The sequence below is a fragment of the Aquabacterium parvum genome (assembly GCF_001447195.1).
Taxonomy (GTDB): Bacteria; Pseudomonadota; Gammaproteobacteria; order Burkholderiales; family Burkholderiaceae_C; genus Aquabacterium; species Aquabacterium parvum.
The window spans coordinates 285,943-499,850 of sequence record NZ_LFRI01000341.1 but is presented as its reverse complement, the minus strand read 5'-3'; the positions used below and the strand labels follow the sequence as shown (position 1 = coordinate 499,850).

Below are 213,908 nucleotides of genomic sequence, written 5' to 3'. Positions count from 1 at the left end.
AGCGCAGACTGGCTCCATTACGCCGATCCGCCGCTGGCTCCAATACGGCGATCACGCACTGGATCCATAACGCCGATCATCGGCTGGCTCCAATATGCCGATCACGAAGTGGCTCCATTACGCCGGTCGGTGACACGGCCCCTGGTGGACTGGTTGAACCGCCTCCGGGCCCCTCGGTGCTGGACGGGGTTAGGCAGGACCTGGATCGGGTTGCCACGCTGGCCCTGAGCCTCCCGCCTGACCAGCGAGACATCCTCGCCCGTGACCTTGCGTCCCTCCTGGCGAAGCTCCCGGCCCCACCTCCAGCGCCATCTGACGAGTTCTGAGGCGGGCCCTCGGGCTGTACAAATTGGACACCTCCAGGCATCAAGAATCGGGCGACAGCCCGTATTCATCGCGCTTGCGGGGCGATTGATCCCCCTCCGGTTTTGCTCGGGGCGGTTCAATGATCCACGGGCGCGCCTTCGGGCGCACCTGTCTTTTTTGGCGGGCGCTAACGGGGCCGGGCTGGGGTTGACGCCCGGTCTGATCCTTCCCACAATTCGGGCCTGAAGGCTTCCCACAATGGGGAGCCAGCCAAGTGGGTCAATCGGGCAGAGTCCCTTTATTCATCGGTGTTCTGAGCGTTTGACGGGTCTCGGCTCCTGGAGTCGAATCCTCTCACCCCGACCAGGAATGCAAAAAACGCCGCAGCATGTCTGCGGCGTTTTTGTTGGCGCGCATCAGGCGCCGTTGCGCAATTCCTGCAACAGCCGCCCGACTTCCAGGCTGGCGCGCTCGCGATGGCGCTCGACGGCCTGGCGAACGGTGTCGGGGGAGGCCCGGTCGATGTGACCGTGGCGGGCTCGGCTGATGGCGCGCAAGGTGGGTTGCAGGGCCTGCAGCGAATCGATCTCGGTCAGCGCTTCCTGGCAGGTCTGCATCAGGTCCAGGGCCGCGCGGCGTGCATCGGCGGTGAGCTCTTCCAGGTCAACCGTTTGATCGGTGGGACGGCCCAGGTGGTTGCTCATGGTGAGCTGGGTCGATTGCGGGTCGGTGCGCCAACCGGTCAGCACGCGGGGCGGGGTTTGGGGGTCGGGGCGCACCTCGACGCGGCCGTCGGCACGGTGCTGCCAGGACAGCCCGCGGGCCAGGGTCTGGGCGCGGGTCACCTGGCCGTCGTTGGCCGAGGCGTTGAGGCGGTCGGTGTCGAAGCTCAGGCGGGGCAGGGCGTTCAGCGGGGCGAGCAGCAACTCGCTGAGTTGCACCCGGCGCAGGCGCGCATTGTCGCGGGGCTCGAATTCGGCGTCGTCGGCCATGGAGCCATCAGGGGGCAGGGCCTCGGCGATGAACTGCAGCACATCGGTGACCCCGCAGTAGGTGGCCGCACGCAGGCGCACAGCCACGCTTTCACCGGGCCGCTCGGGCAGGGCCAGGTGGAAGGGATGTTGCCCCAGTGCGAGCGTCAGGTCAGGTGCCCCGGGCGGCAGCAACTGACCGAACTCGATGGTGCGGTCGATGTAGATGTCCATGGCGCAGCACACTCCCAAACCTCCCGTCTGTGCGGGATGCATGGACAGTGTGCCACGAGTGGACCTGTCATGGTTTGCGCATCATGGGATCACCCGGCCAGGGGGGTGAGGTCATCGTCCATGAGGCCTTCGCGCGACGCCGGGCGTGTTTTGGTGCGCGGCGCGTGCACCTCGCCTGGGCGCATCAGCATGGGGCGGACCCAGTGACCTGCTCGGCTTTTTCACGCCAAACATTCCTGGAAGACGGCGGGTTGTGGAAGGGGCAGATACTGCTGTTTGAACTCGTGGGGCGTCAAGTAGTCCAGGCTGCTGTGCGGCCGCACGGCGTTGTAATGGCGCCGCCAAGCTTCGATGATCACAGCCGCCTCGCGGCGTGACCTGAACCACTCCAGCGACAGGCATTCATCGCGGAACTTTCCGTTGAAGCTCTCGTCGGTGCCGTTCTGCCAGGGCTTGCCTGGATCGTTGAGCACCGTGCAAATGCCGCTTTGGCTGATCCACTCCAGGATGGCCACGCTCACGAACTCGGGGCCGTTGTCTGATCGCATGAACAGCGGCGCACCATGGATGCTCACCAGCCTGGACAGCACGTCGATGACTCGCCTGGAGCGAATCGACCCTGCCACGTCGATGGCCAGGCACTCGCGGGTGTACTCATCCACGACGGTCAGACACTTGATCTGTTGGCCATCAGCCGTGGTGTCGAAGACGAAGTCATAGGCCCACACCGTGTTGGCCTTGAAGGGCGTGAACGGTCTGCGTGGCTCGGTGATGGCGGCGTGGTGCTTGACGATGACCGGCTGCAAGGCGTCCCGCAGATCGGCGGCGGGGTCACGCTCACACCGCCCGGTGGCGATCCCGTAGCGGAAGCCCTGCCCGCACGCCTGGCGCACGCGGTGGGCCGTTTCGATGGCGCCCCGGGCCTCGACCTTGCGCAGGGCCTCCAGCAGCTTGGGTGCCGTCACTTCGGCGATGGGCAGGGCGCCGAACCATGGGAAGGCGTCTTGCTCCAGGCGCAGCAGGGTCCGGGCGGCGTGGCCCTCGGTCACTGCGGCCACGTGCACGGCCTGGTGCCACTCGCGGGCCACAGCCTCGAAAGTGTTCGCGGCCAGCTCGGCCCGGGTGGCCTTTTCCGCCTTGCGCTTGGCGCCAGGGTCGATGCCTGCGGCGATGTCGCGGCGGGCTTGCTCGCGGCGTTCGCGGGCGTCCTTCAGGCTGACTTCGGGGTGGGTGCCGAAGGACAGCATTTTTTCCTTACCGTCGATGCGGTAGCGGAAGCGCCACCACTTGGCGCCGCTGGGTTGCACCTCCAGGCCCAGGCCGCCGCCGTCAGCCAGGTTGAAGGGCCGGGCCTGCGGCTTGGCATTTCGGATGGCCGGGTCCGTGAGCTTGTTCGTGGCGTTCTTGATGGGCATGCGGGTAACACCGTTGCGGGTAACTGGGTTGCGGGTAGGTCGCTTACCCGCAAAGTTACCCGCACAGGTGCCCGGATGTCCATAGACTCACTCGCACGGCTGCGGACAAGAAAAAAGCCCTAGAGCGTTGATTCTCTAGGACTTTTTGGATGCTTGCGGACTGTGCCGGAAGCTTTTTTGGTGGAGCCGGGGGGAATTGAACCCCCGTCCGTCAGCCATCAACGAGCAGATCTACATGTTTAGCTGTCTGATTTGGATCTCGCCAACCTGATCGCGCAGCAGCACGCTATCAGGCCAGCCAGTCACTTGATCTCGACCTCACTTGAGTGACCCAGGTGAAGCCCAGCCCATGAAAATGACCTCTCAGTCCTTGCCTTGCGGCTCAGACCCAGCCCATGGGCCGACTGTTGAGAGGCTCACCGGTATTAAGCGGCGAGTGCGAACTTTTGATCGTTTGCAGTTGGTTTTTTTCCAGTGGATTTACGAGCGAACTGGTGCTCGACATGCCCTGTCCCGAATCCGCACCAACGTCGAAACCAGGTCGGCCCCAGGAAATGGGTGTCCCATTGTAGGCGCTTCCTTCCGCCACTGCCTGGGACATGGCCGGCAATTCGGGGCGGTCCGGCTGATTTCAAGCCCTGAATCGCCCTGGCTTCAGCTCCCGGGCTCCGCCACCAGGCTGGCGCAGAAACCGTCCAGGCTGTCCTGCTCTTCGCCGGACAGGTCACCTGCGGCCAGCCGGGCCATGCGCTCGATGGTGGCCAGGCGGTGACCCAGGGCGTCGAGCACCGCTTCGGCTTCGGCGATCTGGTCGATGCCGATCGCGTTGGGGCTCCACAGTCCGCTTTCGTTCCAGCCCTGGCGCAACTTGTGCAGCAGGTGGCGGCACAGGTCTGCCGAGCGCGTCAGGTTGGGGCCGGGGTTGTCGGGCAGCATGAGTTCGAGGCGGTTCATCGCGCCTTGCAGGGCGAAGTCCAGGTTGGCGAGCTCGTGCAGCAGGTCTTCACCCGAGCGGCGCGGCCGCAAGGGGGCCACCACGCGGGCGGCGGCCGCCAGCGGGCCGCTCAGGTGCTCGTCGAATTCGCCGGGCACCACCCGCAGTGCGACGCTGGCGTGGTGCAAGGTGGCGTCGGGCAGGCGCAGGGCCGCGAGGGCTTCTTCGGTGGCCGACAGCAGTTTGCCGAGCGCCGACATGCGATCGCCGGTGAGCAGGTGCGGGTAGCCGGAGCCGTCGAGTCGCTCGTGATGTTCGGCCACAGCTCGCACGATGTCGCGGGGGTAGTCGGTGAGCTGACCGAGCAGCAGCTGGCCCACGTGGGGGTGCACCACGAGCTGGCGGTAGGTGTCGACATCCAGGGTGGCGCCTGCGTCGGCTTCGCCGTACTCGGGTGAGATGTACATCTCGCCAACGTCGTGCAGCAGGCCGGCGGTCATGGCCTGGCCGATGAGGCGCTCGTCACCGCCCCGCGCGTGCATCAGCGCGCCGGCCACGGCCATGGCGTCGAGCGCGTGGGCAAAGGCAGCGGGGCGGGCGGTTTCGACAGCGCTCAGCAGCAGTTGCACCACGGAGTGCAGGCGCAGGCTGGCCGCACCGTGCATCAGGGCGTCGGCATGGGGGCGCAGCAGGGGGCTGAGCATGCCCTCGGTGTCGATCAGGCGGGCCATGGCGCGCTTGAGGCTGCCTGGCGTGACCCCGTCCTCGGCCATCAGGCAGGTCTCCAGCGGTTTGCGCAGGGACCGGTCCATCAGCTTGCGCTGCAGGTCCGCCGTGACGGGCTGGTTGCGCGCCCACAGCTTCATGCCGTTGATGTCGAAGATGTCGCTGGAGGCGATGATCGACCGGGTTTCGCTGGCTTCCAGGATGGTGGCCAGGGCGTGGGGGTTGGCGACCTGGAAGTCGCTGGGTACGGCGTGCACGGCGTTGGGGCTCATGACCACTCCTCGCCCCACGGTGAGGTGCAGGGCTGACCCATTATGGGACGATGCCTGCCGCATGGCACACGTGAAAACGCCAGCCCGGTGCCTGCTGGCGCCTGGGGGCTGGCGTGTGTGACGGATCTCACGATCCGCCATTGGGATCAGCTGCGGTAGTCGGCGTTGATGCTGACGTAGTCGTGTGAGAGGTCGCAGGTCCAGACGGTGGTCGAGGCCGGGCCGCGGCCCAGGTTCACGCGGATGGTGATTTCCGATTGCTTCATGACGCGCTGACCGTCTTCTTCGCGGTAGGCCGGGTTGCGGCCGCCCTTCGTGACCACGTGCACATCGTCGAGGTGCATCTCGATGAGGTTCTGGTCGAGGTCGTCGATGCCGGCATAGCCCACGGCGGCCAGGATGCGGCCGAGGTTGGGGTCGGAGGCGAAGAAGGCGGTCTTGACCAGCGGCGAGTGGGCGATGGCGTAGGCCGCCAGGGCGCATTCGGCTTCGTTGCGGCCGCCTTCGATGGTCACGCTGATGAACTTGGTGGCGCCTTCGCCGTCGCGCACGATGGCCTGGGCCAGCTTTTGCGAAACCTCGATGAGGGCGGCGCGCAGGGCCTGGCCGTCGGCGCTGGCCAGGTCGGTGATTTCGGCGTGCTGGGCCTTGCGGGTGGCGATCAGAACGAAGCTGTCGTTGGTGGAGGTGTCGCCGTCGATGGTGATGCGGTTGAAGGAGGCGTTGGCGGCATCGGTCACCAGGCTTTGCAGCAGGCCGGGAGCGACCTTGGCGTCGGTGGCCAGGTAGCCCAGCATGGTGGCCATGTTGGGCTTGATCATTCCGGCGCCTTTGCTGATGCCGGTGATGGTGACGGTCTGGCCGCCCAGGGTGATCTGTTTGGAGAAGGCCTTGGGCAGGGTGTCCGTGGTCATGATGCCTTCGGCGGCCACTGCCCAGTTGTCGGCTTTGGCGTCGGCGATGGCTGCGGGCAGGCCGGCTTCGATGCGGTCGACCGGCAGCGTCTCCATGATGACGCCGGTGGAGAAGGGCAGCACCTGGCGCGGCGAGAGCTGCAGCAGGCGAGCCAGCGCGACGCAGGTGGCGCGGGCGCGCACCATGCCGTCTTCGCCGGTGCCGGCGTTGGCGTTGCCGGTGTTGATCACCAGGGCGCGGATGTCGCTGCTGTCTTGCAGGTGCTCACGGCAGATCTGCACGGGCGCGGCGCAGTAGCGGTTCTTGGTGAACACGCCTGCCACGGCGCTGCCTTCGTCGAGCAGGATGACCGACAGGTCGCGTCGGTTTGCCTTGCGCACGCCCGCCATGGTGATGCCCAGCTTCACGCCGGGAACGGGGTGCAGGTCGGAGGGGTTCGGTGCGGTCAGGTTGACGGGCATGGTGTGAGGCGCGTGGCGTGGCGCTTGTCGTGGGCGCCTGGGTGGCATGTGGGGCGGATGGGCCCGCCCCGGCGGGGAGGCCCGATTGTGCAGCATCGTTGCGCAGCGGATGGGGACGGATCCCTGCTCACATGGCCTTGAACCTGTGGGCGTACATGCGGCTGACTTCGAGCGTTTCGGCGCGACCGCGGATGTGGATGCGCAGCTTGCCGCCGTCGCGGATGACGCGGTCGATGGCGGTGACGTTGACCACGGCGCTGCGGTGCACCTGCCAGAAGCGGTTGGCGTCCAGCCGGGGCAGGAGTTCGCGCAGGGGCGTGCGGATGAGCAGTTCGCTGCTGCCGGCGCGGTCGGTGACCAGGCGAACGTATTTGTCGGCGGCTTCGAAGCAGAGGATGTCTTCCACCGGCACCATGACCAGCGTCTGCCCGGCTGCGACCTGGATGATGGTCAGGGGCTCGGGCCTGTGCAGCGGGGGGCGGCCCATGGCGCCGTCGGCATCCTCGCTCAGGTTGGGCAGGCCGGGGTGGTCAGCAGAAACGGGGGACTGCGTTTCGGCTTCGCCGCCACCTTGCTGGCGCCAGCTCAACTGAGCCTGCAGGCGGGTGACGGTGGTGCCCAGGCGGGCCGACTGAACCGGCTTGAGCACGTAGTCGACCGCGGCGTGTTCAAAGGCGGCCAGGGCGTAGTGGTCGTAAGCGGTGACGAAGACGATGAGCGGCAGTGGGCGGTCATCGGGCCAGCGTTCCAGGATGACGTCGGCGGCGTCCAGCCCGGTCACGTCGGGCATCTGGATGTCCAGGAAAAGGATGTCGGGCAGGCCCTCCAGCGCCGCGTCGATGGCGGCCTGGCCATCGGGGGCGGCGGGCAGCAGTTGCAACTCGGGCCACAGGCGTTGCAGCTTGCGGGCGAGCGCCTCTGCCAGCAGGGGTTCGTCTTCGGCGATGAGGGCCAGGGCGTTCATGGCGGTGGTGGGGCGTGTGGGCTCAGGGCAGGAAGCGAGAGGGACCGAACGGTGAGGGCTCTGGCGCAGGCGCGGGGGCCGGGGCATCGGTTTGCAGCGGCATGCGCACGGTCACGCGGGTGCCTTCGCCGCCGGGGCCGGGCACCATCTCCAGGCTGATGTCCTGGCCGTAGGCAGAGCGCAGGCGCTCGCGCACGCTTTGCAGACCGAAGCCTGGGCCGCTGCTGGTGGCGTCCTCTTCAGACAGGGTGCGGCCGGTGTTGACGACATCGAGCAGCAGGTGTTGCCCCTGCTGCCGGGCGCGCACGGTGAGCTGGCCTTTGCCTCGGCTGGATTCGAGCCCGTGCTTGATGGCGTTCTCGACCAGGGGCTGCAGCAGCAAGGTGGGCACATGGATGCCGGCGAACTGGGGCGGCAGGTCCACTTCGATTTGCAGGCGCGGGCCCATGCGGATCTGCATCAGCGCGAGGTAGTCCTGCAGGCGGGCAAACTCGTCACGCAGGGGGTGGCTCAGGGCGCGGCTGCCTTGCAGGGTGGCACGCAGGAAGGTGATGAGGTGCTCGAGCATGGCCTGGGCGCGCGGCGGGTCGGCGTCGATCAGCGCGTGCAGGTTGGCCAGGGTGTTGAACATCATGTGCGGGTCGAGCTGGGCCCGCAGCAGTTGCAGCTGGCTCTCGACGGCCTGACGTTGTGCTGCCTCGGTGCGCACCTCGTTGGCGGCCAGTCGCACGCGCATGTAGTCCAGCGTGAAGGTCAGCAGCGCGATGCTGCAGGTCATGACCATGGCCACGCCGAAGGGCAGGGTGTCGCCGATGTGGGCGCTGCCCGGCCAGGGCAGGCTCAGCACCGCGCGGGCCAGGAACACGCCGAAGCCCGCAGCGATCGGCATGCACACCAGCGCGCAGAGCAGGTGGGTTCGCCAGCGCACCAGGCCGTACACGCCGCTGTGCAGGTAGCGGTGACGCAGCTCGGGCTGCTGGCGCCAGACGTAGCGGGCTTCGGCGAGGAAGACGATGCCGGTCAGCGTCCATGCCCAGTAGCCCAGGCTGATGGCGTAAGCCAGGAAGACGATGAGCGAGTGGCCCTCGTGCGGGCCGGGGGCGGCCACTTCCAGCGCCCACATGAACAGGGCAATCGCCACGCTCCAGGCCAGGTTGAACCAGCCTGTGCGCGGGATGGACCCGAGCGTGGTCGGGTCGCTGGATGGGGCCTGGGTGGACATCCCCCGATTGTGTCAGCCGCGTGCGCTCAATGCAGCGTCGGCATGATCCAGCCTTTGAGCCAGCCCTGCAGCTCGGGGAACTCTCTGATGGCGAGTGGCCCGAAGGACACGAGGATCAGGCCCACCGTCATGACGGCGCAAGGCAGGATCCAGCGTTCGTAGCGGCGGTAGAAGGAGCGCTGGTGGGCGGCTTCTTCGTCGGAAGCTTCGATGAGTGCATCACCCACGGCTTGTCGAGCCAGCAGTTGGTTGAGCGCCACCGGCGGCATCAGGTAGCCCAGCTCGAAGGCCACCAGCACCATCATCCAGAAGTGAACGGGGTCGATGCCGCTTTTGTAGGCCAGCGGAGCCAGCGTGCCCGAGACCAGGAAGATGGCGCCCAGGGGCTCCATGAACATGCCCAGCACGACCAGGGCGGTGGCCATGAAGGCCATGGCCGTCCAGGCGCTGTCGAACACGTCGGGTGCGTAGTGGATGATGCCCGAGCGCTCGATCACACCACCTGCTGCTTGCGACAGCAGGATCAGGAAGAGGTAGCCACCCAGGTGCTCGACCGTCTCCATGGTGGAGACACGGATCGACGACTCGATGCCCTTTTCGCGGTGCATGGCGAAAGCCAGCTGGGTCGATTGCGGGCCGAAGCCACGGGCCTGCAGCAGTTTGTCGAACACGACGATGAGGATCATCATCACCGGCATGATGATCGGCGCGGTGATCTCGTTGAGCGGCGAGTTCAGCACCGTGGCGTAGAAGGCGCTGACCACGGCCACGACGGCCACATAGGGCAGCAGCGTCGGGATCTGGCGCAAGGTGGCGGGCAGGGCCTCGCTCACCGGGGCGATGTCGATGGTGTGCTTTTCACGGCGCAGTTGCGAGGCGATGAAGAACAGCGCGGACGTCAGGAAGAAGACGTACAGGCCCCAGTGGAAGAGCTCGTCGCTGGTGACTTCCTTGTTGACGGCCACGATGGCGATGACCAGCAGGCTGGGGCTGAGCACCACCCCCAGCGAGCCCGACATGGCGGTGGCGCCCAGGGCGTACTGGCTGCTGCCGCCCACGGCCCGGATCTCGTGATAGATGATGGCGCCAGCGGCCATCACGAAAGCACCCGAGCCGCCGGTGTAGGCCGTCGGGATGGCGGCGGCCAGCAGCACGAAAAAGGTCAGCGCTTCGGGCGAGAGCTTCCAGGGGCGCAGCAGGTTCATGAAGACATCGACCATGCGGCTTTGCTTGAACAGCATGCCGCACCAGATGAAGAGCGCGAGCTGCAGCGGCAGGTTCGGGAACTCCATCAGGGCGTTGGTGTAGATGGCCAGGCCCGAGGGGTGGTTGGCGCCGAAGAAGTAGTTGGCCGAGCTCAGCGTCATCAGGCCGGCGAGCGGCACGCACTTGAGCGCGTTCAGCCAGCTGCCTTCGCCAATGTGGTGGGCGTCGTTCGGGCGATGCGGGCGCACGGTCTGCCAGGCGCTCACGAGCATCAGCGAGCCGAACAGCGCCATCCAGGCGAAGTGGATGTGCGGGTCTTCGACCTCCACGCCCGAGGCCACGGAGATCTGGTAGTAGCGGATGGCCGACCACATCGAGACCGACGAGGCCGCCAGCATGGTCCAGGCCTGGATCTTGAAGTCCCGGGGGAAACGGGGCGCGATCAGGCTGATGTGGTGGTAGCCCAGCGTGGTGGCCACGATGGTCACGCCCATGAGCAGCAGCAGGATCAGCGGGCGGTTTTCGGTGCCGAACTGGAACAGGCCGAAGAAGCTGGTCTCCAGGGTCCGGTAGGCGATGACGGTGGGCGTCAGGTGCGTGATGGCCTTCTGGTACAGCTCGTGGCGGGCTTGGCATTGCTGCAGGGACACGAGCACGGCATGGCGGCGAGCCACCGGGTCGATGGCCGAGGCTTCGAACAGGTCGTCGAGCGCGTCGCCGGTGCTGCGCTGGTCTGCGGCGATCTGGCGGGCGACCTCGGCATCGACGTTCAGGCTCGGGTCGCAGGCGGGTTTTTCAGGGTCGGCGCGCAGCATGAAGTACTGCACCCCGTTGTCCTTGTCGCCGAACATGGACTCGCCCATGCGCAGCAGCTGCCCGTGCAGCATCTCGCCAGTGCCGATGACCAGCACGAGCAGCAGCAAGGTGATGGTGGGCAAGCCGACCAGCCATTCGCTCGGCTTGCGGCCGAAGAGGCTGAACCTGGGTGGGGCGTGCAGGGTGGTTTCTGCTGACATGGTTTGTCTCCTGGTACCAGCGCAGGCCTCTGGCGGACCTCGTCGCTTTTTGTGTGGGTTTCCAGGCGCGACTCTAGGGACAAGGTCAAGCGCGAAACATTAGGGAAAGATGGATGGCGGGCTGGGCGGCGCGAAACGGCATCTGACGGGAGTGAATGGCAAGGCGCCAATGAGAAGGGCTCCCCGCAGGGAGCCCTTGTTGCATCGCGAAAGCGCCAGCTTGGGCGCAGAAACCGAGGCGATCAGGCCAGTTTGCCGTGGCAGTTCTTGTATTTCTGGCCGCTGCCGCAGGGGCAGGGGTCGTTGCGGCCCACGCGCGGCACGTCTTGTTTGGCGGTGGCCGGATCGGTCTCGGTGACCACCGAGCCGTCTTCGGCCGGGTGCGTGTAGGTGACGTTGCTCAGGCGCTCGCCCTGGTCTTCGATGGCCTGGGCGGCTTGTGCAGCCTCTTCCTGGCTCTGGATGCGCACCGTCAGCAGCTTGCGGGTGACGTCCATCTTGACCACGTCGAGAAGCTGGCCGAAGAGCTCGAATGCCTCGCGCTTGTACTCCTGCTTGGGGTTCTTCTGGGCGTAGCCGCGCAGGTGGATGCCCTGGCGCAGGTAGTCGAGCGCAGCCAGGTGCTCGCGCCAGTGCAGGTCGATGGACTGCAGCAGCACCATGCGCTCGAACGGCGCGAACTGCTCGCGGGTGACGGCATCGACCTTGGCCTGGTAGGAGGAGGTCGCGGCTTCGAGCACGCGCTCGAGCACGTCGTCGGCCTCGACCGACTGGGCGCCTTCGACCCACTTGACCAGGTCAACGTCGAGTTGCCACTCTTCTTTGAGCAGCTTCTCGAGTGCGGTCAGGTCCCTTTGCTCTTCGAGGCTGTTCTCGGGCACGAAGGTGTGCACGACATCGCCCAGCGCGCCCTTGCGCAGGTTGGCGATGGACTCGGCCACCTCGGTCGATTCGAGGATCTCGTTGCGCTGCTGGTAGATGACCTTGCGCTGGTCGTTGGAGACGTCGTCGTACTCGAGCAGCTGCTTGCGCATGTCGAAGTTGTGGCCTTCGACCTTGCGCTGCGCGCTTTCGATGGAGCGCGTGACGATGCCGGCTTCGATGGCTTCGCCCTCGGGCATCTTCAGGCGGTCCATGATGGCGCGCACGCGGTCGCCCGCGAAGATGCGCATCAGTGGGTCGTCCAGCGAGAGGTAGAAGCGCGAGGAGCCCGGGTCACCCTGGCGACCGGCGCGGCCACGCAGCTGGTTGTCGATGCGGCGCGACTCGTGGCGCTCGGTGGCGATGATGCGCAGGCCGCCCAGCTCCTTGACCTTGGCATTGATCGACTGCTGCTCGGCCTTGAGCGCGGCGATCTTGGCTTCCTTGGCGGCGTGGTCCAGCGACTCGTCGGCTTCGATCAGCTGGATGTCCTTCTCGACATTGCCGCCGAGCACGATGTCGGTGCCCCGACCTGCCATGTTGGTGGCGATGGTGACCATGCCCGGGCGGCCGGCCTGCGCGACGATGTCGGCTTCGCGGGCGTGCTGCTTGGCGTTGAGCACCTGGTGGGGCAGGCCCTCTTTGGTCAGCATCTGAGCGATCAGCTCGGAGTTCTCGATCGAGGTGGTGCCCACCAGCACGGGCTGGCCGCGGCCGTGGCAGTCCTTGATGTCGTCGATGATGGCCTTGTACTTCTCTCCGGCGGTCTTGTAGACCAGGTCGAGCTGGTCCTTGCGCAGCATCACGCGGTTGGGCGGGATGACCACGGTTTCCAGGCCGTAGATGGACTGGAATTCGAAGGCTTCGGTGTCGGCCGTGCCGGTCATGCCCGAAAGCTTGCCGTACATGCGGAAGTAGTTCTGGAAGGTGATCGAGGCCAGGGTCTGGTTCTCGGCCTGTATCTGCACGCCTTCCTTGGCCTCGACGGCCTGGTGCAGGCCGTCCGACCAGCGGCGACCCGACATCAGGCGGCCGGTGAATTCGTCGACGATGACCACTTCACCGTTCTGGACCACGTAGTGCTGGTCCTTGTTGAACAGGTGGTGCGCGCGCAGGCCCGCGTACAGGTGGTGCATCAGGGTGATGTTGGCGGCGTCGTACAGCGAGGCGCCTTCGGCCAGCAGGCCGGCGTCAGACAGCAGGCGCTCGGCGTTTTCGTGGCCGGCTTCGGTCAGGAAGACCTGGCGGGTTTTCTCGTCGGCGGTGAAGTCGCCCGGCTCGATGATGCCTTCGCCGGTTTTCGGGTCCTCTTCGCCGATCTGCTTCTTGAGGTGGGGCACCACCGCGTTGATGCGCAGGTACAGCTCGGTGTGGTCGTCGGCCTGGCCGGAGATGATCAGCGGCGTGCGGGCTTCGTCGATCAGGATGGAGTCGACTTCGTCGACGATGGCGAAGTTCAGGCCACGCTGCACGCGGTCGCGCACCTCGTAGACCATGTTGTCGCGCAGGTAGTCGAAGCCGTACTCGTTGTTGGTGCCGTAGGTGATGTCGCAGGCGTAGGCGGCTTGCTTGTCCTCGCGGGGCATTTGCGGCAGGTTGATGCCCACCGTCAGGCCCAGGAAGGTGTAGAGCTTGCCCATCCACTCGGCGTCACGGCGCGCGAGGTAATCGTTGACGGTGACGAGGTGCACGCCCTTGCCGGTCAGGGCATTGAGGTAGACGGGCAGGGTGGCGGTCAGGGTCTTGCCTTCGCCGGTGCGCATTTCGGCGATCTTGCCGTTGTGCAGTGCCATGCCGCCCAGCATCTGGACGTCGAAATGGCGCATCTTGAAGACGCGCTTGGAGCCTTCGCGAACCACGGCAAATGCTTCAGGCAGCAGTTTGTCGAGCGATTCGCCCTGCGCGATGCGCTGCTTGAACTCGTCGGTCTTGGCGCGCAGTTGCTCGTCGCTCAGGGGCTCGAGGCTGGGTTCGAGCGCGTTGATCTTGGTGACCGTTCGACGGTATTCCTTGAGCAGGCGTTCGTTACGGCTACCAAAAATCGAGGTCAGGAGCTTGGGCAACATGGAGCGGTCAGTTCAATCAGGCCGGCCTGTCGGGTGACGGCCGGCTTCGGCGAGCGGGGTGATCGGCCACGCCGATCGAAGCGAAAAAGTGTAGCACCGGGGTGTGACCCGGCCATGGCAGGGTCACCCGGCCCGCGAATGGGGGGCTGAAGCGGCGTGTTCCGCAGGGGACAGCCAGGCCGTCACCAGCGAGCTCAGGGCCACGCACGCCACCATCACGGCGCCCGAGGGCAGGTCGAACATGGCCGACAGGCACAGCCCGAGCAGGCAGCCCAGCCCGCCCGTCAGCCAGCCGGCCAGCATCGCGGCGCGTGGCGGCAGGTGTCGCACGGCCAGCGCCGGCATGATCAGGCAACTGAAGACGAGGTAGACCCCCACCAGCTGGACCGAGGCCGTCACTGCCACGGCGAACAGCAGGTAAAAGCCGGTGCGGCCCAGTCGCTCGCCCAGGCCGAACCACAGCGCCAGCAGCACGGCGGTCAGCCCTGCCATCAGCTGCAGCTGGCCTGACGTCACCCACAGCACCTGCCCGACCAGGAGGTCCTGCAGGTGCTCGCCGCCGTGCGGGTTGTTGGCCAGCAGCAAGATGCCGCTGGACGAGGCCAGCACGAACAACACGCCGATCAGGGCCTCCTGGATGTCGGGCCAGCGGCGCTCCATCCAGGTCATCAGCAGGGCCCCCCCGGCGGCGGCGCCCATGGCCGTGGCCTGCACCGCCCAGCCCTGGGGCTCCCAGCCCAGGGTGTGCGCCGCGATCAGCCCCAGCCCGGCGATCTGGGCGATCGCCAGGTCGATGAAGACGATGCCTTTGCGGAGCACCTGCCGCCCCAGCGGAACGTGCGTGGCCAGCACGAGCAACGCCGCCAGCAGGGCCGGGCCGACGATGCCCCAGTCGATGGGGTGCAGGCCTTCGATCATCGGCGGGCTTTCAGCAACAGGTCGATGGTCTCGTCAAACAGGCTGAACAGGTCCTGCGCCCGATCGCTGCCGCCCACCGTGTAGGGCACCACCACCACGGGCAGTTTGCTGCGGTCAGCCAGCCATTGCGAGGCCCGACCGTCTTGGTAGGCCGCACGCAGGATCAGCTTGGCGGGTTGCCCCTGCAGTTGCTGCAGCACGGCCGACAGGTGCGGGCTGGTCGGCTCGACCCCTGGTTTGGGCTCCAGTGTTGCCACCTGCCTGAGGCCCAGCCAGGCTTCCAGGTAAGGAAAGCCGCGGTGCTGCACGACGATGGGCGTGCCCTTCAAGGGTGCTGCAGCCAGCGTCCAACGCTGCACGGCCGGCGTCCAGCGGGCCTGGAAGTCGGCCAGTCGCTGGCGGTAGAGCGCGGCGTTGGCCGGGTCGACCTCGGCGAGCCGTTGGGCCAATGCCTGTGCCACCTTGCCAATGTTGCGCGGATCGGTCTGGATGTGCGGGTTGCCCTCGGCGTGCACGTCGCCATCGGCACGGTCCAGGCGACCCGGCACCTCCAGCATCGTCACCTGATCGGCGGCCTCGAAGTTGCCAGGTTTGCCCGGCTGCACAGCGGCGTTGCCGGCCTGGCGCAGCAGCACGGGCAGCCAGCCCACCTCCAGCTCGGCACCGGTGCACACCAGCAGGTCGGCGTTGCGCACGGCGGCGATCAGGCTGGGGCGGGCCTGGATGGCGTGAGGGTCCTGCAGGGCGTGGGTGGCGGCGTAGACGCTGGCCTGGTTGCCGGCGAGTTCCTTGGTCAGCGCGGCCCACTCGGGCTCACAGGCCACGACCTTGATCGGGCTGGAAGCGTGAGCGGGGGAGGTGGCCAGTGACCCGGCCAGCAACGCGGCCGAGGCCAGGCCGCGCCAGGTGGCTGCGGCGATGCCAACGATGCGCGGGCGTCGCTTGGCGCGCAGGGTGTTGTGGATGAGGCTCATGTCAGCGCCTTCTTCAGAAGCTGTGCGCGCCGTGGGCGCCCAGGTTGACCTGGTAGCGCAGGAAGACCTGGTGGTCCACGCCGTCGGCGCGCACGCGGTCTTCGCTGAGTTGCAGGCGCCAGCGGCTGAACTCGCTGGGCGACCAGTCGAACATCAGGCTGGTGCGGCGCGGCTTGCGGGTGCCCTCGTCTGCGCTGGCCAGGGCGGCGTTGCCACCGAAGTTGACCGAGCCGCCATCGAGCTGGTCAAAGCGCAGCCCGGTGCGCCATTGCGGCATGAACTGCCACACGCCCTGCAGGTACCAGCCCGATTGCGCCGAGCGGTAGGCGTCGGTGGTGTTGCCCGCGCCAGTGAGGTCGGCGGTGTCGTAGGTCACGTCACCACGCTCCTGGCGGCGGAAGTACTCGCCTTGCAGTTGCAAGTTGGTGACCTTGGCGTTGCCGTTGGGCGCCCATTTCCAGACACCGTCAACCGCCCAGATGCGGCTGCGTCCGGTGAAGCTGTTGACCAGCGGGGCGCTGCCACCGTTGGGGTCTTCGGACTCCCACTCGCGGCCATCGGCATGGGTGCGCATCCACGACACGCCGGCGCGCCAGCTCTGGCTCAGCCCGATGTCGCCACCCGTGTGGGCCGACAGCAGCAGGGCGCCCGCGCCATTGCGGTTGCGCTCGCTGCCCGGGAAGTTGTTGCCATTGCCCAGCTCCACGCCGAGCTCGACGTAGCGCTCCAGGGGCAGCACCCAGCGCGCCTGCAGGCCTTCTTGCTTGAACTGACCGCCCAGCAAGGCCTGGTGGGCCAGCGGCGCATCGACGAAGTCCCAGGCGTGGGCGTGCTGTTCGTTGAGGTAGCCCAGGCCCGCGAAGAAGCGGCCGGCCTTCAGGCGCAGCCCTGCGGGCAGTGCGGTGGTCTGCACATAGGCTTCTTCGACCTCGGTTTCGTTCTCTGGCGTGACGGCCAGCGTCAGGGAGCCATAGAACAAGTGATCGACGTTGGTCGCCAGCGTGATCTCGGACTCGCTGAGGGTCAGGCCGCGCGAGCCTGGGCCCACCTCGCCGCCCGTGGGCAGGAAGCCGGGGATGGCCCAGGTTTCGGGGTCCTTCGACAGGCCGTTGTAGCCGCCGCTGAGCACGGCCGACACGGAGGGGTTGAAGCCCGCTGCGCCCTGGCGGGCCATGGGACGGGCCGGGTCCTGCGGGGCTGAGCGATCTGACGCCGCAGGCGCCGTGGTGGCGTTTGGCGTGGCGTTGGCCACCGCTGACGGCGCGGTCGCTGCGACAGCTGGTTGCTGTGAGCGCTGGGCCGCCTGCAGCCTGGCCTCGAGCGCCTGGATGCGGGCGTCGTACTGGCGGCGCATCTCGTCGAGCTGCTGGCGAAGCTCCTGGAGCGAGTCTGCAGAAGATGGGGCTGTGCTCTGGGCCCAGACCGGGGCGTTGCCCAGTGCGGTGCTCAGGACCGCAGCCAGGGCCAGGGCGCGCGGGGTGTGGGGTGCAGACAGGGGCGAGGCAATGCGCGCGCGCAGAGCGCCGCGTTGAGGAGTGCGGGACATGGTGATGCTTTCCCGGGCCGGTTTCAGATGTGATGGCCCGATGTGTTCGAAGCAGGCTTCGATCGAAGGAGGTGGCGCGGCCAGGAGCTCCTGCCTTTCAAGGGGCGGGCGCGTCGAGGGCCGACGGCATGGCGACGGGGGAGGCGAGCGCCTCAGGCCAGGAAAGCAGGGGGGGCACGGGCCCGGTGCGCCACCACCGTCACAGCAGCCGCCACCAGGCCTGCACCTGCCATCTGGGATGCGACGGCATCGCAATCCGGCAGGCTCACCAAAGGCGTGCCCGAGCTGGCGTGGTCAAGGGCGTGACCCGCCAGGCAGCTCAGGCATTGGCTGTGGGCCGCGTGGTGGTCGGGGTCGGCCTCGTGCTCGAGCGCGTGGCGCAGCACCAGCTGCTGCGTCAGCAGCAACAGCAGGGCCAGTGCGAGGTGCAGCAGGCCGTGGCGCAGGTGTTTCGGGCTCGTTGGGAGACGCATGAGGACGCAAGCTTAACGGATGCTTGCCAAGCGTCAGCGGCTGACCTTGGCGGCGTTGTTGCCCCCGGCCGCTTGAAGGAAGCGCGTCGGGTTCTGCTGAACCCCGTCAACCAGCACCTCGAAGTGCAGGTGCGGCCCGGTGGAGCGCCCGGTGTTGCCTACCTCGGCGATGCGCTGGCCCCGCTTGACCAGGTCTCCTTGCTTGACCAGCATGCGCAGGGTGTGGGCGTAGCGCGTGACCAGCCCGTTGCCGTGGTCGAGCTCGACCAGCAGGCCGTATTGAGGGTGAGGCCCCGCCGACAGCACCACGCCGCCCGCGGCCGCCACGATGGGGGTGCCGGGGTCTGCGGGGAAGTCGAGCCCGGTGTGCAGGGCCGGCCGACCGGTGAAGGGGTCGCTGCGGAAGCCGAAGCCTGAGCCGATGGGGCCGTCCACGGGCTGCGTGCTGGGCATCAGCAGCGCATCCAGGCGCTTCTCGAACAGGTGGGACTCGATCAGCGTGAGCACGTCGGCGTGGCGCTCACCCAGCGCGTGGAGGTGTTCGACCTGGCCGTTCAGCGCCGCGAGGATGTCGGCGGACGTGGTGGCGGGGCCGGTGTCTTTCAGCGACACCAGGGGGCCACCGGATGCCGCAGCGGCACCACTTGCCGAGCCCAGGACTCCTGACGCCCCCGAGGCGGCTGGCGTCGGTGCCTCGATGGCCTTGAATTCTTCGGCCTTCATGCCGGCCATGCCCGCCACGCGTTCGCTGACAGCTTCCAGGCGGAGCAGGCGGGCTTGCATCTCGCCCACTTTTTCGGCCATGGCGTCGAGGTTCTCGCGCATGAAACGGTCGCGCTGGGCCAACTCCTGCCGCTCGACGAAACGCACTGCCTCGGAGATGATCGGCCAGCGCTCGTGGGCGGCCTTGAGCACCACGGCGTGGTACACAATCAGGCTCAGGATCATCAAGGGGATGATCAGCGCCAGCCCGGTCAGCACCAGGCTCCAGGGCGTGAACTGAAAGACCTTCGGCCTTGACAGCGCACTGGTCGTGATCAGGATCTGCATGCGTGACTTCCTTTGCTGAACCCATGAGCAAGCGCTCCCAGCCCCCATCAGGCGGCCGAATCCGCACCGTCACCCCGTCGCTGCACTGCCGGCCGATGGTGCCGGACGTGCCGCCCGTCACCCGGGCGCTCGATCGCGCATCGCCCCTGTCCAGCCTGATGCAGCGCCTGCGGCATTCGCAGGCTTGTCTCGAAGCCGTCAAGGAGGTGCTGCCGCCTTCGCTGGCGGCTCAGTTGCAGGCCGGGCCGTTCGACGAAGAGGGATGGACCCTGCTGGTCGCGAACCCGGCCGCGTCGGCCAAGTTGCGCCAGTCGCTGCCGCACCTGAATGAGGCGCTGTCAGCGAAGGGGCTCAAGGTTAACGCAATCCGCGTCAAGGTCCGCGGACGCTGAAGTCACCAGGTGTTCGGGCCTGGTGCGCTGGATCAAGCCAGCAGGGCGGGCGTCTGGGCCGCCAGCGCCTGACGCTGCGCGGTCGCCTTGCCTTGCAGGACAAAGCCCAGCAGTTGCTCACCGGCCATGAAGCGCGCCTCGATGGCTTCTTCGGTCTCGGTGACCTCCCACTCGCCCTGGGCATCGCCAGCGGGCGGGCAGACCACGGTCGGCCAGGCAGGCGTCTTGACCACCACGGGCATGGCCGGGTAGCTCACCTCGGTGGGCTTGCCCGCCAGGGTGGCTGCCAGGGCGCGGGCTTGACCCATCAGCGGCAGCACGTAAGGCAGCAGGTGGCCGGCCACCTCGGCGCAGTCGCCCACGGCGTGCACATGGGGCACGCTGGTGGCCAGGTGGCGGTCAACGACGATGCCGCGGTTGACGGCCAGGCCAGCGTCGGCGGCCAGATGGGTGCGGGGCTTGAGGCCAATGGCCGAGAGCACCAGGTCGGTTTCAAGCTGGCTGCCATCCGACAGCGTCAGCACCAGGCCGTTGGCGCCGAGGTTGACGGCGGTCACGCCAGTGCCGAAGCGAAAGCTCGCGCCGCCAGCTTCGAGCTTGGCCTGCAGGCGCGCCGAGGCCTGGGGTGGCAGCAGGCGCGGCAGCACGCGCTCGGCCAGGTCGAGCACGGTGGGTTGCACTTCGCGGTGCAGCAGGTCGTTGGCGAATTCGCAGCCGATCAGGCCGGCGCCCAAAATGGCCACGCGCTTGACCGGCTGGCCACCCGGGCCGGCGGTGTCGAGCGCCTCGGCGAAGCGGGCGAAGTCGTCCAGGTCGTTGACCGACAACACGGTGCTGGCGGCATCGCCTTCCAGGGGCAGGCGGATCGGGTCTGCGCCCAGGGCCAGCACGAGGTCACGGTAGGGCAGGAGCTCGCCGCTGGAGAGCGTGAGCGTGCGCGCGGCGGTGTCGAGCTTCGTCACGCTGGTGCGGGCCAGCACGCGCAGCTTGACCTCGTCGGCCATTTTTTCAGCCGACTTGGTCACCAGCGAGGCAGCCGTTTTTTTGCCCGCCAGGGCGTTCGAAAGCATGGGCTTGGAATAGAAACCGGCCTCGTCGCGGCTGACCACCACGATGGGGACCTCGGCGTCGGCCTTGCGCAGTTCGCGCGCGACGTTGTAGCCCGCCAGCCCGGAGCCGACGATGACGACCGATTCACTCATGCCCGCTGCTCCCAATCAGATCTCGATCATTTCGAAGTCGGACTTGCCGACGCCACAGTCCGGGCATTCCCAGTCGGCGGGCACGTCTTCCCATTTGGTTCCGGGGGCGATGCCGTCTTCGGGGGCACCTTTGGCTTCGTCGTAAACGTAGCCGCACACAACACACTGGTAGGTCTTCATGAATTCTTCCAAAAACGGGGGTGGATTCTGGGGCCAAGGCCGGCCAGGGCCGGGGTGCGATGGCGTCAAAAGGGCAGCCGAGGCGTCAAAACGGCGTCTGACGCCAAGGTGTCGGCGTTCGGCTGGCCGCCGAGGGGGCAAGGCAGGTGATCAGTCGGGGGCGTCCAGCAGGTCTTCGGTGGTGGGCTTGGCCTCCACCCGGTAATGTTCCGATGCCCAGGCGCCCAGGTCGATGGCTTTGCAGCCTTTGCTGCAGAACGGGCGATACGGGTTGTCGGTGCTGTAGACGTGCGTGACGCCGCAGGATGGGCAACGCACCTGGGGGCCGGCGCTTGCGGCGCCTTCGTTGGGATGCTTGGGCGGGGTGGGCACGGCGAGGGCTCGCGGGCAGAAAGTCGGTAGGGAACGGGCGAAATCCTGGGCTAGGTCCGCGTGACTCAGGCGCAAAGCGTCAACTCGAAGCTCGCGTCCGTGTCTGAGGCGATCTTGAGCTTGCCGTCGGCGTCGGGACGCATCAGGCGGATGGACACCATCAGGCGGTTGGCGCTGATCTCGGGAACCAGGCCCAGCGCCGGGTCGATGCGCAGGCGCAGCAGGTGGAAGCTGCGAGAGTCTTTCAGGTTTTGCTGGTACTGCCCGCAAGGCGCGGCAACCATGTGCGGGTGGCCGCCATCGCGTTGCAGGCCCAGCACCAGGCGAACGGCCTCGGCGAAGGGCGCCAGCGTGCCGGCCCACTGCTGCAGGTCTTCCTGGCGTTTGGCGGCTGGCTCGTGTTGCCAGGCGTAGTACGAGGGCAGGTCGAACTCGCAGGTGCCGCCGGGGATGCTGATGCGGCTGCGGATGCCCATGAGCCAGTCGTTGGCGGCCAGCGCCTGACCGGCCTTGCCGGGCACCTGGTTGAGCGCGTGGTGGATGCGCTCGATGCGGGCCAGCACTTCGTCGAGCGCGGCTTCCTGGATGGCGGGGTTGCCGCGGTAGGCCATGAGCTGCTGCTTGTGGCGATCGAGGTCGCGCAGCAGGTCGCTCTTCAAGTCGGCGCGGGCGGCCACGTCCATGATCTCGAAGATGGTGGCCAGCGCGAAGTGGTGATCGACGGGGTCTTGCCGCCAGATCAACACCCCGAGGCGGTCGAAAAGGTGCTCGAGCCGCAACGTCGTGCGGATGCTTTCGCCGAAGGGGTATTCGTAGAGGATCAACGCGCCACCTGAAACCTGCAAGCCGGGTCAGCTGCCATTGTTCCACAAGCGCCAGAGCTTGCCGACCTCGTCGCGAAGTTCTTCCAGGCTCAGGCCCTCGTTGAGGATGACGTGGTCGGCGATGGCGCGCCGCATTTCGCGCGTGGCCTGCTTGGCGAGCACGGCTTCAACCGCCTCGCGCGGCCAACCGGAGCGCACCATCACGCGGGCGATCTGGGTCTCGGGTTCGGTGTCGATGACCAGGATGTGGTCGACCTTGTCGCGCCAGCGCCGCCCCGACTCGGCCATCAGGGGCACGTCGTAGACGATGTGTTGTCCGGGCGCTGCAATGCGGGCGTGTGCGTCGGCCTGCTGGCCGATCAGCGGGTGCAGGATGCCTTCGAGGCGGGCCAGCGCGGCCGGGTCGGCGAAGGCCAGCTCGCGCATGCGGGCGCGGTCCATCGCGCCTTGGGCATCGATCAGGTGCTCGCCGAAGTGCTCGGCGATGTGCGGGATGGCGGCGCCGCCGGGCGCGGTCAGCGATCGAGAGATGGCGTCGGTGTCCACCAGGTGCGCGCCCAGGTCCGTCAGCATCTGGCTGACGGTGGACTTGCCGCTGCCGATGCCCCCTGTCAGACCGATGACCAGGCCCTGGCCATGCGGGTGTCGAGAGCTGCTGGGTGGGTGTTGGCTGGGCATGGCGGGCCTCAGGCCCAGCCCAACCAACCCAGCACCCTGGGTGAGCCGGCCAGGGCGACCACCAGGCCGGCACCGGCCAGGAAGGGCCCGAAAGGCACGTAAACGCCTTCGCGCAGCTTGCCCGAGACCTTCATGCCGATGCCCACCAGCGCGCCGATGACCGAAGAGCCCAGGATGATGGGCAGGATCATGGGCCAGCCCAGCCAGGCGCCCAGCGCGGCCAGCAGCTTGAAGTCGCCGTAACCCATGCCCTCCTTGCCGGTGGCCAGCTTGAAGAACCAGTACACGCTCCACAGCGAGAGGTAGCCCGCCACCGCGCCCCAAAGGGCGTCAATCAAGGGCAGGTTCCAGCCCAGCGCCGAAACCACGAGACCAGCCCACAGCAGGGGCAGCGTCAGGTCGTCGGGCAGCAAGGTGGTGTCCCAGTCGATGGTCGAGGCAGCCACCAGCACGGCCACGAAGCCGCACCACAGCAAGGTGGTGGGTTGCGCGCCGAACTGCAGGCCGCAAGCGGCGAACAGGGCGGCCGTCAGCAACTCGATGAGGGGGTAGCGCACCGAGATGCCGGTGCCGCAGGCGGAACATTTGCCGCGCAGCACCAGCCAGCTCACCACTGGGATGTTCTCCCACCAGCGGATCTGGTGTCCGCAGGCGGGGCAACGCGAGGCCGGCTTGGACAGCGTGAGTGCCTCGGCTGGCTCCGGCTCTTTGACCTCTTGGCCCAGTGTGTACGCGGCGTCCAGCTTCCACTGCTGCTCCAGCATCTTGGGCAGGCGGTGGATGACCACGTTCAGGAAGCTGCCCACGCACAGGCCCAGCACAGCCAGGCCCCAGGGCGTGAGGATGAAGCCGGTGAAAACCGGCCAGAAGGCGTCAGACGACATCGGGGGCAAAACGGGGGCGAGCGACGTCAGACCACCTGACCCAGCTTGAAGATCGGCAGGTACATCGAGACGACGATGCCGCCGATGATGGTGCCCAGGATCACGATGATGAAAGGCTCCATCAGGCTGGACAGCGCCTTGACGGCCTCGTCGACTTCCGCTTCGTAGAAGTCGGCGGCCTTGCCCAGCATCTGGTCGAGCGAGCCGGACTCTTCGCCGATGGCCGACATCTGCAGCACCATGTTCGGGAACAGGTTCGCCGCCTGCATGGCGTTGGTCAGGCTGGTGCCGGTGGAGACGTCTTTCTGGATCTGCTCGGTGGCTTCGGCGAAAACGGCGTTGCCGGCGGCGCCGCCCACCGAGTCGAGCGCCTCGACCAAGGGCACGCCCGCGGCGAACATGGTCGAGAGTGTGCGCGTCCAGCGCGCGGTGGCCGACTTGAAGAGCAGGTCACCGAAGACGGGCATTTTCAGCAGCAGGCGGTCCATGCGCTTTTGCATGGCTTCGGAGCGCTTCCAGGTCTGAAGGAAGAAGTAGATGCCACCCCCGATGGCCCCGAAGATGGCCCACCAGTACTTCACGAAGATCTCGGACATGGCCATCACGAACAGCGTGGGGGCCGGCAGGTCGGCGCCGAAAGAGGTGAAGACCTCCTTGAAGGCCGGGATCACGAAAATCATGATCACCGAGACGACGATGAAGGCCACGACCAGCACGGCGATCGGGTAGGTCAGGGCCGACTTGATCTTCTGCTTGATGGCGATCGTCTTTTCCTGGTAGAGCGCCAGGCGATCGAGCAGGGTCTCCAGGATGCCCGCTGCTTCACCGGCTTCCACCAGGTTGCAGTACAGGGCGTCGAAGTACATCGGGTGCTTGCGGAAGGCCTGAGACAGGCTGGTGCCGGTTTCAACGTCGCCGCGGATGTCGTTGAGCAGCTTGGTGACCTTGGGGTTGGTGCTGCCGCGAGCGACGATGTCGAAGGATTGCAGCAGGGGCACGCCGGCCTTCATCATGGTGGCCAGCTGGCGCGTGAAGATGGCGATGTCTTTCGGCTTGATGCTGCCGCCGCCACCCATGCGGCGCTTCTTGACCTTCTGCACCAGGATGCCCTGGCGGCGCAGCGTGGCGCCCACCATGGCTTCGCCGCCCGCGCGCATCTCGCCCCGGACGATCTTGCCCTGGCGGTCCTTGCCTTCCCATTCGTAGATGGTTTCCTGGACCTGCGATTTCTTGGCTGCTGCCGTGGCCATGTCGGAACTCCGTGACTGATGTCGGCTGGTGGGCTGACTTAAGGGGCGTGGGGGGCGCTGATGCGTTGGCTCATTCGTTGGTCACCGAGATGACCTCTTCGAGCGAGGTCAGGCCTGCCTTGACCTTCACGAGCCCGGATTCGCGCAAGTCTCGCACGCCTTCCCGCTTGGCTTGCTCAGCAATATCCATCGCTGTCCCCTGACTGAGGATGATTCGTTGGATTTCCTCACTGATGGGCATGACCTGGTAAATGCCGACGCGACCTTTGTAACCGTTGTTACAAGCCGAACAGCCAATCGCCTTGTAGGGCTTCCAGGTGCCGTCCAGGTCGGCTTCCTTGAAGCCGGCCTTGAGCATGGCCTCGCGCGGGTAATCGGCAGGGGCCTTGCAGGTGTCGCACAGCTTGCGCGCCAGGCGCTGGGCCGTGATCAGGATGACCGAGGAGGCGATGTTGAACGGCGCCACGCCCATGTTCATCAGGCGGGTCAGGGTGGTGGGCGCGTCGTTGGTGTGCAGGGTGGACATCACCATGTGGCCGGTCTGGGCGGCCTTGATGGCGATGTCGGCGGTCTCCAGGTCGCGGATTTCGCCGACCATGATCACGTCCGGGTCCTGGCGCAGGAAGGCCTTGAGCGCCACCGAGAAGTTCATGCCCGCCCGGTCGTTCACGTTGACCTGGTTGATGCCGGGAAGGTTGATTTCGGCCGGGTCTTCCACGGTCGAGATGTTGACGCCGGGCTGGTTCAGGATGTTCAGGCAGGTGTAGAGCGAGACGGTTTTGCCCGAGCCCGTGGGGCCCGTGACCAGCACCATGCCGTACGGCCGCACGATGGCGTTCATCAGGCGGTCTTTTTCGATCTGCTCGTAGCCCAGGGCGTCGATGCCCAGCTTGGCCGAGGACGGGTCGAGGATCCGGATCACGATCTTCTCGCCGAACAGCGTCGGCAGGGTGCTGACGCGGAAGTCGATGGCCTTGTTGCCGAACTTGAGCTTCATGCGGCCGTCCTGCGGCACGCGTTTTTCGGCGATGTCCAGCTTGGAGATCACCTTGATGCGCGAGGCCAGCTTGTCCTTGATGGCCACGGGCGGCTGGGTGACTTCGCGCAGCTCGCCGTCCACGCGGAAGCGCACGCGGTAGTTGTACTCGTAGGGCTCGAAGTGCAGGTCGGATGCTCGCGCGTTGATGGCGTCGATCAGCATCTTTTGCAGGAAGCGCACCACGGGGGCGTCTTCGACGTCGGTGGCGGCGGCGTCGGCTTCCTGGCTCGAGGTGCCGGTGTCTTCGGTGACGTCGAACTCGAAGTCGGACGAGGCGATGGCGTTGAGCTGGTCTTCGGCGCTGGCGGTCAGGCCTTCGAGCAGCTTGGCCAGTTTGTCGTGCTCGACGATGACCCACTCGGGCGTGAGCTGGGTGGCGAACTTGATGCGCTCGATGGCTTCTTGGTCGGTCGGGTCGGCGCCGGCCACGAACAGGCGGTTGCCTCGCTTGGACAGCACCATCACCTGGTACTGAGACGACAACTTGTTGTCGATCACGCCCTTGGGCAGGCGCTGCGTGTCGATCGCGTTGAGGTCGAGCAGGGGCACGGCCAGCGCCTGTGACAGCGTGTGCGCCAGGTCGGCGGGTTGGATGCGACCGGCCGCCACCAGGGTGCTGACGAAGCTGCGCTTTTGCTCGCGGGCGGTGCGCGTCAGGGTTTCAGCGGACTTCGCGTCGAGCTTGCCGGCGTTGACCAGCACGCGCGCGACACCGGAGAGGGTGCCGGGCGAGTCGGCCAGGGTGGACTCTGCTGCCATGGCGGGGAATGCTTGGGTGACGGGCGCAGGGCGCCCGGGGTTTGCTGCGATCCCGATGTTGCCACGGATACCGGCAGGTGAAAGCGGGTGGAAACCGTGGAAGGCTGCTCAATCAGGCGGCTTGCGATGCTGGCGCGGTGCCCAGGGCGTGGTCTTCGCAGGCTTGGAGCAGATCGCGGCCGTGGTCGCGCCAGGCCCTCAGAGGCGCCTGGCCGATGGCCTGGCGGTTGGCGTCGAGCTCGGCGGTTTGGGTCAGGGCCCAGACCAGCGAGGCGGTCATTTCGCCCGGATCGAGCGGGGAGTAGTAACGAGCCAGGTCCCCGCCCACTTCGGGGATGGAGGTGGCGTTCGATGCCAGGCAGGGCGTGCCGAACCAAAGGCTCTCGCCCACGGGCAGGCCCCAGCCTTCGTACAGGCTGGGGTAGGCGCTGAACAGGGCGTGACTGTAGAGCCAGGCCAGGTCGTCGTCGCTGCAGCCTTCGATCACCAGGATGCGCACGCCGCGCTCGGTGGCGCGGGCCAGCGCGGCCGAGAAAGCCTCCGCCAGCCAGCCCGGGCGCCCGGAGAACACCAGGGTGACGTCGCGGCGACCGGTTTGGTCCAGGGCAGCCACCCATGCGTCGATCAGCCTGGCGCCGTTTTTGCGCCCTTCGACCGAGCCCACGCAGATGACGAAGGGCTGGCCATCGAGCTGGCGCAGGGCGGGGCGGGCGTTGGCGGGCAGCGGGGGGCGGGCACCCCGGGGCTGGCCTTTGAACTCATGGGCCAGGGCGGTGACCTCGATGGGGGGCTGTCGCCCGCGCTCTTGCAGGTAGCCGGCGAGGTCTCGGGCGGTGTTTTGCGACACGCACACGAACTGCGTGGTGCAGCGCGCCATCTTCTCGAGCCAGCGGCCGAAGGCGCTGTTGACGCTGCCCTCGTGCAGGTCGGTGCGCAGCACGGGCACCAGGTCGTGGATCATCTGCACGACCTTGCCACCGCGCGATGCGTGCCGCTCGGCGATGTCGGTGGACCACTCGCGGTTCCAGGCGGTGCCCAGGCAGACGTAGACGTCCGAGGCTTGCAGCGCGATGTCGCGTTGCACACCTTGCTGGCTGGGGTGGCTGGCGGGGGCGCGCAGCAGGCCTTGATCGATCAGGGGGGCCGGGTTCAGCCGGGCCTGCAGCAGGGTGCCGGCTTTGATCAGTTGGCGCTGGATGCGCCGCCAGGTACCTGGACCCGGGTGGGCGGCCAGGCGTTGCTTGAGCCGGATTTCGTTGGGCGAGCGCTCGCTGATGTCCTGGCAGCCTCGGCGGTGGAAATCTTCGGGGTCGAACTGCGATTGCTCGGCCAGGAAGTCCAACTCGAAGGCGTGGCAGCTGCCGTTTGGCTCCGCCACCAGGCCCTTGAAGGGCAGGCGCCGGGGCAGGCGCATGATTTCCCACAGGGCGTTGATCTCCACCCGCTGGATGCCGGTCAGCGTGCCGCCCCGCCTCAGGAACAGCATCACGTCGGTGAGGTCGACAAAGATCGTGGTCAAGGAAGGCGCCTTTGCTGATCGGCCTGTGGCTCGCCGGTGCCTTGGCCTGTCTTTCGGAGGCTCAAAGTGTAGTGGCTGCGGCGAAGTCGGCCGGGCTCAGGATCAGCTCGATGCAGGTGTGCCGCACATTGGCCTGCTCGGGGGGGCAGGGCTCCAGCAGCGTCAGGCCGTCGTCCAGGGCGGTCTTTTTGAGTGGCAGGCTGGCGCGCCGCCTGAAACCCAGGCGCTCGTGCAATTCGATGACCAGCCAGTTGTAGGACAGCACGCGAGCGGTGATTTCGGCCGAGCCCATGGCGCTGAACAACCAGGCCAGCAAGGTGCGTTCGGCGTGCTGGATCAAGGTCGGGTGCCCGCCACCCACGCCGCGCATGAGGTTGTCGAGTTCGGCGGTTTCGTCTCCGATGCCGGAGAAGCCGCCGTGACCCACGCAGCGGTCATCGGCGTCGTGGATGAAAAACAGGATGCGGTCCGGCTCGCCCACGGAGCGCTGTTCGAGGTAGCGGAGGGTGCGTTCGGGCGTGGAGTCGAACTGGGCCATGAACATCTTCATGGCCGCCTGGCGCCATTGGCAGATCAGCCCGATGTGGTGGGCGTCATCCAGGATCCAGGGGCCGATCGGCACCAGGGAGCCGATGACCGCGCCATCGGCCTCGATGGGGATGCGCAGGGAGCGGGCTTGCTCCAGCGTGTCGGCCTTGAGGGCGCGGATGCGCGCCAGGCGGGTGGCGGCGTCTGGCTTCATGCCTTCTTGAATCGGTGGCCCACGGCGACCGAGCCCAGGGTGATGCGGCGCGGCACCATGTGGCGGGGCAGGCGTTCGGTGAGGTGCTGCATGAGGGCGTCGCGCTCCAGCGTGGCGCCATCCTTGGTTTGCACCGTCATCTCGACATGCTGGCCGGTGATGGGGTTGCTGCGTGGCACGGCCTTGGCCAGGCTGACGTCGGGGTGCTCCAGCGCGACGCGCTCGACGTCGGCGGCCATGAACTTGAGCCCGCCCACGTTGATGACGTCGGAGACGCGCCCGTTGACGCGGAACCAGCCGTCGTCCTGCTCGACCACGTCCTTGGTGTTGTACCAGCCCTCGTCGTCGAAGGGCGAGTCGGCATTGAGGTAGCCGAGCATGCGGGTCTGCGAACGGATCTTGAGCACCTGGTCGTCCACGCGCGTCTCGACGCCTTCGCCGCCGACCTTCATGAACAGGCTGTCGCGGGCGCGGGACTTCACGCGCAGGATGCCCAGCTCGCTCATGCCGAAGGTCTGGCGGAAGTCGACCTGGGGAAGCAGGCGGCACAGGGCGTCCAGCGTGGGCTGGTCCATCTTCTCGGTGCCGTAGGTGATGACCTTCAGGCTGGGCGGCACCTGGTCGGGCACCGCACCGCTCATGAGCATCATGCGCAGGAAGGTGGGCGTGGTGGGCAGCAACTCGACATCGAAGGTGCGGCAGGCGCGCAGCACCGATTCGATGCTGCGGTCGGTGGCGGCCACCACGGTGCCGCGGTTGAACAGCGTGTGCAGCAGGGTGTTGAGCCCGCCGATGTGGTCGAAGAGCAGGAAGTTCAGCGTCTTGAGCGTGGGCCGGGGCTCGTTGAAGCGTTTGAGGAAGTGCGTGAAGTCGTGCAGGATGGCCTTGGGGCGGCCGGTGGTGCCACTGGAGAACAGCACCAGGCCCGGGTGGCCGGCGGCGCGCAGCTGCTCGATGAAGGGGTGTGTTTGACCGTGGGCGCGGCGGCTCACGCCGTCGCCTTGAACGACCACGTCCACCAGGGCGGCGTCGAAGAAGTAGGCGTGGTCGTGGGCCGTGTCCTCGGTCAGCGGCACGACGATGCAGCCGCGATCGAACAGCGTCAGCAGGCGCGAGATGGAGCGGGGCTCGAAGTCGCCGATCAGGGCCACCACGTCACCCGAGCGGACGCTGGCGAGGTCGGACGTGTCCTGCGCCGCCAGGTCGGCGAAGCGCAAGGCGCTGGTTTCGGACACCAGGAAGGGGTCGTCCGTGTGGCCCCAGGTGCGTTGCAGGGTTTCGACCAGGCTCATCAAGCGCCTCCGATGTGAAAGACCTGCCCGCTCAGCGAGGCCGAGCGTTCGTCCAGCAGCAGCTCGACCACGTCGCAAACCGCCGAGGCCTCGAAAGGCTTGCGCAGGATCTGCTGCTCGATGATGCGGTCGATGTTGGCCTGCGGCAGGTTCTTGAGCAGGTCGGTCTGGATGGGGCCGGGCGCGATGCAGTTCACGCGCACGCCGAAGTCGCCCATCTCGCGGGCGAAGCTGCGGCTGAAGCCTTCGACACCGGCCTTGGAAGCCACGTAGACCGACTCGCCCTTGAGCCCCAGGGGCACGGCGATGGTCGAGAAGTTGATGATGGCGCCGGCCTTGTTGCGCGCCAGCATGCCGCCAAAGCTCTGGCAGGTGTGGATGGTGCCCATCAGGTTGGTGGCGACGATGCGCTGCACCACCGACGGGGGCGTGGTCAGCGCGAGGTTCATGGAGGCGATGCCCGCCGCGTTGACCAAGCCGGTGATGACCGGCGTGTGGGCCTTGACGGCCCGGGCGGCGGCCTTGACCTGCTCGGCGTCGGCGACGTCGCAGGCGAAGGCGGGGAAGGGCAGGCCCTCGGTGTGGCGGGCCAGGCCGAAGACGGGCAGGCCGCGTTCGATCAGCCGGTCGGCGATGGCGCGGCCCAGGCCGCGGCTGGCGCCGGTGACGACGATCATGCGGCCCCCTGGCTCTGGCGCACGAACTCGTCGGCCAGCGCGCCGGCGGTGCGGAAGATGCTGCGTGAGCGCGACATGGCGGCCTCGGAGGTCCAGTCGAACTCGAAGCCGTGCTCGCCGGCCAGGTCCTCCAGGCTCAGGCACAGCTCGACCAGGCGCATGGAGTCGAGCACGCTGCCGTCGCCGATCAGGGGGGTGGCGTCGGCGATGGGCGCGGTGGCCTCCGGCGCCAGTTTTGAAATGGCGGCGAAGACGGCGTGGCGCAGAGTGGCTTTTTGAGCGGGCTGTGTCATGGCGGGCATGGAGACGGTTTTCCGTCTGTGCAATTTGGCACAGATGCCGATTGGCGAATCAGAGAGAAGGTCTTGGCTTGCCCGGGTGTTCGGCGCATTGGATCGGAGGGCGTTGGCGCGGGGTACAGTTTCGGTTTAACAAATTTAGGGTCAGTGCAGCGTTTGATTCAGGGCGCACTGACCAAATGCATGTCCGATTTATTGACCCCCTCGCAAGGAGCGCAGGAGCCTGCACCAAGCACGGCACACACCGGACGCCTGAAAAAATGGCTGATCTGGGGGGCATGGCTGCGTTCCTCACCTGGTGCGTCCTTGGGTTTCGGCGCGACATCGTCCAAATCGACATCGGCCTGATCGGCGCGGCCTGGCCAGCCATCGCGGCGGCAGCTGGTTTATCCGTTTTCAACTATGTGCTGCGCATCTGGCGCTGGCATTGGTACATGTCTCACCAGGGGCACGTCTTGCCCCTGCGCTTCGTCTCCTTGACCTTCATGGCTGGCTTTGCCTTCACCTTGTCGCCGGGCAAGCTGGGCGAAATGGCCCGAGCCAGGTACTACCAGGCCAGGGGTGTGCCGCTCTCTGCGGTCAGCGGTGCGTTCTTCGTCGAGCGCATCCTGGACCTGCTGGCGATGATCTTGCTGGCTTTCGCTGCTTTGCTCAATGCCGATCGCTACCGAGGGATGATCTGGATCGCTGCGGCGCTGGTGCTGGGCTTGTTGATGCTGATCGCCCTGTGCCCCTGGAGTCGGGTGCGCACGCGGTTGGCCAAAAGGCCCAAACCCCTGCCAGGGCAGGGCAGCCTCACCGTGGTGGTCGACACCATGGTGAGCTCCCGGCAACTCCTGTCGCCCAAGATGCTGGTGGCTGGTTTGCTGCTGGGCTTGGTGTCCTGGGGGGGCGAAGCCGCTGGTCTGAAACTGGTGGCCGATGCGATGGCGCCTGGGCAATTGCCTTGGAGTGGTGCTGCCAGCGCCTACGCCGTTGCGCTCATCGCTGGCGCTTTGTCTTTTTTGCCGGGTGGCCTGGGCAGCACCGAGGCGGTGATGGCTGCCCTGTTGATGGCCCACGGCATCAGCGCACCCTTGGCCATCTTGCTGACCCTCATTTGCCGTTTGTTGACCCTTTGGCTGGCTGTCGTGATCGGGTGGGCCTGCGTCTGGCTCCTTCGCCGTGAACCTTCTTCTTTCTGACCATGTCTGACAAGACCCCTCTCTGCGTCGACCTCGATGGCACGCTCATCCACAGCGACTTGTTGCTGGAGTCGTTCCTGCTCTTGCTCAAGCGAAACCCTTTTTACTTGTTGTTGGTGCCATTGTGGCTGCTCGGTGGCAAAGCGAGGCTCAAGTCGGAAATCGCCGCCAGGGTGGAACTCAACGGCGGCGCCTTGCCGTACACCAAGCCCTTGCTGACCTGGCTGCAAGCCCAGAAGGAAGCGGGCCGACCCTTGTGGTTGGTCACCGCATCGGACCACCGGGTTGCCCAGGCCGTGGCCGATCACACTGGCTTGTTCGACGGGGTGCTGGCCAGCGATGGCAAGACCAACCTGGCCGGAGGCAACAAGGCTGCGGAGCTGGTGCGGCGCTTTGGTGAACAGGGTTTTGATTACGCGGGCAACCACCGCGTTGACCTCAAGGTGTGGGCCCATGCGCGCAAGGCCATCGTGGCCAACGCAAGTCAAGGTCTGGTGGCGGCTGCGGGCAAGCTCACCGAGGTGGTTCACGTCGTGCCACCGCTGACGGGCCTGATCAAATCCGTGGCCAAGGCCCTGCGGGTGCACCAGTGGGCCAAAAATGCGCTGGTGATCGTGCCATTGCTGGCGGCTCACCGGCTGTCCGAGTTGCCGGTGTTGATCGACGGTGCGCTGGCCTTCCTTGCCTTCAGCCTGTGCGCCTCGTCGGTGTACCTGCTCAACGACATGCTGGACCTGGAAGCCGATCGGCAGCACCACACCAAGTGCAATCGGCCGTTCGCAGCCGGCCGCCTGAGCCGGGTGTTCGGCCTGCTGGCTGCGCCCACGCTGCTGGTCGTGGCCTGGCTGATTTCCTGCATGCTGCCGGCCAAGTTCCTGCAGGTGCTGGGGGCGTACTACGCGGCCACCCTGGTCTATTCCTTCGGGATCAAGAAGGTGGTCATGGTGGACGTGCTCGCGCTGGCGGGCCTCTACACCATCCGCATCGTGGCGGGCTCGGCAGCGATGGCCATCCCTTTGTCCTTCTGGCTGCTGATGTTCGCCACTTTCATTTTCCTGAGCCTGGCCATCGTCAAGCGTTATGCCGAGCTCTTTGTCATGCGTCAGCAAGGCAAGCTCAAGGCCAAAGGCCGTGGCTACCAGGTCGAAGACATCAGCTTGCTGCAAAGCCTGGGCACGGCGTCTGGCTACCTCAGCATCCTGGTTCTGGCGCTCTACCTGAACTCGCCAGACATCGCCACCTTGTATTCGCACCCCAAGATCGCTTGGGGCCTGGTGCCGATCATGCTGTACTGGATCAGCCGCATCTGGATGGAAACTCACCGAGGCAACATGCACGACGACCCGCTGGTGTACGCCTTGAAGGACCGCACCAGTTTGTTCACCGGCCTGGCCGCAGGCGTGGTGCTTTACTTGGCGACTTGATCGGCACCATGTCTTCGCAGGTCTTCACTTCCTGGGGCCGTGTCGAGCGGCACGAGCATGAGGCGCTTGGCTTGAGCAGCCGCCACCAGCCTTTGCCCGAAGGCGAGGCCAAGGTGCTGCCCTATGGCAACGGACGCAGCTACGGGGACAGCAACCTCAACGTGGGCGGCGCACTGCTGCTGGGGCGCCTGCTCGATCGCTTCATCGACTTCGATGCGGCCACCGGCCTTCTGCGCTGCGAGGCGGGCGTGCTGCTGTCAGAGGTCATCCGCCTGGTGTTGCCGCAGGGCTGGTTCCCTCCCGTGACGCCCGGTACCCAGTTCGTCACCGTGGGTGGCGCCATCGCCAACGACGTGCATGGCAAGAACCACCACGTGGCGGGCTCGTTCGGCAACCACGTCACGGGCTTTGAGTTGCTGCGCTCAGATGGCTCGCGCCTGTGGTGCTCGCCCGATGAAAACCGCGAGCTCTTCGCCGCCACCATCGGCGGGCTAGGCCTGACCGGCCTGATCACCTGGGCCGAGCTTCGCCTGCGGCGCGTGGCCAACCCCTGGATGGACTCCGAGACTGTTCGCTTTCGCAACCTGGGGGAGTTTTTCGAGCTCAGCCAGGCCTCGGAGCGCGACTTCGAGTACACCGTCAGCTGGATCGATTGCGCCTTCTCGGGCAAGCGCCTGGGCCGGGGCCTGTTCAACCGGGCCAACCATGCACCGGCGGTGATGGACCCTTCGGCCTCGCCCAAGGGCGCCACGTTGGAGTCCCCGCGCTGCATGAAGGTGCCCCTGACACCGCCGGCGTCCCTCATCAACACGCTGTCGCTCAAGTCCTTCAACACCCTTTACTTCCATCGACAAGGGCCAGACGAGGCTCGGGCGTTTCAGTATTACCGGCCCTTCTTCTACCCTCTCGACTCTTTGCTGGAGTGGAACCGCATCTACGGCCCTCGGGGCTTCTACCAGTACCAGTGCGTGGTGCCCCACGAGAAGGCCTTTGCCGCCACCCAACGCCTGCTGGAGACCATCGCGGCCAGCGGCATGGGCTCGTTCCTAGCGGTGCTCAAGCAGTTCGGCGAGCCGCCCTCGCGCGGCATGTTGTCCTTCCCTTGCCCGGGCACAACCTTGGCGCTGGACTTTCCGAACCAGGGGCCCCGCCTGCACAAGCTGTTCGCCGCGCTCGACCGCATCGTGCTGGAGGCCGGGGGGCGCTTGTACGTGGCCAAGGACGGCCGCATGCCCGCCGATGTGTTCAAGGCCGGTTACCCCCGCCTGTCAGAATTTTTGCCACACGTTGACCCGCGCTTCTCATCGAGTTGGTGGCGTCGGGTCATGGAGAAAACATGAAGAAGATCCTCATCGTTGGCGCGACGTCCGCCATCGCCGAAGCCTGTGCGCGCCAGTGGGCACAACGCGGCGACAAGCTGTTTTTGGCCGCTCGCAACGAGGCTGCCATGCGCTCGGTGGCCGATGACCTCAAGACCCGCGGGGCCCTGGCGGTCGGCCAGAGGGTGTTCGACGCCGCGAAGTTCGATCAACACGCAGACCTCATCCGCGATGCGGCGCAGGCCATGGGCGGCCTCGACACCGTGTTGATCGCCCACGGCACGCTGAGTGACCAGGCCCGCGCGCAGTCTGATGTGGGCTACGCGTTGAGCGAGGTCGCCATCAATGGCACCTCGGTGGTGTCGCTGATGACCTTGGCGGGTGAGCACCTGGCGGCACAAGGCAGCGGCAGCATCGCGGTGATCTCGTCGGTGGCCGGCGACCGTGGGCGTCAAAGCAACTACGTTTACGGCAGCGCCAAGGCCCTGGTCAGTGCTTTCGCATCAGGCCAGCGCCAACGCCTGCGCAAGGTGGGCGTCAACGTGATGACCATCAAGCCCGGCTTTGTGGACACGCCGATGACTGCGTCGTTCAAGAAGGGGGCGCTGTGGGCCAAACCCGAGAAGGTGGCCAGCGACATCATTGCCGGCATCGACAAGGGCCGCTCGGTGGTCTACACGCCGGGGTTCTGGCGCTTGATCATGTTGATCATCAAGCACATCCCGGAGTTTGTGTTTGTGAAGTTGGCGCTTTGAAGGCCAGGGCTGCGGCCAGCAATGGAAGCAGCTCACTGAACATGCGCAACTCGACAAAGTTGCCGACCACGCAGAAGAAGGCGAAAACAGGGGCCGAGGCGATCAGCATGTGCTTAAGTGTGCTGTTCAGGGCACGCCAGCGCCTGGGCAGCCAGATGATGGCGCCAGCGCCGAACCACAGCAGCGCGATGCCGTGGTGGTGTTTGGTGGCCATGCGTTCGAGGTTGGCCAGGATGCGAAGTTGGTCGCCTTCCATCCAGCTGAAGCTGGCCTGGATGGGGTGGTCCAGGCTGTGAGAGATCAGCTTGCGAACGAGGAGCACTGCGACTGCGGCGCACGCCAGTTGGCAGAGGATGGGTGCCCATGTCCGCAGTGTCGATGTGCCTTGCCAAGGCAGTCGTGCGACGTGCCAAGCCGCTGCGTGGATCACCGCGATGCCCACGGTTTCCCTGTTGGTGGTCAAAGCGGCCGCCAGCAGCACCCCCAGCCATCGCTGACGTGGCGAAGCGGCCGTCAGCGCCATGAACGTCAATTGATAGAACGTGATGGCCGGGAAATCGTAGACGTAATAGAACTTGAGGTTGCGTGGCAGGGTGTAGTGAGCGATCAGCATCACGAGCATCATCAGTCGAACCCTTGACGCTTCCTTTTCGTTCAGGCCGGATCCTGTGACGCGGCCCATGAACGCCGGCATCAGCCAGATGGATGCAAAGGCGAACAATGTGGCCACCGCGATGCGGGTCGACGGCAAGTCAAGCCAGTCGTGGGGCAAAAGGATGGAGAGTGTCAGTGGCAGCAGGAACCTGAAAACAAATGGGGCTGAGACATTCAGGTCGGCGTGTTGCGCGATGCCGGAGGCTGGGCCGACGTGCGTCTTCACGACGTAGTGGACGCAAAAGATCAGCGCCAAAATCATCCAGACAGCCAAAGTCAGGGGCTCGCGAGTTGGAATCGTTGTTTTGGGCAGAGCACTCACGTCAGTTCAAGCTGTTATTTGTCTGATAATTCTTCGGTTTCCACGCGCTTGGTGCACAGTGCGTTCAATATGCTTCGCTTGCTTTAATCGGCCCAAGGCTAGGTACTCAATCGCAAGGTCTTTCCACGATGATGTTCAGACCCTAGGCTGCCATGTCCTTGGTCGCCTAGCGGATGACCCCGCCTGCCCATCGTCGTTTCATCCAACGCCAAAAGCTGAGCAGAAATTCACTGGGGCAATACATTCAGTGCCACAGCGTCAGCATTGACAACGGCGCACTCGTCTCAGGCGTATCCACCATCAACCAGGGGCGGCCGCCACCATGGCCGCCTTGAAGGTCAAAACTCTGCACGGAACCCCAGTTGTCCCTCCTGTAGTGGCACGCTGACCAGGGCGCCCTGGTCAAATCAAGCACTTACAGCATTTGGCATCGAAATCGGGAGGCAGGGGTCAGTCGAGGTACTTGTCACCAGCCACTGATGGCGTCTTCAGCACTACGGTCGTGGCAGCAGTGATGGCCTCGAAGTCAGTCATGTCGCCGGGCTCTAAAACGACTATGGCACCTTCACCATAGGTCACACCATTCATGCGGACGGTGCCTGAGGAAATGACAGTGACTTCCTGGGCAACTTTATGGTGATGTTTGGCCTCTTTTGCTCCAGCCTGGTAGTGCTTGACGGCCACCTCGAAATCCTTGCTGTGTACGATCGTGGGAGTAAAGTCCCCAGCAAACCACCCGCCCTGCATGTCGGACAATTGATAGACTTTCATGCCGTTACTTTCTAAATTCCTGAACGGTTTCAAAATTTTCGATCTGGCGCGTGGTTTTGAAGGGGTGGTATTGTCCGTTTTCAAGGGCTTCGATGCCGATACGTTTTTGTCTCAGAAGCATCTGGTTGATCGTGGGCGATATGTAATACAGGTCGTTGACATGATCGTTTTTGCGAATCACATCTTTTGCTGCCATGACGAAATCGGACCCGCGCCGATACCAGAAGAAAGTGGCTGCTGCGGTGTTGCTGATGGGGCGTTTTTCCGCAGCCTGTTGCACTAATCCGTCTGCACTAGTCTTAACGTAGGAATACCGTGGATGGATGGAGGGGAAAGTCAGCACGCCGCCATCTAGACGCCTATCCCGGAATCGCTGAATGATGGTGGTGAAATCGGCATCGATGTACTCATTTACGCCAAGGATCAGAAGCTCGTCTTCATTGTCGATATGCTCCGAAGCTAACAAGGCCGTGCATGCGGCGCCATGCGTTATGCTGTTGGTTGCTAAGAACGAAGCCTTCGGGTGAAGCAATCTAGGCAGTTCCCAGATCTGATAGTTGTCAATTTCCTTGGATTGGCAAGCAATGCCGATCCAGTCTGGCTGCAGTCCGGCGCATGACTCAACTATGCGCTGTATCAAAGGCGCGCCCTTGACCTCAGCCATGAAAGCCGGAAATGGGTCGCCATCGCTTGAGTTGGCGGTGACGCCAGCGCCCAGAATAAGGACTTTTAGTTTCGGGTCAGCCATTGTCGATCTCCTGGATTCTTGCGAGGATTTTTTCAAGTTTGACTTCGTGGACGTCCTTGACGCGTAAAAGGTGACCACCTGACGCCAGTGCAGCCTTTACGCCGTTGTCGTTGTCTTCAACGATCAGACACTCGTCAGGCTTGAAACCCAGGGTCGTCATGGCCGAAAGGTAGATTTCTGGATCGGGTTTTGCCTTGTGCACATCTTCGTTGGAAAGCATTAGATCTAGGTAGCTAGCCAAGTTGGATTTCTCCATCATCGTGACGACTGTTGATCGAATTGAATTGGAGGCTACCGCGAGTTTGTAGCCCTGTGCTTTGAGCGACGAGAGCGCGAATTCATGAGAGAATGTGGGTTTGCAGTGCGTGTGAACTATTTCCATGGTGTATAGCTGCTTCATCTCATTGATGAAGCCATGGAGTGCCCTGGGTAAGTCGCTTTCAATGCTGAGCATCTCAAGCTTCTTTGAAGTAGGCAGGCCGTCATATGTTGACAGATGCGCGTACCGTGAAATCTCGAATCCGAAAAGCCGCAAGGCTCTGTTAAGTGCTTCGTAATGCCAATCTTTGGCCTCAATCAGCACGCCATCCATATCAAATATTACGGCTTTTATCATTGCGCTGCTCCCATGATGTGTTGTTTGGCCTGATCGGGTAGGTCCGTGCAGAGGGTGAGTTGTGTCGCATGCGCTAGAGACCGCAGTTCGGTCCAGAGAGGCAAGGGATCTCTTTGGTGTAGCTCGGGGGAGACTAGGCAAACAGGCTTGCCTAATGAGAGGGCTCGTAAGATTGCGCTTGAGTCAAGCCAAGGCGTGTCAAGGGCGTCCAGCCAGATCCCTGCTGCGCGTTCTAGATAAGCTGGTTGTTGTTCGATTTCACTGAACCGGGTGTACGTGGTGTTGCCCAGTGCCAAGTGGTTGCGCATATCAGGTACGGACATGTCGAAGACGAACCACTGCAGTCCCGGAAACTTATCTAGTGTGTTGCGAAGTGGCTTCGCCAGACCATCTGATTTGATGTTCAGGGCTAGCGGGACCTTGTAGTGGCTCGCTAGTGCGAGTACAGGCTCAATACCAAGCTTGTCTCTTGCACGTGGCATGTCATGAGATATGACGAGCTGCCCATCTAGATCTCGTACGTCAGTTTCTGTGCCGTATCCGCGAGAAAACGACCGTTCGAACGCGGTCATGGTATTCTTTTCTTCGGGCTTGATCCACCAGCCTCGGTGAGAGATGAACTGCATAGTCAGCCACGTTTGAATTGATGGGACAACGATAACCGTAAGAAGTGTTCCAGATCGGCTGGGATGCCTAACCCATACATACCTTTGGCTTCGCTGCCAATGTTGTGAATACCGATCATTTTCCCGTTGCGGATGAGCGAGTTGTAGGCTGGCGCTACATAGAACTCACCATTTACGCGCTCGTCACGCAGAATCATGTCTTTTGCGGCTTGAACGAAGTCAGAACCTCGAAGGAAATTGTAGACGCCAACCGTGGCCTCGTTGGAGATGACCTCCTTCTCGACGACGCGAGTGACAAAATTCGCTTCATTTAAATCCACGAAAGACCATTTCGGATCATCCGCCCACATGGTCATTATGATGCCGTCTAAGTCGCCATTTTTCATTGATGCCAAATATGCATTTATGTCGCAATCAATGTACTGGTCGCTGTTGGCGATCATCAGTGGTTGGTCATTGTCAATCAACGATTGAGCCTTGAGTACGGTGCACGCCGCGCCTTCGGTGAGTCCGTCGATTTCAATGAGTTCCCCCCCGTTTGAAATGGAAGTCAGAAAATCGCGTAGCCCGTAGGCCTGCGCGTGTGCTGCCTGTACGATAAAAATGAATTTATGTGGGATGCTAGGACGAAGGTTGCGCACTACGGCCTCGATCATCGGGGTGTCGTGAATTTTTATCAGTGGTTTAGGGTCTGCGTAGCCTGCTTTAGCAAAGCGGCTGCCGGCGCCAGCCATGGGGATAACGATGTTGAGCTTGTTCATACGATGGCACGCAAAAAATAGTAGAGGCAGGAGATTGCGTCAGCCAGCATTTTGTGGCTGTGGGTAAATGAGCCCTCATCTGAGGCTCGGAAAATAAGCTGTGCATGCTGTTGCATGGCGAAGCGGTGTTTAACCAGTTTTTCGTGGGTTATTTTTCGGCGAGTTAGGCGGGCCTCTATGGCTTCCCGCCAGTTTAGCTTGGCATTCGGGTCGCACCACATTCGATACTCTGAGCGGTACAAGTTGCGGGAGTAACAGTTGTTGATGTCTTTTGTGATGGCATACGCTAGCGCAGATTTTCCTGTGCTGATACCGTAGTCCTGCATGTCGAGCACGACAAAGTTATTGACCAAATAGCGTCGGCTTTGTTCGGCAATGTTCCCGCTGGTGTCATGGTAGTGACGCAACTCAATCGGATGCCCGTTTGCTCGCAGACTGTTTATGAAGAAATGTTGTTCTGGGGCAAGACGCGGCAAGAAAAGTGGCACATTCTGGCCTCGGGTGATTTCCGACTCGTACTGCAGCGCCCAGTTCCAATCAGCTTCACCCAAAGGGGGGGCGTCGAAGTATCTGGTTACGTCTTCGGTCAAGCCGAATACGCTCAGGTCAGATGGGTGGAATGGGTAGGATGCCGTGTTGGGTGTGGGGTAGCGAGTCGCGTAATTAGGTATAACTAGTTTATGCTTGAAAAGCGTGTACTTGGTGTCGCGTAAGTCTGTGGTGGTAAAGCCTTGGATGAATCCGGGGTGATGAATCTCGAAGTCAGTGCGCAGTTTGAGTGTGTAAGGGCGATTGGCCCGACGCAGTCCAGCGACGGTCGATACTAGTTGTCGGTTGGTGTTATTGAGCAGTTTGCCGCCTTTGACTGCTGGCCGTGCTCCTGGGTCCGGGCTGAAAATGCACTGATCCACGTCCATTCCTGCCGGCAGGCTACTGCCCTCCCATGTTGACAAAATGATCTCGGATTTCGGTAGACTTCTGCGGACGCTTCTGATGCAGTCTGGCAGTTCCGCGCCGATTGCTCCTTGAATGACTACGCTGATTTGGTCGCTGCTGATCATTTCTTTTTACTTGGTGTTATGTTCCCAAGGGCGCTTCGTATAACCCTGTTTTCCGATGCGCTGACGGCCAATGTCACGGTATGGCATGAGATTCGGCGGTGTTGAGCCATCACGTCTGCGCTCCTTGCGCGACCAACCATACCAAACGCTTGGTGTTGCAGGCCACGCACTTCAGCGTGATGGCCAGCTCGTTCCTGGTCAGCGTCCTCGCCCCCACCACTTTGCCGCCCAGCTGTTTCGGACCGGCGAACACGTGTTCGACCCGGGCCCTCGTCTTGTTGATCGCTCGGTTGCGTGCATCCAGCCGCTGGCGCGCCTCTTGCCCTGGCTTGGCTCGCCGCGCAATGCCGTCGCGAAGTTGGTGCTTGGCCAACAAATCGCGGTTGGCTTGGGCCTCATAGCCCCGATCGGCCAGCAACCGGCCTCGGGTGTTGGCGGTGTCCATCACCGCCTGCAGCGTCTGACTATAGTCCACGTTGGCAGGCGTGATGGCAATTCGGCGGATCAGCTTCCAGCGTGCATCCACATTGCTGTGCACCTTGTAGCCGTGGAAGCTCTTGCCGTACTTCTTGGTCCAGCGGGCGTCGCGGTCTGTGTGCGGCAGCCGCTTGGTGCTCCTGCCCTCAGGCGCCTTGCCTTCGTTGAGCGCTTGGCGTTCTTCGCTGCGGGTCTGGGTGATGGGCGCCTGCACGATGCTGGCGTCCACGATCTGCCCGCCGCGCGGGATGTACCGTTGTTGTTGCAGTTGCTGGCTCCTTGCCTCGAAGATCGCCCGCCCGCCCAGGCCACCCTTGGTCAGGCGCTGCTTGAAGCTCTTCAGCGTGCACGCGTCAGGAATGTGCAGTTGCCCATCCAGCCGGCAAAAGCGCTGGACGCTCAAGCGATCCAACACTTGGTGTTCGCAGCCTTCCTCGCTCAGGTTGTACAGCGACTGCAGAAACACCATGCGCACCATCACCTCGGTGGGGTACGGCGGGCGTCCGCCCTTGCTGCGGTCCCTGCGTGGGCAGGCCGCATCCACCGCGGCGGCCACGGACCCGAAGTTGATCAGCCCGTCCATCGCCGCAAGGTTCGCAACGTAGCTGCCCAGCTTGGCTTGCCGATGCTCCAGCACGAACAGGTCGGTGGCGGGTTGGTCCTGGAAAAACGCCGAGGTTTTGATGCGGGGGGGTATCATGGCTGCTGTCTTGCCGTATCAAGTACCTCGGGTTGAAGTCGGGGCGGTTTCAAAAAGCGCCCCCAAGCGTCTCCTGCAGCGCAGGTTGGAGTGCTGAAGTCCAATTCAGTCCCTGACGGTGAAACTTCGATTGCTCGCTAGATGACGCGAGTAGGAGTTTAGCTAGGTTGTCTCGGAAAGACTCCGGCGCATCGGCAAAATGTACGCCAGGGGCATGTAGCCAATCCTCGAAGCCACGGAACGCTTTGGTCGTGCCAAGAACCAGTCGGCCAGATGCTAGTGCCTCTGCCGTCTTGAGATTGGTGCCTCCCCCTGAAAGGATGGGCAAGATGATAACTCCGGCGTTCAGCAGTGCCGAATCTAACAGCGACCCACTCACTTTGCCGTGGTGGTGCAAGCGTTCAGACTTCTGCCAGTGCCGATGTGGCGCGTGGTGACTCAGTGCTTCTACGCAGGTTCCAATGGTTTGAATGGACGTGCCCGGAGGTAGGAATGAAAAGTCATCTTCCAGCATGCGGAGGAAGCCGTTGACGTTTGGGCTGTAGTTCGTGCCGATGAATAAGGCATAGCGGCCTTGCAATCTGGTGAAGACTGATGAACAAGCGCGCTTTGGTAGTTCTCGGCAGCCGTTTGGAGCTACAACACATCTCTTCGCAAATGGCATCAGTTGACCAGCATCGGCGAGCGATACCGCCCAAGTGATGTCGGCCTCAGCCGCCGCTGCCTCTTCGATTCGACGAATTTCCTGGGTCAGTGTTCTTGCTGCCCAATTCCAGTTGCCCTGTTCTCGGGCGACGGATTCGAACAGAGTGTGCTCAATGTTGTGGGCGCTGTAAACGATGCGCGCATTGGTAAGCATGGGATGCCGCCTCATGGAGCGCATCAGTGCCATGCCCCATGGGTGCTCCACGTGTACGATTTGGTAAGGTTTCTCAAGGCAGGAAGATAATTGCTTGTGCAGCTTTTGGCTGGCCTGCGCGGCCCAGTGTTGCCGGATCTGGCCCAGGTTGTCAGGTTTGCCTATATGCTTGCGACGCACACGATCAAGCCAAGGCATGATCAAGTCCATCGGTCTCCTAGCGTCGCGTTGCCGGGTGACGATGCAACTTCGATCGACGATGCAGCCTGCCTCGCGATAAGCGCGAGCAATGGCTTCGATGCGAATTTGACCGCCAGTACTCGGTTCGTTGGGTATGTCGAAAGGACACACTTGTAGCACGCGGAGCCCCATACCGTTATCTGTAGGCGTCGGCCTGCACCAGATGCCGCTGCACGTAGTCACGTACCCCATTCTCCAGCGAGGTCATGGGGATCGAGTGCCCAGCCCCTTTCAACTTCCCCATCCGCGCCTCCGTAAAGTACTGGTAATTCGGCCGAATGCTCTCCGGCATGTCCACGTACTCGATGTTCACGGGCTTGCCCAGCGCCGTGCCAATGGCCTGCATCAGATCCACGAAGCTGCGCGCCTGGCCGGTGCCCAGGTTGAACACGCCGCTGACCTGCCGGTTGTCGAGCAGCCACATCATCACGGCGCAGCAGTCTTTGACGTAGACGAAGTCGCGCAGCTGGCCGCCGTCTGCGTAGCCGTCCTTGTGGGACTTGAACAGGCGGATGGTTTCGCCGCGGGCGATCAGCGCGGTGTTCTTGGCCACCAGGCTGCGCATGTCACCCTTGTGGTACTCGTTGGGCCCGTACACGTTGAAGAACTTCAGGCCCGCCCATTGCGGCGGTGCCTTGCCTTCCGAAGCGCGTTCCACGGCCCACTTGTCGAACTGGTGCTTGGACCAGCCGTACAGGTTCAGCGGGGCGAGCTGGTCCAAGGCTTCTGGCGATTGGTTGTCTTCGAAGCCCTGTTCGCCGTCGCCATAGGTGGCGGCCGAAGACGCGTAGATGAAGGGCGTTCCAGTGTCTGTGCACCACTTCCACCAGGCCATGGTGGCATGCAGGTTCACGCGCAGGATCTCGTCGCCGTCGGTGGACGTGGTCGATGAGTTGGCGCCCATGTGGAAGACGGCGTCGGCAGGTTGCTTCAGGCGAGCCAGCAGCCCATCGAGGTCGCGATAGTCGACCAGGTCGACAAAACGCCGCTTGGCGATGTTCTTCCACTTGCCTTGCGTGCCGAGGTCATCGACCAGTAGCAGGTCGGTGCGGCCGCGCGCGTTGAGGTCGGCGACGATGTTGGAGCCGATGAAGCCGGTGGCGCCGGTGACGATGATCATGGGGTTCAGGCAGGGCAGGTTGCAGGGGGCAATTATGCCCGTGCGCCTATGCGCCCGCCTTGATCAACTCATCCTGCGCGCGTTTGGGGTTGGCGTTGGTCGCGCCACCGAACATCGATGTGGGCATGAATGCCTTCTGCATCGATTGCTTGTCGTTAGGCGACCAAAGTCCTGGTTTGCTTGGCCTTTGGCTTGGACCTGCTTGGAGCGCGGGCAGCCGGTTTCTGCGCCACGCCAGATGCTCGCGCGCGCTGTCGCACTGGCGGCTTGGCCAGGGAGCTCAGGCTGTCGAGCATGATCACGGTGCCCGCGCCTGTTCGGACGGCCACAGCCAGTTCTCCACCCATTGCTTCCACGTACTTGCGCAGTGTCGACAGCAGCAGGTCCGAGCGCTTCTCCAGTTGTGCCACGGCGTTTTGTTTGACATTGAGCACCCGAGCGACTTCGTCCTGGGTCTTGATCAGCGCTGTGCGGACCTCTGCCAGAGAGTCTGCATGGCGGATCATCTCCTTGGCCAAGAGGCTTGCTTTGTGCTGGATCAGCTTCTGATCCTTGTCATCGAATTCTTCGATGATGCTTTGCAGGGTTGTGCTCATGGTGATTCCTTCTTGGCCTTTGCGAGCTTTTTCAGATGGGCGTCGAATCGCTTGTCTGCCGTCTTGATCAGACTTTTGTAGAACGTGTCGGCATCTTGTCCTTGCTTGTCACCCGCCACCAGCATGTAGGCTTTTCTCTGAGGGTCGAAGGCGAAAGCTGCTCTCCAGATTTCTGCGCCGTTGTTGGCTTTGAATCGCAACTCCTTCATGTTCTCGTGTTTCGAACCCTTGAGGGTATCGACATGGGGCCGACCTGTCTTGGGTCCCGCCAACTCGATGGCCTTGGCTGCGGCTGCTAACTCGCGGCGCACATCCAAGTTGAATGCCTTGAACTCTGGCAAGAACTCATCATGAAAAATGACTTCCCACTTTTCCTCGGAAGTTGTGGCGACGCTTGCTGGCGCCGACAACGATTTTTTTGATCTTCCTGGCATTGAGCGTTAAAGTGATATCACTTTAAAATGATTTTTTCAGATCATGACGCCCGGAAGGTGCGTTGTCAAGGTGCTTCAGCCGCGCAGCATGTTGCTGCTCCCAAGAGAGCCTCAGGTTGTCAGTCCGCCGCCTGGATGCGCACCATGCCGGCGTACAGGCCGCCCAGCGCCATCAGTTCGGCGTGCGTGCCTTGCTCGACGATGCGGCCTTCGGACATCACGCAGATGACGTCGGCGTTCTTGATGGTGCTCAGGCGGTGGGCGATGAGGATGAGGGTCTTGGCGTGGCGCAGGTCTTCGATGGAGCGTTGCACCACGGCTTCGGACTCAGAGTCGAGTGCCGAGGTGGCTTCGTCGAAGATCCAGATGGCGGCGTCGCGGTACAGCGCGCGCGCAATCGCCAGTCGTTGGCGCTGGCCGCCCGAGAGCATGCTGCCGTTGGTGCCCACGGCCGAGTCCATGCCTTGCGACATGGCCGACACGTGTGACCACAGGTTGGCGGCGCGCAGGCATTGCTCAACCTTGGTGCGGTCGACGCCATGCGGACTGGCGTAGGCCACGTTGGCGGCCACGCTGCCGTCAAAGAGCACGATGTCTTGCGAGACCACGGCGAAGTGGCGGCGCAGGCTGGCCAGCTTCAGCTCGTCAATGGGCACGCCGTCGAGTTGGATCTGACCCGACGTCGGGTTGGCAAAGCGCAGCAGGGTGTTGACCACGGTGGTCTTGCCCGCACCGGAGGAGCCGACCAGGGCCACGGTTTGGCCGGGTTCGATGTGCAGGTTGAAGCCATCGAGCGAGGGCGTGGATGCGCCTTCGTAATGCACCTTGACGTCGCGGAACTGGATGTCGCCTCGCGAAGAGGGCATCTCGCGCGTGCCGTTGTCGGGCTCGACGGGGGCGTTGATCAAGTCGAACGCGCCGCGAGCCGTGATGAGCGCACCCGTGACGGGTTGGTAGACGTCGGTGAGGTGCCGCATGGGCGAAATCGTCATCAGCAGCGCGGTGATGAACGACACGAATTCGCCCACCGTGGTGGAGCCCTGGCTGGCCTGATGGATGGCCAGTGTGATGATGATGGACACCCCGATAGCGGCCACGATCTGCGTCATTGGGGTGATCAGCGAGCTGGTGGCCATGGTCTTGAGCACCATGCGGCGCAGGACGTTGGCTTCTGCGTCAAAGCGCTTGAGTTCGAACTCGGCGGCGTCAAAGGTGCGAACCACGCGCCAGGCGCGGGCGTTGTCGTCCACGCTGTTGACCAGGCGTTGCTGTGATTCGTACTGGGCCTGCCCGACGTGCTGAAGGCGCTTTTGCACCTTCTTGAGCAGCACGCCCAGCAAGGGCATGCTGATGAAGGACAGCAGGGTGAGCTGCCAGTTCAGGTAGAGCAAGTAACCCAGCAGGAACACCAAGGTCATGGAGTCCTTGATCACCGTAATGGTGACGTTGCCCAGCGTCTGCGAGGCGAACTGCGGGTCGTTGATGATTTTGGTGACAGCCAGGCCGGGGCTGATGGTGGTGAACAGCTTGGCATCGGCGCGCAGAAGTCCGCGCATGAGGTCTCGCCGCAAGTCCAGCACGATGCTGGAGATGCTGGACGTCATGGCGTAGTTGCCCGCGAAGTTGAACACCCCACGCACCAGGAAAAGGCCAATGATCACCACGGGCACGATCCACAGCGGGTAGTTCAGCCCCTCTTTGAAGCCTGAATCGATCAGCTTCTTGAACAGCGCCGGGATGATGGGTTCGACCGCAGCACCCAGTGTGAAAAACAGGAAGGCGGCGCCGAACATCTTCCAGTGCGGCTTGCCGTACGCAAGGATCTTGCGTCCGGTCTCCTTGAGCTCCATGGTCTGTTCAGGCGTGTTTTGCGCCACGGCGAGCCTCTTTGAGCAAGTCGAGCACGCGCTCGACGGTGATGTCCGACAGCTTTTCAGCCGTGACGTTGTGCATGTTGACCGGGTCCTGGTCGAGGGTGGGGCGAGAGCCGATGATGACGAAGCTCGGGCGCCCCACGGCAGCGGCCACGTTGGTCATGCCGGTGTCGTTGCCCACGCAGAAATCGGCCACCTGCAAGGCGGCGGCGCTGCCCAGCACCGGTGCGTCGGTGACGATGGCCAGTGCGTGGCGGACCTTCTCCGGCATCAGGGCTTCGATCTCGCGTGCCAGCGCCACCTCGCCTGGGCCACCCAGCAGCATCACGCCACCGCCTTCGGCGATCAGCGCGCAGGCCAGGTCGGCGAAGTTCTGCACGCCCCATTGCTTGTGGGTTTCGCTGGTGCCGATGGCGAAGGCATAAAGGGGCCGGGGCAGGTGGGCCAGGCGCGCCTGCATGGTCGCCAGCTGTGCCAGTGGTGGCGTCATGTGTGGGATGACCGGCGCAGGGCAGTAACCGTGCGCCACCATGAATGCGCTGGCCTCGGGGTACACGGCCAGTGAGGGCCCTTTGTAGGCCTCGATGTAGGGGCCGCTGTTGAGGAAGATGCGCTGCAGGAACCGGTATCCAAAGCCCTGCCGAACGGGGATGCCACTGAGCCAGGCAATCAGACCGCGGCTGGGGCGACCCGAGAAAAGGATGATGCGGTCAAAGCGACCTGCACGCAGCTGTTGGGCCATGCGCCACATGCCGGCGATGCCTGCGTGGGCGCCCCGGCGTTTTTCTCCACGACGCGGCCGGTGGTCGTGCTCGATCACTGCCTCGACCCATGGCTCGTGTCCGATGAAATGCTTGGTCAGCGTCGAGGGCTGCGCCACCACCGTGACCCGGCCGGCCTTGCTCTGCTCGGCGATCATCCGGAAGTAGGGGATGTGCCAGATCAGGTCGCCGATGCCGGCGTACTGCAGCACGATGACGGTGCGTGGCTTGGGATCGCGGGAATCGGTGGATTCGCGGGTTTCGGACATGTGGGGCGCAGGCGGAATACAGCCCGCTATTGTGCCTTGTTGTGTCCCGGTGGCGCCTTGGGGGCGCAGGCCGGCGTGCCCTGGCGGTCAAGCCCCGATTCGAGGGCGATTTCTGGGGACAATACGGCTCCTGCCGGAACATTTCCTGTTCGGCCCCGGTTTTGTCCCCTGCACGCATGAAGTCTGCCGCCCACCCCGCCCGCGAAACCCTCGCCGCCCGACGCGTCCTTGTCGTGGGCGACGTCATGCTCGATCGCTACTGGTTCGGCGCCGTCGAACGCATCTCTCCCGAGGCGCCGGTGCCCGTGGTGCGGGTGGCCAGCGAGCAAGAGCGCGTGGGTGGTGCCGCCAACGTGGCGCTCAACATCAAGACCCTGGGGGGGCAGGTGACCCTGCTCAGCGTGGTTGGCCAGGATGAGCCCGCCCGCCGCCTGCAAGAGCTGCTCGAAGGCCACGGCGTCGGCACGGTGCTGGGGCAAGACCCGCGCATGCAGACCATCGTCAAGCTGCGCGTGATCGGCCGCAACCAGCAGCTGCTGCGTGTCGACTTCGAGCGCGAGCCTGACCACGAGCTGCTGGGTCAGATGCTGGGTGACTTCGAGCGCGAGCTGCTCAAGCACGATGTGGTGCTGTTCTCCGACTACGGCAAGGGCGGCCTGGCCCACATCCCGCGCATGATCGAGCTGGCCCGTCAGGCGGGCAAGGCCGTGCTGGTCGACCCCAAGGGCAGCGACTACGGCCGTTACGCAGGCGCCACCGTCATCACGCCCAACCGGGCCGAGCTGCAGCAGGTGATCGGTGGCTGGAAGGACGAGGCCGAGCTCACCGCCAAGGCCCAGGCCCTGCGTGAGCAGCTGGGTCTGCAGGCGCTGCTGCTGACCCGCTCCGAAGAAGGCATGACCCTGTTCGAGGCCGACCGCGTCAGCAGCGTGCAGGCCCAGGCCCGTGAGGTGGCCGACGTGACTGGCGCGGGCGACACCGTCATCGGCACCTTGGCTTTGATGCTGGCCTGCGGCCTGTCACTGGAAGAATCCATGGGCCACGCCAACCGCGCCGGCGGCCTGGTGGTGGCCAAGTTCGGCACCGCCACGCTGAGCTTCGAGGAGCTGTTCGCATGAGCGGCCAAGGCACTCACCTGACGGACAAGATCTGCGCTCGCGAAGACATCGCAGCGCGCATCGCCGAGTTGCCCAAGCCCGTGGTCTTCACCAACGGCGTGTTCGACGTGCTGCACCGCGGCCACGTGAGCTACCTGCATGCCGCGCGCCAGTTGGGCGGCTCACTGGTGGTGGCGGTCAACAGCGACGCCTCGGCCCGCATGCTGGGCAAGGGCCCGGATCGCCCGCTGAACCAGGACATCGACCGCGCGGCCGTGCTGGCCGGGCTGGCTTCCGTCTCGCTGGTGACTTTTTTCGACGAGCGCACGCCGGTCGAGCTGATCAAGCAGGCGCGCCCCGACCTCTACGTCAAGGGCGGTGACTACGACATGGAAACGCTGGAGGAGACGCGGGTGGTGCGCTCGTGGGGCGGCGAGGCGTTGGCGATTCCGTTCGTCGATGGCTTTTCGACCACTTCGCTGGTGCAGCGCATTCGCGCCGGGCATTCGTCGGACGCTGCGGCGGCCGCGAAGCACCCGTCAGCACTGACCTCGCCCCGCAAGGCGGCCTTCCTTGATCGCGATGGCGTCATCAACCTCGATCGTGCCTATGTCCACCAGTGGGACGAGTTCGAGTTCGTGCCCGGTGCCGTGGACGCCATGCGCCGCCTGCGCGAGGCCGGCTACGTGCTCATCGTCGTCACCAACCAGTCGGGCCTGGCGCGCGGCATGTACACCGAGGCGCAGTTCCAGGAGCTCACGCGCCACATGCGCGAGGCCCTGGCCGCAGCGGGCGCTGAAGTCGAGGCTGTCTACCACTGCCCGCACCACCCCAAGGGCAAGGTGCCCGAGCTGGCCGTGGACTGCGATTGCCGCAAGCCCGAGCCCGGCATGATCCTGCAGGCGGTGCGCGAGCACGGCCTGTCGCTCGAGCACTCCTTCATGGTGGGCGACAAGCCTTCCGACATCGAGGCCGCGCGCGCAGCAGGCCTGGGGCGGGCCTACATCGTGCAGTCCGACAACGAAGAGTCGACCGACGACCTGGCGGGCGCCGACGCGGCCTACGCCGACCTCGCTGCTTGCGTGGATGCGCTGCTCAAGGCGGCTTGAAACCGACGCCGGTTTGGCGGGTGGCTTGATCGAAAGGGCTGCCAGGCGCTGAGGTCGTGTCCTCAGGCAACTCGGCGCTTGGCCATGGCCAGCTGGTACACGCCCAGGTTGCCCTCGACCATCGCTTCAACCGAGAAGCGCTCGACCACCCACTGCCGGCCCGCTTGCCCGTAGCGCTGGCGCAGCTCGGCCGAGCCCAGTAGCTTGTTCAGCTCGCGCACCAGCGCCGCCGTGTCACCCGGCGTGATCAGTTCACCGTTGAGGCCCGGCTGGATGATCTCGGGGATGCCGCCCGCGCGCCCGCCCACCAACGGCACGCCGCAGGCCGCAGCCTGCAGCAGCGACACGCCCAGGCCTTCCATGTGAGCGGGGTGGGCCAGCACATCGAGGCAGGGCAGCACGCGGTCGAGGTCTTTGCGGAAACCCGGCAGCTGCACGTGTTTTGACAGCAGCACGTCGCCTTTGACTCGGGCGTTGATTTCATCCCAGAGCGGGCCCTGGCCAAACAGGATCACCTTGAGCCCGGGGTGCTGGGCCAGCACATCGGGCAGCGCGTCGAGCAGCGTGACGTGGCCTTTGCGCGCGATGAATTGCGCCACCATGCCGATGGTGAGCTCACCGTCGGCCACACCGAAGGTGTCCTGGAACCAGCGCATGTGCGAGCGATCGGGTCGGTAGCGCTCGGTGTCGACCGCGCTGAGCACGCAGTGCACCTTGGCCGGCGGCACGCCCTCGGACAGCAGCACCTGGCGGATGCCCTCGGAGATGGTCACCACCTCGTCGTATAGGCGGTACTTCAAGTTCACCACGAAGCGCGATTCCGGGTTGTCGACTCGGCGGCTGAGCACCACGGGCACGCCTTCGAGCCGACCCGCCAACGCGCCCCACACGTCGCTGCCCCGGCGGCTGTGCAGGTGAACCACGTCGGGGCGCACCTCGCGGATCAGCTTGCGCAGGCGGCCGGTGAGGCCGATGTCGGCATCGCCACGCATCGTCATCTCGACCACGCGGGCGTGCGGTGCGGCTTCGGTGGCGATGGCGCTGCCGGTGGGGCAGGCCAGGACGCAGTCGATGCCGCGCGCTTTCAGGCCGCGCAGCAGGAAGACGACTTGCAGCGCGCCGCCGTAGAGGTGCATGCCGGCCTCGACGTGCAGCACCCTCATGACTGGGGCTCCAGTTGGGCCAGGGCGGTTTGCAGCACGCGCTCGGTGGTCAGCCCGGTCATGCAGGTGAAGGCGCCGTTGCAGGTGGGGCGCCGGCGGCAGGGCGAGCAGGGCAGGTTGTCGTACAAGATGCATGTGCGGGAGATGCCTCCAACCTTGGGGCCCTCGCGGTAAGGCCGGGTCGAGCCGAACAGCGCCACCGTCGGGATGCGCAGCGCCGAGCCCATGTGCGTCAGGCCCGTGTCCACGCCGACCAGCAGTTGCGCGTCGGCGATCAGCGCCACGCTCTCGTCGAGCTTCAAGGCGCCAGCCAGGTTGATCAGTTGCGGCTGGCCCGCGCAGATGCGCTCGGCGGCTTCTCGGTCGGCCGGGCCGCCCAACACGACAGGCTGCAGCCCCTGCGCCAGCATGCGCCGCCCCAACTCGGCCCAGTTGGCCTCCACCCAGTGCTTTTGCGGGCGGGTGGTGAAGGGGGCCAGCACCACCAGGGCACGGGGAGCGTGCGGCGCATCAGCGCTCGCGCCATCGCCCCAGGCGCTTCGCAGGCGCTCGCTCAGCACCTCGCGGGCGCGCAGCCGCTGCGCCTCGCCCACGGCCAGGTCGTGCACGAAGCTGCCATGCGGCGCACCCAGGTAATGAGCCAGGTAGCGGTACTCCGAGCCCATCACCGGGTCGGCGCCGGGCGGTGGCGTGACCACCTCGTGCACCAGGCGGTGGCTGCCCTCGCGAGCGATGATGCTCACGCGCCGTGGCGCGCCGGTGAACCAAGCCACCAGACCACTTTTGAGCAGGCCCTGGCCATCGAGCACGAGGTCAAATTGTTCGGCCTTGAGCTGCGCGCGGAAGGCTCGCACGGCGCGCCACAGGTCCAGGTAACGTTTGGCCTTCCAAAGCGCCTGCCACTCCCCGCGCGGCCAGACGATGACCTGCTTGAGCCGTGGGTTGTGCTTGAGCAGCGGCGCGCACACCGGCTCGCACACCCATGAAATCTCGGCGTTCGGGAAACGGGTTCTGAGCGCCGGGATCAGGCCCGAGGCCATGACGATGTCGCCCAACGCCGAGAGGCGGACGACGAGGATTCGACGGGGCTCGGGATGGGGGGCGCTCATGGTGTGATGGTGTCAGGCCGCGCGGCCAAGGCAGCGTTGGTACAGCGCCAGGGTGCGATCGAGCATGCTGCGGGCCGTGAGTTGTTCTTGGTACAGGCGCGTGATGCCTTGCGCCAGGGCTGCCGCGTTTTCGGTGGGCACGAGCAAGCCGGTGTCCTCATGGCGCACGATCTCGGGCACGCCGCCCACGCGCGTGGCGACCACGGGCACCCGCGCCGCGAACGCCTCGATGACGGCGATGGACAAGGCCTCGCGGCGCGAAGCCAGGGCAAAGGCGTCGAAGGCTGGCAGCAGCCGCTGCACATCAGGCCGGAAACCCAGGCAGTGCACGCGCGCAGCCAGCGCCGGCTCGGTTGTCAGCAAAGCTTGCACCTCGCGCCCGAACTCGGTGGCTGGGTCGCCGACCAGGTAGAGGTGCACACCGGCCGGCACGGAGCGCATGGCCTGAACCAGCAGGTCTTGCCCTTTGTCACGCACGAAACGGCCCACGTGCACCACGGCGAACGCATCCACGGGGATGCCCAGTTCTGCACGCAGCGCGGCGCGCTCTTCGGGCGACGGCGGCACAGGTCCTTCTGGCACACCGTTGTAGACCAGGCTGACGTCGCGCTCGGCGTACCCGGCGGCCAGCAGCCCATCACGCACCGCGCCCGACACCGCGATGATGTGCGCGCATCGTTGCATGTGCGTGCGCGCCGTGGTGGCGTGGGCCGTGCAGATGGCCAAGGGCGCGCGCTGGCGGTGGCCCGCCCGGCCTGCGTACATCGCACCACGGATCAGGTGGCCATGGACGATGTCGGCATGCCAGCGCTTGAGCAGCGCACGCAGCTTCCAGTGCGACCACAGGTCAAACAGCCCGTGCATGGGGATGTGTTCGAAAGCGATGCCGGCCTTCTCGCACTCGCTACCAAGCCAGGAGTCCATGGGGCCGGCGTAGCAGACCTCGTGGCCCGCCTCGCGCTGCAGCTTCATCATCAACAGGGCGTGGCTTTCGGCGCCACCGTAGCCGTGGCTGTGCAGGACGTGGACGATGCGCATGTTGCGGTGTGCCTCGGCTCAGGCCGCGATGCGGTCGGGCACGGCGCCCTGGCCCTTGCGCCCTTGCTTGGCGTGCAGCTTCCAGGCAAAGCCCACAAGGTTGTCGCCATAGGAGATGGCCTTGCGCGTCAGCTCAAACGGGTTGTCCGAGAAGTTGGCTGCACCGCGGATGCAGGTCGTGGCCGTCAGGTAGCCGGCGTCGCGAACCATGTCTCGCGAGCGCTCGGTGTAGTCGCCAAAGGGGTAGCAGAAGTGGTCGACGCGCTCACCCAGCAGGTCCTCGAGCGCCTGTTTGCTGCCGACGATTTCATGGCGCTGGCTTTCGGCGCTCAGCGTTGACAGGCGCGGGTGCGACATCGCGTGCGACCCGAAGTCGCAGCCTTCGCTGCGCAACTGGCGCACGGCGCCGGCGTCCATCAGGCGCGGCAATTCGGGCCGGTCGGTGAGCCAGTCGGCACGCTTGCCCACCAGCGAGCTGACCAGGTAGACCATGGCTGGAAAGCCGTGGGCCTTGAGCGCTGGCCAGGCGTGCTCGCGGAAATCGTCGTAGCCATCGTCCACGGTGATCACCACCGAGCGGCGCTTGAGTGGCTGGCCTTCGAACAGGCAGGCACGCGCCTGGTCCATCGACAGCACGTCCACGCCCATCCACTTGAAGTAGTTGAGCTGCGCCTTGAAGCGGTCGATGTGGCAGAACAGCGCGCGGTGCGCGTCCGGGCGCGGGTAGCGACCGATCTGGTGGTACATCAGGATCGACAGCGGCGGTGTGGCCGGAGGCTGGGTGGTCATCGGTCGGCGTTTCGTGCAGAGGCGCACTTTACCGCAGCGGGGCCCGGGCGTCGGTGCGGCGCCCGTGCGGGCAGTAGCCAGGGCGCGGGCCGACCTGCGGGTGTTTGCGGCAGGTGTTGGGCCGCTTGTCGTAGACCGTGCAGCGACGCGTTTGGGCGTCCAGGAAGCGGCAGTCGCCATCGGCGCGGCGCATCACGGTGAAGATGCCGGACTTCTGGTGAAAGCGCTCGATCACACCTGCCTTGACCAGGCGCTTGGCGATCTGCCTGGGGTCTTCGTGCTCGGCCTCGAACGGGTCGACCAGCTCCAGCCTCACCAGGTCGGGCAGCTTGATCTCCAGCGGCATGGTGCAGCAGTTGGCCATGCAGGTGTCGCACATGCCCGCCTTGTAGTGGGACCAGGTTTCGGTGCGGTCGACATCGACGATGTTGATCGGGGAGCGCATGGGGTCTTGCGGCGGCGAGGCTGGCAAACGAAAAAGCCCTTGAGTCCGGTGGAATCAAGGGCTTGGATGTTTTGGTGGCCTGGGGCGGAATCGAACCACCGACACGCGGATTTTCAATCCGCTGCTCTACCAACTGAGCTACCAGGCCTTTTGTCTTGGCTGAAAGCGTTTGTGCGATCAGCGAAGACTCTCAGTATACATCACTTTTTGAGGCTTTTTGGCCTCATCAGTTCATGGCCGTTTTCTTGTTGCGTCCGAGGTCCACGCCCAGCTGCTTGAGCTTGCGGTAGAGGTGGGTGCGCTCAAGGCCCGTCTTCTCGGCCACGCGGGTCATGCTGCCGCCTTCGCGTGCCAGGTGGAACTCGAAGTAGGCGCGCTCGAAGTCGTCACGCGCTTCGCGCAGCGGACGGTCCAGCTGAAAGAGCTGTTCGTTCGAGGGGCCCGACAGCGCAGTGCCGTGCGAGGCGGGGGCGTGCACGTGGTGGTGAGCCGGTGCGCTGCCGTATGTGGCAGGTGCCGTGGAATTCACGTGGGGGGCTTCGGTGTGCAGGTGCTGCGTCGGGGCCATCTCGGTGCGCAGTGCGCCGCCGCCGTTGTAGGACGATGCCGCCGTGATGGGCGTGACCGTGGCCAGGTGCACAGGCTGCACCATCGTGGTGGCGAGGTGGCCGCTGTGATGGGGGGCGTGAGGCGCTACACCGTTGGTGGCACGAGGGGCCGCCGGTTTGGCCAGACCCTGCTCGACCGTGCGCAACAGCTTTTGCATGGTGATCGGCTTTTCCAGGAATGCCTGGGCGCCGAACTTGGTGGCCTCGACTGCGGTGTCGATGGTGCCATGGCCCGACATCATGATGACGGGCATGGTCAACTGGCCGTTGGCTGCCCACTCCTTGAGGAGTGTGACGCCATCGACGTCCGGCATCCAGATGTCCAGCAAGACGAGGTCTGGTTTGCATTGCTCGCGCAGGGTGCGCGCTTGGGCGGCGTTTTCCGCCACTTCGACAGAGTGACCTTCGTCGCTCAGGATTTCTGACAGCAGGGCACGGATGCCCAGTTCGTCGTCGACAACAAGAATGGTGGCCATGTAATTTCTGATACCCGGGTGTGGGTGCAGTCCCTAGTGTGACCCACTTTGGTGTGGGATGGATGACAGCACCGAAAATGATAGCGAAACTTGTGCCCCGATCGCCGTCGGGGCACCCGGGGAGTTGCCCTGCGATGCGTTTTCCATCAGGTTGCGGATCCTCACCAGGGCTTTGTGCTCGTCTGCGATCTTCTTGACCACAGCCAGGCCCAGGCCCGTGCCTTTGGCTTTTGTGGTCAGGTAGGGCTCGAATGCCCTGCGCAGCACCTTGTCCGGGAAGCCTGGGCCGTTGTCGCGCACGGCCAGTCGCACGGCGCGGATGCTGCCGTCTTCATTGCGCGGCGTGTCGGTGCGCACGGTGACGCGGGCCGTGCCTCGCGCTGCGGCCCGATCGCTTGCCGCGTCTTGTGTGGTGTCCAGCGCGGCATCCAGGGCGTTCTGCACCAGGTTGTGCACCACCTGCCGCAACAGCGCGGCGTCACCCTGGATGTCGGGAAGGTCGGGCGCGAGGTCCAGCGTGAGCGTGCCTTGTTCGATCGCCTGGCCGTACAGGGCCATCACCTCGTTGACCAGTTCGTTGAGGTTCAGCGGCGCCAGCTTGGCCGAAGGCAGGCGTGCGTAGTCGCGGAACTCGTTGATCAGGTTCTTGAGTGCCTGCACCTGCGTGACGATGGTGTTGACCGAGCGGGTCAGCAGCTGGCGTCCCGGGTCGTCGAGCTTGTCGGCGAGCTTGATCTCCAGCCGCTCGGCCGAGAGCTGGATCGGTGTCAGCGGGTTCTTGATCTCGTGGGCGACCCGGCGCGCCACCTCGGCCCAGGCCTCGGCGCGCTGGGCCGACACCACCTCGGTGAGGTCGTCGAAGACGATGAGGGTTTCGTCGGGCGGCAACTCGGCTCCGCGCACCAGCAAGGTCAGCGGGTCGGGCGAATGCGGCAGGCTGAGCTCATAGGACTCCTGCCATTGCTGGCGCTCGCCTGGCGTGGGGTCGTTGGCGTAGAGCTCGAAGCGCTGGGCGATGGCGGTGGCGAAGTCCTGCAGGCCGGTCACGTCGGTGAGTGGGCGGCCACGGTAGGCCGAAATCGGCAGCTTGAGGATGCGTGTGGCGCCGGGGTTGACCATGTCGATGCGACCTTGCGCATCGAACACGATCACGCCGGCGCTGAGGTTGTCCAGCACGGTCTGCAAGTGGGCGCGGGCGCTTTCGAGTTCCTGCACGCTGCGCTCGGCCAGGGTGCGCGCGTCGGCGAGCTGCTGGGTCATGGCTGCGAAGGCGCGCGTGAGGCCCCCGAGTTCGTCCTGGGTGGCGAAGATGGTCTTGGGGCGCAGGTCGCCTCGGGCCACCTCCTGCACGCCTTCGGCCAGCAGCAGCAGCGGGCGCGCGAGCTGTTGTCCCAGGATGGCAGCGAGCAGGAAGGCACCGAAGACCGCCAGCACCAGCGCCAGCGTCAGCGTGCCGATGTACATCTTGCGCAGGCCGCCACGGCTGAGCGCACGTTGCTGGTACTCCTGGTAGGCGCTTTGCACGTCGAGCGCGTTGCGAACCAGCTCCGTGGGGATGAGCTGCGTGACGACCAGGAAGTGCCCGCTGGACTGCAGACTGAAGCTGCGGTCCGGCATCCAGGCGATGGCGATGATGCGCGGTGGGCCGGCGCTGTCGGCCTGCTCTTCCAGGCCTTCGATCTGGGCGTAGATGCCGCGGTTGCGAGCTTCGTTGCGCCAGCTTGCAGGCAGGCGTTCAGTGGCCAGCAGGCGTGTGCCGTCACCTCCGGCGGTCATGGACACGAGGCCGCTTTCGCTGGCCACCGAGACGGTGCGGGCTCGGATCTGTTCGCGCAGGCGCTCGAGCTCCAGCAGGCCGGGCTGGGTGCCGGCGCGGGGCTCTTCGGCCAGGCGCAGCGCGGCGGTGCGGGTTTTGGCCGACACGTCTTGCGTGAGCGTGTCGAGTGTGCTGCGGCCCAGGTTCAGGCCGGCTTCGAGCGCGCCTTCGACGCGCACGTCGAACCAGGTCTCGATGCTGCGTGAGACGAACTGGTAAGACACGGTGTAGATCAGCAGGCCGGGCAGCAGGCCGACCAGGCCGAAGATGCCAGCGAGCTTGAGCAGCAGCCGGCTGCCGAACTTGCGTGCACGCAGGCGCAGGGCCAGTCGGCCCAGGGCGATGGCGATGGTCAGGCCCAGCACCGTGGCCACCGCCAGGTTGCCCCAGACCAGCCAGGCGAAGTAGGGCTCCAGCCGCTCGCTGTTTTGCGTGGCCATGACCAGCAGGAAGGCCAGCACCAGGCCGCCGCCGGAGAGGGCGGTGCCGGCCAGGACCCACGCCCAGCGGTTGGCCTTGATGGTGCTCATGGGGTGGCGGTGCTCACGGCCATGCTCAGCGCATCGCCGCACTCAGGTTGATGCGCCGCGCGATCGAGAGGTCCCAGCCCGACTGGGGGCCCAGCCCGATTTGCAGCGGGCGGGGCAGCTCTTCGGTGTCCAGGCGGAAGCGGAAGATGACGTGGTGTTCGGCTTCGTCGCCCGACGCGATGGGGTCGCCGATGCGCCAGCGTGTGGTGCGGCGCATGGCGTCGAGGGCTTCCTGCAAGGTGACGAAGTGGCGACTCAGGCCGTCCTGGGTCAGTTTCCAGCGGCGAGTCAGCGGCTGCCAGCCCAAGCGCCAGCGGCGGTTGGCTTCACCGCGTGCCTGGTCCAGCCAGTACCACCGTTCGCGCATCAGTTCGGCTTCGGCCACGAAGACCAGGGTGACGCCGCGCAACAGCATCTGCTCCAGGTCTTTGGACAGCTCCAGGCGAACGCTGTAGGTCAGCAGCACACCTTCGTCGCCGAGGTTCACGGCCAGGCTGGTGAGTTCGGCGACGTTGCGGGTGGGGGCGCTGTCAGCCCAGGCGCCAGCCGGCCTCAGACATGCGGCAGCCAACGCCAGGCTGGCGCTTCGCTGGAGCAAGTCGCGGCGGCTCAGAGGCGACATCAGGCACCTTGTGAGGGTTTGGCGAGCAGGGCGTGGAAAAAGCCGTCGCCTGGGTCGGCAGCGGGAGCGCCCGGGGTGGCTGGTCCCAATGGCCGATGGGCTTCGGTCTCGGGGTATTCGACCACAGGGAGGATGTGGCCGGGCGCGGGCAGGCGCCGGGCGCCAGGCGTGCGTTGCAAAAACGCGTCGATGCGGTCTTCGCCCTCTTCGCGGAAGACGGAGCAGGTGCAGTAAAGCAGGTGGCCGCCTGGTTTGAGCAGGGGCCACAGGGCGTCGAGGATGGCGTCCTGAATGGCTGCCAGGGCCGCGATGTCGGTGTCGCGGCGTAGCCAGCGTGCGTCGGGGTGGCGCCGCACGATGCCCGAGGCGCTGCAAGGCGCGTCGAGCAGGATGGCGTCGAAGGGCTGGCCGTCCCACCAGTCGGCGGGGCGGCTGGCGTCTGCCGCGACGGTGCGGGCCTTCAGGCCCAGGCGGCCCAAGGTGTCTGCGATGCGCTTGAGGCGCTCGGGGTCGGCGTCGAGGGCGGTGACGTCGAAGTCGCCGAGTTCGAGCAGGTGGGCGGTCTTGCCGCCGGGGGCGGCGCAGGCGTCGAGGACGCGGGAGCCTGCGGGCAGCGTCGATCCACCTGCTTGCAGCAGCAGCGGGGCGGCCCATTGGGCGGAGGCGTCTTGCACGGAGGCGTCGCCCTCGGCGAACCCGGGCAACTGGTTCACCGGCACGGCGCGGGGCAGGACGATGGGCTCGGGGCCCAGCGGCGTCGGGGGGGCGCTTGCGGGGTCTTTCGCACTCACGGGCAGCAGGCCGACATCGGCCAGGCGCTCACGGTAGTCGGCGACGCTGCCGTGGCGGGTGTTGACGCGCAGGGTGAGCGGCGGCTGGGCCTGGTTGGCGGCCAGGATGGCCTGCCAGTGGTCGGGCCAGTCCTTTTTCAGGCGCCTGATCCACCAGCCGGGATGGTTGTGGCTCGCCACCTCGTCATTGGCCAGGGAAGTCATCAGCTCGGCGCGTTCGCGCAGGAAGCGGCGCAGCACGGCGTTGACCAGGCCGCTGGCAGCTTGCCCGACCTTGCGGTTCTTCTTGCAGGCGTTCACGGCCTGATCCACCAGCGTGTGGTCGTCGTAGCTGCCTTCGTCGATCAAAGCCAGAGCAGAGATCAGCAGCGCATCGACCCAGGGGTGGGGGGGCTTGGGCACCAGCTTGTGACGCAGGGCCTGAGCCAGGCCCATGCGGCGCATCACGGTGAAGGCCAGGGCCTGGGTGCCGGGGCGCTCGGGCGCCGGGGTGGCGGCGAGCGCTTCGTTGAGAGACTGGCCTTTGCGCACAGCGGCGACCGCGATGGCGCATCGGCCCAGCAACTGGGACAGGGGCAGGCTGTGCCCCGGGGTGGGTCGGTTCATGCCGCGCAGTCTATGCGCAGCGTGAACCGGTGGCCTTCAGCCGGGCTTCAGGCACCCAGGAAGTGGCGGCGGTAGCGGGCCGGCAGGTCTTCGATGCGCATGAGCATCGGCAGGTCGGCGGTGTTGAAGTCGGGGTCCCAGGCGGGCGCACCCAGCACCTTGGCGCCAACGCGCAGGTAGCCTTTGATCAGCGCGGGCGGCTCGACCTGCAGGTGGCGGTCCAGCTCTTCGACCGGCAGGGGCAGGCGCGGGCGCACCTGCAGGTCGATCGGGGCCAAGTGGGTCTGGCGCAGTTGCTCCCACAACGAGGCGGCCACGTGACCGCCGTCGCGCATCGAGATGCTGGCGCAGCCGATCATGGTGTCCAGGTCGTTGCGGACCATGAACTCGGCCAGGGCGCCCCACAGCGCCATGATGGCGCCGCCGGTGCGGTGGTCGGGGTGCACGCAGGAGCGGCCGAGCTCGACCATCTTGCCGCGCAGGCCGCGCAGGCGGGTCAGGTCGAATTCGGTCTCGCTGTAGAGGCCGCCGACGCGCTTGGCCGAGGCAGGCGTGAGCACGCGGTAGGTGCCGATGACCTGGCCGGGCTCGCCATCTTCGCTGATCAGGCGCACCAGCAGGTGCTCGCAATAGGGGTCGAACAGGTCGATGTCGTGGCCTTCGGGGCTGCCGGCGGGCACGTTCAGGCGCGCGCCCATTTCGCCGACGAAGACCTCGTGCCTCAGGCGTTGCGCCGCACGAACATCTTCTTCAGTGCGAGCCCAAACGACCTCAAAGGCCTGGCGTTTCGAGCGCGGGTGAAGTGACCTCCGGGCGGCCGTGCTGTCGGCCGACGGGGTGGACAGGCCTGCGATGGGCAGGGTGGGCAGCGGGAGGTCTCGCATCGTCGGTCTCCGTTCTAGGGGCCAGGTTCCGTATCGCCGTTTCGCGTTCTGAGGCGCAGTGTCCAGGGCGTGCATGACGGCGCCGTGACGCTCACGTGACGCCTGAATGACGCCGACGGCGGATGGGCCCGGCATCCGGGGTTGACACGCATCACAAACCCCGAGCCACACGGGCTGCACGGGCTGTTACGATCGAGGGCATGAGCATCCAGATCTTCGGCCTGCCGGTCTCGCGCGGCGTGGCCATCGGTCGCGCGGTGCTGGTCGCCTCCAGCCGCGTCGACGTGCCCCACGTCTTCATCGATCCTGCGCGGACCGAAGAAGAAATCGCGCGCCTGATTTCGGCCCGCGACACCGTTGCCGTCGAGTTCGACACCCTCAAGCGCGACCTGCCCGCCGATGCCCCGGCCGAGCTGGCCGCCATCCTCGACGTGCACCAGATGCTGCTGCAGGACGAGGCGCTGATCGGCGCTGCAGCCGAGTGGATCCGCGAGCGCCACTACAACGCCGAATGGGCCTTGTCGGCGCAGCTCGAAGTGCTGGCCCGCCAGTTCGACGAGATGGACGACGCCTACATCCGCGAACGCAAGGCTGACCTGGAGCAGGTGGTCGAGCGCATCCTGCGCAACATGGACCGCGAGGTCGCGGCTTCGGGTTTGCAGACGCCGGCCCATGGCCCGCGTGACTTCGGCGGGGACGAGCCGCTGATCCTGGTCGCCAACGACATCGCCCCGGCCGACATGGCCAGCTTCAAGCGCAGCGTGTTCTGCGGCTTCGTGACCGACGTCGGCGGCAAAACCTCGCACACGGCCATCGTGGCGCGTAGCATGGACATCCCCGCCGTGGTGGGCGCGCGCCAGGCCAGCGGCCTGATCCGCCAGGACGACCGCATCATCGTCGATGGCGATGCCGGCCTGGTGATCGTCGATCCGTCCCCCATCGTGCTGGAGGAATACCGCTTTCGCCAGCGTCAGGCCGAGCTCGAACGCGGTCGCCTGGCTCGCCTGCGCCACACCCCGGCTGTCACGCTCGATGGCGAGCGGGTGGAGTTGGTGGCCAACATCGAGATGCCCGAAGACAGCCCCGCCGCGCTGGAAGCCGGTGCCGTGGGCGTGGGCCTGTTCCGCTCCGAGTTCCTGTTCATGAACCGCGCGGGCAACCTGCCCGACGAAGAAGAGCAATACGACGCCTACCGGCGCGCGGTCGAGGCCATGAAGGGCCTGCCCGTGGTCATTCGCACGGTGGACATCGGTGCCGACAAGCCGCTCGAGGGCCTGACGGCCTCGGAGTTGCGCCACGAGTCGGTGCTCAACCCGGCGCTGGGCCTGCGGGCCATCCGCTGGAGCCTGTCGGAGCCCAGCATGTTCCGCCGCCAGTTGCGCGCGCTCTACCGCGCGGCGGTGCACGGCCCGGTCAAGATCCTGATCCCGATGCTGGCCAGCCAGCGCGAGATCCGCCAGACGCTGGAGAACATCGCCCACGTGCAGCGCCAGCTGACCGAATCAGGCAAACCTTTTGGGCAGTGCGAGCTGGGCGCCATGATCGAGGTGCCGGCTGCAGCGTTGACCATGCCGCTGTTTTTGCGGCACTTCGACTTCGTCTCCATCGGCACCAACGACTTGATCCAGTACACGCTGGCCATCGACCGTGCCGACGAGGCCGTGGCCCACCTCTACGACCCTTGGCACCCCGCTGTGCTGCAACTCATCCGCACCACCATCGCGCAGGCGCGGGCGGCGGGCAAGGGCGTGAGCGTGTGCGGTGAAATGGCGGGAGATCCGGTCTTCACCGAGTTCCTGCTGGCCATGGGCCTGCGCAGCTTCTCGATGCACCCCTCGCAGATCGCTTCGGTCAAGCAGCGCGTGCTGCGCGCCGACACGCGCCGGCTGGCGCCGCTGGTCGACGAGGTCATCCAGTGCGATGACCCGGAGGCCGCGTGCATGCAGGCGATGGCGGGTGGGGCTGCGGCGAAGCTGGCTTCGGCCGCCTGACGAACGCCTGCTCGCGCCCGGCTGGGGTGCCGTGAGCACGGCGAACAGCGGTGAACCCTGAAGGCGTTCACCTCGCCGTCAACGCTCAGCGCGCGCCGAGCTCTTCCCAACGGGCCAGCGCCGCCATCAGCTCTTCGTCGATGGCTTCGACGCGGGCGTGCATGGTGGTCACGTTGCCGGCTTCCTTGCGGTAGATGTCCGGGTCGGCCAGTTGTTTGTTGAGCTCCGCCTGCTCGGCCTCCAACGCTTCGATGCGGGCGGGCAGCTCGTCGAGCTCGCGCTGCTCTTTGTAGCTGAGCTTGCGTTTGGGTTGTGCCACCACGGGTGCAGCCGGGGCGGCGGCCGGCGCCGTGTCGGCGGCCACGGCCACGGGCGTGCGCAGGTTGGCCTCGGGCGTTTGCTTGACGGCAGCTGCGATGGCCGCCGCACCGGGCTTGCCGGCCGCGATCGCCTGAGCGCGGCGCGACTGGATCAGCCAGTCCTCGACACCACCTTCGTACTCGCGCCACTGGCCGTTGCCCTCGGACACCAGGGTCGAGGTGACCACGTTGTCCAGGAAGCGCCGGTCGTGGCTGACCAGGAAGACGGTGCCCGGGTACTCGGCCAGCAGGTCTTCGAGCAGGTCGAGCGTGTCGATGTCGAGGTCGTTGGTGGGCTCGTCGAGCACCAGCACGTTACTGGGCTTGGCGAACAGGCGCGCCAGCAGCAGGCGGTTGCGCTCGCCGCCACTGAGCGTGCGCACCGGCGAGTTGGCGCGCGCCGGCGAGAACAGGAAGTCCTGCAGGTAGCCCATGACGTGCTTGCGCGAGCCGTTGATCTCGATCCATTCGCTGCCCGGGCTGATGAAGTCGGCCAGCGTGGCGTCGAGGTTGAGGTGGTCGCGCATCTGGTCGAAGTAGGCGACCTGCAGGTTGGCGCCTTGCTTGACGGTGCCGCTGTCGGGCGCCAGCTCGCCCAGGATCATCTTGAGCAGCGTGGTCTTGCCCGCGCCGTTGGAGCCGACCAGGCCGACCTTGTCGCCGCGCAGGATGGTGCCGGTGAAGCCCTTGACGATGGTGCGGTTGCCGAAGGACTTGGAGACGTTTTCGAGCTCGGCCACGATCTTGCCGCCGCGCTCGCCTTGCGAGACTTCGAGCTTGACGCGGCCGGTCACGTCGCGGCGCGCGGCGTGGGCGGCGCGCAGGCCTTCGAGGCGCTTGATGCGCGCCACCGAGCGCGTGCGGCGGGCTTCGACGCCCTTGCGGATCCAGACCTCTTCCTGCGCCAGCAGCTTGTCGAAGCGGGCGTTGGCCACGGCCTCGTCGGCGAGCTCCTGCGCCTTGAGCGCCTGGTAGGCGGCGAAGTTGCCGGGGTAGCTGCGCAGGATGCCGCGGTCGAGTTCGACGATGCGGGTGCAGACGTTGTCCAGGAAGGCGCGGTCGTGCGAGATCAGCACGATGCTGCCCTTGAAGTCCTTGAGCAGGTCTTCCAGCCAGGTGATGGCATCGAGGTCGAGGTGGTTGGTCGGCTCGTCGAGGAAGAGCACGTCGGGGCTGGCCACCAGGGCGCGGGCCAGGGCCACGCGCTTTTTCATGCCGCCTGACAGGCTGGCAATGGGCAGGTCGGCCGAGAGGTTCAGTCGCTGCAGCGTCTCTTCAACGCGCTGCTCCCAGTTCCAGCCGTTGCGGGCTTCGATCTGGGTCATCAGCGACTCCATCTGGTCAGCATCGCCCTCGCCATGCGTGATGGCCTCGAAGCGCTCACGCAGTTCGCGGATGTCACCCAGGCCTTCGCTGACGGTGCTCTCCACGGTGGCGCCGTCGGCGAACGAGGGCTCCTGCGGCACGTAGGCCATCTCGATGCCTTTTTGCGCCTGCACCTGGCCGTCGTCGAGCTTGTCGATGCCGACCATGATCTTCAGCAGCGAAGACTTGCCGGTGCCGTTGCGGCCGATCAGGCCGATGCGCTCGCCCGTCTCCAGCGAGAAGGAGGTGTGGTCAAGCAGGGCGACGTGGCCAAAGGCCAGGCACGCGTCGTTCAGGGACAGGACAGCCATGGAAGGTCCGGGTGAGCAGGGGAGGGCCCCATGAGGTCATGGGTGGGCGAGGGGCAACCCGGTATTGTCGCTGTTTGGCGTGTCGCTGTCTGCCATGGTGGGGCTTGGGGCCTTGTCGGGCCCGCAGCCGAGGGGCCCGGGCCGATTTCACCTGACGGCACAAGGTCAGCCTGCCAGCTTGGCCTCCAGCGCGTCGATGAATCGCTGCGCCACGTTGAAGCCGGTCTGATCGGTGATTTCCTGGAAGCACGTCGGGCTGGTCACGTTGATCTCGGTGAGCCGGTCGCCGATGATGTCCAGACCCACCAGCAGCAGGCCGCGCGCCGCCAGGATCGGGCCCAGGTGCTCGGCGATGGCGCGGTCGGACTCGCTCAGCGGTTGGGCCACGCCCTTGCCGCCGGCCGCCAGGTTGCCGCGCACCTCGCCACCCTGCGGGATGCGGGCCAGCGAGAAGGGCACCGGCACGCCGTCGATCAGCAGCACGCGCTTGTCGCCTTCGCTGATGGCGGGCAAGAAGCCTTGCACCATGATGGTCTCGGTGCCATCCTTGGTCAGCGTCTCGGCGATGGAGCCCAGGTTCAGGCCATCGTCCTTCACTCGGAAGATGCCCATGCCGCCCATGCCGTCCAGCGGCTTGAGGATGATGTCGCGGTGCTCGGCGTGGAAGGCGCGCACCGCAGCCATGTCACGCGTGACCAGCGTGGGCGCGATGTGCTGCGGGAACTCCATGATCGCGAGCTTTTCGGGGTGGGCGCGCAGCGCGGCCGGGCTGTTGAACACACGCGCGCCCTCGCGCTCGGCCTGGGTCAGCAGGTGGGTGCAGTACAGGTACTCGGCGTCGAACGGCGGGTCCTTGCGCATCAGCACGGCGTCGGTGCGACACAGGGGCAGCTCGGCGGCCTCGATTTCGTCGTACCAGGCGTGCGCGTCACCCGTGAGCTGGATGCGGCGCGCGCGTGCCGTCACCACGCCACCACGTTGCCACACCAGCTCCTGCGGCTCGCAGGCCCAGATCTCGTGCCCGCGCGAAGCGGCTTCGCGCATCATCGCGAAGGTGCTGTCCTTGTGGGTCTTGAAGGTGTCGAGCGGGTCGGCGACGAAGAGCAGCTTCATGGTGTCTCAGGGGGCGTTGTCCGCCACATCGGCCCCCTCGGGCCGGGAACGGTAGTGTTCCACGAACAGGGTGACCCCACCCGCCACAAGGCCCCAGAAGGCCGAGCCCACGCCCAGCAGCACCACGCCCGACAGCGTGACCAGGAAGGTCACGATGGCCGCCTCGCGCGTGCCGGGGTGGGCCAGCGAGGTGGCCAGTCCGTTGGCGATGGTGCCCAGCAGCGCCAGGCCCGCCACCCCCATGACCAACTCGGGCGGGAAGGCCGCCAGCAACCCCGCCACGGCTCCGCCCAGCAGCCCCATGGCGATGTAGAACAGGCCAGCCCACACCGCAGCGGTGTAGCGCTTGTCGGGCGCAGCGTGGGCGTGCGGGTTGAGCACGATGGCAGCCGTGATGGCCGCCAGGTTGAAAGCGTAGCCGCCGAACGGCGCCAGCAGCACGGTGGTGATGCCCGACCAGCTCATCAAGGGCGAGACTGGCGGTTGGTAGCCCGACACGCGGATGGCCGACACCCCCGGCACCGCCTGCGAGGCCATGGTCACGATGAACAGCGGCAGACCCATGCCCAGCACCGCCTGCCAGGACCACTCGGGCGTGACCCACACGGGGGTGGCGAACTGCAGGGTCATCAGCCGCGTGTCGAGCAGCCCTTGCGATGTCGCCACCGCCGTGCCGCCGATCAGCACCCCCAGCACCGCATAGCGTGGCCACAGCCGCTTGCCGATCAGGTAGATCATCAGCATCGAGATGATGAGCAATGGCTGGGGTGTGGCCGCGGCGAACGACAGCAGTGCGAACTTGGCCAGGATGCCCGCCAGCAGGCTGGAGGCCAGCGCCAGCGGGATGCGGTTCATGATGCGCTTGAACCAGCCGGTGGCTCCACTGAGCCACATCAGCACGCCACAGACCAGGAAAGCGCCCACGGCATCGGCCAGGCTCACACCCGTGGCGGCGCTGGCGATCACGGCCGCACCTGGCGTTGACCAGGTGATGAGCACCGGGATGCGCGTCCAAAGCGACAGCCCGATGGTCGACAAGCCCATGCCGATGCCCAGAGCCAGCACCCAGGACGTGACCTGCTCGGGCGAGGCGCCCAGCGACCGCGCGGCGTGAAAAATCAGCGCGATCGTGCTGGTGAAGCCCACCAGCGTGGCCACGAAACCCGCCGAGATGGACGACAGCGAGGTGTCCCGGGCGATCTGGCCCAGGCTCGCGCGCTCAGCGGGGGTCTTCAGCTCAGATCTCCACCTTCGAGCCCAACTCGACCACGCGGTTGGTCGGCAGGCTCAGGAAGTCGGCCACGCCCGAGGCGTTGCGGTGCATGCCGGCGAAGAGCTTCTCGCGCCAGGGCAGCATGCCGCCGCCGATGGTCGGGATGACGATGTCGCGCGAGAGGAAGTAGCTGGTCTCCATGTCATCGACCTGCACACCATGTTGGCTCAGCAGCTTGAGGGCACGTGGCACATCGGGCTCATCCTTGAACCCGAAATGCAGCATCACCTGCCAGCAGTCGTTGCCCAGGTCTTCGATCTCGATGCGTTGCGCCGATTCGATCCAGGGCACCTCGTGTGAGCGCACCGTCACGAACAGGTTCTGGCGGTGCAGCACCTTGTTGTGCTTGAGGTTGTGCAGCAGCGCATTGGGGGTGGTGCCCGCGTCGGCATTGAGGAACACGGCCGTGCCTTCAACCCGCAGAGGCGGGCTGCAGAAGACGGCTTCGAGGAAGGGGTGCAGGTCGATGGCGTCCGAGCGCAGTCGCTCGCTCAGCAGCGCACGGCCATCCTTCCAGGTCGTCATCAAGGTGAACATGATGACGCCGATCAGCAGGGGGAACCAGCCGCCGTCGATGATCTTGAGCGCGTTGGCCCCAAAGAACATCAGGTCGATGAAGAAGAAAATGCCCGTGGCCCCGATGCAAAGCGGCAGGCTCATGTTCCAGGCAAAGCGGATCACGAAGAAGGTCATGATGGTCGTGATCAGCATGTCCAGCGCCACGGTGATGCCGTAGGCAGCCGCCAGCTTGCTGCTCGAGCCAAAGAACACCACCGCCATCACGATGCTGGCGTACAGCCCCCAGTTGATGAAGGGGATGTAGATCTGGCCGGTTTCGCGCTCGGAGGTGTGCAGCACGCGCAGGCGCGGCAGGTAACCCAGCTGAATGACCTGTTTGGTGACCGAAAACGCCGCCGAGATCAGCGCCTGGGACGCGATGAACGTGGCGCAAGTGGCCAGCCCCACCAGCGGATACAGCGCCCATTGGGGGGCCATCTCGTAGAAGGGGTTGCCGATGTTGTCGGGGTGAGCCAGCAGCATGGCGCCCTGCCCGAAGTAGTTGATCACCAGCGCTGGCATGACCAGGCTGAACCACGCCAGGCGGATGGGACGCTTGCCGAAGTGTCCCATGTCGGCGTACAGCGCCTCGGCGCCGGTTGCGCACAGGATCACCGCCCCCAGCGAGATGAAGGCCAGACCCGGGTGATTGAAGATGAAGCCCAGCGCGTGGTGCGGGCTCAGCGCCACCAGGATGGCCGGGTTGGCGATGACGTGCTTGAGCCCCAGCACCGCCAGCACAAGGAACCACACCACCGTGATCGGTCCGAAGAACTTGCCGATGCCGCCGGTGCCGTGCTTCTGGATGGCAAACAGCGCCGTCAGCACCACCAACGTCACCGGGATCACGTACCGCTCCAGCCCAGGCGTTGCCACCCCCAGGCCTTCGACGGCAGACAGGACCGAAATGGCCGGGGTGATGACCCCGTCACCGAAGAAGATGGCTGTGCCGAAGATGCCCAGCCCCAGCAGCACCTGCCGCAATTGGGGGCGGTCTTTCACGGCGGTGGACGCCAGCGCCAGCATGGCCACCAGGCCGCCTTCGCCATTGTTGTCGGCCCGCAGGATCAAGCTGACGTACTTCAGCGAGACGATCACCGTCAGCGTCCAGAACATCAGCGACAAGATGCCGTGGATGTTTTCCGGGCTGGGGTCCAGGTGTCCGTGGGCAAACACCTCCTTGAACGCATAGAGCGGGCTGGTGCCGATGTCGCCGTAGACGACCCCGAGGGCTCCCAGGGTCAGCGCGGCCAGCGAAGATTTGTGGCTCGGGTCGTGGGAAGGATGCTGCACGGAAAAAGGGCGGTTTGCCTTGAAGCGGCCATTTTGCGCCCGTTCCGCCCCGATCGGAAACTCCCCCGAGCAGGGGCGGTGCCTCAGGTCAGCTGTAAACCTCGGCGTCCGGGTCGGTGGCCGCCAGTTCGTAGCTTGCAGCCAACATCGCCAGTCGTGCGATGACGCCGTACATGTAGAACCGGTTGGGTGCGCTCACCCCTGGTTTGACCCCGGGGCGCGGCAGTTGCGTCGGCTCCGCGAACGCCAGCGGCACGAAGCTGGAGCCCGGCGCGTTGAGGTTTTCGTCGATGCCGCGCTCGGCGTGCACGCGGTAGAAGCCGCCCACCACGTAGCGGTCGATCATGTAGACCACCGGTTCGGCCACGGCGTCGTTCATGCGCTCGTAGGTGGGCACGCCCTCTTGGATGATCACCTGGCTGACGGCCTGGCCGTCTTTGACCACCGACATCTTGTTGCGCGTGCGACGGTTGAGCTCTTCCAGCTCCTTGGCGTCGCGCACCGTCATGATGCCCATGCCGTAGGTGCCGTTGTCCGCCTTGACCACCACGAAGGGCTTTTCGTTGATGCCGTATTCCTTGTACTTGCGGCGGATCTTGCCCAGCAGGGTGTCGACCTGGGATTGCAGGCATTCCTGACCGGTGCCCTCCTGGAAATCGACCTGATCGCATTCGGCGTGCATCGGGTTGATCAGCCAGGGGTCCATGCCCAGCAGCTTGGAGAACTTCTTGGCCGCCTCTTCGTAGTACTTGAAATGCTGGCTCTTGCGGCGCACGGCCCAGCCAGCGTGCAGCGGCGGCAGCAGGTACTGCTCGTGCAGGTCCTTGAGCACATCGGGGATGCCGGCCGACAGGTCGTTGTTGAGCAGGATGGTGCAAGGGTCGAAGTGCTTCAGTCCCAGGCGGCGCTTGCTGCGCAAGAGCGGCTCCAGCGTCAGCGTGCCGCCATCCGGCAAGGCGATGTCCGTGGGTTCGGTGATGGTTTCATCGAGCGTGCCCAGGCGCACATTCAGGCCCGTGAGCGTGAAGATCTGGACCAGTCGCGCCACGTTCTGCAGGTAGAAGGTGTTGCGGGTGTGCTTCTCGGGGATCAGCAGGAGGTTCTTGGCCTCTGGGCAGATCTTCTCGATGGCCGCCATCGAGGCCTGCACGGCCAGCGGCAGCATCTCGTTGGTCAGGTTGTTGAAGCCGCCAGGGAAGAGGTTGGTGTCCACCGGGGCCAGCTTGAAGCCGGCGTTGCGCAGGTCCACCGAGGTGTAGAAGGGCGGTGTGTGCTCCATCCATTCGAGCCGGAACCAGCGCTCGATGGCCGGCATGGATTCCAGCATGCGCTGCTCCAGTTCGTTGATGGGGCCGGTCAGCGCGGTGATGAGGTGAGGGACCATGGGTGGAGCGGGCGTCAAGCGGTGGACACCGGAGCATTCTAGGAACATCCGGACGAGCCCTCGCACATGGGGACGGATGGGCGAAAAAAAAAGGCCACCCGGAGGTGGCCCTGTCGTGGCGGGCGCGGGGGCCCGTTTCGGCGGTCAGCCGAAGATCACTTGGCGATCACTTGTGATAGGCGGTTTCGCCGTGCGAAGTGATGTCCAGGCCTTCGCGCTCTTCTTCTTCCGGCACGCGCAGACCGATGACCACGTCGACGATCTTGTAGGCGATCAGGGAGACGATGCCCGACCAGGCGATGGTGATCAGCACACCCTTGGCCTGGATCCAGACCTGGCCGGCGATGGAGTACGCGTCGGGCGCAACCATGGCAACCGTGGTCCAGTCAGACACCAGCGAGGGGCCGCCCAGGTTGGGCGAGTTGAACACGCCGGTCAGCAGGGCACCCAGGATGCCGCCGATGCCGTGCACGCCGAACACGTCCAGCGAGTCGTCAGCGCCCAGCATCTTCTTCAGACCGGTCACGCCCCACAGGCAGATCAGGCCAGCCAGCACGCCGATGATCAGCGCGCCACCGATGCCGACGTTGCCGGCAGCAGGGGTGATGGCGACCAGGCCAGCGACGGCACCCGAAGCGGCACCCAGCATCGAAGCCTTGCCCTTGAGCAGCGCTTCACCCAGGATCCAGCCCAGCACAGCGGCGGCGGTGGCGGCGAAGGTGTTGATGAAGGCCAGGGCGGCGAAGCCGTTGGCTTCCAGGGCGGAGCCGGCGTTGAAGCCGAACCAACCCACCCACAGCAGCGAGGCACCAACCATGGTCAGCGTCAGCGAGTGCGGGGTGAAGGCTTCCTTGCCGTAGCCGATGCGCTTGCCCACCATGTAGGCGCCCACCAGGCCAGCAACAGCGGCGTTGATGTGCACCACGGTGCCACCGGCGAAGTCCAGCGCGCCGTGTTGCCAGATCAGGCCGGCCTTGGCGGTCATGGCTTCGGCCACTTCAGGCGAGCTGTAGGCGTCCGGGCCCATCCAGAACCAGACCATGTGGGCCATCGGGATGTAGCTGAAGGTGAACCACAGCACCATGAACAGCAGCACGGCCGAGAACTTGATGCGCTCGGCGAATGCGCCGACGATCAGGGCGCAGGTGATGCCGGCGAAGGTGGCCTGGAAGGCGGCGAACACGATCTCGGGGATGTAGACGCCCTTGGAGAAGGTTGCGGCGTTGGCGAAGGTGCCCGCTGCGTTGTCCCAGATGCCCTTCATGAAGAGGCGATCGAGGCCGCCGATGTAGGCGTTGCCCTCGGTGAAGGCCAGGCTGTAGCCATAGATGAACCACAGCACGACGATCAGCGAGAACGTGACCATCACCTGCATCAGCACGGACAGCATGTTCTTGCTGCGCACCAGGCCGCCGTAGAACAGGGCCAGACCGGGCACGGTCATCAGGATCACCAGCAGCGTGGAGACCATCATCCAGGCGGTGTCGCCCTTGTTGGGAACGGGAGCAGGGGCCGCAGCGGGGGCGGCGTCGGAAGCGGCTTCGGCCGCAGCGGGTGCGGCGTCGGATGCCGCAGCCACTGCCTCAACGGCAGCGGATGCGACTTCGGCGGCGGAGGCCGCGGCTTCTTGGGCGTTGGCAACGCCGAAGAGACCGAAGGCCGCCAGCCCCAGCGCGAGGGACGCAATGAGCTTTCTCATGAAATGCCTCTTGTCAGGTCAGAAGGGGTGAATTCAGGGTGACGCCCGCCCGGTGAGGTGCAGGTTGTCAAAGGATGTGGAGAACGTGCGCCAGTTCGGTGCAGAGGATCAGAGTGCGTCCTGACCGGTCTCGCCGGTGCGGATGCGGATGACCTGCTCGAGCGAGGTCACGAAGATCTTGCCGTCGCCGATCTTGCCGGTGCGTGCCGACGATTCGATGGCTTCGATGACGCGGTCGAGGATGGCCTCGTCCACGGCTGCTTCGATCTTGACTTTGGGCAGAAAGTCGACCACGTACTCTGCACCACGGTACAGCTCGGTGTGGCCCTTCTGACGGCCGAAGCCCTTGACTTCGGTCACGGTGATGCCCTGGACGCCGATGGCAGACAGGGCCTCACGCACTTCATCAAGCTTGAAGGGCTTGACGATGGCGGTCACCATTTTCATGGTTGGTTCTCCGGTGAGGTTGGCAAAAGGATGGACTGCGAGATAACTGCATGTTCCATGCCAGCGGTCGAGCGGGAGCCCCGCCATGCCGGGCTGCACCGCAGCATGCACATTTCGGTGCGTGCACGCAATCGGTGCGCCCCGCGATGCGGGTTCGCGGGCCGCTGCGCGCACCAACATGGTGATGCACCCCTCGTGGGGAGTGCGCCTGACTCCCTGTGTGGTCAGAATGGGCGTTTTTGCATCGCGCAAACGCCTTCAACATGTCACTTGCCGTCGTCCGCAGCCTGGCCCTGGATGGCTTGAGCGCTCCAGAAGTCACCGTTGAGGTGCACTTGGCCAACGGCCTGCCGTCCTTCACGCTGGTCGGTCTGGCTGACACCGAGGTCAAGGAGGCCCGAGAGCGCGTGCGGGCGGCTTTGGCGAGCGCAGGGCTGGCGTTTCCGCACAACCGGCGCATCACCGTCAACCTGGCGCCAGCTGACCTGCCCAAAGAGTCCGGCCGTTTTGACCTGCCCATCGCTGTGGGCATCCTGGCGGCGATGGGTGAGATCCCCTTGCCGCACCTCGAAGGGCTGGCTTTGGCGGGTGAGTTGTCCCTCGGGGGAGATTTGAGGCCGGTGCGAGGTGCGCTGGCCATGGCCCTGTCGCTGCGCCGGCGGGGTGGCGATGCGGCTTCTGTCGGGTTGGTCTTGCCATCTGCCAGTGCCGCCGAAGCCGGGTTGGTGGACGGCGTGCCGGTGTGGGGCGCAGGTGGTCTGGCCGAGGTGGTGGATGTCCTCAAGGCAGGTCGCCCGCCCTGGCGCTCACCCCCTGCGGTGATGGCGGGGGCGGACGCGGTCAGTGGCCTCGACTTGCGAGACGTGCGTGGCCAGTCGGTTGCCAAGCGGGCGCTGGAGATCGCGGCCGCTGCGGGGCACAGCCTGCTCATGGTGGGGCCACCTGGCACAGGCAAGTCGATGCTGGCGCAACGCCTGCCCAGCCTCTTGCCTCCGCTGGAAACCGACGAAGCCCTGGAGTCCGCGGCCGTGCACAGCCTCTCGGGTGGTTTTGACGCCGTGCGCTGGCGTCACAGGTGGGTGAGGGCGCCCCACCACTCGGCCTCTCGAGCGGCCCTGGTGGGAGGTGGCTCACCGCCCCGTCCAGGGGAAATCTCCCTGGCTCACCGTGGCGTGCTATTCCTTGATGAGCTGCCAGAGTTCCCTCGAGGCGCCCTGGAGGCATTGCGTGAGCCGCTGGAGACAGGGCACATCTCCATCGCTCGGGCCCATCGGACGGTCGAGTTTCCGGCGCGTTTTCAGCTGGTGGCCGCCATGAATCCCTGTCCTTGCGGGCACCTGGGGCACCCCGTCAGGGTCTGCCGTTGCACACCCGAGCAGGTCTCGCGTTACCAGTCTCGCCTGAGTGGCCCGTTGCTCGATCGCATCGATCTGCAGGTCGAGGTGCCGATGCTGCCCCCCGAGGTGCTCTCGCGTGCGCCCGATGGGGAGTCAAGCGCCCAAGTGGCCGAAAGGGTGAGGGCGACTCGTGCGTTGCAGTGGCAGCGTCAGGGCTGCCTCAACGCCGAGTTGGACGCGGCGGGGCTGGACCGCCATGCTTGCCTGCAGCAGGCTGCTCGTCAGTTGCTGAACCAGGCGGCGACCAAGCTGGGTTGGTCTGGGCGGGCCCTGCATCGCGTGGTCAGGCTGGCTCGGACGCTGGCCGATCTGCAGGGTCAGGAGGCCATTGGCCCAACGCACGTGGCAGAGGCCATTCAGTTCAGGCGAGCGCTGGGGGCGATGGCGACGGCGGCTTGATGCGGTCCTCGGCGCCTCCACCCATTCGGCACGGCGCGGGCCCCGGCTTCAAAGGTCCTCGAGTTTGCGAGGCGGGTAGGTTTCCCAGCCCTGGCAGCCAGGGCATTGCCAGAAATGGTGCTGGCTCTCGAAACCACAGGCCGCGCAACGGTAACGCTGCAAGGGCTGTGCGGCCGTCGCCAAGGACTGCTGCATGCGCTCGATCTCCGGCTCTTCCAGCGGCTTGTGCGTGATCAGGCGCTCGCGGATCAGGCCCTGCGCTGCAGACAAGGAAGGCTGGCGCGCCATGTGCGTCATCAGGGCCTGTCTGCGCAGGTCGGGGTCGGGCTGCAGCGCGTTGAGGGCCAGCAGCACATCGACCGAGGGCATCTGCTGGTAGAGACTCTCGAGTTTGCGCAAGGCTGCCGAGGCCTGGCCCTGAGTTTCGGCGCAGCGCGCGTAATCCATCGCGACCAGAGAGAAAGACTGAGGCTGCATGGCCATCAGTTCGTCCCAAGCCGAAAGGGCGTCGGTTGGGCGCGCTTGTCGCAATGCACGCTGGCCGGCCAGCACCAGAGGCCGAGCGGCCTGGGGAGCGGCCTCGCGGGCGCGATGCAGGGCCTGTTCGGCTTCGTCCAGGCGGTCTCGGGCATCGGCCTCCTGTGCGATTTCACACCAGTGGTGAGCCATGCGTTGAGAGAACGAGCCCGTGCCAGCGGCTTCCAGCTGGCGCGCGACTTCGATGGCGCCATGCCAGTTGCGTGAGCGCTCGTGCAGCGACAGCAACGCCAGGCGCGCGTCGGTGCTGAAGGCGGTGCCTTCAAGCGCCTGAAAGGCCGCCTCCGCGCGGTCGAACAGCCCTGCCTTCATGAAGTCCTGCGCCAGGGCGTGCTGGGCCTTCTCGCGCTCTTCGCGCTTGAGGTCGGCGCGGGCCAGCAGGTGCTGGTGCACGCGGATGGCTCGCTCGTACTCGCCACGGCGCCGGAAGAGGTTGCCCAGTGCAAAGTGCAGGTCGGATGTGTTGGGATCGTGTTGCACCGCCTCGATGAATGCATCGATGGCCTTGTCCTGTTGTTCGTTGAGCAACAGGTTCAGGCCCTTGAAATAGGCCTGAGGCGACGCCTGGTCCTCGCGCTTGAGTTGGCGCAGGTCGAGCCGCGATGCGATCCAGCCCAGCAGGAAGGCCAAAGGCAGGGCAAGCAGCAGCCAGTAGAAGTTGAAGTCCATGGGCGGGGCGCCTGTGCGCTGTCCGGGTGAGCCGAGGTCGGCGGATGCAGGCCGTGGTTGACAGGTGCGATCAGGCCGCAGTCACTTGACCGGCTTGCGGGGGGCCGGCATGTCCGGCGGGAAGGGCAATTCGCTGGGCAGGTTCAGCGGCTCGGCGTTGGCGCTGGGCGTGGGGCCGGTCGTTGCCGTCACCGGATCGGGCATCAGCAACTGACGGTTGCGCGCCGTGCGGCGGTGGCGCCACCAGCTCGGCAGCATGGCCAGCACACCGGTGACGCAACCCAGCGCGAAAACGGCCAGGACAACGAACACCATGGGGGCTTGCCAGCGCCAGCCAAAGACCCACTTCAATTCAACCAGGTGCTGGTTGTTGAGTGCGAAGGCAAACAGGATGAAGAACAGCAGTCCGCGCCACAACCAGTTCAAGGCTCGCATGGGTCAGTTTGGCTTGGTTTCGTTGGGGGCTGAGAGATCGGTTTGAGAGGCCAGTGTAGCGGCTTGATCGACGCCTTCGCGCAGGGCCTTGCCGGGCTTGAAGTGCGGCACCAGTTTTTCCGGGATCAGGACTTGTTCGCCGGAGCGCGGGTTGCGGCCCATGCGCGGCGGGCGGCGGCTGATCGAGAAGCTGCCGAAACCACGGATCTCGATCCGATGCCCTTTGGCCAATGCCTCCGACATGGCGTCGAGGATGGTCTTGACGGCGAATTCGGCGTCGCGCTGGGTGAGCTGGCTGAAGCGCTCGGCCAGCCGGGCGACGAGATCGGAGCGTGTCATGGATGCGGTCGGAGGCTGGCGTGCCGAATGCGGGTGTCCGGGGGGACTGAGGTGAGCGGCAGCAGGCGTCTGTTGAAGGACGCTTGCCCCGCTCAGCTCAATCCCCTTCGCGCCGGAGCAGGCTCCGGCGGTCGGGGGAAAAGAACGCTGGCTGGGATCAGCCGTTGTTCTGGTCGAGCTTGGCCTTGAGCAGGGCGCCCAGGCTGGTGGTGCCGGAGCCTTCCTTGGTGGTGTCGGCGCGCAGCGATTGCATGGCTTCTTGCTGCTCGACGTTGTCCTTGGCCTTGATCGACAACTGGATGCCGCGGGTCTTGCGGTCGATGTTGATGATCAGGGCGGTGACTTCGTCGCCTTCCTTCAGCACGTTGCGAGCGTCTTCCACGCGGTCGCGGGAGATTTCCGAAGCGCGCAGGTAACCGATGATGTCGTCACCCAGGGTGATTTCGGCGCCCTTGGCGTCCACGGTCTTGACCACGCCGGTGACGGTGGCGCCACGGTCATTGAGGGTGGTGAAGTTGGTGAACGGATCGGAGTCCAGCTGCTTGATGCCCAGGGAGATGCGCTCGCGCTCGACGTCGATGGCCAGCACGACGGCTTCGACTTCCTGGCCCTTCTTGTAGTTGCGCACGGCGGCTTCGCCAGGCTCGTTCCACGACAGGTCGGACAGGTGCACCAGGCCGTCGATGCCGGCAGCCAGGCCCACGAACACGCCGAAGTCGGTGATCGACTTGACGGGGCCCTTGACCTTGTCGCCACGGTTGAACGACTGGGCGAAATCGTCCCAGGGGTTCGGCTTGCACTGCTTCATGCCCAGCGAGATGCGACGCTTGTCTTCGTCGATCTCCAGGACCATGACTTCCACTTCGTCGCCCAGGTTGACGATCTTGTTGGGGGCCACGTTCTTGTTGGTCCAGTCCATCTCGGAGACGTGCACCAGGCCTTCGATGCCGGGTTCGATCTCGACGAAAGCGCCGTAGTCAGCGATGTTGGTGACCTTGCCGAACAGGCGGGTGCCGGCCGGGTAGCGGCGCGAAACGCCAACCCAGGGGTCGTCGCCCATTTGCTTCAGGCCCAGCGAAACGCGGTTCTTCTCGGCGTCGAACTTCAGGACCTTGGCGGTCAGCTCTTGGCCCACGGTCACCACTTCGGACGGGTGACGGACACGGCGCCATGCCATGTCGGTGATGTGCAGCAGGCCGTCGATGCCGCCGAGGTCCACGAAGGCACCGTATTCGGTGATGTTCTTGACCACGCCGTTGACGATCGCGCCTTCGCGCAGGGTTTCCATCAGCTTGGCGCGTTCTTCGCCCATCGAAGCTTCGACCACAGCGCGGCGCGACAACACGACGTTGTTGCGCTTGCGGTCCAGCTTGATGACCTTGAATTCCATGGTCTTGCCTTCGAAAGGCGACATGTCCTTCACGGGGCGGGTGTCGAGCAGCGAGCCGGGCAGGAAGGCGCGGATGCCGTTGACCAGGACGGTCAGGCCGCCCTTGACCTTGCCGTTGACGGTGCCGGTCACGAAGTCGCCAGACTCCAGAGCGGTTTCCAGCGACAGCCACGAGGCCAGGCGCTTGGCCTTGTCGCGCGACAGGATGGTGTCGCCATAGCCGTTTTCGATGGCGTCGACAGCCACGGACACGAAGTCGCCCACTTGGACTTCGATCTCGCCCTGGTCGTTCTTGAACTCTTCCAGGGGCACGTAGGCTTCGGACTTCAGGCCGGCGTTGACGACCACGAAGTTGTGTTCGACGGCCACCACCTCAGCGGTGATGACTTCGCCCGTGCGCATGTTGGCGCGCTGCAGCGACTCTTCAAAAAGGGCGGCAAAGGATTCAGACATGGAATTTCCTGTGCTGGCGTGAACCAGCGATAACGCCCGGATCGACAGGAACGACCCGAACGGGTTGGGTTGAAGAACATGGCGCCCGGGTGCCCAAAGATGGCAGCCCTGATTGCTCAAGCCCCCACCTGGCAGCAGGGGCTGGACGTCACAGCCTTGTGTTTGTCACGGAACGTGACGTGGCCCCTTCACAATGGGCATTGGCCTGAAGTCGGTTGAAACCAGGTCAGTGCCGCACGATGACGTGGGGCCAGCCAGCCACCCACCACCCCAGCACCGTGTCGACCGATTGCTCGATCGTCAGGGCCGAGTTGTCGAGCAACTGGGCATCTTGTGCCGGCTTCAAGGGCGCCACCGTACGGGAACGATCCCGCAAGTCGCGCGCCTCCAAGTCGGAGCAAATCTCATCAAGGGTAACAGAAACGCCCTTGGAAATCAATTGACGGTGCCGGCGCTCGGCGCGCTCGGCCACGGCGGCGGTCAAAAAGACCTTGAGTGCGGCGTCCGGGAACACCACGGTGCCCATGTCGCGGCCGTCGGCCACCAGGCCCGGCAGGCCACGGAAGGCTTTCTGCAGCTCCAGCAGCGCCTGGCGCACGCCGGGGTAAGCGGACAGGCGAGAAGCGGCTTGTCCGATTTCCTCGCGGCGCACGGCCTCGCTCACGTCGCGGCCATCGACCCAGATGTGTTCGCGGTCGAAGCGCAGGGAAATGGCTTCGCCGAGTTGGCGGGCGAGCTGCTCGAGTGCGTTGGCGTCATCGAGGTCGATGCCCTGCTCGACGGCCAGCAGGCCAGTGATGCGGTAGAGCGAGCCCGAGTCCAGGAACTGGTAGCCCAGGCGGGTGGCCAGGGCGCTGGCCAGGGTGCCCTTGCCCGAGGCGGTGGGGCCATCGACGGTGATGACGGGGATCCAGTCCGGGCGCGTTTGAGCAACCTGGAAGAGCGCCTCGAAGTAATCGGGGAAGGTCTTGCCGACGCAGCGCGGGTCTTCGATGCGCACCGACACGGGCTTGTCGGCGTCGGCCGTGGGCGCCAGCGGGTTGAAGGCGGCCAGCGAGAAGCACATGGCCATGCGGTGGTCGTCGTAGGTGTGGATGCTGGCGTGCTGCCAGCCATCGCGCGCCGGGGGCGTCACCTCGATGAAATCCTCGCCCTCGACCACGGTGGCGCCGAGTTTGCGCAGCTCGGTGGCCATGGCGGCGATGCGGTCGGTTTCCTTCACGCGCCAGCTGGCGATGTTGCGCAGGCGGGTGGTGCCTTCGGCGTACAGCGCCATCACGGCCAGGGTCATGGCCGCGTCGGGGATGTGGTTGCAGTCCAGGTCGATGGCCTTGAGCGGCCACGCGCCGCGGCGCACCTCAAGCCAGTTGGCGCCGGAGCTGACCTTCGCGCCCATGGCCTCGGCGGCCTCGATGAAGCGGATGTCGCCCTGGATGGAGGCGCTGCCCACACCTTCGATGCGAACGGGCTCTTCGATGCCGGCGATGGCGCCGGCGGCGATGAAATAGGACGCCGACGAGGCATCGGCCTCGACGTGGATGTGACCGGGCGACTGGTAGCGGCTGCCACGCGGGATCACGAAACGCTCCCAGCCCTGGCGTTGCACCTGGATGCCGAAGCGCGCCAGCAGGTTCAGCGTGATCTCGATGTAGGGCTTGGAGATGAGCTCGCCCACCACGTCGATGACCAGGTCCTGCTCTTGCGAAACCAGGGGCAGCGACAGCAGCAGCGCGGTCAGGAACTGGCTGGACACGTCACCGCGGACCTGGATGGGGCGGCCGAGGTTCAGGCGACCACCGGCCAGGCGCAGCGGCGGATAGCCTTCGTTGCCCAGGCACTCGACCACGCAGCCCAGCGGGCGCAGCGCGTCGACCAGGTCGCCGATGGGGCGCTCGTGCATGCGCGGCACGCCCGTGAGCGTGAACACGCCGCCTTGGGTGGCCGACAGCAGGGCCAGTGCCGCGGTCAGCGGGCGGATGGCGGTGCCGGCGTTGCCCATGAACAGGTCGGCCTGCAGCACGGCCAGCTTGCCTGCCAGGCCCGTGATGTGCACGGTGTCGCCGTTTTGCTCGATGTCGCAGCCGAGCGCACGCAGGGCGTCGAGCATGACGCGCGTGTCGTCAGAGGCCAGCAGGTCGTGGACGACGGTGGTGCCTTCGCTCAGGCCGGCCAGCAGCAGCACCCGGTTGGAGATGCTCTTGGAGCCGGGCAGTCGCAGGGTGCCTCCGGCGGTCAGCAGCGGGGGCAGGTCGAGGAAGGCGGTGGTGTACATGCGAAAACGGGGAAAACTTCAGCGGACGGTCTGGGGCGGCTTGCCGCCCCCCAGGCTCCACTGGCTGCGGGCATCGGAAGCGGTCTGGATCAGGCGCTGCAGGTCGGGGCCACTCCAGTCGCGCATCTGGCGCTCCATCGCCTCGAGGGCGTGGCGGAAGGCCTCGGACTGCCGCAGCACTTCCTCGCGATTGGACAGCAAGATGTCGCGCCAGACGGTCGGGTCGCTTGCGGCGATGCGGGTGAAATCACGGAAACCGGGGCCGGCGAGCGAGAGGTACTCCTGCCCGCCAGGTTGCTCGCCCATCGCGTTCATGTACGCGAAGGCCAGCAAGTGGGGCAGGTGGCTGACGGCTGCGAAGGCGGCATCGTGGTGCTCGGGCGTCATCTTGAGCACCTGGGAGCCGACCGCAGCCCAGACGTCGGTGGCCTTTTGCACCAGCGTCGGGTTGGTCTGCTCCAGGGGCGTGAGGATGACCTTGCGGCCTTGGTAGAGCGCGGCGTCGGCGTGCTCGATCCCCGCGACTTCGCGGCCGGCGATCGGGTGGGCCGGCACGAACGAGGGCAGGCGTTCCTTGAGCACGCGGCGCGCTGCGTCGACCACGTCGCGCTTGGTCGAGCCGACGTCCATGAACAGCACGTTGGGGTCGACCAGGTGGCGGATGGCCTTGAAGGTGCCTTCGCTGGCGGCCACCGGCACGGCGATCAGCACGATGTCGGAGCCCGAGACCGCCAACAGCGCCGATTCGGCGGCCACGTCGATGACGCCCAGGCGGCGGGCTTTTTCGACCGTCGAGGGGGACTTGCTGTAGCCGATGACGCGCTTGACCAGGCCGGCTTTTTTCAGCGCCAGCGCGAAGGAGCCGCCCATCAGGCCGCAGCCGATCAGACCGAGCTGGTTGAACATGGTGGTCGAGGTCCTGGTGACTCAGTGCACGTCCAGCGGGTAGCTGCCGAGCACCTTGAAGAAAGAACACTGGGCGCGCAGCTCGTCGAGGGCGGCGGCCACGTTGTCCTGGGCGGCGTGGCCGGCCAGGTCGATGAAGAAGAAGTACTCCCACTGGCCCGAGCGGGCCGGGCGGGACTCGAAGCGGGTCATGGACACGCCATGGCGCTTGAGCGGCACGAGCAGGTCGTGCACGGCGCCAGGGCGGTTGTCCACCGAGGCGATCAGGCTGGTGCAGTCGCGACCGGTGGGGCCGGACGGCGGCTGTCGCTCTGGCCGGGTGAGGACCACGAAGCGGGTGCGGTTGTGGGCTTCGTCCTGCACGGCGCGCTGCACCACGTGCAGGCCGAACATGGCCGCAGCGCGTTCACTGGCCAGGGCTGCAACGCTGGGGTCGGCGGCGGCCAGGCGTGCACCTTCGGCGTTGCTGCTCACGGCATGGCGCTCGGCTTGCGGCAGGTGCTGCGCGAGCCAGCCCTGGCACTGTGCGAGGGCCTGAGGGTGAGCGGCCACCGCGGTGATGCCTTGCAGCGACGGCGTGCCGCGAAGCAGGTTGTGCTGCACCAGCAGCGAGGTCTCGCCCATGACGACCAGCGGCGATTGCAGCAGCAGGTCGAGCGAGCGGGCGACCACACCTTCGGTCGAGTTTTCAATGGCGATCACGCCGAAATCGGCTGAGCCGGCTTCGGTGGCGCGGAACACCTCGTCGAAGTTGGCGCAGAGCACCGGCTCGATGGACGAGCCGAAATACTTCAGGGCGGCCTGCTCGGTGAAGGTGCCCACGGGGCCCAGGAAGGCCACGCGCTGCTTGGCTTCCAGCGCACGGCAGGCCGACATGATCTCGCGCCAGATGGGGCTGATGCTTTCAGGCAGGACGGGCCCCGGGTTGCCTTGGCGCAGGCCTTCGATGACCTGGATTTCGCGATCGGGCCTGAAGACGGGCGATCCGTCGATTTTCTTGACTTCGCCCACCGCTTGCGCCAGCTTGGCGCGCTGGTTCAGCAGCGACAACAGCTGCTGGTCGACCGAGTCGATCTGCACGCGCAAATCGGCGAGCTGTGCATCGACCGGGCGGCCGTCGGGCTGGAAGTGGCCGGATGCGGAGTCAGGGGTGTCAGCCATGGGTCGTCGCGAAGTGCTTCATGTAGTCGACCAGGGCCTGCACGCCTGCCATCGGCATGGCGTTGTACAGGGACGCGCGCATGCCGCCCACCGACTTGTGGCCCTTGAGTTGCAGCAGGCCGGCGTTCTTGGCGCCGGCCAGGAAGGCCTCGTTGAGCGACTCGTCGTGCAGGAAGAAGGGGATGTTCATGCGCGAACGGCAGTTCACGTCCACCTTGTTGAGGTAGAAGCCCGAGCCGTCGACGTAGTCGTAGAACAGCTTCGATCGGGCGATGGCGCGGGTCTCCATCGCGGCCAGGCCTTTGAGAGTGCCTTGCGGCGTGACCTCGGTCTGGCGCTGGATCCACTGGAACACCAGCCCGGCGATGTACCAGGCGTAGGTGGGGGGCGTGTTGTACATCGAACCGTTGTCGGCCACGACCTTGTAGTCGAAGGCCGAGGGCGTGATCGGCAGGGCCTGGCCCAGCAGGTCTTCTCGCACGATGACCAGCGTCAGGCCGGAGGGGCCGATGTTCTTTTGGGCGCCGCCGTAGGCCATGGCCACGCGCGACCAGTCGATGCTGCGCGAGAGCACGTGCGAAGAAAAGTCGATGACCAGCGGCGCCTTCGATCCCAGCGCTGCCAGGTCGGGCAGCTCGTGCATCTCGACGCCGTGGATGGTCTCGTTGCTGCACGCGTGCACGTAAGCCGCATCGCTTGAGAGCTGCCAGGTGCTGGCGGCGGGCAGCGAGGTGTGGTGGTCGGCCTCGTTGCTGGCGGCGATGTGCACGTCGCTGAACTTGCGTGCTTCTTTGGCCGACTTCTGCGACCACGAGCCGGTGACGACGTAATCGGTGCGGCCGCCGCGCGAGAGGTTCATCGGCAGGATGGCGTTTTCGGCGAGCGCGCCACCCTGCATGAACAGGATGCGAAAGTTGGCTGGCACCGCCAGCAGGGTGCGCAGGTCGGATTCGGCCTGCTGCGCGATGGAGATGAACTCCTTGCCCCGGTGGCTCATTTCCATGACGCCCATGCCGCTGCCTTGCCAGTCCAGCATCTCGCGCGCCGCTTGCTGCAGCACTTCTTCTGGAAGCGTGGCCGGTCCGGCCGAGAAGTTGAAAGGGCGGGTCATGGCGCGCGGGAAAAGGCGTCTTGAAAAACGGGTCGGGGCGCCGTCGGGCGCCCCGCACCACGATAGAGGGCTCTAGCTTACTTCTTGGTGGCCGGCTTGGCGGCGCCAGCACCACCCTTGTCGCCCGCGCTCAGCTTGCCGCCCGAGGCGGTGTCCAGCAGCTTGCGGATGTTGCCTTCGGCGGCTTGCAGCTTGGGGTTGACGGCGGGGCGTGCGTCTTCGACGACCTTTTCCAGCAGGGCGTTGCTCATCTCGGGCAGGGCCGACTGGTAACGCTTGAGGATGGGCGACTCCAGCATCACGACCAGCTGCTTGAGTTCTTCTTCGGTGAAGCGCTCTTCCAGGATGGGGCCGATGGCGGTCGGGGCCAGCTTGATGGCGCTGGCGCGCACAGCGGGGATGGCGCCATCGAGGTACTTCTTGATTTCGGCATCGACCTGCTTGGCCGTGGCCTCGCGCTTGTCCTCCGGCACGGCTTGCACCAGGATGTTGCGGGCACCGCCGGCCAGCTGGCGGGCGGGCTGCTCGGCCACGCCGCGGGCCATGTCTTCCAGGGCGGGCTGCTGCACGGACAGCACCTTCTGGATCTGCTCCTTCTTGTCGGCGTGGGCCGACAGGCTGCACAGGGCCAGGGTGGCGGCCACGGCGGCCAGAGCGGTTTGGCGGAACATCATCTTGCGGTCCTTGTCTTTTCCGGTTGCGAAAGGGGCGACATCTTCGCCCGGCAGGATGTCAGATCGTCGTCAGGCCTCGGAGGTTCCCTCGGCGTTGTCACCAGGGGTGCCGACTTCCGGGGTTTCGGCGCCTTCTGCCTCGTCGGCCGTCGCCGCATCGTTCTCGGCGATGCGCTGCAGGCCGATCAATTTGGCGCCTTCGTCCAGCGAAATCAGCGTCACGCCCTGGGTGGCACGTCCGAGTTCACGGATTTCTGCCACGCGGGTGCGCACCACCACGCCCTTGTCCGTGATCAGCATGATCTCGTCCTCCGGACGCACCAGGGTGGCCGCGACCACCTTGCCGTTGCGCTCGGACTGCTGGATGGCGATCATGCCCTTGGTGCCACGACCATGGCGGGTGTACTCGACGATGCTGGTGCGCTTGCCGTAACCGTTTTCGGTGGCGGTCAGCACGCTTTGCGTCTCGTCTTCGGCCACCAGCATGGCGATGACCGACTGGCCTTCTTCCAGCATCATGCCGCGCACGCCGCGCGCCGATCGACCCATCGGGCGCACGTCCTCTTCGTCGAAGCGCACGGCCTTGCCGCCATCGGAGAACAGCATCACGTCGTGCTTGCCGTCCGTCAGGGCTGCGCCCACCAGCACGTCGCCCTCGTCCAGGCCCACGGCGATGATGCCGGCCTTGCGGGGGTTGCTGAAGTCGGTCAGCGGGGTCTTCTTGACGGTGCCCAGGCGGGTCGACATGAAGATGTAGTGGTCTTCGGGGAAGCTGCGGAACTCGCCGGTCAGCGGCAGCACCACGTTGATCTTCTCTTCCTTTTCCAGCGGGAACATGTTGACCATGGGCTTGCCGCGCGAGTTGCGCGAGCCCTGCGGCACTTCCCAGACCTTGATCCAGTAGACGCGACCCCGGTTGCTGAAGCACAGGATGTAGTCGTGCGTGTTGGCGATGAAGAGCTGGTCGATCCAGTCGTCTTCCTTCGTGGCTGTCGCCTGTTTGCCGCGGCCCCCCCGCTTTTGCGCACGGTACTCGGACAGCGGCTGGCTCTTGATGTAACCGGTGTGCGAGATCGTCACGACCATGTCGGTCGGCGTGATCAGGTCTTCCGTGCCCAGCTCTTGCGCGTTGTGCTCGATGGTCGATCGGCGAGCGCCCAGCTTGGTCTGACCGAACTCGGTGCGGATGGCGATCAGCTCGTCGGAAATGATCGACGACACGCGTTCCGGCTTGGACAGGATGTCCAGCAGGTCGGCGATCTGGGCCATGACGTCCTTGTACTCGCCGATGATCTTGTCCTGCTCCAGACCCGTCAGGCGTTGCAGGCGCATCTGCAGGATTTCGCCGGCCTGGTCTTCGCTCAAGCGGTACAGGCCATCGGGCTGCATGCCGTAGTTGGGCGACAGGCTCTCCGGGCGGTACTGCTGAGGGTCGCCATCGACGCGGGCGAGCATCTCGCGCACCAGCGACGAATCCCAGCTCTTGCTCATCAGGGCCGTCTTGGCCACCGGCGGCGTCGGCGAGGTCTTGATGGTCTCGATGAACTCGTCGATGTTGGCCAGCGCCACGGCCAGGCCTTCGAGCACGTGCCCGCGCTCGCGCGCCTTGCGCAGCTCGTACACGGTGCGGCGCGTGACGACTTCGCGGCGGTGCTCCAGGAAGACCGTGATCAGGTCTTTCAGGTTGCACAGCTTGGGCTGCCCATCGATCAGGGCCACCATGTTGATGCCGAAGGTGTCCTGCAGCTGGGTCTGCTTGTACAGGTTGTTGAGCACCACCTCAGGCACTTCACCGCGCTTGAGCTCGATCACCACCCGCATGCCGGACTTGTCGGACTCGTCCTGGATGTGGCTGATGCCTTCGATCTTCTTTTCGTTGACCAGCTCGGCGATGCGCTCGAGCAGGTTCTTCTTGTTCACCTGGTAGGGGATCTCGTCGACGATGATCGCCTGGCGGTCGCCCTTGCCGATGTCTTCGAAGTGAACGCGGGCGCGCATGACCACGCGACCACGGCCGGTGCGGTAGCCCTCGCGCACACCGCTGAGGCCATAAATGATGCCGGCGGTCGGGAAGTCCGGCGCCGGGATGATCTCCATGAGCTCATCGACGCTGCAGTCGGGGTTCTTGAGCGAATGCAGACAGGCGTCCACCACCTCGTTGAGGTTGTGCGGCGGGATGTTGGTGGCCATGCCGACCGCGATGCCGGCCGAGCCGTTGATCAGCAGGTTGGGCAGGCGTGCCGGCAGCACGAGCGGCTCTTTTTCGGAGCCGTCGTAGTTGGGGCCGAAGTCGACGGTTTCCTTGTCGATGTCGGCCAGCATGTCGTGGGCGATCTTGGCCAGGCGGATTTCCGTGTACCGCATGGCGGCCGCGTTGTCGCCGTCGACCGAGCCGAAGTTGCCCTGGCCGTCGACCAGCATGTGGCGCAGCGAGAAGTCCTGCGCCATCCGCACGATGGTGTCGTACACAGCCGAGTCGCCGTGCGGGTGGTACTTGCCGATCACGTCGCCGACGATGCGAGCCGACTTCTTGTAGGGGCGATTCCAGTCGTTGTTGAGCTCGTGCATCGCGAACAGCACGCGCCGGTGCACGGGCTTGAGGCCGTCGCGGGCATCGGGCAGGGCGCGGCCGACGATCACGCTCATCGCGTAATCGAGGTACGAACGCCGCATCTCCTCTTCGAGGCTGATGGGCAGGGTTTCCTTGGCGAATGACGTCATGCGTGCTTCACTGATATGGGAGAGCGCCTGGCTTGGACGGTGGTCCCGGTCCAAACGAGCATTGTAATTGGCCGCTCATGTCGCCCTGAAGCAACAGCGGCGAGCTGCGCGACGCTGCAGCCCGGGGGATGCTTGAGCGAATGGATCGCTGTGGCACAATGATTTGGTTACCAGCCCTAGGGTGATCCCTGTTCTTCAGGGCAAAAGCCCGTTCTGGGGTACTGCCCACATGGGCCGTTCGCAGTTTTTGTCTGCGCCTAATACTCGTGAGGACCTGCATGATCAAACTCAACAAGATCGCCGCGCTGTTTGCCACTGCTGCACTGGCCGGTGGTGCATTCGCCCAGAACGTCGACAACTGGCGTGCCACCGACGGCACCGTCTGGAAGAACGGCTCGAACGAATACTGCTGGCGCGACACCGGCTGGACCCCGGCCACCGGCGTCCAAGGCTGCGACGGCGTGCCCGCTCCGACTGCCCCGGCTCCTGTTGCCGCACCGGCTGCCCCCGCAGCTGCCCCGGCTCCGGCCCCCGTCGTGCCCGTGGCGCCTGCCACCGAAAAGGTGAGCTTCGCTGCTGACGCCTTCTTCGACTTCGACAAGGCCACCCTCAAGCCTGAAGGCAAGGCCAAGCTGGACGATCTGTCCGACAAGGTCAAGGGCATCACCCTGGAAGTCATCATCGCCGTGGGTCACACCGACTCCGTGGGCGCTGACGCCTACAACCAGAAGCTGTCCGAGAAGCGCGCTCAGGCCGTCAAGGACTACCTGACCAGCAAGGGCACCGACGCTTCCCGCGTGTACGTTGAAGGCAAGGGCGAGAAGCAGCCCGTTGCTGACAACAAGTCGGCTGATGGTCGCGCCAAGAACCGCCGCGTCGAAATCGAAGTGGTCGGCACCCGCACCAAGTGATGCACGGCGGGCTTGAGGCCCGCTGATTCGCACTCACCGAAAAAGCCCTGCAGGCAGCTGTGGGGCTTTTTCTTTTTGGGACGGGAGGCTTGCTCGCGTGCTGAAGGTGGCTTGAGGGCGTTTGGTCGTCCTCGTGACCTTCGGGCATGAAAAAGGCGACCTCATGGGTCGCCTTGGGTACTGGAATGCCTCGGCTGAGGCCTGCGTGCGCGTCAGGCCAGTGCCACGTCCTTGTCGCTCAGCCGCTTGGCCAGTTGCGTGGCCATGCGGTTGACGATGCCGTAGATCGAGAGTTGCGGGTTGGCGCCAATGCTGGTGGGGAAGATCGATCCGTCGTGCACCGAGAGGTTCTCGATCTGCCAGTGCACGCCGTCCGGCCGCACCACGCCGAGCTTTTCTGAGCCGCCCATGCCGCACCCGCCCATGATGTGGGCGCTGCCGCCGCCGACGTAGTACGCCTTCATCTCGAAGGCCTCGATGGCGGCCTTGGCCTCGGCCCAGCTGGTGTAGTAGCGGCCTTGTTCGTGCAGCGGCAACACCTTGGTGGCACCAGCTGCGAACTGGATTTCGGCCATGGTCAGCAAGGACTGCTTGAAGCCGGCCAGCACGTAGTCGCTCATCACGTAGTTGAGCAGCGGCATGCCATCGACGTTGAGCAGCACCGTTCCGCCTTCGGACTCGGGGTGGAAACCATCGCGCATGAGCGACAGCATCGTTTGCGTGTGCGGGTAGTTTTCGACGCGCTCGGCCAGGGCCTTGCCGTAGCCGCCCATCAGCACGGACATCAGGCCCGGGTGGATGGGGGTGGCTTCCAGCTTGTAGCCGATCGGGCCATCAAACGGCGCGTTGTGCACGAAGTGATCGGAGTAAATGGACTGCGGCGCGCCGCTCCAGCCTTCCACGCGCTCCTTGTAGACGCCGTTGGAAAACGCCACTGGGTGCAGGAAGGTGCGCTTGCCCAGCAGGCCGTGCGGGTCCGGGGCGTCGGAGCGCTTGAGCAGCGCGGGCGAGTTGATGGCGCCGCCGGAGACCACGTAATGGCGAGCCTTGACGCGCATGACCTGGTCGGACGTGCGGGTGCCGTTGATGCGGATGCCCACGCACTCCAGGCCCGTCACGCGGTTGCCATCGAATTCGAAGCGCTGGGCTCGGGTCTGGTGAAACAGCCGTGCGCCTGTTTCGAGGGCAGCTGGGATCGTGGTCACCAGCATCGACTGCTTGGCATTCGTCGGGCATCCCATGCCGCAAGAGCCGAGGTTGTAGCAGGTCTTGACGTTGCGCGGGATCACCTCGGCTGAGATGCCGAGCTTGTGCGCGCCGGTGCGCAGCAACTCGTTGTTGGGGTTGGGGGGGATGTCCCACTTGTGCACGTTCAGGCGCTTTTCGGCTTGATCGAACCAGGGCGCCATGGCGGCTTCGCTGAAGTCTTTCAGGCCGAACTTGTCCTGCCAGTAGCCCAGGGTGCTGGCGGGCGTTCGGAAGGAGCTGGTCCAGTTGATGACCGTGGTGCCGCCCACGCAGCGGCCCTGCAGCAAGGTGAGCGCACCGTCCATGGTGCGGCGACCTGCGCCTTCCTGGTACAGGCTGGCGTAGGCCTCGGATTCTTTCTGGTTGAAATCCGAGCTGGTTTTCAGCGGGCCTTCTTCGATCAGGACGACATCCAGGCCAGCCTTGGTCAGCAATTCAGCGGTGATGCCGGCGCCGGCGCCAGAGCCCACGATGGCCACGTCGCACTGAATCTCTTGGGGCAGTCCCGCCTCGCCATTGGTGGCTTTCCAGCCACGCGCCAGGCCTTCGCGGAAGGGATCGGGGAGTTTGCTCATAGTTCGACAGGGCCTGGGTAGCCGGTCAAGGACCAGTTGGCGGAGTTGGAGAAAAAGACCATGCAGGTCACCGAACGGACCACCTGGTAAGTCAGACGTGTGGTGGGCAGCGGGTTCAAGCGCATGGTCTCGATCGCGTCGGCGATCTCGGCTTCAGAGGCTTCGCTCCAGCGCTTGCCCAGGCCAGTGAGCATCTTGCGTGTGGGCAGGTTGCCCAGCAGGCCCAGCACGGCACCGATCTGTCCCTTGAGGAAGGTGGGCAGGCCGTTCAAGAACACTTCGACGCGTTCAAGGTGGACTTCGAGTGCCGCCTCGCGGGCCTTGGCATCGGTGGGCAGCATGGGGCCGACCATGCCGATGGCGAGTCCGCGCAGCACATCGCGGCCATGTTCGGTCAGCTTGTCATCGGCCATGCCGCGGTGCCAGTAAACCAGGCCGCCGAGCGACGCACCAACGGCGCCGATGGCCAACGCGGTCTTGAGGAACCAGCGTCGCTTGGGGGTGAGGGGGTGGTCAATCTCGCGGTCAGCCATGTCGAATCTGTCTCATCTGTGGGGGCGCCAAGGTGAAAACATTCTGAGTCAAATCAGCCGAAGATTGTGCCCGTGACAGGGTTCACACATACCCTGAGCGCGACGCCGCCGATACCGTGTTCAATGGTCATCGGCGTTTCAAACAACGATCACGGCGTGTGCGGTCTCGGGAAAACCCTTAGTCGCGAATGTTGCAGAATCCATGCAGCGAACAACGCTCCAGTTTCAGACTGTCACGCTTGGTGACAGTCCTGCCTCCATCGACCCATCAGAGGAAGACAAATGACGACTTCTCAACCATGGCTGGCCAGCTATGAGCCCGGCGTGCCCGCAACCATCAACCTGGGCGAGTACAACTCGCTGGTCGATCTGCTGGATCAGGCTTTCAAACAGCACGCCAAGCGCGACATGGCCGCGTTCATGGACGTGCACTGGACCTTCGAGCAGGTCGATGAGCTCTCGCGCTCCTTGGCGGCCTACTTCCAGTCCTTGGGGCTGGCCAAAGGTGCACGCATCGCGCTGATGATGCCCAACGTGCCGCAATATGTGGTGGCGATTGCTGCGGTGCTGCGTGCCGGCTACGTGGTGGTCAACGTCAACCCGCTCTACACCCCGCGTGAACTCGAGCACCAGCTCAAGGACTCTGGCGCAGAAGCCATCGTGATCCTGGAGAACTTCGCGACCACGCTGCAGGAAGTCATCGCGCGCACGCCGGTCAAGACCGTGGTGCTGGCCGCCATGGGCGACCTGCTGCCCTTCCTCAAGGGCGCGCTGGTGAACCTCGTGGTGCGCCACGTCAAGAAGATGGTGCCGGCTTTCAGCCTGCCCACCGGCTCGGTCAAGGTGGTGTCCTTCAAGGACGCATTGGCCAAGGGTGCTTCGGCCAAGTACAGCCGCCCGAACATGCAGCCCAGCGATGTGGCCTTCCTGCAGTACACCGGCGGCACCACGGGCGTCTCCAAGGGCGCCACGCTGCTGCACAGCAACGTCGTGGCCAACATCCTGCAGAACGAAGCCTGGTTCAAGCCTGAGCTGAGCAAGCTGGGCAACCAGCCGCTGGTGGCTGTGTGCGCTTTGCCGCTGTATCACATCTTCGCGCTGACGGTGTGCTACTTCATGGGCGCTCGCATGGGCAGCATGAACATCCTGATCCCGAACCCGCGTGACCTGCCGGCCGTGATCAAGACGCTGGGCAAGTACAAGATCAACCAGTTCCCCGCTGTGAACACGCTGTTCAACGCGCTGGCCAATCACCCCGATTTCATCAAGCTGGACTTCTCTGGCCTCAAGGTGTCAATGGGCGGCGGCATGGCCGTGCAGCAAGCCACCGCAGAGAAGTGGAAGAAGGTCACGGGTTGTGCCATCGTTGAAGGCTATGGCCTGTCGGAGACCTCGCCGGTGGCCACGGCCAACCGCCTGGACAACACCGAGTTCAACGGCTCGATCGGCTACCCGCTGCCTTCGACCGAAGTGGCGATCCTGGACGACGATGGCAACCACCTGGAAATTGGCGCCGTGGGCGAGATCGCCATCCGCGGTCCGCAGGTGATGGCCGGTTATTGGCAGCGTGCCGATGAGACCGCCAAGGTCATGACCGCCGACAACTTCTTCCGCACGGGCGACATCGGCATCATGGACGCCTCGGGCCAGGTCAAGATCGTGGACCGCAAGAAGGACATGATCCTGGTCTCGGGCTTCAACGTGTACCCCAACGAGGTCGAGCAGGTGGTGAACCTGCACCCTGGCGTGATGGAGTGTGCGGCCGTGGGTGTGCCGGACGAGAAGTCTGGTGAGGCCGTCAAGCTGTTCGTGGTGCGCAAGGACAGCACGCTGACCGAAGCACAGCTCAAGGCTTACTGCCACGAGCAGCTGACCGGCTACAAGTGCCCCAAGTACGTCGAGTTCCGCAACGACCTGCCCAAGACCAACGTGGGCAAGATCCTGCGCCGCGAACTGCGCGACGAGAAGAAGGCCGCCTGATCTGCTTCAGGTTGCTGAATGAAAAAGCCGCTGGTGAAAGCCAGCGGCTTTTTTGTTTGTCGAGGCACTTGCCTGCCTTGCCTGGTGCGACAGTGATGGGCCCAAGGGCCTTCGTTGAAGCTCACTCGTTGAGAAAGAGGGCCTGCAGGTCGCTCAGGAAGTCGAAGCCCTTGTCGGTGGGCCAGGCGCGCGCCAGGTCGCGTTGCAGCAGGCCTTTGGCCTCGGCTTCGGCCAGCGGTTTCTGGATGCTGGCCAGCGTCAGGCCCGTGCGCTCGGCAAAGCGCTGCAGCTCGAAGCCGTCCTTCAAGCGCAGCGCATTCATCATGAACTCGAAGGGGCGCGCCGACAGGCCGACATCGTGTTCGTTCGAGGTGGCCTGGCCTTGCGCGGCCTGGTCCATGTAGGTGTTCGGCTCGCGCCAGCGCACCTGTCGCACGATGCGGTCCGGGAAGCTGATCTTGCTGTGCGCGCCTGCGCCGATGCCCAGGTAGTCGCCGAACTGCCAGTAGTTGAGGTTGTGCTCGCAGTGGTGGCCAGGGCGCGCGTAGGCCGAGACCTCATAGCGCTGCAGACCTGCCGCGGTGGTGCCTGCGGTCAGCAGGTCGAGCATGTCGAAGGCGGTGTCGTCGTCGGGCAGGTTGGCAGGTGGGCGGCTGCCGAAGACGGTGTTGGGCTCCATCGTCAGGTGATAGAGCGAGAGGTGCGGCGGCGCGAAGGCCAGTGCCTGATCGAGGTCGGCCTGCAGCTCGGCCATGGTCTGGCCGGGCAGGGCGTACATCAGGTCGAGGTTGAAGGTGTCGAAGCAGCGCTGGGCTTCTTCGACCGCAGCGATCGCTTGCGCGCGGTCGTGCACGCGGCCCAGGGACCTGAGCTTGGCGTCGTCGAAGCTCTGCACGCCGATCGACAGGCGCGTGACGCCGGCCTGGCGGAAGGCCTTGAAGCGGTCGCGCTCGAAGGTGCCGGGGTTGGCTTCCAGCGTGACCTCGCAGCCGGGCTCGAGCGGCAGGCGCGCGCGGATGTCGGCCAGCAGGCGGTCGATGGCCTCGGGCGAGAACAGGCTGGGCGTGCCACCACCGATGAAGATGGTGTGCACGCGGCGGCCCCAGATCTGGGGCAGTGCGGCTTCGAGGTCCGCGCGCAGGGCGTCGAGGTAGCGGGACTCCAGCGGTGCGCGCTCGTCGGCATCACCGCGCAGCTCGTGTGAGTTGAAGTCGCAGTACGGGCATTTCTTGAGGCACCAGGGCAGGTGCACGTACAGCGACAGCGGTGGCAGGGCCGTCAGCGCGCCTGGGCGTTGCAGGGTGATCATGGCGTTGCCTCGGGGTGCTCAGTGTTGCCAGGGCCAGGCCGACGTTGCAGCGCCGCCATCGAGGCCCCAGCGCGCGCGCATGAGCGCCAGCAAATGCTGACAGGCGAGTGCGCGGTGACTGATGGCGTTCTTGATGGCCGGATCGAGCTCGGCGGCGCTGTGGCCGTGCGAAGCGATCCACAGCAGCGGGTCGTAGCCGAAGCCGTGTGCGCCTTGTGGTGCGTCGAGCAATTCACCGCGCCACTGGCCCTCGGCGATCAAGGGCTCGGGATCTTCGGCGTGGCGCACGGCCACCAGCAGGCAGGTGAAGTGGGCGCCACGCTGAGCCTGGCCCTTCATCTGCGTCAGCAGCCACGCGTTGTTGGCCTGGTCGATCTGTTCGCGCGGCAGGCCTTCGGCGATGCGGCCGGCATCCACCGCGTGGCGAGCGGAGCGAACGCCCGGCGCGCCGCCCAGCGCATCCACGCACAGGCCGGAGTCATCGGCCAGCGCCGGCCCACCCGCTGCGGCGGCGGCATGGCGGGCCTTGGCCAGCGCGTTCTCGACGAAGGTGATGTGCGGCTCTTCGGCCTCAGGGATGCCCAGGCTGCCCTGTGTCACCAGCTCGACCCCGAGCGGGGCGATGAGGGCCTGCAGCTCCTTGAGCTTTTTGGCGTTGTTGGAGGCGAGGATCAGTCGCTTGCTCATGCTCGGGGCTTTCGGAAGGCTGGCAGGTCAGTGAGGCAGGGCAGGATGCTCAGGCGTGCCCATGGCGATCACGCGTTGAGCCTGCCTGGGTTGTTCATGCTTGCGCTAGGGCAGCGGCCTGGGCGGCCACGAGTTCGCGGATGCCCTTTTCGGCCAAGGCCAGCAGTTGGTCCATCTCGGCGCGGGTGAAGGCCACGCCTTCGGCCGTGCCTTGCACTTCCACGTAGTGGCCTGCGCCAGTCATGACGACGTTCATGTCGGTGTCGCAGGCCGAGTCCTCGATGTATTCGAGGTCGAGCAGCGGCGTGCCTTCGACGATGCCCACGCTGATGGCGGCCACCGGGTTGAGGATGGGGCTTTCGCTGATCTTGCCTTGGGCGATCAGGCCCTTGACGGCATCGGCCAGGGCCACGTAGGCGCCGGTGATGGCCGCGGTGCGGGTGCCGCCGTCGGCCTGGATGACGTCGCAGTCGATGACGATGGAGCGCTCACCCAGCTTGGCCAGGTCGACCACGGCACGCAGGCTGCGGCCGATCAGGCGCTGGATCTCCTGCGTGCGGCCGCTTTGCTTGCCGCGCGCGGCCTCGCGGTCGCTGCGGGTGTGGGTCGAGCGGGGCAGCATGCCGTACTCGGCTGTCACCCAGCCTTCGCCGCTGCCGCGCTTGTGCGGCGGCACCTTCTCTTCGACGGAGGCCGTGCACAAGACCTTCGTGTCGCCAAAGCAGATGAGCACCGAGCCTTCGGCGTGGATGGTGTAGCCGCGGGTGATGGTCAGGGGACGCAGGCTGTCGAGCGCGCGACCGTGGGGGCGGTTGTAGGCCATGGTGGGGTCCGTGAAAAAGGGGTGACGGTGAAAAGCAAAGGCCCGAAGCGGGTGCCCGGGCCGGTGAGAGGGGCGGGTGGCTTTGCGAGCCGGCCGCCGAGGGTCATGATGAGATCAGGCCTGATTCAATCGGTTCAAATCAGGTCGTTTTTTTGGCTGCGGCACTGGCCGACGAGCGCCGGATGGCTTCGTTGATCTCGCGGATGGAGCGTTCGATTTCGGCCTCGTCCAGGTCGTCGACCTCGACATTGTCGCCCGGGGTGCCGGTGTTGCCCACGCTGGCCTGGATGGTCGAGGCGAACACCTCGTCGCCCAGGCTGTCGGTGCTCACGCCAGGTTGTTCGTCGTTGGCGGCCGATTCCCACTCCATGGCCAGCACCGTCACGTTGTCGCACTTGGCGCCGCCATTGCGCAGGGCCATCTCGACCAGTTCGGGCACGGCGTCGGAGATGGTGCGCGTGGCCAGGTTCTGGGTGATGGCGTCGTCTTCAACCGTGCCCCACAGGCCGTCGGAGCACAGCATGATGCGGTCGCCTTCTTGCAGCACCAGCGGGCCGGCGGTATCGACCACCGGCTTGCCCGGGCTGCCCAGGCAGGTGAAGAGCACGTTGCGGTTGTAGCGCTCGTTGAGCGGCACCACCGAGGACAGCGTGTTCTGCAACTCGGAGTAGGAGTGGTCGCGCGTGCGGGCGATGAGTTTGTCGCCGCGCACGAAGTACAGGCGCGAGTCGCCGCAATGTGCCCAGTAGGCCGTGTTGCCCTGCATGATGCAGGCGACGATGGTGGTGCGGGGCGTGTCCATCAGGCCGCGCTCGCTGGCGTAGCGCAGCAGCTGGTGGTGGCCCGCCATGATGGCGTCCTGCAGGAAGCGGATCGGGTCGGCCAGGCGAGGCTTGGCGTCGCGCTGGTACAGGGCCGCCATGGTCTGCAAGGCGAGCTGCGAAGCCATCTCGCCCTCGGGGTGGCCACCCATGCCATCGGCGAGGGCGAACAGACCTGAGTCCCGCGTGTAGCAGTAGCCCATGCGGTCTTCGTTCTTTTCACGGCCGCCCTTGCGGCTGATCTGGTAGACGGAGAATCTCATGCCTTCGCACCGGACTTGAGGTTTTCGAGTTGCAGCTTCACGCGCTCGGAGAAAGTGAGCTTGGAGTAGCGGCGTTCGGTTTCACGCGCGAGCTCCTTTTGCAGCGCGAAGACGCTCTGCGGACGGGCCAGCGGGTCAAGGGACATGCACCACTCGGTGACCTCGATGAGGTTGTCCGAGTAGACGTTGCGCAGGCGCGAGAGCGACAGGCTCAGGCGGTCTTTTTCGAGGCGCTGCGGCGCGTCGTTGGGCGGGTAGCCCTGCATGCAGGCGTAGATGCAGGCCCCGATCGCGTAGATGTCCGTCCAGGGGCCGAGAGAGCCGTCGCGGCGGTACATCTCGGGGGCGGCAAAGCCCGGCGTGTACATCGGGCGGATGAAGTTGCCTTCCTTGCTCAGCACCTCGCGCGCGGCGCCAAAGTCCAGCAACACGGCCCGGTTGTCGTTGGTGATGAAGATGTTGGCCGGCTTGATGTCCAGGTGCAGCATCTTGTGCTGATGCACGATGCGCAGGCCTCGCAGGATCTCGTCGAAGAGGCTGCGGATGGTCGATTCGCGGAACACCTTGTCGCGCTTGAGGTCGCGCGCGGTGACGATGAAGTCCTGCAGGGTGTCGCCCTGGAGGTAGTTCATCACCATGTAGACGGTTTCGTTCTCGCGGAAGAAGTTCAGCACCGACACCACACTCGGGTGGGCGATCTGGGCCAGCGAGCGGCCTTCTTCGAAGAAACTTTTCAGCCCCAGGCGGTAGAGTGGCTGCTTGTCGGGCTTGACGCGGGGAATGAGCTCACCGGCCGAACGTTCGGCCAGCGAGGCAGGCAGGTACTCTTTGAGGGCGACCAGGCGCTTTTCCGGGTCTTCAGCGAGGTAGACCACGCCGAAACCGCCTGCGGCAAGCTTCTTGACGATCTGGTAGCCGCCCACGACGGTGCCCGAGGGCAACGGAGCGGGTTTCGGCTTTGACATAATCGTGTTTTATCTGGGTGAAATAGATCCATGTCAGTCTACTCCATGACCGGCTTTGCCAGCGCGGTCGCGTCGGCACCCGACCACGTCGGTGAAAACACGGACGACTCGGAAGCGTCGAATGCGTCACGCAAGACGGCATCGGGGGCGGTGAGCGCCGAACTGCGCTCGGTCAACAGCCGTTTCCTGGACCTGAGCTTCAAGCTGGCCGACGAGTTCCGCGCCCTGGAGCCTGCCCTGCGCGACCTGCTGACCGCCGCCTTCAAGCGCGGCAAGATCGAGCTGCGCATGCAGCCCCAGCGCGCCGCCGACGCTGGCTGGCCCCAGCCCCAACCTGAACAGCTCCACACCCTGGCCCGCCTCGAGGGAACCGTGCAGAACTGGTTGCCCAAGTCGCAGCCGCTGTCGGTCAACGAGGTGCTCAACTGGTGTCGCGCGGCCGCTCCCTCGGTGCGCCTGGAAGACGCCGCCCTCGAAGCCACCCGACAGGCCATCGCCGCCCTGATCGAGGCGCGTGAGCGCGAAGGCGCCCGCCTGGTCGGTGTGCTCAAGGAAAAGCTCAACGGGCTGAAGAACCTGGCCGAGCAGGCCCAGCCCCTGGTGCCCCAGGCCGTGCAACGCCAGCAAGAGCGGTTCGTTCAGAAGTACACCGAAGCCCTGCAGGCCGTGGGGGGCAGCGTCACGCCCGAAGCCGCGCAAGAGCGCGCTCTGCAGGAGGCCGCGGCCTACGCGTTGCGCATCGATGTCGACGAAGAGCTGCAGCGCCTCAAAGCCCACCTCGACGAGATCGGCCGCCTGCTCAAAAAGGGCGGTGAGGTTGGCAAGCGCCTGGACTTCCTGATCCAGGAGCTGCACCGCGAGGCCAACACCCTGGGCTCCAAGGCTGCCGCGCTGGAGCTGACCCAGATCTCGGTGGACATGAAGGTGCTGATCGAGCAGATGCGCGAGCAGGTGCAGAACATCGAGTGAGTGCAGGTTGATGCAATGGTGCCCGTGGCGTATGGCGTCATGCACGCTGGTCGGTGAGAATGCGTGAATTCCTTCACCCATTTCCCGCCTGACCCCATGACATCGAGCACGCACCGTTGGCGCTTTTTCCGAGCCGGTGGCTTCGACCAGGTCCGCCTGGACACCGGAGCCGACCTGGCCCACCTGGCCGAGCTGGACCAGAAACTCTGGGTGGCCCTCTCGTGCCCGACCCAGGGGGTGGAGCTCGATGCCGCCACCCTGGCCCTGGTCGACACCGACGCAGACGGCCATGTGCGCGCGCCAGAACTCATCGCCGCCATCGACTGGGCGATCGCCCGTCTGCGCTCGCCTGACGTGCTGGTTCGCGCTGGCGCGCTGGCGCTGGTCGACATCAACGGGGAAGGCGAGGACAACGCCAAGCTGCTGGGCGCCACGCGCCGCATCCTGGCCAGCCTGGGCAAGGCGGATGCCACGCACATCAGCGTCGAAGATTGCACCGACATCGGCCGCATCTTCGGCGGCATGCCTTTCAATGGCGACGGTGTCATCGCGGCCAAGGGCCTGAGCGACGACCTGCAAGCCGCCATCGCCACGCTCATCGACCGGTTGGGTGCCGTGCCCGATCGCAGTGGCGAGCCCGGGGTCAACCGCGCCACGGTCGAGCGCTTCTTTGAAGAAGGTGCTGCGTTGCAGGCCTGGCGACAGGATGCGCGCGCAGCCGTCAGCGGTCTGCCCGAAGAGGCCAGTGCTGCCGATGTTTTCTCCGTCCTGCAGTCCGTGCGCGCCAAGGTCGACGATTTCTTTCAGCGTTGCCAACTGGCGGCGTTCGACCCGCGTGCCGCCAACTTGCTCAACGGCAGCGAGGACGACCTTCAACGCATCGGCTCGCAGCTGCTCGGTGGCGGTGCTGGCACCCAGGACGTCGCCACCTTACCGCTGGCCTATGTGAGCAGTGGCGCCAGCCTGCCCCTGAGCGACAAGCTCAACCCGGCCTGGGCGGCCGCCGTGCAGGCCTTGTACCGACAGGTGGTGCGGCCCCTGCTGGGTGACCGCGCCGAGCTGAGCGAAGTCGAATGGCGTGCCCTGGTGGCGCGCTTCGCCGACTTCGAGGCCTGGCAGGCCGCTCGCCCCGAAACCCCGCTTGACCAGCTCGATGCCGAGGCCCTGGCAGCACTGCTGGCCGGCGACGTCAAGTCGCGCTTGCTCGACCTCGTCACCCAGGACGAAGCCGCCGCCGAAGAGGCTGCGTTGATCGGTGACGTCGAGCGCCTGGTGCGCTACACCCGCGACCTCGCCAAGCTGGCCAACAACTTCGTCGCTTTCACGGACTTCTACACCCGCCGTGACAAGGCCAGCTTCCAGGCCGGCACGCTCTACATCGATGGGCGCAGCAGCGACCTGTGCGTGAAGGTGCTGGACTCGGGCAAGCACGCCGCGCTGGCCACGCTGTCGGGCGTTTACCTGGCCTACTGCGAGTGCAGCCGGGCGGGGGAGAAGCTGACGATTGCCGCAGCCATCACAGCGGGTGATGCCGACCAGCTCATGGCCGGGCGAAACGGCGTTTTCTACGATCGCCAGGGCCGCGACTGGGACGCCACCATCGTCAAGATCGTCGACCACCCGATCAGCATCCGCCAGGCTTTCTGGACGCCTTACAAGAAGGTTTCGCGCCTGATCGGCGAGCAGGTGCAGAAGTTCGCGGCCAGCAAGGCCCAGGCTTCGACCGACTTCACGACACAGGCGGTGGCCAAGGCTGGCGAGAAGGCCGCGGCGGGTGCGGCTGCTCCGGCCGCGCAAGCAGCACCGCCCGCGCCTCCCGCGCCCGTGGATGCAGCCAAATTCGCGGGCATCTTCGCGGCGGTGGGGCTGGCCATCGGTGCCATCGGCACGGCCTTGGCGGCCGTGGTCACGGGCTTTCTGGGGCTCAAGGCCTGGCAGATGCCGCTGGCGCTCCTGGGCCTGATGCTGCTGATTTCGGGCCCGTCCATGGCCATGGCCTTTTTCAAGCTGCGCAACCGCAACCTGGGGCCGATCCTCGATGCCAACGGCTGGGCCGTGAACACGCGCGCCCGCATCAACATCCCGTTTGGTGCGGCCTTGACCCAACTGGCCAAGCTGCCCGATGGCGCCGAGCGCGCGCTCACCGACCCTTACGCCGAGAAGCGCTCGCCCTGGAAGGGCTACGTGCTGATGGCCGCCATCACCCTGGGCGTGGTGCTTTGTGTGCACTGGATGGGCGGGTGGCCGGGCATTTTCCCGCCTGCGCCCTGAGTTGGGTGGGCCGCTATGAGGCGGGGGAGGGCGGTTGCGGGTAGACTTGCCTGGCTCCCAACCTCCTTCGCAGGGGCTGTTGTGACCGGCTGAACACCGGTGCCAACGGTCCCTGGGCCCGTTCCATGGACTATCCCGGCAACCTTTTCGTGGTGTCTGCGCCCAGCGGCACTGGCAAATCCAGCCTCGTCAAGGCGCTGCTCGAGCTCGACTCCCGTCTGCAAGTCAGCGTCTCGCACACCACGCGCCAGCCGCGCGGTCAGGAGCAGCACGGGCGCGAATACTGGTTCGTCTCCAAGGACGAGTTCCAGGCCATGATCGAGCGGGGTGACTTTTTCGAGCACGCCGAGGTCCATGGCAACCATTACGGCACCTCACGCCAGGCCATCGAAGAGCGCATCAAGGGCGGCGAAGACGTCGTGCTGGAGATCGACTGGCAGGGCGCGCTGCAGATGAAGGAAACCTTCCCGTACGCGGTGCTGGTGTTCATCCTGCCGCCCAGCTACGAAGAGCTGCTGCAGCGCTTGCACCGACGTGGCGAGGACACGGCCGACGTGATCGAGGTGCGCATGGCCAATGCGCGCGTCGAGGTCGAACAGGCCCAGCATTTCGATTTCATCGTGGTCAACGCCCTGTTTGAATCGGCTTTGTTCGATTTGAAGGCGATTGTTCACTCGCAGCGGTTAAAATACGCTGCTCAGCGCCGGAACAAGTCTGCCGTGTTCCGCGCTCTCCACCTGGTCTGACCAGGCCCCACCTGAGTTCACCTCCTGGAGTTGACATGGCCCGCATCACCGTCGAAGACTGCCTGCAAAAGATCCCCAACCGCTTCCAGCTGGTGCTGGCCGCGACCTACCGCGCTCGCATGCTGAGCCAGGGTCACACCCCCAAGATCGAGTCGCGCAACAAGCCCAGCGTGACCGCCCTGCGCGAAATCGCCGCTGGCCAGGTTGGCCTGGAGATGCTGCGCAAGGTCCCGACCTGAGCGTTTGAGCGCCTGCAGCCTGTCGCGCCAGACGCGACCAGGCCCGCTTCACACCCCATCAGCCCGCTTCGTGCGGGCTTTTGTTTTTGGCGCGCTGGCGCTGCAGCCTGGTGGGCCCCGCACGCGCTGCAAAGGCGCCGGCCTTGACCCTTTGGGATAAGCTAATTAGAATCCATACATATTTATTCAAATGGCGCCGATGGTGCCTGCATCGCATGAGCCGACCCAAATCCATCGATCGAGCCCTTGTGCTGGACGCTGCCGAGCGCATCGTCGTCGAACAAGGCGCCAGCCACCTGACCTTTGAGTCGGTATCGCGCGAAGTGGGTGTCACCAAGGGCGGCATCCAGTCTTGCTTTGGCACCAAGGAGGGCTTGGTCACCGCCATGCTCAAGCGCTGGGGTGAGAGCTACGACGAGGCGCTTGGGCGCCTGCCGAATTCGCCTGCGCCGTTTCAGGACGCGAAGGACCACGTGAGGTTGACCGCCATCTCCCACGACCTCAACGCCCGCTCGGCCGGCTTGCTGGCGGCGCTGATGCAGTCCAAGGAGCAACTGAACTTTGCCCGCGAGTGGTACGCGCGGCACTTCGAGGGCTTCGACCTGCAGAGCGAGCAGGGGCGGCGTGCGCGCCTGGCTTTTTTCGCCACCGAAGGCATCTTCCTGCTGCGTTACCTGGGCCTGGCCGACATCACCCAGTCGGACTGGGATGATTTTTTCAAGGACGTCGAAAGTCACCTTACGACGTGAGTGCCTCGGGGGCGCGCCCGCTTTGGCAGCTGGCCCCCTGGGGCTGTTTGACCGAACTGGAGCAGTGACATGAGCTGGGTTTACCTGACCCTTGCCGGGTTGTTTGAAATTGGCTGGCCCGTGGGCCTGAAGATGGCGCAGGAGCCGGGTACCCGTTGGCTGGGTGTGGCGATCGCCGTGCTCTTCATGGCGGTCAGTGGCGCCTTGTTGTGGATGGCGCAACGTCAGTTGCCCATGGGGACGGCTTACGCGGTCTGGACCGGCATCGGGGCGACAGGCACCTTCGTGGTCGGGGTGCATTGTTACGGTGATCCAGCCACGTTGATGCGTTACGTCGGGGTGCTGTTGATCGTCTCCGGGGTGCTCACGCTCAAGCTTGCACATTGATCGTCGCCGCGATTCCTGCGTGGAGAAGCTGTGCACCGGAGGGCGCTCGCTTGTTTTGTGTGCTCAAGGTGCGGTCGAAGAGGGCCTTGCTGCCGCCGCGGCCTTGCATCCGCGCTACAGTTTGCGCATGAACACCGTCACCGATGCGGCAGCCGCTTCATTTGCCGCGCTCACCCACAAACTCGACTACCTCGATGAGGCGGACATCCGCCGGGTGCGTGACGCTTACCGCTTCGCGGACGAGGCCCATCTGGGGCAGTTCCGAGCCAGCGGTGAGCCCTACATCACCCACCCGATCGCGGTGGCTGGCCTGTGCGCCGACTGGAAGCTCGATGCCCAGGCCATCATGGCCGCGCTCATGCACGACGCCATGGAGGACTGCGGCGTCACCAAGATCGAGCTGATCGAGCGCTTCGGGGCGCCAACGGCCGAGATCGTGGACGGCCTGACCAAGCTGGACAAGCTGCACTTTTCCACCAAGGAAGAGTCGCAGGCAGAGTCTTTCCGCAAGATGCTGCTGGCCATGGCGCGCGACGTGCGCGTCATCCTCATCAAGTTGTCGGACCGGCTGCACAACATGCGCACCATGGACGCCATGGCGGCTCCGAAGCGCGCGCGCATCGCCCGCGAGACGCTCGACATATACGTGCCGATCGCGCACCGCCTGGGTCTGAACCAGACTTACCGCGAGCTGCAGGAGCTGTCCTTCCAGTACATCAACCCATGGCGTTACGGGGTGCTGGCCAAGGCGGTCAAGAAAACACGCGGCAACCGCCGTGACCTGGTCGAGCGCATCCGCAAGGACGTCGACGGAGCTTTCACCGATGCCGAGATGCACGTCGAGGTGTTCGGCCGTGAGAAGACGATTTTCTCCATCTACAACAAGATGGTTGAAAAGCGCCTGAGCTTTGCCCAGGTCAGCGACATCTTCGGCTTTCGCATCGTCACGCGCGAGCTGCTGGACTGCTACCGCGCCCTGGGCGTGCTGCACCAGCTCTACAAGCCGCTGCCCGGCCGCTTCAAGGACTACATCGCCATCCCCAAGGCCAACGGCTACCAGTCGCTGCACACCACGCTGGTCAACCCGGTGGGCACGGCGGTGGAGTTCCAGATCCGCTCGCAGGCCATGCACGCCGTGGCAGAAAAGGGCATTGCCGCGCACTGGATGTACAAGGAGAGCGAGGGGGCTGAGCCCGACGCTTCGCCGCAGGAAGGTGCCGTGTGGCTGCAGTCGCTGATCGACATCCAGCACGAGACGCGCGATTCGGCCGAGTTCCTCGAGCACCTCAAGATCGACCTGTTCCCCGAGTCGGTGTACGTGCTCACGCCCAAGTCGCGCATCGTGGCTTTGCCCAAGGGCGCGACGCCGGTGGACTTCGCCTATGCCATCCACTCGGGCGTGGGCGACCGCTGCGTGTCGGCCAAGGTCAATGGCGAGGCGGTGGCGTTGCGCACCGAATTGCGATCGGGTGACGTGGTCGAGATCGTCACCGCGCCAAGCGCTCGCCCGAACCCGGGTTGGCTCAATTTCGTGCGCACGGGCCGGGCCCGCTCCAAGATCCGCAGCTACCTCAAGAACATGGAGGCGGAAGAGTCGCTGGCCCTGGGCGAGAAGCTGCTGGGCCAGGCGCTGCGAGCCGAAGGCCTGTCCATGCCGGCTGGCAGCGAGGAAAGCGAAGGCGATGCCGGCGCCTTGTGGCAGTCGCTCACGCGCTGGGGCGGCAACCGCACGCGCGACGAGCTGCTGGCCGACATCGGCCTGGGCCGCAAGATCGCCACGATGGTCGCCAAGCGCCTGGCCCAGAGCATGGTCGAGCAGGGCGAGCGGCCGGATGCGCTGACGCTGACGCTGGGTCGTTTCTCGGATGAGGGCCCGACCAACGCGGCCGTGGTCATCGACGGCAGCGAGGGGGCCACGGTCCAGCTGGCATCGTGTTGTTGCCCGGTGCCGGGTGACCCGATCGCCGGCTACCTGGGGCGCGGCGAAGGTTTGGTTGTGCACACCCAGGTTTGCGGTGTGGGCAAGCGCCTGTTCGAGCGCGACAGCGAGCGCTGGATCGACGTGAGTTGGTCGGATGAGCCCACGCGCCTGTTCGAGACCGTCATCAAGGTGCTGGTCACCAACGGCAAGGGTGTGCTGGCGCAGGTGGCCGCGTCCATCAGCAGCGCCGAGACCGACATCACCCACATCGAGATGGGTGATGAGCGCCTGGGCGAGACGGCCGAACTCAAGCTCACCGTGGCCGTGCGAGACACCGAGCACCTCACCGATGTGATGCGCACCCTCAGGCGTTGCCCGGTGGTGCTCAAGGTGGATCGCGTTTGAACTTGAGCCACGTGGGCCGCGCCTGAGCCGTCGGCCTGGCTCGTTGCGCCTCAGTGCGCCGTCTGCGGCTTCGGGTAGCGCACCTCGATCACTTCGATCTTCTCGATGCCGCCCGGCGTCATCAGCGTGACCTCGTCGCCTTCGCGTGACTTGAGCAGCGCCCGGGCGATCGGCGAGACCCAGCTGACTTCACCTTGCAGCGCGTCGGCCTCGTCGATGCCTTTGATGGTGATGGTGCGCGCCACGCCCGACTGGTTTTCGTAGGTGACCGTGGCGCCGAAGAAGACCTGGTCGCGCCCATGGTGCTGGCTGGGATCGGCCACCTCGGCGATGTCCAGGCGCTTGGTCAGAAAGCGGATGCGGCGGTCGATCTCGCGCAGGCGTTTCTTGCCATAGATGTAGTCGCCGTTTTCCGAGCGATCGCCGTTGGAAGCGGCCCAGTGCACGATTTCCACGATCTTCGGACGCTCGATGTCGATCAGGTTGAGCAGCTCGGTGCGCAGGCGCTGGTAGCCCTGCGGCGTCATGTAGTTGCGCGTGCCCGCGGGCAGCGGGGGCAGGGCGAGGTCGTCGTCGTCCTCGCTGTCGGGTTCCTTGGTGAAAGCCTTGCTCATGGGCGGCGATTGTGCCGAATCCTCGGGCATCGGGCCAGCGCAGCTGCGAGCGGGCGCGGGAGCGTCATTTGTTCACGGCTGCCCCATGTTTGTGCGCTCTTGGGCGTTCCTGAGCGCGATTCAACTTGCAAAAATGAAACCGTTGCCGAAAACAAGGCCAGATCAAGCAAGCGCTTTGGAGTTCGCGAAGATGTCACAAGTGATCCCCCTGGGCCCTGGTTCCCGAATGCTCACCACCCGAGAGGCCGCTCAGCGCCTGGGCGTGTCATTGCGAACGGTGCAGCTGTGGGTGGAGGCGGACATCTTGCCGGCCGCGCGCACACCGGGCGGGCACCGCCGCATCCCGCACAACGCGGTCGAGGCCCTGGCTTTGTCGACGGGCCTGGGCGGTGAGCCGCTGGCTCGCCCCTCGCGCGCCGAGGCCAGGGCGCGTGATCGCGACCACGCCCAAGCAGAGGCCGCGGTGAGCGAGGCGGAGCGCCCCCCAGCGCTCGCAAATGGCCCGGTTCTGCGACCAAGGGACGTGCTGCTGGTGGCGGACAACCCCATCTGGCAGGTGCGTTGCGAGCAGGCCCTGGCGCCGTTTTTGCCGAGCATCGAGCTGCGCTTTGCCGAAACCGGCTACCTGGCTCTGCTGCAAATCGGCCAGAAGGCCCCCGATCTGCTGATCACCAACCTGGAGTTGCCCGGCATGGATGGCCTGGCGATGTTGCGCACGCTGGAGCGATGCGAGTCGATCGCCGGCATGCGCATCCTGGCACTGAGCCACCTGGACGAAGCTGAGTTGAAGCGCCGGGGCGGTTTGCCCGCCAGCGCTGAATTGATGCAATTGCCCGTCTCGCCTGAGGGCGTGGCGGTGCGGGTGGGGCGCTGGTTGCTCCATCAACGAGTGTCTTGACCCTGAGAAATCCGAGGACGCCACCATGAATGAAGCCTTCAGACTGTTGTTCGATCAGGTCAAGAGTGGTGTGGTCTGGGTGCAGCGCGACGGCGTGGTGCGCTACGCCAACAAGGCGGCGGTTCAGATGACACCGGTGATGTTGGGGCAGGTCATGATGGACCCGGTGGCCGATCGCACCGTCAAGGCGGCCGGGCAGGGCATGCTCAAGCTGCCCTTTCATTTCGAGCTCACCACGCAAGAGGCCCACCCCGACAGCATCCGTGCCGCGGTGATCGGTGCCCCGGTCGGCAGCGACCTGATGGTGGTGCTCAACAACGTCTCCGAGGAGCGTTGGTACTCGCAAGCGCTGGAGAACCTCATCGGCTACATCGAGGCGGAGATGGCCCATCCCATCGAGGCCCTGGCGCAGAAGCTGCCCAAGATCGCGCAGATCGTGCAGCAGCAAGGTGCAACCGGTGAGCTGGCCGCATTGGTCGCAGACGCCAGCAACTTGTCGACGAAGCTGGGCAAGTTGCGCGACCTGGTGTCGGTGTTTGGCGAGAGCGCCATCCAGCGCGACGAGCGCATCCTGCTGTCCGACCTGCTGCGCCGCGCCGTGGGCGAGGTCATGCCGATGGCCAGGGGGCGCAACATCACGCTGTCCGCCAATGGCCTGAGCGACGAATTGCCAGCCGTCTACGGCAGCGCTCACTGGTTGAGCAAGGCGATGTCGGAGTACCTGGAGCAGTCGGTGCGCAGTGCCCAGTCGGGTGACCTGATCGAGCTGTCCATCCAGGCCGTGGGCACCCGCGTCATCGTGCGGGCGCGCAACCAGGGCCTGTTTGTCTCCCAGCACGAACGGCGCAGCGCCTTCGTTCCTTTTGGCGTCGGTGACTCGGCCAAGCCTGGTGAGGCGCGTCAGGGCATTGGCCTGGCTTTGAGCCAGCGCATCCTGGAGCAGCACGGTGGCTGCGTGCGCATCGAGGACGAGTTCGACTCGGTGGACTTCGTGCTCGAGTTGCCCGCCGGCGCGCCCAGCACCCAGGACGCCCAACTCTCGGTCGAGCAGGCGCATCGCTACGCCCGCGACATGTCTGAGCTTTTGAACCGCAGCATGTCTCGGCGAGCCAAGGGCAGCGAAGCGACGCCACCCGCCGCAGTGAAGGCACCTTGACACCCGGAACAGCCGCCCCGAACCCGGACAGCACCACACGACGCCCACATTCACGGAGCACCTCATGGCCCACCGCATCCTCATCGTTGAAGACCAGCCAGACATCTGCAAACTCATCCGCATGACGCTGGAGTTCGGTGACTTCGAAATCCACGAGGCCAACGACGGCGAAACCGGGCTGAACATGGCCCGCGCCATCAAGCCCTCCATCATGTTGCTGGACGTCATGATGCCCGGGCTGCTGGACGGCTACCAGGTCTGCACTCGCATCAAGCAGGATCCTTCGCTCCAGTCGATTCAGGTCGTGATGCTCACCGCTCGAGGGCAGGCCTCGGACATCGCCGCAGGCGAAGCCGCAGGTGCAGACGCCTACCTGGTCAAGCCCTTCAGCCCACTGGAGTTGATCGAGCGGGTCGAGGCCATGGTGAGTGCTGCTGCCTGAGTCAACCCAACCAAGCACCACCAGGCGCAAGCCATGGCCGACCAACCAGGTCATCAGCCCCTGCCGCCCTTGCTGTTGAAGGCGCTGGATCGCCTTGAGCGCTGGACGGGGCGCATCCCCAGGTCCCAGGCCCTGATCGCGATCGTGCTCGTGGGTCTGCTCATGACCGGGCTGGCGGGCAGCCTGGTGTGGTGGGTCGAGCGGCACAGGCAGCAAGGCTTTTTCCAGACCCTGGTTCACCAGCAGCAGATGGCGGTGCAAGCCCGGCTTGATCGGCAGCAAGCACTGATCGATCAGGTGGCTCACTGGACCCGTGAACAGGTGCGCTTGTCTGGTGTGCTCAATGGCACCTGGTCGGTGGGCGGTGTGACGGTGGTGCGCAGCGAAGACCTGGACGCCGACATGTTGGGGGGCAGGCTGGACCTCGATGAATCGAGCGCTGTCGCGTCTGCTGCCTGCCTGCAACGAGCACAGGCTCAGGCACGCCACATGTTTTGCGCCCTGGGCGGGCGGCCCGATGCCGTTGGAGGGTGGTTGATGGCCACCCGACTTGAATCTCCGGCGCGGGGCTGGGTGATCATCCCGGTCTGGCGTGACTGGCTGTTTGGCGAGGGCCGCGGTGCCCCAGGCGTCCGCGGTGATGCCGAGGTGTCGCTGCAGGTGATGCTGGACGGTCCTGCAGGTTCGGCTGCGGTGCCTTCGGCTGATTTGTCGGCGCCCGCGCAGGTGAATGCGGCAGGCAGCGACCTGAAGCTGCGTGTGTGGGCCCAAACCGTCAGCGTGCCCTGGCACGAAGTGCTGGGGCGTCAGGCCGGCATCTGGATCGCCTGTGGCCTGGGCCTGCTGTTCACGCTGGCCGCCGTGCATGGCTACCTCATGTTGATCTCGACGCGCTTGCGAGCCCGAGAGATGGCGCGGGACATGGGCATGGCCTTGCAGCGCACGCAGTCGCGCAACCAGGCGGTCATGGACACTGCGCCTGACGCCATCCTCATGGTCGACAGACAGGGACAGGTGCGTTGGTGCAACCAGGCGGTCACCAGCATCTTTGGGCAGCCCATCGAGTCGCTGATCGGGCAGCCCATTCAATTGGTGCTGCCCTCGCTGGGCGATGGCAGCCTGGACGACTGGTTCAACACCTGCGGGTTCTCCAACCGCGTCATCGGGCACGAGAGCACCGGGCGTCGCAACGAGGGCGTGAGTTTCCCGGTGGCGGTCTCGGCCAGCCGCGCGATGGTGGATGACGAGCTCATCCAGACCTTCATCGTGCGCGACACCACGGACGCCAAGTGGGCCGAGCAGGAGCTGGAGTTGCGAGATCGCGCGCTCGCTTCATCTGCCGACGGGGTGGTCATCGTCTCGATGACCTTGCCCAACCAGCCGATGATTTATGCCAACCACGCGTTCGAGCAGATCACGGGCTACGAGACCCACGAGCTGCTGGGCTACAACTGCCGATTGCTGCAGCGAGACGACCTGCAGCAACCCGGCATCGAAGTCATGCGGCAAGCCATCCGCGAGGGGCGCGCCTGCCAGGTGGTGGTGCGCAACTACCGCAAGAGCGGCGAGCTGTTCTACAACGACCTGGCGATCTCGCCCGTTCTCAGCTCGGAGGGGGTGTTGACGCATTACGTCGGGGTCGCCACCGACATCACCGACCGCATCGCGGCCGAGCAGGTGCTGCACCTGCGCACGGAGCGGCTCAATGCGGTCTTCGAGCTGAGCCCAGACGGATTCGTGGTGCTGGACAGGCGAGGTGAGGTCAGCATTGTCAACCCGGCCTTTGAGCGCATGACGGGCATGCTCGCCGCTGACCTGGTAGGACAGTCGCTGTCGGTGTTCGAGGAGCAGTTGCTCGAGCGCTGCCGCTCACGGGAGGTGCTCGATGCAGACGGCAGTGTCGTGGCCGCCAGCGAGGGTGACACCGTTGCCTCCGCGACCAGGGAGGTGCTGCACCTGCACACCCCGTGCACGCGCACCTTGTTGCGGCGCGTGCGCCAAGACGAGCAAGACAACGAGACGGTGATGTACTTCCGGGACATCACGCACGAACAGGAAGTCGATCGCATGAAGAGCGAGTTCCTGGCCATGGCCGCGCACGAGTTGCGAACCCCCATGGTCAGCATCTTCGGTTTCACGGAGTTGCTGCTCAAGCGGCGGTTCACGGACGAGCGCCGAAATGACATGCTCTCGACCATCCACAGGCAGGCCTCGGTGCTCATCAACCTGGTCAACGAGTTGCTGGACCTGGCGCGCATCGAATCGCGTCGGGGCAAGGACTTCAAGCGCGAGCGCCTGCAACTGCAACCGCTCATCGAGGCCACGGTGGCCGGTTTGCTGATGCACAACGACCCCCGCAAGGTGGACGTCAGCTTGCCGGCCGAGCCCATCGCGGTCGATGCGGATCGCGAGAAGCTGTCGCTGGCCATCACCAACGTGCTGTCCAACGCCTACAAGTACTCGCCCGATGGCGGTGAGATCGCCCTGGACCTGGTTTGGCGCGACCGCGCAGGCAAACTGGAGTGCGGCATCCGCATCACCGACCAAGGCCTGGGCATGACACCCGAGGAGCTGGGCAAGGTGTTCGACCGGTTCTTCCGGGCAGACACCTCGGGCAAGATCCCCGGCACGGGGCTGGGCATGACCATCGTCAAGGAAATCGTCGAGCTCCATGGCGGGCAGGTGAGCCTGAGCAGTGAGCGCGGTGTGGGCACCACGGTGACCCTGTGGCTGCCCACCTTGGGGACTGCCCAGGAGATCCAGGAGGACCGGGAGGGCTGCGAGACGGATGTTGCGCCTAGCTGAATGGCGTTGAACGATCCCCGGAATGGAGGGGGCAAGGGCGCGACACAGGGCCAGCCCGGCTGACGTCGCCGACCAAGTGGTTCAAGATCCGGCATCCCGAAGGTCCATGTTGTCGGGGCGGATCGGGCCGCCCTTTGCTGGAGTTGCAAGTGCGTGTCGAAGAACCCAGTCGTCCCCTGCCGTGGATGCGCTGGCTGTTGCTGGGTGCCTATGGCGTGGTGCTGGTCGGGCTGATGCTGGCCTGGCAGGACCCGGCCTGGCAGCAGCACATGTCGCCCGAGGCGCTGAGCCGCCACGGTGCCTGGTTGCTGTCGCAGCCGCTGGGGCCCGTGGCCGTGGTCGGTGGTTACGTGTTGATGGTGTTGATGGCCGTGCCCGTGCTGGCCCTCATCAGCGTGGGCACCTTGGTGTTCGGACCCTGGCCGGGCATGGCTTATTCGTTGCTGGGCATGGTGGCGGGCGCCACGGTGGCCTATGGTTTCGGGCGCTTCACGGGCGCGCAGGGCATGGACCGCTTCGCCAGGGGGCGCCTGCGCCTGCTGGACACGCACCTCAAGCAACGCGGCTTTGTCACGATGGCGCTGGTGCGTTTCATGCCGGTGGCGCCGTTCATGGTGGTCAACCTGGCCGCCGGTGCCTTGCGGGTGCGCTTGCGCGACTACGTGCTGGGCACCTTCTTCGGGCTGTTGCCCGGCACCGTGGTGCTGTCGTTCTTCCTGGAGCAACTCAAAGAGGCCTGGCGCAACCCGGATGCGAGCACGTACGCGATGGCCGCCGCCTGGGCCGTGGTGACGCTGCTGGCCTTGTGGTGGCTCAAGCGCTACCTGTCCAGGCGCCCTGTTTGAATGCGGGCAACAAAAAACCCACAGGCCGTTTGACCTGTGGGTTTGGATGTTGGTGCGGCTGGCAGGATTCGAACCCACGACCCCTTGGTTCGTAGCCAAGTACTCTATCCAACTGAGCTACAGCCGCATTGTTGTTCAATGCACCGAACCCAACAAAGGGACCGGGATGTGAACTGGTTTCTCTGGTGCGGCTGGCAGGATTCGAACCCACGACCCCTTGGTTCGTAGCCAAGTACTCTATCCAACTGAGCTACAGCCGCCGAGAGAAGCGAGACTATAGCATGTTTTCGAGCCGCTCATCAAGCCTCGCGGCCGTCGCGTGATTGCGACTGCCGCGAACACAGGCTGTTCAGCGCGCCGTTTCCAGCAAGGCCGCCAGGCGGAAGAAGCGGGCGGCCTCGTCGCTGCGTTGCTCTTGCTCCGCCAGTTGGCCCAGCCGGGCCCAGGCCAGCCGACGACCGTCGGCGTCGAGGTCCAGGTCGTTGGCCGCTGACAGCAGCATGCCGCGCGCCTTGCCCCACAGCTGCCTTTCGGCCAGGGCCATGCCCAAGGTCAGGGCCAGGTGAGGGTTGCGCAGCGCGGCCTGCGTGGTGGCGTCCAGGCGCGGCAGCCAATCGGCTTCGAGGTCCAGCAGCGCATGGCGCAGCGCGTTCGCCAGGGCGGTCGATTGCTCCACCGTCAGCCTGCCGATCTGATCCCACAGCGGCGCGATCCATTGGCGGGCTTCCTGGGGGGCGCCCAGGTCGGCCATGCGCCGGGCGGCTCGAGCCGCCACCAGCGGATCGCGACGATCGCTGGCGTCGAGCGTGTTCCAGAGGGCACGCAACTGGTCGACGTCGCGGGCGGCCCCCAGGGCCTCGCTGGCCAGCGAGCGCAGCAGGCCCTCGGCCGCACCGGCTGTGAAGCCCTGGTGCTTGGCCAGCAGGCGAGCGGTTTTGAGCGCCTCCATCGGCTGGCGAGCAAGGCGGCTGGCCTGCAGCTTCAGGCGCAGTGCCTGGGTGCGGCGGGCCACGCCCGGTGGCAGCTCGGCCAGGTCACGCAGTGCCCGGCTTGCATCGCGGTCTTCGAGGGCGCATTCGGCTGCCAGCAGGCGGGCGCCTTCTTCGGTGGCGCGTGGTTTGCGGGTCAGCTGCGACAGCTCGATGGCGCGCTGCAGGTGCTCGTCGCGGTGGGCCCGGTCTTGCAGGCGGTGCAGGCTGCCAGCCGACAGCAGGTGGGCCAGTGCGGTGAACTCGGCGTCCAACGCGAGTTCGGGCGTGTCGGCCTGGATGGCGATGGCGCGCTGACAGGCCTTGTGGGCGCGCGTGTAGCGGCCGGCCATGTACAGGGCCAGGCCTTCACGCAGGGCCGCCTGGGCCAGGCGGTCGCGCTGGGTGATGCGCCAGCGACGGGCGCGCTCGGGCAGGTTGAGCAGGCCATCGAGGCCACGGATCAGGGAATAAACCGCCAGGATGAAGACGAACAGGCCCAGCAGGAACAGGTTGAGCGAGAAGTCGACCCGCCAGCCCATCCAGAACAGGGTCACGAGGCCGTCGTTGGCCCCCAGGGCGGTGGCGCCAACGACGGCCGCCACGGCCAGCAGCAGGATCCAGACGATGCCTTGCACGCGGGTCTCTCCGGTCAGCGGGCGCCGGTCGAGGCGGCCACGGTGGCCAGCGCGGCCAGGGTGTCGTCAGGACGAGGAACCTGGGTCAACTGGCTTTGCGCGATGGCGTCGATCACCATGGATTGCAGCAGCTGGGTCTTGCGCGACTGGGCGTCGAAATAACGCGGCAGCAGTCGCTCGATCTGGCGCAGATCGGCTGCGGCCTGGGTGGTCTGGCGGCTCATCAACGCCAGGCGCGCGTTCAGCAGCCTGAGCTTCATGTTCTCGCGCAGGAAGAAGGCCTGATCGGGGGCGATCAGCATGGCCTCCGGTTGGGCGATGCGGGTCAGGCGCACGAGGCCGCGGGTTTCGGTCCACACCGCTTCGGCTGCGCCCTTGCCCCAGCCCAGGAGGGCCGCTCGCCAGCCGGTTTCTTCTTCGGGCGTGGAGGCGGCGTTGGCGTTGGCAACGGTTTTGCCGGGTACCGCGTTGCGGTCTTTCGCTGGGGCGCTGGCTCGCGGTGCGGTGGGGCCCGTGGGGCCGGTGTCAGGCTGGTTGAGCAGCGGCACCTCGTCGACCAGGCGTGCGGCCTCATCGAGGCGAATGGCCAGCGTGTTGATGTCGGCGACGCGGGTGGCGCGGGCGCGGTCGAGGTCTTTGGCCAGCGCGCGGCGGATGTTGTCCAGGCGCGGCTGCTTGGCGCGAGCCAGGCGTTCGTCGGCCGATTGCATGGCAACGATGAGCGGCTCTGCGCTGCCGGTCAGCGCAGCTTGCTGGGTGGCCACGCGCAGGCTGGACTCGATGTCGAAGACGAGGTTTTCGTCGCGCGAGAGGCTGAGGTTCTTGATCAGGTCTTCGACCTGGCTGCGTTGCAGCGCGATCTCGGTCAGGCGGGTTTCGAGCAGGGTGGCCCGGGCGGCGGCTTCACGAGACAGCTCTTCGGCTTGCTTGGCCAGCACGCGTGCTTCGGTGGCCTGGCCCTGGCTGTCTTGCTGACGGCGCACCAACTCCTTCTCCAGGCTTTGAACGCGTTTGCTGGCCTGCCATGCCTGCCAGCCGACACCAGCCACTGCCACGCTCAGGATCACGACGGCGTAGCGCACCCAGCCACTTGGTTCGCCGTCGTGCGGCTGGTGGTGGGTGGGGGGCGGCAGGTCGGCAACTGGCGGCAGCGCCGGGTTGGCGGGGAGGGGGGAGGAGGGTTCGCTCACGATTTCATTGTATCGACGCGCCCAGGCGGTGGTGTGTCGCAGCGTCGAGGCGGCCGCAAACAGGCCGCAATCTGGCGGTGATCAGCCGTTTGAACGTCGTGCCTGCACCACTGAGGCCAGCGTGGGTGCGCAGCGTTGGGTGTGGCGGATGCCGCGCCGGGCTGCGTGCTCGGCAATGCGAGGGTGGGTGCACAACAGGCGCAGGTCAGCGGTTTGGCTGCCTTGCCAGTGGGTCGGCCCCAGTCGTGGCAGGTGGTGATCGAGCAGGAAGTCAAGGGCCTGAGAGCTGCTCAGCAACCAGGTGGTGTTGGCTTCGCGCAAGGCGTCCTGAGCCAGGCGTGCCTGCTCGGGCGTCCAGTTGCCAGGTCCGCGCTGGTAGGCCTGCACGGCTTGAACCTCGGCGCCGGCATCGCGCCAGCGGTCGGTCAGCCAGGTGCGGCCTTGAGCGCCCGATGCATCGCCGCCGCTGACGATGACCACGCGTGCACCCTGCCAGTTCATGGGTGCCAACAAGGGCCACAGGGCCTCTGAGTCGAATTGCTCGGCGTCTGCAGAGGGCGACACGATGTGAGGTGCGCGCAGACCAGCGCTGGCGCCGGCCTGCAGCAACACCTGAGCGGTGCCTGGCCCCGGTGCGGTGGCGAGCGTGCCCTGGGGCCAGGTGCAACCTTCGGGGCGCAGGCGGAAAAAGCCTTCGACCGCAGCGGGGCTGACGAACATCAGGGCACGAGGGCTGTGCAGCCCGGGTGGCCTTGGCTCGGTTGCCGAGGTGGCCGAGTCGGGGTGGTCGCCCAGCTCCTGCCAAAGCCGGGTGACGGCCGCGGGCTGCGGTGGCGCGGTGATGGCGATCAGGGGCAGGGCTTGTGCGGGCACGCCCGCTTGCCGCAATGCTTCGGCCCAGGCCGAGGCCTGGGGTTCAGGGCGGGTGACCAGCAGGGTCATGCCTGGGCTTTGCGCTTGCGCCGTGCCCGTTCAGAGCGCGGCCAGCCACTCGGGGCCGGCTGCGGCCTGCAGTTCGGCGGCCACGGCCCGACCCATGGTCTCGGCCTCGGCCAGGGTGTTGATCGGGCCTTGGCGCTGGGCCGAGACCAGTCGGCCATCGGCGGGGTGGCCTAGGCGGCCTCTCAGGCGAAGGGTGGCCTGGCCTGCCTCATGGTGCCAGTCGCCGTGGGCAGCCAGGGGCATGGAGCAACTGCCGCCAAGGGCGCGCGAGACGGCGCGCTCGGCCGCGGTGGCCAACCAGGTGGGCGAGTGGGCGAGTTGGGCCAACGCTGCGGGCAGCTCGGTGTGCGTGGCGCGGATTTCCAGGCCCAGGGCGCCCTGTCCGGCAGCGGGCAGCATCACCTCGGGCTCGATCACCTGACGGATGCGGCTGGCCAGGCCCAGGCGCTTGAGGCCGGCGGCGGCCAGCACGATGGCGTCGTATTGGCCTTCGTCGAGTTTGCGCAGGCGGGTGTCGAGGTTGCCGCGCAGGGGCTCGATGCGCAGGTCGGGGCGCAGGGCGCGCAGTTGGGAGAGCCGGCGCAGGCTGGAGGTGCCCACCACCGCGCCCTGAGGCAGGGCTTCGAGCGAGTCGAAACGAGGGCAGACGAGCGCGTCACGCGGGTCCTCGCGCTCGAGCACGGCGGCCAGCACGAAGCCTTCGGGCAGCTCCATGGGAACGTCCTTGAGCGAGTGCACGGCCAGGTCGGCGCGGCCAGCTTCAAGGGCCACTTCGAGTTCTTTGACGAACAGGCCCTTGCCGCCCACCTTGGACAGCGAGCGGTCGAGGATCTGGTCGCCCTGGGTGGTCATGCCCAGCAAGTCGACCTGGCGGCCAAAGCGGCTTTGCAGCAGGTCGCGCACGTGCTCGGCCTGCCAAAGGGCGAGGCGGCTTTCACGGGTGGCGATGACCCAGGGGGTGGAGGGGGCGGAAGCGGAAGACATCCGCCGATGCTATCAGCGACGAGGGCGAGACCCGTCAGCCGGCCAGCACGATGCGGCGCTTCTGCGTCTGGTTGATGTAATGCTGCAGAGCGCGGTCTTGTCCATCGATCCGGGCGAACTCGCAGCCCAGTCGGGCCCCCCGGGTGTCCGGGTGCAGGGCGGTGCGGTAGTGGATCAGCAGGTTGACTTCGAGTTGCGTTTCGCCGTCAAAACGCAGCAGGCAGTCGTTGACCTGCACGCCGGCTTCGATCGCGGGGACGTTCTCGGGCAGGAACAGGGCCACGCCACTGAGGCTGACGTCCAGCACGCGCAGGCTGACCTTCATGTCGGGCATGGCCGGGTGGCGGAAGGTGGCGGTGGGGCCGTGCTGCGCAAAGGGCTCGACCCGAAATGCGGAGCGGCGCTGAAAGCGAAACAGCTCGCTGGGCATGCGGGCGTTGAGCACGTCGTGCTGCTGGCCCTTGACCTGCACCAGGTCTTCCACGTCGAACTGCACCTTGATGCGATCGAGGTAGACCACAGCAACGATTTCTTCGCTCTCGAGCAGGCTGCGCAGCGAGGTGTCGGTGCTGTCGCCGCTGAACGAGATCACGCCTCTGGGTGCATCGATGCCCCACAGCAGGGTGGTGAAGCTCACGCCGTCCGGTGTGCTCAGGGTGACGAGGCAGCGCTCTGCTTCCATGCGCTCGAGCATGGCGGCGACCTCGGCGCTGGCCGAGAGGCGGAAGTCTTCTAGGCTGGCCTGACTGGCTCGGGACGTCTGCATGCTGGTGTCCGATCAGTGCATTTTTTCGGGGTCGGTGCCGCCGTTCATCATCGAGCCGAGTTCGTTGATCCAGGGCTCGGCCAGGTTGCGGATCTCGGCATCGTTGACGAGGATGCGTTGCATGATGCGCGACTTCAGCGCCTGCTCGGTCGGGCCCATCGGGTGGTCGGCCGAGGCATGCTTGAGGCGGGCGATCAGCACGGCGCAGGCGCCTTCGAGCTTGACGACGCGGTCCCAGTCGCCGGTGCGGGCGGCTTCGAGCATGCCCAGGCTGGCGTTTTCGATGGCTTCGTAGTAGCTCAGCAGGTTGCCGGCGACGACCTCTTCATCGGGGGCGGTGATCAGTTCGGGGGCGTTCATGCGCGCACCTCCATGGCCATGCGCACGACTTCGGCGTTGGCCGGTGTGATGGCTCCCCAGGCTTCGCGGATCGGCTCCATCAGGCTGACGCATTCGTCGAGGGCCGATTCGTCGTTGCTCAGGTTCGCCTGGGTCAGGCGAAGGCACACGTAGGTGTAGAGGCTGTGCAGGTTGTTCGCCAGCTCGCCACCGGCCTTGGCGTCGAGGCTGGCCTTGAGGCCTTCGTCGACGATGCGGATGGCGCGGGTGATGGCCTTGGTCTTGCCTTCCACATCCTTCTTGCGCATGTGGCCGCGGCTTTCGGCAACGGCATCGAAGAAGCCGTCGAGCAGCAGTTTGACCAGTTGATGCGGCGAGGCGCTGCTGATGCTGGTCTCGACACCCACTTGTCGGTACAGGCCGGACATCGAGCGATCACCGGCGGGGATGGGGCGGGAGAAGGGGCTGGCTGGTGCGTACATCTTCAAACTCTGCGGGTTGGTCCGTGTTGATTGAGTTATCGACGTTTGCTGACAAACCTTGATCACTCAGACCCAGGAAGAAGTGCCTATCCAGGCCCTACTTTGGGTTCAGGATTTGTTGAGCGCAGCCAACTGGGCGGTCACGTAGCTCTGCAGGCCGCTGAGCTTGCTGTAGCTGGCGTCCAGGGCGGTGTACTGCTGCCGCAACCGGGCTTCGAACAGGCCGGCGCGGTCGTTGATGCTGTCGATCTTGCTCGTGTTGCGCTTGATCGTGGCTTTGAGCCCGTCGGTGCTGTTGGCAATCGCCCCGTTGGTGTCCAGGATCTGGGAGGCCAGGTTCTTGATGCGCTGGCCCATGCCGTTGTTGGCGGCCACCACATCGTCGCTGTTGGCGAAGTACTTCTGCATGTCCGCCAGCTTGCTGCCCATGGCGTCGTTGAACTTGCTGGTCGTCATCTTCAGCGTGCCGTCGGTGTTGGTCACGATGCCCATGTCGAAGAGCCTGGAGAACGACGCGGTGGCGGTGGAGTCGCTGGTGATCAGGTTGCGCATCTGGCTGAGCAGGCCGCGCGCGGTGGAGTCGCCCTGCAATGGCCCTGCCGTCTTGGATGCCTCGTCATACAAGGTCTGCACGCGGATGGTGCTGACCACGTTGTTGTAGGCCGAGATGAAATCGTTCACGCCTTTGCTGATGGCCGCGGTGTCGGTGGCGACCGTGATGTTGGCCGGCGTGGTGGTGGCCTGCTTGAGCGTGAGGGTGACGCCGTCCATCACATCGCTGAGGGTGTTGGACTCGGATGAAACGAGCAGGCCGTTGATGGTGGCCTCGGCGTTCTGTGCGCTTTGGCTGCGGGTCATGGCCGAGGTGCCGCCGGTCTCGGCGGTGTAGGCGAGTGCCGACAGGCCGGGCACCGCGCCGTTTTCAGTCACCGTTACCTTGAAGGCGTTGCTCTCGCCGTTGGCGCCGCGCATGACCAGGCGGCTGCCCGATGCGTCGTTGACGATCGAGGCCGTGATGCCGGCGTTGGCGCCGTTGATGCGGTCGCGGATTTTCTCCAGGGTGTTGTCGCCGGGGCCGATGGCGATATCCACCGCCGTGGCGGCAACCTTGGCGTTGAAGGTGACGGCCGGAGGCGCCACGGCGTTGTTCGTGACGTAGGTGCCCAGCTCGATGCGCAGCGTGCCCTCGCCAACCGGGGCCGTCTTGCCAGCGGTGAAGGCATTGCTGGCCACCATCTGGCCCTGTGCCAGTTTGGTGACCGAGACAGCGTAGGAGCTCGCCGCAGCGCTGCTGGTGGTGCTCACGCCCACTGCGGCGTCGTTGCTGGAGGTGGCCGTGGTGCCTTTCCAGAAGTCGGACTGGGTCAGCTTGTTGGCCGCGTCCTTCAGGGAGGAAAAGGCGCTCTGGATTTTTCCCCACGTGGAAACCTTGGTTTGCAGCGTGGTGTTCTTGGTGGTGAGTGCGTCGGCGGGCTGCTTTTCGAGCGCCACCAGTTTGGTGATGACGTTTTCGTCCAGGCCGGTGCCGCTGACGCCAACTGAGCTGAGTGAGGGCATGATTTCTTCCTCTCAATGCAAGAGCGCCCGGAAGGCACTTTTGGCCACCCGGACGCCGTGCTCATCGGTGACTGGCATGAAAACTTGATGCTGTGTCGGGTCCCGGCGTGAAAAATGGGCGGAATCAGCGACCCAGGAGGCTCAAGACCTGCTGTGGCAGCTGGTTGGCCTGCGCCACCATCGCCGTGCCGGCTTGCTGCAGGATCTGGGCGCGAGACAGGTTCGCGGTTTCGGCCGCGAAGTCCGCATCCATGATCCGGCCCCGTGCTGCGGCCTGGTTTTCCACGCTGACTTGCAGGTTGGAGATCACGGCTTCGAAGCGGTTTTGCGATGCACCGAAGGAAGCGCGCTTGTCGTTGATCACGTCCAGCGCGGCGTCGATGACGTTGATGGCGTCGTCGATTTGCGAGGTCGTGGCGATGTTGGTGGCCACACCGGAGGCCGCGCCACCGATGGCCAGGCCGTTGGTGCCGTCCCAGTTGGCCGTCACGGTGGCCAGCAGGTCCTGATCGGCCGTGGCGCTGGTGGAGTCGACCACGGTGGCGGTGCCGGCGGTACCACCACCCAGCACGGCGCCTTCGATTTCGATGCGGTCGGTCACGTCGGTGCCGGCGCCCACCTGGAAGGACAGGGTGGTCGGGGCGCCCGAGTCAAAGAGGGGCTTGCCGTTGAAGCGCGCGCCGCCAACGGTGCGCGAGATTTCTTCCTGCAGCTGCTTGAACTCTTTTTGCAGGTTGGCGCGGTCGCCATCGCTGTTGGTGGCGTTGCGCGACTGGACTGCCAGTTCACGCATGCGCTGCAGGTTGTCGCCGATCTTGCCCAGCGCGCCTTCAGCGGTCTGGGCCAGCGAGATGCCGTCGTTCGCGTTGCGGATGGCGACATTCATGCCGCGCACCTGGGTGTTCATGCGTTCGGCGATCGCCAGGCCAGCGGCGTCGTCCTTGGCGGAGTTCACGCGCAGCCCGGATGACAGGCGTTGCATCGAGGTGGCCAGCGACGTCTGAGACATGTTCAGGTTGCGCTGTGCGTTCATCGAAACGATGTTCGTGTTGATCGTTTGGGGCATGTTGCACTCCTAAAGAATCGAGATAGTCCCGGCTCACGCCGGCCGGCTTTCTTGCAAAGCTGGCCAAAGATGCTTTCGGATTACCTCTGACCTGTGCCCTGATGTTCGACCAATTCGAGCCGAGGCAAAAACGGGATGTGAAGGCCTTTTTGCCCCTTGTTTCGATTCCTGTGCACCCAATGGAAAAGCCGCCCCGGCTGGGGCGGCTTCCGAGGGCGCCAGCGCGGTGGCTGGCGCGGGCTGGCTGAAGATCAGCGCAGCAGAGACAGGACCTGCTGAGGCAGCTGGTTGGCCTGGGCCACCATCGCCGTGCCAGCCTGTTGCAGGATCTGGGCTCGAGACAGGTTCGCGGTTTCCGTTGCGAAGTCTGCGTCCACGATCCGGCCGCGGGAGGCGGTCTGGTTCTCGATGTTGGTCTGCAGGTTCGAGATCACGGCTTCGAAGCGGTTCTGCGAGGCACCGAAGGAGGCACGTTGGTCGTTGATGGTGTCCAGGGCCTTGTCGATGACGTTGATGGCGTCGTCGATCTGCGAGGTCGTGGCGATGTTGGTGGCCACACCGGAGGCGGCGCCACCGATGGCGATGCCGTTGGTGCCGTCCCAGTTCGAGGTCACGGTGGCCAGCAGGTCGGCGGTGGCCGTTGCAGCGGTGGAGTCAACCACCGTGGCGGTGCCAGCGGTGCCGCCACCCAGCACGGCGCCGTCGATGTCGATGCGGTCGGTGGCATCGGTGCCAGCGCCCACCTGGAAGGACAGGGTGGTGGAGGCGCCGGATGCGAACAGGGCGGTGCCGTTGAACTTGGTGCCTTGAACCGTGCGGTCGATTTCAGCCTGCAGCTGCTTGAATTCCTTTTGCAGGTTGGCGCGGTCGCCATCGCTGTTGGTGGCGTTGCGAGACTGGACAGCCAGTTCACGCATGCGCTGCAGGTTGTCGCCGATCTTGCCCAGCGCGCCTTCAGCGGTTTGGGCCAGGGAGATGCCGTCGTTGGCGTTGCGCACCGCGACGTTCATGCCCTTGATCTGAGCGCTCATGCGCTCGGCGATGGCCAGGCCGGCGGCGTCGTCACGTGCGCTGTTGACGCGCAGACCCGACGACAAGCGCTGCATCGACATGGACAGGCTGGATTGAGAGGTGCTCAGGTTGCGTTGTGCGTTCAGAGCGACGACGTTGGTGTTGACTGAATTATCCATGATGAGTTCCTTTGGCGATGATTACTACCCGGCGATAGCGCCGGCGAACAAGTGCTGGCTGTCTTTCGACCTTCCAGATTGACCTGCCCGACGCTAGTCAGCCCATTCGCCTTCGTGGTTGAACCACTCCAGACTCTGGCCGGCTAACCGGACCCCGAAACCTTTCGATCCCGTTGGTTGGTGTATCGGACCGATCTGACGCCTTCTTGAGTGTCTTTTTTCTCGTTTTGGGCGGGTCTTTGCACAGTGACTGCTTGACGTGTCCGGGAAATGCAGACCCTTTTCGGCGCACTTGTCGGGTTCTTTAGCCCCTCGTCTTCATAGACTTCGTAAAGCCCCGTGAAGCGTCTCGCGATGGGGCCTTGCCATCCGAGGAAGCCCATGAAAGTCGTCAGCCGACCCAAGTCTGCATCAACCCAGAAGGCCCGTCAGCACTGGGAACGCGGCGTCACCCTGTTGAAGGCGAAAGACTGGGTTCCTGCCCTGCAGGCCTTCGATGCCGCGGTCAAGCTGCAGCCCAACGACCCGCTGTATCGGCTCAACGCAGCGCGTTGCTGCCTGGAGCTGTCGCGTTTCGAAGAGGCTTTGAAGCATGCAGACCGAGCGGCCGAGCTGGAGGCAGGCTCCGAGGTGGCTGCTTTCATGCGCGTGCGCGCCATGCACCGCCTGCAGCGCAACACCGAGATCCTCCAGGTGCTCGCGGCCATGCCGGAGTCTCAGCGCAACACACGCGAGTACTGGGTGGCCAAGGGCTGTGCCTTGCAAAATACCGGCAAACACCAGGAGGCCATCCAGGCCTTCATGGACGCCATCATGTTCAGCATGGACGATGCCCTGTCGCACTACCGCATGGGCATTTCCTTTTATGAGCTCGAGCTCAAGGAAGAGGCGTCGGAGTGCTTTCGCACCGGCCTGGTCCTGGGGCTGGGGCCCAACGCCTTGCATGTGCACGGCATGCTGGCCTACGCCGAGCGAGAGAACTGCCGCTGGCCACAGGCAGCCGAGCAGGAAGCTCAGTTGCGCAACCTGGTGACCGCCGCGTCCGACGACGCCCGGATCATCACGGCCCCCTTTGCCCACGTGACGTTGACGGACGACCCGCTCCACCAGCGCAAGGCCAGCGCCATCATGTCCAACACCTGGCTGGGGCTCAAGCCCGTGGTCAGGCCGAGCCGGGCCTCGCATCCTCAGCGCCTGCGCGTGGGCTACCTGTCCAGCGACTTCCACCAGCACGCCACCTGCGTGCTGATGTGCGAGGTGTTCGAGCACCATGCCCGCGATCGCTTCGAGATCTTTGCCTACTCAACAGGCCGCGACGACGGCACGGCCATGAGGCGGCGCGTGATCAAGGCCGTCGAGCACTTCGTGGACCTGCAAGGCCAGCCCGACCACGTGATCGCACAGCGCATCGCCGACGACGACCTGGACCTGCTCATCGACCTCAAGGGCTACACCGCCGGCAACCGCATGGGCGTGCTGGCGCGCAGGCCGGCGCCGCTGCAAGCGGCCTTCCTGGGCTTTCCTGGCACCACGGGCGCGCCGTTCATCGACTACATCGTGGGCGACCCGCTGGTCACGCCGCTGTCGCACGCACCGAACTTCTCCGAGCACATCGCGCAGATGCCGCTGTGCTACCAGCCCAATGACCGCCAGCGCCCCCGCCCCCAGCCGATGACGCGCGCCCAGGTTGGCTTGCCCGAAGACGCGGTGGTGCTGTGCGGCTTCAACCAGGCTTACAAGATCAACCCCGAGGTGCTCGACACCTGGGTGGGTGTGCTCAAAGACTTGCCCGAGGCCGTGCTCTGGTTGCTTGACTGGCACGGGCAGGCCAAGCCACACCTGCTGGAGGAGCTGGCGCAGCGCGGCATCGGTGCCGAGCGCGTGTTCTGGGCCCCACGGTGGGACCTGGGTCCCCACATCAGCCGCGTTCGCCTGGCCGACCTGTTCATCGACACCTGGCCTTGCAACGCCCACACCACCGCCAGCGACGCCTTGTGGGCCGGCCTGCCCGTGGTCACGCTCATGGGGCAGACCTTTGCCTCGCGCGTGGCTGGCAGCCTGCTCAATGCCGTGGGCCTGCCCGAGCTGATCTGCACCGACACGCGGCAGTACCACCGCACCATCGTCGAGCTGGCCCGAGACCCGCAGCGCCGCCAGGCCATGCGCGAGCGTCTGGACCAGGCGCGCGAAGACAGCCCGCTGTTCGACAGCGCCCGTTTTGCGCGCGAGTACGAGGCGCTGCTGGTGCGCATGATCGAGCGACAACGCGCGGGCCTGGCGCCCGAGGCCTTGCCTGCGGCTTGACCACCCTTGCCCGGCGCGACGCCGGGTGCCAAGCGAAATGAGAAAGGCCGGGTCTCCCCGGCCTTTGTGCTTGTGCTGCCTGATCAGCGGCTGTCAGCGAAAGCTCAGGTTGGTGCGCTTGCCCTGCTTGACATGCAGCGCTCCCAGCAACTGGCTTGGCACCTCGACGTAGGTCACGTCGTTGATCTCGACGATCTTGTCGAGCACCTGGTCGATGCCGCTCTTGCGGCGCACCAGCAGGATGTCCGACCAGTCGGTGTTGGTGATCATCACGGGCATGAAGTCGGCCATCTTCATGAAGGTCAGCGTGGCTTCGAGCACACCCAGGTTCTGGCGCACGCCGGCGGGCGAGTGGCAGCAGTCGTTGAGCTGCAGCATGCCGTCCAGGCCGAGCAGGCTGTCATAGAACATCAGGTCGTCCAGCACCGACTCGTACTGGTGGCTGGCGTCCACGTAGATGTAGTCGAGCTTGCGATCGCCCAGCAGGGCGCCCAGGTGCTCGCGCGCCGGCAGGGTGGGGCTCTTGATGACGCTGGCGTGAGGCTTGTGCTGGAAGCGCTCGACGGCCTTGGCGTGCAGGCGGTCCATCGTGGCCTGCTCCGACACCGGTCCACCAAAGTAGTTGGTGAAGCTGTCGATGTCGTTGACCCAGGGGCGGTGGCGGTTGTTGCGCCGGTAGTCGTCAAAGGCCTGAGAAGACCAGGCATCGACGAGGAACAGTTTTTCCGGCGCGATGATCTGGTCGATCACCTCGGCGTTGCGGCCGTCCAGGACGCCCAGCTCGGCGGCCCAGGGTTTGGTGCCGACGGCGTCGAAGCACCCACGCACGATCTTGTAGATCAGGTCTCAGTTGTTGATCAGGACTTTCATGGGCGGGCTCCTATCTGGAAGGGGGCTCAGCAGCGCTGCAGCGCGTCAAGCAGGGTGTCGGAGACGAAGTCGCACTGCTCGTCCGTCATCTCGTAGTACAGGGGCAGGCGCAGCAGGCAGTCGGCGAAGCGGTCGCTGTGAGGCAGGGCTCGACCGTCGTGCTGTTGCTGGAAGTAGGGGCTGCTGTGCAGCGAGAGGTAGTGAAAGACCGCGTGGATGCCGGCCGCGCGCAACTTCTCAAGCACGCAGGTGCGGTGTTCCAGCGAGCGGCACACGATGTAGAAGAGGTGGCCGTTGTTGGTCGCCCACTTGGGGATGTAGGGCGCCTCGACCTCGTGGCGCTGCAGGGCGGCGGCCAGCTGGTCGTGGTAGCGCTTCCACAGCGCCTTGCGGCGGGCCTGGATGGTGTCGAGCACCTCCAGCTGCGCGTACAGGTAGGCCGAGACGATGTCCGAGGGCAGGAAGGACGAGCCGATGTCCACCCAGCCGTACTTGTCGATCTCGCCACGGAAGAAGGCGCTGCGGTTGGTGCCCTTTTCGCGGATGACCTCGGCGCGCGCGACGTGGGCCGCGTCGTTGACGGTGAGCAGCCCGCCCTCGCCCGCGATGACGTTCTTGGTCTCGTGAAAGGAGAAGGCGCCGAACAGCCCGAGGCTGCCCAGCGGTTGCCCCTTGTAGAAGGAATCGATGGCCTGGGCCGCGTCCTCGACCACGGCGATGCCGCGCTCGCGTGCCAGCGTCAGGATCGGGTCCATGTCGCAGGCCACGCCGGCGTAGTGCACGACCACGATGGCACGGGTGCGCGGCGTGATCAGCTCGGCCAGCTTGGCGGCGTCGATGTTGGGGTTGTGGGCCTCGCTGTCTGCAAAGACGATGCGGGCGCCGCGCAGCGCGAAGGCGTTGGCCGTCGACACGAAGGTGAAGGCCGGCACGATCACCTCGTCGCCCTCGCGGATGTTCAGCAGCAGGGCCGCCATCTCCAGCGCGTCGGTGCACGAGGTGGTCATCAGCGCCTTGCGGAAACCATAGCGCTGCTCGAAGAAGGCGTGGCAGCGCTGCGTGAAGACGCCATCGCCCGAGATCTTGCCCGAGGCCACGGCCTCGGCGATGTACACCAGCTCCCTGCCGTGCAGGTAGGGCTTGTTGAAGGGGATGTTGGGGCGCGCCGCCAAGGGCGCAGCCGGCATGTGAGCTTGCATGAGCCACCTCCGATGCTGGCATCTTGAGGTTTTGGCGCGGGGTCAAGGCGCGGATAACCGGCTTGGCGGCAGCCCTGTTGAGGCCTTATCCGGCTGCGTGCTTTCGCCTCAAGCCGCGGCCCTGCGCTGATCTTGGCGAAACAGCTTGCTCAGGTCGCCTGCCAGCCGGTCCGCGCAGAAGTGAGCGCGTGCGAGCTCGATGTTGCGCTCGCGCAGGGCGGCGGGCAAGGGGGTGGGGTCGAACTCGCTCAGGTCGCAGGTGGCCAGGCCCAGCTGGTTCAGGTAGCGGGTGTGGGCCTGGTCGGGGCGCATGAACACCTTCTTGCCCAGCGCCAGCAGGCTGACGATGTTGCCCATGCCCTGCTGACGGTTGTGGTGCATCACGGCGATGTCGATGCCGGTCAGGAAGTCGTTGTAGGCCGCCAGGGGCAGCATCTCCAGCATCGGTTTGAAGCGCGCGCCGAACATCGCGCGGCCATTGGCCATGACCAGTTCGCGGTATTTGGGGTCGCCGTAGGACAGCGGGCAGTGCACTTCCATGTCGTCTCGCGCATGCCGCCCGATCAGTGCAAAGGCTTCGAGGTGGCAGTTGGTCTCGGTGGCGGAGTTGCCGACCAGGATGCGCACGCCGGGCTGCCCTGTGGGCGGCGGGGCATGACGCGGCGCGATGTTCGACGGGTAGGCGAAGGTGCTCAGGTGCTGGGCCTGGCCGCCGTAGCGCTTTTGCGCCAGGACCATGTCGCCAGGGATGCCGGCCATGCCGCCCAGTTGCGAGATCACGCCCTGGCGCACGATTTCCTGGTGCAGCCAGCCGGGCGACGGCTCGGTGGGCACAGCCTGGTACAGGTCGCCGCCCCAGATGACCCAGTGCGACTTGCGCGCCAGCGCGGGCAGGGCGTAGAGGATGCGGTTGATCGCCTCTGACCACAGGCCGTGCAGCACGATGCGCTCTGCGCTGTGCAGGGTCTCGACCAGGCGGACGTGGTCGTCGGCGCTGGCCACCCATTCCACCGGGTGAGCCGGGGTGAGGCCGTGCTCCCAGCGCGCCGCGCCCATCAGGCAGAAGCGGTGCTCGGCCAGGTCGAAGTGTTCAGCCACGAAGTCGATGAAGCGCGGGATGAACTTGTCCAGCACCATCAGGTGCACGGTGCGGGCACCGGGTGCTGCGCGGGTGCTCATGCGGCGGCTTCCGTGGCGTCGGCTTGTGCGCTCAGCCGGGCCTGGATGTGCAAGGCGGGCAGGCGAGAGCTCGTGCAGCCGATCGTCACGTCCGGCATGACCTGGCCGATGAGGTCTTGCGCCTGGCGCAGCTCGTCAGCCGGCAGGCCCAGCATCCACAGGTCGAAGTGGGTGGGGTGCATCAGCGGTGCGATGGCCGCCAGGCCCACCAGGGGCAGGCGCTTGCCGCCCCATGCATCGGCCGCGACGACCACCGTGTCGAAGGCCGGGCCCTCGGGCACGGCGGCCAGCTCGGGCAGGTAGGCGGGGGCATCTTCCAGGATGTATTCGGCCCAAGGCGCGATGACGTCGTCCTGCACTGGCGCCAAAGGCGTGGCCGATTCGGTGGCGCGCAGCCGGGTCACGCAGGCGCCATGCTGGGTGGCCAGGCAGGCCAGGGCCTCCAGCGCGGGCCCGGTGCCGATGCACAGCACCTGCCTGCCCGGGATCAGGCCCAGGTGCTGTTGCCAGGCCAGCAGCTGCACGGCGTCGAGCGCGTTCAGTTCGTTGGCGGGCACGGTTTGCAGCAAGCTGGGCACCTGCTGGGCCAGGTGAACCGCGCAAGCGGTCTCCCATGGAGAGGCTGCTGCCACGGGCGCAGCGGGAGCGGTGCGGGCCACTGGGGCGCTTGCTTCGGCGAGATCGAGGCGGGGCAGCGGTGCTTTGGACAGCACGATCTGCGCACAGGCGCGTTGCTTGGGCGAGGACAAGGTCTGCCGCTCCTCGGCCTGGTTGTGGTGCGACTGCGGGTTGCTCTCGGTGTAGCGGTAGGCGTGAACCGGGATGTAGTGGTAACGCCGCGTCTGGTCGAGGATGGGGTAAGCGATGGCGAGGTCGCAGGCGGCGTCCAGCCATTGCCCATCGGGGTACTGGAAGTATTCCTCCGGCACCGTTTCGAGCAGCGAGGCCCGGAAGCTGAAGAGGTGGCTGGTCAGCCAGCGCTGGGCGCGGGGCGACTTGTTGCGGTCCAGCGGGCCGTTGCCGCCGAAGCGGCCGTGGTCTGTCAGGTAGTTCGTCCAGACGACGTCGTTGCCTTGGCGGTAGGCGTGGGCGAGTTGCGCCAGCACGGTCACGTCCAGCAGGAAGTCGTCCGCGTCCAGCACCGCGACGATGTCGTGCTCGCGCGCGGCGCGGCGAAGGTGGGTGCTGGCGTTGCAGGCCTTGCCCATGCGCTCAGGGTTGCGCACCAGCTCGAATCGGCCGGGCAGCAGCTCGGACAGGGCCGCCTGGGCGGCACCCGCCGTGTCGTCGTCGGAGCAATCGTCGATGAACAGCACGTGCACGTTCGGGTGCGTCTGCCGGGCCACCGATCCAATGGCCTCCCTGACGTAGGGCGCGCAGTTGCGACCGGTCATGAACATGAGCACGCTGAGGGGCTGGCTGCTGGCCATCGTCGATCCTTTCAGTCAGGACCATCGCGGGCGCCTGCATGGCGGCCCTGCGCAGGCTCGGGCGGCCTGGGTCCATGCTCGCCAGAGTAGGGCTCGCTGGCCCGACCCGCTGGGCCGATGAACAGGGCGCGCAGGCCCCAGTTCCGCCGATTCAGCCGGGGTGCGCTTCGCTCAGAAGATGCGCCGGCCGGTCAGGCGCTCGTGCTCCCGCACGGCGAAGCGGTCGGTCATGCCCGAGATGTAGTCGGCCACGGCGCGGTGCAGGTCGTCGCGCTGCGCGTAGGCCGGTTTCATCTCGGAAGGTGAAGCCACGTAGGCGTGGAACAGCTCGGTGAGCACCTGTTTGGCCCGCGCCGTGGTCTCGTTGACCTGCGGGTGGCGGTACAGCTCCTTGAACAGGAATCGCTTGAGCTGGGTGCTGGCTTCGCGCATCTCGGGGCTGAAGCGCACCAGGGGCGGGCAGCGGCGGGCCTCGTCGGCGTCGGCGGGCCGGTGTTCGGCCAGCTTTGCCCGCGTGGCGTCGATCACGTCGTACACCTGCTGAGAAAGCATGCGGCGGATGGTGTCGAAAAGCAGGCGGCGGCCCGTGGCGCCGGGGAACTCGGCCAGCGTCTCGTCGCGAAAGCGCGTGAACAGCGGCACGGCTTCGAACTGCTCGATGGTGACCAGGCCAGAGCGCACGCCGTCATCGATGTCGTGGGCGTTGTAGGCGATCTCGTCGGCCAGGTTGCACAGCTGGGCTTCCAGGCTGGGCTGGGTGCCCTCCAGGAAGCGCTGGCCCACGCCGCCCGGCTCGGCCGTTTCGAGCAGTTCAGCGTTGCGCCTGGAGCAGTGCTTGAGCACACCTTCGCGTGTTTCGAAGGTCAGGTTCAGGCCGTTGAAGGGCAGGTAGCGCTCCTCCAGCTCGTCGATCACGCGCAGCGACTGCAGGTTGTGCTCGAAGCCGCCGTGCTCGGCCATGCATTCGTTGAGAACGTCCTGGCCCGCGTGGCCGAAGGGCGTGTGACCCAGGTCGTGTGCCAGCGCCACGGCCTCGACCAGGTCTTCGTTCAGGCCCAGCGAGCGGGCGATGGAGCGGCCCAGTTGCGCCACCTCCAGCGAATGCGTCAGCCGCGTGCGGAACAGGTCGCCCTCGTGGTTGAGGAAGACCTGCGTCTTGTAGACCAGGCGCCGGAACGCCGTGCTGTGCACGATGCGGTCGCGGTCGCGTTGGTAGTCGCTGCGGGTGGGGGCAGAGGGCTCGGCGTGTCGCCGTCCTCGCGAACGATCGGGCCGGCTGGCGTAAGGGGCGTTCGTCATGCGCGGATCGTGCGGGGCTTGAGCGAGTGAGGCCTCAAGCGGGCTTGGCCACGTTGGCGGCGATCACCTCGCGCACCACGTCTTCCGGTGCCGGCTGCATGGTGGCTTGGCCCAGCGGCCCGATCACCACGAAGCGGATCTGCCCGCCTTCGGCCTTCTTGTCGACCTGCATGAGTTCCAGGTAACGCTCGGCGCCCAGGTCGGGTCCGACCACGGGCAGGCCCGTGCGTTCGATCAGCGCCTTGATGCGCGCCGCGGTGTCGGCGTCGATCAGGCCCAGTCGAGCCGACAGATCGGCCGCCATCACCATGCCGCAGCCCACGGCCTCGCCGTGCAGCCACTCGCCATAACCCAGGCCCGCCTCGATGGCGTGGCCGAAGGTGTGGCCGTAGTTCAGGATGGCGCGCAGGCCCGATTCCTTCTCGTCCTGGCCGACCACCCAGGCCTTGATCTCGCACGAGCGGCGCACGGCGTGGATCAGCGCCTGGCGGTCACGCGCCAGCAGCTTGTCGAGGTTGGCTTCCAGCCAGGTGAGGAATTCGGCATCGGCGATGGGGCCGTACTTGATGACCTCGGCCAGGCCGGCCAGCAGCTCGCGCTGGGGCAGGGTGTCCAGCGTGTCGAGGTCGCAGACCACGCGCAGCGGCTGGTAGAAGGCGCCGATCATGTTCTTGCCGGCGGGGTGGTTGATGGCCGTCTTGCCACCCACGCTCGAATCCACTTGCGCCAGCAGCGTGGTCGGCACCTGCACGAAGGGCACGCCGCGCATGTAGCAGGCCGCAGCAAACCCGGTCATGTCGCCCACCACTCCACCGCCCAGCGCGTAGAGCACCGTCTTGCGGTCGGCGGCTTCTTCCAACAGCTTGGTGAAGACCTGGTTGAGCGCGGGCCAGTCCTTGAACTGCTCGCCATCGGGCAGCTCGACGTCGAGCACTTCCGTGTGCAGCGGGGCGATGGCCGCGCGCAGTTTGGCGGTGTAGATCGGGCCGACCGTGGTGTTGGTGACGATCAGGGCCTTGGACGATTTGGGCAGCCCGGCGAAGCTCTCGGTTTTGAGCAGCCCTCCGCCGATCAGGATGTCGTAGCTGCGATCACCCAGGTCGATGGGCACCAGGGTGTGACCTGCATCGGTCAGGCGTGCGGGGGACGGGGCGGAGGGGGAAGCGGGTGCCATCGGGTCGCTGCGGTGTCGTCAACAGGTGCCCCGAACGTTTGCGCAAAGTTCGGACCTGGCCGCGATGCGAGGGGCATCCATGAGGTGAAAAAGGGTGACGAGCCTTGACCCTGGCACTGGCGGCAAACGGTTAGGGCTGCTTCGTTCCCGATCTGACCCGGTTGGCCGCGCCTCCATGCAGGGAGGCCCGTCATCGACCATTGTACGCGAGGCCCGGCACGCGCGGGCCTCGAGGGCTCAGATTCACTCGCCCAGCATCGCTGGCTTGAGCAGGTTGTCGGCCGGGTTGGCGCCGATCCAGATCCGCAAAATGGCGTTGTAGAAGGCGCCGTCAGGCATGGTCGAGCCCAGCTGCTTGCCATTGAAGGTGATGGTGGTGCCCACGCCGGGGACGTAGTCGCCGATGATGACGTCGCCCTTCTTGGCCCCATCGAATTCGGTGAACAGCTCGCCCATCTTCGTGATCTGGTTGATGAACTTGCTCTTCTCGTCTTTTTCCAGGTTCTTGTTGATGCCCGCGACGAAAGCTTGTCCAAATTCATCGGAGGTCAGTTCACGCAGGAAGACGATCTTGAAGCGCTTGGGGCCGCTCAGGGCCAGCACGTCAGCTGGCGAGCTCTTCTTCTCGGTCAGGTACAGGCCGATGGCGTAAACCTTGAAGACGGCCTTGATGCGGGCGCCAGCGCCATTGAGCACCAGGGTCTTGCCTGCCACGGTGGCGGAGTCTTCGATGTTGACGCCCTGGACCTGGACCGCCTGGGCAGCGGGCAAGGCACCAAACGTCAGGGCGGCGGCGGTCATCAGGGCAGAGAGTCGGGCTTTCATGGTGGGTTCCTTTGCGATCGATACACGCGGGTCAGGGGGGGAGCGTCAGGCGTTCGAATCCAGCTTGAACACGCTGACCACCGCAGCCAGGTTGTGTGCCTGGTTCTGCATGGATTCGGCGGCCGCAGCGGCTTGCTCGACCAGGGCGGCGTTCTGTTGCGTCACGCCATCCATCTTCTGGATGCTTCGGGTGACCTCTTCGATGCCGTCGCTTTGCGAGCGAGAGGCGGCGGTGATCTCGCCAATGATGTCGGTCACGCGCTGCACGCTCGAGACCACGTTGTCCATGGTCTGGCCAGCGTCGCTGACCAGCTTGCTGCCTTGCTCGACCTTGTCCACCGACTCGTTGATCAGCGACTTGATTTCCTTGGCGGCGGTGGCCGAACGCTGCGCCAGCGTGCGCACCTCGCCAGCCACCACAGCGAAGCCACGCCCTTGCTCGCCAGCACGAGCGGCTTCAACGGCGGCGTTCAGCGCCAGGATGTTGGTCTGGAATGCGATGCCGTCGATCACGCTGATGATGTCGACGATCTTGCGCGACGAGGCGTTGATCGCTCCCATGGTGTCGACCACCTGGGCCACGACCTGACCGCCTTGTGCCGCCACCTGCGACGCCGTGGAGGCGAGCTGGTTGGCTTCGCTGGCGCTCTCGGCGTTCTGTCGCACGATGCGGGTCAGCTCGTTCATGGCCGAAGAGGTGTGGGCCAGCGATGAGGCCTGCTCCTCGGTGCGCACCGACAAATCCGAGTTGCCCGAAGCGATTTCAGACGAGGCCGAAGCGATGGCGACGGTGCCCTGGCGCACGTCACCGACGATGCGCTGCAGGCTGCGGTTCATCTCGTCGAGGGCGCGCATGAGCTCGCCTGTCTCGTCCCGGCTCTCGCTCTGGATCGAGGCGCTCAGGTCGCCTGCCGCCACTTGCTTGGCCAGCGACACGGCGCGCGTCAGGGGGCGGGTGATGCTGCGGGTCGCGAACAAGGCCACGCCGACGCTGACGGCAACGATCGCGCCCGCGAGGCCCAGGATGAACACGGTGGTGTTGCGGGCGGTCTCTGCAGAGCGAGCGCCCGCGGCCTCCATCAGGCCGTTCTGGCGCGCATTGAGTTGCTCCAGCGCGTCGAAGTACTTGGTGTGCATCGAGCGCACCGAGAACAGGAACTTGGTCAGGGCATCGTCTTTTTGACCTGCCTGAACCAGGTCCACGAACGCCTTTTGGGCCTTGTTCGAGCGTTCGCGGAACTTGGTCAGGTTGGCCAGCAGTTCCTTGTCGGCTTCGTCGGTCAGGGCCTTCTCGACCTCGGCCGCCAGCTCGACATTGAGCTTTTCGTACTTGGCGATGTTGGCCAGCTCACCCTTGATCTGCTCGTCGTCGCTCATCACCAGCACGCTGAGCATGCTGCGAGAGATTTCGTTGAGGTGGGCCTTCATCCGGTTGGCGGTCACCGTTTGAGGGTAGGTGCCGTGCACGATCTCCGTGGTCTCGTGGCTCAGGCCCTGGATGCGGGTCAGGGCCAGGCCAGCCAACAACACCATCAGGGCGATCACGAGGCCGAAGCCGATCGTCAGTCGTTGACCAATGCGGATGTTGCGGATGTTGATCATGTGGTTTGCCCAGGAAATGCGAAAGGCGCTCTCCCCGACGGATCGTCACCCTTTTGCCTGAAGCAAAGCCGGTGAAATCCATCACGGATGAGCGCCTTATCGGCGGTTCAGGGGCAAACTGAATGCACACCGAGGGTTGCCCCTCGGGTGGCGTCAGCGCAGTTGCAGCTCCTCTGCGCCGTAGGTCACACCCAGCGGCTCGATGACGACCTGCTTGGGGCCGTCTTCCACGCGGCCGGCCACCCAGGCGTCGATGCCCAGTGACTTCGAGATCGCGACCACGCGCTCTGCCTGCTCGGCCGCCACGTACAGCGCAAAGCCCGCACCCATGTTCAGCGTGCCGTAGGCCTCGTGGTCGTCCAGGCCGCATTCCTTCTGCATGAAGGCCAGCACCGGCGTCTTCGGGGGCACGGCGGTGATGCGGTAGGTCAGTTGCTTGGGGTGGCGCAGCAGCTTGCGCCAGCCGTGGCCCGTCACGTTGGCGCAGTAGTTCGGGATGATGCCCTCGGCGGCCATGGCCTCGGTGACCGGCGAGTACAGCGTGGTGGGCGCCAGCAGGGCCTCACCGTAGCTTTGCCCGTTGCCGATGTCGGTCAGGTAGCCCTGGGGCAGGCGCTCGGCCAGCTTGCGCGCCAGCGACAGGCCGTTGGCGTGGATGCCGCTGGAGGCCAGGAAGACGATGGCGTCGCCCGCGCCCAGCTTGTCGCCCACCGACAGTCGGGTCTTGGGGCTGATGATGCCGGTGCACGATGCGGCCAGGTCCACGCGGCCATCGGCCACGATGCCGGCCAGGGCAGGGGTCTCGCCGCCGCCCCAGGCCACGTTGCAGACCTCGCAGGCCTTCTTCCAGCCGGCCACCAGGGCGTTGGCGCGCACCTTGTCGCCGAACCAGTCGGAGCCGCCAGCGGCCCAGTAGGCCTGAACCACCAGGGGCGTGGCGCCCACGGTGATCAGGTCGTTGACCGCCATGGCGATGGTGTCCTGCGCGATGCCGTCGTAGAAACTTTTGCCCGTCAGGGTGGCCATCTCATCGGCCACCAGGGTCTTGGTGCCCAGGCACTCGACGATGGAGGCCAGGTACATCGGGCCCACGTCAACCACGTAAGCCGACTCGCCACGCGAGGCCAACACTTCGCTGAAGCCGTGGCTGGCCAGGTGGGTGCCGGTGGCTGCCGCTGCGCGCTGTGCCGCCACCTTCAGCGGGTCGATCAGGTCGTAGTTGACGCCGGCCTGGTCATACGTCAGGGGCGCATTCGTGATGGGCGCGTTCTGGTTCGGGGGCGTGGCGGCGGTCATGGGCGGGCGTCGTCGTGGAGCGGAAAACCCGTAATTATCGTGCAGGCCAGGGCTCACTGGCTGAGTTTGCGCGCCTCCTCGATCTGGAGTTCGAAGTAACGCTGTCCGGAAAAGGCGATGGTGGCCATCAGCACGCCAGCGCCGATCAGCAGCGCCAGGGCGATGCCGATCACCGTCAGCCACCCGGCTTGCGGCGCTTGCGAGGCAGGCGTGCCGGGGTTGTGGCGGGCGTTCCAGCGCTCGTCCGGGGTCAGCCCGTAGAGGATGGCTTGCAGCATGGTGGCCGCCACGGTGAAGCCCAGCACCGGGATCAGCGCCCAGGACAAGTGGTCGTCCTGGCCGAACTCGGCCACCCGGTTGAGGCCCCACAGCCCGATGGCCGTGGGCACGGGCAGCAGCCAGCCCAGCAGGTCGCCCAGGCCGTGCAGGTAAAAGCGGTGCAGGCCCAGGGGGCCGCCGAGCAGCGCCAGCCAGGTGGCCAGGGTCTTGGAGCGGGGCGCGCGTGTCGAGGGAGAGGTCGCCATGGGCTGGAGGTGTTTGCAGCGAGCTGTCGAGAGTCGGTGCTGTCAGGGGGCGAGGTGCAGTTTTTTGCGCAATCTCGTGTCGTCAGACTATAATCCGAGGTTTTGCGGCCCGAGCTGGGCTGGTTGATGCTTGGCAAGGCTTGTTTTTGCCGCAGCAGCCGGCCTGCGCGTATCTAATCGTGCCGCCGAAAAATCAACCGCCGGCAGGCCTGATCCCCCCGATGAGTCGAAGGGTTGCAGCGTGCCGGCTTTGGCTGCCGATCCCCGAGTGTCTCCCGGGCGAGGTGGCCGCCCAACTGATCTGAAGGACACACCATGGTCGTGATTCGACTTGCACGTGGCGGCTCCAAGAAGCGCCCTTTCTACAACATCGTCGTTGCTGAACAGAAGAACCGTCGTGACGGTCGCTTCCTGGAGCGCGTGGGCTTTTACAACCCCGTGGCTTCCGGCAAGGCCGAAACCCTGCGCCTGTCGCTCGACCGCGTGAACCACTGGGTGGAAAGCGGCGCTCAGCCCTCCGCCGCCGTGACCCGCCTGCTGCGCGAAGCCGGCAAGGCCCAGCCCGCCGCCTGATCGATCAGGCATGACGGATCGCGCCCCGAGCACACCGCTGGTGCTGGACGACGGAGTCGTCTGGCCCGAAGACGCGGTGGAAGTGGGGCGCGTCGTCGACGCCTGGGGCGTCAAGGGCGGCATCAAGGTGCAGCCCTTTTCATCCGACCCCCAGGCCCTCTTCTGCACGAAGAAATGGTTCCTGCGCCCCGCTGAAGCCAGCGCGGGTGCTGTGGTTCGCCCCGGTGCTTCACCAGCTGCCCAGGCCACGAAGGCCGCAGGTGCCGTGACCTCCGCGGGCGCGGCCAAGCTGGCTCGCCCTCGTTTCCTGCAGGTCAAGACGGCCCGCGAGCAGGGCGATGTCGTGGTCGTCACCGCCGATGACCTGGTCGACCGCAACGCCGCCGAAGCGCTCAAGGGCGCTCGCGTTTTTGTTTCGCGCTCGGCCTTCCCCACGCCCGACGAGGGTGAGTTCTATTGGGTCGACCTGATTGGCCTGGATGTGCGCAACCCGCAAGGCGAGTCCCTCGGCCGCGTGATCGACCTGCTCGACACCGGGCCCCAAAGCGTGCTGCGTTGCGAGCACGAAGGCGCCGATGGCAAGCCTGCCGAGCGCCTGATCCCCTTCGTGTCGGCCTACATCGTGAGCGTCAGCCTGGCCGACAAGCTCATCGTGGCCGATTGGGGCCTCGATTACTGATCACCTGCACGGGTGACCAGCGCCCAAGGGCTGCGCTGAGCTTGGGAGTTTGTCCATGGCCGTTCGCTTCGACGTCATCACGCTGTTTCCCGAGTTGTTCGTGCCCTTTCAGCAGGCCGGGGTGGCGCGGCGCGCCTTCGAGTCAGGCCAGGTGGACCTGCGCCTGTGGCAACTTCGCGATCACGCCGAGGGTGTTTACCGCCGGGTCGATGACCGGCCATTCGGTGGTGGACCAGGCATGGTGATGCTGGTCGAGCCCCTGGTGCGCTGCCTGGGCGCCATCCGTGCGCAGCAGGTCGAGCAGCGTGGCGAGCGCCTGCCGGTGATCTGGTTCAGCCCGGCCGGGCCGCGCTTGACGCAAAAGCGCGTGCAGCAATTGGCCGCCAGCCCTGGCGCTGTGCTGGTGTGCGGCCGCTACGAAGGCGTGGACCAGCGTTTCATCGATGCCCACGTGGACGAAGAACTCAGCCTGGGTGACTACGTGCTCTCGGGCGGTGAGTTGCCCGCGCTGACGCTGATCGATGCGGTGGCGCGCCTGCAGCCCGGCGTGTTGCACGACGCTGCCTCGCACGAGCAGGACAGCTTCTCGGATGGCCTGCTGGACTGCCCGCATTACAGCCGCCCCGAGGTGTTGCCGGGCGCCGAGGGCGCTGCCGATCAGGCCGTGCCGCCGGTGCTCATGTCGGGCCACCATGCGCAGATCGCACGCTGGCGTCGCGAGCAGCAACTGGCGTTGACCGCGCGTCGCCGGCCAGAGCTGATCGAGGCGGCCAGGGTGCGTGGCGAGCTGTCGAAAAAAGATGAAGACTTTCTCCGCAGTTTGACGCTATAATCTGCGGTTTTCCGATCCTCTGCCCGGCTTTGCTGGGGCCGCTCTTGCAAAGGGGCGTGCACTTGGCGCCAATTTTTCAACGCGCGGGCATGATCATCAAGGAGCCTTTGATGTCCAACATCATCCAGCAGCTCGAGCAAGAAGAAATCGCTCGTCTGAACAAGACCATTCCCTCTTTCGCCCCTGGCGACACCGTGATCGTGTCCGTCAACGTGGTCGAAGGCACCCGCAAGCGTGTCCAGGCCTACGAAGGCGTGGTCATTGCCAAGCGCAACCGTGGCCTGAACTCCAGCTTCATCGTCCGCAAGATCTCCAGCGGCGAAGGCGTGGAGCGCACGTTCCAGCTGTACAGCCCGCTGATCGCTTCGATCGAAGTCAAGCGCCGCGGTGACGTCCGCCGCGCCAAGCTGTACTACCTGCGCCAGCGTTCGGGCAAGTCGGCACGCATCAAAGAGAAGCTCGCGTAAGCTGGTCCTCTTTCGCAGTCATCACTGCTCAAGCCGCCCTCGCTCACGCGACGGCGGCTTTTATCATTGGCGCATGGCCCTCACCATCGACCCGCGTGCCGCCGAGTTGCTCGGGCACGACCTTCACCTGCCTCCCGTCTCGCCTGATCGATTCTCGCGTCAGGCTTTGAGCGCGCGCTTTGCGTCACCACCGATCTGGCAGCCAGACATCGAGGTCGAGAAGTGGTATCGGGCGCCCGACCCGGTTCAGGCGGCGGTGCTGGTGCCGCTGGTCATGCGTGAACGCGCTTCGGTGCTGCTGACCCAGCGCACTGCACACCTGAAAAAACACGCTGGGCAGATCAGCTTCCCGGGGGGGCGCATGGAGCCCACCGACCTGAATCCGGTGGCAGCAGCCCTGCGCGAAGCACACGAAGAGGTGGGGCTGGAGCCCGAGCGCATCGAGGTGCTGGGCAGCCTGCCCACGTACACGACCGGCACCGGCTTCATCGTCACGCCGGTGGTGGGCCTGATCACGCCGCAAGCGGGTGAGCACGAGGGCCTGATCATGCGGCCCGACCCGGGCGAGGTGGCCGAGGCCTTCGAGGTGCCGCTGGACTTCCTGATGGACCCCCGCCACCACCAGCGCCGCGCCTTCGACATGTCGGGCACGCAGTTGGACTTCTTTGCCATGCCCTGGTCGCCGCAGCCCGACAAGGAGTACTTCATATGGGGTGCGACAGCGGCGATGTTGCGAAATTTATACCGCTTCCTCTCGGCCTGAGCCCGGCACGGCGCCCCGGGGGCAATTACACGGGATTTGATCGGGTTGGGTCACAGCACCACCGCTATCATCGGCGCATGAGCTTTTTTGCCGTGCTCTTCGCCTTGCTGGCGGAGCAGCTCAAGCCCTTGTCCAACCTCAACCCCATCCACCACGCGCTGGCGGCCTGGGTGCGTTGGGCTGGTCGCAATTTCGACGCCGGTGCCGACGTGCACGCTCGCGTGGTTTGGGCCATCACGGTGCTGGCGCCCGCCTCGCTGGTGGCCCTGAGCTACTTTTTCATCGACCGCTACAGCACGGTGCTGTCGCTGATCTTCGACGTGGCGGTGCTGTATTTCACACTGGGTTTCCGCCAGTTCAGTCACCATTTCACCGACATCCGCGATGCGCTGGAGGCGGGCCGTGAAGACCGTGCCCGCGAGCTGCTCGCGCATTGGCAGAACCTGGACGCCAGCGAGTTGCCGCGCACCGAGATCCTGCGCCACGTGCTGGAGTACTCGCTGCTGGCGGCCCACCGCCACGTCTTCGGTGTGTTTTTCTGGTTCGTGGCGCTGTCGACCGTTGGCCTGGGGCCGGCTGGCGCGGTGCTCTACCGACTCGCCGAGTTCGCCAGCCGCTACTGGGCCTACCGCAGCCGCGTGACGGGCACGCCCACGCACGACCGGCTGATGAACCTGTCTCAGACCTTGTTCACCTGGCTGGACCACGTGCCGGCGCGCATGACGGCCTTTGGTTTTGCGGTGGTGGGCAACTTCGAGGACGCCATCGACGCCTGGCGGCGCCACGCCGCTTTGTGGGTGCGCCGCAATGAGGGTGCGATCCTGTCTTCTGCCTCGGGGGCGCTGGGTGTGCGCCTGGGCGGGCAAGTGGCCCCGGTGTCGGGCTCGCCCGATGTCAGCCGCACCATGAGCCAGGGCGATTCACCCGATGTCATCGAGGCTCAGGGCAGCACCCAGGGCTCGCCGCCGATGCTCGCGCACCTGCGCAGCGTGGTGGGCCTGATCTGGCGCTCGGTGGTGCTGTGGATGCTGCTGCTGGCGCTGCTGTCGCTGGCCAACCTGGTGGGTTGACGCCCGGCGTGACGATCAGAGCGCGCGGGCGCGCGTCAGCCAGTCGCTCAGGGCGTCGACCATGTCACCCTGGCTGAACGAGCAGCTTTCTTCCGTGAACAGGGCGGCGCTTTCGAGTTGGTTGAGCACGCGCTCGAGCACGTACTGGTAGCGCTGCGGCAGCGCGGGCTGGTGGCCTTGTGCGGCATCGCGCCAGGTGCGGGTCAGCTCGGTGAGCGGCAGCTGCCCGCTGCGGAAGGCGTCGAGCGTGGCGGGCAGGGCTGAGAGGCGATCGGTCATGCGTCGGTCACCAGCGAGGCTGGCTCAGTTCTTCGAAGAGGTCGGTGTACAGGCTCAGGCGGATGGGGCTGACCTCGCCGCGTTCGACCGCTGCGCGCACGGCGCAGCCGGGCTCTTGCCGGTGCGTGCAGTTGTGGAAGCGGCAGTCGGCGAAGTGGGCGGCCAGGTCAGGCATCAGGCGCACGAGCTCGGTCGGCGGGATGTGGTGCAGGCCGAATTCCTGAAAGCCTGGCGAGTCGATGACGGCGCTGGTGCGCGTGTCGTCGAGCCAGTACCAAAGGCTGGAGGTGGTGGTGTGGCGGCCTGAGTTGAGCGCTTGCGAGATCTCGCCGACCTCGGCGCGGGCGTCGGGCAGCAGGGTGTTGATGAGCGTGCTCTTGCCGGCACCCGAGGGGCCCAGCACCAGCGAGGCTTTGCCTTGCAGCATGGGCAGCACCTGTTCGCGGGCGGCGTCGCCTTCGCCTTGGCCCTTGTCCTTGAGGGACAGCTCGACCACGTTGTAGCCCATGGCTCGGTAGGGCGCCAGGCGCTGGCGCGCGGTGTCTGCGCCGGGCAGGTCCACCTTGTTGAGCACGATGGTCACGGGGATGTCGGCCGAACGGGCGGCAATCAGGGCCCGCGTGAGCTGCATCTCGCTGAAGACGGGCTCCACCGCGATCCACATCAGCAACTGGTCGAGGTTGGCCGCGAAGGACTTGCTGCGCCATTCATCCTGGCGCCACAGCAGGTTGCGGCGCTCGTCGACCGCGACGATGACGCCTTCGTCGCCGCCTTCGATGTGTTGCCAGCGCACGCGGTCGCCGACCACGGCTTCGCTCTTTTTGCCACGGGGGTGGCAGATCAGGCGCTCGCCATCGGGGTCCTCGACGACCACGTGGCGGCCGTGGGTGGCCACGACCAGGCCGCCTTCGGTGCCTTCGGTGTTGGGGGCCTTGTCCTTGCTGCGCGCGGGGCGGCTGCTGCCGTGTGTGCGCTTCATGCGAGCAGGGCGTCGACCCGGGCCGCGCAGATGAAGTCGTTGATCGACAGGCCGCCGACCGAGTGGGTCGACCAGTTCACGGTGCAGCGGCTGTAGGCCACGAGCAGGTCGGGGTGGTGGTCTTGCTCGTGAGCGATCCAGGCGACGGCGTTGACAAAGGCCATGGTGCGGTGAAAGTCGGGGAAGCTGTGGGTGCGGGTCAGGACCACGGCGTCGCCTTCGCGCTCGATGGTCCAGGCGGTGAGCTGCTCGAGCAGCCTGGCGGCTTGTTCGTCGGTCAGGGCCGGGCCGGTCTGGTGGCTGCAGCGTTGGGCGGTCAATGATGGGGTCTGCATGCTCGTCTCGTGCGCGGGGCGGTGTGTCATGTCGGGCTCTTCACGCAGGGGTGGGCGTGGAGATGGCGCGCATGGCGGCCAGTCGTTCCAGTGCTGGCGGGTGCGAGTAGTGAAAGCGCACGTACAGCGGGTCGGGCGTGAGCGTCGATGCGTTGTCCTGGTAGAGCTTGACCAGGGCGTTGGCGAGGTCGCGACCATCGGACTGGGCGCAGGCGTAGGCATCGGCCTCGTATTCGTCGCGGCGCGAGAAGCCAGACATCAGCGGCACGATGAAGAAGGCAAAAGGCGGCAGCGCCAGCATGAGCAGCAGCAGCGCCAGCGCGTCATTGGGCGCGTTGAGGTTGGGCGAAACGCCCAGGCCCAGGTAGAAGTCGGCCTGGCGCGAGAGCCAGCCCAGCAGCGCAAAGGCCAGCAGGCTCAGGCCGAACATCATGACCATGCGCTTGAGCACGTGGCGGTGCTTGAAGTGACCGAGTTCATGGGCCAGCACGGCTTCGACCTCGCCATGGCTGAGCTTGCTCAGCAGCGTGTCGTAGAACACGACGCGCTTGCCCTGGCCCAGACCGGTGAAGTAAGCGTTGGCGTGCGCCGATCGGCGGCTGCCGTCCATCACGAAAAAGCCCTTGGCGGTGAAGCCGCAGCGGTCCATCAGGGCCTTCACGCGCTCGGCCAGGGCCTGGTCTTTCAGGGGCTCGAACTTATTGAACAGCGGTGCGATGAAGACAGGGAAGACGATCATCATCAGCAGGGCAAAGCCCACCCAGGCCCCCCAGGCCCAAAGCCACCAGGCGTCGCCGGCTGCGCCCATGAGCCAGAGGATGAGGGCCGCGATGGGCGCGCCGATGACCACGCCGACCACGCCCTGGCGGATCTGGTCGCCGACCCACATCGGCCACTTCATGCGGTTGAAGCCGTGGCGTTGCTCGATGCGGAACGTGTGCCAGGCTTCCAGGGGCAGGTCGACCAGGGCGGAGATCAGCGTGAAGGCGCCCAGCAGCGTCAATTGGTAGACCAGTGGGTGAGCGCGCTCGCCACCGCCCACAGGCAGCAGCCAGTTTCGCAAGGTGGTGTTGAGGGCGTCGAGCCCGCCCAGCAGGGTCCATCCCAGCAGCACGGCGGTGCCCACCAGGGCGCTCACCATGCCGAAGCGCAGCTTGTCGAGCGTGTAATCGGCGGCGCGCTGGTGGCTGCGCAGGGTGATGTTGCCGCTGAAGGGCTGGGGCACGGCTTCGCGGTGGCGGGCGACGTGGCGGGCCTGGCGGCTGTCCAGCCACAGGCGCACGAGCACCGAGGCGAGGACGAAGCTCACGAAAAGCGTGGTGACGAGGCTGGCTTGCATGCCCGGGAGTGTACGTTTGCCGCACAATCGCGACCACGGCGGCGCGGCCAAGACCCTGGTGAGCAGGGCGGTGTCGGCGCGGCTTTTGTCAGCACATGAGGATGTCGATGAGCGAAACCACCCCCGGCGCCGAGCAGGCCCCCGTCACCCTGGTCAAGAGCGACCAGAACCTGATCTGGATCGACCTGGAGATGACGGGCCTCAAGCCCGAGACCGATCGCATCATCGAGATCGCCGTGGTGGTGACGGACGCGCAGCTGAACAACCGCATCGAAGGCCCGGTGTTTGCTGTGCACCAGAGCGACGCCACGCTCAACCTGATGGACGCCTGGAACAAGGGCACCCACGGTCGCAGCGGCCTGATCGACCGGGTCAAGGCCTCGACGGTGAGCGAAGAGCAAGCCAGCCAGGCGGTGATCGACTTCCTCAAGCAATACGTGCCGGCCAACAAGTCGCCCATGTGCGGCAACTCGATCTGCCAGGACCGCCGATTCCTGGCCAACTACATGCCCAAGCTGGAAGCCTTCTTCCACTACCGCAACCTGGACGTGAGCACGCTCAAGGAGCTGGCCAAGCGCTGGAAGCCGGGCCTGGCCGAGGGTTTCCGCAAGGCGCAAAAGCACACGGCGCTGGCCGACATCCACGAGTCCATCGACGAGTTGGCGTACTACCGCGAGCACTTCCTGGTGAAGTGAGGTGGCGGTGAGCGAGCTGAATGCGCCGAGCGTGCCTGCCATCGTGAAGGTGGCGCAGCCTTCCAGCGTCGGGACGATCGATCACCCCAGGCCCGACCGGCTGGTGCGAGGCAACCCGCGACGTGAAACATGGTCGCTGTACGAGTCGGGCGACGGGGTGAGCAGTGTCGGCATCTGGGCTTGCGAGCCGGGGATGTGGCGCATCGTGTTCGCCGCGAACAAGGAAGAGTACTTCTTTGTGCTCGAAGGACACGTGCGGCTGCACGACGAAGCTGGTGTGGCGGTGGACGTGCGCGCCGGTGAAGGCGCTGTGATCCCGGCCGGCTTCGTGGGCGCCTTCGAGGTGGTGGAGCCAGTGCGCAAGCACTTCGTGGTCATCGAACGGCCAGGCCTTCAGCCTCAAGCCCCGCTGGGCTGACATCGCCAGGCGGCCACGGCCGAGGCCAGCAGCTCGCTGAGCGATGCGCCTTCGCCTGCTTGCCAGCCGGGCGTCAGGCCGGAGGCCGAGGCTTCTGCTGTGGCTGGGCTGGCCAGTGCCATCAAAGCCGTTCGCACCGAGCGCGCTGGGTCGGTGAGGTCCAGCGGCGCGGCACCATTCTGCTTCGAGAGCTTTTCGCCGTTGTCGCCGTTGACCAGCGGGGTGTGCAGGTAACGCGGCTCGGGCAAGCCCAGCAAGCGCTGCAGGTGCAGCTGGCGCGGGGTGTTGTCGGCCAGGTCCTCTCCGCGCACAACGTCGGTGATGCGTTGCTCGGCGTCGTCCACCACCACGGCGAGCTGATAGGCCCACAGGCCGTCGGCACGCTTGACGACGAAGTCGCCCACGGCGGTGCCCAGGGCCTGCTGTTGTGTGCCCAGCCTGCGGTCGTGCCACTTGATCACGCCAGCCTCGCCGTCGGGCACGCGCAGGCGCCAGGCTCGGGCCTCGCGGCCGTGCAGCCCACCGTTTTCAGGGCGACAGGTGCCTGGGTAGACCAGCTCGCCATGGCGGGCCTTGGGGTGGCCTGCTTGCTCGTGGGCGCGGGCAATGTCGGCGCGGGTGCAGGCGCAGGGGTAGGCCCAGGCATGGACAATGGCTCGGGGGCTGGTGATGCCGCCCTTGGGTGCGACCAATTGGTCCAGGGCCGCCTGGTACAGCTGACCGCGCCGGCTTTGCCAGACGGGCGGCTCGTCGGACCTGAGGCCGCAAGCGGCCAGTTGGGCCAGGATGAACGCGTCGGCGCCGGGCACGCAGCGGGGCGTGTCGACGTCCTCGATGCGAACGAGCCAGGTGCCGTGGTGCGCGCGCGCGTCCAGCCAGCTGGCGAGCGCGGCCACCAGCGAGCCGGCGTGCAGCGGGCCGGTGGGGGAGGGGGCGAAGCGACCTCGGTAGGGTGCGTCACTCACAGGATCAATCCCTCGTGCAGGTCCAGGAGCGCGCGCCGTGTCTTGGGGCTGGCGAGCTGGTGCAGCCACCAGGTCAGCGCCATGCCGGGCTGTGAGCTGGTCTGGCGCCAGGCGTAGTGGGTCTCGAAATTTCGCGGTGGGCCATCGACTTCCTTGCGCAGCAGTCGGCCAGCGGCCACGTGGGCGCGCACCATCGGTTCGGGCAGGTAGCCGATGCCCATGCCTCGCAGCTGGGCCTCCAGCTTGGCCGCCATCGATGGCACGGTGAGCACGTCTTGTCCGGGCAGGATGCCGCTCGTGGCAGGGGGCAGGCGTTTGGCCGAGTCGGCCACCGCGACGATGCGGTGCTGCGCCACGATCCCCGGGCTCAGAGGCTCGGGCTCCTGCGCCAGGGGGTGGTGCGATGCCACCGCCAGCACGAAGTGGTGCTTGCCAATGGGCTCGCAGCGGATGTCGGGTGCGCTGAGCCGGTCGCTGGAGATGCCGATGGCCAGGTCGGCCTCGCCGTGCAGCAGCGGCTCCCAGGTGCCGGTCATCACCTCGCTGCGCATTTTCAGCCGGGTGGGCGGCTTGAGCGCCAGGAAGGCCTCCATCAGGTCGAACACGGCGTGCGGCGCGATGGCTTTGTCCACCACCACGGTCAGCTCCGTTTCCCACCCCGAGGCGACGCGCTTGACGCGGTTGGCCACGGCGTCGAGCTGCTGCAGCAGCAACTGGCCTTCGCGCAGCAGCTCTTCGCCGGCGGCGGTCAGCTTGGCCTGGCGGCTGCGGCGGTCGAACAGCAGCACGTCCAGCGCGTCTTCGAGCTGGCGCACGCTGTAGGTGAGGGCGGAGGGCACCTTGCCCAGCTCGCGCGCGGCGGCGGCAAAGCTGCCCGTGCGGGCGATGGTCACGACCATCTGCAGGGCGTCGGGCGAAAGGGCGTGGTAGCGGTCCATGGCGGCCGGAGGGTCGTTCAAAACATTTGAATGATGCCATCAGCGCGGCTCAGCCACCGACCGGTGCTCGGTGCCTACAGTGAAGCCATGGTCACACGACGTGACCCCCACGCGAACTTCACAAAGTAGGAGCTTCACATGCTGACCCTGCGCCGATCCGACGAACGCGGCTTTGCCGACCATGGCTGGCTGCAGTCCTTCCACAGCTTCTCGTTTTCCGAGTACTTCGACCCGGCTCACATGGGCTTTGGCCCGCTGCGCGTGATCAACGACGACATCGTGGCGGCCGGGCGTGGTTTCGGCATGCACGGCCACCGCGACATGGAGATCGTGACCTACGTGCTCGAAGGCAAGCTCACCCACCAGGACAGCCTGGGCCACACCGCCGACATCCTGCCTGGCGACGTGCAGCGCATGACGGCCGGCCAGGGGATCATGCACAGCGAGTTCAACCGCACGCTGCACGACCGCGTGCACCTGCTGCAGATCTGGATCGAGCCGACCGAGAAGGGCCTGCGCCCGGGCTATGAGCAGAAGAACTTCGGTGAAGCCGACAAGCGCGGGCGACTGCGCCTGGTGGCCTCTCCCGATGGCCGAGATGGTTCGGTGACGATCCACTCGGACGCTTCGCTGAGCGTGGGCCTGTTCGATGGCGACGAGCGCGCCGAGCTGGCCCTGAGCCCGGCTCGCAAGGCCTATGTGCACGTGGCCCGTGGCGCGATCACGGTCAACGGCCAGGCCCTGCAGGCGGGCGACGCGGTCAAGCTCGAGGGCGAGTCGACGCTGTCGCTGAGCGATGGCCAGCAGGCCGAGGTGCTGGTCTTCGACCTGGCAGCCTGAGCCGAGGTGGCGTCGTGTCAGCTCTGCTGCGCTTCGAGGGTGTAGGCGGCGTAGTCGTCCAGGCCAATGGTCTCGACCAGCCATGGCAGCGCTTCGGCCAGGCGGTCGTAGAGCGTCCAGGGCGGGTTGATGATGAACATGCCGCTGCCATACAGCCCCAGGCCGCCCTTTTCGGCGCCCTTGACGCGCAGCGTGGCGTGCACCCAGTCGACCTTGGCCAACGAGCCGCCCAGCCGCTTGAGCTGGGCCCCGAACTGCTGCGATTCCATGCGGGCGACTTCGGGGTACCAGATGGCGTAGGTGCCGGTGGCGAAGCGCTCCGTGGCCGCGCGCAGGGCTTGCAGGACCTTCTTGTAGTCGTCCTTCATCTCGTAGGGCGGGTCGATGTGGACCAGCCCGCGGCGAGGCGGGGGTGGCAGCACCTTGGGCAGGCCGCTGAACCCATCGGCCTCTTCGATGCTGACGCCGCGCTTGACGCCCGCGAAGTGGTCGCGCAGCAGGCCGATCTCGGTGGGGTGCAGCTCGTAGAGCCGCAGGTGGTCGCCCTGGCGCAGCATCTGCGCGGCCAGCTGCGGCGAGCCGGGGTACCAGCGCAGGTCGGTGCCGTTGTTGAGGGCGGCGATCTGGTCGAGCAAGGCCTTGACGGCCACGGGCGTGCCGGCCGCCTTGCGCAGGGGCCAGATGCGGGCGATGCCGCCTTCGAACTCGCCGCTCTTGGTGGCGTAGTTGCTGGTGAGGTCGTAGAGGCCGCCACCAGCGTGGGTGTCGATCACCCAGAAAGGTTTGTCCTTTTGCAGCAGGTGCTCAAGCACCTGCACCAGCACCATGTGTTTGAGCACATCAGCGTGGTTGCCCGCGTGGAAGCCGTGTCGATAACTGAACATGCCCCGAAGGGTAACGGCTTTGCCGCCTTTCAGCCCACGGATCGTGTGTCTTTTTTGATGGCCTGAGACTGGCCGAGTTCCCTGAAACCTTCCCTCCCGTCCCTTGAAAGGAATCACCATGAGCAAGCAAATCGTCGTTGTTTACTTCTCCGGCTACGGCCACACCCAGCGCATGGCCGAGTCCGTGGCCCAGGGTGCGGGCGCCAGCCTGCTGGCCGTTGACAAAGAAGGCAACTTGCCAGAAGGCGGCTGGGAGCAGCTGGCCGCAGCCGACGCCATCATCTTTGGCGCGCCCACCTACATGGGCAGCGTGCCCTGGCAGTACAAGAAGTTCATCGACGCCACCTCCAAGCCCTGGTACCACCAGCAGTGGAAGGACAAGATCGCCGCCGGTTTCACCAACTCGGCCTCGATGAACGGCGACAAGCTCTCGACCTTGCACTACCTGTTCACCCTGTCGCAGCAGCACAGCATGATCTGGGTGGGCACGGGCCTGATGCCCAGCAACAGCAAGGCCGCCACGCGCAACGACGTGAACTACGTGGCCTCGTTCAGCGGTGCCATGGCCTCGACGCCATCGGACGCCAGCGTGGATGAAATGCTCCCTGGTGACCTGGAAACCGCCCGCCTGTTCGGCGTGCGCGTGGCCGAAGTGACCGCAAAATTCAATGCTTGAACGAGCTCGCCGTGCCACATCGGCACGACCCTCGCCCTGAACCGGAGTGCCCATGACCACCACCCCTTCCACCCGTGCACCGCGCTTGCTGGTGATCGCCGGCAGCGCCCGCATCGGTTCGCTCAACCGCCAACTGGCCGACCTGGCCGCGCGTCGCGCCCAGGCGCTGGGAGCCGAGACCACCGTGGTCGACCTGCGCTCGCTGGAGCTGCCGGTCTACGACGAGGACTGGGCGCAGGCCCATGGCAAGCCGGCTGGCGCGCGTCGCCTGCGCGATTTGTTCGCCGAGCACGACGGCCTGATCCTGGCCAGTCCGGAGTACAACGCGCTGCCCACGCCGCTGTTCATCAACAGCTTCGACTGGTTGTCGGTCATCCCGGCCGAAGATGGCAAGCCATCGGGCACCGGCGCCACGGGTGGCAAGCCAGCCGGTTTGCTGGCGGCTTCACCCGGTGCGCTGGGCGGCATCCGCGCTTTGCCCATCGTGCGGACCTACCTGAGCACCAATTTCGCGATGCTGGTGGTGCCCGAACAGCTGGCCTTGCCGCTGGCCGACCAGCAACTGACCAGCCCCGAACACCTGGCCAAGCCTGAGCTGGACGCGGCGCTCGATCGCGTGGTGGCTTCGGTGGTCAAGCAGGCGCGCTGGCGCGTGGCCGCAGGCTGATCGTCAGTTCGCCAGGAAGGACACCAGGTCGGGCAGCGTGCCTTCCGGGTCTTCTTCCTGGGGCAGGTGGCCCAGGGTCGGGTAGGTGACCAGGCGGCAGCGCTGGATGTCCTGGCAGAACAGCGTGCCGTGCTCGGGCGAGATCATCTCGTCGCGCTCGCCCCAGATCACCAGCGTGGGCTGCTGAACGCGCCGGATCAGGGTCGAGTTGCCACCGAACTGGGCCTGGTCCATGCGCTGGAACAGCGCGCGGCGGTTGCCCACACGCAGGTTGAGCTCGAAGTAGCGGTCGATCTTGTCCTGCGTGACCTTGTCCGGGTCACCGAAGACGTTGCGCACGCTGGAGGCCACCATGGCCTTGGGCAGGATGCGCTCGGACACCCAGCGCAGGCCGCGCATGCTGGCGATCTGGAAGGCAATCGGCATGGACAACACCGATGGCTGGTAGCCGTCGGCGTCGATGAGCACCAGCTTGCGCACGCGATCGGGCGCGAGCACGGCGGTCTGCCAGGCGATTTCGCCGCCCAACGCGTTGCCCGCCAACACCACCTGCTTGACACCCAGCGTGTCGAGCAGCCGCAGCACAAAGCGGGTGTAGGCGTCGATGCGGTAGTCGCCTTGGGGGCTGGGACCCGTCAGGCCGAAGCCGGGCAGGTCGACGCTGATGACGCGGCGCTCGCCTTGCAAGGCGGTTTGCCAGCCTTCGTAGGTGTGCAGGCTGGAGGACATGCCGTGCAGCAAAACCAAAGGCATGGGGTCGTTGCGCGGGCCGGTGTCGCGGATGTGCACCTGCATGCCATCGAGCTCCAGGAAGGTCGATGGTTCAGGTGCCCAGCGGGCCATCAGCGAGCCCAGCTGGCGGTCGGGCTCCCAGGTGGCCCAGACGGTGAACGCCAGCGCCAGCCCGAAGAGCACGCCCGCCCACCACAATCGCTTCAGCCAATTCATCCGCGCATCATGCCGTGGAACCGGGCGCACCCGGGCCGCGAGCCTTGAGGGATGTCACCAAGTGACGCGGGCTGGCCTCATCACATGTCCGCCAACCCCACGTCTGGTGGCGTCAGCTGGCGTTGCGCGCGGCGTGCTGGGCCGACGAGCGGCGCGAGTTGTTCATCTTGCGCACCTGCTTCATGACCAGCACCTGGTAGGTCGAGCCCAGCAGGCGCACCACCTTGTCCAGGAAGCGGGCGTCGGGGCCCACCAGCACGCGTCGCTCGTTGTTTTCAACGGCCTTGAGGATCTGCAGGGCAGCGGCCTCGGCGGTGGTCACGTTGATGAGCTTGTTGGCCATGCGCTTGTGGTCGGCCTCGCTCACGCCCGTCTTGGCGGTGACGGACTCGTCGATCTTGCCGGCCATGGCGATGTTGGTGGCGATGCCGCCCGGGTGCACGCAGGTGGCGCTGACGCCGCAGCCTTCCATCTCCAGCTCCATGCGCAGGGCCTCGGTGTAGCCGCGCACGGCGAACTTGCTGGCGTTGTAGGTGCCTTGCGTGGGCACGGCCATCAGGCCGAACAGGCTGGAGGTGTTGATGACGTGGCCGTCACCGCTCTTGCGCAGGTGCGGCAGGAAGGCCTGGGTGCCGTGCACCACGCCCCAGAAGTTGATGCCCATGATCCACTCGAAGTCCTGGATCTTGACGCCTTCGACGGTGGCGGTCAGGGCCACGCCGGCGTTGTTGAACACCAGGTTGACCTTGCCGTGGTCGCGCGCGGCCTCATCGGCCCAGGCGAAGACCTCGTCGCGGTTGGCCACGTTGACCTTTTTGACGGTGACCTTCACGCCATGCTTGCCAGCCAGCTCGGCCGTCTTGACGAGCTCGGCTTCGTTGACGTCGCTGAGCGTGAGGTGGCAGCCGCGACGGGCGAGCTCGACGGCCAGCGTGCGGCCCATGCCGGATGCAGCGCCGGTGATGGCAGCGACCTTGTTCTTGAAGTCTTTCATGGTGTCTCCTGGGGGGCTTGGTTCAGCCGTGTTGATCAGCGCTGGCCGGTGACGCGGGCGGCGAACTCGCCGCATTCCTTGAGCGTCTGGCGGGCTTCCGGCAGCATCAGCATGGTGGGCCACACGTGCGGCATCTTGGCTTTGAGGTGCAGCTCGCTGGTCACGCCTTGCGCCTTGGCGCGCTCGTGCAGGCGCGTCGAGTCGGCCAACAAAATCTCGTGCTTGCTGGCGTGGATCATCAGCGGCGGCAGGCCGCGCAGGTCGGCGAACAGCGGCGAGGCCAGCGGCGTGTCGGTCGGCTTGCCGGCCAGGTACAGCGCGGCGGCTTCGGGCAGCGAGTGCGGGTTGAACATCACGTCGGCATCGGCCAGCGTCTTCATCGTCTCGCCGGAGCACGACAGGTCGCTCCAGGGCGAGAACAGGATGGCGCCGGCGGGCAGGGGCAGGCCCCGGTCACGCGAGGCCACCAGGCAGGCCAGCGTCAGGCCACCACCAGCGGAGTCACCCGCGAAGACGACCGTCTTGGGGTCCACGCCTTGCTGCAGCAGCTCGGCCCACCAGGCCACGGCGTCATCGACGGCGGCGGGGTAGACGTGCTCAGGCGCCATGCGGTAGTCCACCGACAGCACGCGGGCCTGGGCCGTGCGGGCCAGGTAGGCGCAGGTGGGGCGGTGGGTCTCCAAGCCGCAAAAGAAGTAGCCGCCACCGTGAAAGTAAACGATGGTGCGCTGCGGGTTGGCCACGCTGAGCCACTCGGCGGCGCACAGCTTGTGCTCGGGGCGGGCGGCCACGGGCTTGTGCTCGATGTCGGCGGGCGGCGGCGGGTAGCGCTTGGCCATCTTGTTGACCATGTGGCGCGCCTTGTGCACGTCCAGCTTGCCTTTGCCCTGGCGCTTGAACTGGTGGCGCAGGACGAGGTTGGTGATGAAAGACTGGATGCTCATGCGCGTTCTGCCTGGTACTGCTGGAGTTTGAATCGGCGGGTCTTGAATCTGTAGGCGAAGGTGAAGCCGGGCCACGCCGCCGTGTTGCGGCCCTGCTCGTTGACGTACCAGCTCTTGCAGCCTGACTGCCAGACGGTGCGCTCAAGCTCCTTCTGCACGCCGTCCACAAAACGTTTTTGCACCTCTGGCTTGACCTCCAGGGCGCGGATGCGGCGCTCCTTCATGGCCTTGAGCGCTTCGAGGATGTAATGCGCCTGCGATTCGATCATGAAAACCATGGAGTTGTGGCCCAGACCGGTGTTGGGCCCCATCAGCATGAAGAAGTTGGGAAAGCCCGCCACGGTGATGCCCATGTGGGCCTCGGCGCCTTGCTTCCACACCTCGGCCAGGTCGGCGCCGCCACGGCCGAACACGGTGGCCTTGGGAATCGGGTCCTGCACCTTGAAGCCGGTGCCGAAGACGATGGCATCGACCTCGTGCAGTCGGCCGTCCTTGGTCACCACACCCTGGGGCACCACGCGCTCGATGCCCTCGGTCACCACCTCGACGTTGGTGCGCGCCAGCGTGGGGTAGTACTCGTTGGAGATCAGCAGGCGCTTGCAGCCGGGCGTGTAGTCAGGGGTGAGCTTGGCCTGCAGGGCCGGGTCCTTGATGTGTTTGCGGATGCGGTGCTTGCCCACCTTGGCCACCAGGTTCATCCACTCGGGCTTGAACTTGAAGGCCAGGAAGCGCGCTTCCAGCGTCCAGTACAGCTTGGTGCGGGCGATGCGCTGGCGCCAGGGGTTGGCGGTGAAGTCGGCACGTTCTTCAGGGCGCACGGGGCGGTCCATCTTGGGCACGACCCAGGGTGGTGTGCGCTGGAAGTAGCTCAGGTGAGCCACCTTGGGTGCGATCGCCGGCACGAACTGGATGGCGCTGGCCCCGGTTCCGATGACGGCCACGCGCTTGTCGTCAAGGTCGAAGTCGTGGTCCCAGGTGGCCGAATGGAAGGCGCGGCCCGAGAAGGTCTCGATGCCGGGCACGTTGGGGTAGGCCGGGTTGCTCAGGCCGCCCATGCCTGACACCAGAATTTCGCCTTCGAAGACGCGGCCGTCCTCGGCCTTGACCACCCACAGCTTGCGGGCCTCGTCCCAGCGCGCGCCCGTCAGGTTGGCGTGAAAGCGGATGTGGCGCAGCAGGTCGTACTTGGTGGCGACGTGCTTGAGGTAGGCAAAGATTTCAGGCTGCGGCGCGTACAGGCGCGACCAGTTCGGGTTGGGCTCGAAGGAGAACGAATACAGGTGCGATTCGACGTCGCAGGCGCAGCCGGGGTAGGTGTTGTCGCGCCAGGTGCCGCCGACGTCACCCGCGCGCTCGAGCAGCACGAAATCTTCTTCGCCTTGCTCGCGCAGCTTGACGCCTATGCACAGGCCTGAAAAGCCCGTGCCGACGACGATGATGCGGTGGCGCTCGACGCCGTCGCCACCGGGCGCGGGGTGCGCGGCAGGCGAGTGAAAGTGTTGCGGTTTCATGGTGGCGTGTCCCCGAAGATGCCTTGACTTTTGACAAAGATTCTTGTCAGAATAACTTTGACAATGATCCATGTCAACATAGGGATCTCCATGGAAGCCCCGACGCCAGCCTCACCTTTGTCTCCACGCCGCCGCTATGGCGGGGTCCTGCCCGAAGAGCGGCAGCGGCTGCGCCGTGCCAAGCTCATCGAGGGCGCCTTCGAGGTGTTCGGCACGAAAGGCTTTCACGCCGCGACGGTTCGCGAGGTCTGCGTGGCCGCCCACCTGACCGAGCGCTATTTCTACGAGTCGTTCAAGACGCTGCCACAGCTGTTCATGGCCACCTACGGCGAGCTGCGCGATCAGCTCATGGCCCAGACCCTGGCCGTGCTCAAGGAGGCCGAGCCCACGCCCCTGGGCATGCTGGAGCCGGCCATCCGCGTCTTCCTGGAGTTCATCCGCGACGACCCGCGGCGTGGCCGCATCATGCTGGTCGACTCGCTGGGTGTGAACGACGAGGTGGCGGCGCTGAGTGGTGCCACCGCGCGCGACTACTCGAACATGATGCGCCAGCACCTGCACCTGCTGGTGCCCAAGGCCCGACTCGACGAGGTCAACCTCGACCTGCTGGCCGACGGCATGATCGGCCTGAACGTGCTGCTGGCCGCCAGGTGGATGCAGGATGGGTTTGCCGAGCCGATCGACAAGGTGGTGCGGACCAACCTGATGCCGTATCAAGGGCTGCTCAAGCTGATGGCTTGAGCCCCAGTCGCAGCCTGGTTCGCGTCGGTCGCCTCAGAGCTTGCCGTTGCCCGCGAGCCAGTGCACGACCTTGTCGAACTGTTGCGAGGTGTGGGGGTGGGACAGCAGGCCCTCGACCACGTAGGTGCCCACCGTCGCCATGACGGACGCTTTCGTGCGTGACATGCCCTTGGACACCATCTGCTGGATCAGCATCGCGTCGAGCATGTCGTGAAAGCGCTCGTGCCATTCCCGCACCGTCTCGGACTTGTCCAGGCGGGCATGGACCGTCGAGATCAGCTTGCTGGCCTGCTGAAACTCGCCCAGCAGCCAGCTCAGTTGTTCGCCCAGGGATTGGTCCTGCATGCCCGTCATCCGGGTCAGGGCCCTGCCGACCAACCGGTTCAGCGTGGCCACCAGCAGGTCGTCCTTGCTGGCGAAGTACCAGTACAGCGTGTTGGGCGCCACCCCGGCTGCCTTGCCGACAGCCGCCATGGACGTGGCGTCATAACCGTCGGCCAGGAAGAGCGCGCAGGCGGCTTCCTCGATCTGCTCGCGCTTCACCTCGGCATCGACGTCTCGCTTGTTCCTCGCCATGGGGGCATCTTAAATGACATCTTGAATGGCATTCAAGATCATGAACGTCGCACGTCAAGCCGTCGGTGAACCGACCGAATCAGCCCTCCTGGCCATGGGCTTCAAGGACCTCATGGCCTTGTTCGACAAGCTGCCAGCGCCCACCATCCAGGAAATGGACGGTGAGTTCGCCGCGCGCCTGCTGGCGCAGCCCAACGCCGTGGCCCAGGTCATCGGCAACCTGACGGTCAACAACCCGCTGATGCCGGGGCGTTGGCTTTGCAAGGCCTTCAAGCCGGTGTCGGCGGTGGGTGGTCAGGGCTACAACAGCTTCGCGCACCTGGGGCGCACGGTGCAGCGCTACCCCATGCAGACGCTGATCGCGCCGTCCCGCTACGACGGGCGTCCGGCGTACACCCTGGTCTACGCCGCGTTCCAGTCCATGTGCGGGGCCATCCACATGGTCGACGAGGTCCGCCGGGTGGCGCCAGGCCTTTACCTCGGCATCGGAACCTGGGGCTTCACGGACGGGCAGCGACAGGTTCCGCTTCCCTTCGTCCTGCGCGGCCCCATCGCGCCCTACGCTGGCCACATTGGCCGGGCCAAGCAGGGCTTCAACGCCCAACAAGAAATCCCCGCGTTCAAGCACAAAGGCTGATCCACATGAGCACCCCACGTCGCAAGGCCCTGATCACGGGCGCATCCGCTGGCATCGGCGCCACGTTCGCCCGCCACCTGGCCGCCCCAGGCTACGACCTGCTGCTGGCCGCGCGCCGCGGTGACCGCCTGAAGGACCTGGCCCAGGAGCTGTCGCAGCGGCACAAAGTGCAGTGCGAGGTCCTGTCGGTGGACCTGGCCAGCCCAGGTGCCGCGACCCAGGTCATGGCCCACCTCGACCAGATCGGCTGGCGCATCGACTTTCTCGTGAACAACGCGGGGCTGTCCGGGCACTCGAAGTTCGCGGGGTCCCCCTGGGCACCGCTGGGCGGCGAGATCCAGCTGATGATGACCACCTTGACCGAGCTGACGCACAGCATCGCGCCCGGCATGATCGAGCGTCGTTGGGGGCGCATCATCAACGTGTCGTCCCTGGCGGCCCTCTCGCCACCCGGTGAAAGCCTGCTGTATTCGGCCATCAAGACCTATGTGCTGGTGTTGTCGCAGTCGCTGGACATGGAGTTCAAGCCGCATGGTGTGCACGTGACGGCGCTGTGTCCCGGCTTCACACACAGTGAGTTCCATGATGTGATGGGCACGCGTGACACGGCCAACCACTTGCCGAGCATCCTGTGGCAGCAACCCGAAGACGTGGTCTCCGAAGGGTACAACGCCGTGATGAAAGGCAAGCCCGTTTGCGTGCCTGGTGCGGTCAACAAGTTCCTGGCGGCCATCATGCGCCCGATGCCCCTGTGGATGGGCTACCTGATGGGCAAGACCTTCAACCCGTTCAAATGACGCGCGGCTGACAACATGGTGTGGATGATTTACGGCGCCAATGGCTACACGGGTGAGCTCATCGCCCGCGAAGCCGTTGCCAGGGGCACGACCCCGATCCTGGCGGGACGCAGCCGCGCCAAGATCGAGCGCCTTGCACGAGAGCTCAAGCTGGACTTCCGGGTCTTCGGCCTGGACCATCCCGCCCACATCGCGGCCCAGCTCAAGGGCGTCAAGGCGGTCCTGCTGACGGCGGGGCCGTTCTCATCAACGAGCCAGCCCATGGTTCAGGCCTGCATCCAGGCGGGTGCGCACTACCTCGATATCACCGGGGAAATCGACGTGTTCGAGCAGGTCGCCAGCAGCGATGGCGCGGCGCGGCAGGCCGGCGTGGTGCTTTGCCCGGGCGTGGGCTTCGATGTCATCCCGACCGACTGCATCGCGGCCGCGCTGAAGCAGGCCCTGCCTGATGCGGTGGAGCTGCGCCTGGGCTTCGACACGACCGTGAGCCTGTCACCCGGCACGATGAAGACCACGCTGGAGAGCACGCCCGAGGGTGGGCGCGTTCGCCGCGACGGCAAGCTGATCAAGGTGCCCTTGGCGCACGAGGTCAGGCGCATCGATTTTGGTCGGGGAGAGCGCCTGGCGGTGGCCGTGCCGTGGGGCGACGTGTCGACCGCGTTCCACACCACGGGCATCCCCAACGTCACGGTGTTCATCCCCACGTCCCGGCTCGGGGTCATCGGCATGAAGCTGGGCAACGTCTTCGCCCCGCTGTTGAAGCTGCCTGTGGTTCAGCGGGCCTTGGGCGCCTTGGTGTCCAAGCTCGTCAAAGGCCCCGATGAGGCGGCGAGGGCTCGAATGCCCGCCTACGTTTGGGGCGAGGCCGTCAACGCGCGTGGCGTGCGCCGCACCGCCCGCGTGCAAACGGTCAACGGCTACACCCTGACCATCCCGGGGGCGCTCACCGTGACGGAGCACCTGCTCAAGCACGGTGCACCCGCTGGCTTCACCACGCCATCGAGGCTGATGGGCTCGGGGCTGGTGAGCCAACTGCCAGGGTGCGGTCAGATCAGCCTTGGCTGAAGTGGTACGCGTTGAGTGAAGCGTGGCGCGTGAGCCAGCGGTAGCCGAAGGTGAAGCCCGGCCAATTGGTGCTGTTGTGGCCGTTGGCGTCCACGTACCAGCTTTTGCAGCCTTGCCAAACGGTGGCGCGCAGGCGGTTCTGGATGGTGCTGTTGAAGCGGGTGTAGCGCTTGGCATCCACCTCCACCGTGCTGGCGCCTGCCCGGTCAGCGGCCTTGAGGCAGCGCATCACGTGGGCGATCTGGCTTTCCAGCATGTAGATGATGGAGTTGTGGCCCAGGTTGGTGTTGGGGCCATAGAGCATGAAGAAGTTGGGGAAGCCCGGCACGGTCATGCCCAGGTAGGCTTGCGCGCCCTGTTGCCAGGCGTGGTTGAGGTCCTGCCCATCGCGGCCCGTGATCGTCATGGGCGCGAGGAACTCCGTGGCGGCAAAGCCGGTGCCGTAGACGATCGCATCAGCGGGGTGGTGTTGCCCGTCCACTGTTTCCACACCATCGGCCGTGATGCGGCGGATGCCCTGGGTGACCAGGTTCACATTGGGCCTGGTCATGGTGGCCAGGTAGTCGTTGGACAGCAGGATGCGTTTGCACCCGATGGGGTAGTCGGGCGTCAGTTGTGCGCGCAGCGCGGGGTCTGGCACTTGCTTGCGAAGCAGCGCCTTGAACGGCACGCCCACCGCCAGCTTCATCAAGGACTTGATGCGGGTGAAGGCGATGGCGCGGCTTTCGTAATGGGCATAGATGCGGGCCCGGTGAAGTCTCATCGTCCAGGGCAGGGCGCGGAACAGGGCCTTGCGCCAGCCAGCATAGGGGCCATCAGGGCGAGGCAGGATGTAGGCGGCCGAACGCTGAAACACCGTCAGCTGGCTCACCTGGCCCGCGATGGCGGGCACGAACTGGATGGCCGAGGCACCGGTGCCGATCACGGCGACGCGTTGGCCGGTCAGGTCATGGCTGTGGTCCCACAGGGCCGAGTGACAGACGTGCCCCTTGAACTGCGCCATGCCCTCCAGCTTGGGGTAGACCGGGCGGCTGAGCTGCCCCGTGGCCGTGACCACGTGACGCGCTTGCAGCACCTCGCCGCTGGTCAAGTTCACGGTCCACAGCGCGAGGCCCTCGTCGAAGCTCGCCCGCGCCACCTCGCAGCCAAAGCGGATGGACGGCAGCAGGCCGTGCTTTCTCGCGCAGTGCTGCAGGTACTGATGGATCTCGGCCTGCCGAGCAAACACGCGAGACCAGTTCGGGTTGGGCTCGAACGAGAACGAGTACAGGTGCGATGGCACGTCGCACGCGGCGCCGGGGTAGGTGTTGTCTCGCCACACGCCACCCACGTCGCTTTGCTTTTCCAGGATGAGGAAGTTGCCCAGGCCCGCCTTCTTCAAAGAGATGGCCATCCCGATGCCTGCGAAGCCTGATCCGATGATGAGGGTGTGGAAGGGGGCGCTGCCCTCTGAGCCGGTGCGGTGCATGTGTTGAAGCCTCTCGTTGCGACGAAGGTCTGTTCCTTGAGCGCGAATCATGCGCAACGCCACCCGCGTCGGGAATGTTGACTCAGGTCAATCGCTTTATGATTTGGGCCAAACGCATCGGTGTTCACCCTCCATCGGCCTTCCATGAACTTCTGGGATTTCAAGCGCAGTTCGGCGAGCGTGCGGCTCATGGTCGAGTTCGGCCAGGAGCGCGGTCTGGACGCCGCCAAGATCCTGGCGCGCTCGGGCCTGAAAGAAGCCGATCTGGCGGACCTGTCCATCGAACTCGACGCCAGCCAGGAGCTGTGCGTGGTGGGCAACCTCATTCGCGCGTGCAGGCAGCCTGGGCTGGGGCTGGAGATGGGCATGCGCTACAACTTCGCTTCATACGGGTTGTGGGGCCTGGGCTTGATCAGCAGCGCGACGGCTGGCGACGCCTTGGCGCTGGCGCTGCGGTTCATTCCCCTGACGTTTGCGTTCTGCCGCATATCGGGCGGCATGGAGGGCGACATGTTCACCGTGACCTTCGAGGCCCCGGACGTGGAGCCTGCGGTGCAGCGCTTCCTGGTCGAGCGAGATGTGGCCGCAGCCGCTCGGCTCATGAAAGAGGTGCTGGGGCCGGAGTTTGCTTTGTCGCGGTTCACCCTCCAGCACACCGTTGAGCGCGGTGGCGGCCGCGTTGAAGACCTGGTGCGGGTGGTGGGGGTGAGGCCAGAGTTCGGTGCGCCCAGCAACAGCCTGACGTCAGATCGCCAGCTGCTGGCCTTGCGGCTTCCGCAGGCCAACCCGGTGACGGTGGCGATGTGCGAGCGGGCCTGCGAAGAGTTGATGGAGCGGCGCCGAGCCCGACTGGGCACCGGTGAGTTCTTGCGCCAATACCTGGCGGCTGCACCGATGAACATGGCGCCGGACCTGCCCCAGGCGGCGCGGGCGCTGGGGCTCAGCGACAGGACGCTCAAGCGCAGGCTTCAGGACGAAGGGCTCACCTACCGGGCGCTGCTGGCCGAGGTGCGCGGTGGCCAGGCGAACCAGTTGTTGGGGGATCAGACCCTGTCGCTCACCGAGATCGCAGAGCGCATGGGGTTCAGTGATCATTCGAGCTTTTCGCAGGCTTACAAGAGGTGGTTCGGGGTGGCGCCGAGTGTGAGGCGAGTGGGCGGTGGCGCAGCTTGACGTCTCGCGTGACGGGAGCGGCTGTTAGCGGTTGGTTCGACTGGATGGTTTGCAGTGCCATCCATCGACGCCCAGTCGGGATTTGTCGCGCAAGCCGCCCACGGCGATGCAGCTGACGCACGCCTACATCGAGTCGGAGAGCGCGGCCGGCGGCGAACCGTCGGCCGACTCCTGCCTATCGCACGTTCACCGCTTTTGCTACAAGGCTTATTGCTCGATCTCCAAGACGTGCCACTGCGCAGTGGCGGAGACGGTCAAGGAAAGCTCACGTCCGCTGAGGGCGGGAATCGGCCGACTTGTGGGGGCCGCGCTCCCCAACTTGTATTCCTTGATCGAGCGCACAGCGGTGGTGGTGGGCAGCACGACCTTCAAGTTGACGGGCGCTGTGGTGGCTGTGACCGGAACTGGCCGCACCACATGCACCACGAACTTGCTCGTGGGCGTCGACGAGATCTTGTTCTCGCCCCAGCTGACGAGCACGCCTTCCATCGCCGCGGCAGGTGCGCCGCTGGCCCACTTGACGTCCAACCGCGACTTTCCGAAGCTGTTGGTGGTGGCCGAGGGCGCCAGGGCTGGCAGTGCCGAAGCGATGACCGGATCGCCCACTTTGATCTTTTCGCGCACATCGCCGGCAATGTAGACGTTGCCGACCCCGGAGGGGCCGTTGGTGCTGGCCGTGATGCCAGGCAGTGTGATCGATGTGCCTTGAGGCACGTTCCCGGCCAGGGGCTGCCCAGTGGGGCTGACCAGCTTCACCATGGTGCGGCTGGCGTCGTCCGGATAGAACTCGGCGCTGCCGACCGTCCACAGCGATTGGCCGCGGTTCAGGAAGTCGGCTGCCTCGAAGCCGGTACGCAAGTACGTCAGTTCGGCGCCCCTCGGCACCGCCTGCGCCGTGGCCGAGCTGACGACCAGATGCCTTGCGTTGGCATCCTGCGTGTATGTCACAGCCACCGGCCCGCTGCTGGCCGGCTTGAACACGGCGTAGCCAGGAGTGCCTGCGGTCAGGCCCGCAAACAGCTTTTCGCTGGACAAGGTCAGGCGCGCTTCCGTCTGGCCGGCCTTGGGGCCGCTGGTGTGTGTGTAGTCGACATTGGCGGCCACATAAGGAAGGGGCGTGAGACGGCGTGTGAACTCAATGGCCTGCCGGCTGTTGGTGGGGGTGATCTGCCGGACGGCCGAGCACACCCCGATCTGGTCCGCGTCCGACTTCGCGAGGTAGAGCGCACCCACGGTGGTGACCATGGCGGTGACGTACGTCCGGTCATTGATCGTCACCTGTGAGCCGGCGGGAATGGCCTTGAGCGTGCCAATCCCTTCGAAATCAAGCGCGATCACATTGGGGTAGGAGGGGTGGGGCGTCTTCTTGGTGACGCGCGATGTCTCCATGAAGCCCATGTGCCCGTCGATGACGTAATTGTCGAACAGGCTCTTGTTGCCGCTGATGAGGTTGAAGACATCGGCGAAGCGCGCCGGGTCACCGAAGTAGCGCTCGGCCTCGCCTGTCCGGCATGCGCCGGGGAAAGTGCCAGGCGAACACATGTAGATGTCCCAAGGGGCGACCGCCTGGGCACCCAGGGCATAGGCGCTCATGGTCACGCGCCGGTATTCGTCGGTTTGCCGCTGCTCGGTGCTCATCACGGGGATGGGGCGGGAGCCATGGCAGGACGGAATCGGGGACGGCTCTTGCTGCAGCCTCAGCACAGGGTTGAGCACGACGCGCTTGCCAGTGAACTTGAATGGCGCGATGAACTGCGTGAGGGCGAACGGATCGGTCTGGCTCAGTGGCAACTCGGTGTTGACCCAATCTATGTTGCGGTCCATCACCTTGGAGTAATAAGGCCAGTAGGCGGTGTTGGCCATCAGCGTGCCGCTCGCGCCCATCACGTTGCGCACTTCATTGCGCAGCGAGCCCAGGTGGTCGTTGCTCACCTTTTCGCTGAAGCGCAAAAACAGGCTCTGGAGTTCAGCTGTCAGAGGGGCATTCTGGAAGCTGTATTCGCCGCGCACGTACTTGGCATAGTCGAACTTCTCGCCGGTGGTCGAGATGTCAAGCGACGGCAGTTGCTGCTTGAATGCCGGAGCCAGTCGGTCTTTCAGGAAGGTGTTGAACTGGCTGCTGCCGTGGCAACCCTTGCGGCCATCCCTGTCGCCGGTCAGCGCGCTGGCGAAGTTCGTGCCGCCGTCGTCGTACTGAACGGAGTTGCAGCCGGCTGCCTTGGCATCGGCAATGAGCGTCTTCTGGAGTTGCTCACGCTTGAGTGCATCGCCGATGTACTTGCCGGCGACGATCGCGTTGAGAGGCAGACCATCGGCACTCAGACAGGCCTGCGCTTCATCAGCCGTGCTCTGGTTGTTGATCAGGACGTGGTTGTTGATGGTGCACTGCGCCTTCATGCCCAGGTTGATGAAGGGCTGGGTGGAGTAGATCCCACCGTTCTTGGATGTGTAGTGCCACCAGAGCACCGTGGCATGGAAGCCGTCGGCCGCCTGGAGGGCGGCCGACTGGGTGGCCGGTGCCGCGCGTCCATCAAAGCGCCAACTGAACAAGATGTCGCTGGGTGAAGGGGCCTGGGCCTGGACGGGGGCGGATGCGGTCGCAGCCATGCCGGCTGCCAGCGCGAGCGCGCTGTAGCGATGTCGTTGCTTCATGATTCCCTGCTTTGTGATCGATGTGGGTAGAGAGCATCGAGGCCCTCTTCGGACATTTCATCACAGCTCTCTAAAGCAGGGTGTTACAAAACGCTGAACCTGCGCAGGCCTTCTTGGAGGTGGTCGCGCCATGCTGCGAAGACAGGCGCAAGTGCGGCGAGGCCCTGATGCTCCGAAATCGGGCTCCGGTGTCAGACCCCATTGCGCCTCTTGCAAGGCCGTTATGCAAAAGCGCATCGCATCCAGCCCTGTGCTGCTGAAGTCGATGTACTCGTGGCACGCGTGGTCGGGCACCGCGGGTGCGTGCAGTCCGATGTCGGGTGGTATGAAACGGGTCCGGCTCGCGATGCCTCACCGACCGAGTCCACGGTTCCGAGCTGCCTGCAGTCACCGTTCGCCGGTGACTTCTCAAGCCTCGCTGCTGGTTTCAAAGCCCTGCTCACCTCGCTCAACCGGGCGTGAACTCACTTACGGCTCAAACAACCTCCAGCACCTCAAACTGCTGCCGGATCTGAGCGACCTGTATCGCCACCTCATCCCCCTCGAACTTGCCCAGCAAGGCCTTGCCCAATGGGGCTTCGACGCTGATGACCTGAACGGGCTGAGTGCCGCAGACCAACTTCATGGTGCCCCCAACGGGTCCCAGAAAGAGTCGTTGCTGCTTGTCGGTGGCATCTGCCAGGCAGACCAACGCGCCGAGCTGTATGCCTTTGCTGGGCTCGTAGGGACCTGGGCGGAACTGACGCCAATTGGCCATCACCTGGCGGATGGCTTCGGCGCGCTGAGCTTGGCCGGAGGCCAGGTAGGCGGCTTCGAGTCCCAGCGTGTCGTATTTGTTTTCGGCGATGTTTTCTTCGTGGGTCGCCGTTTCATGGGCCACCCGCGCTGCCTGTTCGGCTTGCAGCAGGTCTTCGGCGAGCCGTTCCAGCACCTGCTGCTTCAGCAAGAATTTATCCATGGTGAAAGGCAGGCGCATCGCACGAGGTTAGGCTGGTTTCGATTGTCACGGGGCCTGCCAGCCTTCTGTGCATCTGTGTCAGTCCGCAGCATACTGGCCCGTCCAAACCAAACCCAGGAGCCCCCATGCCACCCCTGCGCCTCATCGGCATGCTCGACTCGCCCTATGTGCGCCGCGTGGCCATCTCCATGCACTGCCTGGGCGTGGCGTTCGAGCACGAGGCCGTCTCTGTCGTCAGCACCTTTGCGCAGTTCCAGCGCATCAACCCCGTCGTCAAGGCGCCCACGCTGGTCTGCCCCGATGGCGAGGTGTTGATGGACTCGTCGCTCATCCTGCAGTTCATCGAGGCGGCGCACAGCCAGGGTCGGTACCTGTGGCCTTCCGAGGCCCACGAGCTGCAGCACGACTTCTGCGTGCTGAGCCTGGCCATGGCCGCGTGCGACAAGGGCGTGCAGTCCATTTACGAGCGCAAGCTGCGCCCCGCGGACAAGCAGCATGGCCCTTGGCTGGAGCGCGTGCGGGGGCAGCTCGTGGCAGCGCTCGCGGGCCTGGAGCAAGCGGTGGCTCGGCAGCCCGAGGCGCTGGCGCCGGTGCAGGGCCAACCCACGCGGCAGGCGGGCATCACGGCCGCCATCGCCTGGCAGTTTGTCGGTGAGGTCGAGCCCAGCCTGGCGGTGGCAGCCACGCACCCGGTGTTGGCAGCCCTGGCCGCGAAGATGGAATCCACCGAGGCCTTCAAGCGGTTTCCGCCTGTGGGGCCTGGGGTGAGCCCTCCTGCGGCGTGACGCTGGCGGGCTGGGGCATGACCAGGCCTCAGGCCGCAGCCCCCACCTCATCCTTCATCCCGAAGGCCTTGACCAGCCGCTTGCGCTGCGCCGGCAGGAAGTTGATGCGCGAGGCGTCGCCACCCGTGGCCTTGACCACGCGCTTGTCCATCACGGCAAACCACAGCCAGGGCACGTAAGCGACCAGGAACATGCCCGTGTAGCCCAGTGGCAGGAAGGTGGGGATGTCGTGGAAGCTGCGCAGCGACTGGTAGCTGCGCGTGGGGTTGGCGTGGTGGTCGGAGTGGCGCTGCAGCTGGAAGGTCAGGATGTTGGACAGCACGTGGTTGCTGTTCCACGAGTGGTGCGGCTGGCAGTGCTCGTAGCGGCCATCGGCCTTTTTCTGGCGCACCAGGCCGTAGTGCTCGATGTAGTTGGCCGAGGTCAGCATGAAGGCGCCCAGGAAGGCCAGCACCATCAGCAACACCAACGCTTGCGTGCCCAGCCACAAGGTCATGCCACCCCAGACGATGGCGGTGCCGATCCAGCCCTGCACGATCTCGTTGTCCAGGCTCCAGGCCGACTTGCCCTGGCGCTCCAGGCGCTCGACCTCCAGGTCCCAGCCGCGGAAGTAGGCGCCGGGCATCTCGCGGAACATGAAGCGGTAGATGGTCTCGCCCATCTTGGACGAGGCCGGGTCTTCCGGCGTGGCCACGTGGCGGTGGTGGCCGCGGTTGTGCTCGATGCAGAAGTGCACGTAGGCACCCAGCGAGAGGTTGAACAGCGCGGCCTTGCGGGGCAGCCATTCCTTCTTGTGGCCGAGCTCGTGGCTCATGTTCATCACCAGGCCCAGCATGAAGCCGTTGATGATGACGGTGGTGACGACGCCATACCAAGGCACCGCGTGCGTGCTCAGGAACCACACGTTGAACAGCGTGGTGGCCCAGCCCACGGGGATGGCCAGGTAGATCATCCAGCGGTAGAAGGCGCGGCGCTCGAGGTCGGGCACGGCGGCTTCGGGCGGGTTGCTGGTGTCGTCGCCGATCAGCCAGTCGAGGATGGGCACCAGCACGAACAGCACCAGAAAGGGCAGGACGTACCAGGCGGCGTGGTCTTGACCCATCAGGTGGGCGATGGGGCCTGTGGCGACGATGGCCGGGATCAGGGCGGGCAGCAGCCAAAGCGGTTTCTTCGGGTCCCGGTAGGACGTGGCCAATGGGTCGGGTAGCACGGCGCTCATGTTGTTGTCTCCTCGGTGTGTCTCGGTGTGAAACCGTGAAATGGGGTGATGCGATCTTGCGAGGGCAGGGCGAAATGGGGTACCGTCGGCGCTGGCAACTTATCGTCATTTGGTGACAAACCCTGTGAGCCCCCGAACCCTTCCCGCGCAGGCGGCCGACTGGCTGGCGCCCGCGCTGCACCCCATCTACGCCCGGCTGATCTGCGCCGAGATGCGCCGCCGTGGCTTCGATGAGGCGCAGATCCTGGCGGGCACTCGGTTGAACTGGGCCGCGCTGCACGAGGGCAACCGCTACCTGAGCTTCGACGAGGTGACCCGGCTGATCCGGCGCGCGGTGGCGCTCACGCAAGAGCCCTGGCTGGGCATCACGGTGGGTTGGGGCACGCAGTTGTCGGCGCACGGGCCGGTGGGCGTGGCGGCCATGTCGTGCGACAACGTGGGGCAGGCGCTGGCTTTGATCCAGCGACACGCCGGCTTGCGACAAAGCCTGATCTCGCTGGAGGTGGCCACACAAGGCGAGGAGGTGACCTTGTGGATGCGCGAGCACCTGCAGGCGCCCGACGTGCGCGAGTACATCATGGGCCACCTGATGGGCGCGGGCCTGCGCCTGCTCGACACCCTCACGGGGCTGGACATGACCCGCGTGGCGCGCGTGGAGTTTGCCTTTCCGGAGCCGCCTTGGGCCGATGCCTACCGGCGCTGGTGGCCCTCGGTGAAGTTCGGTGTGGAGCGCTCGGCCATGGTGTTGCCGGCCTCCTTGCTCAGCCACCCGGGGCTGGCCCCGGACCCGCAGACCCACCGCATGGCCCTGCGCGAGTGCGAGCGCCTGTGGTCACAGCAGAACGACCCGCGCGACCGACTGGGGCCCGTGGGCGATCGCGTCTTGCGCCAGTTGCTGGCCTGCGAGGGCCGCTACCCGACCCTGATCGAGCTGGCCGAGCGCGAGCACGTCTCCAGCCGCACGCTGATCCGCAAGCTGCGCGACGAGGGCCTGACCTACCAGCAACTGCTGGACCGCGTGCGCGAGGACCTGGCCTGCTGGTGGCTGCTCAACTCCGACCTGACGGTCGAGGTCATCGCCGACCGGCTCGGCTACCAGGACACGTCCAACTTCAGTCGCACCTTTCGGCGCTGGGTGGGCATGCCCCCGAGTGATTTCAGGCGATCGGCCGGTGCTCAGACCTTGAACACCGCCACCGACTGAACCAGCTCGGCGGCCTGGTGCTGCAGGCTCTCGGAGGCCGAGGCCGACTCTTCCACCAAGGCCGCGTTCTGCTGCGTGCCGTGGTCCATTTGCTGGATGGCCTGACCGACCACCGACACACCGGCTTGCTGCTCGGCGCTGGCCGTGCTGATCTCGGCCACGATGGTGTTGACGCGACCGATGGCGTCCACGATCTGGACCATGGTGTCGCCCGCCTGGTTGACCAGCGTGCTGCCACGCTCGACGCGCTCGGCACTGGCCGTGATGAGGTGCTTGATCTCGCGGGCGGCACCCGCGCTGCGCTGCGCCAGCGAACGCACCTCGGCAGCCACCACCGCGAAGCCTCGGCCTTGTTCACCCGCGCGGGCGGCCTCCACCGCCGCGTTCAGCGCCAGGATGTTGGTCTGGAAGGCGATGCCGTCGATCACCGAGATGATGTCTGAGATCTTGCGCGAGGCCTCGTTGATGCCCTGCATCGTCTCGACCACTTCGCGCACGACCCCGCCACCTTCTTCTGCGACCTTGGCCGCTTCCTGAGCCATGGTGGTGGCCTGCAGCGCGTTCTCTGCGTTGCGCTGCACCGTGTGCCCCAGGTCCGACATCGTGGAGGCGGTTTGCTGCAGCGAGCCGGCTTGTTGCTCGGTGCGCTGGGACAGGTCCTGGCTGCCTTGTGAAATCTGCGCGCTGGCCGTGGCCACGGCTTCGGCGTTGCCGCGCACCCTCGTGACCACCTGGGTCAGGCTGCTTTGCATGTCGCACAGCGCCTCCAGCAACGGGGTGAACTCGTCGCGGTGGTCTTCCTGGATGGTGGTGCGCAGGTCGCCGTCGCGCACGCGTTCGGCCACCTCTCGAGATCTGTCCACTCGCCGCTTCAGGGTGCGACCGATCCACCAGGACAGCGTCACCATGGCGCCGCCGATGAAGACGAACACACCGATGAGCACCGTCAGCGTCTGCTGGATGCTGGACTGGATGCGTGCGATGTCCTGCTCGGCGCTGTCGCGCTGGTAGCTCACGGTTGCTGCGAGCTCCTTGAGCAGCGCGTTGCGAGCGGGGATGGTGTGATCCACCAGGTAAGCGAAGGCTTCGTCCTTGCGGCCCTCGGTGATGAGTTTGACGTTGGTTTCCCCATGTACCCAGAAGGCCCGGACCGCCGGCGGGATGGCTTCAAAGCGTTGCTTGCCAGATTCGGTGAACAGCTGTTGCTCGTAGGTTTTGAGCAACTGCTCGATCAGTTCGCGCTTGGCTTGAACGTCCTGCAAGGCCGCGTCGCGCTCGGCGGGCGTGCGCGCCAGCATGGCGTGGCGCAGTTGCAGTGAAGCCCGGGTGACGTTGAGCTCAACCTGGGCGATCCCGGCCAGTTGAGGGATGCGGTTCATGGCCGTCAGCCCGCTGGTGGCCGAGACGTCCTGCAGACGCCACACCGTGAAGATGGCGGCCCCGATCAACCCGGCGCAAACCAGCACCGAAGCCAGGGCGATGCGGGCAGCCAACCCGCGCTCACGGAAAAACGACATGTCGTGCTCCTTTTCGCATTCATTGTCGTTGTCGGCATGGCTCCTGAGGACTGAATGCTTGAGGCGCTCATTCGGCCGCAAATTGATACATCCTGCACGCCTGAACCCGCGAATCTGAAAAAACCACCCAAGGCGTCGAGAGCGGGGCGCAGGGCGCCGGCTTCTTACAATGGCTTCATGCCTTTCGTTCACCTCCGCGCCCACACCGAGTTCTCCGTCGTCGACGGCACCGTCCGCATCGACGACCTGGTCAAGCTTGCAGCCAAGGACAGTCAGCCCGCTGTGGCGGTGACCGACCTGTCCAACCTGTTTGGCGCGGTCAAGCTGTATTCCGCAGCGCGGAAAAAGGGTGTGCAGCCCATCATTGGCGCCGACATCTGGCTGGAGCCCGAAGAGGCCGGTCGCGCGCCCCTGCGCTTGCTGCTGCTGATCCAGAACCGCGCGGGCTACCTGCGCTTGTGCGAGCTGCTCGGCGAGGCCTGGACGGCCCCGGGCCAGCGCACGCACGCCTGGGTGAGCTGGGCCTCGCTGACCGAGCGCAACGAGGGCCTGATCTGCCTGTCCGGCGCCGAGCTGGGCCCGGTCGGCCAAGCCATCTTGATGGGCGATGTGGCCAAGGCCGAAGCCTGGGCGAAGAAGCTGGCCGAGGCCTTCCCGGGGCGCTTCTACATCGAGTTGCAGCGCGGCGGCCACCCCACCAACGAGCCGCACATCCGAGCCGCCGTGCCGCTGGCCGCCAGGCTCAAGCTGCCGGTGGTGGCCACGCACCCCATCCAGTTCCTCGCGCCCGATGACTTCGAGGCCCACGAGGCGCGCGTGTGCATCGCCGAGGGTGAAGCGCTGGGCAACCCCAAGCGCATCAAGCGCTTCACCAAGGAGCAGCACTTCAAGACCACGGCCGAGATGCAGGCGCTGTTCGCCGACATCCCGTCGGCCATCGCCAACACGGTGGCGATCGCGCGGCGCTGCTCGCTGACGCTGGTGCTGGGCAAGCCGCAGCTGCCCGACTTCCCGACGCCGATCATGCCGGACGGCCAGCCGCAGCCCATGGACGCGTTCTTCCGCGAGCTGTCGCACCAGGGCCTGCAAGAGCGGCTGGAGCACCTGTTCCCCGATGTCGCCGAGCGCGATGCCCAACGCCCACGCTACGTCGAGCGCCTGGACTTCGAGATCAACACGATCCTGAAGATGGGTTTCCCGGGTTACTTCCTGATCGTGCAGGACTTCATCAACTGGGCCAAGAACAACGGCTGCCCGGTGGGCCCGGGCCGGGGCTCGGGCGCCGGCTCGCTGGTGGCCTACGCGCTCAAGATCACCGACCTCGACCCGCTGAAGTACAACCTGCTGTTCGAGCGCTTCCTGAACCCCGAGCGGGTCTCGATGCCCGACTTCGACATCGACTTCTGCCAGGGCAACCGCGACCGCGTCATCGACTACGTGAAGGACCGCTACGGTCGCGCTGCTGTTTCGCAGATCGCCACCTTCGGCACCATGGCTGCCAAGGCCGCGCTGCGCGACGTGGGCCGCGTGCTGGGCATGGGCTACGGCCACGTCGACAGCATCGCCAAGCTGATCCCGGCACCGCCGGGCAAGACGGTGACGCTGGCCAAACTGCCACCCGACTTCGACCCCGAGAAGGCGAAGGTCATCTACGCCCGCCACGAGGCCCCCGAGATCAACGAGCGCGAGAAGGCCGAAGAAGAAGTGGCCGCGCTGCTCGAACTCGCAGAGAACGTCGAAGGCCTGGTGCGCAACATCGGCATGCACGCCGGGGGCGTGCTGATCGCGCCGGGCAAGATCACCGACTTCTGCCCGCTCTACCAGCAGCCTGGCAGCGACTCGGCCGTGAGCCAGTACGACAAGGACGACGTCGAAGCCATCGGCCTGGTGAAGTTCGACTTCCTGGGCCTGGCCACGCTGACCATCCTGGAGACGGCCAAAGAGTTCATCATGGCCCGCCACCCGGACCAGAAGGACTTCGACTTCGCCAAGATCCCGCTGGACGACGCGCCCACCTACCGGCTGCTGTCCGAAGGCAAGACCGTGGCCGTGTTCCAGCTTGAATCACGCGGCATGCAAGGCATGCTGCGCGACGCCAAGCCCAGCGTTTTCGAGGACATCATCGCGCTGGTGGCGCTGTACCGCCCGGGCCCGATGGACCTGATCCCTTCTTTCTGTGCGCGCAAGCACGGCAAGGAAGAGGTCGTGTACCCGCACCCCCTGATGAGCCAGGTGCTGGAAGAGACCTACGGCATCATGGTCTACCAGGAGCAGGTGATGCAGGTGGCCCAGATCGTGGGCGGCTACTCGCTCGGCGGCGCCGACCTGTTGCGCCGCGCCATGGGCAAGAAGAAGGTCGAGGAGATGCAGCACCACCGCGGCCTGTTCGCGGAAGGGGCGGCCAAGAACGGCATCAGCACCGAGCTCGCCAACGAGATCTTCGACCTGATGGAGAAGTTCGCGGGCTACGGCTTCAACAAGTCGCACGCGGCCGCTTACGCCTTGTTGGCCTATCACACAGCCTGGCTCAAGCACCACTACACGTCCGAATTCTTCGCAGGCAACATGACGATCGCCAGCGACGACACGGACAAGCTCAAGATCTTCCACGACGATGCCACGCAGAACTTCGGCATCACCTTCTCGCCGCCCAACGTCAACGAAGGCGAGTGGCGCTTCATCCCCACGGGCGACAAGTCCATCTGCTACGCGCTGGGCGCAGTCAAGGGCACGGGGCAGGGCGCCATCGAGGCCATCGTGGCCGAACGCCGGGCCAACGGCCCGTTCAAGAGCTTCTTCGATTTCTGCACGCGCGTGGACCGCAAGCTGGTCAACAAGCGCGTGGTCGAGGCTTTGATCAAGGCCGGCGCCTTCGACACCTTGGCGGACAACCGCGCTGCCCTGCTGGCCAGCGTGTCGCTTGCCTTCGAATACGCCGACACGCTGGCGGCCAATGCCGACCAGGGCGGCCTGTTCGACTTCGGCGACAGCCACGCCGCGTCCACCAACGAGCCCGAACTGGTGCCCACCGACCCGTGGGCGCTCAAGGAACAGCTGGGGCTGGAGAAGACCGCCATCGGCTTCTTCCTCACAGGCCACCTGTTCGACCAGGCAGAGGGCGAGATCCGGCGTTTTTGCAAGCAACGCATCGCCGACCTGCGCGACAGCCGCGACCCGCAACTGGTGGCCGGCATCGTCAGCGAGATGCGCGTCATCAACGGCGCGCGCGGGCGCGTGGGCCTGTTCAAGCTCGACGACAAGAGCGACGCCATCGAGGCCGTGGCCAACCAGGACACGCTCGACGCCAACAAGGACGTGCTCAAGGAAGACGAGCTCGTCATCATCCAGGGCAAGGTGCAGAACGACCGTTTCTCGGGCGGACTGCGCCTGAACGTGCAGCAGGTCTTCAGCCTGGCGCAGGCGCGCTGCCGCTTTGCCCGCTTCGTGCGAGTGCACGCGCCAGGGCAGCAGCTGCCCGTGGGCGAGTGGTTGCGCGAGTTCCCGGGGCGCCGCGTGGCGGCGCCTCAGCCTGACCTGCCCGACACCGTGCAGGGCCTGCCGGTGCGCGTGGTGATCGAGCGCCACACCGAGGGGCTGTCGGCGCGTGGCGAGGTGGAGCTGGGTGAGGCCTCGCGCGTGTTCCCGAGCGACGAGGCCATGGTGCGCATGCGCGAGCTGATGCCGCAGGCGCAGCCGCAGGTGGTGTACGGGGAGGGGTGAGGCCGGGGCTCAGATGATGAGCAGCGGCTTGGCGCTTTCAACATCGATGAGGCGCACACGCACCAGACCAATGTCGAAGCCGAAGGTCTGCAGCAGTGGCTCGACCACCAGGTCGGCAATCAACTTCAGCGGCGCCATGACCACGCTCTGAAGCCAGCTCAGGTCAAAAGGCAGGAAACCCAGCACCACGAACTTGATGGTGGTGTCGTCACCCAGCAGTCCGCCCAGCGTGCCGCTGCCCACGCCCTGTGTGGCCACGGCCCTTGGCAGTTGAGCGGTGCTCTGGATGGCGAAGGGCGCGCTGGCGTTGCTCGCGCTCAGCAGCGGCAACTTCAGGTCGATGCCGACCACGGGGATGCCCAGCACGGACACCGTGGCGCGTTTGCTGCCGTCGGTGGTCTTGGCGTCGTTCAGGCGCAGCACGATCACGTCGCTGGCGATGCTGAAGTTGCCGGTGGTGTTGCCCGGGGCGATCGCCAGGCTGGACAAGCGGCCTGCCGTTTGCAGGGTGTCCACGTACAGGGCCATGTCCAGGGCCGCCACAACGAGGTTGAGGTTGAGCCCCACCTTCAGGGAGAACTGAGCTGACTTGGCCTCGGTGCACCAGGCACCTGCCAGCGATTTGCCGGCGGGTCCCACGGCGATCTTCGGTGGGTTGAGCAGGTTCAACGAGATGTTGCCCACGCCCAGGATGTTCAGCCCCAGGTTGATGGTGCCTTTGCCCTTGCCCACCAGCAGGCTGGTCTGGATCAGGTCGAGCAGGTTGATGTCCACGGTGGCCGAGGCCGCCGAGGCGGGCACCTGGATGTTGAGCACGTCACGCAGGCGCACCTTCAGGCCTGAGTTGACCGAGATCGACCCCAGCTGATTGAGTTGCGTGGCCGCTGCAGCCGACGGGGATGCCGTGGCCAGCCAGCGAAACAGCTCGTCGATGGGCACCTGGCGGTCCAGCAGCTCTTCGATGGTGGCCGCGCCAGCAGCGGCTTGCAGCGCCAGCAGGTTGACCGATGTGCCAGCCAGGTCGGTCAAGGCCGCCACGCCCAGGTTCAAGCTGCTGTTGCCCAGCAAGGCACGGAACAGCGCGGTGGTGAAGTCGGCTTGGCGCTGGGTGATGCTGGCGAAGCTGGCAATCGAATAAGTGGCCTGGGGCGGGCCGCCCTTGGCCGTGGCCGTCACCTTCATCACCGTCGAGTTCGAGGAAAGCAAACCACTGGCCAGCACGCTGGGCTCGACCGTGCGGGTGAGCGTGACCTGCGCGGCGTTGCTGCTTTCAGACTCGTTGGCCTGGAAGGTGTTGACGCGGGTGGTGGCGTCGCGGCCATGGATGCCTCGCTGCAAGTCCAGGCTGTAGCCCGACGTCAGGCCGTTGGCCACCACCACGGACTGCGCCGCCTGCAGCGCGGACGTGCGGGTGCTGCCACAACCGGTGTGACGCGCTGCCGCCATGGCCGCCATGTCGGCGGTGGACTGCAACTCGCGCTTGGTCAACCACAGGCGCGCGGTCTCCAGCGTCAGGCCAGTGAGCATCAAGGCCAACAGCAGCGTGAAAACGCCCAACAGGGTGATCATGCCTCGCTGCTGCCGAGCGAGCGCGCCCAGGCGCCGCGCTCGCTGGCGGGCGCGTGGGTGCTGGGCGTGCTGGCTGGCTGGCATCGGACTGTCGTGGGATGAAGCTGTTTAATGAGGCTTGTTAAGCGTACTCATTTGTTGGCTGGCAGGCTTTCCCTCAATTGCTGGGGAATGTCGACTTCGAAGGTGCGCAGGTAGCGATCGTGAACACGGCGCAAGGCAGGGCCTGACAGGGTCGGCCGTGTGGCCGAGGCCTGTTCGCGACTGCTTTGGCTTTGCAGCCATTGACGGGTGGCCCGGCCGGTTTCCGGCAGCTGCCGCCTTTGCTCAAGCTGCCATTCCTCGGTGCTGAAGGGCTCGGTTGCCGGGGCGGCGGTGGCGGGCGTCGCGTCGGCCTGCGTGGCGCGAGCGCTTTGGCAAACGAACAGGGCGGTCAGCAGGGCAGCGCCCAGCACCCACGGCTGTTCGGTCCAGGCGCGTGATGCGCGGCGGTTGGTGGCGGTGGGCTGTTTCATGGTTGGGCGGGTGTGGAGGCGGGAGCGGACGGGGGCTGAACGGGGGCAGGCAGGTCGGCACTGGATTGCGCCAGGCGAGCCACGGTGGCGGCATCCAGTCCCAGCGACGCGGCGAGTTCGCGGGCTTTGTCGGCGCGGCCTTCGCGCAGCGTCAGCAACACGAGGTTGCGGGCGGCTCGGGCATCGCCGGGTGCGAGCTCCAGCACGGTGAGGAATTCGAAACGGGCGTCGTCGTGGCGTTGGGCCAGCAGCAGGGCGTAGCCGAGGTCGTTGCGCACGCGGGCGTCGGTGGGCTGCAGGTTGCGGGCGCGCTCCAGCGACGCGATGCTCTCGGTTGACTGGCCACGCTGCGCTTGCAGCAAACCGAGTCCATGCCAGGCACGCCCCTGCAGGCAGCCGCCGAGCAGGCTTCGGTAAAGGGTCTCGGCCTGCGCAGGTTTGTCGATGCGCCGCAGCGCGTCGGCACGGGCCAGGTCCACCTGCGGCGGGCGCACCCCTTGTGCTGCGAGCGCGTCGAGCTGGGCCAGCGCCGCGTAGGGCTTGCCCTCGCGCAGCAGCTGTTCGATGCCGGCCAGGCGAGTGTTGTCGGTCGGGTTGAGCTCGCTGCCACAGGCGCCGCCTGCCAGGGTGCCAGCCGGCGTGACAGGAGGCAGCGCGCATCCGGTGAGGCTGCCCATGAGCAGTGCCAAGCCAAGCAGCTTGCGCAGGCGCGTCGTCGAGGGGGGCAGGTGTGGGGCGCTCATGACATCCTCTTGAGGGCGTTGATCAGCGCCAGGAAGCCAGGTCCAGCCAGGAACAGCAGCAGGGCCGGGAACATGAACAGCATCATCACGATGCTGAGCTTGGCCGACATCTTGCCCACCTTGTCGCGCAGGCTGGTCATGCGCCGCTCTTCCATCATCTTGACGTAGCGCATCAGCGATTCGCGCAGGTTGCCGCCGTAGCGTGCGGCCTGCTTGAGCATGGCAACGGTTTCCGTCAGCTCGTCGACTTCGAGGCGGCGGGCCAGCTCTTCGAGCGCGTCACCGCGCTCCTGGCCGTGCTGGATGCGCTGCAGCACCCAGGCGAATTCGTCGGCCAGGTTGGGCGTGACCTGGCGGCCCTGTTCGCTGATGGCTTTGAGCGTGTGTTCCAGAGACAGTCCCGCGTCAAAGAGCAGCCGCATCAGGTTGAGTGCCACCGGCATCTCTTCGCGGATGGCCAGCCTGCGTCGCTCGGCCAGGTTGCGCAAGATGGCGCGTGGGGCGATGTAGCCCACGGTCAGGCCGGCAAAGGCGGAGTGGAACATGGGCCAGCCCTTGGCCGACCCGATCAAGGCGCTCAGCACGGCCAGCACCAGCGGGGCCACCCACAGCGAGGTGTAGACGCGCGAGCGAAGTGCGTCGTCCATCAGCGCAGCCTGGCGAATCAGCAGCTCGATCTCCTGCATGTCCGAGCCCGGCAGGCGCTCGAGCATGCGGCGAAAGCGCCGAGTCAGTCGGGCCATGCCACTCACGCGCCGCTGTTGCAGCCAGGCGCTTTCGTCGTCGGCCTCGAGCACCTCGTTGAAGCGCTTCTCGGCCTCGGGCTGCGCGCCTTCGTCGCGGGTGAGCGTCAGCAGCACCCAGGCCAGGGACAGGAGCATCGCAGCGAGCAACCACCAGATCAGCATGCCATCGTCCTCACAGGCTCTTGATCATGCGCCACATCACGAGCGCGCCCAGGGCCTGCAGGGCGGCGGCCACCACCAGCACGACCTGTCCGGTGCTGTTGTCCCACATGGTCATCATGTACTTGGGGTTCTGCCAGAGCATGTAGGCCACCAGCACGCCGGGCGTCAGTCCCAGCACCCAGGCCGTGACACGCGTCTCGCCGGTCAGGGCCTTGAGTTCTTCCTGGGCCTGCTGGCGCTGGCGGATCATGCTGACGATGCTCTCGAGCATCTCGCGTGGGCTGCCGCCGTAGACGCGCGAACTGTGGATGGTCAGCGCCAGCAAGTGCAACTCCTTGATGTCGTAGAACTGCGCGGCCTCGCGGAAGGCATCGCCCAGGTCAACGCCCAGCTCGACGTTCTGCTGCGCTCTCACCACCACGCTGCGCAGGGGTTCGCGCAGGTCCTCGGTGGCCATCTTGATGGCGCCTTCGATGTTGCGGCCCGTGACCAGGCCACGCACGACCTGGTCGATGAACAGCGGGATCTGCTCGACCAGGCGGTTGACCTTCTGGCGGTAGCGCACTTGCGGCACCAGCACGATCACCACGGCGGCCAAGGCCCACCAGCCGATGCCGAACAAGGCACCCAAGTTCTGCCACAGCAGCACGCCCATCAGCACCACGCCGGCCAGCATGACCAGGGCCATGGTGGGCGAGAGGTTCAGCCCCACCCGTTTGAGCCACAGGTCCAGCGACGCGGTCAGCGCGCCGAGTTGCACATCGGGCTTGTGGGTTTCGTGCGGCAGGAAGGCCACCGCCGCCAGGCGCTGGTGCACCTTGGCGATCTGCTCCTGTCTTTGCGCCCGGATCATCGAGAGCACGGCGCCCAGCATCATCAGCAGGGCGATCAGGAAGAAGATGGCGCTCAGCATGGCTTCAGTCCGTCACCGTCACCACGAGCGGTGGAACTTGGTGGCCTGCTCGTCGTCCGGCAGGCGCAGCTTGGGGCTGGCCGGGCTCAGGCCGGTGGACTCGAAGGCCTTGCGATCGGGCTGGTAGACGAAGAGCTCGTTGGTGACGATGCGCTCGTCCTGCACGCCCAGCACCTCGCTGATGGCCAGCACGCGGCGGCGGCCATCGGCCAGGCGGCCCACCTGGATGACCAGGTCCAGCGCCGTGGCGATCATGTGCTTGAGGGTGACGTCCTGGCCCTGGAAGCCCGCAAAGCCCGCCAGCATTTCGAGGCGCAGCAGCGCGTCGCGCGGGCTGTTGGCGTGCACCGTGCTCATGCAGCCGTCGTGGCCGGTGTTCATGGCCTGCAGCATGTCGAGCACTTCGTGGCTGCGCACTTCGCCCAGCAGCACGCGGTCGGGGCGCATCCGCAGGGCGTTGCGCATCAGGTCGCGCGCGGTGACCTCGCCCCGGCCATCGACGTTGGGCGGGCGGGTCTCCAGGCGCACCACGTGCTCGTGGCCCAGCTGCAATTCGGCTGCGTCTTCGATGGTGACCAGGCGCTCATACGGCGAGATGCTGCGGCTGAGCACGTTGAGCAACGTGGTCTTGCCCGCGCCCGTGCCGCCGCTGATCAGGATGTTGCAGCGACGCTGGACGGCCCCTTCCAGGAACACCAGCATCTCTTCGTTGAAGGTGCCAGATGCCAGCAGGTCGGTGGCCTGCAGCGGGTCCTTGCGGAATTTGCGGATCGACAGGCAGGGGCCGTCCAGTGCCAGCGGCGGGATGATGGCGTTGACCCGGCTGCCGTCGGGCAGGCGCGCGTCCACCATCGGGCTGGACTCGTCGATGCGGCGACCCAGTGGCGCCAGGATGCGGCGGATGACGCGCAGCACGTGCTCGTCATCGATGAAGCGCATGTCGGTCTTGCTGAGGATGCCGTTGCGCTCGACGTAGATGTGGCGCGTGCCGTTGACCAGGATGTCGTTGATGCGGTCGTCGCGGATGAGCTCTTCGAGCGGGCCATAGCCGGTCAGCTCGTCGACCATCTCGCGGCTGAGGTTCTCCATCTCGTGGCGGCTCACCGGCAGGCGGTGTTCGGCCACGTACTGCTGAACCTTCGAGAGCACGAACTCCGACAGCTCTGCCTTGCCCATCTCGCCGATCGAGACGCGCTCGGTGTCGATGCGGTCGATCAGGTAGTGGTGCAGGCGCAGCTTGACGTCCTGGTAGCTGTCGCTGCTTTTCAGGCTGTAGTCGGTGGCGAGCGATCGGTAGTCCATGGCGCTCGGCTCAGGTGGTCTTGAAACGGCTGGTCAACTGGTTGAGCCAGCCAGAGCCCACATCGATGGGCTTGAGCGGTGCACGCGGGTCGTCGCCCAGGCCGATCGCGATCTTGCGGATGGCCACGGTGTACGGATCGCGCGGGGCCGAGGTGAACAGGCTCTCGCCCGAGTTCATCATCGTCAGGCGCGCCATGCCCGAGGAGGGCAGCGTGCTCAGCAGCGGGATGCCAAAGCCCTTGGCGATGGTCTCGGCATCGGGCGGCACGCTGGGCAGGTAGCGATCGACCACCAGGCTGATCTGGCCCGAGCCCATCTTGTCGACCTTGGCGTCGCGCAGCTTTTGCAGCAGGTTGCGGTTTTGCTTGCAGCTGGGCACGCTTTGCTCGACCAGCAGCAGGGTGCGGTCGGTGCGGCCCAGCAGCACGTACAAGAACTCGGAAGCTGGCACGCCGCCCAGGTTGACCACGATCTGCCTGAAGTGGCGCTTGAGCGCGCTCAGCAGCACGTACAGGTCGGCCGAGGTGATGCGGCTCATCTCCAGCGCGTCCTCCGGCATGGCCAGGATGCGCAGGCCGGTCTCGTGCTTGGGAAACGCCGTGTTGATCAGGGTTTCGTCCAGACGCCGCAGGCTGCGGATGGCGTCGACGAAGGTGTAGGTCGGCTCGATGCCCAGGTACTGCAGGCTGTCGCCCGCGGGCACGCCCAGGTCGAGCAGCAGGATCTCGTCCTTGGGGGCCTGCTCTTGCAGGGCCAGCGCCAGGTGCAGGGCGAACATCGTGGTGTCACCACCCGGGCGAGCGCTGGCCACGGCGGTCATCGCGCCTTCGCTGCCACCGTTGCCTCGTTGCGGGTCGCTCACCTCGCGCTGGGCGGCGCGGCGCACCAGGCTGATGACCTCACCGGGGCGCATGTCGGGCTAGAGGGGTCAACGTGGCGCCCATCATCCCATTTGTCAACGAGCCCGAGATCGAGCGCCTGGTGGATGCCGCGGCCGATGCGGGCGCTTGTGCCATCCACTACACCATCGTGCGTTTGCCCTGGGAGGTGTTGCCGCTGTTCCAGGGCTGGCTGGCCGACCACCTGCCGGAGCGTGCCGAGCGCGTCATGGCGCGCATCCGCGAGATGCGAGGCGGACGAGACTACGACGCGAACTTCAGCCTGCGCATGAAGGGGCAGGGCGTCTGGGCCGACCTCATCCGCCAGCGTGTCAGGGGCGCGGCGGCGAGGCGGGGCATCGGGCATGGCGGCCCGGTGCTCGATGGCTCGGCGTTCGATCCCGGTTTGCTGGGTGAGCCGCCGGCCCAGTCGAGCCTGTTCTGAACGCTGGTCAACCGGCGAGGGGCTGCGCATGGCCGGGCAGCAGCCGCGCTGCCGGACTGGGGGCCCGACTCAGCCGACGATCGGGTTGAAGGCCGAGCGCTTGACTTCGGCCATCGGCACCTCGTCGCCGATGCACAGCGGGATCGCAGGACCAGGCAAGCCCAGTTGGTGGATCAGCTGCTGGCACAGGCCAGCGCGCTGGGCGTTGTTCAGGTCAGGCACGTCCACGAAGAGCAGGTAGGCGCGTCGGTCGCTGTGCTCGGGCAGGCGCCGGCGGCACAACCAGGCCTGGCGAATGGCGGGGTGCCATCCCAGCACCTCGCGCGTGTCTTCGAGTTGCACCTCGTCGAGGTCGTGGCGCTGCAACTGGGTGAACCAGGGCGGCTCGGTCAGGGCTTCCCACACAGCGTCGTCGGCCGCCTGCGCGTCCTTGACGCGCTGGCGCCATTGTTTGAGGGCGATGGCGTCGGGCTCGGTGCCTCGTGGTGGCCGCTCCAGCCAGGTCACGGCCTTGCGTGCCGCGAAGTGGCGGTGGTCGGGCGAGCGCGACCACAGCTGATCGAGCCAGCTCAGGCGCAAGGCCGGTGGCGCGTCCTCGCAGGCTTGCACCAGGCCTAGCAGGGCATCGGCGTGGGCCGGGTTGCGCTCCAGGGCTTGTTGGTACAGCTTGACGACGTCGATGTCGCTGTGCAGGCGGCTCTCGCAGCGCGCCCACAGCACCAGCTCGTCGGTGCCCAGTGTTTCGGCGCGGGCACGCCAGCCTTCGACACGCTGCTTGAGTGCCTGCTGGCGCTGGTGCTGGGCCTTCCATGCCTTCGCCTGGTCCTTGCACCAGGCCTGGTCGAAGCGCTGAACCCACGCCTCGGCTTCGGTGCCCAGCAGCGCCAGGGCGCCCTTGCTGGACCAATCGGGCAGGTTGGCAGGCACCTTCAGGGCACCCAGGCGTTCTTTGAGCACCGGGTGGGTGTCGTCGATGTTCGAGACCTCTTTGAGCGAGCGGCGCAGGGCCTCGCGAGCGAAGCCTTCTTCTGGCGGGCTCAGCAGCAGGTGACGCAAGGCCTTGAAGGGGCCGACGGGCAGGGCGTGATCGGTGGCGCCTTGCCAGTGCTGACGCCAGAAGTGCTCGCCCATCCAGGCGCCCTTGATGTCGATTTCGACCAGTGCCGCACCAGCAGTGGCCGCCCCCACCAGCCGCGCCGAAATGCGGTCGGCCTCGTACTCGTCCTGGCGGGCCAGGGCAAAACTGCGCGCCAGGAAACGCGGCACATACCAGCTCATGAAGCGCGCGTTTAGCCAGCCGCTGATGCTGTTGTCTTCGCCCAGGCGCTCGTTCATGCGCAACCAGCTCAGTCGGGTGCGGTAGATCCAGGCGGCGAAGCGGCCATGGTTGCCGCGCAGGTGGCCGTACTCGTGGGCCAGCACGGCGCTCAGGCGCTGCACGTCCAAGGCCATCAGCAGCGGCAGGCCGATGGTCAGTCGATTGACTGGGCGACCGAGCAGGCCAAAACGTGGCACCTGCGAGATGCTGGCGTTGAAGCGGTCGTCCAGCCAGACCTCGTCCAGCCTGGGGCCCTTGACCTTGCGCCTGACCTGGCTGATGAGCTTGAACAGCGCCGGGGCCTGCTGTTTGGTGAGCCGATGGCCTTCGGGCTCGGCATCCAGGCGAACCCACAGCGATCGAAGGCTGGTCCAGGCCAGGCCGGCCGCACCGATCAGCAAGAAGATCGTGCCCCCTCGGGCGCGGCCGCTCGCGAGGTGCTGGATGGCCCATGTGGCCAGCCAGATGGACACCAGCAGGCAACCACCGATCCAGGCGTAACCCAGCCCTGCGAACCACGCCACGCGCCGCCGGTAAGCGCTGGGGTCTTCGGCGCTGAGGTATTCGTTGACGCGGACGTGGTGGACGAAGTCGGCCTGTTCCATGCGGCTTCTCCCGGGTTTCGGTGTTCTGCCCGACATTCAAGCACGGGCCAAGCAGGCCGCTGGCGTCTAGAATCCGCTGTTTCGTTCTTCTTTTTGCCTGACCATGTCCAAATCCACGAAGGCCACCTCATCCACCAAGGCCGCCAAGCCCGTGAAGGCTGCTGCCGCTCCTGTCACCGCTTCTGCCCCCGCCGTGGCCAAGAAGGCTGCTTCTGGCGTCAAGAAGGTCGTGCTGGCCTACTCCGGTGGTCTGGACACCTCCATCATCCTGAAGTGGCTGCAAGATGAGTACGGCTGCGAAGTCGTCACCTTCACCGCCGACATCGGCCAGGGCGAAGAGATCGAACCGGCGCGCGCCAAGGCCCTGAAGATGGGCATCAAGCCCGAGAACATCTTCATCGAAGACCTGCGCGAAGAGTTCGTGCGCGACTTCGTGTTCCCCATGTTCCGCGCCAACGCGCTGTATGAGGGCGAATACCTGCTGGGCACCTCCATCGCCCGCCCGCTGATCGCCAAGCGCCTGATCGAAATCGCCAAGAAGACCAAGGGCGACGCCATCAGCCACGGCGCCACCGGCAAGGGCAACGACCAGGTCCGTTTCGAGCTGGGCGCCTACGCGCTGCTGCCGGGCGTGAAGGTCATCGCCCCGTGGCGCGAGTGGGACCTGCTGAGCCGCGAAAAGCTGCTGGCCTACGCCGACAAGCACGGCATCCCGGTGGACTTCAAGAAGCGCAAGGGCGGCGCCCCGTACTCGATGGACGCCAACTTGCTGCACATCAGCTACGAAGGCGGCGTGCTGGAAGATCCGAACTTCGAGCCCGAAGCCAACATGTGGCGCTTGACCGTGTCGCCCGAGAAGGCGCCCAACAAGCCCCAGATCATCGAGCTGACCTATGCCAAGGGTGACGTGGTCGCCATCGACGGCGTGAAGATGTCGCCCGCCACCGTGCTGACCAAGCTCAACGAGATCGGCGGCAAGCACGGCATCGGCCGCCTGGACAAGGTCGAGAACCGCTATGTCGGCATGAAGAGCCGCGGCTGCTACGAAACCCCGGGCGGCACCATCTTGCTGAGCGGCCACCGCGCCATCGAATCCATCACCCTGGACCGCGAAGTCCTGGCGCTGAAGGACGACCTGATGCCGCGTTACGCCCGCATGATCTACAACGGCTACTGGTTCAGCCCCGAGCGCGAGCTGCTGCAAGGCCTGATCGACAAGAGCCAGGAAACCGTCAACGGCACCGTCAAGCTCAAGCTGTACAAGGGCACCATCCTGGTGGTGGGCCGCGAGTCCAAGACCGACAGCCTGTTCGACGCCAAGATCTCGACCTTCGACGACGACGGTGGCGCCTACAACCAGGCCGACGCAGCTGGCTTCATCAAGCTCAACGCCTTGCGCCTGCGCATTGGCGCCAACGTGAAGGGCGCGCGCGCTGCATCGACCAAGCCTGCTCGCAAGGCGGCTGGCAAGAGCGCGGTCAAGAGCGCAGGCAAGGCAGCAGCCAAGCCCGCAGCCAAGAAACCCGCTGTCAAGGCCGCTCGCCCGGTGATCAAGACGGCTTCCAAGTGAGCTCAGCCCTCAACCTGAGGCCGTGGCAGTTGCCGCGGCCTTGTTTGTTCTGAAAGACCTCAACATGACCACCACCACCCTGGCCGGCACCGTTGCCACGCAAGCCAATGTGTACTTCGACGGCAAGTGCGTTTCTCACACCGTCACCCTGGCCGACGGCACCCGCAAGTCCGTTGGCGTGATCCTGCCCGCCTCGCTGACCTTCAACACCGGCGCGCCTGAAGTCATGGAAACCGTCGCTGGCAAGGCCACCATCAAGCTGGCCGGATCTTCCGAGTGGAAGACCTATGGCGCTGGCGAAAGCTTCGACGTGCCGGGCAACTCGTCCTTCGAGATCAAGGTCGAAGGCGAGCCCTACCACTACATCTGCCATTTCGGTTGATGCCGCTTGGCCCGGTCACCTCGGTGACCGGCGCATGAAAAAAAGCCGCTGAGGATTCAGCGGCTTTTTTGTGGGCCCAAGTCGGCGTTCTTGGGCTTTTTGGCTTTCGTCGCGCCCTCATCGGGCGGCCAGAGCCATGCTCAGAGCTTGGGCTCGGGCAGCTCGTCCGGGTCGACCTTCTCACACGTCATCTGCATGGTGCCGATGAGGTCGTCGTTGAAGTCGAGCAGTTCGCCTTCGAGCTCACCTTCCTGCCGGTCGATGGCCAGCCGGATGGTGGCCAAGCGCTTGAGGTTGGGCTGCCAGACCACCCAGGTGCCGTTCAACCAGTCATGGTAGTAATGCGTGCCGGGCTGACGCAGCTTGTAGACCATGGTGTAGTCGGTCGGCGTCTGCGTGTAGTCCAGGCGCTCGCCCTTGGGCAGCACGTTCGAGCGCTGGATCAGCGCCGTCGTGTTGTTGTCCCGCAGGGCGAGGTCGAGGTGGGCTGGCTTTGATTTGCCCGAAGCCGACAGCGTGCCCTTGCACTTGACGTACAGGTGGAACTCAGCGGCTTGGGCGGTCGTGGCATGGGCCCCCAGAACAAGCAGGGCGCAGGCCACGGCCTTCCGAAGGGGTGTCGGTTGGGTCATGGCGGTGCGAGGCAAGGGCATCACTTCTTGGTGGTGGACTTGGTGGCGGGCTTGGTCGTGGCTTTGGGCTTGGCGTCCAACTCCTTCGAGGCGGCGGTTTCGCCACCTTGCACGCCCAGTCGGCCGCCGGTGCCCAGGCCGCCCTTGACCTGTTGCGCCTTGTAGTTGCGCAGCGCCTTGACCATCTGGTTGAAAGAGTCCGCGAAGGCGGCGGTGATGACCTTGCCTTGCGGGGTCTTGGCGTAACCGCCACCACCACCGCCCAGGCTGCCACCGAAGGCCGCGCCGAAGATGCCGAAGTCGTAGTTGCCGGCGGTGCCTTCTGCAGCCGAAATCTGAACGCCCGAGCGGTTGTCGATCAGCAGCAGCGTGGTCGAGGCTTCGTTCTTGCTGACGCTGCCGGCCACCAGGCCCAGGATGCCGCCACCGAAGCCACCCAGGCCGCCACCACCACCACCGGTCTTGCCGGAGAACTGGATGGACGGGCTCATGGTGTAGTCGGCCGCGACCATCTGGCCCTTCTGGAAGTTGCTGCCGGCACGGCTTTCGTCACCGCGGGCGAACTCGCGCTCGCGCATCATGTTGTTCATGGCCTTGCCGCGCTCGACGATGACGAAGCAGTTGGACTGCTGGATCATCAGACGCAGCACCGGCACGGTCGAGCCGAGCTGGTACTCGCGCAAGGTGATGTACCAGGGGGCGTTGGTGTCCTCGTCGATGGCCAGGGTGCCCAGGGTTTCGTCGCACTTCTCGAGCTGGCTGTTGTTGTTCTCGGCGGTGGCGCCACCGGCGGCGCCGCTGACGGTGCCCTTGTTTTCGCCCATGGTGGGCGCGGTGGCCAGGCAGCCCGACAGCAGGGTGGCGCAGGCGGCGGTGATGGCCAGCAGGCTCAGGCGGCCTGCGGTGGAGATGTTGCTGACAGCAAACGACATGGAAGCTCCCTCGGTGCAAATGCGTGACTCGACAAAGCGAGGGCCATTCAGGCCCCCGTCATGAACGACGGGAAGTTTAGCCCGATCAAACCGGCGTCGGGAGCCCCCCCCTAGATCACCACCGGCTCTGGCTCCAGTCGGATGCCGAAACGCCCATAAACGCTCTCCTGGATGGCTCGCGCGAGCGTCACCACTTCGGCGCCGCGGGCGTCGCCCCGGTTGACCAGCACCAGCGCCTGCTTCTCGTAGACGCCGGCCTGGCCCACGGTCTTGCCCTTCCAGCCGCAGGCGTCGATCATCCAGCCGGCGGCCAGCTTGAAACTGCCGTCGGGCATGGGGTAGTGCACGATCTCGGGGTCGCGCTGGATGATGTCGCGGCACTGCTCGGGCGTGACCACGGGGTTCTTGAAGAAGCTGCCGGCGTTGCCGATGACGGCGGGGTCGGGCAGCTTGGCGCGGCGCACGGCCACGATCCAGTCGAAGATCTGACGGGCGCTGGGGGCGGTGATGCCGGTCTCCTGCACCTTGCGTTCGAGCTCGGCATAACCCAGCATGGGCACCCAGGGGCGGGGCAGGCGCAGCCTCACCGTGGTGATCACGCTGCGGCCAGCCAGGGCCTGCTTGAAGATGCTGTCGCGGTAGTCGAACTGGCACTGTTCTCGGTTGAACGTCACGGTGCGGCCGGTCATGAGGTCAACGGCGTCGAGCGACTCGAAGCGGTCTTTGAGCTCCAGGCCGTAGGCGCCGATGTTCTGCACCGGTGCGGCGCCCACCGTGCCGGGGATCAGGGCCATGTTCTCCAGGCCGGGCAGGTCCTGGCCCAGGCACCAACTGACGAGGTCATGCCAGGCCACACCTGCACCGGCCTCGACGACCCAGGCGTCGTCGCGGGTTTCGAGCAGGCGGATGCCGGGGATCTCGACCTTGAGCACCACGGCCTTGATGTCCTGCGTGAACACCAGGTTGCTGCCGCCACCCAGGATGAACTTGCGCGCCAGGCCCAGTTCGCGGTCGTTGACCACGCGTTTGACATCGGCTTCCGAGCGGATGCGCACCAGCGTCTGCGCCACGCAGGGCAGGCCAAAGGTGTTGTAAGGCTTGAGGTTGATGCCGTTTTCCACGGACAGGGCGGTGTGCATGCGAGAATTTTCGCAGACAAAGGAGAACAACCATGCCCAGTTTTGACGCCAAGCTCGACCCGAACCTCGAATCCGTCGGCAATGCCGTGGACACCACCGCCAAGGAAATCGGCACCCGATTCGACTTCAAGGGCACCAGCGCCGCCGTCGAATTCAAGAAAAAAGAAAAGGAAGTCATCGTCTTCGGCGACAGTGATTTCCAGATCGACCAGGTCCGCGATGTGCTGTTCAACAAGCTGACCAAGCAAAAGGTCGACATCCGCTTCATGGATGTGGGCAAGGTCGAGAAGATCGGTGGCGACAAGGTCAAGCAGGTGATCAAGGTCAAGGCCGGCATCGAGGCCGAGCTGGCCAAGAAGATCACCAAGCTGATCAAGGACAGCAAGATCAAGGTCAACGCCAGCATCCAGGGCGAAGAAGTGCGCATCCAGGGCAACAAGCGCGACGACCTGCAGGCGGCCCAGGCCCTGCTGAAGAGAGAAATCACCGACGTGCCGCTGGATTTCGGCAACTACCGAGACTGATCGGTTGATGCGGACGAGGTGTCCGCGATCGGCAGCCAGCGCGCAAAGCAGGAACAAACAGGGGGAACGGGCTGTGAAACAAGATCGATCGATGACAACCTGGGGGCGCTCGGCGCTGGTGGGTGCCTGGCTGGCCAGCGTGGCCTTGTCCGCTTCGGCCCAGAGCGTGGCCATGACCGGCAGCATGGGCAGCAAGGCCTTGCTGGTGGTCGATGGCGGCGCGCCCAAGGCCCTGGCCGCTGGCGAGACCCATCGGGGCGTCAAGGTGGTGGCCGTGCGCGCCGACCAGGTCACGGTGGAGGTGGGCGGCAAGCGTCAGACCATTGACCTGGGCGGAGCGCCCGTGAGCATCGGTGGGGGCGGTGGTGGCTCTGGTGGCACGCAGATCGTGCTGACGGCCAGCTCAGGCGGGCACTTCGTCACCAGCGGCAGCATCAATGGCCGCGCCACCCAGTTCATGGTGGACACCGGGGCCACCAGCGTCGCCCTGAGCGCCGACGAGGCGCGCCGCATGGGCATCAACTACGAGCAGGGAGAGCGAGGGCAGGGCAGCACGGCCAATGGCGTGATCCCGATCTGGCGTGTCACGCTCAAGTCGCTGCGCATCCAGGATGTCGAGGTCTACGGCGTTGACGCGGTGGTGGTGCCTTCGGGCATGCCGCATGTGTTGCTGGGCAACAGCTTCCTGACTCGCTTTCAGATGAAGCGCGAGAACGACATGCTGACCTTGACCCGCCGCTTCTGAGGCGGCCCGTCTGAAGGCGGGTCCTGCAGGCGCTGGCCGGGATGGCCGGGATGGCCACGACGGCCTGCGTGTCAGGCGACGTGTTCAGCCGGGCGCGCTGGCAGGCGGTGGTCGCGCGTGCGCATGTTCGACAACTCGACCGGATCGTGGGCGGAAAACAGCGTCACCTCGTCACCATGGGCATGCTTGAGTTCGCGCAGGCGCTTCTGGTTGGCGATGCGGCTGGGGCCATGCATCTGCAGCAGGCTCTGGAACAGGCTCAGGCCGATGGGGCAGTGCGGATCGGGCTCCATCTCGCCGCGGAAGAAGTAGGCGTCGCCGCAATGCAGCAGCCAGCCCCGGTCGGTGCGCACGGCCACGCCGCAGTGGCCTTGTGTGTGACCGGTCAGGGGCACCAGCAGAACCTCTTCGTCGGTGTCGGGCAGGGCGCGCACGGCGTCGAAGCCGAACCAGCTCTCGCCCGTGACCTCGCGTGCGGCCCACTTCGGGCCATGCGCCCACTGGGCCGGGATGTAGCGGTCGCGCTCGCGGAAGTTGCTGCGCGCCATGGCGGCGTCGAGTTCGGTTTTGTAGACGTGCACCTGCGCGCCAGGGAAATCGCCCAGGCCGCCCGCGTGGTCGAGGTCCAGGTGCGTGGGCACGATGTGGCGCACGTCGCGCGGGTCCAGCCCCAGGTCGCGGATCTGCTGGATGGCCGTCTCCTGCATCAGCAGGCGAGGGCGCACCACGTTCACGAAGGGCAGCCCCAAGCGTCTCGGGTCGGTCACGTCGCCGGTTCCCAGGCCGGTGTCGACCAGGGTCAGGCCGTTGCGGCCTTCGATGAGCAAGCAGTGGCAGCACATGTGCGCCGATGCCAGCCAGCCGCCTTCGCCGTTGATCAATCGCTTGCCGATCGGGCACATGGAGCCGCAGTTGAGGTGGTGGATGCGCATGGTTTGCTGCTTCGGGAGACGGTGCGTGCGCATCATGGCAGCACAATGTCGGCTTGACCAGCGCTGTCGCGCCGCCCCTGTTCGCGTCACCCTTTTTGCCAAAAACGCCTGCCCCATGTCCCGCCGAACCCGCCTGCCTGCCGGCCACCAGCACCTTGCCGACATCCTCTTCGACCAGGGCTTTGGTGAGCGGCGTGTGTGCGATGGCCTGATCCTCAAGGGCCTGGTGCAGGTCGAAGGCGAGACAGTGGACGACCCGGACGCCGCCTACCCGGCTGACCGCCTGAACCTCGTGGTCGATGGTCAGCCCTGGGTGACCCACATTCAGGCCCTGGTGATGCTGCACAAGCCGGCTGGCTACGAATGCTCGCTCAAGCCAGGTGCCTGGCCTGGTGTGCACAACCTGCTGCCCGTGCCACTGCGTCGACGTGGTCTGCAGCCTGTGGGCCGGCTCGACCAGGACACCACCGGCTTGCTGCTGCTGACCGACGACGGCCCGCTGCTGCACAAGCTGACTTCGCCCAAGAAGAACGTGCCCAAGGTTTACGAAGTCACCTGCAAGCACCCCGTCACCCAGGTCATGTGCGACAAGCTGCTCAAGGGCGTGGTGCTGGACGACGACCCGGCGCCCGTGGCAGCCCACGCTGCCGAGCGGGTGCTGCCTGATGGCGCCCCGGCCGATGCCGCCACCGAGACCCTGCACCTGCGCCTGACCCTGCTGCAGGGCAAATATCACCAGGTCAAGCGCATGGTGGCGGCCGTTGGCAACCGGGTCGAGGGCCTGCATCGCAGCAGCATCGGGCGGCTGGCGCTGCCCGCTGACCTGGCCCCGGGCCAGTGGCGCTGGGTCGAAGACCCGGCCATCGTGCTGCCCTGAGCCGATAATCTGCCCCCATGCAAGTCTTTCGCGGTTTCCACCATGCGGCACTGGCGCCGGCCTGTGCCCTGACGATCGGCAATTTCGACGGCGTCCACCGTGGGCACCAGGCCATGCTGGCCCTGCTGCGCAACGAAGCCCAGCACCGCGGCCTGCCTGCCACCGTGCTGACCTTCGAGCCGCACCCGCGCGACTACTTCGCCGAGCTGGCGGACAAGCCCGAGCTGGCTCCGGCCCGCATCGCCACCCTGCGCGACAAGCTCTCCGAGCTGGAGCGCTGCGGCGTCGATCAGGTCGTGATCCTGCCTTTCGATGCGCGACTGGTGGCCCTGAGCCCGCAGGACTTCATCCAGCAGGTGATCGTGGACGGGTTGCACGCACGCTACGTGCTGGTGGGAGACGATTTCCGCTTCGGCGCCAAGCGCGCCGGTGACTACGCCACGCTGGACGCCGCAGGCGTGGCCCATGGCTTCGATGTCGCCCGGATGATGAGCTACGAGGTGCACGGCCTGCGTGTGTCGTCCTCGGTGGTGCGCGAGGCGCTCACCGCCGGTGACATGGCCCGCGTGGCCACGCTGCTGGGGCGCCCCTACACCGTCAGCGGCCACGTCGTGCACGGCCAAAAGCTCGGCCGCAGCCTCGATTGCCGCACGCTCAACGTTCGCTTCGGCCATGAAAAACCGGCCACCACCGGCATCTTCGTGGTCCGCACCCATGGCCTCGCAGGCCACCCGCTGGAAGGCGTGGCCAGCCTGGGCGTGCGCCCCACCGTGACCGAAGCCGGGCGCGTGCTGCTGGAGGTGCATTGCTTCGATTGGCCTGCCGACCTGGGCCTCGAAGGGGGCTACGGTAAAATCGTGCGCGTGGACCTGCTGCACAAACTCCGAGACGAAGCCCGCTACGACGGGCTGGACGCGTTGCAGGCCGCCATCCACAAGGACATCGCCGACGCCAAGGGCTTTTTCCAGGCCCAGGGCCGTCAGACCACCCGCGACCGAATTTGACGCGGGCGGCCCCGTCCGCGAGCTGCCCGGCCTGAGGCCGACAGCGCCGGACGGTGTGCAGGTCTCGCCCGCCTGCCGTCGCCTTCGCATCGGCCTGCCTCGCAGGTCGCTGCACCCGAATCCCCCATGACCGTGGCAACCGGGGTGCGCTCAACCTGACGCACGCCTGGGCCGCAGTCGGACCCAAGAGATCGCCATGAGCCAAGACAACAACGCCAAGCCCGGCAAGAACCAGCAAGATGCCAAGAAAGGCGGCGGCAAGCCCTCGGAGGCAGTGCCCGAGTCGAAGTACCGTGCCACGCTGAACATGCCCGACACCCCCTTCCCGATGCGGGGTGACTTGCCCAAGCGCGAGCCGGCTTGGGTGGCCGAGTGGGAAAAGAACGACCTCTACGGCAAGCTGCGCGCCGCACGCCAGGGCGCGCCCAAGTTCGTGCTGCACGACGGCCCGCCTTACGCCAACGGCAACATCCACATCGGGCACGCCGTCAACAAGGTGCTCAAGGACATGATCGTCAAGGCGCGCCAGTTGGCCGGCTTCGACGCCAGCTACATCCCCGGATGGGACTGTCACGGCCTGCCCATCGAGAACCAGATCGAGAAGACCTTCGGTCGCAACCTCAGCCGCGATGACGTGCAGGCCAAGGCCCGCGCCTACGCCGCCGAGCAGATCGACGGCCAGCGCACCGACTTCAAGCGCCTGGGTGTGCTGGGCGACTGGTCCCACCCCTACCTGACGATGAACTTCGGCAACGAGGCCAACGAGATCCGGGCTCTCAAGAAGATCATGGATCGCGGCTACGTGTACCGGGGTCTGAAGCCCGTGTACTGGTGCTTTGACTGCGGCTCTTCGCTGGCCGAGTTCGAGATCGAATACGCCGACAAGAAGTCGCAGACGCTGGACGTGGCCTTCCTGAGCGCCGAGCCTGAAAAGCTGGCAGCCGCCTTCGGCCTGCCGTCGCTGAGCAAGGAAGCCTTCGCCGTGATCTGGACCACCACCGCGTGGACCATCCCGGCCAACCAGGCGCTGAACGTGCACGCCGAACTGAGCTACGCCCTGGTCGACACCCCCAAGGGACTGCTGGTGCTGGCCGAGTCGCTGGTTGAGAAGGCCTGTGAGCGTTACGGCTTCGCGGCCGATGACTGCAAGGTGGTCGCCACCACCTCTGGTGCCAAGCTCGAAGGCCTGAAGTTCAAGCACCCGCTGTCGCATGTGCATGCTGGCTACGACCGCACCAGCCCCGTCTACCTGGCCGAATACGTCAGCGCCGAAGACGGCACGGGCATCGTGCACGCCGCACCGGCCTATGGCGTGGACGACTTCAACAGCTGCGTGGCCCACGGCATGAAGTTCGACGACATCCTCAACCCTGTGCAGGGCAACGGTGTCTACGAAGCCGAGCTGCCGCTGTTCGGCGGCCAGCACATCTGGAAGGCCGCACCCGTGGTGCTCGAGACCCTGCGCGAGCACGGTCGCCTGCTCGCCTCCAAAGACATCGTCCACAGCTACCCGCACTGCTGGCGCCACAAGACGCCGGTGATCTTCCGCGCCGCCGCTCAGTGGTTTGTGCGCATGGACGAAGGCGAGGGCGTGTTCACCGCCGACAAGGCTCCCAAGACCCTGCGCCAGACCGCGCTCGACGCCATCGACCAGACCACCTTCTACCCCGAGAGCGGCCGCGCCCGCCTGCGCGACATGATCGCCAACCGACCCGACTGGTGCATCAGCCGCCAGCGCAACTGGGGCGTGCCGCTGCCTTTCTTCCTGCACAAGGTGACGGGCGAACTGCACCCCGACACGCCCGCGCTGATGGAGCGCGCCGCACAGTTGGTGGAGCAGGGCGGCGTCGAGGCCTGGTCCAAGCTAGACCCCGCCGAGTGGCTGGGCGCAGAGCAGGCCGCCGAGTACAGCAAGTCCACCGACATCCTCGACGTGTGGTTCGACTCGGGCACCACCTTCTTTCATGTGCTCAATGCCCAGAACGGCAGCCACCCGAACGCCGGCCACCACCAGGGCCCCGAGGCCGACCTCTACCTCGAAGGCCACGACCAGCACCGCGGCTGGTTCCACAGCTCGTTGCTGGCCGCTTGTGCCATCTATGGCCACGCGCCCTACAAGGGCCTGCTGACCCACGGCTTCACCGTCGACGGCCAAGGCCGCAAGATGTCGAAGTCGGTGGGCAACACCGTGGCGCCGCAAGAGATCAGCAACAAGATGGGCGCCGAGATCATCCGCCTGTGGGCGGCCTCGACCGACTACTCGGGTGACCTGGGCATCGACGACAAGATCCTCGCCCGCGTGGTGGACGGCTACCGCCGCATCCGCAACACGCTGCGCTTCCTGCTGGCCAACACGTCAGATTTCAACCCTGAAACCGACGCGGTGCCTTTGAGCGAGCTGCTGGAGATCGACCGCTACGCGCTGGCCCGTGCCTCGCAGTTGCAGGAAGACATCCTGGCCCACTACGAGCGCTACGAGTTCCACCCCGTGGTGGCCAAGCTGCAGGTCTACTGCTCGGAAGACCTGGGTGCCTTCTACCTCGACGTGCTCAAAGACCGGCTCTACACCAGCGCCGCCAAGAGCCACGCCCGCCGCGCCGCGCAGACCGCGCTGTGGCACATCACGAACGGCATGCTGCGCTGGATGGCGCCCTTCCTGAGCTTCACGGCCGAGGAGGCCTGGCAGGTCTTCAAGGGCCTCAACAACCCCAGCATCAGCCTCTTCACCGAGACCTACTGGGACTTCCACGAGGCCGACAAGGACACCGAGCTGCTGGCCAAGTGGTCGCGCATCCGCGCACTGCGCGAAGAAGCCAACCGCCGCATAGAAGACGTGCGCACGCGCGGTGAGGTGGGTGCTTCGCTGCAAGCCAAGCTGTTCATCACCATCGGCACGCAGGACGAGCAGGGCGCGCGCCTGCTGGCCGACCTGCGCAGCCTGGGCGATGACCTGAAGTTCGTGCTCATCGTCTCCGAGGTCGAACTGGCCGAAGGGCACTCGACGCAAATCGAGGTCAACCCGTCTCATGCCGTCAAGTGCGAGCGCTGCTGGCACTACCGCGACGACGTCGGCGTCAACCCCGAGCACCCGACGATCTGCGGCCGTTGCGACAGCAACCTGCACGGCGCGGGCGAACACCGCGAGCACGCCTGACCATGGCCAAAACTTCCAGCTCCTCGCTGATGCCTTGGCTGGGCATCGCCGCGATCATCATCCTGGCCGACCAGTTCACCAAGGTGCTGGTCATCGGGGCGTTCGACCTCGGCCACAGCCAGCCGGTCACGTCCTTCTTCAACCTCGTGCGGGTGCACAACACGGGTGCGGCCTTCTCGTTCCTGGCCCACGCGGGGGGCTGGCAGCGCTGGTTCTTCGTGGGGCTGGGCGCGGTGGCCACGGGCTTCATCGTCTACATGCTGCGCCAGCATGGTGGACAAAAGCTGTTCGCCTGGGCGCTGACGCTGATCCTGGGAGGTGCCATCGGCAACGTGATCGACCGGCTCATCCATGGCTACGTCGTCGACTTCCTGGACTTCCACTGGGCCTTCCTGTCGCCGATGTTCCCGGGAGGGCACTTCCCGGCCTTCAACATCGCGGACTGCGGCATCACCATCGGGGCGATGTTGCTGATCCTGGATGAGTTGCGCCGCGTGCGGCGGGGCTGAGCGCTTCCGTGACGCCAAAAGGGCGCTTGCGTGGTGACATGCAAGCGCCCTTTGCGCATGCCTTTACGCGATCTTTGCATGGCCCTTTGCCAGGCACGTGCTTCACGGGCCTTTACGATCGGGCGCAACACCAAGCCTGATCACCCATGCCTGTCCTGACCTCTCGACGCTGGATCGCCGGCGTCGTCCTCATCGCCTGCGGCGCCGCCGCGCTCGTGCTCTGGCCCCACCGCGCATCGGTGGCCCAGAACCAGAAGGCCGATGCCGGCAAGGCAGCGCCCCCGGTGCCCGTGCGCGTGGCCCAGGCCGTGGTGCAGGACCTGCCCCTGGCCATCAGCGCCGTCGGGCAGGTGCAGGCGGTGCGTCAGGCGGTGGTGCGGGCGCGCATCGAGGGGCTGCTGACCGAGGTGAACTTCGCTGAAGGGCAACCCGTCAGGCAAGGCCAGGTGCTGGCCCGCATCGATGACCGCAGCCTGCAGGCCCAGGTGGACCAGGCCGAAGCCGAGCTCAAGCGCCTGCGGGCCCAACTGCAACTGGCCGAGCTCGACCTCAAGCGCTACCAGGGCCTGGCCGAGCAATCGGCCGTGTCCACGCAGCAGCGCGACCAGCAGCAGGCCCAGGTCGACCAACTGCGCGCCCAGGTGCAATCGCAGCAGGCCAGCCTCAGCCAGGTGCGCACCCAGCTGTCCTACACCGCCATCACGGCGCCATTCAGCGGTCGGGCAGGCCTGCGGCTGGTGGACGTGGGCAACATCGTTCGCCCCTCTGATGCACAGGGCATCGTGACCCTGGCCCAGACCGAGCCACTGACCGTGGTCTTCAGCGTGCCCCAGGCCCGCCTGGCCGATGTGCGCAATGCGCTGGCGCAACCCAAAGGCGCGGTGATCAGCGTGTCCGAGCGAGAAGGCGGCGCGAGCCTGGCGCAAGGTCGCCTGCGTTCGGCCGACAACGCGGTGGACGCGGGCTCCGGCACGCTCAAGCTCAAGGCCGAGCTGGCCCCGGCAGGCGACCGCCTGTGGCCTGGTCAGTTCGTGGCCGTGAGCCTGAACACCGGCGCGCTGCCCGGGGCCCTTACGGTGCCTGCCAAGGCGGTGCAGCGCGGGCTCAAGGGCTCGTTCGTGTGGCGGGTCGTTCAGGGCGAGGCGCAGATGGTGGCCGTGCAGCCGGCCTGGCAGTCCGATGTGGTGGTGGTCGTCAAACCCGCGGCCGACGGCCTGAAAGCGGGCGACCAGGTGGTGGTGGACGGGCAGTCGCGCCTCAAACCCAAGGTCCGCGTCAAGCTGGTGGCTGAGCGCGGGACGGCGGCCGCCGAAGCCACCTCTGCTGGCAAGCCATGAGTCGGGTTCAGCATCGGAATCCACCATGAGCCAGGACGTTTCTTCTTCCACCGCCGCGAACGCCGCACAGTCCGTGGGCCGCGGCCTGTCGGCCTGGTGCATCTCGCACCCAGTGGCCACCACGCTGCTGACCCTGGCGCTTGTGCTGCTGGGCCTGTTCGCCTTCCCGCGCCTGCCGGTGGCCCCGCTGCCCGAAGCCGAGTTCCCCACCATCCAGATCAGCGCACGCCTGCCCGGCGCCAGCCCCGAGACCATGGCCTCGGCCGTGGCCACGCCACTGGAGGTGGGCTTGAGCGGCATCCCTGGCGTCACCGAGATGTCGTCGACCAGCTCGCTCGGCAGCACTTCGGTCACCCTGCAGTTCACGCTCAGCAAAGACATCAACGAGGCTGCGCAGGAGGTGCAGTCGGCCCTCAATGCGACCGCCGGCAAACTGCCCGACGACATGCCTTCGCCGCCCACCTGGCGCAAGGTCAACCCGGCCGACGGCCCGGTGCTCATCCTCAAGATGCAGTCCGAGGTGCTCAGCCTGACCGAACTCAGCGACCTGGCCGAGACCGTGCTGGCGCGCCGCTTGAGTCAAATCGACGGTGTCTCCGAGGTCGCCATCTCCGGGCAACGCAAACCGGCCATCCGCATCCAGGCCTCGCCCGCGGCCCTGGCGGCGCATGGCCTGAGCCTGGCCGACATCCGCGCGGCGGTGCAAAAAGCCAGCGTCAACCAGCCCAAGGGCGTGCTGCTGGGCGCCGACCGAACCAGCACCCTGGCCACGAATGACCAGCTCTTCGATGCCTCTGACTACGAACAGCTCACCATCGTCGACCGAAGCGGCGTGCCGGTGCGCATCGGTGACGTGGCCAAGGTCATCGACGGCGCCGAGAACGACTTCGTCGGTGCATGGCAGAACGGCCAGCCGGGCCTGGGCATCATCATCCGTCGCCAGCCAGGCGCCAACATCGTCGCCACGGCCGACCGCATCCAGGCGGCGCTGCCCGAGCTGGCCGCTCGCCTGCCGGCCAGCGTCACGGTCGAGGTGCTCAACGACCGCACGCGCACCATCCGATCCTCGCTGCACGAGGTCGAGCTCACGCTGGCGCTGACTTTCGTGCTCGTCGTGGTGGTGATGGGCGCCTTCTTGCGCCAGGTCTCGGCCACCGTCATCGTCACGGCGGTGCTGGGCGTGTCGATGATCGCGACGGTCGCGGCCATGGACGTGCTCGGCTTCAGCCTCAACAACCTGACGTTGGTGGCACTGATCATCGCCATGGGTTTCGTGGTCGACGACGCCATCGTGGTGGTCGAGAACATCCACCGCCACCTCGAGGATGGCCTGCCCATGCGCGAGGCCGCGCTCAAGGGCTCCAGCGAGATCGGTTTCACCGTGCTGTCCATCAGCGTCTCGCTGGTGGCGGCCTTCATCCCGCTGCTGTTCATGGGCGGAGTGGTGGGGCGCCTGTTCAGCGAGTTTGCGGTCACCGTCACGGCGGCCATCGCGGTCTCGGTGATCACCTCGCTCACGCTGGCGCCCATGCTCGCCTCGCGCTGGATGTCGCGCGCACCGGCCCACCACGAAGGCGGCTGGGTGCAGAGGCTGATCGACGCCTATGGCCGCAGCGTGGGCTGGGCGCTCGACCACAGCCGGCTGATGCTGGGCCTGTTCTTCAGCACCATGGGTCTGGCCGTGGCGGCCTACACGTTCATTCCCAAAGGCTTCTTCCCTCTGCAGGACACGGCCTTCGTGCTGGGCACCACGCTGGCGGCACAGGACGAGTCCTACGAGGCCATGGTCGAGAAGCACGCGGCGCTCGCCCGCATCCTTGACGAAGACCCGGCGGTGCTGGGCTACAACCAGACGGTGGGAGGCTCCAGCGGCAGCGTCTCCGGCGGCCGCTTCTTCATCGTCCTGAAAGACCGCTCCAAGCGCGACGTATCGGCCCAGGGCTTCATCGACCGTGTGCGCGCCAAGACCTCGCAAGTGCCCGGCATCACCCTGTTCATGCGCGCCGCGCAAGACATCAACCTGGGCACCGGCTCGCCCCGAACGCAATACCAGTACGCACTGCTCGGTGACGACAGCGCGAACCTGGGCCAATGGGCCGAAAAGCTGACCGAACGCCTGGCGCGCCTGCCCCAGTTCCGCGACGTCTCCAACGACCTGCAACTCGGCGCTGGCATCACCCGCCTGACCATCGACCGCGCCGCCGCGGCCCGCCATGGCCTGAGCGTCGACGACATCAACCAGGTGCTCTACAGCGCCTACGGCCAGCGGCAGATCGCCGAGACACAAACCGAGCAGAACCAGTACCAGGTCATCCTCGAAATCGATCCCGCCTTGCGCGGTCAGACCGACAGCCTGAACTGGCTGCTCCTGCGCTCCGCCAAGACGGGGCAGATGGTGCCGCTGGCCGAAGTGGCCCGCCTGGAGTCGCCCGAAACCGGTGCCGTCAGCATCGCCCGACTGGCCATGTCGCCGGCCGTCAACCTGTCGTTCAACCTCGCGCCGGGCGTGGCCCTCGGTGATGCCGTCAAGCTGATCGACGACGTGCGCCAGGAGCTGCAGGTGCCCGACAGCATCAGCGGCCGGTTCCAGGGCGCAGCGCAAGCCTTCCAGGACTCGCTGGCCACCCAACCCATCCTGATCCTGGCGGCGCTGCTGGCGGTCTACATCATCCTGGGTGTGCTCTACGAGAGCTTTGTGCACCCCCTGACCATCCTCTCTACGCTGCCTTCGGCCGGCATTGGCGCGGTGGCAGCCTTGTGGCTCAGCGGACAGGACTTCTCCATCATGGCGCTCATCGGCGTGGTGCTGCTGATCGGCATCGTCAAGAAGAACGGGATCATGATGGTCGACTTCGCCCTGCAGGCCCAGCGCGAGCAAGGCCTGAGCCCGCGCGAGGCCATCCAGCAGGCGTGCGTGGTGCGCTTTCGCCCGATCATGATGACGACGTTGGCGGCGCTGCTGGCCGCGATCCCGCTGATGCTGGGCTTCGGCACGGGCGCGGAGCTGCGCCAGCCACTGGGTTACGCCGTGGTGGGTGGCCTGCTGCTCAGCCAGGTGCTCACGCTCTACACGACGCCGGTGGTCTACCTAGCGCTCGACCGCCTGTTCCACCAGCGGGCGAGGGCAGCGTCGCCACAAGACGTGCCAGCATGAAAAGGCACAACCAAGGGCACAGCCAGGGGCACAAGCAGGAGGGACAAGGGATAGCCTGACGCGTGCCTGTCAGGCTGCTGTGCTACGCTGATTTCAATCATTTGACTGCACACGCCATCCCATGTCCGGCCTGCTTCCCAACATCGATCCCGACGGTCTGCTCGAGTTCTCGGTTGTCTACACCGACCGCGCGCTCAACCACATGTCCAAGCGCTTCCAGGGCGTCATGACCGACATCTCGGCCATGCTCAAGCGCGTCTACAACGCCCCGTCCGCCGTGCTGGTGCCCGGCAGCGGCACCTTCGGCATGGAGTCGGTGGCGCGCCAGTTCGCGCAAGGCAAGCACGTGCTGGTCATCCGCAACGGCTGGTTCAGCTACCGCTGGACGCAGATCTTCGAGATGGGCTCGATCCCGGCCAGCCACACTGTGCTCAAGGCCCGCCGGATTGCCGACGGCCCACAGGCCGCCTGGGCCCCCGCACCCATCGACGAAGTCGTCGCCACCATCCGCCGCGAAAAGCCCGCGCTGGTCTTCGCCCCCCACGTTGAAACCGCCGCCGGCATGATCCTGCCCGATGGCTACCTCCAGGCCGTGGCCGACGCCGCCCATGAAGTCGGCGGCCTGTTCGTGCTCGACTGCATCGCCTCCGGCGCCATGTGGGTCGACATGAAAGCCACCGGGGTCGACATCCTGATCAGCGCACCGCAAAAAGGCTGGAGCAGCTCGCCTTGCTGCGCCATGGTCATGCTCAGCGAGCGCGCTCGCGTGGCCATCGACGCCACGCAAAGCACCACCTTCGCCATGGACCTCAAAAAGTGGTTGCAGATCATGGAGACCTACGAAGGTGGCGGGCATGCCTACCACTCCACGCTGCCCACCGACGCCTTGCTGCGCCTGCGCGACGCCATGGCTGAAACCGAGGCCTACGGTTACGAAAAGGTGCGCCAGGAGCAAATCGCCCTGGGCAGCCAGGTGCGCGAGTTGATGGTGCGCCACGGCTACCCCAGCGTCGCAGCCGAAGGTTTCCAGGCACCGGGCGTGGTGGTCAGCTACACCACCGACCCCGACATCCAGAACAGCAAGAAGTTCCTGGCCCTGGGCCTGCAGACCGCCGCCGGCGTGCCGCTGCAATGCGACGAGCCGGCCGATTTCCGCACCTTCCGCGTCGGCCTGTTCGGGCTCGAGAAATGGCACAACGTCAGCCGCTCGGTGACGCACCTGTCGAATGCGCTGGAGGCCATCGCCGCCACCCGTTGAACCCGACCGCTGGCTTTCACCGATGACGTGAGCGTCAAGCAGCCTTAACTTGGGGGCTCCTCATCTCGATGGAGGGGTCTTCATGGGCACGGTCAGCCGCTTGTCGCAGCACCACGTGGTTTCTCGTCGCCGAACGACGCGCCGCAAGGCCGTCCTCAGGCGTCACCTCGCATGGCCACCAGCCGATGGCGTGTCGTCCTCTGATGAACGGGCGGTGGCGTCGTCGGTGGCGGCCGCGCAGCCCAACGCCGACGGCCTGGCGCCGCTGGGTTTTGACACCCGCCCCGAGCCCAGCGCCCTCGACCTGCCGCTCAACACCTTGCCTTGGTCCGCGCCATTCGCCTGGCTGAAAGCGGGCTGGCGCGACTTCACCCGGGCACCGGCCATCGGCCTGTTTTACGGGCTGTGCTTCGTGCTCATGGGTTGGGCCCTGGTGGGCACCTTCCAGCGCGCACCTGAATACACCCTGGCGTTGTCAGCCGGTTTCCTGCTGCTGGGCCCCTTCCTGTGCCTGGGCCTGTACCACGCCAGCCGCGAGCTGGAGCAGGGGCGTCAGCCAAGCCTGCTGCGCTCGCTGACCGCCTGGCGCATCAGCAGCGCGCAACTGGCCATCTTCGCGGCCGTGTTGCTGGTTCTGGAGATGCTGTGGGGGCGCGCCGCCATGATCGTCTTCGCCATCAGCTTCGAGGGGGTGCCTGACTTCAATGGCCCGCTCTCGAGCTTCCTCACCGAAGAGTTCATCACCTTCGGGGTCGTGTACACGGCCGTGGGCGCCATCTTCGCCGGGCTGATTTTCGCCATCAGCGTGGTCAGCATGCCCATGATCCTCGACCGCTCGGTTGACGCGGTTTCGGCGGGCTTGCTGAGCATGCGCCTGGTGGCCACCCAGCCGGGCGTGATGTGGCTGTGGGCGGCGCTCATCGGGCTGCTCAGCCTGGTGGCGATGCTGCCAGGCTTTGCGGGCTTGCTGCTGGTGGTGCCGGTGCTGGGCCACGCCTCGTGGCACGCCTACCGCGCGGCCCTGGCCCAGGGGCCAAACAGCCCACCCTGAACAGGGGGGTGAATCCGCGTGAGCGGGTGCATCTGTCCCTCGACCCCGGCCCGTAGTGGGGGTGCGCGCATCGGAAAGGTCTGCTGCGCGAACCACAAACTACCCGGAGTCCAGCCATGTTCAAGCCTTCCATCCTGGCCCTGGCGGCCATCTTCTCTGTGTCCGTTGCGCAAGCCGAAGCCCTCTACGGCCTGACCACCGACAACCGCCTGATCACCTTCGACACCGCGGCACCGAGCATGGGCTCGGCCGTCGGCCTGAGCGGCCTGGCCGCCTCAGAGAAGCTGCTTGGGCTCGACACGCGCCCCACCAACGGTCAGCTCTACACCTTGAGCAACCTGGGCAACGTCTACACCCTCGACGCCAGCACCGGCGCCGCCACGTTCGTGACCGCGCTCAAGGCGCCCATCAACGGCAGCCTCCTGGGTTTTGACTTCAACCCCAACGCCGACGTCAGCGGCGCGGCCTCCCTGCGCGTCCTCACCGCCGCAGGCGACAACTACGCCGTCAACGTCAACCCAGGCGCCAACCTGGGCGCCGTCGCCAAGCAAACCAACGTCAGCTCGGCCAGCGGCTCGCTCAAGCTCACTGGTGCGGCTTACAGCAACAACGACACCAACCCGGCCACCCCGACGGTGCTGTTTGCCATCGACACGATCAGCAGCAGCCTGTTCTCCACCTCGGCACCGGCTGGTGGCGTCTACACCCGCGTGGGCAGCCTGGGCGCCAGCTCCCTCAACGTTTTCGGCTTCGACATCTCCGGCTCGGGCGTGGCTTACGCCGGGCTGACCGGTGACGACAGCTACTCCAGCCTGTACACCATCAACCTGCAGACCGGCGCGGCCAGCCTGATCGGCGCTTTCGGTATCCAGGGCAACACCGCGCTGCCCACCATCGTCGGCCTGGCTGTCGCCCCTGCCGTGCCCGAGCCCTCGACCGTCGGTCTGATGCTGGCAGGTCTTGGTGCCGTCGGCTTCGGTTTGCGCCGCGGCCGCGCTCGCGCTCAGGCCTGAAGCATCTCAAGTGCGCAAGGGGCCGAAAGGCTCGCCCCCCCGAGAGGGGGCTCGGTTGGCCTGCTCTAATGCAGGTTCTTCGCAGAACGCTGCCAACAGCAGACCAAGAATTGGCAGCCCAAGAATAGGCAGACCGAGCCTTGTCACTTGCTTCATCCCTGTCCTGGCGAACAGCCTGGCTGCTCGTGTTGCCGCCCATGCTCTGGGCGGGCAACGCCGTGGTCGGCCGCATGCTGGTCGGCAGCATGCCGCCCGTGGCGATGAACGGACTGCGCTGGCTGCTTGTCGCCATCTTGCTCGCGCCCTTGGGCTGGCGGGTCCTCCAGGAGCCGTCGGCCATTGTCCAGCGCTGGCGGCACCTGGCCTTGATCGGTTCATTGGGCGTGGGCACCTACAACGCCCTGCAGTACCTCGCGCTGCAAACCTCCTCACCCATCAACGTCACGCTGATCGGCGCCAGCATCCCCGTGTGGATGATGGTCGTGGGGCGCGTGTGCTTTGGACAGCCTCTGTTGCGACGGCAGATGTTCGGCGCGGCCTTGTCGGTGGCGGGCGTCTTGCTGGTGATGTCCCAAGGTCAATGGGCCACGCTGGCCAAACTGCGCCTGGTGCCGGGCGACCTGCTCATGCTGCTGGCCAGCCTGGCCTGGGCTTTCTACAGCTGGTTGTTGGCCCGCCCGCCCGCGTCGATGCAAGGCCAGGCCCGGCCTGACTGGGACTGGGCCGGTTTCCTGTGGATCCAGGTGGGGTTCGGTCTGCTGTGGGCGACCCTGTGCGCGGGCGCGGAAGCCGCCTGGACTCCAGGCTGGAGCGATGGCTGGCGCCTCGATGCCGGCACCCTGCTGGGCCTGCTGTTCATCGCCATCGGCCCATCGATCCTGGCCTACCGTTGCTGGGGCTTGGGCGTGCAAGCGGTGGGCCCGACGGTGGCGGGCTTTTTCAGCAACCTGACGCCGGTTTTCGCGGCCACCTGGTCCACCTTGTTGCTGGGGCAGGGGCCGCGTTGGTACCACCCGCTGGCGCTGCTCCTCATCGCTGCGGGCATCGTCGTGTCATCGGGCTGGCGACCACGCCTCAAAAGCGCCGACGGGGGCCGCCGCGATTGAACGGCGGCTGGCCGCGCCAGTAGCGCAGCATCAACCAGCCGCCCAGCATGCCGCCCAGGTGGGCAAAGTGGGCCACCCCCGAAGACGTGCCCGTCACACCCAGGAACAACTCGATGCCGCCGTACACGGCCACGAACACCTTGGCCTTCATCGGGATGGGCGGGAACAGCGGCATGATCGTGCGCTCAGGGAACATCATCCCGAACGCCAGCAGCAGGCCGAACAGCCCGCCCGAGGCGCCCACCGTGGGGTTGTGGTAGCCCGCCAACATCGAAATCAGCAGTTGCGTGGCCGCTGCGGTCAGCACGCTGGCGCCCAGGAACTCGATGTATCGGCGCTGGCCCCAGATGCGCTCGAGCTCGCTGCCGAACATCCACAGGCCCAGCATGTTGAAGAAGATGTGGCCGATCGAGCCGTGCAGGAAGGCGTAGGTCAGCACCTGCCACGGGTAGAAGAGACCGCTCTCGAGTGGCCACAGGGCCATGTACATGGACAACGCCCCCCCCAGGAGGTCGTCCAGGAAATACATGGCCACATTGATCAGGATGAGCGCCTGGGTGATGGGGGGCATCGGTGGCATGGGGCAACAGCGGATGTGTGGTTGACCCCGGATCATAGATGCAAGCGCCCCTGTGCTATCCTTGCGGCCTTCCTGCACCAGGGCCCTGGTGGTGAAATTGGTAGACGCGCCGGATTCAAAATCCGGTTCCGCAAGGAGTGTCGGTTCGAGTCCGACCCGGGGCACCAAGCAGCTTGCACAAGCCTGCACACAGAGCCGGCACATGCCGTGAGCGATGGCCGCGTGAAGTCATGACCTACCCGACTCTCGAAGACGCCATCGGCAAGACCCCGCTGGTCCGCCTGCAACGCGTGCCCGGTGCCGACAACGACGCCCGTGGCAACGTCATCCTCGCCAAGCTTGAGGGCAACAACCCGGCCGGCTCGGTCAAGGACCGCCCCGCCATCAACATGATCCGCCGCGCCGAAGAGCGTGGTCAGATCAAGCCCGGCGACACCCTCATCGAAGCAACCTCCGGCAACACCGGCATCGCGCTGGCCATGGCCGCCGCCATCCGGGGTTACCGCATGGTGCTGATCATGCCGGAGGACCTCTCCATCGAGCGCGCCCAGACCATGAAGGCCTTCGGCGCCGAGCTCGTCCTCACGCCCAAGAGCGGCGGCATGGAATACGCCCGCGACCTCGCCGACCAGATGGTGCGCGAAGGCAAGGGCGTGGTGCTCGATCAGTTCGCCAACCCCGACAACCCGGCGGTGCACTACGACACCACCGGCCCCGAGATCTGGCTGGACACGCAAGGCCGCATCACCCACTTCGTGAGCGCCATGGGTACCACGGGCACCATCACCGGTGTCTCCAAGTTCCTCAAGGAAAAGAGCCCAGAGGTGCGCATCGTCGGCGCTCAGCCGCAAGATGGCTCGCGCATCCCCGGCATCCGCAAGTGGCCCGAGGCCTACCTGCCCAAGATCTACGAGCCCAGCCGCGTCGACGACATCATCCACGTCAGCCAGGCCGATGCCGAAGACATGGCCCGCCGCCTGGCACGCGAAGAAGGCCTGTTCTGCGGCATCTCGGCCGCAGGCGCCTGCTGGGCGGCCCTGGAGCTGGCCAAGCAAGTCAGCAACGCCACCATCGTCTTCATCGTCTGCGACCGGGGCGACCGCTACCTGTCGACCGGCGTCTTTCCCGCCTGATCAACGGCCCAACCCGGCCCGCAACCTTCGCAGCCTCAGCCATGGACCTGATCCACAAGGAACTCGACGCCCGCGGCCTGCTTTGTCCGCTGCCCATCCTCAAGGCCAAGAAGGCCTTGTCGGACATGCACAGCGGTGAAATCCTGCGCGTGCTGGCCACCGACCCAGGCTCTGTGCGCGACTTCCAGGCTTTTGCCCGCCAGACCGGCAACGACCTGGTCGATCAGCAGGCCCGGGAAGTGGACGGCAAAGAGGAATACACGCACCTGCTGCGTCGGCGCTGAGAGGCGCCCGGGCACACGCCGGGGCAGCCCCGGGGCTGTCGTGCTGCCCTTGCGTGTCCAGCACGCTGCAGCGCTGAGTTCGGCTCAGTCGCTCAACCTTCGTCCAGCAAGTTGCCACCCTGTGGCGCGATCAGCCCCAGGTGCCTGAAGGCGGCCGACGTCGCCACCCGCCCGCGCGGCGTGCGCTGCAGGAAACCTTGCTGGATCAGATAAGGCTCGATCACGTCCTCGATCGTGTCCCGCTCCTCGCCGATGGCCGCAGCCACGTTGTCCAGGCCCACCGGGCCACCGTCGAAGCGGTGAATGATGGCTTCGAGCAGCTTGCGGTCCATCACGTCAAAGCCGATGGGGTCCACGTCCAGCATGGCAAGGGCCTTGTCTGCGATCTCTTTGGTGATGTGCCCTGTGCCCTTGACGTCGGCGTAGTCGCGCACCCGGCGCAGCAGCCGGTTGGCGATGCGGGGCGTGCCGCGCGATCGACGCGCCACCTCCAACGCGCCCTCGGCGTCGATCGGCGCGCCCAGCAGCTTGGCCGAGCGCGTCACGATGCGCTGCAACTCAGCCGCCGTGTAGAACTCCAGCCGCGCCACGATACCGAATCGGTCACGCAGCGGGTTGGTCAGCATGCCGGCCCGCGTGGTGGCGCCCACCAGCGTGAAGGGCTGCAGGTCCAGCTTGATCGAGCGCGCCGCCGGCCCCTCGCCAATCATGATGTCGATCTGGTAGTCCTCCAGCGCGGGGTAGAGGATCTCTTCGACCACCGGGCTGAGGCGGTGGATTTCGTCGATGAACAGGACGTCGTTGCGCTCCAGGTTGGTCAGGATGGCCGCCAGGTCCTTGGGCTTTTCAAGCACGGGCCCCGAGGTTTGGCGCAAGTTGACGCCCAGTTCGGTGGCGATGATGTGGCTCAGCGTGGTTTTACCCAGGCCGGGCGGGCCGAACAGCAGCACGTGGTCGAGGGCCTCGCTGCGCTTTTTGGCTGCGCCGATGAAGATTTCGAGCTGCTCGCGCGCCTTGGCCTGGCCGATGTACTCGTCAAGGTCTTTCGGGCGCAGCGCACGCTCCAGCGCGTCCTCCTGGGGGGAGCTGACGCCAGCCTCCACCACACGCCCCGAGGGCACGCTCTCGGGGGCGCCGCCCTGGCGAGAGGGGCGCTCGGGCTCGCCGCGGCCGGAGCCGAAATCGTCGGTCTGGATGCTCATGGTGTGATTATCCGGCCCAGGGCGGTGTTGCATCAGGGCAACGATGAGCCGCATGGAGCATCGTTATGACAACCATGTCATCAAGCAACTTTGAAGAATCTGGTGCAATCCCCAACAGTTCCAGCGCTCGAACGGCGTGGCGGGGTCACCCAAGTGACTTGCAGACACGCGCCGGCGAAGCTGGAGCCTCTGGTTCAGACTTTGGATAACTCCATGAAAAAGACTGTGCTGGATCTGGCCGCCATCGCTGCCTCCTCGGCTGCCTTCGCTCAATCCTCCGTCACCCTGTACGGTGTGGTCGACGCTTCTGTTGAGTCCGTCAAGGGCGACAAGACCGTCACCCGCGTGTCCTCCGACAACCTGGCTTCTTCGCGCATCGCCTTCAAGGGCGTGGAAGACCTGGGCGGCGGCCTGAAGGCCACCTTCCTGCTGGACGCGAGCGCCAAGGTTGACAACGGTGGTTCTGACTCTGCCTTCTTCAGCCGCTCGGCTTACGTCGGCCTGGCCGGTGGTTTCGGTGAAGTCCGCCTGGGTCGCCAAGACTCGCTGATCGGCGCTCAACTGTTTGGCGTGACCGGCGCCCAAGCCTACGACGAAGGCAAGATCTCCGGCGTGCTGGCTGGCAACGACCTGCGCCGTCTGGACAACGCCATCACCTACATCGCCCCGACCCTGGTTCCCGGCCTGACCCTGGCTGCCCAGTTCTCGACTGGCTACAGCTCGAGCGTCACCACGGAAGACAACGGCAACGACGGCCGCACCTACGGCTTCAGCGCCGCCTACGCCAATGGCCCCCTGTCGGCTGGCTTGAGCTACATCAAGGCCAACACCGATGTGGCTGGGGACGTCGAAAACACCGGCGTGCTGGTTTTTGGTGCCTACGACTTCGGCGTGGCCAAGCTGACTGCCTATTACAACACCGACGACCGCGACACCGCTTCTGGTCAACAGTACGACGATCGCAACCTGTACGGTTTCAAGGTTGCCGTGCCTGTGGCGACTGGCGTGACCCTGACCGGCGGCTACGCCCAGGTTCGTGGAGCTAAGGGTGACGCAACCAACACCGCAGTTGCTGGTAGCTTCAACAACAAGAACACCCAGGACGACAAGGCCAGCATCCTGACCTTCCGTGCACAGTACGACCTGAGCAAGCGTACCGCCTTGTACGCCCTGTTCACGCAAGTGCGCAACGACAAGAACACCGACCTGTCGGTGTCCGGCGTGACCATCGCCAACGACAAGTCGTCGCGCGGTCTGGCCGTCGGCGTTCGCCACTGCTTCTGATCGGTTTCCAACCGACTCAGCAAAAAGGGGGCTTCGGCCCCCTTTTTTCATGCCTGTCCGGCGTTTGATCTGCCCCCTTGTGTTTGATCCATGTCCGCTGCCGTGCCGAGGGTTGTCGCCCTGGCGCAACAACCTAGCGGAAACCTGAGTGTCGTGCCCGAACCCCTCAGCAACAATTCCTCACGCCCCCCGTTTCAGGGGGGACATCTAGGAGATCCAAATGCAAAAGCGCGTTCTGTCCTCGGCCATCGCTCTGGCCCTGACCGCCCTGGCCTCGGGCACCGCACTGGCCCAGTCCAGCGTCACCATCTACGGCAACATTGACGTTTCGGTTGACCGCGTCAAGCGTACTTCTGGCGATGCCATCACAGCCCCGGCATCGACGGGTCTTCTCGGCGCTGGTACCGCCGCTGCCTTGTCTTCGGCCTTGCGTTCCCAGCAGAGCATGACCAGGGTAGGGCCGGACACAAGTTCGCAGTCGTCGCTGGGCTTCCGTGGTGTCGAAGACCTTGGCAATGGCTACAAGGGCAACTTCGTCCTGGAAGGCCAAATGGGCGTGGATAACGGTGCCCTGCTGCGTGACGGGCGCCTGTTCGGTCGCCAGGCCTATGTCGGTCTGACCACGCCGTTCGGTGAGTTCCGTGCTGGCCGTCAATACGCCCCCATCTTCTTTTCTAGCGCCTTGGTCACCACCGAACGTTTCGGCTCGACCGACCAGTTCGTTGAAGGCGGTCTGTCCAACAACCTGAACATCCGCTGGGACAACGCGCTTACCTATTCGCTGCAAGCGGGTGGTTTCCGCGGCCAGCTGGGCTATTCGCCCAACGCGGGCGTGGCCCAGAAGGTCAACGCGCTGCGCAGCACCTCTGGCGGTTCCGATGCCAATGGCCAGATCCTGGGCGGTATCACGGCTGCCAATGAAAACAAGGACGGCCGTGGCCGCAGCCTGGGTGCTTTCGGCGCTTATGCCATCAGCGATCTGACCGTGACACTGGGTTATGGCCGCACCAATTTCGACAACACGCCGGTCGTGGCAATCATCAGCGGCTCGGCCACCACTTTGTTCCAGGTCGATGATTACTCGGTCTGGAACCTGGGCGGCAAGTACGTCTTCAAAGAGCTTGGCCTGACCCTGAACGGCTCCTTCGGCCGCGCCGCCTACGACATCAACGGCGCTGGTTTGCCCGCCAGCCTGGTTGGAATCACGGACGGCAAGCTGAAGGTCAGTTCGCTGGTGCTGGGCACCCGTTATGAAATCGGTGCCATGGCTTTCCTGGCGCAATGGTCTGAAACCAAGTTCCGCAACGAAAGCCGCGGCAAGAACCAGGCATACACCCTGGGTGCCGAGTACTCGCTGTCCAAGCGCACCACGCTGTACACCCGCTACGAGCAGATCAAGGACAAGGGCGTGGGCCCCGCTGTTACCCTGGCGGCAACCGGCATCCGCGAAGTGCCCACCCTCGCTGGTCTGGGCATCTCACCCGACGGCAAGTCCACCCAACTGGCCTTGGGCGTTCGCCACAACTTCTGATAGAGGCTCTCGCTTCGTCACCCAAAGCCGCCCTCGGGCGGCTTTTTTCATGCGACGTCCACCCAAGGCGTCCAGCGATCGCCACCCGCTGAAAGAAAACGGGCCCCAAGGGGCCCGTTGTGCCGACCGATGCGGGGCGGATCGCCCCAGGCGACTCAGTCCTTGATCAAGCGCTCATTGGCCAGCAACTGCTGCACCGTCTCGCGCTCGCGGATCACCCAGGTCTGCTCGCCGTCCACCATCACCTCGGCCGCGCGGCCTCGGGTGTTGTAGTTGCTGGCCATCGTCATGCCGTAAGCGCCAGCCGACAGAACGGCCAGCACGTCACCCGCCTGCACGGCCAGCGAGCGGTCGCGGCCCAGCCAGTCGCCCGACTCGCACACCGGGCCGACCACGTCCCAGGTCAGGGCAGGGCTGCCCTCGCGCTGGTGCGTGTTGACGATGCCCATCCAGGCCTCGTACAGGGCAGGGCGCATGAGGTCGTTCATGGCCGCGTCGACCACGCAGAAGTTCTTCTGCTCGCCCTCCTTGAGGAAGAGCACGTCGGTCAGCAGCACGCCGGCGTTGCCCACCAGCGAGCGACCCGGCTCGAACATCACCTCGCGCTGGCCGTGGCCACGCGCGTCGATCTTGGCCAGCAGCTTGGCGATCAGCTCGTCCGCCTTGGGCGGGGTCTCGTCGGTGTAGGTGATCCCCAGCCCGCCGCCCAGGTCCAGGTGGTGGATGGGGATGCCGGCGGCTTCGATGGCCTCGACCAGGTCGAGCACGCGGTCGAGTGCGTCGAGGTAGGGCGAGACGTCGGCGATCTGCGAGCCGATGTGGCAGTCGATGCCGACGACCTGGATGCCGGGCAGGGCGGCGGCGCGGCGGTAGGCGGCCAGGGCCACCTCGTGCGCCACACCAAACTTGTTGCCCTTCAGGCCCGTCGAGATGTAGGGGTGGGTGCCGGCGTCCACGTCGGGGTTGACACGCAGGCTCACGCGAGCCGTCAGCCCCAGGCCCGATGCCACTTGCGACAGCACCTCGAGCTCGGCCGTGCTCTCGACGTTGAAGCACTTCACGCCGGCCTGCAGCGCCTCGGCCATTTCAGCGCGGGTCTTGCCCACGCCGGAGAACACCACCTTGGCGGCGTCACCACCTGCTGCCAGCACGCGTGCGAGCTCGCCCGAGGACACGATGTCGAAACCGCAGCCGGCCTGGGCGAAGGTCTGCAAAACCGCCAGGTTGGAGTTGGCCTTGACGGCGTAGCAGACCAGGTGCTTGCGGCCTTGCAGGGCGCGTTGGTAGGGCGCGAGCGCGGCCAGCATGGCGCGGCGCGAATAAACGTACAGCGGCGTGCCGTGCTGGCGGGCCAGGTCGGCCAGACGCACGTCATCAAGGTACAGGTCCGGGCCGCGCCAGGACAGGAAGGGGGAGCCGGGGAGGGTCATTGCGAGGCTGCGGGGGCGGGTTGAGGGGTGGCCTGGGCCGGGGCGGGCAGGTACAGTGGGCCCTTGAGGCCGCAGCCGCTCAGCAGCAGAGAGGCCCCAAGTGCGACGGCGGCTGCCAGTCTGCCTAGAATTCGGATGTTGTGTTCCATGCCCCCGATTCTAAGGAAACCGCCATGTCCACCCCCGGCGCCCCCCAGGCCCTGACCGATGCCCAGTACCACGAGGTCATTTCCGCCACGCTGGCGCGCATCGAAAAGACGGTCGACACCTGGCTCGAAGAAGACGTCATCGACATCGATGCGGCCCGCACCGGTGGCATGTTGACGCTGAGCCTGCCCGATCGCAGCCAACTCATCGTCAACGCTCAGCCACCTTTGCAAGAGCTGTGGCTGGCGGCCAGGCGCGGCGGCTTTCACTTCAAGCTGGACGATCAGGGTCTGTGGCGCGACACACGCTCTGGCGAAGAATTCTTCGCCTTGCTGTCTGCCTGCGCAGGCGAGCAGTCTCGCAAGCCTCTGAAGTTCTGATCACTCTGGCTTGGTGCCGCCGAAGAGGTCGAGGATGCCCTTTTTCTCTTCCTGGCTGGCGGGGCTGGGCGCAGGCTGAGCCGGGTTCTCGCCTTCGCCTTCGTGCGCAAGCTCCTTCACGCCGGTCGACGGGGTGTACTCCTCGTAGAACCATTCGCCGCCGATGTTGACCACGCCTTCGGGCGGCACGGGTTCGGCCACCGGCACGTTGCGCAGGGCGGTTGACATGAAGTCGATCCAAACGGGCAGGGCCAGGCCGCCGCCGGTTTCCTTGTCGCCCAGCTTGCGGGGCTGGTCGTAGCCGATCCACACCACGGCCACGTTGTTGGGCTGGTAGCCGGCGAACCAGGCGTCCATCGAGTCGTTGGTGGTGCCGGTTTTGCCGTACAGGTCGGGCCGCTTGAGCGTGGCCTGCGCGCGTGCGGCGGTGCCCGAGCGGGTGATCTCCTGCAGCAGGCTGCCCATCACGAAGGCATTGCGAGCGTCGATGGCGCGCATGCTTTCGTCGAGCACGGCGGGGCGGTACTGGGCCAGCACGGCTCCTCGGTTGTCCGTCACCCGCGTGACCAGCAAGGGGTTGACGCGGTAGCCACCGTTGGCGAAGACCGCGTAGCCGTCTGCCATCTGCAGCGGGGTCACAGAGCCGGCGCCCAGGGCCATGGTCAGGTAAGCCGGGTGCTTGTCGGCCTCGAAGCCGAAGCGCGTCACCCACTCCTGTGCGGTTTTGGCGCCCACGGAGCGCAGCACGCGGATCGACACCATGTTCTTGGACTTGGCCAGCGCCCGGCGCACGGTCATCGGGCCTTCGAATTTGCCGTCGTAGTTCTTGGGCTCCCAGGGCTGGCTGCCCGTGGTGCCGGCGTCGAAGAACAGCGGTGCGTCGTTGACCACGGTGGCCGGTGTGAAGCCTCGCTCCAGCGCTGCCGAGTAGATGAAGGGCTTGAAGCTCGATCCCGGCTGGCGCCAAGCCTGCGTCACGTGGTTGAACTTGTTGTGCGTGAAGTCGAAGCCGCCCACCATCGCTCGGATCAGGCCGGTGCGTGGGTCCATCGACACGAGGGCGCCTTGCACCTCGGGGAACTGCATGACCACCCAGCGGTCCTGCTTGGTGTCTTTGCTCACGCGGATGACGGCGCCACGTCGGATCTGTTGTTTGGGCGTGGCTTTCTCGTTGAGTGCGTTGCCCACGGCCTTCAGCCCTTCTGGCCCCACCTCGACCTGCTCGCCCGATTGCAGCGCTGCCACGATCTTGCGGGGCTCGGCCACCAGCACCACGGCAGCGCGCATGTCTTCGCTGTCGGGGTGGTCTTCCAGGGCTTCGGCGATGCGCACGTCGACCAGCTTGGGGTCCTGCGGCAGGTCGATGTAGCCCTCGGGGCCGCGCCAGGCCTGGCGGCGATCGAAGTCCAGCAGGCCTTTGCGCATGGCCTTGTTGGCCGCTTCCTGCTCGACCATGTTGATCGAGGTGTAGACGTTCAGGCCTCGGGTGTAGGCATCGGGGCCGTACTGCTCGTGCATGAGCAGGCGCGCCGCCTCGGCGGCGTACTCGGCGTGCAGCGGGATCGGTGCCTTGTTGCGGTACTTGAGCTTTTCGGCCTTGGCCTCGTCGCGCTGCTCTTCGGTGATGAAGCCGTTCTCGAGCATCCGGTCGATGATGTACTGCTGACGGATGGTGGCACGACGGGGGTTGCGAACGGGGTTGTACGCCGATGGCGCCTTGGGCAGGCCCGCCAGCATGGCCGCTTCCGCGATGGTGACGTCCTTGATGGGCTTGCCGAAGTAGGTCTCGCATGCCGCAGCAAAGCCATAGGCTCTTTGACCCAGGTAGATCTGGTTCATGTAGAGCTCCAGGATCTGGTCCTTGGTCAGCAGGCTCTCGATCTTGAGCGCCAGCAAGATCTCGTAGATCTTGCGGGTCATCGTTTTTTCGGTGGGCAGGTAGAAGTTGCGAGCCACCTGCATCGTGATGGTCGAGGCGCCCTGGCTGCGGGATTCGCCGAAGTTGGCCAGGCCGGCTCGCAGCACGCCCAGGTAGTCGACGCCTCCGTGGCGGTAAAAGCGGGCGTCCTCGATGGCCAGCACGGCATCGCGCATCACCTTCGGGATCTCTGCGATGCGCATGAAATTGCGCTTTTCTTCCCCGAATTCGCCGATCAGGATGTTGTCGGCCGAGAAAACGCGCAGGGGCATCTTCGGTCGGTAATCGGTCAGGCCCTTGACGTCTGGCAGGTTCGGGTAGGCCACCGACAGGCCGATGCCCACCAGCAGGACGCCCGAGAGCACGGCTGCGATCACCAAGCCGCTGAGCACCAGGATGGGTCTCATGACCCAGCGCTGCCACCAGGGGCCTCGGCTGGCCGAGGAAGTGGCGCTGTCGCCGCGGGAGTCTGAATCGCTCATGGGGAGGTGCTCAAAGAGGTGCCGAATTATAGAAACCCTGGGCACTCAGCTCAGCTGGCGTGTCGCGTTCCCCTCGATATTAGGCAAGTTGTTGATTTTGAAACTGTCTGTAAGGCGTGTGCATACCGCAACGAGCCTGGGTTTTCTCCTGCTTTCCACGCGTTCAGTGACAAAACCTTTGCTGATAGCATTGAAGTGGTTTATTAACTTTCCAGCGTCCGTGGACGCATGGGGGACGGTGTGAGCTTTCTTGATACGCTCTTGAGCCGCAAGCACGCGCCAATGATCGGGCTGGACATCAGCTCGTCAGGCGTGAAGCTGGTCGAGCTGAGCCAGACGAACACAGGCGAGTACGTCCTGGAACGGTTCGCGTCTGAACCATTCGAAAAGGGCTGGATCGCCGACGGGCAGATCGAGAAATTCGACGAAGTGGCGGAAGCGGTCCGCAAGGTGGTCTCCAAGAGCGGCTCGCGGACCAAGCAGGTCGCCATGGCCATGCCGCAATCGGCCGTGATCACCAAGAAGATCATGCTGCCCGCAGGCCTGCGCGAAGAAGAGATGGAACTGCAGGTCGAGGCCGAAGCCAACCAGTACATCCCGTTCTCGCTCGACGAAGTCAGCCTGGATTTCTGCGTGATCGGCCCCAGCGTCACGTCGGCTGGTGATGTGGACGTGCTGATTGCCGCTTCGCGCAAGGACCGCGTTCAGGACCGCCAGG

General features: G+C 65.9%; 192 protein-coding genes, 4 tRNA genes, 2 other RNA genes and 2 pseudogenes (1 of these 200 running past the window's edge). 66 read left to right on the top strand and 134 right to left on the bottom strand.

Translation table 11 applies throughout. The features are described from left to right. Positions 1-722: 722 nt before the first annotated feature. From ABG80_RS13695 to ABG80_RS13635, 14 genes are all read right to left on the bottom strand, one after another. On the bottom strand, positions 723-1,511 hold the full coding sequence (locus ABG80_RS13695) for a hypothetical protein (RefSeq protein WP_058088144.1): 789 nt from the start codon (positions 1,509-1,511) through the stop codon (positions 723-725). A gap of 221 nt (positions 1,512-1,732) precedes the next feature. Further along, positions 1,733-2,926, bottom strand: a complete 1,194-nt coding sequence (locus ABG80_RS23810; protein ID WP_268760976.1) for an IS3 family transposase — start codon at positions 2,924-2,926, stop codon at positions 1,733-1,735. 178 nt (positions 2,927-3,104) lie between these two features. Beyond that, positions 3,105-3,475: a transfer-messenger RNA gene (gene ssrA, locus ABG80_RS21500) on the bottom strand. Positions 3,476-3,580: 105 nt separating this feature from the next. Then, the gene (locus tag ABG80_RS13685) at positions 3,581-4,858 is read right to left on the bottom strand and encodes an HD-GYP domain-containing protein (RefSeq protein ID WP_058088143.1); all 1,278 of its coding nucleotides are present in this window, start codon (positions 4,856-4,858) and stop codon (positions 3,581-3,583) included. A gap of 146 nt (positions 4,859-5,004) precedes the next feature. Beyond that, positions 5,005-6,234 (bottom strand): bifunctional glutamate N-acetyltransferase/amino-acid acetyltransferase ArgJ, encoded by a 1,230-nt coding sequence (gene argJ, locus ABG80_RS13680; protein ID WP_058088142.1) that lies wholly within the window; start codon positions 6,232-6,234, stop codon positions 5,005-5,007. Between the two features lie 127 nt (positions 6,235-6,361). Further along, the gene (locus tag ABG80_RS13675) at positions 6,362-7,198 is read right to left on the bottom strand and encodes a LytR/AlgR family response regulator transcription factor (protein WP_058088141.1); all 837 of its coding nucleotides are present in this window, start codon (positions 7,196-7,198) and stop codon (positions 6,362-6,364) included. Between the two features lie 22 nt (positions 7,199-7,220). Further along, positions 7,221-8,420, bottom strand: coding sequence for a sensor histidine kinase (locus tag ABG80_RS13670; RefSeq protein WP_058088140.1), 1,200 nt, complete (start codon positions 8,418-8,420; stop codon positions 7,221-7,223). Between the two features lie 26 nt (positions 8,421-8,446). Beyond that, entirely contained in the window at positions 8,447-10,642 is a 2,196-nt protein-coding gene (locus tag ABG80_RS13665; protein ID WP_058088139.1) for a TRAP transporter large permease subunit, read from the bottom strand. 242 nt (positions 10,643-10,884) lie between these two features. Then, positions 10,885-13,629, bottom strand: coding sequence for a preprotein translocase subunit SecA (gene secA / locus ABG80_RS13660; protein WP_058088138.1), 2,745 nt, complete (start codon positions 13,627-13,629; stop codon positions 10,885-10,887). Between the two features lie 123 nt (positions 13,630-13,752). Then, positions 13,753-14,547, bottom strand: a complete 795-nt coding sequence (locus tag ABG80_RS13655) for a metal ABC transporter permease (RefSeq protein WP_058088137.1) — start codon at positions 14,545-14,547, stop codon at positions 13,753-13,755. Beyond that, a complete protein-coding gene (locus ABG80_RS13650) occupies positions 14,544-15,521 on the bottom strand; it encodes a metal ABC transporter substrate-binding protein (protein WP_083506081.1) in 978 nt (325 codons plus the stop codon). Before ABG80_RS13650 ends, ABG80_RS13655 begins: the two co-directional genes overlap by 4 nt. 13 nt (positions 15,522-15,534) lie before the next feature. Beyond that, a complete protein-coding gene (locus ABG80_RS13645) occupies positions 15,535-17,067 on the bottom strand; it encodes a TonB-dependent receptor (protein ID WP_083506080.1) in 1,533 nt (510 codons plus the stop codon). A 152-nt stretch (positions 17,068-17,219) separates the two neighbouring features. Next, positions 17,220-17,540, bottom strand: a complete 321-nt coding sequence (locus ABG80_RS21985) for a hypothetical protein (protein WP_058088136.1) — start codon at positions 17,538-17,540, stop codon at positions 17,220-17,222. Positions 17,541-17,573: 33 nt separating this feature from the next. Next, complete coding sequence (locus ABG80_RS13635; protein ID WP_058088135.1) at positions 17,574-18,590, bottom strand: M23 family metallopeptidase; 1,017 nt, start codon at positions 18,588-18,590, stop codon at positions 17,574-17,576. Between the two features lie 23 nt (positions 18,591-18,613). Here ABG80_RS13635 and ABG80_RS13630 point away from each other — a divergent pair, with 23 nt between their 5' ends. After that, positions 18,614-18,982 carry a DciA family protein gene (locus ABG80_RS13630; RefSeq protein ID WP_058088134.1) on the top strand — a complete coding sequence of 123 codons (369 nt, stop codon included), beginning with the start codon at positions 18,614-18,616 and terminating at the stop codon, positions 18,980-18,982. Positions 18,983-19,014: 32 nt separating this feature from the next. On the opposite strand, the gene ABG80_RS13625 is transcribed toward ABG80_RS13630, so the two are convergent. The 13 genes from ABG80_RS13625 to ABG80_RS13565 form a co-directional block, all read right to left on the bottom strand. Next, positions 19,015-20,184, bottom strand: coding sequence for an NAD(P)/FAD-dependent oxidoreductase (locus ABG80_RS13625; RefSeq protein WP_058088133.1), 1,170 nt, complete (start codon positions 20,182-20,184; stop codon positions 19,015-19,017). A 15-nt stretch (positions 20,185-20,199) separates the two neighbouring features. Beyond that, positions 20,200-20,364: a rubredoxin gene (locus ABG80_RS13620; protein ID WP_058088132.1), complete on the bottom strand. Its 165-nt coding sequence runs from the start codon at positions 20,362-20,364 to the stop codon at positions 20,200-20,202. A 150-nt stretch (positions 20,365-20,514) separates the two neighbouring features. Then, positions 20,515-20,736 (bottom strand): DNA gyrase inhibitor YacG, encoded by a 222-nt coding sequence (locus ABG80_RS13615; protein ID WP_058088131.1) that lies wholly within the window; start codon positions 20,734-20,736, stop codon positions 20,515-20,517. Positions 20,737-20,801: 65 nt separating this feature from the next. Beyond that, the gene (gene zapD, locus ABG80_RS13610) at positions 20,802-21,560 is read right to left on the bottom strand and encodes a cell division protein ZapD (protein ID WP_058088130.1); all 759 of its coding nucleotides are present in this window, start codon (positions 21,558-21,560) and stop codon (positions 20,802-20,804) included. Between the two features lie 27 nt (positions 21,561-21,587). Continuing rightward, entirely contained in the window at positions 21,588-22,238 is a 651-nt protein-coding gene (gene coaE / locus ABG80_RS13605; protein ID WP_058088212.1) for a dephospho-CoA kinase, read from the bottom strand. An 8-nt stretch (positions 22,239-22,246) separates the two neighbouring features. Next, entirely contained in the window at positions 22,247-23,122 is an 876-nt protein-coding gene (locus tag ABG80_RS13600) for a prepilin peptidase (RefSeq protein WP_083506078.1), read from the bottom strand. A gap of 26 nt (positions 23,123-23,148) precedes the next feature. After that, positions 23,149-24,372 carry a type II secretion system F family protein gene (locus ABG80_RS13595; protein WP_058088129.1) on the bottom strand — a complete coding sequence of 408 codons (1,224 nt, stop codon included), beginning with the start codon at positions 24,370-24,372 and terminating at the stop codon, positions 23,149-23,151. 70 nt (positions 24,373-24,442) lie between these two features. Beyond that, positions 24,443-26,170 (bottom strand): type IV-A pilus assembly ATPase PilB, encoded by a 1,728-nt coding sequence (pilB, locus tag ABG80_RS13590; protein WP_058088128.1) that lies wholly within the window; start codon positions 26,168-26,170, stop codon positions 24,443-24,445. A gap of 112 nt (positions 26,171-26,282) precedes the next feature. After that, on the bottom strand, positions 26,283-27,689 hold the full coding sequence (locus ABG80_RS13585; RefSeq protein ID WP_058088127.1) for a glycosyltransferase family 4 protein: 1,407 nt from the start codon (positions 27,687-27,689) through the stop codon (positions 26,283-26,285). A 61-nt stretch (positions 27,690-27,750) separates the two neighbouring features. Continuing rightward, on the bottom strand, positions 27,751-28,431 hold the full coding sequence (locus ABG80_RS13580; RefSeq protein ID WP_058088126.1) for a GNAT family N-acetyltransferase: 681 nt from the start codon (positions 28,429-28,431) through the stop codon (positions 27,751-27,753). Beyond that, complete coding sequence (locus ABG80_RS13575) at positions 28,428-29,723, bottom strand: ANL family adenylate-forming protein (RefSeq protein WP_058088125.1); 1,296 nt, start codon at positions 29,721-29,723, stop codon at positions 28,428-28,430. Before ABG80_RS13575 ends, ABG80_RS13580 begins: the two co-directional genes overlap by 4 nt. Beyond that, positions 29,723-30,400, bottom strand: a complete 678-nt coding sequence (locus ABG80_RS13570) for an SDR family NAD(P)-dependent oxidoreductase (protein ID WP_058088124.1) — start codon at positions 30,398-30,400, stop codon at positions 29,723-29,725. Before ABG80_RS13570 ends, ABG80_RS13575 begins: the two co-directional genes overlap by 1 nt. Continuing rightward, positions 30,397-30,702 carry a hypothetical protein gene (locus ABG80_RS13565; RefSeq protein ID WP_200964313.1) on the bottom strand — a complete coding sequence of 102 codons (306 nt, stop codon included), beginning with the start codon at positions 30,700-30,702 and terminating at the stop codon, positions 30,397-30,399. The genes ABG80_RS13570 and ABG80_RS13565 overlap by 4 nt, the downstream gene beginning before the upstream one ends. Before the next feature lie 275 nt (positions 30,703-30,977). On the opposite strand from ABG80_RS13565, the gene ABG80_RS13560 reads away from it, so the two are divergent. The 4 genes from ABG80_RS13560 to ABG80_RS13545 are packed head-to-tail and all read left to right on the top strand — an operon-like array spanning position 30,978 to position 35,381. Beyond that, a complete protein-coding gene (locus ABG80_RS13560) occupies positions 30,978-31,883 on the top strand; it encodes a lysylphosphatidylglycerol synthase transmembrane domain-containing protein (protein WP_160322538.1) in 906 nt (301 codons plus the stop codon). A gap of 2 nt (positions 31,884-31,885) precedes the next feature. Continuing rightward, positions 31,886-33,307 (top strand): UbiA family prenyltransferase, encoded by a 1,422-nt coding sequence (locus ABG80_RS13555; protein WP_058088122.1) that lies wholly within the window; start codon positions 31,886-31,888, stop codon positions 33,305-33,307. An 8-nt stretch (positions 33,308-33,315) separates the two neighbouring features. Beyond that, on the top strand, positions 33,316-34,647 hold the full coding sequence (locus ABG80_RS13550) for an FAD-binding oxidoreductase (protein ID WP_058088209.1): 1,332 nt from the start codon (positions 33,316-33,318) through the stop codon (positions 34,645-34,647). After that, positions 34,644-35,381, top strand: a complete 738-nt coding sequence (locus ABG80_RS13545) for an SDR family oxidoreductase (protein WP_058088121.1) — start codon at positions 34,644-34,646, stop codon at positions 35,379-35,381. Before ABG80_RS13550 ends, ABG80_RS13545 begins: the two co-directional genes overlap by 4 nt. Here ABG80_RS13545 and ABG80_RS13540 read toward each other — a convergent pair. From ABG80_RS13540 to ABG80_RS13480, 14 genes are all read right to left on the bottom strand, one after another. Further along, on the bottom strand, positions 35,338-36,297 hold the full coding sequence (locus ABG80_RS13540; protein WP_058088120.1) for a hypothetical protein: 960 nt from the start codon (positions 36,295-36,297) through the stop codon (positions 35,338-35,340). The two genes, ABG80_RS13545 and ABG80_RS13540, sit on opposite strands and share 44 nt — an antisense overlap. Before the next feature lie 510 nt (positions 36,298-36,807). After that, on the bottom strand, positions 36,808-37,128 hold the full coding sequence (locus tag ABG80_RS13535) for a hypothetical protein (RefSeq protein WP_058088119.1): 321 nt from the start codon (positions 37,126-37,128) through the stop codon (positions 36,808-36,810). 4 nt (positions 37,129-37,132) lie between these two features. After that, positions 37,133-37,876 carry a glycosyltransferase family 2 protein gene (locus ABG80_RS13530; protein ID WP_058088118.1) on the bottom strand — a complete coding sequence of 248 codons (744 nt, stop codon included), beginning with the start codon at positions 37,874-37,876 and terminating at the stop codon, positions 37,133-37,135. After that, positions 37,869-38,492: an HAD family hydrolase gene (locus ABG80_RS13525; RefSeq protein ID WP_058088117.1), complete on the bottom strand. Its 624-nt coding sequence runs from the start codon at positions 38,490-38,492 to the stop codon at positions 37,869-37,871. The genes ABG80_RS13530 and ABG80_RS13525 overlap by 8 nt, the downstream gene beginning before the upstream one ends. Continuing rightward, on the bottom strand, positions 38,489-39,064 hold the full coding sequence (locus tag ABG80_RS13520; RefSeq protein WP_200964312.1) for a PI-PLC domain-containing protein: 576 nt from the start codon (positions 39,062-39,064) through the stop codon (positions 38,489-38,491). The genes ABG80_RS13525 and ABG80_RS13520 overlap by 4 nt, the downstream gene beginning before the upstream one ends. 56 nt (positions 39,065-39,120) lie before the next feature. Further along, positions 39,121-39,879, bottom strand: a complete 759-nt coding sequence (locus tag ABG80_RS13515) for a glycosyltransferase family 2 protein (protein WP_058088115.1) — start codon at positions 39,877-39,879, stop codon at positions 39,121-39,123. Beyond that, complete coding sequence (locus tag ABG80_RS21490) at positions 39,876-40,940, bottom strand: WavE lipopolysaccharide synthesis family protein (protein WP_083506076.1); 1,065 nt, start codon at positions 40,938-40,940, stop codon at positions 39,876-39,878. The genes ABG80_RS13515 and ABG80_RS21490 overlap by 4 nt, the downstream gene beginning before the upstream one ends. Before the next feature lie 109 nt (positions 40,941-41,049). Continuing rightward, a complete protein-coding gene (locus ABG80_RS13505) occupies positions 41,050-42,117 on the bottom strand; it encodes an IS5 family transposase (protein ID WP_058088113.1) in 1,068 nt (355 codons plus the stop codon). A 49-nt stretch (positions 42,118-42,166) separates the two neighbouring features. After that, positions 42,167-43,186, bottom strand: a complete 1,020-nt coding sequence (locus ABG80_RS21485; protein ID WP_407638758.1) for a hypothetical protein — start codon at positions 43,184-43,186, stop codon at positions 42,167-42,169. Between the two features lie 166 nt (positions 43,187-43,352). Continuing rightward, entirely contained in the window at positions 43,353-44,336 is a 984-nt protein-coding gene (gene rfaD, locus ABG80_RS13500; protein WP_058088112.1) for an ADP-glyceromanno-heptose 6-epimerase, read from the bottom strand. Positions 44,337-44,491: 155 nt separating this feature from the next. Then, positions 44,492-44,932 carry a helix-turn-helix domain-containing protein gene (locus ABG80_RS13495; protein ID WP_058088111.1) on the bottom strand — a complete coding sequence of 147 codons (441 nt, stop codon included), beginning with the start codon at positions 44,930-44,932 and terminating at the stop codon, positions 44,492-44,494. Then, positions 44,929-45,342, bottom strand: coding sequence for a type II toxin-antitoxin system RelE/ParE family toxin (locus tag ABG80_RS13490; RefSeq protein ID WP_058088110.1), 414 nt, complete (start codon positions 45,340-45,342; stop codon positions 44,929-44,931). Before ABG80_RS13490 ends, ABG80_RS13495 begins: the two co-directional genes overlap by 4 nt. Before the next feature lie 143 nt (positions 45,343-45,485). Then, positions 45,486-47,243: a lipid A export permease/ATP-binding protein MsbA gene (gene msbA, locus ABG80_RS13485; RefSeq protein WP_235513850.1), complete on the bottom strand. Its 1,758-nt coding sequence runs from the start codon at positions 47,241-47,243 to the stop codon at positions 45,486-45,488. Further along, on the bottom strand, positions 47,224-48,270 hold the full coding sequence (locus ABG80_RS13480; RefSeq protein WP_058088109.1) for a glycosyltransferase family 9 protein: 1,047 nt from the start codon (positions 48,268-48,270) through the stop codon (positions 47,224-47,226). Before ABG80_RS13480 ends, msbA begins: the two co-directional genes overlap by 20 nt. A 176-nt stretch (positions 48,271-48,446) precedes the next feature. Here ABG80_RS13480 and rfaE1 point away from each other — a divergent pair, with 176 nt between their 5' ends. The 3 genes and pseudogenes from rfaE1 (at position 48,447) to gmhB (ending at position 50,476) form a co-directional block, all read left to right on the top strand. Then, entirely contained in the window at positions 48,447-49,388 is a 942-nt protein-coding gene (gene rfaE1 / locus ABG80_RS13475; protein ID WP_058088108.1) for a D-glycero-beta-D-manno-heptose-7-phosphate kinase, read from the top strand. After that, positions 49,385-49,867: pseudogene (gene rfaE2, locus ABG80_RS13470) on the top strand (D-glycero-beta-D-manno-heptose 1-phosphate adenylyltransferase); the annotation flags it as partial. The gene rfaE1 and the pseudogene rfaE2, both read left to right, overlap by 4 nt. Then, positions 49,850-50,476 carry a D-glycero-beta-D-manno-heptose 1,7-bisphosphate 7-phosphatase gene (gmhB, locus tag ABG80_RS21480; RefSeq protein WP_235513858.1) on the top strand — a complete coding sequence of 209 codons (627 nt, stop codon included), beginning with the start codon at positions 49,850-49,852 and terminating at the stop codon, positions 50,474-50,476. The pseudogene rfaE2 and the gene gmhB, both read left to right, overlap by 18 nt. Before the next feature lie 62 nt (positions 50,477-50,538). On the opposite strand, the gene ABG80_RS13465 is transcribed toward gmhB, so the two are convergent. The 11 genes from ABG80_RS13465 to ABG80_RS13415 all read right to left on the bottom strand — a co-directional run bounded on the left by ABG80_RS13465 (position 50,539) and on the right by ABG80_RS13415 (position 61,353). Then, positions 50,539-51,639 (bottom strand): glycosyltransferase, encoded by a 1,101-nt coding sequence (locus ABG80_RS13465; RefSeq protein WP_058088107.1) that lies wholly within the window; start codon positions 51,637-51,639, stop codon positions 50,539-50,541. Next, positions 51,636-52,748 carry a glycosyltransferase family 9 protein gene (locus tag ABG80_RS13460; protein WP_058088106.1) on the bottom strand — a complete coding sequence of 371 codons (1,113 nt, stop codon included), beginning with the start codon at positions 52,746-52,748 and terminating at the stop codon, positions 51,636-51,638. Before ABG80_RS13460 ends, ABG80_RS13465 begins: the two co-directional genes overlap by 4 nt. 12 nt (positions 52,749-52,760) lie before the next feature. Then, on the bottom strand, positions 52,761-53,786 hold the full coding sequence (locus tag ABG80_RS13455) for a glycosyltransferase (RefSeq protein ID WP_058088105.1): 1,026 nt from the start codon (positions 53,784-53,786) through the stop codon (positions 52,761-52,763). An 18-nt stretch (positions 53,787-53,804) separates the two neighbouring features. Further along, entirely contained in the window at positions 53,805-54,575 is a 771-nt protein-coding gene (locus ABG80_RS13450; RefSeq protein ID WP_058088104.1) for a polysaccharide deacetylase family protein, read from the bottom strand. Positions 54,576-54,603: 28 nt separating this feature from the next. Further along, the gene (locus tag ABG80_RS13445) at positions 54,604-55,020 is read right to left on the bottom strand and encodes a YkgJ family cysteine cluster protein (RefSeq protein WP_058088103.1); all 417 of its coding nucleotides are present in this window, start codon (positions 55,018-55,020) and stop codon (positions 54,604-54,606) included. 72 nt (positions 55,021-55,092) lie between these two features. After that, positions 55,093-55,168 (bottom strand) — tRNA-Phe (locus tag ABG80_RS13440). A gap of 78 nt (positions 55,169-55,246) precedes the next feature. After that, positions 55,247-56,104: a response regulator gene (locus ABG80_RS13435; RefSeq protein WP_058088102.1), complete on the bottom strand. Its 858-nt coding sequence runs from the start codon at positions 56,102-56,104 to the stop codon at positions 55,247-55,249. Positions 56,105-56,137: 33 nt separating this feature from the next. Next, positions 56,138-58,450, bottom strand: a complete 2,313-nt coding sequence (locus tag ABG80_RS13430) for a sensor histidine kinase (protein WP_058088101.1) — start codon at positions 58,448-58,450, stop codon at positions 56,138-56,140. 25 nt (positions 58,451-58,475) lie between these two features. After that, the gene (locus ABG80_RS13425) at positions 58,476-59,072 is read right to left on the bottom strand and encodes a DUF4390 domain-containing protein (RefSeq protein ID WP_058088100.1); all 597 of its coding nucleotides are present in this window, start codon (positions 59,070-59,072) and stop codon (positions 58,476-58,478) included. Then, entirely contained in the window at positions 59,072-60,469 is a 1,398-nt protein-coding gene (gene rsmB / locus ABG80_RS13420; protein WP_058088099.1) for a 16S rRNA (cytosine(967)-C(5))-methyltransferase RsmB, read from the bottom strand. The genes ABG80_RS13425 and rsmB overlap by 1 nt, the downstream gene beginning before the upstream one ends. A gap of 47 nt (positions 60,470-60,516) precedes the next feature. After that, on the bottom strand, positions 60,517-61,353 hold the full coding sequence (locus ABG80_RS13415) for a GNAT family N-acetyltransferase (RefSeq protein ID WP_058088098.1): 837 nt from the start codon (positions 61,351-61,353) through the stop codon (positions 60,517-60,519). A gap of 200 nt (positions 61,354-61,553) precedes the next feature. On the opposite strand from ABG80_RS13415, the gene ptsP reads away from it, so the two are divergent. Next, positions 61,554-63,344: a phosphoenolpyruvate--protein phosphotransferase gene (gene ptsP, locus ABG80_RS13410; RefSeq protein WP_058088097.1), complete on the top strand. Its 1,791-nt coding sequence runs from the start codon at positions 61,554-61,556 to the stop codon at positions 63,342-63,344. Between the two features lie 85 nt (positions 63,345-63,429). Here ptsP and ABG80_RS13405 read toward each other — a convergent pair whose 3' ends face one another. The 7 genes from ABG80_RS13405 to ABG80_RS13375 all read right to left on the bottom strand — a co-directional run bounded on the left by ABG80_RS13405 (position 63,430) and on the right by ABG80_RS13375 (position 73,146). After that, positions 63,430-65,379, bottom strand: coding sequence for an ATP-binding cassette domain-containing protein (locus ABG80_RS13405; protein ID WP_058088096.1), 1,950 nt, complete (start codon positions 65,377-65,379; stop codon positions 63,430-63,432). A gap of 165 nt (positions 65,380-65,544) precedes the next feature. After that, a complete protein-coding gene (gene gshB, locus ABG80_RS13400; protein WP_058088095.1) occupies positions 65,545-66,492 on the bottom strand; it encodes a glutathione synthase in 948 nt (315 codons plus the stop codon). Between the two features lie 6 nt (positions 66,493-66,498). After that, positions 66,499-67,674 (bottom strand): benzoate/H(+) symporter BenE family transporter, encoded by a 1,176-nt coding sequence (locus ABG80_RS13395; RefSeq protein ID WP_321166058.1) that lies wholly within the window; start codon positions 67,672-67,674, stop codon positions 66,499-66,501. Positions 67,675-67,729: 55 nt separating this feature from the next. Next, the gene (locus tag ABG80_RS13390; protein ID WP_235513848.1) at positions 67,730-69,616 is read right to left on the bottom strand and encodes a potassium transporter Kup; all 1,887 of its coding nucleotides are present in this window, start codon (positions 69,614-69,616) and stop codon (positions 67,730-67,732) included. A gap of 88 nt (positions 69,617-69,704) precedes the next feature. After that, entirely contained in the window at positions 69,705-71,000 is a 1,296-nt protein-coding gene (gshA, locus tag ABG80_RS13385; RefSeq protein WP_058088093.1) for a glutamate--cysteine ligase, read from the bottom strand. Between the two features lie 166 nt (positions 71,001-71,166). Continuing rightward, positions 71,167-72,699, bottom strand: a complete 1,533-nt coding sequence (locus tag ABG80_RS13380) for an ammonium transporter (protein ID WP_058088092.1) — start codon at positions 72,697-72,699, stop codon at positions 71,167-71,169. Positions 72,700-72,807: 108 nt separating this feature from the next. Continuing rightward, positions 72,808-73,146 (bottom strand): P-II family nitrogen regulator, encoded by a 339-nt coding sequence (locus tag ABG80_RS13375; RefSeq protein ID WP_035039077.1) that lies wholly within the window; start codon positions 73,144-73,146, stop codon positions 72,808-72,810. Between the two features lie 263 nt (positions 73,147-73,409). On the opposite strand from ABG80_RS13375, the gene ABG80_RS13370 reads away from it, so the two are divergent. Continuing rightward, positions 73,410-74,942 (top strand): YifB family Mg chelatase-like AAA ATPase, encoded by a 1,533-nt coding sequence (locus tag ABG80_RS13370; protein ID WP_058088091.1) that lies wholly within the window; start codon positions 73,410-73,412, stop codon positions 74,940-74,942. Positions 74,943-74,990: 48 nt separating this feature from the next. Here ABG80_RS13370 and lapB read toward each other — a convergent pair whose 3' ends face one another. The 10 genes from lapB to gyrA all read right to left on the bottom strand — a co-directional run bounded on the left by lapB (position 74,991) and on the right by gyrA (position 87,610). After that, complete coding sequence (gene lapB / locus ABG80_RS13365; RefSeq protein ID WP_058088090.1) at positions 74,991-76,148, bottom strand: lipopolysaccharide assembly protein LapB; 1,158 nt, start codon at positions 76,146-76,148, stop codon at positions 74,991-74,993. An 81-nt stretch (positions 76,149-76,229) separates the two neighbouring features. Further along, positions 76,230-76,583, bottom strand: coding sequence for a LapA family protein (locus ABG80_RS13360; protein WP_058088089.1), 354 nt, complete (start codon positions 76,581-76,583; stop codon positions 76,230-76,232). A gap of 3 nt (positions 76,584-76,586) precedes the next feature. Next, complete coding sequence (locus ABG80_RS13355) at positions 76,587-76,922, bottom strand: integration host factor subunit beta (RefSeq protein ID WP_058088088.1); 336 nt, start codon at positions 76,920-76,922, stop codon at positions 76,587-76,589. 157 nt (positions 76,923-77,079) lie between these two features. Further along, on the bottom strand, positions 77,080-78,765 hold the full coding sequence (gene rpsA / locus ABG80_RS13350; RefSeq protein WP_058088087.1) for a 30S ribosomal protein S1: 1,686 nt from the start codon (positions 78,763-78,765) through the stop codon (positions 77,080-77,082). 226 nt (positions 78,766-78,991) lie between these two features. Further along, on the bottom strand, positions 78,992-81,037 hold the full coding sequence (locus ABG80_RS13345) for a bifunctional 3-phosphoshikimate 1-carboxyvinyltransferase/cytidylate kinase (protein WP_058088086.1): 2,046 nt from the start codon (positions 81,035-81,037) through the stop codon (positions 78,992-78,994). A gap of 18 nt (positions 81,038-81,055) precedes the next feature. Further along, positions 81,056-81,943 carry a prephenate dehydrogenase gene (locus tag ABG80_RS13340; RefSeq protein WP_058088085.1) on the bottom strand — a complete coding sequence of 296 codons (888 nt, stop codon included), beginning with the start codon at positions 81,941-81,943 and terminating at the stop codon, positions 81,056-81,058. A gap of 21 nt (positions 81,944-81,964) precedes the next feature. Further along, positions 81,965-83,104, bottom strand: coding sequence for a prephenate dehydratase (gene pheA / locus ABG80_RS13335; RefSeq protein WP_058088084.1), 1,140 nt, complete (start codon positions 83,102-83,104; stop codon positions 81,965-81,967). Beyond that, positions 83,097-84,215, bottom strand: a complete 1,119-nt coding sequence (gene serC, locus ABG80_RS13330) for a 3-phosphoserine/phosphohydroxythreonine transaminase (protein ID WP_058088083.1) — start codon at positions 84,213-84,215, stop codon at positions 83,097-83,099. Before serC ends, pheA begins: the two co-directional genes overlap by 8 nt. Before the next feature lie 77 nt (positions 84,216-84,292). Beyond that, the gene (locus ABG80_RS13325; RefSeq protein WP_058088082.1) at positions 84,293-84,889 is read right to left on the bottom strand and encodes a DUF2059 domain-containing protein; all 597 of its coding nucleotides are present in this window, start codon (positions 84,887-84,889) and stop codon (positions 84,293-84,295) included. A 69-nt stretch (positions 84,890-84,958) separates the two neighbouring features. Beyond that, complete coding sequence (gene gyrA / locus ABG80_RS13320) at positions 84,959-87,610, bottom strand: DNA gyrase subunit A (RefSeq protein WP_058088081.1); 2,652 nt, start codon at positions 87,608-87,610, stop codon at positions 84,959-84,961. Between the two features lie 278 nt (positions 87,611-87,888). Between gyrA and ompA the strand changes: the two genes are divergently transcribed. Beyond that, a complete protein-coding gene (gene ompA, locus ABG80_RS13315) occupies positions 87,889-88,521 on the top strand; it encodes an outer membrane protein OmpA (RefSeq protein ID WP_058088080.1) in 633 nt (210 codons plus the stop codon). A 212-nt stretch (positions 88,522-88,733) separates the two neighbouring features. Here the strand turns inward: ompA and ABG80_RS13310 are convergent, their stop codons facing one another. Together ABG80_RS13310 and ABG80_RS13305 are read right to left on the bottom strand one after the other, a co-directional pair. Continuing rightward, positions 88,734-90,344: a GMC family oxidoreductase gene (locus ABG80_RS13310; protein ID WP_058088079.1), complete on the bottom strand. Its 1,611-nt coding sequence runs from the start codon at positions 90,342-90,344 to the stop codon at positions 88,734-88,736. After that, on the bottom strand, positions 90,341-90,877 hold the full coding sequence (locus ABG80_RS13305) for a hypothetical protein (RefSeq protein WP_058088078.1): 537 nt from the start codon (positions 90,875-90,877) through the stop codon (positions 90,341-90,343). Before ABG80_RS13305 ends, ABG80_RS13310 begins: the two co-directional genes overlap by 4 nt. Before the next feature lie 282 nt (positions 90,878-91,159). On the opposite strand from ABG80_RS13305, the gene ABG80_RS13300 reads away from it, so the two are divergent. Next, positions 91,160-92,857, top strand: coding sequence for a long-chain-fatty-acid--CoA ligase (locus ABG80_RS13300; RefSeq protein WP_058088077.1), 1,698 nt, complete (start codon positions 91,160-91,162; stop codon positions 92,855-92,857). Positions 92,858-92,978: 121 nt separating this feature from the next. Here the strand turns inward: ABG80_RS13300 and hemW are convergent, their stop codons facing one another. The 5 genes from hemW to ABG80_RS13275 form a co-directional block, all read right to left on the bottom strand. Further along, positions 92,979-94,166 carry a radical SAM family heme chaperone HemW gene (gene hemW, locus ABG80_RS13295; protein WP_058088076.1) on the bottom strand — a complete coding sequence of 396 codons (1,188 nt, stop codon included), beginning with the start codon at positions 94,164-94,166 and terminating at the stop codon, positions 92,979-92,981. Between the two features lie 18 nt (positions 94,167-94,184). After that, on the bottom strand, positions 94,185-94,853 hold the full coding sequence (rdgB, locus tag ABG80_RS13290; protein ID WP_058088075.1) for an RdgB/HAM1 family non-canonical purine NTP pyrophosphatase: 669 nt from the start codon (positions 94,851-94,853) through the stop codon (positions 94,185-94,187). Positions 94,854-94,947: 94 nt separating this feature from the next. Further along, on the bottom strand, positions 94,948-95,676 hold the full coding sequence (gene rph, locus ABG80_RS13285; protein WP_058088074.1) for a ribonuclease PH: 729 nt from the start codon (positions 95,674-95,676) through the stop codon (positions 94,948-94,950). A gap of 139 nt (positions 95,677-95,815) precedes the next feature. After that, positions 95,816-96,760 (bottom strand): PP2C family protein-serine/threonine phosphatase, encoded by a 945-nt coding sequence (locus ABG80_RS13280; protein WP_058088073.1) that lies wholly within the window; start codon positions 96,758-96,760, stop codon positions 95,816-95,818. Continuing rightward, positions 96,757-97,725, bottom strand: coding sequence for a serine/threonine protein kinase (locus ABG80_RS13275; RefSeq protein WP_058088072.1), 969 nt, complete (start codon positions 97,723-97,725; stop codon positions 96,757-96,759). Before ABG80_RS13275 ends, ABG80_RS13280 begins: the two co-directional genes overlap by 4 nt. Before the next feature lie 30 nt (positions 97,726-97,755). Here ABG80_RS13275 and ABG80_RS13270 point away from each other — a divergent pair, with 30 nt between their 5' ends. From ABG80_RS13270 to ABG80_RS13240, 7 genes are all read left to right on the top strand, one after another. Further along, positions 97,756-98,694 (top strand): YicC/YloC family endoribonuclease, encoded by a 939-nt coding sequence (locus tag ABG80_RS13270; protein ID WP_058088071.1) that lies wholly within the window; start codon positions 97,756-97,758, stop codon positions 98,692-98,694. Positions 98,695-98,790: 96 nt separating this feature from the next. Further along, positions 98,791-100,965: a hypothetical protein gene (locus tag ABG80_RS13265; protein ID WP_058088070.1), complete on the top strand. Its 2,175-nt coding sequence runs from the start codon at positions 98,791-98,793 to the stop codon at positions 100,963-100,965. Between the two features lie 125 nt (positions 100,966-101,090). Next, positions 101,091-101,711, top strand: a complete 621-nt coding sequence (gmk, locus tag ABG80_RS13260) for a guanylate kinase (RefSeq protein WP_058088069.1) — start codon at positions 101,091-101,093, stop codon at positions 101,709-101,711. Between the two features lie 35 nt (positions 101,712-101,746). After that, the gene (gene rpoZ / locus ABG80_RS13255; protein WP_058088068.1) at positions 101,747-101,950 is read left to right on the top strand and encodes a DNA-directed RNA polymerase subunit omega; all 204 of its coding nucleotides are present in this window, start codon (positions 101,747-101,749) and stop codon (positions 101,948-101,950) included. 215 nt (positions 101,951-102,165) lie between these two features. Further along, positions 102,166-102,699 (top strand): TetR/AcrR family transcriptional regulator, encoded by a 534-nt coding sequence (locus ABG80_RS13250; RefSeq protein ID WP_058088067.1) that lies wholly within the window; start codon positions 102,166-102,168, stop codon positions 102,697-102,699. A gap of 69 nt (positions 102,700-102,768) precedes the next feature. After that, a complete protein-coding gene (locus ABG80_RS13245) occupies positions 102,769-103,086 on the top strand; it encodes a DMT family transporter (RefSeq protein ID WP_058088066.1) in 318 nt (105 codons plus the stop codon). Between the two features lie 127 nt (positions 103,087-103,213). Then, positions 103,214-105,412, top strand: a complete 2,199-nt coding sequence (locus ABG80_RS13240) for a RelA/SpoT family protein (protein WP_083506097.1) — start codon at positions 103,214-103,216, stop codon at positions 105,410-105,412. A 50-nt stretch (positions 105,413-105,462) separates the two neighbouring features. Here ABG80_RS13240 and greB read toward each other — a convergent pair whose 3' ends face one another. Beyond that, positions 105,463-106,026 (bottom strand): transcription elongation factor GreB, encoded by a 564-nt coding sequence (gene greB / locus ABG80_RS13235; protein WP_058088205.1) that lies wholly within the window; start codon positions 106,024-106,026, stop codon positions 105,463-105,465. A 226-nt stretch (positions 106,027-106,252) separates the two neighbouring features. Between greB and ABG80_RS13230 the strand changes: the two genes are divergently transcribed. The 5 genes from ABG80_RS13230 to ABG80_RS13210 all read left to right on the top strand — a co-directional run bounded on the left by ABG80_RS13230 (position 106,253) and on the right by ABG80_RS13210 (position 112,172). Further along, on the top strand, positions 106,253-106,924 hold the full coding sequence (locus ABG80_RS13230) for an excisionase family DNA-binding protein (RefSeq protein WP_058088065.1): 672 nt from the start codon (positions 106,253-106,255) through the stop codon (positions 106,922-106,924). A 25-nt stretch (positions 106,925-106,949) separates the two neighbouring features. Next, on the top strand, positions 106,950-108,080 hold the full coding sequence (locus ABG80_RS13225) for a sensor histidine kinase (protein ID WP_058088064.1): 1,131 nt from the start codon (positions 106,950-106,952) through the stop codon (positions 108,078-108,080). 64 nt (positions 108,081-108,144) lie between these two features. Then, positions 108,145-108,522: a response regulator transcription factor gene (locus ABG80_RS13220; RefSeq protein ID WP_058088063.1), complete on the top strand. Its 378-nt coding sequence runs from the start codon at positions 108,145-108,147 to the stop codon at positions 108,520-108,522. 33 nt (positions 108,523-108,555) lie between these two features. Next, the gene (locus ABG80_RS13215) at positions 108,556-111,327 is read left to right on the top strand and encodes a PAS domain-containing sensor histidine kinase (protein WP_058088062.1); all 2,772 of its coding nucleotides are present in this window, start codon (positions 108,556-108,558) and stop codon (positions 111,325-111,327) included. A gap of 149 nt (positions 111,328-111,476) precedes the next feature. Beyond that, positions 111,477-112,172, top strand: a complete 696-nt coding sequence (locus tag ABG80_RS13210; protein ID WP_160322536.1) for a TVP38/TMEM64 family protein — start codon at positions 111,477-111,479, stop codon at positions 112,170-112,172. A 50-nt stretch (positions 112,173-112,222) separates the two neighbouring features. Here ABG80_RS13210 and ABG80_RS13205 read toward each other — a convergent pair. From ABG80_RS13205 to ABG80_RS13150, 12 genes are all read right to left on the bottom strand, one after another. After that, a tRNA-Arg gene (locus ABG80_RS13205) sits at positions 112,223-112,299 on the bottom strand. 56 nt (positions 112,300-112,355) lie between these two features. Beyond that, positions 112,356-112,432, bottom strand: a tRNA-Arg gene (locus ABG80_RS13200). An 89-nt stretch (positions 112,433-112,521) separates the two neighbouring features. Continuing rightward, positions 112,522-113,778 carry a heme biosynthesis HemY N-terminal domain-containing protein gene (locus ABG80_RS13195; protein ID WP_058088060.1) on the bottom strand — a complete coding sequence of 419 codons (1,257 nt, stop codon included), beginning with the start codon at positions 113,776-113,778 and terminating at the stop codon, positions 112,522-112,524. A 14-nt stretch (positions 113,779-113,792) separates the two neighbouring features. Further along, positions 113,793-114,968, bottom strand: a complete 1,176-nt coding sequence (locus ABG80_RS13190; RefSeq protein ID WP_083506073.1) for a uroporphyrinogen-III C-methyltransferase — start codon at positions 114,966-114,968, stop codon at positions 113,793-113,795. Between the two features lie 81 nt (positions 114,969-115,049). Next, the gene (locus ABG80_RS13185) at positions 115,050-115,910 is read right to left on the bottom strand and encodes a uroporphyrinogen-III synthase (RefSeq protein ID WP_058088059.1); all 861 of its coding nucleotides are present in this window, start codon (positions 115,908-115,910) and stop codon (positions 115,050-115,052) included. Between the two features lie 30 nt (positions 115,911-115,940). Continuing rightward, on the bottom strand, positions 115,941-116,894 hold the full coding sequence (gene hemC / locus ABG80_RS13180; RefSeq protein ID WP_058088058.1) for a hydroxymethylbilane synthase: 954 nt from the start codon (positions 116,892-116,894) through the stop codon (positions 115,941-115,943). Positions 116,895-116,928: 34 nt separating this feature from the next. Then, entirely contained in the window at positions 116,929-117,660 is a 732-nt protein-coding gene (locus ABG80_RS13175; RefSeq protein WP_058088057.1) for a flagellar brake protein, read from the bottom strand. Between the two features lie 12 nt (positions 117,661-117,672). Next, on the bottom strand, positions 117,673-118,020 hold the full coding sequence (locus ABG80_RS13170) for a flagellar protein FliT (RefSeq protein ID WP_058088056.1): 348 nt from the start codon (positions 118,018-118,020) through the stop codon (positions 117,673-117,675). After that, positions 118,017-118,481 carry a flagellar export chaperone FliS gene (gene fliS, locus ABG80_RS13165; protein WP_058088055.1) on the bottom strand — a complete coding sequence of 155 codons (465 nt, stop codon included), beginning with the start codon at positions 118,479-118,481 and terminating at the stop codon, positions 118,017-118,019. Before fliS ends, ABG80_RS13170 begins: the two co-directional genes overlap by 4 nt. A gap of 108 nt (positions 118,482-118,589) precedes the next feature. Further along, the gene (gene fliD, locus ABG80_RS13160; protein WP_058088054.1) at positions 118,590-120,038 is read right to left on the bottom strand and encodes a flagellar filament capping protein FliD; all 1,449 of its coding nucleotides are present in this window, start codon (positions 120,036-120,038) and stop codon (positions 118,590-118,592) included. A gap of 124 nt (positions 120,039-120,162) precedes the next feature. Further along, complete coding sequence (locus ABG80_RS13155) at positions 120,163-121,104, bottom strand: flagellin N-terminal helical domain-containing protein (protein ID WP_058088053.1); 942 nt, start codon at positions 121,102-121,104, stop codon at positions 120,163-120,165. Positions 121,105-121,355: 251 nt separating this feature from the next. Further along, entirely contained in the window at positions 121,356-122,294 is a 939-nt protein-coding gene (locus ABG80_RS13150; protein WP_058088052.1) for a flagellin N-terminal helical domain-containing protein, read from the bottom strand. A gap of 381 nt (positions 122,295-122,675) precedes the next feature. Between ABG80_RS13150 and ABG80_RS13145 the strand changes: the two genes are divergently transcribed. Then, a complete protein-coding gene (locus tag ABG80_RS13145) occupies positions 122,676-124,598 on the top strand; it encodes an O-linked N-acetylglucosamine transferase, SPINDLY family protein (protein WP_058088051.1) in 1,923 nt (640 codons plus the stop codon). 93 nt (positions 124,599-124,691) lie between these two features. On the opposite strand, the gene ABG80_RS13140 is transcribed toward ABG80_RS13145, so the two are convergent. The 11 genes from ABG80_RS13140 to ABG80_RS13095 all read right to left on the bottom strand — a co-directional run bounded on the left by ABG80_RS13140 (position 124,692) and on the right by ABG80_RS13095 (position 135,996). Then, positions 124,692-125,426 (bottom strand): class I SAM-dependent methyltransferase, encoded by a 735-nt coding sequence (locus tag ABG80_RS13140; protein WP_058088050.1) that lies wholly within the window; start codon positions 125,424-125,426, stop codon positions 124,692-124,694. A 68-nt stretch (positions 125,427-125,494) separates the two neighbouring features. After that, positions 125,495-126,667 (bottom strand): dTDP-4-amino-4,6-dideoxygalactose transaminase, encoded by a 1,173-nt coding sequence (gene rffA / locus ABG80_RS13135; RefSeq protein WP_235513847.1) that lies wholly within the window; start codon positions 126,665-126,667, stop codon positions 125,495-125,497. 108 nt (positions 126,668-126,775) lie between these two features. Next, positions 126,776-127,846, bottom strand: a complete 1,071-nt coding sequence (locus ABG80_RS13130; protein WP_058088049.1) for a TDP-N-acetylfucosamine:lipid II N-acetylfucosaminyltransferase — start codon at positions 127,844-127,846, stop codon at positions 126,776-126,778. Beyond that, positions 127,843-129,276 carry a glycosyltransferase family 2 protein gene (locus tag ABG80_RS13125; protein ID WP_058088048.1) on the bottom strand — a complete coding sequence of 478 codons (1,434 nt, stop codon included), beginning with the start codon at positions 129,274-129,276 and terminating at the stop codon, positions 127,843-127,845. Before ABG80_RS13125 ends, ABG80_RS13130 begins: the two co-directional genes overlap by 4 nt. Positions 129,277-129,447: 171 nt before the next feature. Beyond that, positions 129,448-130,575, bottom strand: a complete 1,128-nt coding sequence (locus ABG80_RS13120; RefSeq protein WP_058088047.1) for a deoxyguanosinetriphosphate triphosphohydrolase — start codon at positions 130,573-130,575, stop codon at positions 129,448-129,450. A 34-nt stretch (positions 130,576-130,609) separates the two neighbouring features. After that, complete coding sequence (gene aroB, locus ABG80_RS13115; protein ID WP_083506071.1) at positions 130,610-131,749, bottom strand: 3-dehydroquinate synthase; 1,140 nt, start codon at positions 131,747-131,749, stop codon at positions 130,610-130,612. 93 nt (positions 131,750-131,842) lie between these two features. Continuing rightward, positions 131,843-131,941, bottom strand: an RNA gene (ffs, locus tag ABG80_RS21475) — signal recognition particle sRNA small type. A 51-nt stretch (positions 131,942-131,992) separates the two neighbouring features. After that, positions 131,993-132,574 carry a chalcone isomerase family protein gene (locus ABG80_RS13110; RefSeq protein WP_235513846.1) on the bottom strand — a complete coding sequence of 194 codons (582 nt, stop codon included), beginning with the start codon at positions 132,572-132,574 and terminating at the stop codon, positions 131,993-131,995. 45 nt (positions 132,575-132,619) lie between these two features. Continuing rightward, positions 132,620-134,176 (bottom strand): methyl-accepting chemotaxis protein, encoded by a 1,557-nt coding sequence (locus tag ABG80_RS23805; RefSeq protein ID WP_058088045.1) that lies wholly within the window; start codon positions 134,174-134,176, stop codon positions 132,620-132,622. 153 nt (positions 134,177-134,329) lie between these two features. Further along, positions 134,330-135,472, bottom strand: coding sequence for an AIR synthase-related protein (locus ABG80_RS13100; protein WP_058088044.1), 1,143 nt, complete (start codon positions 135,470-135,472; stop codon positions 134,330-134,332). A 53-nt stretch (positions 135,473-135,525) separates the two neighbouring features. Further along, entirely contained in the window at positions 135,526-135,996 is a 471-nt protein-coding gene (locus ABG80_RS13095; RefSeq protein ID WP_058088043.1) for a hypothetical protein, read from the bottom strand. Positions 135,997-136,311: 315 nt separating this feature from the next. On the opposite strand from ABG80_RS13095, the gene rpsP reads away from it, so the two are divergent. From rpsP to ABG80_RS13065, 6 genes are all read left to right on the top strand, one after another. Beyond that, complete coding sequence (rpsP, locus tag ABG80_RS13090; protein WP_058088042.1) at positions 136,312-136,569, top strand: 30S ribosomal protein S16; 258 nt, start codon at positions 136,312-136,314, stop codon at positions 136,567-136,569. Between the two features lie 10 nt (positions 136,570-136,579). Continuing rightward, a complete protein-coding gene (gene rimM, locus ABG80_RS13085; protein WP_058088041.1) occupies positions 136,580-137,248 on the top strand; it encodes a ribosome maturation factor RimM in 669 nt (222 codons plus the stop codon). 55 nt (positions 137,249-137,303) lie between these two features. Then, a complete protein-coding gene (gene trmD / locus ABG80_RS13080; RefSeq protein WP_058088040.1) occupies positions 137,304-138,080 on the top strand; it encodes a tRNA (guanosine(37)-N1)-methyltransferase TrmD in 777 nt (258 codons plus the stop codon). Positions 138,081-138,190: 110 nt separating this feature from the next. Further along, entirely contained in the window at positions 138,191-138,547 is a 357-nt protein-coding gene (rplS, locus tag ABG80_RS13075; RefSeq protein WP_058088201.1) for a 50S ribosomal protein L19, read from the top strand. Positions 138,548-138,620: 73 nt separating this feature from the next. After that, positions 138,621-139,310 (top strand): CoA pyrophosphatase, encoded by a 690-nt coding sequence (locus tag ABG80_RS13070; protein ID WP_058088039.1) that lies wholly within the window; start codon positions 138,621-138,623, stop codon positions 139,308-139,310. A 77-nt stretch (positions 139,311-139,387) separates the two neighbouring features. Beyond that, positions 139,388-140,380 carry a CobD/CbiB family protein gene (locus tag ABG80_RS13065; protein WP_058088038.1) on the top strand — a complete coding sequence of 331 codons (993 nt, stop codon included), beginning with the start codon at positions 139,388-139,390 and terminating at the stop codon, positions 140,378-140,380. 15 nt (positions 140,381-140,395) lie between these two features. Here the strand turns inward: ABG80_RS13065 and ABG80_RS13060 are convergent, their stop codons facing one another. Genes ABG80_RS13060 through ABG80_RS13045 form a run of 4 tightly spaced genes read right to left on the bottom strand, consistent with a single transcriptional unit; the run spans position 140,396 to position 143,312 of the window. Beyond that, entirely contained in the window at positions 140,396-140,659 is a 264-nt protein-coding gene (locus tag ABG80_RS13060) for a hypothetical protein (protein WP_058088037.1), read from the bottom strand. Between the two features lie 7 nt (positions 140,660-140,666). Then, positions 140,667-141,638 carry a ribosome small subunit-dependent GTPase A gene (gene rsgA / locus ABG80_RS13055; RefSeq protein WP_083506070.1) on the bottom strand — a complete coding sequence of 324 codons (972 nt, stop codon included), beginning with the start codon at positions 141,636-141,638 and terminating at the stop codon, positions 140,667-140,669. Beyond that, the gene (locus tag ABG80_RS13050; protein ID WP_235513845.1) at positions 141,635-142,003 is read right to left on the bottom strand and encodes a 4a-hydroxytetrahydrobiopterin dehydratase; all 369 of its coding nucleotides are present in this window, start codon (positions 142,001-142,003) and stop codon (positions 141,635-141,637) included. Before ABG80_RS13050 ends, rsgA begins: the two co-directional genes overlap by 4 nt. Positions 142,004-142,013: 10 nt before the next feature. Next, positions 142,014-143,312 (bottom strand): M48 family metallopeptidase, encoded by a 1,299-nt coding sequence (locus ABG80_RS13045; RefSeq protein ID WP_058088035.1) that lies wholly within the window; start codon positions 143,310-143,312, stop codon positions 142,014-142,016. A 107-nt stretch (positions 143,313-143,419) separates the two neighbouring features. Here ABG80_RS13045 and orn point away from each other — a divergent pair, with 107 nt between their 5' ends. Both orn and ABG80_RS13035 read left to right on the top strand, forming a co-directional pair. Further along, complete coding sequence (gene orn, locus ABG80_RS13040; RefSeq protein ID WP_058088199.1) at positions 143,420-144,007, top strand: oligoribonuclease; 588 nt, start codon at positions 143,420-143,422, stop codon at positions 144,005-144,007. 7 nt (positions 144,008-144,014) lie between these two features. Further along, entirely contained in the window at positions 144,015-144,425 is a 411-nt protein-coding gene (locus ABG80_RS13035; RefSeq protein ID WP_321166057.1) for a cupin domain-containing protein, read from the top strand. Here ABG80_RS13035 and gluQRS read toward each other — a convergent pair. Together gluQRS and ABG80_RS13025 are read right to left on the bottom strand one after the other, a co-directional pair. Further along, complete coding sequence (gluQRS, locus tag ABG80_RS13030) at positions 144,407-145,390, bottom strand: tRNA glutamyl-Q(34) synthetase GluQRS (RefSeq protein WP_058088034.1); 984 nt, start codon at positions 145,388-145,390, stop codon at positions 144,407-144,409. The genes ABG80_RS13035 and gluQRS overlap by 19 nt on opposite strands. Next, positions 145,387-146,328, bottom strand: coding sequence for a LysR family transcriptional regulator (locus ABG80_RS13025; protein WP_058088033.1), 942 nt, complete (start codon positions 146,326-146,328; stop codon positions 145,387-145,389). The genes gluQRS and ABG80_RS13025 overlap by 4 nt, the downstream gene beginning before the upstream one ends. Positions 146,329-146,466: 138 nt before the next feature. Between ABG80_RS13025 and ABG80_RS13020 the strand changes: the two genes are divergently transcribed. Continuing rightward, positions 146,467-147,168: a pirin family protein gene (locus ABG80_RS13020; protein WP_058088032.1), complete on the top strand. Its 702-nt coding sequence runs from the start codon at positions 146,467-146,469 to the stop codon at positions 147,166-147,168. 17 nt (positions 147,169-147,185) lie between these two features. On the opposite strand, the gene ABG80_RS13015 is transcribed toward ABG80_RS13020, so the two are convergent. Next, on the bottom strand, positions 147,186-148,052 hold the full coding sequence (locus ABG80_RS13015; protein ID WP_058088031.1) for a 23S rRNA (adenine(2030)-N(6))-methyltransferase RlmJ: 867 nt from the start codon (positions 148,050-148,052) through the stop codon (positions 147,186-147,188). A 118-nt stretch (positions 148,053-148,170) separates the two neighbouring features. Between ABG80_RS13015 and ABG80_RS13010 the strand changes: the two genes are divergently transcribed. Then, positions 148,171-148,728: a flavodoxin family protein gene (locus tag ABG80_RS13010; protein ID WP_058088030.1), complete on the top strand. Its 558-nt coding sequence runs from the start codon at positions 148,171-148,173 to the stop codon at positions 148,726-148,728. Positions 148,729-148,780: 52 nt separating this feature from the next. After that, positions 148,781-149,395, top strand: coding sequence for an NADPH-dependent FMN reductase (locus ABG80_RS13005; RefSeq protein ID WP_058088029.1), 615 nt, complete (start codon positions 148,781-148,783; stop codon positions 149,393-149,395). A gap of 3 nt (positions 149,396-149,398) precedes the next feature. On the opposite strand, the gene ABG80_RS13000 is transcribed toward ABG80_RS13005, so the two are convergent. The 4 genes from ABG80_RS13000 to ABG80_RS12985 all read right to left on the bottom strand — a co-directional run bounded on the left by ABG80_RS13000 (position 149,399) and on the right by ABG80_RS12985 (position 153,792). Next, a complete protein-coding gene (locus tag ABG80_RS13000) occupies positions 149,399-150,343 on the bottom strand; it encodes an alpha/beta fold hydrolase (RefSeq protein WP_152987616.1) in 945 nt (314 codons plus the stop codon). Between the two features lie 112 nt (positions 150,344-150,455). Then, positions 150,456-151,337: an SDR family NAD(P)-dependent oxidoreductase gene (locus ABG80_RS12995; protein WP_058088028.1), complete on the bottom strand. Its 882-nt coding sequence runs from the start codon at positions 151,335-151,337 to the stop codon at positions 150,456-150,458. Between the two features lie 35 nt (positions 151,338-151,372). Further along, positions 151,373-152,281: an alpha/beta hydrolase gene (locus ABG80_RS12990; RefSeq protein WP_058088027.1), complete on the bottom strand. Its 909-nt coding sequence runs from the start codon at positions 152,279-152,281 to the stop codon at positions 151,373-151,375. Further along, positions 152,278-153,792, bottom strand: coding sequence for a flavin-containing monooxygenase (locus tag ABG80_RS12985; protein ID WP_083506069.1), 1,515 nt, complete (start codon positions 153,790-153,792; stop codon positions 152,278-152,280). The genes ABG80_RS12990 and ABG80_RS12985 overlap by 4 nt, the downstream gene beginning before the upstream one ends. A 90-nt stretch (positions 153,793-153,882) precedes the next feature. Between ABG80_RS12985 and ABG80_RS12980 the strand changes: the two genes are divergently transcribed. Further along, a complete protein-coding gene (locus ABG80_RS12980; RefSeq protein WP_058088026.1) occupies positions 153,883-154,533 on the top strand; it encodes a TetR/AcrR family transcriptional regulator in 651 nt (216 codons plus the stop codon). Positions 154,534-154,566: 33 nt separating this feature from the next. On the opposite strand, the gene ABG80_RS12975 is transcribed toward ABG80_RS12980, so the two are convergent. Beyond that, on the bottom strand, positions 154,567-155,109 hold the full coding sequence (locus ABG80_RS12975; RefSeq protein WP_058088025.1) for a TetR/AcrR family transcriptional regulator: 543 nt from the start codon (positions 155,107-155,109) through the stop codon (positions 154,567-154,569). A 25-nt stretch (positions 155,110-155,134) separates the two neighbouring features. Here ABG80_RS12975 and ABG80_RS12970 point away from each other — a divergent pair, with 25 nt between their 5' ends. From ABG80_RS12970 to ABG80_RS12960, 3 genes are read left to right on the top strand one after another with little or no spacing between them, the layout of a single operon-like run. After that, positions 155,135-155,746 carry a hypothetical protein gene (locus ABG80_RS12970; protein ID WP_058088024.1) on the top strand — a complete coding sequence of 204 codons (612 nt, stop codon included), beginning with the start codon at positions 155,135-155,137 and terminating at the stop codon, positions 155,744-155,746. A 5-nt stretch (positions 155,747-155,751) separates the two neighbouring features. Next, complete coding sequence (locus ABG80_RS12965; protein WP_058088023.1) at positions 155,752-156,543, top strand: SDR family NAD(P)-dependent oxidoreductase; 792 nt, start codon at positions 155,752-155,754, stop codon at positions 156,541-156,543. A 15-nt stretch (positions 156,544-156,558) separates the two neighbouring features. Beyond that, complete coding sequence (locus ABG80_RS12960; RefSeq protein WP_058088022.1) at positions 156,559-157,608, top strand: saccharopine dehydrogenase family protein; 1,050 nt, start codon at positions 156,559-156,561, stop codon at positions 157,606-157,608. On the opposite strand, the pseudogene ABG80_RS12955 reads toward ABG80_RS12960, so the two are convergent. Then, positions 157,601-159,076 (bottom strand): annotated as a pseudogene (locus ABG80_RS12955) (flavin-containing monooxygenase); the annotation flags it as partial. The gene ABG80_RS12960 and the pseudogene ABG80_RS12955 overlap by 8 nt on opposite strands. Before the next feature lie 144 nt (positions 159,077-159,220). Between ABG80_RS12955 and ABG80_RS12950 the strand changes: the two are divergent. After that, on the top strand, positions 159,221-160,249 hold the full coding sequence (locus ABG80_RS12950; RefSeq protein ID WP_058088021.1) for an AraC family transcriptional regulator: 1,029 nt from the start codon (positions 159,221-159,223) through the stop codon (positions 160,247-160,249). Between the two features lie 207 nt (positions 160,250-160,456). On the opposite strand, the gene ABG80_RS12945 is transcribed toward ABG80_RS12950, so the two are convergent. Next, positions 160,457-162,901 carry a hypothetical protein gene (locus ABG80_RS12945; RefSeq protein WP_058088020.1) on the bottom strand — a complete coding sequence of 815 codons (2,445 nt, stop codon included), beginning with the start codon at positions 162,899-162,901 and terminating at the stop codon, positions 160,457-160,459. A gap of 475 nt (positions 162,902-163,376) precedes the next feature. Next, entirely contained in the window at positions 163,377-163,859 is a 483-nt protein-coding gene (locus tag ABG80_RS12940; RefSeq protein WP_058088195.1) for a GreA/GreB family elongation factor, read from the bottom strand. A 125-nt stretch (positions 163,860-163,984) separates the two neighbouring features. Between ABG80_RS12940 and ABG80_RS12935 the strand changes: the two genes are divergently transcribed. After that, positions 163,985-164,644, top strand: coding sequence for a glutathione S-transferase (locus tag ABG80_RS12935; protein WP_321166056.1), 660 nt, complete (start codon positions 163,985-163,987; stop codon positions 164,642-164,644). Between the two features lie 28 nt (positions 164,645-164,672). On the opposite strand, the gene ABG80_RS12930 is transcribed toward ABG80_RS12935, so the two are convergent. Further along, positions 164,673-165,863: an alkane 1-monooxygenase gene (locus ABG80_RS12930; RefSeq protein ID WP_058088019.1), complete on the bottom strand. Its 1,191-nt coding sequence runs from the start codon at positions 165,861-165,863 to the stop codon at positions 164,673-164,675. A gap of 124 nt (positions 165,864-165,987) precedes the next feature. Here ABG80_RS12930 and ABG80_RS12925 point away from each other — a divergent pair, with 124 nt between their 5' ends. Then, positions 165,988-167,067 (top strand): AraC family transcriptional regulator, encoded by a 1,080-nt coding sequence (locus ABG80_RS12925; protein WP_058088018.1) that lies wholly within the window; start codon positions 165,988-165,990, stop codon positions 167,065-167,067. Here ABG80_RS12925 and ABG80_RS23975 read toward each other — a convergent pair. Continuing rightward, entirely contained in the window at positions 167,040-168,584 is a 1,545-nt protein-coding gene (locus tag ABG80_RS23975; protein ID WP_058088017.1) for a methyl-accepting chemotaxis protein, read from the bottom strand. The genes ABG80_RS12925 and ABG80_RS23975 overlap by 28 nt on opposite strands. A gap of 177 nt (positions 168,585-168,761) precedes the next feature. Between ABG80_RS23975 and dnaE the strand changes: the two genes are divergently transcribed. Continuing rightward, entirely contained in the window at positions 168,762-172,304 is a 3,543-nt protein-coding gene (gene dnaE / locus ABG80_RS12915; protein WP_058088016.1) for a DNA polymerase III subunit alpha, read from the top strand. Between the two features lie 9 nt (positions 172,305-172,313). Here dnaE and ABG80_RS12910 read toward each other — a convergent pair whose 3' ends face one another. The 7 genes from ABG80_RS12910 to ABG80_RS12880 form a co-directional block, all read right to left on the bottom strand. Next, entirely contained in the window at positions 172,314-173,873 is a 1,560-nt protein-coding gene (locus ABG80_RS12910) for a TadG family pilus assembly protein (protein WP_160322535.1), read from the bottom strand. A 131-nt stretch (positions 173,874-174,004) separates the two neighbouring features. Then, a complete protein-coding gene (locus tag ABG80_RS22820) occupies positions 174,005-174,388 on the bottom strand; it encodes a DUF3613 domain-containing protein (RefSeq protein ID WP_058088014.1) in 384 nt (127 codons plus the stop codon). After that, the gene (locus ABG80_RS22815) at positions 174,385-175,131 is read right to left on the bottom strand and encodes a tetratricopeptide repeat protein (RefSeq protein ID WP_058088013.1); all 747 of its coding nucleotides are present in this window, start codon (positions 175,129-175,131) and stop codon (positions 174,385-174,387) included. Before ABG80_RS22815 ends, ABG80_RS22820 begins: the two co-directional genes overlap by 4 nt. After that, the gene (locus ABG80_RS12895) at positions 175,128-176,039 is read right to left on the bottom strand and encodes a type II secretion system F family protein (protein WP_058088012.1); all 912 of its coding nucleotides are present in this window, start codon (positions 176,037-176,039) and stop codon (positions 175,128-175,130) included. Before ABG80_RS12895 ends, ABG80_RS22815 begins: the two co-directional genes overlap by 4 nt. A gap of 10 nt (positions 176,040-176,049) precedes the next feature. Further along, positions 176,050-176,952, bottom strand: a complete 903-nt coding sequence (locus tag ABG80_RS12890) for a type II secretion system F family protein (RefSeq protein WP_058088011.1) — start codon at positions 176,950-176,952, stop codon at positions 176,050-176,052. A gap of 18 nt (positions 176,953-176,970) precedes the next feature. Further along, positions 176,971-178,254 (bottom strand): CpaF family protein, encoded by a 1,284-nt coding sequence (locus tag ABG80_RS12885; protein WP_058088010.1) that lies wholly within the window; start codon positions 178,252-178,254, stop codon positions 176,971-176,973. A gap of 10 nt (positions 178,255-178,264) precedes the next feature. Beyond that, positions 178,265-179,167, bottom strand: coding sequence for an AAA family ATPase (locus ABG80_RS12880; RefSeq protein WP_058088009.1), 903 nt, complete (start codon positions 179,165-179,167; stop codon positions 178,265-178,267). Between the two features lie 20 nt (positions 179,168-179,187). Here ABG80_RS12880 and ABG80_RS12875 point away from each other — a divergent pair, with 20 nt between their 5' ends. Further along, the gene (locus tag ABG80_RS12875) at positions 179,188-179,577 is read left to right on the top strand and encodes a radical SAM family protein (RefSeq protein ID WP_058088008.1); all 390 of its coding nucleotides are present in this window, start codon (positions 179,188-179,190) and stop codon (positions 179,575-179,577) included. A 69-nt stretch (positions 179,578-179,646) separates the two neighbouring features. Here ABG80_RS12875 and ABG80_RS12870 read toward each other — a convergent pair whose 3' ends face one another. After that, complete coding sequence (locus ABG80_RS12870; RefSeq protein ID WP_058088007.1) at positions 179,647-181,500, bottom strand: M48 family metalloprotease; 1,854 nt, start codon at positions 181,498-181,500, stop codon at positions 179,647-179,649. 103 nt (positions 181,501-181,603) lie between these two features. Between ABG80_RS12870 and ABG80_RS12865 the strand changes: the two genes are divergently transcribed. Continuing rightward, entirely contained in the window at positions 181,604-183,070 is a 1,467-nt protein-coding gene (locus ABG80_RS12865) for an argininosuccinate synthase (RefSeq protein ID WP_083506065.1), read from the top strand. Between the two features lie 64 nt (positions 183,071-183,134). Continuing rightward, positions 183,135-183,452 carry a pyrimidine/purine nucleoside phosphorylase gene (gene ppnP, locus ABG80_RS12860; RefSeq protein ID WP_058088192.1) on the top strand — a complete coding sequence of 106 codons (318 nt, stop codon included), beginning with the start codon at positions 183,135-183,137 and terminating at the stop codon, positions 183,450-183,452. Between the two features lie 140 nt (positions 183,453-183,592). On the opposite strand, the gene ABG80_RS12855 is transcribed toward ppnP, so the two are convergent. The 3 genes from ABG80_RS12855 to murB all read right to left on the bottom strand — a co-directional run bounded on the left by ABG80_RS12855 (position 183,593) and on the right by murB (position 186,143). Next, positions 183,593-184,084: a hypothetical protein gene (locus tag ABG80_RS12855; RefSeq protein ID WP_152987615.1), complete on the bottom strand. Its 492-nt coding sequence runs from the start codon at positions 184,082-184,084 to the stop codon at positions 183,593-183,595. Between the two features lie 20 nt (positions 184,085-184,104). Continuing rightward, a complete protein-coding gene (locus tag ABG80_RS12850) occupies positions 184,105-185,016 on the bottom strand; it encodes a CsgG/HfaB family protein (RefSeq protein WP_058088005.1) in 912 nt (303 codons plus the stop codon). A 110-nt stretch (positions 185,017-185,126) separates the two neighbouring features. Continuing rightward, the gene (murB, locus tag ABG80_RS12845; protein WP_058088191.1) at positions 185,127-186,143 is read right to left on the bottom strand and encodes a UDP-N-acetylmuramate dehydrogenase; all 1,017 of its coding nucleotides are present in this window, start codon (positions 186,141-186,143) and stop codon (positions 185,127-185,129) included. A 44-nt stretch (positions 186,144-186,187) separates the two neighbouring features. Here murB and ABG80_RS12840 point away from each other — a divergent pair, with 44 nt between their 5' ends. Together ABG80_RS12840 and ABG80_RS12835 are read left to right on the top strand one after the other, a co-directional pair. Continuing rightward, a complete protein-coding gene (locus tag ABG80_RS12840) occupies positions 186,188-186,679 on the top strand; it encodes a YajQ family cyclic di-GMP-binding protein (RefSeq protein ID WP_058088004.1) in 492 nt (163 codons plus the stop codon). Between the two features lie 91 nt (positions 186,680-186,770). Beyond that, complete coding sequence (locus ABG80_RS12835; RefSeq protein ID WP_058088003.1) at positions 186,771-187,424, top strand: retropepsin-like aspartic protease family protein; 654 nt, start codon at positions 186,771-186,773, stop codon at positions 187,422-187,424. Positions 187,425-187,495: 71 nt separating this feature from the next. Here ABG80_RS12835 and ABG80_RS12830 read toward each other — a convergent pair whose 3' ends face one another. Beyond that, positions 187,496-188,356, bottom strand: coding sequence for an MBL fold metallo-hydrolase (locus tag ABG80_RS12830; protein ID WP_058088190.1), 861 nt, complete (start codon positions 188,354-188,356; stop codon positions 187,496-187,498). 115 nt (positions 188,357-188,471) lie between these two features. Between ABG80_RS12830 and ABG80_RS12825 the strand changes: the two genes are divergently transcribed. The 10 genes from ABG80_RS12825 to ABG80_RS12780 all read left to right on the top strand — a co-directional run bounded on the left by ABG80_RS12825 (position 188,472) and on the right by ABG80_RS12780 (position 202,819). Continuing rightward, positions 188,472-189,233, top strand: a complete 762-nt coding sequence (locus ABG80_RS12825; RefSeq protein WP_058088002.1) for a pseudouridine synthase — start codon at positions 188,472-188,474, stop codon at positions 189,231-189,233. 17 nt (positions 189,234-189,250) lie between these two features. Then, positions 189,251-190,237, top strand: coding sequence for a bifunctional riboflavin kinase/FAD synthetase (locus ABG80_RS12820; protein WP_058088001.1), 987 nt, complete (start codon positions 189,251-189,253; stop codon positions 190,235-190,237). A gap of 307 nt (positions 190,238-190,544) precedes the next feature. Then, entirely contained in the window at positions 190,545-193,391 is a 2,847-nt protein-coding gene (ileS, locus tag ABG80_RS12815) for an isoleucine--tRNA ligase (RefSeq protein ID WP_058088189.1), read from the top strand. Between the two features lie 2 nt (positions 193,392-193,393). Then, complete coding sequence (gene lspA / locus ABG80_RS12810) at positions 193,394-193,900, top strand: signal peptidase II (RefSeq protein WP_058088000.1); 507 nt, start codon at positions 193,394-193,396, stop codon at positions 193,898-193,900. 146 nt (positions 193,901-194,046) lie between these two features. Beyond that, a complete protein-coding gene (locus ABG80_RS12805) occupies positions 194,047-195,237 on the top strand; it encodes an efflux RND transporter periplasmic adaptor subunit (protein ID WP_058087999.1) in 1,191 nt (396 codons plus the stop codon). 25 nt (positions 195,238-195,262) lie between these two features. Then, entirely contained in the window at positions 195,263-198,391 is a 3,129-nt protein-coding gene (locus tag ABG80_RS12800) for an efflux RND transporter permease subunit (protein WP_058087998.1), read from the top strand. A gap of 121 nt (positions 198,392-198,512) precedes the next feature. Continuing rightward, a complete protein-coding gene (locus ABG80_RS12795; RefSeq protein ID WP_058087997.1) occupies positions 198,513-199,649 on the top strand; it encodes an aminotransferase class V-fold PLP-dependent enzyme in 1,137 nt (378 codons plus the stop codon). Between the two features lie 82 nt (positions 199,650-199,731). Then, positions 199,732-200,700, top strand: a complete 969-nt coding sequence (locus ABG80_RS12790; RefSeq protein WP_083506063.1) for a DUF2189 domain-containing protein — start codon at positions 199,732-199,734, stop codon at positions 200,698-200,700. A gap of 116 nt (positions 200,701-200,816) precedes the next feature. Continuing rightward, positions 200,817-201,713, top strand: coding sequence for a DUF4394 domain-containing protein (locus tag ABG80_RS12785; RefSeq protein ID WP_058087996.1), 897 nt, complete (start codon positions 200,817-200,819; stop codon positions 201,711-201,713). 140 nt (positions 201,714-201,853) lie between these two features. Continuing rightward, entirely contained in the window at positions 201,854-202,819 is a 966-nt protein-coding gene (locus tag ABG80_RS12780) for a DMT family transporter (RefSeq protein WP_268760974.1), read from the top strand. Here the strand turns inward: ABG80_RS12780 and ABG80_RS12775 are convergent. Then, positions 202,788-203,399: a rhomboid family intramembrane serine protease gene (locus ABG80_RS12775; RefSeq protein ID WP_058087995.1), complete on the bottom strand. Its 612-nt coding sequence runs from the start codon at positions 203,397-203,399 to the stop codon at positions 202,788-202,790. The two genes, ABG80_RS12780 and ABG80_RS12775, sit on opposite strands and share 32 nt — an antisense overlap. Positions 203,400-203,481: 82 nt before the next feature. On the opposite strand from ABG80_RS12775, the gene ABG80_RS12770 reads away from it, so the two are divergent. From ABG80_RS12770 to ABG80_RS12760, 3 genes are all read left to right on the top strand, one after another. After that, positions 203,482-203,566: transfer RNA gene (locus tag ABG80_RS12770), tRNA-Leu, on the top strand. 63 nt (positions 203,567-203,629) lie between these two features. Beyond that, positions 203,630-204,532 (top strand): cysteine synthase CysM, encoded by a 903-nt coding sequence (gene cysM, locus ABG80_RS12765; protein WP_058087994.1) that lies wholly within the window; start codon positions 203,630-203,632, stop codon positions 204,530-204,532. A 41-nt stretch (positions 204,533-204,573) separates the two neighbouring features. Then, positions 204,574-204,816 carry a sulfurtransferase TusA family protein gene (locus ABG80_RS12760; RefSeq protein ID WP_058087993.1) on the top strand — a complete coding sequence of 81 codons (243 nt, stop codon included), beginning with the start codon at positions 204,574-204,576 and terminating at the stop codon, positions 204,814-204,816. Positions 204,817-204,908: 92 nt separating this feature from the next. Here ABG80_RS12760 and ruvB read toward each other — a convergent pair whose 3' ends face one another. Then, positions 204,909-206,018: a Holliday junction branch migration DNA helicase RuvB gene (gene ruvB, locus ABG80_RS12755; RefSeq protein WP_058087992.1), complete on the bottom strand. Its 1,110-nt coding sequence runs from the start codon at positions 206,016-206,018 to the stop codon at positions 204,909-204,911. Positions 206,019-206,231: 213 nt separating this feature from the next. Between ruvB and ABG80_RS12750 the strand changes: the two genes are divergently transcribed. Together ABG80_RS12750 and ABG80_RS12745 are read left to right on the top strand one after the other, a co-directional pair. Further along, on the top strand, positions 206,232-207,302 hold the full coding sequence (locus ABG80_RS12750; RefSeq protein ID WP_058087991.1) for a porin: 1,071 nt from the start codon (positions 206,232-206,234) through the stop codon (positions 207,300-207,302). A gap of 220 nt (positions 207,303-207,522) precedes the next feature. Next, on the top strand, positions 207,523-208,833 hold the full coding sequence (locus tag ABG80_RS12745) for a porin (RefSeq protein ID WP_058087990.1): 1,311 nt from the start codon (positions 207,523-207,525) through the stop codon (positions 208,831-208,833). A gap of 155 nt (positions 208,834-208,988) precedes the next feature. Here ABG80_RS12745 and lysA read toward each other — a convergent pair whose 3' ends face one another. Together lysA and lptM are read right to left on the bottom strand one after the other, a co-directional pair. Beyond that, positions 208,989-210,263, bottom strand: a complete 1,275-nt coding sequence (lysA, locus tag ABG80_RS12740) for a diaminopimelate decarboxylase (RefSeq protein ID WP_058087989.1) — start codon at positions 210,261-210,263, stop codon at positions 208,989-208,991. Next, the gene (gene lptM / locus ABG80_RS24070; protein ID WP_083506062.1) at positions 210,260-210,412 is read right to left on the bottom strand and encodes an LPS translocon maturation chaperone LptM; all 153 of its coding nucleotides are present in this window, start codon (positions 210,410-210,412) and stop codon (positions 210,260-210,262) included. Before lptM ends, lysA begins: the two co-directional genes overlap by 4 nt. 24 nt (positions 210,413-210,436) lie before the next feature. On the opposite strand from lptM, the gene cyaY reads away from it, so the two are divergent. Beyond that, positions 210,437-210,790 (top strand): iron donor protein CyaY, encoded by a 354-nt coding sequence (cyaY, locus tag ABG80_RS12735; RefSeq protein WP_083506061.1) that lies wholly within the window; start codon positions 210,437-210,439, stop codon positions 210,788-210,790. On the opposite strand, the gene ABG80_RS12730 is transcribed toward cyaY, so the two are convergent. Then, positions 210,791-213,190 (bottom strand): penicillin-binding protein 1A, encoded by a 2,400-nt coding sequence (locus tag ABG80_RS12730; RefSeq protein ID WP_058087988.1) that lies wholly within the window; start codon positions 213,188-213,190, stop codon positions 210,791-210,793. 228 nt (positions 213,191-213,418) lie between these two features. Here ABG80_RS12730 and ABG80_RS12725 point away from each other — a divergent pair, with 228 nt between their 5' ends. Then, a protein-coding gene (locus ABG80_RS12725) for a pilus assembly protein PilM (protein ID WP_058087987.1) crosses the window boundary here: on the top strand, positions 213,419-213,908 show its start. 602 nt of this gene lie beyond the right edge of the window; the window shows 490 of its 1,092 coding nt (coding positions 1-490); the start codon lies at positions 213,419-213,421; its stop codon lies off the right edge, out of view.

Coding starts and splice junctions, on each gene's coding strand:
- ABG80_RS13695 (WP_058088144.1), bottom strand. CDS start 1,511: ATGGACATCTACATCGACCGCACCATCGAGTTCGGTCAGTTGCTGCCG.
- ABG80_RS23810 (WP_268760976.1), bottom strand. CDS start 2,926: ATGCCCATCAAGAACGCCACGAACAAGCTCACGGACCCGGCCATCCGA.
- ABG80_RS13685 (WP_058088143.1), bottom strand. CDS start 4,858: ATGAGCCCCAACGCCGTGCACGCCGTACCCAGCGACTTCCAGGTCGCC.
- argJ (WP_058088142.1), bottom strand. CDS start 6,234: ATGCCCGTCAACCTGACCGCACCGAACCCCTCCGACCTGCACCCCGTT.
- ABG80_RS13675 (WP_058088141.1), bottom strand. CDS start 7,198: ATGAACGCCCTGGCCCTCATCGCCGAAGACGAACCCCTGCTGGCAGAG.
- ABG80_RS13670 (WP_058088140.1), bottom strand. CDS start 8,420: ATGTCCACCCAGGCCCCATCCAGCGACCCGACCACGCTCGGGTCCATC.
- ABG80_RS13665 (WP_058088139.1), bottom strand. CDS start 10,642: ATGTCAGCAGAAACCACCCTGCACGCCCCACCCAGGTTCAGCCTCTTC.
- secA (WP_058088138.1), bottom strand. CDS start 13,629: ATGTTGCCCAAGCTCCTGACCTCGATTTTTGGTAGCCGTAACGAACGC.
- ABG80_RS13655 (WP_058088137.1), bottom strand. CDS start 14,547: ATGATCGAAGGCCTGCACCCCATCGACTGGGGCATCGTCGGCCCGGCC.
- ABG80_RS13650 (WP_083506081.1), bottom strand. CDS start 15,521: ATGAGCCTCATCCACAACACCCTGCGCGCCAAGCGACGCCCGCGCATC.
- ABG80_RS13645 (WP_083506080.1), bottom strand. CDS start 17,067: ATGTCCCGCACTCCTCAACGCGGCGCTCTGCGCGCGCGCATTGCCTCG.
- ABG80_RS21985 (WP_058088136.1), bottom strand. CDS start 17,540: ATGCGTCTCCCAACGAGCCCGAAACACCTGCGCCACGGCCTGCTGCAC.
- ABG80_RS13635 (WP_058088135.1), bottom strand. CDS start 18,590: ATGCAGATCCTGATCACGACCAGTGCGCTGTCAAGGCCGAAGGTCTTT.
- ABG80_RS13630 (WP_058088134.1), top strand. CDS start 18,614: ATGAGCAAGCGCTCCCAGCCCCCATCAGGCGGCCGAATCCGCACCGTC.
- ABG80_RS13625 (WP_058088133.1), bottom strand. CDS start 20,184: ATGAGTGAATCGGTCGTCATCGTCGGCTCCGGGCTGGCGGGCTACAAC.
- ABG80_RS13620 (WP_058088132.1), bottom strand. CDS start 20,364: ATGAAGACCTACCAGTGTGTTGTGTGCGGCTACGTTTACGACGAAGCC.
- coaE (WP_058088212.1), bottom strand. CDS start 22,238: ATGCCCAGCCAACACCCACCCAGCAGCTCTCGACACCCGCATGGCCAG.
- ABG80_RS13600 (WP_083506078.1), bottom strand. CDS start 23,122: ATGTCGTCTGACGCCTTCTGGCCGGTTTTCACCGGCTTCATCCTCACG.
- ABG80_RS13595 (WP_058088129.1), bottom strand. CDS start 24,372: ATGGCCACGGCAGCAGCCAAGAAATCGCAGGTCCAGGAAACCATCTAC.
- pilB (WP_058088128.1), bottom strand. CDS start 26,170: ATGGCAGCAGAGTCCACCCTGGCCGACTCGCCCGGCACCCTCTCCGGT.
- ABG80_RS13580 (WP_058088126.1), bottom strand. CDS start 28,431: ATGAAGCCAGACGCCGCCACCCGCCTGGCGCGCATCCGCGCCCTCAAG.
- ABG80_RS13575 (WP_058088125.1), bottom strand. CDS start 29,723: ATGAGCCTGGTCGAAACCCTGCAACGCACCTGGGGCCACACGGACGAC.
- ABG80_RS13570 (WP_058088124.1), bottom strand. CDS start 30,400: ATGATCGTCGTCACCGGCGCCAGCCGCGGCCTGGGCCGCGCCATCGCC.
- ABG80_RS13565 (WP_200964313.1), bottom strand. CDS start 30,702: ATGCCCGCCATGACACAGCCCGCTCAAAAAGCCACTCTGCGCCACGCC.
- ABG80_RS13560 (WP_160322538.1), top strand. CDS start 30,978: ATGGCTGCGTTCCTCACCTGGTGCGTCCTTGGGTTTCGGCGCGACATC.
- ABG80_RS13555 (WP_058088122.1), top strand. CDS start 31,886: ATGTCTGACAAGACCCCTCTCTGCGTCGACCTCGATGGCACGCTCATC.
- ABG80_RS13550 (WP_058088209.1), top strand. CDS start 33,316: ATGTCTTCGCAGGTCTTCACTTCCTGGGGCCGTGTCGAGCGGCACGAG.
- ABG80_RS13545 (WP_058088121.1), top strand. CDS start 34,644: ATGAAGAAGATCCTCATCGTTGGCGCGACGTCCGCCATCGCCGAAGCC.
- ABG80_RS13540 (WP_058088120.1), bottom strand. CDS start 36,297: ATGATTTTGGCGCTGATCTTTTGCGTCCACTACGTCGTGAAGACGCAC.
- ABG80_RS13535 (WP_058088119.1), bottom strand. CDS start 37,128: ATGAAAGTCTATCAATTGTCCGACATGCAGGGCGGGTGGTTTGCTGGG.
- ABG80_RS13530 (WP_058088118.1), bottom strand. CDS start 37,876: ATGGCTGACCCGAAACTAAAAGTCCTTATTCTGGGCGCTGGCGTCACC.
- ABG80_RS13525 (WP_058088117.1), bottom strand. CDS start 38,492: ATGATAAAAGCCGTAATATTTGATATGGATGGCGTGCTGATTGAGGCC.
- ABG80_RS13520 (WP_200964312.1), bottom strand. CDS start 39,064: ATGACCGCGTTCGAACGGTCGTTTTCTCGCGGATACGGCACAGAAACT.
- ABG80_RS13515 (WP_058088115.1), bottom strand. CDS start 39,879: ATGAACAAGCTCAACATCGTTATCCCCATGGCTGGCGCCGGCAGCCGC.
- ABG80_RS21490 (WP_083506076.1), bottom strand. CDS start 40,940: ATGATCAGCAGCGACCAAATCAGCGTAGTCATTCAAGGAGCAATCGGC.
- ABG80_RS13505 (WP_058088113.1), bottom strand. CDS start 42,117: ATGATACCCCCCCGCATCAAAACCTCGGCGTTTTTCCAGGACCAACCC.
- ABG80_RS21485 (WP_407638758.1), bottom strand. CDS start 43,186: ATGGACTTGATCATGCCTTGGCTTGATCGTGTGCGTCGCAAGCATATA.
- rfaD (WP_058088112.1), bottom strand. CDS start 44,336: ATGATCATCGTCACCGGCGCCACCGGCTTCATCGGCTCCAACATCGTC.
- ABG80_RS13495 (WP_058088111.1), bottom strand. CDS start 44,932: ATGAGCACAACCCTGCAAAGCATCATCGAAGAATTCGATGACAAGGAT.
- ABG80_RS13480 (WP_058088109.1), bottom strand. CDS start 48,270: ATGTCCGAAACCCGCGAATCCACCGATTCCCGCGATCCCAAGCCACGC.
- rfaE1 (WP_058088108.1), top strand. CDS start 48,447: ATGAAGTCTGCCGCCCACCCCGCCCGCGAAACCCTCGCCGCCCGACGC.
- ABG80_RS13465 (WP_058088107.1), bottom strand. CDS start 51,639: ATGAGGGTGCTGCACGTCGAGGCCGGCATGCACCTCTACGGCGGCGCG.
- ABG80_RS13460 (WP_058088106.1), bottom strand. CDS start 52,748: ATGAGCGCCCCCCATCCCGAGCCCCGTCGAATCCTCGTCGTCCGCCTC.
- ABG80_RS13455 (WP_058088105.1), bottom strand. CDS start 53,786: ATGCGCATCGTCCACGTCCTGCACAGCCACGGCTACGGTGGCGCCGAA.
- ABG80_RS13450 (WP_058088104.1), bottom strand. CDS start 54,575: ATGACCACCCAGCCTCCGGCCACACCGCCGCTGTCGATCCTGATGTAC.
- ABG80_RS13445 (WP_058088103.1), bottom strand. CDS start 55,020: ATGCGCTCCCCGATCAACATCGTCGATGTCGACCGCACCGAAACCTGG.
- ABG80_RS13435 (WP_058088102.1), bottom strand. CDS start 56,104: ATGGCCACCATTCTTGTTGTCGACGACGAACTGGGCATCCGTGCCCTG.
- ABG80_RS13430 (WP_058088101.1), bottom strand. CDS start 58,450: ATGAGCACCATCAAGGCCAACCGCTGGGCGTGGGTCCTGGCCGGCACC.
- ABG80_RS13425 (WP_058088100.1), bottom strand. CDS start 59,072: ATGTCGCCTCTGAGCCGCCGCGACTTGCTCCAGCGAAGCGCCAGCCTG.
- rsmB (WP_058088099.1), bottom strand. CDS start 60,469: ATGAACCGACCCACCCCGGGGCACAGCCTGCCCCTGTCCCAGTTGCTG.
- ABG80_RS13415 (WP_058088098.1), bottom strand. CDS start 61,353: ATGCGAGACCTCCCGCTGCCCACCCTGCCCATCGCAGGCCTGTCCACC.
- ptsP (WP_058088097.1), top strand. CDS start 61,554: ATGAGCATCCAGATCTTCGGCCTGCCGGTCTCGCGCGGCGTGGCCATC.
- ABG80_RS13405 (WP_058088096.1), bottom strand. CDS start 65,379: ATGGCTGTCCTGTCCCTGAACGACGCGTGCCTGGCCTTTGGCCACGTC.
- gshB (WP_058088095.1), bottom strand. CDS start 66,492: ATGAAGCTGCTCTTCGTCGCCGACCCGCTCGACACCTTCAAGACCCAC.
- gshA (WP_058088093.1), bottom strand. CDS start 71,000: ATGGTCCCTCACCTCATCACCGCGCTGACCGGCCCCATCAACGAACTG.
- ABG80_RS13380 (WP_058088092.1), bottom strand. CDS start 72,699: ATGAGAAAGCTCATTGCGTCCCTCGCGCTGGGGCTGGCGGCCTTCGGT.
- ABG80_RS13375 (WP_035039077.1), bottom strand. CDS start 73,146: ATGAAAATGGTGACCGCCATCGTCAAGCCCTTCAAGCTTGATGAAGTG.
- ABG80_RS13370 (WP_058088091.1), top strand. CDS start 73,410: ATGTCACTTGCCGTCGTCCGCAGCCTGGCCCTGGATGGCTTGAGCGCT.
- lapB (WP_058088090.1), bottom strand. CDS start 76,148: ATGGACTTCAACTTCTACTGGCTGCTGCTTGCCCTGCCTTTGGCCTTC.
- ABG80_RS13360 (WP_058088089.1), bottom strand. CDS start 76,583: ATGCGAGCCTTGAACTGGTTGTGGCGCGGACTGCTGTTCTTCATCCTG.
- ABG80_RS13355 (WP_058088088.1), bottom strand. CDS start 76,922: ATGACACGCTCCGATCTCGTCGCCCGGCTGGCCGAGCGCTTCAGCCAG.
- rpsA (WP_058088087.1), bottom strand. CDS start 78,765: ATGTCTGAATCCTTTGCCGCCCTTTTTGAAGAGTCGCTGCAGCGCGCC.
- ABG80_RS13345 (WP_058088086.1), bottom strand. CDS start 81,037: ATGTACACCACCGCCTTCCTCGACCTGCCCCCGCTGCTGACCGCCGGA.
- ABG80_RS13340 (WP_058088085.1), bottom strand. CDS start 81,943: ATGTTCAACCAGCTCGGTCTGATCGGCTGCGGCCTGATGGGCGGCTCC.
- pheA (WP_058088084.1), bottom strand. CDS start 83,104: ATGGCTGACACCCCTGACTCCGCATCCGGCCACTTCCAGCCCGACGGC.
- serC (WP_058088083.1), bottom strand. CDS start 84,215: ATGACCCGCCCTTTCAACTTCTCGGCCGGACCGGCCACGCTTCCAGAA.
- ABG80_RS13325 (WP_058088082.1), bottom strand. CDS start 84,889: ATGATGTTCCGCCAAACCGCTCTGGCCGCCGTGGCCGCCACCCTGGCC.
- gyrA (WP_058088081.1), bottom strand. CDS start 87,610: ATGACGTCATTCGCCAAGGAAACCCTGCCCATCAGCCTCGAAGAGGAG.
- ompA (WP_058088080.1), top strand. CDS start 87,889: ATGATCAAACTCAACAAGATCGCCGCGCTGTTTGCCACTGCTGCACTG.
- ABG80_RS13310 (WP_058088079.1), bottom strand. CDS start 90,344: ATGAGCAAACTCCCCGATCCCTTCCGCGAAGGCCTGGCGCGTGGCTGG.
- ABG80_RS13305 (WP_058088078.1), bottom strand. CDS start 90,877: ATGGCTGACCGCGAGATTGACCACCCCCTCACCCCCAAGCGACGCTGG.
- ABG80_RS13300 (WP_058088077.1), top strand. CDS start 91,160: ATGACGACTTCTCAACCATGGCTGGCCAGCTATGAGCCCGGCGTGCCC.
- hemW (WP_058088076.1), bottom strand. CDS start 94,166: ATGATCACCCTGCAACGCCCAGGCGCGCTGACGGCCCTGCCACCGCTG.
- rdgB (WP_058088075.1), bottom strand. CDS start 94,853: ATGAGCAAGCGACTGATCCTCGCCTCCAACAACGCCAAAAAGCTCAAG.
- rph (WP_058088074.1), bottom strand. CDS start 95,676: ATGGCCTACAACCGCCCCCACGGTCGCGCGCTCGACAGCCTGCGTCCC.
- ABG80_RS13280 (WP_058088073.1), bottom strand. CDS start 96,760: ATGAGATTCTCCGTCTACCAGATCAGCCGCAAGGGCGGCCGTGAAAAG.
- ABG80_RS13275 (WP_058088072.1), bottom strand. CDS start 97,725: ATGTCAAAGCCGAAACCCGCTCCGTTGCCCTCGGGCACCGTCGTGGGC.
- ABG80_RS13270 (WP_058088071.1), top strand. CDS start 97,756: ATGTCAGTCTACTCCATGACCGGCTTTGCCAGCGCGGTCGCGTCGGCA.
- ABG80_RS13265 (WP_058088070.1), top strand. CDS start 98,791: ATGACATCGAGCACGCACCGTTGGCGCTTTTTCCGAGCCGGTGGCTTC.
- gmk (WP_058088069.1), top strand. CDS start 101,091: ATGGACTATCCCGGCAACCTTTTCGTGGTGTCTGCGCCCAGCGGCACT.
- rpoZ (WP_058088068.1), top strand. CDS start 101,747: ATGGCCCGCATCACCGTCGAAGACTGCCTGCAAAAGATCCCCAACCGC.
- ABG80_RS13250 (WP_058088067.1), top strand. CDS start 102,166: ATGAGCCGACCCAAATCCATCGATCGAGCCCTTGTGCTGGACGCTGCC.
- ABG80_RS13245 (WP_058088066.1), top strand. CDS start 102,769: ATGAGCTGGGTTTACCTGACCCTTGCCGGGTTGTTTGAAATTGGCTGG.
- ABG80_RS13240 (WP_083506097.1), top strand. CDS start 103,214: ATGAACACCGTCACCGATGCGGCAGCCGCTTCATTTGCCGCGCTCACC.
- greB (WP_058088205.1), bottom strand. CDS start 106,026: ATGAGCAAGGCTTTCACCAAGGAACCCGACAGCGAGGACGACGACGAC.
- ABG80_RS13230 (WP_058088065.1), top strand. CDS start 106,253: ATGCTCACCACCCGAGAGGCCGCTCAGCGCCTGGGCGTGTCATTGCGA.
- ABG80_RS13225 (WP_058088064.1), top strand. CDS start 106,950: ATGAATGAAGCCTTCAGACTGTTGTTCGATCAGGTCAAGAGTGGTGTG.
- ABG80_RS13220 (WP_058088063.1), top strand. CDS start 108,145: ATGGCCCACCGCATCCTCATCGTTGAAGACCAGCCAGACATCTGCAAA.
- ABG80_RS13215 (WP_058088062.1), top strand. CDS start 108,556: ATGGCCGACCAACCAGGTCATCAGCCCCTGCCGCCCTTGCTGTTGAAG.
- ABG80_RS13185 (WP_058088059.1), bottom strand. CDS start 115,910: ATGACCCTGCTGGTCACCCGCCCTGAACCCCAGGCCTCGGCCTGGGCC.
- hemC (WP_058088058.1), bottom strand. CDS start 116,894: ATGTCTTCCGCTTCCGCCCCCTCCACCCCCTGGGTCATCGCCACCCGT.
- ABG80_RS13175 (WP_058088057.1), bottom strand. CDS start 117,660: ATGCAGACGTCCCGAGCCAGTCAGGCCAGCCTAGAAGACTTCCGCCTC.
- ABG80_RS13170 (WP_058088056.1), bottom strand. CDS start 118,020: ATGAACGCCCCCGAACTGATCACCGCCCCCGATGAAGAGGTCGTCGCC.
- fliS (WP_058088055.1), bottom strand. CDS start 118,481: ATGTACGCACCAGCCAGCCCCTTCTCCCGCCCCATCCCCGCCGGTGAT.
- fliD (WP_058088054.1), bottom strand. CDS start 120,038: ATGCCCTCACTCAGCTCAGTTGGCGTCAGCGGCACCGGCCTGGACGAA.
- ABG80_RS13155 (WP_058088053.1), bottom strand. CDS start 121,104: ATGCCCCAAACGATCAACACGAACATCGTTTCGATGAACGCACAGCGC.
- ABG80_RS13150 (WP_058088052.1), bottom strand. CDS start 122,294: ATGGATAATTCAGTCAACACCAACGTCGTCGCTCTGAACGCACAACGC.
- ABG80_RS13145 (WP_058088051.1), top strand. CDS start 122,676: ATGAAAGTCGTCAGCCGACCCAAGTCTGCATCAACCCAGAAGGCCCGT.
- rffA (WP_235513847.1), bottom strand. CDS start 126,667: ATGCAAGCTCACATGCCGGCTGCGCCCTTGGCGGCGCGCCCCAACATC.
- ABG80_RS13130 (WP_058088049.1), bottom strand. CDS start 127,846: ATGAGCACCCGCGCAGCACCCGGTGCCCGCACCGTGCACCTGATGGTG.
- ABG80_RS13125 (WP_058088048.1), bottom strand. CDS start 129,276: ATGGCCAGCAGCCAGCCCCTCAGCGTGCTCATGTTCATGACCGGTCGC.
- ABG80_RS13120 (WP_058088047.1), bottom strand. CDS start 130,575: ATGACGAACGCCCCTTACGCCAGCCGGCCCGATCGTTCGCGAGGACGG.
- aroB (WP_083506071.1), bottom strand. CDS start 131,749: ATGGCACCCGCTTCCCCCTCCGCCCCGTCCCCCGCACGCCTGACCGAT.
- ABG80_RS13110 (WP_235513846.1), bottom strand. CDS start 132,574: ATGAAAGCCCGACTCTCTGCCCTGATGACCGCCGCCGCCCTGACGTTT.
- ABG80_RS23805 (WP_058088045.1), bottom strand. CDS start 134,176: ATGATCAACATCCGCAACATCCGCATTGGTCAACGACTGACGATCGGC.
- ABG80_RS13100 (WP_058088044.1), bottom strand. CDS start 135,472: ATGACCGCCGCCACGCCCCCGAACCAGAACGCGCCCATCACGAATGCG.
- ABG80_RS13095 (WP_058088043.1), bottom strand. CDS start 135,996: ATGGCGACCTCTCCCTCGACACGCGCGCCCCGCTCCAAGACCCTGGCC.
- rpsP (WP_058088042.1), top strand. CDS start 136,312: ATGGTCGTGATTCGACTTGCACGTGGCGGCTCCAAGAAGCGCCCTTTC.
- rimM (WP_058088041.1), top strand. CDS start 136,580: ATGACGGATCGCGCCCCGAGCACACCGCTGGTGCTGGACGACGGAGTC.
- trmD (WP_058088040.1), top strand. CDS start 137,304: ATGGCCGTTCGCTTCGACGTCATCACGCTGTTTCCCGAGTTGTTCGTG.
- rplS (WP_058088201.1), top strand. CDS start 138,191: ATGTCCAACATCATCCAGCAGCTCGAGCAAGAAGAAATCGCTCGTCTG.
- ABG80_RS13070 (WP_058088039.1), top strand. CDS start 138,621: ATGGCCCTCACCATCGACCCGCGTGCCGCCGAGTTGCTCGGGCACGAC.
- ABG80_RS13065 (WP_058088038.1), top strand. CDS start 139,388: ATGAGCTTTTTTGCCGTGCTCTTCGCCTTGCTGGCGGAGCAGCTCAAG.
- ABG80_RS13060 (WP_058088037.1), bottom strand. CDS start 140,659: ATGACCGATCGCCTCTCAGCCCTGCCCGCCACGCTCGACGCCTTCCGC.
- rsgA (WP_083506070.1), bottom strand. CDS start 141,638: ATGAAGCGCACACACGGCAGCAGCCGCCCCGCGCGCAGCAAGGACAAG.
- ABG80_RS13050 (WP_235513845.1), bottom strand. CDS start 142,003: ATGACACACCGCCCCGCGCACGAGACGAGCATGCAGACCCCATCATTG.
- ABG80_RS13045 (WP_058088035.1), bottom strand. CDS start 143,312: ATGCAAGCCAGCCTCGTCACCACGCTTTTCGTGAGCTTCGTCCTCGCC.
- orn (WP_058088199.1), top strand. CDS start 143,420: ATGAGCGAAACCACCCCCGGCGCCGAGCAGGCCCCCGTCACCCTGGTC.
- ABG80_RS13025 (WP_058088033.1), bottom strand. CDS start 146,328: ATGGACCGCTACCACGCCCTTTCGCCCGACGCCCTGCAGATGGTCGTG.
- ABG80_RS13020 (WP_058088032.1), top strand. CDS start 146,467: ATGCTGACCCTGCGCCGATCCGACGAACGCGGCTTTGCCGACCATGGC.
- ABG80_RS13015 (WP_058088031.1), bottom strand. CDS start 148,052: ATGTTCAGTTATCGACACGGCTTCCACGCGGGCAACCACGCTGATGTG.
- ABG80_RS13010 (WP_058088030.1), top strand. CDS start 148,171: ATGAGCAAGCAAATCGTCGTTGTTTACTTCTCCGGCTACGGCCACACC.
- ABG80_RS13005 (WP_058088029.1), top strand. CDS start 148,781: ATGACCACCACCCCTTCCACCCGTGCACCGCGCTTGCTGGTGATCGCC.
- ABG80_RS13000 (WP_152987616.1), bottom strand. CDS start 150,343: ATGAATTGGCTGAAGCGATTGTGGTGGGCGGGCGTGCTCTTCGGGCTG.
- ABG80_RS12995 (WP_058088028.1), bottom strand. CDS start 151,337: ATGAAAGACTTCAAGAACAAGGTCGCTGCCATCACCGGCGCTGCATCC.
- ABG80_RS12990 (WP_058088027.1), bottom strand. CDS start 152,281: ATGAGCATCCAGTCTTTCATCACCAACCTCGTCCTGCGCCACCAGTTC.
- ABG80_RS12985 (WP_083506069.1), bottom strand. CDS start 153,792: ATGAAACCGCAACACTTTCACTCGCCTGCCGCGCACCCCGCGCCCGGT.
- ABG80_RS12980 (WP_058088026.1), top strand. CDS start 153,883: ATGGAAGCCCCGACGCCAGCCTCACCTTTGTCTCCACGCCGCCGCTAT.
- ABG80_RS12975 (WP_058088025.1), bottom strand. CDS start 155,109: ATGGCGAGGAACAAGCGAGACGTCGATGCCGAGGTGAAGCGCGAGCAG.
- ABG80_RS12970 (WP_058088024.1), top strand. CDS start 155,135: ATGGCATTCAAGATCATGAACGTCGCACGTCAAGCCGTCGGTGAACCG.
- ABG80_RS12965 (WP_058088023.1), top strand. CDS start 155,752: ATGAGCACCCCACGTCGCAAGGCCCTGATCACGGGCGCATCCGCTGGC.
- ABG80_RS12960 (WP_058088022.1), top strand. CDS start 156,559: ATGGTGTGGATGATTTACGGCGCCAATGGCTACACGGGTGAGCTCATC.
- ABG80_RS12950 (WP_058088021.1), top strand. CDS start 159,221: ATGAACTTCTGGGATTTCAAGCGCAGTTCGGCGAGCGTGCGGCTCATG.
- ABG80_RS12945 (WP_058088020.1), bottom strand. CDS start 162,901: ATGAAGCAACGACATCGCTACAGCGCGCTCGCGCTGGCAGCCGGCATG.
- ABG80_RS12940 (WP_058088195.1), bottom strand. CDS start 163,859: ATGGATAAATTCTTGCTGAAGCAGCAGGTGCTGGAACGGCTCGCCGAA.
- ABG80_RS12935 (WP_321166056.1), top strand. CDS start 163,985: ATGCCACCCCTGCGCCTCATCGGCATGCTCGACTCGCCCTATGTGCGC.
- ABG80_RS12930 (WP_058088019.1), bottom strand. CDS start 165,863: ATGAGCGCCGTGCTACCCGACCCATTGGCCACGTCCTACCGGGACCCG.
- ABG80_RS23975 (WP_058088017.1), bottom strand. CDS start 168,584: ATGTCGTTTTTCCGTGAGCGCGGGTTGGCTGCCCGCATCGCCCTGGCT.
- dnaE (WP_058088016.1), top strand. CDS start 168,762: ATGCCTTTCGTTCACCTCCGCGCCCACACCGAGTTCTCCGTCGTCGAC.
- ABG80_RS12910 (WP_160322535.1), bottom strand. CDS start 173,873: ATGATCACCCTGTTGGGCGTTTTCACGCTGCTGTTGGCCTTGATGCTC.
- ABG80_RS22820 (WP_058088014.1), bottom strand. CDS start 174,388: ATGAAACAGCCCACCGCCACCAACCGCCGCGCATCACGCGCCTGGACC.
- ABG80_RS22815 (WP_058088013.1), bottom strand. CDS start 175,131: ATGAGCGCCCCACACCTGCCCCCCTCGACGACGCGCCTGCGCAAGCTG.
- ABG80_RS12895 (WP_058088012.1), bottom strand. CDS start 176,039: ATGCTGATCTGGTGGTTGCTCGCTGCGATGCTCCTGTCCCTGGCCTGG.
- ABG80_RS12890 (WP_058088011.1), bottom strand. CDS start 176,952: ATGCTGAGCGCCATCTTCTTCCTGATCGCCCTGCTGATGATGCTGGGC.
- ABG80_RS12885 (WP_058088010.1), bottom strand. CDS start 178,254: ATGGACTACCGATCGCTCGCCACCGACTACAGCCTGAAAAGCAGCGAC.
- ABG80_RS12880 (WP_058088009.1), bottom strand. CDS start 179,167: ATGCGCCCCGGTGAGGTCATCAGCCTGGTGCGCCGCGCCGCCCAGCGC.
- ABG80_RS12870 (WP_058088007.1), bottom strand. CDS start 181,500: ATGGAACAGGCCGACTTCGTCCACCACGTCCGCGTCAACGAATACCTC.
- ABG80_RS12865 (WP_083506065.1), top strand. CDS start 181,604: ATGTCCAAATCCACGAAGGCCACCTCATCCACCAAGGCCGCCAAGCCC.
- ppnP (WP_058088192.1), top strand. CDS start 183,135: ATGACCACCACCACCCTGGCCGGCACCGTTGCCACGCAAGCCAATGTG.
- ABG80_RS12855 (WP_152987615.1), bottom strand. CDS start 184,084: ATGACCCAACCGACACCCCTTCGGAAGGCCGTGGCCTGCGCCCTGCTT.
- ABG80_RS12850 (WP_058088005.1), bottom strand. CDS start 185,016: ATGTCGTTTGCTGTCAGCAACATCTCCACCGCAGGCCGCCTGAGCCTG.
- ABG80_RS12840 (WP_058088004.1), top strand. CDS start 186,188: ATGCCCAGTTTTGACGCCAAGCTCGACCCGAACCTCGAATCCGTCGGC.
- ABG80_RS12835 (WP_058088003.1), top strand. CDS start 186,771: ATGACAACCTGGGGGCGCTCGGCGCTGGTGGGTGCCTGGCTGGCCAGC.
- ABG80_RS12830 (WP_058088190.1), bottom strand. CDS start 188,356: ATGCGCATCCACCACCTCAACTGCGGCTCCATGTGCCCGATCGGCAAG.
- ABG80_RS12825 (WP_058088002.1), top strand. CDS start 188,472: ATGTCCCGCCGAACCCGCCTGCCTGCCGGCCACCAGCACCTTGCCGAC.
- ABG80_RS12820 (WP_058088001.1), top strand. CDS start 189,251: ATGCAAGTCTTTCGCGGTTTCCACCATGCGGCACTGGCGCCGGCCTGT.
- ileS (WP_058088189.1), top strand. CDS start 190,545: ATGCCCGACACCCCCTTCCCGATGCGGGGTGACTTGCCCAAGCGCGAG.
- lspA (WP_058088000.1), top strand. CDS start 193,394: ATGGCCAAAACTTCCAGCTCCTCGCTGATGCCTTGGCTGGGCATCGCC.
- ABG80_RS12805 (WP_058087999.1), top strand. CDS start 194,047: ATGCCTGTCCTGACCTCTCGACGCTGGATCGCCGGCGTCGTCCTCATC.
- ABG80_RS12800 (WP_058087998.1), top strand. CDS start 195,263: ATGAGCCAGGACGTTTCTTCTTCCACCGCCGCGAACGCCGCACAGTCC.
- ABG80_RS12795 (WP_058087997.1), top strand. CDS start 198,513: ATGTCCGGCCTGCTTCCCAACATCGATCCCGACGGTCTGCTCGAGTTC.
- ABG80_RS12790 (WP_083506063.1), top strand. CDS start 199,732: ATGGGCACGGTCAGCCGCTTGTCGCAGCACCACGTGGTTTCTCGTCGC.
- ABG80_RS12785 (WP_058087996.1), top strand. CDS start 200,817: ATGTTCAAGCCTTCCATCCTGGCCCTGGCGGCCATCTTCTCTGTGTCC.
- ABG80_RS12775 (WP_058087995.1), bottom strand. CDS start 203,399: ATGCCACCGATGCCCCCCATCACCCAGGCGCTCATCCTGATCAATGTG.
- cysM (WP_058087994.1), top strand. CDS start 203,630: ATGACCTACCCGACTCTCGAAGACGCCATCGGCAAGACCCCGCTGGTC.
- ABG80_RS12760 (WP_058087993.1), top strand. CDS start 204,574: ATGGACCTGATCCACAAGGAACTCGACGCCCGCGGCCTGCTTTGTCCG.
- ruvB (WP_058087992.1), bottom strand. CDS start 206,018: ATGAGCATCCAGACCGACGATTTCGGCTCCGGCCGCGGCGAGCCCGAG.
- ABG80_RS12750 (WP_058087991.1), top strand. CDS start 206,232: ATGAAAAAGACTGTGCTGGATCTGGCCGCCATCGCTGCCTCCTCGGCT.
- ABG80_RS12745 (WP_058087990.1), top strand. CDS start 207,523: ATGCAAAAGCGCGTTCTGTCCTCGGCCATCGCTCTGGCCCTGACCGCC.
- lysA (WP_058087989.1), bottom strand. CDS start 210,263: ATGACCCTCCCCGGCTCCCCCTTCCTGTCCTGGCGCGGCCCGGACCTG.
- lptM (WP_083506062.1), bottom strand. CDS start 210,412: ATGGAACACAACATCCGAATTCTAGGCAGACTGGCAGCCGCCGTCGCA.
- cyaY (WP_083506061.1), top strand. CDS start 210,437: ATGTCCACCCCCGGCGCCCCCCAGGCCCTGACCGATGCCCAGTACCAC.
- ABG80_RS12730 (WP_058087988.1), bottom strand. CDS start 213,190: ATGAGCGATTCAGACTCCCGCGGCGACAGCGCCACTTCCTCGGCCAGC.